Origin of the sequence: Streptomyces sp. NPDC007907 (genome assembly GCF_042959365.1) — a bacterium.
Classification (GTDB): domain Bacteria; phylum Actinomycetota; class Actinomycetes; order Streptomycetales; family Streptomycetaceae; genus Streptomyces; species Streptomyces indiaensis.
Genome location: NZ_JBIBKR010000003.1, coordinates 1 through 226,577, shown reverse-complemented (window position 1 = coordinate 226,577; position 226,577 = coordinate 1). Strand labels below are relative to the sequence as shown.

195 protein-coding genes and 27 pseudogenes (1 of these 222 running past the window's edge) are annotated in these 226,577 nt (G+C 69.3%); 111 read left to right on the top strand and 111 right to left on the bottom strand.

Annotation, left to right across the window (positions count from 1 at the left end):
• Nucleotides 1-1,443: the 3' portion of a rifamycin-inactivating phosphotransferase gene (gene rph, locus ACFZDI_RS12325; protein ID WP_391249895.1), read on the top strand. It extends 1,158 nt beyond the left edge of the window; 1,443 of the gene's 2,601 nt are visible here — the last part of the coding sequence; its start codon lies off the left edge, out of view; its stop codon occupies nt 1,441-1,443.
• Between the two features lie 238 nt (nt 1,444-1,681).
• Here the strand turns inward: rph and ACFZDI_RS12320 are convergent, their stop codons facing one another.
• Nucleotides 1,682-2,047, bottom strand: a complete 366-nt coding sequence (locus ACFZDI_RS12320) for an STAS domain-containing protein (protein ID WP_234849823.1) — start codon at nt 2,045-2,047, stop codon at nt 1,682-1,684.
• Between the two features lie 219 nt (nt 2,048-2,266).
• On the opposite strand from ACFZDI_RS12320, the gene ACFZDI_RS12315 reads away from it, so the two are divergent.
• A complete protein-coding gene (locus ACFZDI_RS12315) occupies nt 2,267-2,683 on the top strand; it encodes an ATP-binding protein (protein ID WP_234849822.1) in 417 nt (138 codons plus the stop codon).
• 66 nt (nt 2,684-2,749) lie between these two features.
• Here ACFZDI_RS12315 and ACFZDI_RS12310 read toward each other — a convergent pair whose 3' ends face one another.
• A complete protein-coding gene (locus ACFZDI_RS12310; RefSeq protein WP_391249892.1) occupies nt 2,750-3,160 on the bottom strand; it encodes a DUF6069 family protein in 411 nt (136 codons plus the stop codon).
• A complete protein-coding gene (locus ACFZDI_RS12305; RefSeq protein WP_234849820.1) occupies nt 3,157-3,768 on the bottom strand; it encodes a TetR/AcrR family transcriptional regulator in 612 nt (203 codons plus the stop codon). Before ACFZDI_RS12305 ends, ACFZDI_RS12310 begins: the two co-directional genes overlap by 4 nt.
• Nucleotides 3,769-4,102: 334 nt before the next feature.
• Here ACFZDI_RS12305 and ACFZDI_RS12300 point away from each other — a divergent pair, with 334 nt between their 5' ends.
• The 3 genes from ACFZDI_RS12300 to tpg (ACFZDI_RS12290) all read left to right on the top strand — a co-directional run bounded on the left by ACFZDI_RS12300 (nt 4,103) and on the right by tpg (ACFZDI_RS12290) (nt 7,615).
• The gene (locus ACFZDI_RS12300; RefSeq protein WP_391249889.1) at nt 4,103-4,723 is read left to right on the top strand and encodes a pyridoxamine 5'-phosphate oxidase family protein; all 621 of its coding nucleotides are present in this window, start codon (nt 4,103-4,105) and stop codon (nt 4,721-4,723) included.
• Between the two features lie 126 nt (nt 4,724-4,849).
• Nucleotides 4,850-7,030: a telomere-associated protein Tap gene (tap, locus tag ACFZDI_RS12295; protein WP_391249887.1), complete on the top strand. Its 2,181-nt coding sequence runs from the start codon at nt 4,850-4,852 to the stop codon at nt 7,028-7,030.
• Between the two features lie 27 nt (nt 7,031-7,057).
• Nucleotides 7,058-7,615: a telomere-protecting terminal protein Tpg gene (gene tpg / locus ACFZDI_RS12290; RefSeq protein WP_391249885.1), complete on the top strand. Its 558-nt coding sequence runs from the start codon at nt 7,058-7,060 to the stop codon at nt 7,613-7,615.
• Nucleotides 7,616-7,679: 64 nt separating this feature from the next.
• Here the strand turns inward: tpg (ACFZDI_RS12290) and ACFZDI_RS12285 are convergent, their stop codons facing one another.
• Nucleotides 7,680-8,273 carry a dihydrofolate reductase family protein gene (locus tag ACFZDI_RS12285; RefSeq protein ID WP_391249883.1) on the bottom strand — a complete coding sequence of 198 codons (594 nt, stop codon included), beginning with the start codon at nt 8,271-8,273 and terminating at the stop codon, nt 7,680-7,682.
• Between the two features lie 82 nt (nt 8,274-8,355).
• On the opposite strand from ACFZDI_RS12285, the gene ACFZDI_RS12280 reads away from it, so the two are divergent.
• On the top strand, nt 8,356-8,934 hold the full coding sequence (locus tag ACFZDI_RS12280; RefSeq protein ID WP_391249881.1) for a TetR family transcriptional regulator: 579 nt from the start codon (nt 8,356-8,358) through the stop codon (nt 8,932-8,934).
• An 87-nt stretch (nt 8,935-9,021) separates the two neighbouring features.
• Here the strand turns inward: ACFZDI_RS12280 and ACFZDI_RS12275 are convergent, their stop codons facing one another.
• From ACFZDI_RS12275 to ACFZDI_RS12265, 3 genes are all read right to left on the bottom strand, one after another.
• Nucleotides 9,022-9,462: an ATP-binding protein gene (locus ACFZDI_RS12275; protein WP_234750242.1), complete on the bottom strand. Its 441-nt coding sequence runs from the start codon at nt 9,460-9,462 to the stop codon at nt 9,022-9,024.
• Nucleotides 9,463-9,633: 171 nt separating this feature from the next.
• Nucleotides 9,634-10,122 (bottom strand): DUF2975 domain-containing protein, encoded by a 489-nt coding sequence (locus ACFZDI_RS12270; protein WP_391249879.1) that lies wholly within the window; start codon nt 10,120-10,122, stop codon nt 9,634-9,636.
• A gap of 84 nt (nt 10,123-10,206) precedes the next feature.
• A complete protein-coding gene (locus ACFZDI_RS12265; protein ID WP_391251084.1) occupies nt 10,207-11,973 on the bottom strand; it encodes a S8 family serine peptidase in 1,767 nt (588 codons plus the stop codon).
• 967 nt (nt 11,974-12,940) lie between these two features.
• Between ACFZDI_RS12265 and ACFZDI_RS12260 the strand changes: the two genes are divergently transcribed.
• Nucleotides 12,941-14,362: a protein kinase gene (locus ACFZDI_RS12260; RefSeq protein WP_391249877.1), complete on the top strand. Its 1,422-nt coding sequence runs from the start codon at nt 12,941-12,943 to the stop codon at nt 14,360-14,362.
• A 29-nt stretch (nt 14,363-14,391) separates the two neighbouring features.
• Here the strand turns inward: ACFZDI_RS12260 and fxsT are convergent, their stop codons facing one another.
• On the bottom strand, nt 14,392-16,854 hold the full coding sequence (gene fxsT / locus ACFZDI_RS12255) for an FxSxx-COOH system tetratricopeptide repeat protein (RefSeq protein ID WP_391251082.1): 2,463 nt from the start codon (nt 16,852-16,854) through the stop codon (nt 14,392-14,394).
• 476 nt (nt 16,855-17,330) lie between these two features.
• Nucleotides 17,331-18,518: an extracellular solute-binding protein gene (locus ACFZDI_RS12250; RefSeq protein ID WP_391249875.1), complete on the bottom strand. Its 1,188-nt coding sequence runs from the start codon at nt 18,516-18,518 to the stop codon at nt 17,331-17,333.
• A gap of 428 nt (nt 18,519-18,946) precedes the next feature.
• On the opposite strand from ACFZDI_RS12250, the gene ACFZDI_RS12245 reads away from it, so the two are divergent.
• Nucleotides 18,947-21,223 carry a catalase gene (locus ACFZDI_RS12245; protein ID WP_391249873.1) on the top strand — a complete coding sequence of 759 codons (2,277 nt, stop codon included), beginning with the start codon at nt 18,947-18,949 and terminating at the stop codon, nt 21,221-21,223.
• 559 nt (nt 21,224-21,782) lie between these two features.
• Here ACFZDI_RS12245 and ACFZDI_RS12240 read toward each other — a convergent pair.
• Nucleotides 21,783-22,352 carry a DUF6328 family protein gene (locus ACFZDI_RS12240; protein WP_391249871.1) on the bottom strand — a complete coding sequence of 190 codons (570 nt, stop codon included), beginning with the start codon at nt 22,350-22,352 and terminating at the stop codon, nt 21,783-21,785.
• A 106-nt stretch (nt 22,353-22,458) separates the two neighbouring features.
• Here ACFZDI_RS12240 and ACFZDI_RS12235 point away from each other — a divergent pair, with 106 nt between their 5' ends.
• The gene (locus ACFZDI_RS12235; RefSeq protein ID WP_391251080.1) at nt 22,459-22,950 is read left to right on the top strand and encodes a DUF6086 family protein; all 492 of its coding nucleotides are present in this window, start codon (nt 22,459-22,461) and stop codon (nt 22,948-22,950) included.
• A 49-nt stretch (nt 22,951-22,999) separates the two neighbouring features.
• Here ACFZDI_RS12235 and ACFZDI_RS12230 read toward each other — a convergent pair whose 3' ends face one another.
• Both ACFZDI_RS12230 and ACFZDI_RS12225 read right to left on the bottom strand, forming a co-directional pair.
• A complete protein-coding gene (locus ACFZDI_RS12230) occupies nt 23,000-23,461 on the bottom strand; it encodes a hypothetical protein (protein ID WP_391249869.1) in 462 nt (153 codons plus the stop codon).
• A 115-nt stretch (nt 23,462-23,576) separates the two neighbouring features.
• Nucleotides 23,577-24,674, bottom strand: a complete 1,098-nt coding sequence (locus ACFZDI_RS12225) for a DUF2332 family protein (RefSeq protein ID WP_391249867.1) — start codon at nt 24,672-24,674, stop codon at nt 23,577-23,579.
• Nucleotides 24,675-24,848: 174 nt separating this feature from the next.
• On the opposite strand from ACFZDI_RS12225, the gene ACFZDI_RS12220 reads away from it, so the two are divergent.
• Complete coding sequence (locus ACFZDI_RS12220; RefSeq protein ID WP_391249865.1) at nt 24,849-25,379, top strand: hypothetical protein; 531 nt, start codon at nt 24,849-24,851, stop codon at nt 25,377-25,379.
• Nucleotides 25,380-25,499: 120 nt separating this feature from the next.
• On the opposite strand, the gene ACFZDI_RS12215 is transcribed toward ACFZDI_RS12220, so the two are convergent.
• Complete coding sequence (locus ACFZDI_RS12215; RefSeq protein ID WP_391249863.1) at nt 25,500-26,075, bottom strand: DUF6336 family protein; 576 nt, start codon at nt 26,073-26,075, stop codon at nt 25,500-25,502.
• Nucleotides 26,076-26,251: 176 nt separating this feature from the next.
• Between ACFZDI_RS12215 and ACFZDI_RS12210 the strand changes: the two genes are divergently transcribed.
• The 4 genes and pseudogenes from ACFZDI_RS12210 to ACFZDI_RS12195 form a co-directional block, all read left to right on the top strand.
• Nucleotides 26,252-26,386: a hypothetical protein gene (locus ACFZDI_RS12210; protein ID WP_391249861.1), complete on the top strand. Its 135-nt coding sequence runs from the start codon at nt 26,252-26,254 to the stop codon at nt 26,384-26,386.
• 525 nt (nt 26,387-26,911) lie between these two features.
• Entirely contained in the window at nt 26,912-28,111 is a 1,200-nt protein-coding gene (locus ACFZDI_RS12205; protein WP_344368872.1) for a S8 family serine peptidase, read from the top strand.
• 566 nt (nt 28,112-28,677) lie between these two features.
• On the top strand, nt 28,678-28,968 hold the full coding sequence (locus ACFZDI_RS12200) for a hypothetical protein (protein ID WP_344368874.1): 291 nt from the start codon (nt 28,678-28,680) through the stop codon (nt 28,966-28,968).
• Nucleotides 28,969-29,155: 187 nt separating this feature from the next.
• Nucleotides 29,156-29,257 (top strand): annotated as a pseudogene (locus tag ACFZDI_RS12195) (IS5/IS1182 family transposase); the annotation flags it as partial.
• Between the two features lie 25 nt (nt 29,258-29,282).
• On the opposite strand, the gene ACFZDI_RS12190 reads toward ACFZDI_RS12195, so the two are convergent.
• Nucleotides 29,283-29,729 (bottom strand): DUF6228 family protein, encoded by a 447-nt coding sequence (locus ACFZDI_RS12190; RefSeq protein ID WP_391249858.1) that lies wholly within the window; start codon nt 29,727-29,729, stop codon nt 29,283-29,285.
• Between the two features lie 101 nt (nt 29,730-29,830).
• Nucleotides 29,831-30,325, bottom strand: a complete 495-nt coding sequence (locus ACFZDI_RS12185) for a hypothetical protein (RefSeq protein ID WP_391249856.1) — start codon at nt 30,323-30,325, stop codon at nt 29,831-29,833.
• A gap of 249 nt (nt 30,326-30,574) precedes the next feature.
• Between ACFZDI_RS12185 and ACFZDI_RS12180 the strand changes: the two genes are divergently transcribed.
• Nucleotides 30,575-31,096: a hypothetical protein gene (locus tag ACFZDI_RS12180; protein WP_391249854.1), complete on the top strand. Its 522-nt coding sequence runs from the start codon at nt 30,575-30,577 to the stop codon at nt 31,094-31,096.
• A 135-nt stretch (nt 31,097-31,231) separates the two neighbouring features.
• On the opposite strand, the gene ACFZDI_RS12175 is transcribed toward ACFZDI_RS12180, so the two are convergent.
• The 3 genes from ACFZDI_RS12175 to ACFZDI_RS12165 all read right to left on the bottom strand — a co-directional run bounded on the left by ACFZDI_RS12175 (nt 31,232) and on the right by ACFZDI_RS12165 (nt 34,914).
• Entirely contained in the window at nt 31,232-32,464 is a 1,233-nt protein-coding gene (locus ACFZDI_RS12175; RefSeq protein ID WP_391249852.1) for an ATP-binding protein, read from the bottom strand.
• A gap of 315 nt (nt 32,465-32,779) precedes the next feature.
• Entirely contained in the window at nt 32,780-33,373 is a 594-nt protein-coding gene (locus tag ACFZDI_RS12170) for a low molecular weight phosphatase family protein (RefSeq protein WP_391249850.1), read from the bottom strand.
• Entirely contained in the window at nt 33,370-34,914 is a 1,545-nt protein-coding gene (locus tag ACFZDI_RS12165; RefSeq protein WP_391251078.1) for a polysaccharide biosynthesis tyrosine autokinase, read from the bottom strand. Before ACFZDI_RS12165 ends, ACFZDI_RS12170 begins: the two co-directional genes overlap by 4 nt.
• Nucleotides 34,915-35,334: 420 nt before the next feature.
• Here ACFZDI_RS12165 and ACFZDI_RS12160 point away from each other — a divergent pair, with 420 nt between their 5' ends.
• A complete protein-coding gene (locus ACFZDI_RS12160; RefSeq protein WP_391249848.1) occupies nt 35,335-35,802 on the top strand; it encodes a hypothetical protein in 468 nt (155 codons plus the stop codon).
• Between the two features lie 568 nt (nt 35,803-36,370).
• Here ACFZDI_RS12160 and ACFZDI_RS12155 read toward each other — a convergent pair.
• Genes ACFZDI_RS12155 through ACFZDI_RS12140 form a run of 4 tightly spaced genes read right to left on the bottom strand, consistent with a single transcriptional unit; the run spans nt 36,371 to nt 42,432 of the window.
• A complete protein-coding gene (locus ACFZDI_RS12155; protein WP_391249846.1) occupies nt 36,371-37,567 on the bottom strand; it encodes a glycosyltransferase in 1,197 nt (398 codons plus the stop codon).
• On the bottom strand, nt 37,554-38,534 hold the full coding sequence (locus tag ACFZDI_RS12150) for a D-glucuronyl C5-epimerase family protein (protein WP_391249844.1): 981 nt from the start codon (nt 38,532-38,534) through the stop codon (nt 37,554-37,556). The genes ACFZDI_RS12155 and ACFZDI_RS12150 overlap by 14 nt, the downstream gene beginning before the upstream one ends.
• On the bottom strand, nt 38,531-39,715 hold the full coding sequence (locus ACFZDI_RS12145) for a glycosyltransferase (protein WP_391249842.1): 1,185 nt from the start codon (nt 39,713-39,715) through the stop codon (nt 38,531-38,533). The genes ACFZDI_RS12150 and ACFZDI_RS12145 overlap by 4 nt, the downstream gene beginning before the upstream one ends.
• 35 nt (nt 39,716-39,750) lie before the next feature.
• Nucleotides 39,751-42,432: an O-antigen ligase family protein gene (locus ACFZDI_RS12140; protein ID WP_391249840.1), complete on the bottom strand. Its 2,682-nt coding sequence runs from the start codon at nt 42,430-42,432 to the stop codon at nt 39,751-39,753.
• A 273-nt stretch (nt 42,433-42,705) separates the two neighbouring features.
• Here ACFZDI_RS12140 and ACFZDI_RS12135 point away from each other — a divergent pair, with 273 nt between their 5' ends.
• The 3 genes from ACFZDI_RS12135 to ACFZDI_RS12125 are packed head-to-tail and all read left to right on the top strand — an operon-like array spanning nt 42,706 to nt 44,956.
• The gene (locus ACFZDI_RS12135; protein WP_391249838.1) at nt 42,706-43,038 is read left to right on the top strand and encodes a hypothetical protein; all 333 of its coding nucleotides are present in this window, start codon (nt 42,706-42,708) and stop codon (nt 43,036-43,038) included.
• Nucleotides 43,035-44,342 carry a glycosyltransferase gene (locus tag ACFZDI_RS12130; RefSeq protein WP_391249836.1) on the top strand — a complete coding sequence of 436 codons (1,308 nt, stop codon included), beginning with the start codon at nt 43,035-43,037 and terminating at the stop codon, nt 44,340-44,342. Before ACFZDI_RS12135 ends, ACFZDI_RS12130 begins: the two co-directional genes overlap by 4 nt.
• Nucleotides 44,339-44,956 (top strand): acetyltransferase, encoded by a 618-nt coding sequence (locus ACFZDI_RS12125; protein WP_234845987.1) that lies wholly within the window; start codon nt 44,339-44,341, stop codon nt 44,954-44,956. The genes ACFZDI_RS12130 and ACFZDI_RS12125 overlap by 4 nt, the downstream gene beginning before the upstream one ends.
• 241 nt (nt 44,957-45,197) lie before the next feature.
• On the opposite strand, the gene ACFZDI_RS12120 is transcribed toward ACFZDI_RS12125, so the two are convergent.
• From ACFZDI_RS12120 to ACFZDI_RS12105, 4 genes are all read right to left on the bottom strand, one after another.
• Nucleotides 45,198-46,361 (bottom strand): DegT/DnrJ/EryC1/StrS family aminotransferase, encoded by a 1,164-nt coding sequence (locus tag ACFZDI_RS12120; protein ID WP_391249834.1) that lies wholly within the window; start codon nt 46,359-46,361, stop codon nt 45,198-45,200.
• A complete protein-coding gene (locus tag ACFZDI_RS12115) occupies nt 46,354-47,082 on the bottom strand; it encodes a sugar transferase (protein WP_234845985.1) in 729 nt (242 codons plus the stop codon). The genes ACFZDI_RS12120 and ACFZDI_RS12115 overlap by 8 nt, the downstream gene beginning before the upstream one ends.
• Nucleotides 47,079-49,037, bottom strand: a complete 1,959-nt coding sequence (locus ACFZDI_RS12110; RefSeq protein ID WP_391249831.1) for an SDR family NAD(P)-dependent oxidoreductase — start codon at nt 49,035-49,037, stop codon at nt 47,079-47,081. Before ACFZDI_RS12110 ends, ACFZDI_RS12115 begins: the two co-directional genes overlap by 4 nt.
• A gap of 207 nt (nt 49,038-49,244) precedes the next feature.
• The gene (locus tag ACFZDI_RS12105) at nt 49,245-50,987 is read right to left on the bottom strand and encodes a DUF4012 domain-containing protein (RefSeq protein ID WP_391249829.1); all 1,743 of its coding nucleotides are present in this window, start codon (nt 50,985-50,987) and stop codon (nt 49,245-49,247) included.
• Nucleotides 50,988-51,265: 278 nt separating this feature from the next.
• Between ACFZDI_RS12105 and ACFZDI_RS12100 the strand changes: the two genes are divergently transcribed.
• Together ACFZDI_RS12100 and wecB are read left to right on the top strand one after the other, a co-directional pair.
• Nucleotides 51,266-51,919: an acyltransferase gene (locus tag ACFZDI_RS12100; RefSeq protein WP_234845979.1), complete on the top strand. Its 654-nt coding sequence runs from the start codon at nt 51,266-51,268 to the stop codon at nt 51,917-51,919.
• Complete coding sequence (wecB, locus tag ACFZDI_RS12095; RefSeq protein ID WP_391249826.1) at nt 51,916-53,019, top strand: non-hydrolyzing UDP-N-acetylglucosamine 2-epimerase; 1,104 nt, start codon at nt 51,916-51,918, stop codon at nt 53,017-53,019. The genes ACFZDI_RS12100 and wecB overlap by 4 nt, the downstream gene beginning before the upstream one ends.
• Here the strand turns inward: wecB and ACFZDI_RS12090 are convergent.
• The 4 genes from ACFZDI_RS12090 to ACFZDI_RS12075 form a co-directional block, all read right to left on the bottom strand.
• Entirely contained in the window at nt 53,007-54,314 is a 1,308-nt protein-coding gene (locus tag ACFZDI_RS12090) for a nucleotide sugar dehydrogenase (RefSeq protein ID WP_391249824.1), read from the bottom strand. The genes wecB and ACFZDI_RS12090 overlap by 13 nt on opposite strands.
• A gap of 127 nt (nt 54,315-54,441) precedes the next feature.
• Nucleotides 54,442-55,434, bottom strand: coding sequence for a Gfo/Idh/MocA family protein (locus ACFZDI_RS12085; RefSeq protein WP_234846039.1), 993 nt, complete (start codon nt 55,432-55,434; stop codon nt 54,442-54,444).
• A 41-nt stretch (nt 55,435-55,475) separates the two neighbouring features.
• Nucleotides 55,476-56,573: an aminotransferase class I/II-fold pyridoxal phosphate-dependent enzyme gene (locus tag ACFZDI_RS12080; RefSeq protein ID WP_391249822.1), complete on the bottom strand. Its 1,098-nt coding sequence runs from the start codon at nt 56,571-56,573 to the stop codon at nt 55,476-55,478.
• Between the two features lie 530 nt (nt 56,574-57,103).
• Entirely contained in the window at nt 57,104-58,039 is a 936-nt protein-coding gene (locus ACFZDI_RS12075) for a family 16 glycosylhydrolase (RefSeq protein ID WP_391249820.1), read from the bottom strand.
• Between the two features lie 664 nt (nt 58,040-58,703).
• Here ACFZDI_RS12075 and ACFZDI_RS12070 point away from each other — a divergent pair.
• Both ACFZDI_RS12070 and ACFZDI_RS12065 read left to right on the top strand, forming a co-directional pair.
• Nucleotides 58,704-59,165 (top strand): ATP-binding protein, encoded by a 462-nt coding sequence (locus tag ACFZDI_RS12070; protein WP_234846037.1) that lies wholly within the window; start codon nt 58,704-58,706, stop codon nt 59,163-59,165.
• Between the two features lie 221 nt (nt 59,166-59,386).
• Nucleotides 59,387-59,690: pseudogene (locus ACFZDI_RS12065) on the top strand (DUF4158 domain-containing protein); the annotation flags it as partial.
• A gap of 605 nt (nt 59,691-60,295) precedes the next feature.
• On the opposite strand, the gene ACFZDI_RS12060 reads toward ACFZDI_RS12065, so the two are convergent.
• A complete protein-coding gene (locus ACFZDI_RS12060) occupies nt 60,296-60,802 on the bottom strand; it encodes a lamin tail domain-containing protein (protein ID WP_234845967.1) in 507 nt (168 codons plus the stop codon).
• A 568-nt stretch (nt 60,803-61,370) separates the two neighbouring features.
• Here ACFZDI_RS12060 and ACFZDI_RS12055 point away from each other — a divergent pair.
• Entirely contained in the window at nt 61,371-61,628 is a 258-nt protein-coding gene (locus ACFZDI_RS12055) for an SUKH-4 family immunity protein (RefSeq protein ID WP_391249817.1), read from the top strand.
• A gap of 491 nt (nt 61,629-62,119) precedes the next feature.
• On the opposite strand, the gene ACFZDI_RS12050 is transcribed toward ACFZDI_RS12055, so the two are convergent.
• From ACFZDI_RS12050 to ACFZDI_RS12025, 6 genes are all read right to left on the bottom strand, one after another.
• Nucleotides 62,120-62,428, bottom strand: coding sequence for a hypothetical protein (locus tag ACFZDI_RS12050; protein ID WP_391249815.1), 309 nt, complete (start codon nt 62,426-62,428; stop codon nt 62,120-62,122).
• 540 nt (nt 62,429-62,968) lie between these two features.
• Entirely contained in the window at nt 62,969-64,363 is a 1,395-nt protein-coding gene (locus tag ACFZDI_RS12045) for an alpha/beta fold hydrolase (protein WP_391249813.1), read from the bottom strand.
• 720 nt (nt 64,364-65,083) lie between these two features.
• Nucleotides 65,084-65,383, bottom strand: coding sequence for a helix-turn-helix transcriptional regulator (locus ACFZDI_RS12040; protein ID WP_234845963.1), 300 nt, complete (start codon nt 65,381-65,383; stop codon nt 65,084-65,086).
• A gap of 256 nt (nt 65,384-65,639) precedes the next feature.
• On the bottom strand, nt 65,640-66,710 hold the full coding sequence (locus ACFZDI_RS12035) for a Dyp-type peroxidase (protein WP_391249810.1): 1,071 nt from the start codon (nt 66,708-66,710) through the stop codon (nt 65,640-65,642).
• 208 nt (nt 66,711-66,918) lie between these two features.
• On the bottom strand, nt 66,919-67,275 hold the full coding sequence (locus ACFZDI_RS12030) for a hypothetical protein (RefSeq protein ID WP_391249808.1): 357 nt from the start codon (nt 67,273-67,275) through the stop codon (nt 66,919-66,921).
• A 65-nt stretch (nt 67,276-67,340) separates the two neighbouring features.
• On the bottom strand, nt 67,341-73,868 hold the full coding sequence (locus tag ACFZDI_RS12025; protein ID WP_391249806.1) for an RHS repeat-associated core domain-containing protein: 6,528 nt from the start codon (nt 73,866-73,868) through the stop codon (nt 67,341-67,343).
• A 501-nt stretch (nt 73,869-74,369) separates the two neighbouring features.
• Between ACFZDI_RS12025 and ACFZDI_RS12020 the strand changes: the two are divergent.
• Nucleotides 74,370-74,579 (top strand): annotated as a pseudogene (locus ACFZDI_RS12020) (hypothetical protein); the annotation flags it as partial.
• A 47-nt stretch (nt 74,580-74,626) separates the two neighbouring features.
• Here the strand turns inward: ACFZDI_RS12020 and ACFZDI_RS12015 are convergent.
• From ACFZDI_RS12015 to ACFZDI_RS11995, 5 genes are all read right to left on the bottom strand, one after another.
• Nucleotides 74,627-76,978 (bottom strand): collagenase, encoded by a 2,352-nt coding sequence (locus ACFZDI_RS12015; RefSeq protein WP_391249804.1) that lies wholly within the window; start codon nt 76,976-76,978, stop codon nt 74,627-74,629.
• 967 nt (nt 76,979-77,945) lie between these two features.
• Complete coding sequence (locus ACFZDI_RS12010) at nt 77,946-78,689, bottom strand: DUF1775 domain-containing protein (RefSeq protein WP_234845959.1); 744 nt, start codon at nt 78,687-78,689, stop codon at nt 77,946-77,948.
• Between the two features lie 141 nt (nt 78,690-78,830).
• Nucleotides 78,831-79,055: a cation transporter gene (locus tag ACFZDI_RS12005; protein ID WP_391249801.1), complete on the bottom strand. Its 225-nt coding sequence runs from the start codon at nt 79,053-79,055 to the stop codon at nt 78,831-78,833.
• Between the two features lie 125 nt (nt 79,056-79,180).
• Nucleotides 79,181-79,804: a sigma-70 family RNA polymerase sigma factor gene (locus ACFZDI_RS12000; RefSeq protein ID WP_234845956.1), complete on the bottom strand. Its 624-nt coding sequence runs from the start codon at nt 79,802-79,804 to the stop codon at nt 79,181-79,183.
• 191 nt (nt 79,805-79,995) lie between these two features.
• Entirely contained in the window at nt 79,996-80,724 is a 729-nt protein-coding gene (locus tag ACFZDI_RS11995; protein WP_234845955.1) for a hypothetical protein, read from the bottom strand.
• 190 nt (nt 80,725-80,914) lie between these two features.
• Here ACFZDI_RS11995 and ACFZDI_RS11990 point away from each other — a divergent pair, with 190 nt between their 5' ends.
• Entirely contained in the window at nt 80,915-82,123 is a 1,209-nt protein-coding gene (locus ACFZDI_RS11990) for an MFS transporter (RefSeq protein WP_391249798.1), read from the top strand.
• On the top strand, nt 82,120-83,157 hold the full coding sequence (locus tag ACFZDI_RS11985) for a sugar ABC transporter permease (RefSeq protein ID WP_391249796.1): 1,038 nt from the start codon (nt 82,120-82,122) through the stop codon (nt 83,155-83,157). The genes ACFZDI_RS11990 and ACFZDI_RS11985 overlap by 4 nt, the downstream gene beginning before the upstream one ends.
• 67 nt (nt 83,158-83,224) lie before the next feature.
• On the opposite strand, the gene ACFZDI_RS11980 is transcribed toward ACFZDI_RS11985, so the two are convergent.
• The gene (locus tag ACFZDI_RS11980; protein WP_391249794.1) at nt 83,225-84,400 is read right to left on the bottom strand and encodes an acyl-CoA dehydrogenase family protein; all 1,176 of its coding nucleotides are present in this window, start codon (nt 84,398-84,400) and stop codon (nt 83,225-83,227) included.
• Nucleotides 84,401-84,526: 126 nt separating this feature from the next.
• Here ACFZDI_RS11980 and ACFZDI_RS11975 point away from each other — a divergent pair, with 126 nt between their 5' ends.
• Together ACFZDI_RS11975 and ACFZDI_RS11970 are read left to right on the top strand one after the other, a co-directional pair.
• Complete coding sequence (locus tag ACFZDI_RS11975) at nt 84,527-86,266, top strand: CoA transferase (protein WP_391249792.1); 1,740 nt, start codon at nt 84,527-84,529, stop codon at nt 86,264-86,266.
• Nucleotides 86,263-87,930, top strand: coding sequence for an AMP-binding protein (locus ACFZDI_RS11970; RefSeq protein WP_391249790.1), 1,668 nt, complete (start codon nt 86,263-86,265; stop codon nt 87,928-87,930). The genes ACFZDI_RS11975 and ACFZDI_RS11970 overlap by 4 nt, the downstream gene beginning before the upstream one ends.
• Before the next feature lie 76 nt (nt 87,931-88,006).
• On the opposite strand, the gene ACFZDI_RS11965 is transcribed toward ACFZDI_RS11970, so the two are convergent.
• The 3 genes from ACFZDI_RS11965 to ACFZDI_RS11955 are packed head-to-tail and all read right to left on the bottom strand — an operon-like array spanning nt 88,007 to nt 90,293.
• Nucleotides 88,007-88,834, bottom strand: a complete 828-nt coding sequence (locus tag ACFZDI_RS11965) for a metal ABC transporter solute-binding protein, Zn/Mn family (RefSeq protein WP_391249788.1) — start codon at nt 88,832-88,834, stop codon at nt 88,007-88,009.
• Nucleotides 88,783-89,661, bottom strand: a complete 879-nt coding sequence (locus ACFZDI_RS11960; RefSeq protein ID WP_391249786.1) for a metal ABC transporter permease — start codon at nt 89,659-89,661, stop codon at nt 88,783-88,785. Before ACFZDI_RS11960 ends, ACFZDI_RS11965 begins: the two co-directional genes overlap by 52 nt.
• On the bottom strand, nt 89,658-90,293 hold the full coding sequence (locus ACFZDI_RS11955) for a metal ABC transporter ATP-binding protein (RefSeq protein WP_234849683.1): 636 nt from the start codon (nt 90,291-90,293) through the stop codon (nt 89,658-89,660). The genes ACFZDI_RS11960 and ACFZDI_RS11955 overlap by 4 nt, the downstream gene beginning before the upstream one ends.
• Nucleotides 90,294-90,647: 354 nt before the next feature.
• Between ACFZDI_RS11955 and ACFZDI_RS11950 the strand changes: the two genes are divergently transcribed.
• On the top strand, nt 90,648-90,866 hold the full coding sequence (locus ACFZDI_RS11950; protein ID WP_391249783.1) for a hypothetical protein: 219 nt from the start codon (nt 90,648-90,650) through the stop codon (nt 90,864-90,866).
• Nucleotides 90,867-90,970: 104 nt separating this feature from the next.
• On the opposite strand, the gene ACFZDI_RS11945 is transcribed toward ACFZDI_RS11950, so the two are convergent.
• From ACFZDI_RS11945 to ACFZDI_RS11935, 3 genes are read right to left on the bottom strand one after another with little or no spacing between them, the layout of a single operon-like run.
• A complete protein-coding gene (locus ACFZDI_RS11945; RefSeq protein WP_391249781.1) occupies nt 90,971-91,492 on the bottom strand; it encodes a copper chaperone PCu(A)C in 522 nt (173 codons plus the stop codon).
• On the bottom strand, nt 91,489-93,759 hold the full coding sequence (locus ACFZDI_RS11940; RefSeq protein WP_391249779.1) for a heavy metal translocating P-type ATPase: 2,271 nt from the start codon (nt 93,757-93,759) through the stop codon (nt 91,489-91,491). Before ACFZDI_RS11940 ends, ACFZDI_RS11945 begins: the two co-directional genes overlap by 4 nt.
• Nucleotides 93,759-93,989 (bottom strand): hypothetical protein, encoded by a 231-nt coding sequence (locus ACFZDI_RS11935; RefSeq protein ID WP_234849687.1) that lies wholly within the window; start codon nt 93,987-93,989, stop codon nt 93,759-93,761. Before ACFZDI_RS11935 ends, ACFZDI_RS11940 begins: the two co-directional genes overlap by 1 nt.
• Nucleotides 93,990-94,540: 551 nt before the next feature.
• Between ACFZDI_RS11935 and ACFZDI_RS11930 the strand changes: the two genes are divergently transcribed.
• The 5 genes from ACFZDI_RS11930 to ACFZDI_RS11910 all read left to right on the top strand — a co-directional run bounded on the left by ACFZDI_RS11930 (nt 94,541) and on the right by ACFZDI_RS11910 (nt 100,707).
• A complete protein-coding gene (locus tag ACFZDI_RS11930; protein WP_391249777.1) occupies nt 94,541-95,398 on the top strand; it encodes a helix-turn-helix domain-containing protein in 858 nt (285 codons plus the stop codon).
• 184 nt (nt 95,399-95,582) lie between these two features.
• Nucleotides 95,583-96,512 carry an NADP-dependent oxidoreductase gene (locus ACFZDI_RS11925; RefSeq protein WP_234849689.1) on the top strand — a complete coding sequence of 310 codons (930 nt, stop codon included), beginning with the start codon at nt 95,583-95,585 and terminating at the stop codon, nt 96,510-96,512.
• A 41-nt stretch (nt 96,513-96,553) separates the two neighbouring features.
• Nucleotides 96,554-97,681: a kelch repeat-containing protein gene (locus ACFZDI_RS11920; protein ID WP_391249774.1), complete on the top strand. Its 1,128-nt coding sequence runs from the start codon at nt 96,554-96,556 to the stop codon at nt 97,679-97,681.
• Between the two features lie 182 nt (nt 97,682-97,863).
• The gene (locus tag ACFZDI_RS11915) at nt 97,864-98,661 is read left to right on the top strand and encodes a hypothetical protein (RefSeq protein ID WP_391249772.1); all 798 of its coding nucleotides are present in this window, start codon (nt 97,864-97,866) and stop codon (nt 98,659-98,661) included.
• A gap of 99 nt (nt 98,662-98,760) precedes the next feature.
• The gene (locus ACFZDI_RS11910; RefSeq protein WP_391249770.1) at nt 98,761-100,707 is read left to right on the top strand and encodes an AMP-binding protein; all 1,947 of its coding nucleotides are present in this window, start codon (nt 98,761-98,763) and stop codon (nt 100,705-100,707) included.
• Here ACFZDI_RS11910 and ACFZDI_RS11905 read toward each other — a convergent pair.
• Nucleotides 100,634-102,430, bottom strand: a complete 1,797-nt coding sequence (locus ACFZDI_RS11905; RefSeq protein ID WP_391249768.1) for a GNAT family N-acetyltransferase — start codon at nt 102,428-102,430, stop codon at nt 100,634-100,636. The two genes, ACFZDI_RS11910 and ACFZDI_RS11905, sit on opposite strands and share 74 nt — an antisense overlap.
• A gap of 110 nt (nt 102,431-102,540) precedes the next feature.
• Here ACFZDI_RS11905 and ACFZDI_RS11900 point away from each other — a divergent pair, with 110 nt between their 5' ends.
• Nucleotides 102,541-102,753: a hypothetical protein gene (locus tag ACFZDI_RS11900; protein ID WP_391251152.1), complete on the top strand. Its 213-nt coding sequence runs from the start codon at nt 102,541-102,543 to the stop codon at nt 102,751-102,753.
• A gap of 302 nt (nt 102,754-103,055) precedes the next feature.
• Nucleotides 103,056-103,943: pseudogene (locus tag ACFZDI_RS11895) on the top strand (neutral zinc metallopeptidase).
• Between the two features lie 522 nt (nt 103,944-104,465).
• Here the strand turns inward: ACFZDI_RS11895 and ACFZDI_RS11890 are convergent.
• Entirely contained in the window at nt 104,466-104,684 is a 219-nt protein-coding gene (locus ACFZDI_RS11890; protein ID WP_391249766.1) for a hypothetical protein, read from the bottom strand.
• A 322-nt stretch (nt 104,685-105,006) separates the two neighbouring features.
• On the opposite strand from ACFZDI_RS11890, the pseudogene ACFZDI_RS11885 reads away from it, so the two are divergent.
• From ACFZDI_RS11885 to ACFZDI_RS11855, 7 genes and pseudogenes are all read left to right on the top strand, one after another.
• A pseudogene (locus ACFZDI_RS11885) lies at nt 105,007-105,171 on the top strand (transposase); the annotation flags it as partial.
• A gap of 125 nt (nt 105,172-105,296) precedes the next feature.
• A complete protein-coding gene (gene mscL / locus ACFZDI_RS11880) occupies nt 105,297-105,740 on the top strand; it encodes a large conductance mechanosensitive channel protein MscL (protein ID WP_391249764.1) in 444 nt (147 codons plus the stop codon).
• 127 nt (nt 105,741-105,867) lie between these two features.
• Nucleotides 105,868-106,038, top strand: a pseudogene (locus ACFZDI_RS11875) (TIGR02391 family protein); the annotation flags it as partial.
• A gap of 82 nt (nt 106,039-106,120) precedes the next feature.
• Nucleotides 106,121-106,375: a hypothetical protein gene (locus ACFZDI_RS11870; protein WP_391249762.1), complete on the top strand. Its 255-nt coding sequence runs from the start codon at nt 106,121-106,123 to the stop codon at nt 106,373-106,375.
• Nucleotides 106,375-106,748: pseudogene (locus ACFZDI_RS11865) on the top strand (hypothetical protein); the annotation flags it as partial. The gene ACFZDI_RS11870 and the pseudogene ACFZDI_RS11865, both read left to right, overlap by 1 nt.
• A gap of 764 nt (nt 106,749-107,512) precedes the next feature.
• A complete protein-coding gene (locus tag ACFZDI_RS11860; RefSeq protein ID WP_391249760.1) occupies nt 107,513-108,004 on the top strand; it encodes a sortase in 492 nt (163 codons plus the stop codon).
• 193 nt (nt 108,005-108,197) lie between these two features.
• Nucleotides 108,198-108,785, top strand: a complete 588-nt coding sequence (locus tag ACFZDI_RS11855) for a class F sortase (protein WP_391251075.1) — start codon at nt 108,198-108,200, stop codon at nt 108,783-108,785.
• A 452-nt stretch (nt 108,786-109,237) separates the two neighbouring features.
• Here ACFZDI_RS11855 and ACFZDI_RS11850 read toward each other — a convergent pair whose 3' ends face one another.
• Nucleotides 109,238-109,651 carry an arsenate reductase ArsC gene (locus ACFZDI_RS11850; protein ID WP_391249757.1) on the bottom strand — a complete coding sequence of 138 codons (414 nt, stop codon included), beginning with the start codon at nt 109,649-109,651 and terminating at the stop codon, nt 109,238-109,240.
• Between the two features lie 104 nt (nt 109,652-109,755).
• On the opposite strand from ACFZDI_RS11850, the gene ACFZDI_RS11845 reads away from it, so the two are divergent.
• Together ACFZDI_RS11845 and ACFZDI_RS11840 are read left to right on the top strand one after the other, a co-directional pair.
• Complete coding sequence (locus tag ACFZDI_RS11845) at nt 109,756-110,064, top strand: helix-turn-helix transcriptional regulator (RefSeq protein WP_234847055.1); 309 nt, start codon at nt 109,756-109,758, stop codon at nt 110,062-110,064.
• A gap of 37 nt (nt 110,065-110,101) precedes the next feature.
• The gene (locus ACFZDI_RS11840) at nt 110,102-110,872 is read left to right on the top strand and encodes an aquaporin (RefSeq protein ID WP_391249755.1); all 771 of its coding nucleotides are present in this window, start codon (nt 110,102-110,104) and stop codon (nt 110,870-110,872) included.
• A 94-nt stretch (nt 110,873-110,966) separates the two neighbouring features.
• Here ACFZDI_RS11840 and ACFZDI_RS11835 read toward each other — a convergent pair whose 3' ends face one another.
• On the bottom strand, nt 110,967-111,341 hold the full coding sequence (locus ACFZDI_RS11835; protein ID WP_234847053.1) for a helix-turn-helix transcriptional regulator: 375 nt from the start codon (nt 111,339-111,341) through the stop codon (nt 110,967-110,969).
• A 1,196-nt stretch (nt 111,342-112,537) separates the two neighbouring features.
• Between ACFZDI_RS11835 and ACFZDI_RS11830 the strand changes: the two genes are divergently transcribed.
• The 4 genes and pseudogenes from ACFZDI_RS11830 to ACFZDI_RS11815 all read left to right on the top strand — a co-directional run bounded on the left by ACFZDI_RS11830 (nt 112,538) and on the right by ACFZDI_RS11815 (nt 115,124).
• Nucleotides 112,538-113,941, top strand: coding sequence for an NAD(P)-binding domain-containing protein (locus ACFZDI_RS11830; RefSeq protein WP_391249752.1), 1,404 nt, complete (start codon nt 112,538-112,540; stop codon nt 113,939-113,941).
• 73 nt (nt 113,942-114,014) lie between these two features.
• Nucleotides 114,015-114,548: a hypothetical protein gene (locus tag ACFZDI_RS11825; protein ID WP_391249750.1), complete on the top strand. Its 534-nt coding sequence runs from the start codon at nt 114,015-114,017 to the stop codon at nt 114,546-114,548.
• Nucleotides 114,449-114,778 (top strand): annotated as a pseudogene (locus ACFZDI_RS11820) (ATP-binding cassette domain-containing protein); the annotation flags it as partial. The gene ACFZDI_RS11825 and the pseudogene ACFZDI_RS11820, both read left to right, overlap by 100 nt.
• Before the next feature lie 31 nt (nt 114,779-114,809).
• Nucleotides 114,810-115,124: an ATP-binding cassette domain-containing protein gene (locus tag ACFZDI_RS11815; protein ID WP_391251073.1), complete on the top strand. Its 315-nt coding sequence runs from the start codon at nt 114,810-114,812 to the stop codon at nt 115,122-115,124.
• Nucleotides 115,125-115,184: 60 nt separating this feature from the next.
• On the opposite strand, the gene ACFZDI_RS11810 is transcribed toward ACFZDI_RS11815, so the two are convergent.
• The 5 genes from ACFZDI_RS11810 to ACFZDI_RS11790 form a co-directional block, all read right to left on the bottom strand.
• A complete protein-coding gene (locus tag ACFZDI_RS11810) occupies nt 115,185-115,403 on the bottom strand; it encodes a hypothetical protein (RefSeq protein ID WP_391249748.1) in 219 nt (72 codons plus the stop codon).
• A gap of 5 nt (nt 115,404-115,408) precedes the next feature.
• Entirely contained in the window at nt 115,409-115,537 is a 129-nt protein-coding gene (locus ACFZDI_RS11805; protein WP_391249746.1) for a hypothetical protein, read from the bottom strand.
• Nucleotides 115,534-116,382 carry an ABC transporter substrate-binding protein gene (locus ACFZDI_RS11800; RefSeq protein WP_391249744.1) on the bottom strand — a complete coding sequence of 283 codons (849 nt, stop codon included), beginning with the start codon at nt 116,380-116,382 and terminating at the stop codon, nt 115,534-115,536. The genes ACFZDI_RS11805 and ACFZDI_RS11800 overlap by 4 nt, the downstream gene beginning before the upstream one ends.
• A 216-nt stretch (nt 116,383-116,598) precedes the next feature.
• Complete coding sequence (locus ACFZDI_RS11795; RefSeq protein WP_391249742.1) at nt 116,599-117,975, bottom strand: pyridoxal-dependent decarboxylase; 1,377 nt, start codon at nt 117,973-117,975, stop codon at nt 116,599-116,601.
• A 376-nt stretch (nt 117,976-118,351) separates the two neighbouring features.
• Nucleotides 118,352-119,098, bottom strand: coding sequence for a TetR family transcriptional regulator (locus tag ACFZDI_RS11790; protein ID WP_391249740.1), 747 nt, complete (start codon nt 119,096-119,098; stop codon nt 118,352-118,354).
• A gap of 94 nt (nt 119,099-119,192) precedes the next feature.
• Here ACFZDI_RS11790 and ACFZDI_RS11785 point away from each other — a divergent pair, with 94 nt between their 5' ends.
• The 4 genes from ACFZDI_RS11785 (at nt 119,193) to ACFZDI_RS11770 (ending at nt 123,232) form a co-directional block, all read left to right on the top strand.
• The gene (locus ACFZDI_RS11785) at nt 119,193-120,278 is read left to right on the top strand and encodes an amidohydrolase family protein (protein WP_391249738.1); all 1,086 of its coding nucleotides are present in this window, start codon (nt 119,193-119,195) and stop codon (nt 120,276-120,278) included.
• Nucleotides 120,279-120,778: 500 nt separating this feature from the next.
• Complete coding sequence (locus ACFZDI_RS11780; protein ID WP_391249736.1) at nt 120,779-121,504, top strand: DUF2071 domain-containing protein; 726 nt, start codon at nt 120,779-120,781, stop codon at nt 121,502-121,504.
• 763 nt (nt 121,505-122,267) lie between these two features.
• Complete coding sequence (locus tag ACFZDI_RS11775; protein WP_268839706.1) at nt 122,268-122,855, top strand: TetR/AcrR family transcriptional regulator; 588 nt, start codon at nt 122,268-122,270, stop codon at nt 122,853-122,855.
• A complete protein-coding gene (locus ACFZDI_RS11770; protein WP_234849754.1) occupies nt 122,852-123,232 on the top strand; it encodes a hypothetical protein in 381 nt (126 codons plus the stop codon). The genes ACFZDI_RS11775 and ACFZDI_RS11770 overlap by 4 nt, the downstream gene beginning before the upstream one ends.
• A gap of 245 nt (nt 123,233-123,477) precedes the next feature.
• On the opposite strand, the gene ACFZDI_RS11765 is transcribed toward ACFZDI_RS11770, so the two are convergent.
• The gene (locus ACFZDI_RS11765; protein WP_391249733.1) at nt 123,478-123,837 is read right to left on the bottom strand and encodes a transposase; all 360 of its coding nucleotides are present in this window, start codon (nt 123,835-123,837) and stop codon (nt 123,478-123,480) included.
• A gap of 10 nt (nt 123,838-123,847) precedes the next feature.
• On the opposite strand from ACFZDI_RS11765, the gene ACFZDI_RS11760 reads away from it, so the two are divergent.
• From ACFZDI_RS11760 to ACFZDI_RS11750, 3 genes and pseudogenes are all read left to right on the top strand, one after another.
• Nucleotides 123,848-124,093, top strand: a complete 246-nt coding sequence (locus ACFZDI_RS11760) for a helix-turn-helix domain-containing protein (protein ID WP_391249731.1) — start codon at nt 123,848-123,850, stop codon at nt 124,091-124,093.
• 58 nt (nt 124,094-124,151) lie between these two features.
• Nucleotides 124,152-124,289 (top strand): annotated as a pseudogene (locus ACFZDI_RS11755) (IS5/IS1182 family transposase); the annotation flags it as partial.
• 96 nt (nt 124,290-124,385) lie between these two features.
• Nucleotides 124,386-124,916 (top strand): DUF6624 domain-containing protein, encoded by a 531-nt coding sequence (locus ACFZDI_RS11750; protein WP_391249729.1) that lies wholly within the window; start codon nt 124,386-124,388, stop codon nt 124,914-124,916.
• 149 nt (nt 124,917-125,065) lie between these two features.
• Here ACFZDI_RS11750 and ACFZDI_RS11745 read toward each other — a convergent pair whose 3' ends face one another.
• The 6 genes and pseudogenes from ACFZDI_RS11745 to ACFZDI_RS11720 all read right to left on the bottom strand — a co-directional run bounded on the left by ACFZDI_RS11745 (nt 125,066) and on the right by ACFZDI_RS11720 (nt 129,917).
• Nucleotides 125,066-125,404 (bottom strand): transposase, encoded by a 339-nt coding sequence (locus ACFZDI_RS11745; RefSeq protein ID WP_391249727.1) that lies wholly within the window; start codon nt 125,402-125,404, stop codon nt 125,066-125,068.
• Nucleotides 125,405-126,522: 1,118 nt separating this feature from the next.
• Nucleotides 126,523-127,050, bottom strand: a complete 528-nt coding sequence (locus tag ACFZDI_RS11740) for an ATP-binding protein (protein WP_391249725.1) — start codon at nt 127,048-127,050, stop codon at nt 126,523-126,525.
• Nucleotides 127,051-127,392: 342 nt separating this feature from the next.
• A pseudogene (locus tag ACFZDI_RS11735) lies at nt 127,393-128,016 on the bottom strand (transposase); the annotation flags it as partial.
• A 134-nt stretch (nt 128,017-128,150) separates the two neighbouring features.
• Nucleotides 128,151-128,816 carry a DUF3618 domain-containing protein gene (locus ACFZDI_RS11730; protein WP_391249723.1) on the bottom strand — a complete coding sequence of 222 codons (666 nt, stop codon included), beginning with the start codon at nt 128,814-128,816 and terminating at the stop codon, nt 128,151-128,153.
• Nucleotides 128,792-129,208, bottom strand: coding sequence for a phage holin family protein (locus ACFZDI_RS11725; protein ID WP_391249721.1), 417 nt, complete (start codon nt 129,206-129,208; stop codon nt 128,792-128,794). The genes ACFZDI_RS11730 and ACFZDI_RS11725 overlap by 25 nt, the downstream gene beginning before the upstream one ends.
• A 1-nt stretch (nt 129,209) precedes the next feature.
• The gene (locus ACFZDI_RS11720) at nt 129,210-129,917 is read right to left on the bottom strand and encodes a hypothetical protein (RefSeq protein WP_391249719.1); all 708 of its coding nucleotides are present in this window, start codon (nt 129,915-129,917) and stop codon (nt 129,210-129,212) included.
• Nucleotides 129,918-130,296: 379 nt separating this feature from the next.
• Here ACFZDI_RS11720 and ACFZDI_RS11715 point away from each other — a divergent pair.
• Nucleotides 130,297-130,404 (top strand): annotated as a pseudogene (locus ACFZDI_RS11715) (DUF6233 domain-containing protein); the annotation flags it as partial.
• A gap of 132 nt (nt 130,405-130,536) precedes the next feature.
• Nucleotides 130,537-130,884 carry an ANTAR domain-containing protein gene (locus tag ACFZDI_RS11710; RefSeq protein ID WP_391249717.1) on the top strand — a complete coding sequence of 116 codons (348 nt, stop codon included), beginning with the start codon at nt 130,537-130,539 and terminating at the stop codon, nt 130,882-130,884.
• A 3-nt stretch (nt 130,885-130,887) separates the two neighbouring features.
• On the opposite strand, the gene ACFZDI_RS11705 is transcribed toward ACFZDI_RS11710, so the two are convergent.
• Both ACFZDI_RS11705 and ACFZDI_RS11700 read right to left on the bottom strand, forming a co-directional pair.
• Nucleotides 130,888-131,253: an anti-sigma factor antagonist gene (locus ACFZDI_RS11705; RefSeq protein ID WP_391249715.1), complete on the bottom strand. Its 366-nt coding sequence runs from the start codon at nt 131,251-131,253 to the stop codon at nt 130,888-130,890.
• A 287-nt stretch (nt 131,254-131,540) separates the two neighbouring features.
• Nucleotides 131,541-132,527, bottom strand: a complete 987-nt coding sequence (locus tag ACFZDI_RS11700; RefSeq protein ID WP_391249713.1) for a helix-turn-helix domain-containing protein — start codon at nt 132,525-132,527, stop codon at nt 131,541-131,543.
• 125 nt (nt 132,528-132,652) lie between these two features.
• Between ACFZDI_RS11700 and ACFZDI_RS11695 the strand changes: the two genes are divergently transcribed.
• On the top strand, nt 132,653-132,976 hold the full coding sequence (locus tag ACFZDI_RS11695) for a putative quinol monooxygenase (RefSeq protein ID WP_391249711.1): 324 nt from the start codon (nt 132,653-132,655) through the stop codon (nt 132,974-132,976).
• Between the two features lie 85 nt (nt 132,977-133,061).
• Nucleotides 133,062-133,196, top strand: a complete 135-nt coding sequence (locus ACFZDI_RS11690; protein WP_391251150.1) for a hypothetical protein — start codon at nt 133,062-133,064, stop codon at nt 133,194-133,196.
• Here the strand turns inward: ACFZDI_RS11690 and ACFZDI_RS11685 are convergent.
• Nucleotides 133,164-133,626: pseudogene (locus ACFZDI_RS11685) on the bottom strand (IS481 family transposase); the annotation flags it as partial. The gene ACFZDI_RS11690 and the pseudogene ACFZDI_RS11685 overlap by 33 nt on opposite strands.
• Between ACFZDI_RS11685 and ACFZDI_RS11680 the strand changes: the two are divergent.
• Together ACFZDI_RS11680 and ACFZDI_RS11675 are read left to right on the top strand one after the other, a co-directional pair.
• Nucleotides 133,608-134,109: pseudogene (locus ACFZDI_RS11680) on the top strand (IS5 family transposase); the annotation flags it as partial. The pseudogenes ACFZDI_RS11685 and ACFZDI_RS11680 overlap by 19 nt on opposite strands.
• A 220-nt stretch (nt 134,110-134,329) precedes the next feature.
• Entirely contained in the window at nt 134,330-134,974 is a 645-nt protein-coding gene (locus tag ACFZDI_RS11675; RefSeq protein ID WP_391249708.1) for a GAP family protein, read from the top strand.
• Nucleotides 134,975-135,452: 478 nt separating this feature from the next.
• On the opposite strand, the gene ACFZDI_RS11670 is transcribed toward ACFZDI_RS11675, so the two are convergent.
• The 3 genes from ACFZDI_RS11670 to ACFZDI_RS11660 all read right to left on the bottom strand — a co-directional run bounded on the left by ACFZDI_RS11670 (nt 135,453) and on the right by ACFZDI_RS11660 (nt 136,091).
• Entirely contained in the window at nt 135,453-135,623 is a 171-nt protein-coding gene (locus ACFZDI_RS11670) for a hypothetical protein (RefSeq protein ID WP_391249706.1), read from the bottom strand.
• A gap of 194 nt (nt 135,624-135,817) precedes the next feature.
• A complete protein-coding gene (locus ACFZDI_RS11665) occupies nt 135,818-136,033 on the bottom strand; it encodes a hypothetical protein (RefSeq protein ID WP_234845229.1) in 216 nt (71 codons plus the stop codon).
• A complete protein-coding gene (locus ACFZDI_RS11660; RefSeq protein WP_391249705.1) occupies nt 135,987-136,091 on the bottom strand; it encodes a DUF6207 family protein in 105 nt (34 codons plus the stop codon). Before ACFZDI_RS11660 ends, ACFZDI_RS11665 begins: the two co-directional genes overlap by 47 nt.
• 355 nt (nt 136,092-136,446) lie before the next feature.
• On the opposite strand from ACFZDI_RS11660, the pseudogene ACFZDI_RS11655 reads away from it, so the two are divergent.
• Nucleotides 136,447-136,794: pseudogene (locus tag ACFZDI_RS11655) on the top strand (restriction endonuclease); the annotation flags it as partial.
• 213 nt (nt 136,795-137,007) lie between these two features.
• Here ACFZDI_RS11655 and ACFZDI_RS11650 read toward each other — a convergent pair.
• The 3 genes from ACFZDI_RS11650 to ACFZDI_RS11640 all read right to left on the bottom strand — a co-directional run bounded on the left by ACFZDI_RS11650 (nt 137,008) and on the right by ACFZDI_RS11640 (nt 139,500).
• Nucleotides 137,008-138,318 (bottom strand): SpoIIE family protein phosphatase, encoded by a 1,311-nt coding sequence (locus ACFZDI_RS11650; RefSeq protein ID WP_391249703.1) that lies wholly within the window; start codon nt 138,316-138,318, stop codon nt 137,008-137,010.
• Between the two features lie 130 nt (nt 138,319-138,448).
• Nucleotides 138,449-138,865 carry a DUF1232 domain-containing protein gene (locus tag ACFZDI_RS11645; protein WP_391249701.1) on the bottom strand — a complete coding sequence of 139 codons (417 nt, stop codon included), beginning with the start codon at nt 138,863-138,865 and terminating at the stop codon, nt 138,449-138,451.
• Nucleotides 138,862-139,500: a Chromate resistance protein ChrB gene (locus ACFZDI_RS11640; RefSeq protein ID WP_391249699.1), complete on the bottom strand. Its 639-nt coding sequence runs from the start codon at nt 139,498-139,500 to the stop codon at nt 138,862-138,864. The genes ACFZDI_RS11645 and ACFZDI_RS11640 overlap by 4 nt, the downstream gene beginning before the upstream one ends.
• A 698-nt stretch (nt 139,501-140,198) precedes the next feature.
• On the opposite strand from ACFZDI_RS11640, the pseudogene ACFZDI_RS11635 reads away from it, so the two are divergent.
• Nucleotides 140,199-140,450: pseudogene (locus ACFZDI_RS11635) on the top strand (metal-sensitive transcriptional regulator); the annotation flags it as partial.
• Between the two features lie 34 nt (nt 140,451-140,484).
• On the opposite strand, the gene ACFZDI_RS11630 reads toward ACFZDI_RS11635, so the two are convergent.
• On the bottom strand, nt 140,485-141,342 hold the full coding sequence (locus ACFZDI_RS11630) for a methyltransferase domain-containing protein (RefSeq protein ID WP_391249697.1): 858 nt from the start codon (nt 141,340-141,342) through the stop codon (nt 140,485-140,487).
• Between the two features lie 116 nt (nt 141,343-141,458).
• On the opposite strand from ACFZDI_RS11630, the gene ACFZDI_RS11625 reads away from it, so the two are divergent.
• From ACFZDI_RS11625 to ACFZDI_RS11615, 3 genes are all read left to right on the top strand, one after another.
• On the top strand, nt 141,459-142,046 hold the full coding sequence (locus ACFZDI_RS11625; RefSeq protein ID WP_391249696.1) for a TetR/AcrR family transcriptional regulator: 588 nt from the start codon (nt 141,459-141,461) through the stop codon (nt 142,044-142,046).
• 138 nt (nt 142,047-142,184) lie between these two features.
• Nucleotides 142,185-142,628, top strand: a complete 444-nt coding sequence (locus tag ACFZDI_RS11620; RefSeq protein ID WP_391249694.1) for a DUF6153 family protein — start codon at nt 142,185-142,187, stop codon at nt 142,626-142,628.
• 117 nt (nt 142,629-142,745) lie between these two features.
• Nucleotides 142,746-143,378: a DUF305 domain-containing protein gene (locus tag ACFZDI_RS11615; RefSeq protein WP_391249692.1), complete on the top strand. Its 633-nt coding sequence runs from the start codon at nt 142,746-142,748 to the stop codon at nt 143,376-143,378.
• Nucleotides 143,379-143,973: 595 nt separating this feature from the next.
• On the opposite strand, the gene ACFZDI_RS11610 is transcribed toward ACFZDI_RS11615, so the two are convergent.
• Nucleotides 143,974-144,767, bottom strand: a protein-coding gene (locus tag ACFZDI_RS11610) for an IS5 family transposase (protein WP_391251071.1) whose coding sequence is annotated in 2 segments (ribosomal slippage) — nt 143,974-144,434 and nt 144,434-144,767 — 795 coding nt in all. Because the reading frame shifts where the segments join, the coding sequence is not laid out codon by codon here.
• 55 nt (nt 144,768-144,822) lie between these two features.
• Here ACFZDI_RS11610 and ACFZDI_RS11605 point away from each other — a divergent pair.
• A complete protein-coding gene (locus tag ACFZDI_RS11605) occupies nt 144,823-144,954 on the top strand; it encodes a hypothetical protein (RefSeq protein ID WP_391249690.1) in 132 nt (43 codons plus the stop codon).
• 440 nt (nt 144,955-145,394) lie between these two features.
• Here ACFZDI_RS11605 and ACFZDI_RS11600 read toward each other — a convergent pair whose 3' ends face one another.
• The 5 genes from ACFZDI_RS11600 to ACFZDI_RS11580 form a co-directional block, all read right to left on the bottom strand.
• Nucleotides 145,395-147,230: a GMC family oxidoreductase N-terminal domain-containing protein gene (locus tag ACFZDI_RS11600; protein WP_391249688.1), complete on the bottom strand. Its 1,836-nt coding sequence runs from the start codon at nt 147,228-147,230 to the stop codon at nt 145,395-145,397.
• On the bottom strand, nt 147,227-148,648 hold the full coding sequence (locus tag ACFZDI_RS11595; protein ID WP_391249687.1) for a hypothetical protein: 1,422 nt from the start codon (nt 148,646-148,648) through the stop codon (nt 147,227-147,229). The genes ACFZDI_RS11600 and ACFZDI_RS11595 overlap by 4 nt, the downstream gene beginning before the upstream one ends.
• The gene (locus tag ACFZDI_RS11590; RefSeq protein ID WP_391249685.1) at nt 148,645-149,331 is read right to left on the bottom strand and encodes an FCD domain-containing protein; all 687 of its coding nucleotides are present in this window, start codon (nt 149,329-149,331) and stop codon (nt 148,645-148,647) included. Before ACFZDI_RS11590 ends, ACFZDI_RS11595 begins: the two co-directional genes overlap by 4 nt.
• Nucleotides 149,332-149,387: 56 nt before the next feature.
• Nucleotides 149,388-149,948, bottom strand: a complete 561-nt coding sequence (locus tag ACFZDI_RS11585; RefSeq protein WP_391249683.1) for a Helicase associated domain protein — start codon at nt 149,946-149,948, stop codon at nt 149,388-149,390.
• A 577-nt stretch (nt 149,949-150,525) separates the two neighbouring features.
• The gene (locus ACFZDI_RS11580; RefSeq protein WP_391249681.1) at nt 150,526-151,230 is read right to left on the bottom strand and encodes a helix-turn-helix domain-containing protein; all 705 of its coding nucleotides are present in this window, start codon (nt 151,228-151,230) and stop codon (nt 150,526-150,528) included.
• An 84-nt stretch (nt 151,231-151,314) separates the two neighbouring features.
• On the opposite strand from ACFZDI_RS11580, the gene ACFZDI_RS11575 reads away from it, so the two are divergent.
• Nucleotides 151,315-151,752 carry a hypothetical protein gene (locus ACFZDI_RS11575; RefSeq protein WP_391249679.1) on the top strand — a complete coding sequence of 146 codons (438 nt, stop codon included), beginning with the start codon at nt 151,315-151,317 and terminating at the stop codon, nt 151,750-151,752.
• 130 nt (nt 151,753-151,882) lie between these two features.
• Here ACFZDI_RS11575 and ACFZDI_RS11570 read toward each other — a convergent pair whose 3' ends face one another.
• Nucleotides 151,883-154,672, bottom strand: coding sequence for a LuxR C-terminal-related transcriptional regulator (locus ACFZDI_RS11570; RefSeq protein WP_391249677.1), 2,790 nt, complete (start codon nt 154,670-154,672; stop codon nt 151,883-151,885).
• A gap of 135 nt (nt 154,673-154,807) precedes the next feature.
• Here ACFZDI_RS11570 and ACFZDI_RS11565 point away from each other — a divergent pair, with 135 nt between their 5' ends.
• From ACFZDI_RS11565 to ACFZDI_RS11555, 3 genes are all read left to right on the top strand, one after another.
• Nucleotides 154,808-155,425 (top strand): TetR family transcriptional regulator, encoded by a 618-nt coding sequence (locus ACFZDI_RS11565; RefSeq protein ID WP_391249675.1) that lies wholly within the window; start codon nt 154,808-154,810, stop codon nt 155,423-155,425.
• Between the two features lie 304 nt (nt 155,426-155,729).
• Nucleotides 155,730-156,683: a hypothetical protein gene (locus tag ACFZDI_RS11560; RefSeq protein ID WP_391249673.1), complete on the top strand. Its 954-nt coding sequence runs from the start codon at nt 155,730-155,732 to the stop codon at nt 156,681-156,683.
• Nucleotides 156,684-156,748: 65 nt separating this feature from the next.
• Nucleotides 156,749-157,285 (top strand): hypothetical protein, encoded by a 537-nt coding sequence (locus tag ACFZDI_RS11555; protein WP_391249671.1) that lies wholly within the window; start codon nt 156,749-156,751, stop codon nt 157,283-157,285.
• A gap of 94 nt (nt 157,286-157,379) precedes the next feature.
• Here the strand turns inward: ACFZDI_RS11555 and ACFZDI_RS11550 are convergent, their stop codons facing one another.
• On the bottom strand, nt 157,380-157,781 hold the full coding sequence (locus tag ACFZDI_RS11550; protein WP_391249669.1) for a hypothetical protein: 402 nt from the start codon (nt 157,779-157,781) through the stop codon (nt 157,380-157,382).
• A gap of 578 nt (nt 157,782-158,359) precedes the next feature.
• On the bottom strand, nt 158,360-158,572 hold the full coding sequence (locus ACFZDI_RS11545; RefSeq protein ID WP_391249667.1) for a hypothetical protein: 213 nt from the start codon (nt 158,570-158,572) through the stop codon (nt 158,360-158,362).
• A gap of 473 nt (nt 158,573-159,045) precedes the next feature.
• Here ACFZDI_RS11545 and ACFZDI_RS11540 point away from each other — a divergent pair, with 473 nt between their 5' ends.
• Nucleotides 159,046-159,999: a cupin domain-containing protein gene (locus ACFZDI_RS11540; RefSeq protein ID WP_391249665.1), complete on the top strand. Its 954-nt coding sequence runs from the start codon at nt 159,046-159,048 to the stop codon at nt 159,997-159,999.
• A 321-nt stretch (nt 160,000-160,320) separates the two neighbouring features.
• Here ACFZDI_RS11540 and ACFZDI_RS11535 read toward each other — a convergent pair whose 3' ends face one another.
• Nucleotides 160,321-162,591, bottom strand: coding sequence for an MMPL family transporter (locus ACFZDI_RS11535; protein WP_391249663.1), 2,271 nt, complete (start codon nt 162,589-162,591; stop codon nt 160,321-160,323).
• Nucleotides 162,592-162,766: 175 nt separating this feature from the next.
• Between ACFZDI_RS11535 and ACFZDI_RS11530 the strand changes: the two genes are divergently transcribed.
• Both ACFZDI_RS11530 and ACFZDI_RS11525 read left to right on the top strand, forming a co-directional pair.
• Nucleotides 162,767-163,939, top strand: coding sequence for a histidine kinase (locus ACFZDI_RS11530; protein WP_391249661.1), 1,173 nt, complete (start codon nt 162,767-162,769; stop codon nt 163,937-163,939).
• Entirely contained in the window at nt 163,914-164,576 is a 663-nt protein-coding gene (locus ACFZDI_RS11525) for a response regulator transcription factor (RefSeq protein WP_234849742.1), read from the top strand. The genes ACFZDI_RS11530 and ACFZDI_RS11525 overlap by 26 nt, the downstream gene beginning before the upstream one ends.
• Nucleotides 164,577-164,617: 41 nt before the next feature.
• On the opposite strand, the pseudogene ACFZDI_RS11520 reads toward ACFZDI_RS11525, so the two are convergent.
• Nucleotides 164,618-164,940: pseudogene (locus tag ACFZDI_RS11520) on the bottom strand (transposase); the annotation flags it as partial.
• Between the two features lie 274 nt (nt 164,941-165,214).
• Between ACFZDI_RS11520 and ACFZDI_RS11515 the strand changes: the two are divergent.
• On the top strand, nt 165,215-165,661 hold the full coding sequence (locus ACFZDI_RS11515; protein WP_391249659.1) for a hypothetical protein: 447 nt from the start codon (nt 165,215-165,217) through the stop codon (nt 165,659-165,661).
• A 706-nt stretch (nt 165,662-166,367) separates the two neighbouring features.
• On the opposite strand, the gene ACFZDI_RS11510 is transcribed toward ACFZDI_RS11515, so the two are convergent.
• Entirely contained in the window at nt 166,368-166,799 is a 432-nt protein-coding gene (locus ACFZDI_RS11510; protein WP_391249657.1) for a hypothetical protein, read from the bottom strand.
• A 370-nt stretch (nt 166,800-167,169) separates the two neighbouring features.
• Here ACFZDI_RS11510 and ACFZDI_RS11505 point away from each other — a divergent pair, with 370 nt between their 5' ends.
• A complete protein-coding gene (locus tag ACFZDI_RS11505) occupies nt 167,170-167,466 on the top strand; it encodes a hypothetical protein (RefSeq protein ID WP_391249655.1) in 297 nt (98 codons plus the stop codon).
• Between the two features lie 270 nt (nt 167,467-167,736).
• Nucleotides 167,737-169,689, top strand: coding sequence for a hypothetical protein (locus ACFZDI_RS11500; protein WP_391249653.1), 1,953 nt, complete (start codon nt 167,737-167,739; stop codon nt 169,687-169,689).
• Between the two features lie 71 nt (nt 169,690-169,760).
• Here ACFZDI_RS11500 and ACFZDI_RS11495 read toward each other — a convergent pair whose 3' ends face one another.
• Nucleotides 169,761-170,420 (bottom strand): hypothetical protein, encoded by a 660-nt coding sequence (locus tag ACFZDI_RS11495; RefSeq protein WP_391249651.1) that lies wholly within the window; start codon nt 170,418-170,420, stop codon nt 169,761-169,763.
• 1,435 nt (nt 170,421-171,855) lie between these two features.
• On the opposite strand from ACFZDI_RS11495, the pseudogene ACFZDI_RS11490 reads away from it, so the two are divergent.
• The 3 pseudogenes from ACFZDI_RS11490 to ACFZDI_RS11480 form a co-directional block, all read left to right on the top strand.
• Nucleotides 171,856-172,256 (top strand): annotated as a pseudogene (locus ACFZDI_RS11490) (DUF6009 family protein).
• Between the two features lie 292 nt (nt 172,257-172,548).
• A pseudogene (locus tag ACFZDI_RS11485) lies at nt 172,549-172,796 on the top strand (hypothetical protein); the annotation flags it as partial.
• Nucleotides 172,762-173,027: pseudogene (locus ACFZDI_RS11480) on the top strand (transposase); the annotation flags it as partial. The pseudogenes ACFZDI_RS11485 and ACFZDI_RS11480, both read left to right, overlap by 35 nt.
• Before the next feature lie 350 nt (nt 173,028-173,377).
• Here ACFZDI_RS11480 and ACFZDI_RS11475 read toward each other — a convergent pair.
• Nucleotides 173,378-174,547 carry a CdaR family transcriptional regulator gene (locus ACFZDI_RS11475; protein ID WP_234845227.1) on the bottom strand — a complete coding sequence of 390 codons (1,170 nt, stop codon included), beginning with the start codon at nt 174,545-174,547 and terminating at the stop codon, nt 173,378-173,380.
• Between the two features lie 164 nt (nt 174,548-174,711).
• Here ACFZDI_RS11475 and ACFZDI_RS11470 point away from each other — a divergent pair, with 164 nt between their 5' ends.
• Together ACFZDI_RS11470 and ACFZDI_RS11465 are read left to right on the top strand one after the other, a co-directional pair.
• A complete protein-coding gene (locus tag ACFZDI_RS11470; protein ID WP_391249649.1) occupies nt 174,712-176,199 on the top strand; it encodes a long-chain-fatty-acid--CoA ligase in 1,488 nt (495 codons plus the stop codon).
• A 194-nt stretch (nt 176,200-176,393) separates the two neighbouring features.
• Nucleotides 176,394-177,194, top strand: a pseudogene (locus ACFZDI_RS11465) (IS5 family transposase).
• Nucleotides 177,195-177,419: 225 nt separating this feature from the next.
• On the opposite strand, the gene ACFZDI_RS11460 reads toward ACFZDI_RS11465, so the two are convergent.
• Nucleotides 177,420-177,557 (bottom strand): hypothetical protein, encoded by a 138-nt coding sequence (locus ACFZDI_RS11460; RefSeq protein WP_391249647.1) that lies wholly within the window; start codon nt 177,555-177,557, stop codon nt 177,420-177,422.
• Between the two features lie 304 nt (nt 177,558-177,861).
• On the opposite strand from ACFZDI_RS11460, the pseudogene ACFZDI_RS11455 reads away from it, so the two are divergent.
• The 5 genes and pseudogenes from ACFZDI_RS11455 to ACFZDI_RS11435 all read left to right on the top strand — a co-directional run bounded on the left by ACFZDI_RS11455 (nt 177,862) and on the right by ACFZDI_RS11435 (nt 184,576).
• Nucleotides 177,862-178,256 (top strand): annotated as a pseudogene (locus ACFZDI_RS11455) (MerR family transcriptional regulator).
• A gap of 105 nt (nt 178,257-178,361) precedes the next feature.
• Nucleotides 178,362-179,285, top strand: a complete 924-nt coding sequence (locus ACFZDI_RS11450) for an alcohol dehydrogenase catalytic domain-containing protein (RefSeq protein WP_391249645.1) — start codon at nt 178,362-178,364, stop codon at nt 179,283-179,285.
• A 623-nt stretch (nt 179,286-179,908) separates the two neighbouring features.
• Nucleotides 179,909-180,238 carry a CU044_2847 family protein gene (locus tag ACFZDI_RS11445; RefSeq protein ID WP_391249643.1) on the top strand — a complete coding sequence of 110 codons (330 nt, stop codon included), beginning with the start codon at nt 179,909-179,911 and terminating at the stop codon, nt 180,236-180,238.
• 6 nt (nt 180,239-180,244) lie between these two features.
• Nucleotides 180,245-184,024 (top strand): trypsin-like peptidase domain-containing protein, encoded by a 3,780-nt coding sequence (locus tag ACFZDI_RS11440; protein ID WP_391249641.1) that lies wholly within the window; start codon nt 180,245-180,247, stop codon nt 184,022-184,024.
• A gap of 21 nt (nt 184,025-184,045) precedes the next feature.
• Nucleotides 184,046-184,576, top strand: coding sequence for a DUF4916 domain-containing protein (locus ACFZDI_RS11435; protein WP_391249639.1), 531 nt, complete (start codon nt 184,046-184,048; stop codon nt 184,574-184,576).
• 431 nt (nt 184,577-185,007) lie between these two features.
• Here ACFZDI_RS11435 and ACFZDI_RS11430 read toward each other — a convergent pair.
• Nucleotides 185,008-185,212, bottom strand: a pseudogene (locus ACFZDI_RS11430) (flavoprotein); the annotation flags it as partial.
• Between the two features lie 97 nt (nt 185,213-185,309).
• Between ACFZDI_RS11430 and ACFZDI_RS11425 the strand changes: the two are divergent.
• Nucleotides 185,310-186,158: pseudogene (locus ACFZDI_RS11425) on the top strand (hypothetical protein); the annotation flags it as partial.
• On the opposite strand, the pseudogene ACFZDI_RS11420 reads toward ACFZDI_RS11425, so the two are convergent.
• Both ACFZDI_RS11420 and ACFZDI_RS11415 read right to left on the bottom strand, forming a co-directional pair.
• Nucleotides 186,155-186,337: pseudogene (locus ACFZDI_RS11420) on the bottom strand (aldo/keto reductase); the annotation flags it as partial. The pseudogenes ACFZDI_RS11425 and ACFZDI_RS11420 sit on opposite strands and share 4 nt — an antisense overlap.
• Nucleotides 186,338-186,978: 641 nt before the next feature.
• Nucleotides 186,979-187,254 (bottom strand): hypothetical protein, encoded by a 276-nt coding sequence (locus ACFZDI_RS11415; RefSeq protein ID WP_391249637.1) that lies wholly within the window; start codon nt 187,252-187,254, stop codon nt 186,979-186,981.
• On the opposite strand from ACFZDI_RS11415, the gene ACFZDI_RS11410 reads away from it, so the two are divergent.
• The 4 genes and pseudogenes from ACFZDI_RS11410 to ACFZDI_RS11395 all read left to right on the top strand — a co-directional run bounded on the left by ACFZDI_RS11410 (nt 187,253) and on the right by ACFZDI_RS11395 (nt 190,562).
• On the top strand, nt 187,253-187,375 hold the full coding sequence (locus ACFZDI_RS11410) for a hypothetical protein (protein ID WP_268838627.1): 123 nt from the start codon (nt 187,253-187,255) through the stop codon (nt 187,373-187,375). The two genes, ACFZDI_RS11415 and ACFZDI_RS11410, sit on opposite strands and share 2 nt — an antisense overlap.
• Nucleotides 187,376-187,509: 134 nt before the next feature.
• Nucleotides 187,510-188,579 (top strand): annotated as a pseudogene (locus tag ACFZDI_RS11405) (transcriptional regulator); the annotation flags it as partial.
• Between the two features lie 350 nt (nt 188,580-188,929).
• Nucleotides 188,930-190,024 carry a NucA/NucB deoxyribonuclease domain-containing protein gene (locus tag ACFZDI_RS11400; protein WP_391249635.1) on the top strand — a complete coding sequence of 365 codons (1,095 nt, stop codon included), beginning with the start codon at nt 188,930-188,932 and terminating at the stop codon, nt 190,022-190,024.
• An 82-nt stretch (nt 190,025-190,106) separates the two neighbouring features.
• A complete protein-coding gene (locus ACFZDI_RS11395; RefSeq protein ID WP_391249633.1) occupies nt 190,107-190,562 on the top strand; it encodes a hypothetical protein in 456 nt (151 codons plus the stop codon).
• Nucleotides 190,563-190,829: 267 nt separating this feature from the next.
• On the opposite strand, the gene ACFZDI_RS11390 is transcribed toward ACFZDI_RS11395, so the two are convergent.
• The 6 genes and pseudogenes from ACFZDI_RS11390 to ACFZDI_RS11365 form a co-directional block, all read right to left on the bottom strand.
• Nucleotides 190,830-191,363 (bottom strand): hypothetical protein, encoded by a 534-nt coding sequence (locus tag ACFZDI_RS11390; RefSeq protein ID WP_234845182.1) that lies wholly within the window; start codon nt 191,361-191,363, stop codon nt 190,830-190,832.
• Nucleotides 191,364-191,530: 167 nt separating this feature from the next.
• Nucleotides 191,531-192,804: pseudogene (locus tag ACFZDI_RS11385) on the bottom strand (IS256 family transposase).
• Entirely contained in the window at nt 192,801-193,109 is a 309-nt protein-coding gene (locus ACFZDI_RS11380) for a hypothetical protein (RefSeq protein WP_372486522.1), read from the bottom strand. Before ACFZDI_RS11380 ends, ACFZDI_RS11385 begins: the two are co-directional and overlap by 4 nt.
• Nucleotides 193,072-193,239, bottom strand: a complete 168-nt coding sequence (locus ACFZDI_RS11375; protein WP_391249630.1) for an STAS domain-containing protein — start codon at nt 193,237-193,239, stop codon at nt 193,072-193,074. The genes ACFZDI_RS11380 and ACFZDI_RS11375 overlap by 38 nt, the downstream gene beginning before the upstream one ends.
• A 97-nt stretch (nt 193,240-193,336) precedes the next feature.
• Complete coding sequence (locus tag ACFZDI_RS11370; protein ID WP_391249628.1) at nt 193,337-193,705, bottom strand: anti-sigma factor antagonist; 369 nt, start codon at nt 193,703-193,705, stop codon at nt 193,337-193,339.
• A gap of 5 nt (nt 193,706-193,710) precedes the next feature.
• A complete protein-coding gene (locus ACFZDI_RS11365; protein WP_391249626.1) occupies nt 193,711-195,171 on the bottom strand; it encodes a SpoIIE family protein phosphatase in 1,461 nt (486 codons plus the stop codon).
• A gap of 228 nt (nt 195,172-195,399) precedes the next feature.
• Between ACFZDI_RS11365 and ACFZDI_RS11360 the strand changes: the two genes are divergently transcribed.
• On the top strand, nt 195,400-195,741 hold the full coding sequence (locus tag ACFZDI_RS11360; protein WP_391249624.1) for an ANTAR domain-containing protein: 342 nt from the start codon (nt 195,400-195,402) through the stop codon (nt 195,739-195,741).
• Nucleotides 195,742-195,743: 2 nt separating this feature from the next.
• On the opposite strand, the gene ACFZDI_RS11355 is transcribed toward ACFZDI_RS11360, so the two are convergent.
• Nucleotides 195,744-196,109 carry an anti-sigma factor antagonist gene (locus ACFZDI_RS11355; protein ID WP_391249622.1) on the bottom strand — a complete coding sequence of 122 codons (366 nt, stop codon included), beginning with the start codon at nt 196,107-196,109 and terminating at the stop codon, nt 195,744-195,746.
• 177 nt (nt 196,110-196,286) lie between these two features.
• On the opposite strand from ACFZDI_RS11355, the gene ACFZDI_RS11350 reads away from it, so the two are divergent.
• The 3 genes and pseudogenes from ACFZDI_RS11350 to ACFZDI_RS11340 all read left to right on the top strand — a co-directional run.
• Nucleotides 196,287-196,745 carry an ATP-binding protein gene (locus ACFZDI_RS11350; RefSeq protein WP_391249620.1) on the top strand — a complete coding sequence of 153 codons (459 nt, stop codon included), beginning with the start codon at nt 196,287-196,289 and terminating at the stop codon, nt 196,743-196,745.
• A gap of 38 nt (nt 196,746-196,783) precedes the next feature.
• Nucleotides 196,784-197,068 (top strand): hypothetical protein, encoded by a 285-nt coding sequence (locus ACFZDI_RS11345; RefSeq protein WP_391249618.1) that lies wholly within the window; start codon nt 196,784-196,786, stop codon nt 197,066-197,068.
• 169 nt (nt 197,069-197,237) lie between these two features.
• Nucleotides 197,238-197,342: pseudogene (locus tag ACFZDI_RS11340) on the top strand (IS5/IS1182 family transposase); the annotation flags it as partial.
• A 136-nt stretch (nt 197,343-197,478) separates the two neighbouring features.
• Here ACFZDI_RS11340 and ACFZDI_RS11335 read toward each other — a convergent pair.
• The gene (locus ACFZDI_RS11335; protein ID WP_391249616.1) at nt 197,479-200,076 is read right to left on the bottom strand and encodes an AMP-binding protein; all 2,598 of its coding nucleotides are present in this window, start codon (nt 200,074-200,076) and stop codon (nt 197,479-197,481) included.
• Nucleotides 200,077-200,342: 266 nt separating this feature from the next.
• Here ACFZDI_RS11335 and ACFZDI_RS11330 point away from each other — a divergent pair, with 266 nt between their 5' ends.
• The 5 genes from ACFZDI_RS11330 (at nt 200,343) to ACFZDI_RS11310 (ending at nt 205,092) form a co-directional block, all read left to right on the top strand.
• The gene (locus tag ACFZDI_RS11330) at nt 200,343-201,389 is read left to right on the top strand and encodes an extracellular solute-binding protein (RefSeq protein ID WP_391249614.1); all 1,047 of its coding nucleotides are present in this window, start codon (nt 200,343-200,345) and stop codon (nt 201,387-201,389) included.
• 6 nt (nt 201,390-201,395) lie between these two features.
• The gene (locus ACFZDI_RS11325) at nt 201,396-203,030 is read left to right on the top strand and encodes an ABC transporter permease subunit (RefSeq protein ID WP_391249612.1); all 1,635 of its coding nucleotides are present in this window, start codon (nt 201,396-201,398) and stop codon (nt 203,028-203,030) included.
• On the top strand, nt 203,027-204,070 hold the full coding sequence (locus ACFZDI_RS11320) for an ATP-binding cassette domain-containing protein (protein ID WP_391249610.1): 1,044 nt from the start codon (nt 203,027-203,029) through the stop codon (nt 204,068-204,070). The genes ACFZDI_RS11325 and ACFZDI_RS11320 overlap by 4 nt, the downstream gene beginning before the upstream one ends.
• Nucleotides 204,071-204,625: 555 nt before the next feature.
• Nucleotides 204,626-204,853: an ANTAR domain-containing protein gene (locus tag ACFZDI_RS11315; RefSeq protein WP_391249608.1), complete on the top strand. Its 228-nt coding sequence runs from the start codon at nt 204,626-204,628 to the stop codon at nt 204,851-204,853.
• A gap of 11 nt (nt 204,854-204,864) precedes the next feature.
• The gene (locus tag ACFZDI_RS11310; protein ID WP_391249606.1) at nt 204,865-205,092 is read left to right on the top strand and encodes a hypothetical protein; all 228 of its coding nucleotides are present in this window, start codon (nt 204,865-204,867) and stop codon (nt 205,090-205,092) included.
• Between the two features lie 223 nt (nt 205,093-205,315).
• On the opposite strand, the gene ACFZDI_RS11305 is transcribed toward ACFZDI_RS11310, so the two are convergent.
• A complete protein-coding gene (locus tag ACFZDI_RS11305) occupies nt 205,316-206,869 on the bottom strand; it encodes an alpha/beta fold hydrolase (RefSeq protein WP_391249604.1) in 1,554 nt (517 codons plus the stop codon).
• Between the two features lie 944 nt (nt 206,870-207,813).
• Between ACFZDI_RS11305 and ACFZDI_RS11300 the strand changes: the two genes are divergently transcribed.
• The 5 genes from ACFZDI_RS11300 (at nt 207,814) to ACFZDI_RS11280 (ending at nt 212,644) form a co-directional block, all read left to right on the top strand.
• Complete coding sequence (locus tag ACFZDI_RS11300; protein ID WP_391251069.1) at nt 207,814-208,602, top strand: tetratricopeptide repeat protein; 789 nt, start codon at nt 207,814-207,816, stop codon at nt 208,600-208,602.
• Between the two features lie 838 nt (nt 208,603-209,440).
• On the top strand, nt 209,441-209,704 hold the full coding sequence (locus ACFZDI_RS11295; RefSeq protein WP_391249602.1) for a transposase family protein: 264 nt from the start codon (nt 209,441-209,443) through the stop codon (nt 209,702-209,704).
• Nucleotides 209,701-210,519 carry a transposase gene (locus ACFZDI_RS11290; protein ID WP_391249600.1) on the top strand — a complete coding sequence of 273 codons (819 nt, stop codon included), beginning with the start codon at nt 209,701-209,703 and terminating at the stop codon, nt 210,517-210,519. The genes ACFZDI_RS11295 and ACFZDI_RS11290 overlap by 4 nt, the downstream gene beginning before the upstream one ends.
• On the top strand, nt 210,464-212,188 hold the full coding sequence (locus ACFZDI_RS11285; protein WP_391249598.1) for a hypothetical protein: 1,725 nt from the start codon (nt 210,464-210,466) through the stop codon (nt 212,186-212,188). Before ACFZDI_RS11290 ends, ACFZDI_RS11285 begins: the two co-directional genes overlap by 56 nt.
• A 111-nt stretch (nt 212,189-212,299) precedes the next feature.
• Complete coding sequence (locus ACFZDI_RS11280; RefSeq protein ID WP_391249596.1) at nt 212,300-212,644, top strand: hypothetical protein; 345 nt, start codon at nt 212,300-212,302, stop codon at nt 212,642-212,644.
• A gap of 888 nt (nt 212,645-213,532) precedes the next feature.
• On the opposite strand, the gene ACFZDI_RS11275 is transcribed toward ACFZDI_RS11280, so the two are convergent.
• The 3 genes from ACFZDI_RS11275 to ACFZDI_RS11265 form a co-directional block, all read right to left on the bottom strand.
• Nucleotides 213,533-213,838: a Helicase associated domain protein gene (locus ACFZDI_RS11275; protein WP_391249594.1), complete on the bottom strand. Its 306-nt coding sequence runs from the start codon at nt 213,836-213,838 to the stop codon at nt 213,533-213,535.
• Nucleotides 213,839-213,960: 122 nt separating this feature from the next.
• A complete protein-coding gene (locus ACFZDI_RS11270) occupies nt 213,961-214,173 on the bottom strand; it encodes a DUF6207 family protein (RefSeq protein ID WP_391249592.1) in 213 nt (70 codons plus the stop codon).
• Entirely contained in the window at nt 214,110-215,480 is a 1,371-nt protein-coding gene (locus tag ACFZDI_RS11265; protein WP_391249591.1) for an AAA family ATPase, read from the bottom strand. The genes ACFZDI_RS11270 and ACFZDI_RS11265 overlap by 64 nt, the downstream gene beginning before the upstream one ends.
• A gap of 194 nt (nt 215,481-215,674) precedes the next feature.
• On the opposite strand from ACFZDI_RS11265, the gene ACFZDI_RS11260 reads away from it, so the two are divergent.
• Together ACFZDI_RS11260 and ACFZDI_RS11255 are read left to right on the top strand one after the other, a co-directional pair.
• Nucleotides 215,675-215,830: a hypothetical protein gene (locus ACFZDI_RS11260; RefSeq protein ID WP_391249590.1), complete on the top strand. Its 156-nt coding sequence runs from the start codon at nt 215,675-215,677 to the stop codon at nt 215,828-215,830.
• Between the two features lie 223 nt (nt 215,831-216,053).
• Entirely contained in the window at nt 216,054-216,533 is a 480-nt protein-coding gene (locus ACFZDI_RS11255; RefSeq protein WP_391249588.1) for a hypothetical protein, read from the top strand.
• A 205-nt stretch (nt 216,534-216,738) separates the two neighbouring features.
• Here the strand turns inward: ACFZDI_RS11255 and ACFZDI_RS11250 are convergent, their stop codons facing one another.
• Nucleotides 216,739-217,761, bottom strand: a complete 1,023-nt coding sequence (locus ACFZDI_RS11250; RefSeq protein ID WP_391249586.1) for a zinc-binding dehydrogenase — start codon at nt 217,759-217,761, stop codon at nt 216,739-216,741.
• 139 nt (nt 217,762-217,900) lie between these two features.
• Between ACFZDI_RS11250 and ACFZDI_RS11245 the strand changes: the two genes are divergently transcribed.
• Nucleotides 217,901-218,566 (top strand): TetR/AcrR family transcriptional regulator C-terminal domain-containing protein, encoded by a 666-nt coding sequence (locus ACFZDI_RS11245; RefSeq protein WP_391249584.1) that lies wholly within the window; start codon nt 217,901-217,903, stop codon nt 218,564-218,566.
• A gap of 837 nt (nt 218,567-219,403) precedes the next feature.
• Here the strand turns inward: ACFZDI_RS11245 and ACFZDI_RS11240 are convergent.
• From ACFZDI_RS11240 to ACFZDI_RS11220, 5 genes are all read right to left on the bottom strand, one after another.
• Nucleotides 219,404-219,673, bottom strand: coding sequence for a hypothetical protein (locus tag ACFZDI_RS11240; RefSeq protein WP_391249582.1), 270 nt, complete (start codon nt 219,671-219,673; stop codon nt 219,404-219,406).
• 265 nt (nt 219,674-219,938) lie between these two features.
• Complete coding sequence (locus tag ACFZDI_RS11235; protein WP_391249580.1) at nt 219,939-220,637, bottom strand: hypothetical protein; 699 nt, start codon at nt 220,635-220,637, stop codon at nt 219,939-219,941.
• A gap of 230 nt (nt 220,638-220,867) precedes the next feature.
• Nucleotides 220,868-221,425 carry a telomere-protecting terminal protein Tpg gene (gene tpg / locus ACFZDI_RS11230; protein ID WP_391249578.1) on the bottom strand — a complete coding sequence of 186 codons (558 nt, stop codon included), beginning with the start codon at nt 221,423-221,425 and terminating at the stop codon, nt 220,868-220,870.
• Between the two features lie 3 nt (nt 221,426-221,428).
• The gene (tap, locus tag ACFZDI_RS11225) at nt 221,429-223,531 is read right to left on the bottom strand and encodes a telomere-associated protein Tap (RefSeq protein ID WP_391249576.1); all 2,103 of its coding nucleotides are present in this window, start codon (nt 223,529-223,531) and stop codon (nt 221,429-221,431) included.
• 12 nt (nt 223,532-223,543) lie between these two features.
• On the bottom strand, nt 223,544-226,048 hold the full coding sequence (locus tag ACFZDI_RS11220) for a Helicase associated domain protein (protein ID WP_391249574.1): 2,505 nt from the start codon (nt 226,046-226,048) through the stop codon (nt 223,544-223,546).
• Nucleotides 226,049-226,577: the final 529 nt, after the last annotated feature.

Genomic DNA, 226,577 nt, shown 5'->3' with positions numbered 1-226,577 from the left:
GTGGGCAGAGGCGATCCCCTGACCCGGGACGCGCTGGAAACCGTCCTCGCGCGCGACGGCTTCGTCCCCTCGCTGCCGGACCCGGCCCCCGGTGGACCGCGGGCCGGTGGCGCGCCCACCGCCATCGAAACCGATCCGGCCATCGTCGCGGGGCTGATCGAGCGCAGCCGGACGTCCCTCGCCGCCCTGCGGCGCGACATCGCGACGAAGACCGGTCCGGACCTGCTCGACTTCCTGCTGGAGGCCTTCGAGGAGCACAAGAAGGTGCTCAGCGATCCACTCAGCATCCAGGCGATCATGGCCGGCATGGAAGCCACCTGGTGGCTCAACGACAAGCTGCAGGAATGGCTGGGGGAGAAGAACGCGGCCGACACCCTCACCCTGTCCGCACCCGACAACGTCACGTCCGCGATGGGACTGGAGCTGCTCGACGTGGCGGACGTGATCCGCCCCCACCCGGAGGTGGTGGCGTTCCTGCAGAGCGCCGCAGCCGACGACGGCTTCCTCGACGAGCTGCCGAAACTGGCGGGCGGTACCGAAGCCCGCGACGCCATCGAGACCTACCTCGACCGCTACGGCATGCGCTGTGCCGGGGAGATCGACATCACGAGGCCGCGGTGGCGCGAACGCCCCGGCACGCTGGTGCCGGCCATCCTGGACAACGTCAGGAACTTCGAACCGGGCGCCGCGGCACGGCGGTTCGAGCAGGGCCGCCAGGAGGCACGGGAGAAGGAACAGGACGTGCTGTCCCGCCTGCGGGCGCTGCCCGACGGGGAGAGCAAGGCCGACGAGACCAAGCGGATGATCGACCGGGTCCGCACCTTCATCGGGTACCGCGAGTACCCCAAGTACGGCATCATCAGCCGCTACTTCGTCTACAAGCAGGCCCTGCTGGAGGAGGCCGGCCGTCTGGCGCGGGCCGGAGTGCTCGCCGAGAAGGAGGACATCTTCTATCTGACGTTCCAGGAACTCCAGGACGTCGTCCGCTCGCACCACGTGGACGACGGGCTCATCCGGCGACGCAGGGAAGCGTTCCGGACGTACCGCGCGCTCACCCCTCCCCGGGTGCTCACCTCGGAAGGCGAAACCGTCAACGGCGCGTACCGGCGTGAAGACGTGCCGAACGGTGCCCTGCTCGGCCTTGCGGTGTCGGGCGGGACGATCGAGGGCCGGGCCCGCGTCATCCTCGACATGGCGCACGCCGACCTCGAGGCGGGCGACATCCTCGTCACCGCCTACACGGACCCGAGTTGGTCACCCTTGTTCGTCGGCATCGCCGGTCTGGTCACGGAGGTGGGCGGCCTGATGACCCATGGTGCGGTGGTCGCGCGCGAGTACGGCCTGCCGGCCGTCGTGGGCGTCGACCGGGCCACCCGCCTCATCCGGGACGGACAGCGCATCCGTGTGCACGGCAGCGACGGGTACGTCGAGATCCTGCCCTGACAGCACCACCGCCCCACGAGAAGGCATCACCGAGGCTGCCGGTCGGCGGCTGCCGGGAGAAGCGGTTCCCTTTCAGGCGTCCGACCGCCCGTCCGCTGCCGACCGCGCGTTCCCGCTGCCCCACCTGCTGTCGCCCTCGTGACGGGGCGGCCACGAGTGAGTCGCAAGCGACGTCTCCCCTACGGAAGACGGGAGACTCAAGCCCGTTCGACGGCCGATCGCCCGGCCCCGGCCCGCATCAGGCGATCAGAGCCTGTTCCGTGGTGGGGTGGCAGGGGATGAGCGTGTCGACGCCGACCAGTTGCAGGACGCGGAGGACCGATTCCTGGGCGCCGGCGATGCGCACCCAGCCGTCCGCGTCGCTCACCTGCTGGTGGGCGGCGACGAAGACGTTGATGCCGCTGGAGTCCATGAAGGTGACACCGCTGAGGTCGGCCACTATCCGCGGTGGGGCCGCCCCCTCCTCGATCCGCAGGGCCTCGCTGAGCACGTCCCGGACGTCATGGTCGATCTCACCCCGCAACGTCACGACACGGATACCTCCGGCGATGCGGTGTTCGGCGTGCAGCCGGCCCGGCCGGTCTGCTTCCTCAAGTGGGGACACCGTCTCCTCAACTGTGCTTAGGCTTACCCGATCACAATGCGCGCGACTGATTCTGCCCCACGGACCCGGCCACATGCACCCGTGTGGATGTGCCGAACAACACCTCTGTGCATGCGCGGCGGCGAAACGGGTACCGGCGCGCGTGAACGGGGAGTGAGGGCGAGGCCAGTGAAATCTGATGCCGACGGCGAGGGCTGTACTACGCCGGACGACCATCTCATGCGTGTCGGGTACGCCTTGGGCGAGGACGCCAGCTGCATCGCGGACGCCCGCCATCACGCCGTCGCCTTCCTCGACCGGGCGAGCGACGAGCAGCACCTTCCCGTGTCCACCCGGGCGAGGGAGCTCACGCAGCTGGTGGTCAGCGAGCTGGTCACCAACACCCGCAAGTACGCCCCCGGGCCCGTCCTGCTGGAACTGCGCGTCACCGCCCGCACCGTGGAGATCTCCGTGTGGGACAGCGACCCCAACGTCCCCGCACCCCGGGACGCAGACCCGAGCAGGATCGGCCAGCACGGCTTGGAGATCGTGCAGGCCGTGGTCGAGGACTTCCTGGTGCAGCGGGAGCCGGTGGGCAAGCGCATCACCGCCCGCATCGCCCTGACCGACGACCCCGGCGCGCCCTTCGGGGCGTGATCCCGGTCCCACGCGACTTCCCACCGGTCCGCGATCCCCGGGCCACCGGCGTACCGGTCCGGCGGGCTACGCCCCGACGGTGACGGCCGCCGCCCCCACGGTCCTGCCGCCGTACCCCGGGATCAGTACCGCAGCCACCGCCAGATGCATCAGGGCGAGGGATGCCCGGGTGCCGCCGTCCATGCCGTCGCCCATGCACGGCAGGAAGGACAAGGCCAGCACGGCACAGGCCACCCCGGTCCAGATGAGGCGTGCGTGCCGCACCCCGAACCGCTCCAGGGCGGCCAGCAGTCCCCAGCCGGAGAGGGACGCGAGCAGTGCGGCCACCGCCACGGGCCCGGCGCCGATGTCGAGCGTCCGCGTACCGTCGGCGATCCGTAACGGGTGCCCCAGCAGCGGGTCCGCGACCAGCCACACCAGGACCGGGGCCAGGACGGCCAGGGCCGCAACCCCGAGACGTCTCTTCCGCGGGCTCACTCCGCACCTCCCGAGAGCGCCCCGTGCAGGAAGACGTCCGCCAGCTCCAGAGGGGTCAGATCGGGTTCGTCGTTGGTACGCGGCTGGGTGAACAGCAGCCCGAAGAACAGGGCCGCGACCTGCTCCGGCGGCCGGCGCAGCGCGGCCTTGTCGGGCTCCAGCAGGTCCACGAGAGCCGCGCGGATACGGGCCGTCGACTCCTCGCGGCCCGCGCCGCGCACCGTGCCGGGGTGCTTGCCTCCGCGATGCCCCAGCGAGCCGAGGATCGCTCCCATCCGGGACATGTGGGCCTGCAGCGCCTCGGCCGCCTCCGCGAGCCGTTCGGGCAGCGGCTGGGACAGGTCGATCGCATCCAGTTCCCGGACCGCGTGGTCGGGGGAGAGTGCCGCGGCCACGCAGGCCTGCAGCAACTCGTCCTTGTCGGCGAAGACCCGGAAGATCGTCCCCTCGCCGATGCCCGCGGCGCGGGCGATCCTCGCGGTCGTCACGGCGGCACCGTACTCGGCGATCAGCGGGATGGCGGTCTGGATGATCATTTCGCGGCGCTGTTCCGGCGACATGCCGGGAGCGCGGCGGCGCGTGGTCTGGTTCTCCTTGGGGGCTGTCATGACTACGAGAGTACGGAGTGAGTCCTCACTCCGTCAATGAGTGAGGACTCACTCCGCTCACTTTCCGTACCCCTGCCACAACGGCGTCCATCCGGAACCGCGATGTCGAACCATCTCGACAACCGCAGGGGCGTGCTGGAACGTTCATGAGCCTGCTCTACCCTCATGTGCGTGGCCGGTCAGCACTGCTCGGCCTCCGCGGGGATCGGCAGAGGCAACTGCGCCGAAGGACCACCGGAGCAGGGCTCGAACACGGGCGTTGACGCGCCTGGCAGGAGGACCGTTGCACCAGGACCAGCGGGCGGACCGGCCCGGAAGCCACGGAGAGCACCAGATGCAGCACGAGTTGGGCACCACCGGCCGCGCTGATCGCTTCTACGACGAGCAGGTACTGGACCGGCTCAACCCCGGCATGAGGGAGTTCGTCGCCCGCCAGGAGATGTTCTTCCTCGCCACGTCGGACGCGCGGGGCCAGTGCGACAGCACGTTCCGGGCCGGTCCGCCCGGCTTTCTCCACGTCCTCGACGACGCGACCCTCGCATATCCGGAGTACCGGGGGAACGGCGTCATGGCCTCCCTCGGCAACATCCGGGAGAACCCGAACGTCGGCCTGCTGATGATCGACTTCGCCGAGGACCGCATCGGCCTGCACGTCAACGGCCGTGCCTACCTGGTCCCCGACGAGGCGATGCGCCGCAGCCGCCCCGGCCTGCCCGTCGATCCGCTGCCCGGGCGCCGCCCGCAGATATGGGTCGAAGTCCAGGTCGAAGAGGCGTACATCCACTGCTCGAAGCACATACCCAGGCTGCTCAAGGCGCCGCTGCGGCCGAACATCGCCGAAGACGGCACCAGTGCCGCAGCCGTGGAGCAGGCCTGGGGGACGGACGACGTCAAGCGCAAAGGCGGCGACTACTTCAAGGCCGCGGAAGCGAAGCGCAACCAGGCACTGCGGTGATCCGCACGCCGACCGGGCGCCGCCGACACCCCGCCGTCCGAGAGGGTTAAAGGAGCGGGATAAATTCTAGGCTAAGGTCCGCAGGGTGGGACCCGGGGACCCGGGGAAGCGCGGAAGGAGAACGACGTGGCCTCCGAGGAAGAGCTGTTCGCGTCCGTGGACGCGCTGCTGGAGGAGGAGCCGCAGCTCCCCCCACCCGCGGAGCGGGCCCGGCTGCGGGAGGCCGCCGGCATCACTCAGGCGCGTCTCGCCCTCGCGCTGAAGACTTCCACGCAGACCGTGAAGAACTACGAGAACGGCCGGTCGGAACCGAAGTCGCCACGCCTGGAGGCTTACCAGCGGCTGCTGAAGGGCTGGGCGGCGAGGTACCCCGCCCACAGCGCACCCGTTCACGGCGCAACTGCCCACGGCGCACCCGTTCACGACGGCCCCGCTCACAGCGCCGCCACCGCCACTCCGTCGCCGCCGGTCCCGTCCCCGACGTCTGCCCCGGTCTCGGCCCCTGCCGAACCCCCCGCCGCCCACCCGGTCTGGACGGCCCCCGCCCCGACACGGACGCCGACCGCATCCGCACGGCCCGCCCGTCACCCCGCGACCTCATCGCGACGGCCCGGCACGAAGCCGACCGCCGCGCCCGCCGCCGACCCGCGTTATCCACACGGACCGCTGGTCGTGCTGGACGGCGACGGCTCGGCGTACGGCGTCGACGGCCTCGTGCTCGACTGCCCCGCCACCTCCGTGCCGCAGCTGGTGGAGTGGACGCTGCGGGAGTCCGGCCTCGGGGCGCCGCGCCTGCACCGCAACGGCAAGGACGCCGACCCGCTGGTGGTGTTGACCCCGGCCGGCGCGGTGCGGTTGGGACTGCCCGAGCGTCTGGAGGGCCACGAACAGCGTCGTTCGTTGCGCCTGCCCGCCGATCACCCGGTCGTCGTGCAGGTGCTGAAGGCGGGTTGGCAGCTGACGCAGCGTGGATTCGGTCCCTGGGCCCGGATCTACCGCAAGGCCCAGGAAGGCCGGCGGCAGTGCGTGCAGTTGGCGGTCCTGTCGTGGGACGCCCTGGACGAGCGGTCGTGGCCGGGTGTGACGCAGATGGAACCCGCCGACATCGCCCGGGTGCTCGGCGTCTACGCCCGGCGCGTCATCACCCCCCGCGGCAGTACCGCCGTGTCGGGCCTGGAGTTGATGACGGCGCTGCGTCCGCCCACCCGCGCGGTCCGGGACGAGGCCACGGGCAACTGGGTGCCGGGCCACAACCCCGGTTCGCTCGGGACGGATCCGGTGGACCCGGCGCCGCCCGAGGCCACCCCGGAGCATCCCGTGGTCGTCGACTCCGGCTGGAGCGGAGGGTTCCTCGACGAGGAGGCCTACCAGTGGGTGCGTGAGGTGGACCTGTTGAGCGACGAGGAGTGCCATCTGCCCTACGCGGTCGGCCTGGACCTCAACACCGCGTTCCTCGCGGCGGCCGCCCGGCTCACGGTCGGGCTGTCGGGCCCGGTCCATTTCGTCGGCCCCCAGTTCAATCCGAAGATCCCCGGCTCCTGGCTCGTCGACCTGAGCCACGTCGAGCTGGACCCGCGCCTGCCCAGCCCCTTCACGCCGACCGGTGTACGGCCGTCCGGTCCCGCCTGGTACCAGACCCACACGGTCGCCTACGCCCAGGAACTGGGCTACAACGTGCGGCCGCTGGAGGCTTACCTGCGCCGCGACACGGGCGCGTACCTGGACCCGTGGCACGACCGGCTGAAGAGCGCCTACCTCGACACCCTCGCCGACCTGGGCGTCACCCGTGACCTGGACGACCGGCAGTTCCTGATGGCGATGGAGCGGTACAAGGACGCCGACCCCGCCCTGGCCGCCGTCCTCGCCGCGATCAAGGCCACGGTCAAGGGCGGTATCGGCAAGCTTCGTGAGCGCCCGCAGGGACGCCACTACAAGCAGGGGGAGCGGTGGCCGGCTCTGGAACGGCCGACCTGGCGCCCGGACATCCGCGCGGCCGTCATCTCCAAGGCGCGGGTCAACATGCACCGCAAGCTGCTGAACATGGCCAAGCTGACGGGCCGGTACCCGCTCGCGGTGCTGTCCGACTGCGTCGTCTACCCGAGCCCCGGCCCCTCGCCGCTGGACTTCCTCCCCTACGCGGCCTCCGGCAAGGCCCAGCCCGGCGGCTTCCGTCTCGGACCCGCCCCGGGCCTGGCGAAGCCCGAAGGCGTCCAGGAGATGCTCTGGGCGGTCGACCTGATGGAGAAGGGCCTGAACCCCGCCCGCCACGTCAAGGGCGGCGACGCCGTCCTGGACGAAGGCGAGTAGCGCCGACCTGCGAGAGGAACGCACGCCGTGGGAGAGATCGACGACGCCATCGAGCGCGCCGACCAGGAGGCCTTCACCCGCACTCCGCCGAAGACCCTCAAGGGCCGCATCAACTTCCTGCTGAGGCAGCTGAAGACGACCCGGGCCGTCGCGGCGGAACTGGGGGTCAGCCAGCGGTCCGTGGAGCGCTACCGCACGGGCGAGCGCAAGCGCCCACCGGAGGACATCCAGCGGCGGATCGATGCCGCCGTCCGGTCCCGGTGGCAGCCCCAGGTCCGCAGACGCCGACGCAAGGAGGCCGCCGCCAGAGGTGGGATCACAGTGGAGACGAGAGCGCGTTTCGGCTACACGGCGCCGATCGGCACCACCGACGACGGCCGCTTCCGCCGCCTCACCGTGCACCTTCCACCGGCGTACGCGCAGCAGTTGTTCGACGCCCGTGAAGCAGGCGCCGACGACCGGCAACTGCGTCAGATCATCGCCGACGGCCTCAAGGAGACCTATTTCCAGGACGGCGGAACCCGCGCCCCCGGCCTCTCGGACGTCGCCATCAACGACATCGACTACATCGACCTCGACTACTGAACCCGGTCGGCCCGGCCGTGGAGGTGACCCTGACGGTTCCCACCCGTCGGTGCAGAAGGCCGCGCTAGCGGCGGGTGAGGCGGGTGAGGGTGACCCCGTTGGGGAACGCGGTGCGCTCGGCGACATCGAAGACGGTGGGGTCGAAATCGCCCTCCACCACCGGGATGCCGCTCCCGGCGACGACCGGATAGGTCTTGATCAGCAGCTCGTCGATCTCGGGCAACAGGCTGCCCGCGAGCCGGCCCCCACCGCACAGCCAGATGTCCTGGCCCGCGCCGCTCTCACCCTTGAGTTCGCGGACGAGACCGAGCGGGTCGCCCGCCACGACGGTGACGGCCGGGTCGGTGTCCGGCTTGAGAGTGCTCGACACGACGTACTGGCGCAGGTGCGTGTAAGGGCTGGTGACGCCGTTGTCGAGGGAGAGGCGGTACGTGCCGAGGCCCATGACGACGGTGTCGAAACGCCGGTTGGGGGCCTTCGCCAAGCCCACGGCCGTGCGGTAGGCGGTCGGGACGGTTTCCGGATACAGGGCGTTCACCCAGGTCGAGTAGGCGGCGGCCTGCTGTTCGTCGCCCTGGGGGAAGAAGCCGAACTCGCCGCCGGGGCCGGCGATACGGCCGTCGAGCGTGACGCCGATGTAATAGACGAGCTTTCGCACAGTGATCCCCCATGTGAAGCGCATGCTTGCAGTACTGTGGGTGCAGTGGTCTGAACGTAGTACTACACATGGAGTGGTGTCAATGGTGAGGCGGAATGACCAGCGGCGCGCGGCTCTGGTCGATGCGGCGATCGAGGTACTGGCTCGAGAAGGGGCGCGCGGCCTGACGTTCCGTGCCGTGGACGCTGAGGCTGCCGTCCCCGTCGGCACGGCATCCAACTACTTCGCCAACCGCGACGACTTGTTCACCCAGGCCGGCGCCCGGGTCTACGAGCGCCTCCAGCCCGACGAGGAGACGATCGCCCGACAGCGGGAGGCCGGCCGCGACCGAGAGACCTACGTCGGACTGATGCGTGAGCTCGTCGGCCGCGTCGCCGCCTTCCGCACCGGTTACCTGGCGCTGCTCGAACTGCGCCTGGAGGCCACTCGCCGCCCCGAACTGCGGAAGGTCCTCACCGAGCGGGTCCGGGCCGACGTCGACGCCAACGTCGCCTATCACGAGGCGTCCGGGCTCCCGGGCGACGCCACGGCCGTCAAACTGCTCATGCTGACGCTGAACTGGCTGATCGTCGAGCAGCTCACCCTGCCGGACGTCTTCTCGGAGGCGGAGCGTGAGGCGCTGGTGACGGCCGCGGTGGAGCGCATCGTGACGGCGGAGTAGGTGCCACGCGTCCGCAGTGCGCGCGGAGGCCGACACCCCGAGGGGCTCGGGCGGCCTCTCGGCCGGCCCGGGTGGTTCGCGGCGGTCCTACAGCATCTGGCGGCCGGCCGCGGATCCGCCGGGGTCGTCGGCGAGCATGACGTCGGCGGTCACGCGCTTTCCGACCGGCTCACGGTGAATCGCGAAGCCGACGCAGACCGCGGCCACGATCTCCAGGCCGTGCTGCCCGATCCGACCGGGGTCGGGAGCGAGGATCGTCGGCAGCTCGGTGCCGCTGTCCCACACGCTGATCCGCACGGCCCCGCCCACCAGGTCCAGGGTCAGCAGGCAGGGGCCGGGAGCGTACTTGCGGGCGTTGGTGACCAGCTCGCTGACGACGAGCTGCACCATGCCCATGGCCCGGCCGGACACCGGCATTCCGTGCTCGGACTGCACCCGGGTCAAGAAGGCGCGGGCCAGGTCCCGGGCCTCGGCGATCCCGGTGTCGTCGTCGAACGCCGCGGAGGCGGGGGCGACGCCGGTGGACACCGGATGGCGGCCGTTGCCTTCCACTTCCTGATCCGTGGAGTCCGCCGGGTTCTTCGAGTATTCGTACGACACGGGACGCGCGTACCCGCGAAGTGTCAGGTCATGCCACTGACCGGCCGACGTCGGGGATCTTCCCCGGGTGGCATCATCCCGATGCCCCTGGTGATCGACTCAGATCACCTCGTTCAGCTCGGCCTGCATCTGCGAGGCCTCGACGTCGCGCGCGACGGCCTGGGCGAGCAGCATCCGCAGGACGAGCACGATGAGCGCGACCCCCAGGATGGCCAGGCCGATCCCGCCCATGATGACGGTGACGCCCGGGTCGGCCCGCTGGCCCGGCGCGTTGAGGATGGTGACCCCGAACCAGACCAGGGCCGCCAGCACGAGCGCGCCGATCACGACGTCCACGTACCGGAAGGCGCGCGAGAACACCGTCCTGCGCCGCACCATCGTCACCAGGCGCCATACGCAGACCAGGGCGGCCTGGGCCGATGCCAGGCCCAGGATCGTGATCACCCGCAGCGGGGTCAGCGGGAGCGACCCGTCCTCCGGATCGCTCCCGCTGACCAGCGCCCCCACCATCGACGCCTGCACGAGCACGGTGCCGACGAGCAGCACCACGAGCACGGCGCGCAGCGCGCACAGCGTCAGCTTCCTCATGATCCATCCCTCAATCGACTTACGATGGGAAGCTATCGAATGTCGATAGGTGACGCAAGGCGTGAGGTGGGGGTACGGCTGTTGCTAGAAGGTGAGGTTCCAGGCGTCGATCCGCCCGGTGTCCTGCGTCGCGATGTCGCGGACGCGGAGCTTCCACGTCCCGGACGCGGTCTCGGACGAGGCGTCGACCGTGTACGTCTTCACCACGTCGTCCGCACTGTCACCGTCGGTGAAGTCCTCCAAGGGGTAGACCGATCCGTCGGGCGCGACGAGCGACAGCACCAGGTCACCGCGGTAGGTGTGCTTGACGTCCACACCGACCTTCAACGCGGCCGGGGCGTTGCCCGCCACGCCGGTCACGGAGATCTGCGACTCCGCCGTGGCGTTGTCGGCGACGGTGACGTCGGTGGTGTTCTCGAAGTATCGCCCGGGCTGCGGCGGGGTGCCGCCGATCGCCTTGAGCGCGTCGACCTGGCCCTCCCCGAAAAAGGCGTTCTTCGCGGTGGTGCCGGTGCAGCGGCTGTCGGACGGGCAGGCGATGTCGGTGGCCTGGGTGCCCAGCCGCGCGCGGAGTTCAGCGGGGGTGGCGGCCGGATCGGCACTCTTCAGCAGCGCGGCGACACCGGCCACATGCGGCGACGCCATCGACGTACCGTTCATGTTCCCGTACTTGCCACCGGGCAGCGTGGAGTAGACGCCGTAGGCTCCGTCGCCGCCCGGGGCCGCCACGTCGATGATGTCCCGGCCGAAGTTGGAGTAGGACGCCTTGATGTTCCCGTTGCCCATCGCGGCAACGGTGACGACGCCCGGCAGCTCGGTCGGGATGTCGACGCAGGCGTTGGTGATCGTGCGGTTGACCGGGGTGGAGTCGTTCGGGCTGGAGTTGTCGGTGCGCTTGTTCGCCAGGTCGTAGTTGGAGTTGCCCGCTGCCGCCACCTGGAGTGAGCCCTTGCCCTCCGCGTACTCCTGCGCCCGGCGCACACCCTCGATGATGGCCGCCTGGTCGGGGTCGTCGGGGCAGTTGAACATCCACGGGTCGGTGTAATAGCTGTTGTTGGTGACGTCGAAGCCGTGGTCACCGGCCCACATGAATCCGCAGACGGTGTTCTCGGCGAAGAACATGCTGGTGCTCGGCTCGGCGATGCGCACGGAGGCGATCTTCACCCCCGGCGCGACACCGATCACTCCCTTGCCGTTCTTCGCGGCGGCGATGGTGCCCGCCACATGTGTGCCGTGGCTGCCGACGTCACGCCAGGCACCGGCCCGCGCGTCGGCCTTGCCGTAGGCGCAGGAGACGGAGTCGGCCGCGTCGAAGTTGGGCGCGATGTCCTGGTGCCGGTCATCGACTCCGGTGTCCAGGACACCCACGGTGACGGATGCCGATCCGGTGCTGACGGCCCAGGCCTTGTCGGCGTTGATCCTGGTCATGTCCCACCGCGCGGTCTCGGTGAGTGTGGTGGTCGACTGCGAAGGAGCGCTCGGCAGGGTGGGGGAGTACGCGTCCGCGGGGACGTCCGAGGTGCGGGTGGCGCCCACCTTCTGCACGCCCGCGACGGAGCGCATCGCGGTGGCGAAGCCGGCCGACGAGGAGTGTGCGACCACCACGCCGATCGCGTCGTAGTGGGCGAACACCGAACCGCCGTTGGACGCCACGGCGTTGCGTACGGCCGTGGTGTCGCCGGGCGCGGTGATGACGAGGTAGGAGCGGGTGCCGGCCGCCCATCCGGCGGCGGTCTGGGCGAGCGGTACGGCGCGGGCCGCGGCCGGTCCCGGCGGAAGGCCGGTGTCCGTATCGGCCGCCCCGGCGGGCGTGGTGAGCGCGAGAGCCGCTCCGGCGGCGGCGAGGGACAGCAGCGACCGTCTGAGACGGTGCCGGGATATGCGGGGGGTTGTCACAGCATCCTCCGAAGGTCCGGGGCAGTGGGTGGCGCCGGCCGGGCCGTGGGCTGAAATGGGTCGACGCAAGATTTCAGATGAGTGCATGACAAGGGAAGGGTTTGTGGCGCACAGATCGTCGACAGCGCACAAGTAGGTGAGCCGGCTCCGGATTCGCCTTCACGGCCGGATGGGTGGGGGAGTGGCGCAGATCACCACGCGCCCGAGCGAGGCGGGGAACAACCCTCACTGGTTGCCCGTTAAACAACACGTGGGTGTGGATGGGACAGTGTCCCCGGGCCTCACCATTCGCCCACAGGGACGATCGTTCGGCTGAAGCCCTGTGGAGCCTTTCGCCGAGAGGCGACCGCCATCCGCACCCACATCAAGACCGCCCCGACCGTGATCCCCCCGTCCGGTCGGGGCTTCCTCGTCCGAGCGAACCTGACCGGTGGTCTCAAAGACCCCGGTGGCCGTACAGCGCAGCGGGCGCACCGGTGGCGTTCATCGATCCCCTGGCGCAAGTAGTGTCGAACATTGACCACATTCCGGGTCACGTGTCGACAAGGCCTCCAGACTCCGACGTGCGCATCCCGCTTCAAGCCCCTTGGGGTATCTCCCACTTGGCGAAGTTCCTGGTTGTCCAAAACGCGACGCGCGGACAGGTACTGCTCGTAGCGCTCAAGGGCGATCCGTGCACGGCGGAAGCGGCCATGACGCGCCTCGCCGAAACCTTGACGGCCATGAGACGGCACCCGGGCCCAAACGTCGGCGAGGTGTAACGAGGCCATGGCGCTGGCCCCGGTGGTGTGCACGCATCGAGGGCCCGATGCAGCAGTTCGTGCCCCTGGCTGTGCAAGCGGCCGCTGGTTGGGTACTTGCGTTCAGCGGCCCGTCGACGACGGGAATCCGAGCGGTGCGAATGTGCGGAGTGGGGAGATCGATGGGATTGCGCGAGGTGCGGGGAATCCGGGCCCTGCGAGGCTGTGCCCGGATTCTGGCGGGCCGCTACCGTCTGGATGCGCTGATCGGTTCCGGTGGTGCGGCTGACGTATACCGCGGGTTCGACCTGCGGCTGCAGCGGCCGGTCGCAGTGAAGCTCTTCCGCCCCGGCACCGGCTTCGACACCGAGGAGGCCTTCCGCAGCGAGGCGGTGATCCTCGCCCGCCTGCAACACCCGGGACTGGTGACCGCCTTCGACGCCGGACGTCACGACGGCGAGGCCTTCCTGGTCATGGAGCTGATCGACGGTCGTACTCTGAAGGCGCGCATCGCGGAGGGCCCCTTGTCGTGGGAGGCTGCCGCCGCACTCGGCGCGGCGTTGGCCGAGGCGCTGGCCCACGCCCACCAGGAGGGGATCGTCCATCGGGACGTCAAACCGTCCAACATCATCCTGGACTCCGCCGACCACCCCCATCTGACGGACTTCGGCATCTCCCGGCTGCTGGACGCGACCACCCACACCTCCACCGACGCCCTGACCGGCACGGCTGCCTATCTGTCCCCGGAACAGGTGCAAGGGAGGCCGGTCGGCACGCCCGCCGACATCTACGCCCTCGGCCTGGTCCTCCTCGAATGCCTCACCGGCCGACTCGAATACGACGGCGGCCCCCTGGAGGCCGCCATAGCGCGCCTGCACCGCCCGCCCACCCTCCCGGACTTCCTGCCCGACGGCTTCGCCACTCTCCTGCGGGACATGACCAGCCTGGAGGAACAGGTCCGCCCCACGGCCTACGCCTGCGCCCAGGCCCTGACGCGTCTGCCCGCAACGAGCGCGGCAAGCTCGGCTGGAGCCGACGTCCGGCCCGCGCTCAGCATCGTTCCTCGCACAGCCGTAACGCCCCGCATCGACCACACGCACCGGGCTGTGCCGACCGCCGCGAAAATGCCCGGAAACCCGAGCGCCACGACGGGACGCCCCGAGGGGATAATGCGATCCGCCTCGCCACGCACCCGCGTCCGAGCGCGCGGAGTAGCGGCTGCACTGGCCGCCCTCCTGGCCTCCGGGCTGGTGGTCACCGACGGCTTCTCACACCGGGACGCGAAAGACGAGGCAGCTCCGTCCGTCCCTGATGCGGCCGTCCCTCCCACGTCTCCGGATCCCGCCGATCACGAGAAGACCACGGCGCCCCGACCTTCGCCCAACCGGTCCGTCTCCGGTGAGCCGCTGAGTGCTTCCGACTCCATCCAGGCGGTTCATACGCCCTCCGACAGCTCGCGGGACGGCAACCACCCGGCTACGGCCGGCCATGCCGAGCGGCCCGCGGCCAAGGCAGCCACGAAGAAGAAGCCCAAGGTCCACAAGCAGCCGCAGGGTCACGCGCGCAAGAAGCAAAAGGGCGGGAATGCGGCACTTCACAAGTGAAGAGCCAGGCTGCTGCCTGATGACATCGCCTAGTGCCGCCTGCGGCCACGCATCCTCGACCACCTACCGTGCCGCATTCGTGCGGCGGCTGCCTCCGCGGCTGCGAGATTGCCGCGGACGGCATCGGTGTTCGGATGGTCGGGGCCGAGGATCCGCTCGAAATCGGCGAGGACTTGGAGGTGCAGGTCGGCGGCTTCCCGATGGCGACCGAGGTGGTGCAGTGCGCTGGCGAAATTGGTCCGGATCGTGAGTGTGTGGGGGTGGTCGGAGCCGAAGACGCGCTGGCAGTCGGTGAGGTTGCGGCGGTGCAGGTCGGCGGCTTCTTGGTGCCGGCCGAGGTGGTCGAGGGCCCGGGCCAGGTTGTTGCGGCTGTTGAGCGTGTCGGGGTGGTCGGGGCCGAGGGTCCGTTCGCGGTCAGTGAGCGTTCGGCGGTGCAGGTCGGCGGCTTCCTGATGGCGACCGAGGTGGCGCAACGCGAGGGCGAGGTTGTTGCGGCTGGCCAGGGTGTCGGGGTGGTCCGGACCAAGAGTTCGTTCGGAGTCGGTGGGAGTTCGGCGAAGGAGGTCGGCGGCCTCTTGGTGCCGGCCGAGGTGGTCCAGGGCGAGGGCCAGGTTGTTGCGGCCCGTAAGGGTGTCGGGGTGGTCGGGGCCGAGGACGTCTTCGTAGTACGTGAGGGTCCGGCGAAGGAGGTCGGCGGCTTCCGGGTACTGGCCGAGGTCGATAAGAGCGAGGGCCAGGTTGTTGCGGCTGTTGAGGGTGTGGGGGTGGTCCGGACCCAGGACGCGCCGGCGGTCGGTGAGAGCTCGGCGGTGCTCGGCGGCGGCTTCCTGATGGCGGCCGAGGCGACGCAGCGTGAGGGCGAGGTTGTTGCGGCTGACGAGAGTGTCGGGGTGTTCCGGACCCAGGTGACGTATCTCCGCGTCCAGGAGCTGCCGACGTATGAGGTGCTCTTCGGAGAATGCGCCGGCTTCACGCAGCGTGTCGGCCAGGGAGTTGAGTGTGGTGCGGGTAGCGGCAAAGGTTTCGTCCGTGCTGTGGTTCAGGAACGGCAGGAGATGGGGGGCGAGAAGGCGCGCGGTGGGCCAGCCGGCACGCCGGGCTCGGACGGCGTCGCCCACCGCCACGGTGAGATGCGTGTGAAGGGCGTTCTGCCACGGGGCGCGTTCGGTCTCCTCGAGGTTGGTGGCCATGACTTCACGAACCAGCGGATGCAGAACCACCTGGCCGACTCCGACATGGGGACCGTCGCCATCCGTCGCGTTCGGCGCGGTGCCGGGGCTTTGCACGAGGCCATACCGGTGCAGCCCGGCCAGAGCGTCATCCAGAGCGGTGATCGTCACGTCCTGACCGGTGGCGTCGGCCAGGAGGGCAGGAGTGACCAGGCAGCGAGGGATGGGGGCCGCTTCCAGCAGCGCCAGCAGATGCAGCAGAGGGCGGGCCAGGGCGTAGCCGTCGGCGTGGAGCTGGTCCAAGGAAAGGTCCCACGTGTGCCGGATGACGGTGCGGGCGATGTGCGGATCGGCAGCGGCCTGAGGGTTCTGAGCTCCCAGAAGATCACCGAACTCCCGGTCCAACGCCTCCCGGTAGGCGGTGAAGTCGCGGTAGCGGCTCGTCGCGGTGGCCAGGTACCGGCCCGCAGCGTCCAGAGCCAGCGGCAGTCCTCCCAACCGCGCCGCAAGCGCCCGCGCCCCTTCCTCGCCGCCCGCTGACGGCGCGGCATCGCACAGGACCGCGGCCGCCGCTGCCTCCTGCAGCGGCTCCATATTCAGCAAGCGTGCCTGCGGTCCCCAGGTACTCGTCGCGGTGTCCCGGCTGGTGACGATCAGCAGCCCGGCGCCGTCAGGGCGCAGCCACCCCCGGTAGGCCGCCACCGCGTCCCTGCCCGGCCCCACCCGCTCGGGGCGGTCGACATTGTCGATGACGACCACCCACCCGGGCACCGCGGCCAAGTGGTCCCACACCACGTCCACCAGCACTGCTCGGCCCCGCCGCGCCGCGTCCAGTCGGCTCTCGGAGAGGTCCAGGGCTTGCCCGACCCGGATCAGGTCTTCGGCCAGGCGATGGGCGTCATCCTGCCATTGGATCCAGAACACCGACGCCCCGGCCTGCTGCGCGCGGCGGGCGGCTTCAGCGGCAAGGGTGGTCTTGCCCAGGCCACCGGCCCCGCCCAGGACGGCCATGCCTCCTCCGGACCGCAGACCTTCCAGGAGGGCGAGTTCATCGTCCCGGCCCCGTACCGGCGCTGTCGGCACCGGCGGCCTCAGAGAGGCATGGACGGTTGCGGCAGGCACCCACTCCCGTGTGGTGGGCGTACCGCTCACCGCCGTGTCGGCTTCCGCACGGCCGGATGCTCGCAGGGCGTACAAGGAAACCGGCAGGCTCAGCACGGCGATGGTGCCGCCGACGACACTCGCCGTCTGGTCTGCCTTCGCAAGCCCATAGCGGACAGTGGCCCACACCACAGCCCCCAGGAAGGCAGCCAGCGACGCCACCAAGAGCCCACGGAGCCACACGCCCGGTCTGCCCAGCCTCGTTGCGGCCAACCCGTCCCCCCGATCGTGGCTATGGGGTAAGGATGCCCCAGACCAGGCGTGGCAGAAGCCCTATCGCCTCAGCTCGTACCTTCGGCGATCCGTGAGACGCCGAGGCGTCAGGGGCTGCGACGCCGACGCGCGTGACGCATGGGAAAGACATGTGCGCCGGTCCCCGATCACCGGCTCGGGCGGGCGCGACAGTTCACGGTCGAGGACGCACTCGACGGCACCGCGGCGGCGATCCCGATCTGCCGACTCGCCGGGCACAGCCTCCGACGTCAGCCGCGTATGGGGCTCTACCTGGATGGGCGCGACTGCCCCAAACCCGTGGTCTGGATGGGCTGCGTGAGCGCACGATCTCCTCACGCTGGATCTGCTGGTTCAGCATCCTGCCCGTGCCGGCGGTCACCCTGCCCCGCTCACCCCCACCGCCCTCACAATCCCGCGATCCGATTCCACCGCCTGCCGAACTCCACGCGCTCCTTCGAGCCGATGTCCCGTGCGATGGCGAGTCGGCTGCGCATCTCCTTGTCGGGGAAGATCAGCGAGTTCTCGGCGAGGGCGGCGCTCTCCTCGTCCTTGGCCGAGGCCAGGACGTCCTGGGCGGCGGGGACCGGGCAGACGTAGTTGACCCAGGCGGCCAGCTCGGCGGCGACCTCGGGATCGTAGTAGTAGTCCACGAGCCGCTCCGCATTCGCCTTGTGGCGGGCGAGGTTGGGAATCATCAGCGACTCCGCCCACAGTTCGCCGCCTTCCTCCGGAACGACGAACTCGATGTCCGGGTCGTCGGCCTGGAGCTGGATCACGTCCCCCGAGTACGCCTGGCAGGCCAGGACGTCACCACTGGACAGATCCTTGATGTAGTCGTTGCCCGTGAAGCGCCGGATCTGTCCCTTCCTCACCTGCTTCTCGACCTGGTCACAGACCGTGTGGAAGTCGTCGGCCGTCCACCGGGTGATGTCGACGCCGTTGCCCTGCATCAGCAGCGCGAACGCCTCGTCCAGTCCGGACAGCAGTGTGACCCGGCCCTTCAGATCGCTCGCCCACAGATCGGACACCTGTCGTATCTCCCGGCCGATCCGGCGCCGGTTGTACGCGATGCCGGTGATGCCGGACTGCCACGGCACCGTGCACGCGCGGCCGGGGTCGAACGCGGGCGACCGCAACTGCGGATCGAGGTAGCGCGTGACGTTCGGCTGCCGGGCCCGGTCCATCTCCTGCACCCAGCCGAGCCGCACGAACCGCGCGCACATCCAGTCACTGATGACGATCAGATCGCGGCCGGTGGACTGATGGTTCATCAGCGCCGGGCTGATCTTGCCGAAGAACTCGTCGTTGTCGTTGATCTCCTCGACGTACTCGACCGAGATCCCCGTGCGCTTCTCGAAGGCGTCCAGGGTGGGCCGTCGCGAAGGGCGCTCGTCATCGGTGTCGATGTACAGCGGCCAGTTCGCCCACCTCAGCCTCCGGTCGGTGGAGGACAGATCGGTGGCGGCGCGGTCGCCCGGCCGTACGTACGCAGCCGGCACACCACACCCGGCGAGTCCGCCGAGCACCGCGCCCGAGCCCAGCGCTCGCAGCAGCGTACGGCGGGAGAGCGGAGGGATCGTCTTCAAGGACATGGAGGCAGCATGCCGAGTCAGGCACAGCTGAACAATTGACACGGCGTCGAGAGGCCGGGCACGGCCACCTGACACCTTGTCGATCACCGGGCTCCCGGGATCCCCTGCGGCGCATGGCTCACCGCACTCCACCGTGCCGGATCGTCCTCGCGGTCCTGCGGTGCACCCTCGGGGTGCTGTGCGCCGCCGGCCTTGGCGGACGGCCGACCCGCCGGGCCCACCCACGACACGGCACCGCCCTCACCCCCCTGACAGCAGCCGGGTGCGCAGGGCTCGGCGCCGTGAGAGCTTGGCATCAGCCGTGCCCGACAGCATGACCAGGGATTCGTCCGGCGCAGCCGGGTACCCGCCGCCGGAACTCGGAACTCGGAACACCGATCTCCGTGGCCGTGCCGGCCATGGCCGGCTGAAGCAGAGGAACGATAGCGATGAGCCAGCCCAATCCCATCAAGCGGGCGGCGGACAAGGTCACCGAAGCCATTCAGGGCGCGGGCGCGGGACCGGATGAGGGGATTCCCGGCAAGCCGGGCCCGGAGTCCCCGAGCGTCACGGAACCGACTGAGCCGCGCGAGCCCCTGCCGCCGAAGCCGGACCAGAGCGGGCCCGACACCATGTCGCCCACCGGGCAGGCCACCGGCGCGGCCCAGGCCCGAGTGGCGCAGTCGGGCGCCTACCTCACGGACGCCCAGGGCACACGGCTGTACGACACCGACCACTCGCTGAAGGCGGGCCCGCGCGGGCCGGTGCTGTTGCAGGACCACCACCTGCGCGAGAAGGTCATGCACTTCGACCACGAGCGCATCCCGGAGCGGGTCGTGCACGCCCGCGGCGCGGCGGCGCACGGCGTCTTCAAGAGCTACGGCACCGCCTCCACCGTGTCGAAGGCGGCGTTCCTGGCAGCGGGCGCGGAGACGCCGGTGTTCGTACGCTTCTCCACGGTGCTGGGATCGCGGGGCTCCGCCGACACGGTGCGGGACACGCGCGGGTTCGCGACCAAGTTCTACACCGAGGAGGGCGTCTTCGACCTCGTCGGCAACAACATCCCGGTCTTCTTCATCCAGGACGCGATCAAGTTCCCGGACGTCATCCACGCCGGCAAGCCGCACCCGGACCGAGAGATCCCGCAGGCCCAGAGCGCGCACGACACCTTCTGGGACTTCGTCACCCTGCACACCGAGGCCACCCACCACACCCTGTGGAACATGTCCGACCGGGGCATCCCGCGCTCGTACCGCATGATGGAGGGCTTCGGCGTCCACACCTTCCGTCTGGTGGCCGCCGACGGAACCACGACGCTGGTGAAGTTCCACTGGAAGCCCAAGCTCGGCGTGCACTCCCTGGTGTGGGAGGAAGCGCAGATCGCAGGCGGTGTCGACCCCGACTTCCACCGCCGCGACCTCGCCGACGCCATCGAGGCGGGCGCGTACCCGGAGTGGGAGCTCGGCATCCAGACCTTCCCCGACACCCCGGACCAGACCTTCGAGGGCATCGACCTGCTCGACGCGACCAATCTCGTTCCCGAGGAACTGGCCCCCGTACAGCCGATCGGGCTGCTGACCCTCAACCGCAACCCGTCGAACTACTTCGCCGAGACGGAGCAGGTCGCCTTCCACGTCGGTCATCTCGTGCCCGGCATCGACATCACCGACGACCCGCTGCTCGCCGGACGGCTGTTCTCCTACCTCGACACCCAGATCACACGCCTGGCCGGTCCGAACTTCGCGCAGATCCCCATCAACCGGCCCCACTCGCCGGTCAACGACATGCTGCGGGACGGCTACCACCAGGACGCCGTGCACCGGGGCGTCGCACCCTACCGGCCCAACTCCCTCGACGGAGGCTGCCCGTTCCTCGCCGGGGCGGACACCGGCGCGTACATCGAGACACCGGTACGGGTACCGGAGGCGACGAAGGTCCGGGAGGCCCCCGAGTCGTTCTCCGACCACTTCAGCCAGCCGCGCCGGTTCTGGCTCAGCATGAGCCCGGTGGAGCGCGAGCACATCATCGGTGCCTACACCTTCGAGCTGGGCAAGTGCTACGAGCAGGCCGTCAAGGAACGCGCGCTGCAGGTGCTGGCCAACATCGACGCCGAGTTGTGCGCCGGTGTGGCCGAGGGCCTCGGCCTGCCCGCGCCCGAGCCGAGCGTGCCGCCGACCGAGGTCGAACCGAGCCCCGCGTTGTCGCAGGTCGGGCAGTCCTGGCCCACCGACGGCCGCCTCATCGGCATCGTCACCGGCCCGGACGGGGACCTGGACGGCGTGCGCGCCGTGCGTGAGGCGGTCCTCGGTGCGGGAATGGTCCCGCTGGTCATCGCGCCCAACGGCGGGAAGCTGGGCACCGGTGACGACGCCATCACCGTCCAGCGGACGTTCGCGACAGCGCGGTCCATCGAGTTCGACGCGCTGCTGCTGGCCGGCACACCCACGGCAGGCGGCGACTCCTACGGTTCCCGCGACGCCAAGGCCCTGCCCACCGGCCCACGGGGGGCCGTCGATCCGCGGGTGAGCCTGCTGCTGTCGGAGGCGTACCGCCACGGCAAGGCGATCGGCGCCTGGGCGGGCGGCGACACGGCACTGGAGGCACTCGGCATCCCGGCGGACACCCCCGGCATCGTGGTCGGCCGGGAGGGCACGCCCGTGCTGGAACAGATGCAGGAGCTGATGGCCGAACACCGCGTATGGGATCGGTTCACGACGATCCGCTGATCGTCCGCCGGTGGGCACCGTCCCGACTCGGCGGCACGATGACATGTCGCGGATGTGCCTCACCTCGGCGACCCCGTTCGACGGCTTGCGGGCCGATCGGGCAGCACCTGCAAGCCGCACCCGTCAACCGGCGACCCCCGTGACATACGGGTCAACCCACTCGGCTCGCCGGTTGACGGGGCTTGAGGCCTCGAGGACGTCCGGTCAGGTGCAGTTGCCGTTGCCCGAGTCGTAGAAGATGACGATCGAACCGCTCCAGGTCATGGACGCCGTGATGTTGGGCGGATCGTCTCCCACAGCCTGACCCGCCACGCCAGTCGGCCATTTTCTCCCGGTGTGAACTCTCCTCCCAGCAGCGCCCGCGAGCTGCCGCAGTGGTGCTGCAATTCCAGGACCCTCCGAGAGCGGATGCCGCAGGAGACCGGCCGTGCGACACCAGGGTTCCTCGGGCTCGTGAGGGCGGATTCAGCGACACAGTGTGCCTTGCGATCGCATGATCCGCTGAACCGGAGCCGGGTCGGTGTTCCGGTGGCAGAGCCCGTCAGGGCGGCCTGCTGCGTCAGGCCTCGCTTGCGCGTGAGCGCCGATCGGCACGGCGTCGAAGGTAGAGCGGCAACGCGTACCAGCACAGGCCGAACCACAGCATGACCCCGGCGACCAGCATTTCGGCGAGCACACCGGGAATGACGAAACGGAGTATGAGCAGGAGCGTGCAGCCGATGGTCAGGGCGAGGAGCACCATGCCGCACATCATCAAGCGGCCGGCGATCTCCACCACGTCGTCCTTCATGCGCTGACCGGACAGGAAGCGGTGGATGGAGACCGGCGCTATGAGCGATCCGGTGGCCGCCGCACCGAGCACGACGGTCGCGACGTAGATACCGCGGTCCAAGGCCTCCAGCTCCCGGAAAAGCGGAGTGAAGGCGACACTGAGCAGAAAGCCGAAGAGAATCTGCACACCGGTCTGGGTGACTCGTGTCTCCTGCAGTATCTCGTTCCAACGTCTGTTGACCCTCTCATGCGGTGTCTCCGGCGCTTCCTGCTCTGGTTCCGCTTGCGGGCTGTCGTGCCGCCGGCAACAGGCGCCGTTCTGGCCTTCGGGCTCGACGGAATGCTCGGTCACGGCCATGTCATCCTCCCCAGTTCAAAGACACCGTTTGCCCCGACTGGGAGGGTTCCATGCGGGAGGACGGAGGAGAGGCGCTCGCCGGCCTCGTACGACACCGACGACGGTGATGATCAGACTGGATACGCTGACCTGCCGTGATCAACTGAAAGGCGTCGCGATGGGCCAGTACTTCCAAATGGGCGACGAGACTCTGTGGAACCCGTCCAATGGAGCCTCCCGGATGTTCCAGCGCCAGGTGGCAGTCTTCGAATCGGAACTGGGGCTTCCCTCAGGTATCGGGCCGATGGAGAACGACGAGTGTGAGATCGATCCGATCACCTTCGCGACCTTCGTCCACGCTCTCCTGGCGCAGCACCGCAGAACGAGTCACGCCGTCGTGCTGGCCCTCTCCGAAGGCTTCACGGCCACGGTGCTGGTCCTCGCAGAACGCGCCGAGATCACGACGGATTGGGCACAGCTCGGCACCACCCCGGAGGGCCCGCGTGAAGACGTGCAGGTCTCGGCCCTCACAGGGATGTCCACCCCGGCGGAGGGCGACGGGTGGGCGACCGGTTTGCGCGCGAAGGCACGGGAGCTGAGCCGCCGCATGCCTCGCTGACCAGAGCCCTCGAGCTGCAGGGACGACGGTACCCGGCGATCACCCCGTTTCACGGCACGAGGAAGTCGACCATCTGGTAGGGAACCAGGAAGAGACCGGCAGCCAAGAACGGCAGACCCAAGACGAGAGGTCCTGATGCCTGCAGGGCGACGTGCCAACCGGGCAGTGCTGGTCTGGCACGGCTCGGGCACTGGGGATCAAAGACGATCTCGATCCGCGAGGGGTCGCCACGGTAGTGCTTGGGGGGACAGGTACGGCTTGATCTCGTGCTCGTGCCCGTCCGTTCGGCGTAGGTGAAGGCCCGCTTGTTCCCGAAGCCGTGCGCGTACGAGGCCATGACGGAGATGCCCCGGCGGTTCAGGACCAGCCAGTCGTACACCCACGTCGCACCCGGCGTGAGGATGAGTGCTCCGAACGCGAGGGGCAGGACCCCGAGGCCCCACAGCATTGCCCTGGCCACATCGCCCGCGACCAGGAACAGGGTCAGGCCACCGAGATGGACGAGGAGCACCGACCCTACGACCAGCAGGGCTCGCCTGCGCCCGGCCGGGGGGCTTCGCCCCGGGAACCAGCACAAGCAGCGAACCGACGTGGGCGAACGGGGTCGCTACTCGGGTTGCACCTGCTCAATCCTCCGCCAGCCAGGACAGCAGACTCCCCCGCGACCAGCAGCGCCCGACGGCGTCGACATGGCGAGCCGACCGGTCGAAAACGGCGACGCCGATGATGCTGTGGCCGGAAGCGCGACGATCGCCAAGTGTCGGGATCGTCGGCGCGACTCCGACTCCCTCCGCTGACACCCACGCCACCGGCCGGTCGGCTGCCGCTGCTACGAGACGCTCCACAAAGCGGCGACGGCTTTCGACAGGGAAGCGGGACAGGGCCCACGTCGTGGTGATGACAGGCAATGCGTCCGCGGGCACACGGGCGACGGCGCCGGGCAGAACCTCGACGGGGACGCCACGCACCAGCAGGGGAGGGGCCGTCGCCGCCCACGCCAACTCCGCGTCGAGTGTCGCGGCACGCTCGTGCTGATCCGGCCACACACAGGCACGCAGCCACCGGCAGTCGGCCGCGTCGGTCACGTCCACCGGGTCGGCGTCGACGCCGACCCGGGCCACGACCTCGGGCATCACGCGCGTAGGGACGGCCCGGTCTCCCACGATCGACGCGGTCGTCTGCACGGGAGAATGGGGATCGCCGATCCTGTGCCCGTCGCTGTACTCGATGCCGACGCGATCGACATGGAGATTGAGCCCGGCAGAGCGGCCGACATCGATCAACCCGACCGCACGCGCCCCCACTCGGCGTGCGGCCTCCGCGATGGCCGGATACAGCACGGCGTAGCGTCCGGTCTCGTCAGGTCGCACCTTGCGCCGTACGACGATGCCCACCACTTCGTCGGTCATGCGCAGCAGCGTGTCGATCGCCGCGTCGGCGGCAGCGTCGCGTTCCGCAGCGGCATAGGCCGCGGCAAGCGCGGGGGCACGTCCGGCCAGAGCGAGGTCGTGCAGCGCGGCGAGAATCATCGTGGGGTGCCGCTTACGCGCCGGCACCGCCTCGATGGCGCGCAGCACCTCATCGGACTCACTCAGAGCGACGGCGACGCGCTCGTACAGAGGCGATGTCCCGGCTGCGTCGACCTGCCCGAAACGCCGATACATCTGAGCAAGCCTGCGGACCCGGTCCACGGGTGCAGCACTTCCGGCAGTCGGCTTCGGCATCCTTACGATCGTACTGAAACTCACCTGCCGTGCTCGCATGATGAAGCCACTGAAGGGAGCGGCCGAGGCTTCGTAGCTGTGGGGTCGTGTCCAGCGGAGGTTCTTCCCTCCGCGATCGCGGTTGACAGTACGACCAGGAGTAGCGGTGATGAGTGTTCAACGACTTCATAGGGGATGTCCGTGGATCTCAGCGCAGTGCTCATCGCTGTGGCAGGTGTAGCCGGAACCCTGGGCGGCTCGCTCCTCACCCAACGAGCGGCCGAGCGGTCGAAACGCAGGGAGCTCGAGCTGGTCCGGGACCAAGAGGACATCCGCGAGTACCTGCTCCTCCGACGGACCTGCTACGCGGAACTCAACCGGGACGCACGTCAATTCACCACGGCGCTCAACCGTCATCTGCATCTCCTCCGGGACGGCGGTGTCGAGGAAGCTGACAAGGATGCCCTCGAGGAAGCGAAGACAGCCCACCGTGACCGTTACTCGGCAGCACAGATGATTGCCCCTGACGATGTGCTCGCCCGAGCGAGCGCGGTCAATCAAGCTCTCAACAAGGTCTACGGTCAGGTGAAACGCCTCGAACGAGGAGAACCCGAGCCGGGGGAGACCCTGACCACCGCGTTCCAAGGCCAAGCTGAAATCTGGGACATGCTGCGCGCCATGAGGGCCCTGATGCGTCGCGACCTGGGCGTGTCAGCGCCGGAGTGACGGCGAGACGCACGCGGAACAGGCAGCGGGCCCGGGACCGGTACACCCCGACGCTGTCCTGCCCGCAGCACTGCCCTCCTTCCCCCCGCGAGGTCATCTACACAAACGGCGCAGAGACGCCTAGCCGTGCAACCAACTGCCGTAGGGCGCAGTGGCGACGAGTTGGTGCAGCCCGAAAGCGACGGCCCCGAAGACAAGCAGAAACAACCCGGAGCGCAGGAACAACGGACCGATGAGGGTGATCGCAGCACCCTGCGTCGTGACAGTGCTCCAGTCCCGCAGGCGTCGGATGTCCCCCGCACTGGCCCACCAGAACCCGGCACCGATCACAAGCAGCATTGCACCGAAGAGGCCGGTCAGACCACTGATGACGGACAGGAACTCTTCGCGGTTGCTGTGCTGAGGGATACTCAAAGCCGCCACTACGAGCGGCATCGCGCCCAGGAGGCCGAGTATCACGCCTCGCCGCGCAACCTCCACCGGCCGCAGCCGGGGCAGCATCACGCCGTCTTGATCCAAAGCCATGCCCAGCACCCTAGCCCGCTCGACCCGAGCAGCCATCCTGCAGCGCAGTCCGGCGATGTCGGCGGTGGTCAGCGGGGCGCCGTCCGGGTCCTCGGCGTGCCCGCAGTAGAGTGCGGCCCCGCCCTGGCTCGGCGGACGCTGCTCGGCGTGACCCGCGAAGTGGAAAACCACGAGCAGCCGGGGAGCTGGGCGAGGATCCCTCGACGGGTGGCCCGCGGGCCGGCGACGGACACCGCTGGAGTCGGGCCGCTTCCTCCTCGGCGTATGGCAACGGCCAGTCCCCGCCCGCGAGATGGACACGGTGGCGAGGAGCAGGGTGGAGCGTAAGGCCGTCGTCCTACCTTGCGGTGGAACTCCTGAAGGAGGGCCGGGGCGTGCTGATGCCACAGCCGATCGACGAACGGGCCACCCACGAGGTCACCGGGATGTCCGCGCTACTGACCGTCGCTTCCCGGGCCCGGTACGTCGAACCCAGTGGGTAGGCCGGCGGTCGTTCCCGCTCTGCACCGGTCAGCCCACGGGCCCGCCCGACCACACAAATGCAACGAGCATGCACGCAGGGCCATTTCACGAGCGAGTTGTTGAGACAGGTAGCAGGTGTCATCGGGCACATCGCGCGGAAGTGTCTGCCCGGACCGGGGTAGCTAATCGGTCTGGTTCATGCCGCCGGGCGAGGTCCACAGCAAATTTCGGATTCTACGAACTGCCGGTCCGAAATCGCTTGCTGTGGAACTGGCCCTGTCTACCCAGATTGTTCGAAGCCACCGCCCCGCCGGGTGCATGGTCACACATCCTCGACACAACGTCCGTATGCGCGGAAGGCATGTGACGAATGAACGCACGGGGGAGGGTGGCCGATTCGTGCGCTGCTGACCTGCTGATACAGCGTGGGTTGGCGTGAAGCTCTTGATCTGCGCACATCAATGAGTCAGGTTCTAGGCGGGCCGAACGCAGTTCCGGTCCGAACCCCCCACACCCCCCACGAAAGTGACGAGGAGAACCCTCAGATGTCAGCTCGCGCATTCACACGCAGAATGCAGGTCCTCACCGCCACGGCTGTCGTCGCCACCCTGACGACGTTCGGGACGGCGCACGCGCAGATCGCTCCCGAACCCGCCCCCGCGGAAGGCACCGTGTACGGACTCGGCGCCAAGGGAGCCGTACCGGGCACCTTCATCGTCACGCTGGACGACAAGGTGAACAAGAGCAAGCTCGCCAAGGAGTACGGCGGCAAGCTCCAGCGCACGTACAGCGCCGCCCTCGACGGCTTCTCGGCCGACGGCCTCTCGTCGGCCGAGGCCAAGCGTCTCGCCGCCGACCCGTCGGTCGCCAAGGTGGTGCAGGTCAAGAAGTTCAGCATCAACGCCACGCAGGACAACCCGCCCTCCTGGGGCCTCGACCGCCTGGACCAGGCCGACACCGCCGGCGACAGCAAGTACACCTACCCGGACGGCGCGGGCGAGGGCGTGACCGCGTACGTCATCGACACCGGCGTGCGGACCTCACACAAGGACTTCGGAGGACGAGCCGCTTCCGGCTTCGACGCCGTGGACAACGACAACGACGCCACGGACGGCAACGGCCACGGCACCCACGTCGCGGGCACCATCGCGGGCACGTCCCACGGTGTCGCCAAGAAGGCGAAGATCGTCGCCGTGCGCGTGCTCGACGACAACGGCTCCGGCACCACCGAGCAGGTCGTCGCCGGCATCGACTGGGTCACCAAGAACCACAAGGGCCCGTCCGTCGCGAACATGAGCCTGGGCGGCGGCGCCGACGAGGCCCTCGACGAAGCAGTGCGCAAGGCCGTCGCGTCCGGCGTCACCTTCGCCGTGGCCGCCGGCAACGAATCCGCGGACGCCGGGCAGGGCTCCCCGGCCCGCGTCAAGGAAGCGATCACCGTCGCCTCCTCGACCAAGGACGACAAGCAGTCGGACTTCTCCAACTTCGGCGCGGTCGTGGACGTGTACGCCCCCGGCTCCGACATCACCTCCGCGTGGAACGACAGCGATGAAGGCACCAAGACCATCTCGGGCACGTCCATGGCCACGCCGCACGTCGTCGGCGCCGCGGCCGTCTACCTGGCGGGCCACAAGGACGCCACGCCGGAACAGGTCGCCAAGGCCCTCACCGACGGCGCCACAGCCGACAAGATCTCCAACCCCGCACAGGGAACCGCGAACAAGCTGCTGAAGATCGTCGAGTAGTCGCCCTCGACCGGTGCCCGCTGTGCTGCCTGACCTGGCACAGCGGGCACCGGCCGTGGTGCACGGCAGGTGTCCACGGGGTGTGAAGTTCCATGATCTGTTCCACCCCCCTCTCGATCATGTGCCACCTTCGGGTCCGCCCTCGACGGGGCCGGCCGCGTGCCAGCCGTCGTCCTCCGAGGACGACGCGTGCGACGGCCACCGGCCACGTCGTCCCGTGGTCGACGTTCCCACCTACGACAGCGTCCGCCGGCTACGGCTCCCTCCAACGCTGCACCGGCCACAGGCAGACCCGCAGCGCTTGGCGCACCGACTCCGGCCCGGGATTGCCATCACGGGCCATGGCCACACCCGAAGCGGCATCGCCACCTGCACCAGGCCGGGAGCGGATCCCGTCCGTCCGGCTCATCCTGCACCGAGAGGGCACGGGCGGGTGGCGGGCACAAGGGTGGCCACCCGACGGCGGTCACCTGTTCGTCTCGCTGGGCGGGCGCTGCCTCAGGACACTGTGCAGGCTCAGAGGTAGCGCCGGCCCACCGCCGTTTCCTGAACGGAAAGGACCCTCCATGGCGGTCCATGACAAAGTACGCACCATTGGTCCCAGCGGTCTGGAAGTGCTTGACATCGCCGTGTCCAGACAGTGCACGGTCGAGATCAAGGAACCCCGCGACGTCCTCGCACTCACTCGGAGGCTGAATGGTGTGAAGCTGGACGTGGTGGGAGACTCCAACTTCGCCGGGCTCAAGTTCGGGCAGACCATTCCCTGGGGAAGCATCCGCGCCTCCGGCCCCGAAGGGGTACGGATCTCCTACCGGGTGCGAACGGGGCGAGATGTGACAGGTAACCCGGAGTTCTGACGCCGCGGACGCCGTGCTCGGTCAGGTCGCACGTGTGTCGGCACCACGGCGGCACGGGGCAGGGCCGAGTGGCATCACTTCTCATCGAGCGTTGATCACGCAAGCGAGCGGCGCATGACTCCCGAGCTCGCGTCGGTAGGCGATGCCCAGGCCGTGGCCCTGAAGGAAGATGAGCCGGGTGAGCAGACGGATCCGCTGGGAACGGCGGGCCGACATCCACGAAGCGTTCCTCAAACTCGCCTGCTGCCTGATCCGGCATCGACAACTTGGCGCCCCATGTCGGCCGTAGGCGACTGACGAGCTGCCTCCGCTCACTACAGCGGGTCCGACTCCAAGAAGGTACGCATCTCGATGGCAAGACTTCGCATGTCTTCCCCAGGAGCATGGATGGTCGTCATCTCGAAACGCCACTCGTCATCGGGGAGACGGTCATGCAGCCCCCACGTCAACCGGACGTGTGATCCTGCGTGCTCGGCAGCCAGCGTCAAGTCACCCTCGAGAGAGCGCCAGGTCCTGGTGCCGTTCCATCCTCGGAACTTCTCTGCCAGTTCGGCAAGGAAGGCGTCGAGGCCGTCTCCGTCCCAGGTTCTCACCATGACCTCGATCCGCGCCGACTCACCTTGAGCTGTGACGACGAAGTCGCGCATCGCGTCATCGTGTTCTGGGAAGGAACGTGTCAGCTGGTGGAAGCGCATGCTGATCGTTCGGTACCGGTCACCTCCGACGCGAACAACCGGATTGAGCTCGTTCTCCTCCCTCACGTGTGCAGGCTATGTGCACGAGACTCCCTGTGACCAGGAGTTTTACCCCTCCTGACCGGCACCGATCTGCGGCGGAAGCCGAGCGCAGCTCCAGCCCGCAGCTATCGGGGCTGGTGACACAGCAAGCAACCTTCCCAGTAGGGGAACCCGCTGAGGACGCGGTGACGCGTGCACGATGCCGTGGCCGCCCCCTCCGGCCCCGGGAAGTGGTGGAAGGGGCCGCTGCCGGCCGGCGGGGTGAAATTCTCTACCATGATTCTGAATTGCTCCAGGTAGTCATGCACGCGAGGCGGGTGGTAGCCCAACTCGCTCCAGCGATGTCCGCTCGCTGCGAGAGCCGTGGCGCGCAGTACGAAGTCCTTGGACTGTGCGCGCTCGGACTCGCTGGCGCCCCAGTCGACCTCCTCGAGGTGGAAGCCGACCGCGCCACGGCCCATCACGTTCTGGTCCTGCAAGATCAGTAGCGCCGCGAAGCGAAGGTCCCACGCCTGGGATGCAAGGTCTGAGACAGCGAGCGTCAGCACTCCAACAAACGCCTCGGTGCCGCCGTTGGACAGATCGAGCTCCCGGCCTCCACCAGAGAAGAGGTTCGCCACCTGATCACCGTACCGTCGGGCTGTGAGCCTTCTTCGGTGCCCGTGAGTAGGTGCACATCGTTCGGGCAGATGCCGGCCCGAGTGCGGTGCGGGCGTGCGGGGTGGCGTCACCGGCCGCCGGCATCGCGGGCGGCGTCGATGCCGACTGTCGGTGATTGCCATGAAGCGGGGGAACCGGCCACCGAGGAGGCCGCACGCGCGAGCAACGGGGCTGGCATGTCGTCGACCGACAGCGGGCATTGCTGAACCATGGATGCGAATCCCGGCGTTGCAGCGGGAGTGCAGGTCTGCTCCCTCAAGGTCGATACGCCTCAGTTGATCTCGCCCGGGACCTCATACAAGATCGTCCGGTTTCCCTTCGGAGCGGCGGAATCGACAGACCGATTCGAGATGCACCAGGCCGTCCAGCCGGACGGCTATGTGGTGAGTGACTGGGCGACAGATGACCGGAGCGGTCTGATCTGGCCGTCCAAAGCCGGCTGGGGTCACCTGCATGCGATGATCCAGTGGGAGTCCGCCAGCGGCAGCGGAGGCTACACCGAACTGCGCGACCAGTACGTCCGTGACCCGCTGGGCCTGACGCCAAATCCCAACGACACGACGGCGACCGAGCACCGCACGCCGACGCCCGGCGGCCAGTACTACGTCAAGAACCATGGTGTCTTCGTTGCCCCGGGCACTCCGGTTGCGCTCCGTGTTACGCACAACGACGCCACCCCGCGTCTGCTGACCCTCGCCGAGTTCAAGCTCGTCATCCACGATGCCGCCTAGAACGGTGGCGTTTGGGCCCGTGAACAGCGGGGCTGCTGTCGCCCCCGTGGCTGGTGTCGAGGATATCGCGGGAGGGATGAGCGGCGCGGCTCGCGGCAGTCGCCTGCTCGGGCGGCAGGTGAGGCCGAGGGGGTGTCAGTTCGTTGCCGAGTCGGTGGGCAGGGTGAGCACGGCGGTGGTGCCGCCGCCGGGTGTCTCTTCGAGGCGGAGAGAGCCGCCGTGTGCGGTGGCGATCCGCTGGCAGGTGGCCAGTCCGATGCCGGAGCCTTCCACGTCCGGGTGCAGACGGGTGAACAGGTCCATCACGCGCTGGCGGTCCTGCGGCGGGATGCCGCGGCCGTTGTCGATGACGGCGATGTCCCATCCGTGCCGATGTGCTGTGGCGGTGATGACGATCCGGCTGGGCCGGTCGGGTTTACGGAATTTCAGGGCGTTGTTGACGAGATTCTGGAGCAGCACACGCAACTGGGTCGGATCTGCGGTCATGACGGGCAGGTCCTCGACGGTGACGCGAGCGCTGCCGGCGGTGATGGGACTGTCGAGGTCCTCGATGACGGCGTGGGCCAGGGTGTTGAGGTCAACGGGTTCGAGGTGGAGTCGGCCACCCGCGCTGGCCAGGGAAAGCACGTCCTCGATCATGGTGCGCATGCGGTGGGCGGAGCTGATGACCCGCTGGGTGCAGAAGGCGGCGTCGGGGTCGTTGCCGATCGCCGCAATATCGATGAGGTTCTCGGCGTGACCGAGGAGACCGGTCAGCGGGTTCCTGAGGTCGTGGCTGACCTGCCCGGCGAACTGCTGCAAGGCGCGGTTGGAGCGTTCGAGTTCGCAGCGTGCCGCATCGGCGGCTTGCAATGCCTGGTGAAGCAGCCTCTGGTGACGGTGCAGGTCGAGGACGTCGACGACCATGCGGGCCAGCTTGTCCAGCGCGCCGCGTTGCGAGGCGGTCAGGTGACGGACTTCGGTGTCGAAGACGCACAGGGTGCCGAGAACGGGTCCTTCGGGGGTGCGTAGTTGGGAGGCGGCGTAGAAGCGAATGTCGCCGGAGACACCACTGACCCACGGGTTGTCCGCGAAGCGGGGATCGAGCCTGGCGTCCGGGACGAACACCGGGGCGGGCTCGACCAAGGTGACCGCGCACATGGAATCGCCGCGGGCACACACCGTCGGCTCGAAACCGACGGCGGCGATCAGGTTGGCGTCCTCGGCGGAGATGATGTTGATCACCGCGTGGGGGACCTGGCAGACATAAGTCGCGAGTTCCACGATCGACGCCAGGTCCGGAGGGACCGGTGCCGCCAGGATGCCGTACCGCTGCAGGACTTGCAGACGCTCGGGCTCGTCGGCGGTGACCGGGAATGCTGTGGCCACAGTGGTCGTCCTTCCCTGCCTGGTGGGGTCGGAAGATCGTTCCCCGTGTGACGTCTGCAGCGACGGTGCCGGCCTTCGGATCACTCGACGGGCCCAGACGTACGGGTGTCGCTGTGCGCCGGACCACTGAGCGAGCCTGCGGAGCCCGTCCGCGGGAGCAGCACTTCCTGCGGTCGGACTCGGCATTTACACGGTCCTACCGAGTACGCACCACTTCTGCCGGACCCTCCGCTATCCGCACGGTGAAGCCGTTGGAGGGCATGACCGAGGCTTCACCCGTCGGCGTCGCTGCAGCCCTCACCAGCTACGGCCGACTCAACAACTGACATCACGTCTGATGACGCGTCCCCACAGTCGGACCAGCCCGCTCAGCGCCCTGTCGATCTCCAGGGCACACGCGTACAGCTCCTCACGGGTCCTGCCCCAGGGGTCCGGGATGTCGTCCTCGGCCGCCAGGACCGGGGCAGCGGCACCGCGGCGGGTGGCCGCCGCCGCCACCAGGGCCTCGAAGCCGCCCCGGCCCTCCGCTCCGTCGAATCCGTCCCCGCCGCCCTCCGCGCCTCCCCCTCCGGCGAGCCGCACGAACTCCTTGAGGGTGAAGCATCGCCGCATCGCCGCCGGCGCGAGACGCACGGCCGCCTCCCGGTGCTCGCGCGCGAGTCCGAGGACCAGCGAAGCGCCCGCCACGAGCTGTGCGGTGAGTGGGCGAGAGCCGAACCCTGAGCCGTCGCCGCCCAGCTCCTCCAGGATCGCCCGGGTGGTGTCCTCCATGGGAGAACGGTGCCACGCCTCCGTGCCGGCGCTCTCCGGCCGCATGGCCGATCCTGGCGGCAGCCTCGCCGCCAGCAGACGCTCGGCGAGCACCGAGCGGTGCACGTTGCCCGTGCAGACGAACAGGATCCGAGTCATTGCCCGTCCATGCCGGGCGTGACCGCTGAGGCGGCCTCCTCCTCCCGCGTGGCCGACACACGCGGAGCGGGCAATTCACCGTACTGCCCGTAGGCGCCGTAGCGGCCATAGCGGCCGCCCTTGGGAACCGGAGCCATGCTGAAGACGGTGCCGAGCACGCGGACGCCCACGCGGTCCAGCGATTCGCTGGCGGTGCGCACCTGATCCCGGTTGGTCTTCGCGGCCCGTACGACGAGCAGCGCACCCTGGCAGAGCGAGGCGAGCCCCATGGTGTCGGCGACCGGCAGCAGCGGTGCGGTGTCGATGATGACGACCTCGTACAGGTCCGCGAGCTGCCGCAGTACCTCTTCCATGCGCGCGGAGGCGAGCAGTTCCGCTGGGTTCGGCGGCACGGCACCACTGGCGAGCACCGAGAGACCGCCGGCGACCTGCTGCATCACTTCCTCGACCCGGGCTTGCCCGATGAGCACCGTGGTCAGGCCCGCATCCTCGACGAGGCCGAAAGCCGGCGCCACACACGGGCGGCGCAGGTCGCCGTCCACGAGGCAGGTGGAAACGCCGGTCTCGGCGAGCGAGAGGGCGAGATTGATCGCGGTGCACGTCTTGCCCTCACCGGGCACGGAGCTCGTCACCGCGATGATGCGCGGCGGATCGTCGACCTGCGAGAACTGCAGGTTGGTACGCAGCTTGCGGAACGCCTCGGCGCGCTTGGAGTACCCGTCGGCATTGACCAGCGGCTGCCTTGGGGCGCTCCTGTCGTAGGGGATGGTCCCGAGGCCGGGCAGGGCGATGAACGCGCCCAGTGCCTCGCTCGTCTTGAACGAGGTGTCGAGCGTCTCGCGCAGGGCGACCAGCCCGGCAGCGAGCAACAGGCCCCCGACCAGGCCCGCGGTCAGGTTCAGCAGAGGTCGGGGTGACGTAGGAGTGCTGGGGGCAACGGCTTCTTGGGTGATGCCCAGGGAGACCGGGGAGACAGGGACGGTCTCCCCGTCCCTGTTGTCGGGCCCTGAAAGCGGGCGGACCGGCCGCTTGGGGGTCTCCAACTGCTCGACGACCCAACTGAACCGTTGTGCCACCGCGTTGGCGGTGCGCGCCGCACGCCGGGGCGAGGTGTCCTGGACGGTGATGTCGATGAGCACGGTCTTCAGCGGAACGACTGCGGTGATCCGGGAAGCCAGTTCCTCCGGGGTGGTGCGCAGCCGCAGATGTTTCACCACGGCGGCGGTCACCTGACGGGTCCTCACGATTTCGGCGTACGACTGCACACGCGCCTGCGAGAACGTCTGCCCCTCGTTCAGATCGATGCTGTTCTCACCGGTGCGGGTGGCGACGAAGAGCTGCGCCTTCGCCTCGTACACGGGGGTGCTCACGCTTGTCACGGCGAGCGCCGCCCCGACCGCGAGAACCAGACAGACCACAACCGTCGGCCAGCGTCTGGCAAGAGCCTTCAGGAATCCCTGGAAATCCAAGCTGCACCCCTCACGGGACTGAGGGAACCACCCGATTTGGGCTTTCTGTTCCCGATCAACGCAGTCGACCATAGGGACTCGGAGTCTTCGAGTGAGGGAGCCACCCCATGTGTCGGCCCTTCGGGCGACCTTCGACGGCGCCGTGTGAGCCGGGACTCCGCCAATCAGGTGACTTCTTCCGCCACTGGCCCAGTAAATGTCGTTACGTTCTAGTTGTTCCATATACCCAGGACTTGGTGTCACGAAAGAAAACCAAGGCCGCCGCACGCCCGGGCCGGAGCAAAGTCGAGGAGATCGAAGACCATGACAGCATTGCGCAGATGGCGGGCCGCTCTGGCATCGGTGGCAACGACCGCCGTTCTCATTGCGGCACCAGTGATCGGGGCGCAGGCCGCCTCGGCGCAGCCGTACCCACCGTCGCCCCCGCCCCTGTCCGTCGATACCACCACGGTGACTGCGGGGGAGGAGCTGGGCTTCAGCACCATCCCCGACGTGTTTGCACCCAGGGCCTTCGTCACGGCACTCCTGGAATCCCGCCCCGTCGTGCTCGGCCACTTCCGTGCCCGGGGTGACGGCTCGGTCGCGGGGACCGTGACCATCCCGGAGAACACCGTGACCGGATGGCACGTATTCCGGCTCACCTCGAAACGTCCCCACGTGAGTGTCGGCGTCAGCATTTACGTGCAGGGGCGGATGAGCCCGACGCCAAGGCCGCCCCACCACCCGGGCAAGCCAGGGCACCACGGTGAGGACGGGCACGGCGGGCACGACGACCGCCACGATTCCCACGGTGGCGCGGCAGCCGTCGAGCCGTCGATGTCCCCGCAGGGGTACCGCAACGAGGAGCGGCTGGCGGAGACGGGCAACGAGAAGGCCCTGGTGATCGGCGGGACCGCGACTGCCCTCCTCATGGCGGGCGGTGGCACGATGCTGGCCGTACGCCGCCGTCGCAGTTCCTGAGAGATCGGGGGGCCGTGCCGCCTCGCGCAGGGGCACGGCCCGCCGTCCGCCACGGCGCTCATGTCACCGGCTCCCTCGGGTTCGAGCCACCCGGCTGTTCACCCGATCGGAGCCATGCGCGGCCCAGCGGGAAGTCGAAGGAGGGCCTGAGATGGTCAGCGGCCCGCTTTAAAGGTCACCGGTCTTCCCGTTCCTCTCTGCGGCAAGGGGATCGCCTCTGCCGAGCAGAACCCTGTGGCGGCTGACCTGACGCGACCGGATCGCCGTCGAGCGGGACCGCACAGGCTTGCGGAGACAGGTGAGGTCAGGTCACCGGACCGAAGACGGCCGCCGGTGACGAGAGCGCATCGTGCACATCGACCCCGTCACCGGCGCGGTGACGGGGTCGTGGCGCTCGCCGTACGCGCCGCACGCGCCGGCCACGTTGAGTAGCGCAGGGAGACCGCGCCCAGGCGTTCCAGCACGGCAACCGAGCCGCACCGTGCGCTGAAAGAACGGCAGTGCGTGGCCTCGCCTGCCGGCACGGCGAACCGCTCTTCGCTGCTCCTTGGCACGCAGGGGGCCCTGATCACACCGCCCTCGGGCGGGCCACATCCCTGTACAGCCGTTCGAGCTCGGCGACCTTTTGGGAGCCGCGCTCGGTCTGTCCGATCAGCTTCCGATTGGACAGGCGATCCTTCGCATCGAGCGGCCCTGCGTGTGAGAGAGCGTCAGCCAAAGAGCTGACGAGCGGATCGTGAAGCAGATCCGCCATCAGCCCTTCCCCCAGCAGTTCTCGGTACGGTGCGATGTCGGTGAGCAGTAGTCGGCACCCCGCAGCCGCGGCTTCGAGAACCGATGAGCTTCGCTGGTCGGCCTGGGGAACCGAGATCGCCACATCGCTTGCGCGCATCAGGTTGAACATGTCGGCCTGGCCGAGTGGCTGATCGATGACGAGGACCCGGCCGGACACATCCTGTGCTCGGGCGCGCAATGCTCCGAGATATTCCTGCTGCGCCCGTCTGGCGGCGGCATGTGCCGGACGGTGCCCCGCCGGCAACACGAGGAACAGGTCGGGCCGGTGCCGTGCGGCACGGGTGAAGGCCGCGAGGATCTCGTGTGTCCGGTAGACCTCCGACGTGCTGCGCACCGACAGCACGACCGTGGCTTCGGCCGGGATACCGTACTTCACACGCGTCGGCCGGGGGTCGGCGTCGTTCCCGGCGTCCAGCAACACGTCGGGTACTCCCCAGGAAAGGACTGTGATCCGGGGGCCGGGGACCCCGTATCGGTTCCTGACCAGCTCAGCCACTTCCCGGGAGGTCGGTACGACGCGCGAGGCCCGCCGCAGCGCCAGCCGAGCGACCAGCGCCCGGCCGGCGTGCCGGTCCGCCGCCCGCAGTTCGGAGCCCCACGGGGTGATCACGAGCGGCACCGCGGGGCGCGCCGGCAGCAGCAGGGAGAGCATGCCGTGCGCGCCGAGCGAGTGGACGTGAATGACATCCGGCTGCGTCCGGCGCACCTCGTGGCGCAGCCAGTGCCCCGCGCGCACCAGCCGCAACGGCAGGCACGCGCCCGTGGAGGCCGACGAGGCATGCCAGCCATCGGGCCCCACCTCCGGCTGATGCCAGCTGCAGACGGTTACCTCATGACCCCGCATGGCCAGATCGCCCGCCCAGCGCCGGGTGTGCGCCGACGTGGCCGACGCGAGCAGGACGACGCGCAGCGGCACGTCCGGCGCGTCACACGTGACCAGCCGTCGCGGGACCTGGTCATGATCGGTCACGGCGCTCCCTGAGGACGAACCGGCCCTTGCCCGCCGCAGCCCGCAGCCGCCTGGCCGGACTGTGGGTGTAGCGGTCCCAGGCGTGAGCCACCGTCAGCCACCGCGGGTCGGCGAGTACGCGTCCGGCCGCGGTCAGCAACGCGACGTGCAGGCAGTGGTACGCGAAACTGGCGGGCGCGGTGTGCCGGAGGTCGTACCTGGTCCAGTACCCCAGGTCGAAGGCGGTCAGCGAGTCGCGGAGCCGGGACGCCACGCGTTCGTGGGCGGTCCCGTTCTGATGCCGACTCAGCTCACAGAGACCGAAGAGGGCGAAAACCGCACCGTTGAGAATGTGACTGACAGGCTCCGACGGGCACTCCTCGGGGAATGGTCGCCCCAGTTGGTCGTAGTGCGAGCAACCGCCTGCCTCCAGCGGCCGCAGCATCAATTCCACCGCGCCCTCGCTCGCATCGAGAAAGGACCGCTCGCCGGTCGTGGCGTATGCACGCAGCATCACGGACACCGCAAGGCCCTGGGCCATGGCCGAGTACCAGCCCGGGCGCACCCCGTACCGGGGGACTGGTACCGGATAGCGCCAGCCGCCGTTGCCGTCCTGGCTGGCGCGCAGCCATCCGGCCTGGCACAGCAAGGCCTGCACGCCCGGCGGCCGTTCGGCCGCAGTGACTCCGCTTGGGCCTGCGGCGATCGCGCCGGTGTGCTGTGCGAGCGCATACAGACTGACCGAGACCGGGTTCCGGTAGGTCTCGCCGGTCGCCGCACGGGTCACCACGACGCGCTCGTGGTCGAGTGTGCTCCCGGCCGTCATCGGCCGCAGATCCAGCGGGTACCTGCCCGGCTGGTCGGTCGTCAGGTTCTCACCCGACGGGGTCGTCACATCGACCGGGAAGCTCGGCCGCCGCAGATCGCGCACCGCTTTCCCCGCCATGGCGACCAGCGCTGTTGCGGCCCGCGTCCTGTCGTCCCTCACGCCGGAGCCTCCCTGCGGAGCAGTCTGCGACGTCCTCGCGAAGCCAGTGCCTGGTGGTACAGCTCGTTCACCTGGCTGACGGTCTCGTCGATGTCGAACCGGCGCAGGGCGAGTTCACGACCCCGGCAGGCCATGCGCAGACGCGCTGCGGGATCGGCGAGCAGCGCATTCACGGCCTGTGCCAGTGCCGGGGGATCGGCAGGCGGGACCAACAGGCCGGTGCGGCCGTGCTGGACGGTGTCCGGCAGGCCACCGACATCGGTCGCCACCACGCCCTTCCGCATGAGCAACGCCTCCACCACCGCGTAGCAGGCGGACTCCTCCATGGACGGGTTCACCAGGACGTCGAGCCCGGCCATGACCGCGCTGATGTCGGACCGGAAGCCGGTGAACCGGATCCGGTCGGCGACGCCGAGCCGGGCGGCACGACGTTCCAGCTCCCGCCGGTACTCCCCGTCACCGACCAACTCGTCACCGATCACGAAGAACCTGGCGCCGGGGTGCTGACGGATAATCAGGGGGACAGCGTCGATGAGGACTTCGTGGCCCTTGACGCCGACCTGGCGGAACTCCCGCAATTTGCTCGGATACATGTAGGCGACCATGCCGACGGCCGGCGTGTCGTCGGTGAGGCCGAATTCGCGGCGGAACGCGTCCGGTGAGGTTGCCGGATCGAACCGGTGGACGTCGCACCCGTAGTAGCTGACCGCGACCGACCGCGCGCCCATGGCCTGGTAGCGGTGCGCGATGGCCCGGCACGATCCGATCACGAGATCGTCCCGGCGCAGCGAAAGCCGTTCCAGGATCCGGAAGGGCGCGATCCGTAGATGCACGAGGCCGGGAACCTGTGACACGACCAGTGCCGGCCGGTAGGCGAACGACACCATGCGGGCCACGAGCTTAGCGATGATCAGATGCGAATGGATGACGTCCGGCTTGTAGTCCCTGACGAACCTCAGCAGCCGCCAATGCCCAGCCGCCAGACCTGGCAACTGTCCCATCCGGTGAGGCACTCCGAACGGAATGATCTCCACCCGGACGCCGGGTACTTCCCGAAGCCGGTCGGCGAGCGGGCCCTCTCTGGGCAGCACCGCGCAGACGTCGTTGCCCAGCTCGGCAAGGCCCCGCACCTGGTCGTGGAACCAGCTTCCGCCGACGGCGACCGAGGTGATCTGCAGCACGCGCAGCGGCCGCGGCTCCCCGATCACGGACGCGCTCATCGTGCCACCGGTACCGGTCGGTCGGCCGGAGCCGGCTTCGTGGCCAGGACGATCAGCATCAGACCGGCCAGCAGGGGTGGGACCAGCAGGACCTCTCCGAACAGTGAGCAGACCCCGGCACCGACCATGGCAAGCAGTGCCGCCTCACCCGCGGGGTCACCGGTTCGAGTCGCGCGCCACGCCCGGCGGAGGCCGAACACGACGAGCGAGCCGATCCCGAGCGCGCCCACCAGGCCGGTCTGCGAGAGGACGGTCAGGTAGGTGTTGTGAGCGAAGTGCAAGAGCGGGAACTGGAGGAGCATGACCTCGTAATCACCTGTGGCTTGGTAGTAGGCGGGCAACTGGTGAGCGAAGTTCAGATATCCGACACCCAGAGCCGGGTGCGCCTCGAACATCCGCAGCGCGCTGCTCCACAGATCGAGCCGAACTGCGGAGTTGACGTCCGGCGCGCCGCCGAGGATCGAGTCGAACCGAGCCGCGATCGCTGCGGGCAGCAGCGGGAGGAGACAGACCGCACCGACGCTCGTGGCGAGGACACCGCGCAGCGATCTCCGGGCGGCGTAGAGCACGATCACCGCGATCCCCGCCAGATAGGCCGCGCGGCTCAGCGAGTACGCAACTCCCAGGGCGAGCACGACGACCCCCGCGCCGGTGGCCAGCCGTAGCAGCCGCCCCCGCACGGTCGGATAGCGCCTGAGCAGAACCGCGGCCGCCATGACGAACAGGGCACCCGCGGCGTTGTGGTTGGCCGCGCCCTCCTGGGTGATGGCCAGTACAGCGGTGTCGGCAGCGGCGAGACTCGACTTCGCCGCGAAGACGGAGCCGATCCGAACGATGTCGACCAGCGCCACGACCACGCTGCCGCCACAGAACACCAGGAGCGCCCGGTCGAGGGCCCGTCCGGGTTCGGCGACCAACGGCAGCAGCATCAGCGGCGCGCACATCAGCAGTAGGTACTGCCATTTGTCCGCAGCCACGGGGTCGGCGTCGCTGATCAGGACGCTGGTGGTCACCATGTAACCGACGGTGCCGACGGTGATCAGGACGCTGAGGGGCTTCGGCCTCGCGATCCCCAGGCCGGCGATGACACGGCCCAGCAGGCAGACGAGCATGAGAGCGACCAGCACGCTCGGAGTGATCAGCCAGTTGCCGAGGTCGGACTGTGAGAGCGGGATGGCCGCCCCGAGGACACACAGACCCACCTCGGGGATCAGGGCCAGCACAACGACCACGAGCATGGCGGCGCCGGCTGCGCCGGCGGCACTGAGGGCAGGGCTGAACACCGTCGCGAGGCAGCCGGCGCCCGTCACGGTCAGGAGTCCCGCCCGGATCATGAGCGCCCTGTCGGCCAGGACGGGCTTCTCCAGCCTTGAGTACGCGGCCCGCCAGCGGTCGCCGACCGCCTTGACGGACAGCCGCCCGGCCGGGAGGCGCGCCGGTGCCTCGTCGTCGGCGTACTCGGCCGGATGACGCCGGCGGGCGCGGACGGCCCGGCGTACTCCAAGGACGAGCAGCACCGCGAAAACCAGGTATCCGGCCGAGTCGGCGGCGCCGGCACCGACGGCGCCATGGTGGGGGGTCAGGGCCAGGAGAAGCGCGATGTTGACCACCGCACCGATCACCGTGCCCGTGATCACCGGCCGGAGCAAGCCGGCGGCCGCCAGGTAGGGCTGGACCGAGCGGGCCGCGCTGAACAGCACCAGGCCGGGGAGCATCGCCCAGATCACGGGCACGGCACCGGAGTACGGCTGCCCGTAGACCGCTGGGATCAGGACGGGCGCAGCAGCCGCCGCCACCACGGCCGTCGTAGCGGCGGCAACGAACACGGTCCTGGCGATTTTGGCAGCTGCCCGCGCATCGACGGCACCCGACGTCACGGCGGGGAACATCACCAGCGCGACCGTCGTCGACAGCAGCAACAGCCCCTCCGCCAGGGGCAGCGCCACCGCGTAGACGGCCACGGCCGTCGCCCCGGCGAGCGTCTGGATCACCGGCACGTCCAGTCGAAGCATCCCGTAGTGGATGAGGTTCGGGAGGTACGACCTGAGGGCGAAGCTGCCGAAGGTACGGGCAGCGACCGGTTCACCGTTGGCGTGGACGCGGGTGGTGGACGCGATCAGCAGCATCGTGGCGCAGACCAGCTGGCCGGCCAGCACCGACAGGAAGCAGCTGGTAGGGGTCAGTGATCCGGCAGCGGACAGGCCGCAGACACCGACGAGGTAACCGGCCGCGGGGACGGTGCTGAGCAGGTTGTACATCGCGACTCTGCCACGCCCGAGCTCCGCCATGCCGAGCAGCGTGGTCAGCAAGCTCACCGGACACATGGCGGCTACGAGCAACGCAAGCCGGTACGGCACGCCGAGCAGCACGGGCGGCCAGAGATGAGCGAGCAGCAGCCACAACCCCGCCAGAGCGGAACCCGAAATCATGGAGAAAACCAGGCTCCACCGCACGATCTGCCGGAATGCGGTGTGCGAAGTCCCTGCGAACCGGGCGTTGGCGTTGTCCACACCCAGGACCGTGACGATGCTCAGCACGGAGGGAACCGAGATCATGACCGCGAACGTGGCCCTGCCCCCCACCCCGAGGGCCCGCGCGGCGATGACGCCCGCCGCGAAGCTCATCCCCGTGGCCAGCAGTCGCGTCGCCAGTGTTCCCCCGATCGCCGCCGGACTCACTCCCGGCAGCCGGACTCGGAGACTTTTCGTGATCGACAGCACCAGGGAACGGCCTCCGGAGTCGCGAATCGGATCGGTGCTGCTGGGAGCAGCGGATGTTCTCGCCGCCTCGGCATGCAGGCACAATGTAGCGGCACGAGTAGCAGAAAGTAGCGACACGAGCACTGCGGGTAGTAGGTTTCTGTTCGCCGGGCCGCCTACCGCCGCCTCGGCCCGACGCCGGAAGCAGGCCAATTCGGGCGCGGACGACCGGTAGGACAGGGGAACACAGCTGTGAAAGTGCTGAGCGTGGTCGGCGCACGTCCGCAGTTCGTCAAGCCGCCGCCGATCGCGTGGCATCTCACACGCCGCGGCGACGCGCACCTGATCGTGCACACCGTTCAGGGCTGGCTACTGACTCACCGCGGCGATTGCCGCCTGCCCATGGCCCGTTCGGCGGGCGGTACTTCCACGGCGTTGCCGTGTGCCCAGCCGCCGACACCCGCCGGTGACCAGGAGGCCACCGTCTGGGTCAGCGGCGTACCGGCGACGCGGGTTCACGAGGCGCCCATTGCGCAGCATGCCGTCGGGTGCGGCAGGACGGCTCCGACGGAGGTGGGGGCGTGAGGATCTGGATCTTCAACCACTACGCGGCGCCACCGGACTGTGCCGCCGGCACCCGGCACTACGAGCTGGGCCGAGTGCTCGCGGCCAAAGGGCACGACGTCACCGTATTCGCCAGCAGCTTCAGCCATTTCAGCAGGCGCGAGGAGCGGCTGGCCCCCGGCGAGAAGGCGGCCACCCGGACGATCGACGGCGTGCGCTTCGTCTGGGTCCGCACGCTGCCCTACACCGGCAACGGATACCGCCGCGTGCTGAACATGGCCACCTATGCCGCCCGGGTGCTCTCGACGCAGCGCGGCCTGGACCGGCCTGACGTGATCGTCGGCTCATCGGTGCACCTGGCCGCGGTGCTCGCCGCCTGGCTGGCGGCCCGGGGCCGCCGCGCACGCTTCGTCATGGAGGTGCGCGACCTGTGGCCGCAGACACTGATCGACATGGGTGCGCTGCGCGCGAAGGGGCTGCCTGCCCGGGTGCTGCGGCTGGTCGAGTCCTTCTGCTGTCGGCGTGCGTCCGCCTTGATCTGCCTGCTGCCCGGTGCCGCCGGTTACCTGGAAGGCCGCGGCGTCCCGGCCAACAAGATCCACTACGTGCCCAACGGGATCGCCGATTTCCCCCGGCCGGTCCAACCGGGGCAGCCGGACGCCCCGGACGTCGCGGACCCCGGGAACCAGGCCGCCGACCTGATCGACCGGATCAGACGCATGCGCAAGGACGGCTGTCTCGTCGCCGGCTACATCGGCTCGCACGGACCGGCCAACGGGGTGGCGACCATTGTCTCGGCTGCGGCGCAGTTGCGAGCCGCCGGTCATGCGCGGGTCGCTGTCGTCATGGTCGGCGACGGCCCGGAGAAGGCCGCGTGCCAGCGGCTCGCTCACCAGCACGGCCTGGACAACGTGCTGTTCTGGCCGCCGGTGCCGAAGCAGGCCGTGCCGGCCGTGCTGGCCGAGCTGGACGTGACGCTGTTCTGCCTGCGCGATGTCGCGGTCTTCAAGTACGGCCTGAGCAGCAACAAGCTCTTCGACTACCTGGCGTCCGGCAAGCCGGTGCTGTTCGCGAGCAACGCACCCGGCGGCCCGGTGCGCGAGTCCGGCGGCGGCGTGTGCGTACCCGCCGAGTCACCGGAGGACATGGCGGGCGCGCTGGCCCGGCTGGCCGTGATGAGCCAGACCGAACGGGAGCGGATGGGCGAGCGCGGCCGCCGCTGGGTCTACCGGCACCACGGCATGACCGCCCTGGCGGGCGCATTCCTCGCGGCGGTCTCGGAGCCGGCGCCGCACAGGGACCCGGTGACGGAGGCGGGGCTGTGACGTTGCACATCGTGGGCGCAGGCGGTTTCGGCAGGGAGACGCTGGACGCGGTGCGGGCGACGGCCGCGGCGCCCGAGGTGGTCTTCGTGGACGAGCACCCGGCAGCCACTACGGTGGACGGCTGTCCGGTGCTGCTGCCCGGGCAGTTGGCCGCCTCCGACGGGCAGCGGAACGAGTTCGTGGTCGCCATCGCCGACGCCGACGCACGCCGCAGGCTTGCCCGGGCGTTCGAGGACCGCGGCCTGCGAGCGGCGACAGTGATCGACCCGCGTGCGGTTGTCTCTCCCGGCGCCAGGATCGGGCCCGGCTGCGTGGTGCTGGGTCAGGCGTTCATCTCCACCGGGGCCGTCACCGGCGCACACGTCCAGGTCAACTACCAGACCAGCATCGGTCATGACACGGTGCTCGAGGATTTTGTGACCATCCTGCCGGGGGCCAACATCGCCGGCAACGTGACCATCGGTGCCGGGTCCACAGTGGGCAGTAACGCGGCCGTGCTGCAGGGCCGACGGATCGGGCCGTCCGTCATGGTCGGCGCCGCTTCTCTGGTGACCCGGGACGTCGCCGCCGGTCAGCTGGTCGTCGGCGTCCCCGCCAGGGCGCGGGAATCCTGACCCCTGGTCTGCTCACGGGATCCCGCGCACCGGACGTCGGCCCAGCTGCCCCGCGGACGTCCGCGGCCGGCGCGCGCTATTGCCTCCGGGTACCAGCACGGGCCGACCGGGGCCGTGGCGCCGCCGGTCGGCTCCGGATCGTGGAGCTTGACGGAAGGTACACCGGGCAGCGCGGCCAGGGCCTGGGCGCGGTTTCCGGCCCATCGCGCCCAGGCCGCGAACGCCCGCATGTGGTCCGTGGTCAGCGGACATCAGCCGACGTCGGCTGATCCGTGGCATTCGGCGACGCGGTTGCCCGGCCGACGGCGAGCGTCACGGCGTCGGCGATCTCGGCCACCTCGGCCTCGGTCAGCCGGTGGTGCACAGGGAGTGAGAGCATCGCCTGGGCGACATCCTCCGTCACCGGCAGTTCCGCGGCGTCCCTCGTGTCGTCGTCCCGCCGCGCGAAGAGTGGCTGGCGGTGCACCGGCGGGAAGTAGATCCGTGCTTCGACGCCCTGGTCCAACAGGTCGGCGAGCACTCGGTCACGGATGCCGGGCAGCAGACAGGTGTACAGCGCCCAGGTGCCCCGGGCGCTCGGTACCTGATGGGGTGTCGTCAGGCCGGGCAGGCCGGCCAGCCGCTGCGTCAGTGCTTCCGCGATCCACTGTTTGCGCCGCAGGATGCCGTCCAGCTTGCCCAGCTGCACCCGGCCGATCGCGGCCTGCATTTCGGTCAACCGCCAGTTGTAGCCCAGGCTTTCATGGTGGTACAGCCCGGTCTGACCGTGGTTGCGGAGCAGCTTCAGCCGCTCTGCGACGTCGGGATCATTGGTCAGGACAACGCCGCCCTCGCCGGTAGTGATGTTCTTGGCAGGGGTGAAACTGAACATGGCGGAGCGGCCGAAGGTGCCGACCGGTCTGCCGCGGTACTCGGCGCCGGCCGCCTGCGCGGCGTCCTCCAGCAACGGCACACCGGCCGCGCCGCACACCCGCGCGAGCCCGTCGAGGTCACCGGGCTGCCCGGCGTAGTGCACGGTCATGACCGCCCGCGTGGCTGGCGTGATCCGGGCCGCGACTGATGCCGGGTCGAGGTTGAACGTCCGGGGGTCGATGTCGGCGAAGACCGGTGTGGCCCCGACGTGGCACACCGATGTCGCGGTGGCGACGAAGGTCACTGACGGGACGATCACCTCGTCGCCGGGGCCGATGCCCTCCGCGAGCAACATGGCGTGCAGCGCGGACGTCCCCGTGCAGAACGTCACACCGAACGCCGCCTGGTGCCGGTCGGCGAACTCCTGTCCGAAGGCTTCGTTCTCGGGGCCGTTGGTGAGAACGCCGCTGCGCAGGACCCTGCCTACCGCCGCCGCCTCCTCCTCACCGAGATGGGGACTGGCAAGCCGGATCCGGGCGTTGCTGTCAGGCATCCGAGAGCATCCTTTCTGAACTGCGGGCGATCGGATCCTGGTCGTGGCTTGCGGTGGCGCCGCCCCCGGACAGGACCGTCCAGACGGTGAGGAACAAGATGGCCAGGTCGAGCTTGAGGCTCTGGCGGAGGACGTAGCGCAGATCCCACTCGATGCGCTCGGGCCAGCTCAGCCGCTGCCGCCCGTGCACCTGCGCCAAGCCGGTCAGGCCGGGGGTGGCCAGCAGCCGAAGCTGCTGACGGTCGGTGTACCGGCGTACCTGGTAGGGCAGTGTCGGCCGAGGCCCGACCAGGCTCATCTGTCCACGCAGCACATTGACCAGCTGGGGTAGCTCGTCAAGTGACGTGCGGCGAAGTACCCGGCCCACCGCGGTTACCCGAGCGGTATCGGCGTCACCCGGTTTCTCCTGGCCGACGGGGTCATTGCGCATCGTGCGCAGTTTCAGCAGGACGAACAGGCGGCCGTCGCGGCCGACCCGCTGCTGCCTGAACAGGACGGGCCTGCCGTGCGCGATCAGGTGGGCCAGCGCGGCGATCGCGCAGAGCAGTGCTGTCGGCACGATGATCAGGCTGACGATGACCAGGTCCAGCAGGCGCTTGCCGCGGTACGACGTGTGCTGAGGCATCTGGTTGTCGAGCGGGGCATCGCCGGGCGTTGCGGTGGGCGCCTCCACGATCACCGCGTCCGCCGGGTTCCCCTCAGGCAGGGGTGGGGCGCTCATGTGCTGGTCTCCGCTTTCTCGGGCTGGCCGGGCAGCACCGACTGGCCGGTCGTCTGCTCGGGGCCGGGCGCGACGGCGAGGCGCGCCAGGACGGCGCGAACCTCATCGGGGTCGGTGAGGTGGCTGATGGCGGTGATCTCAGCGGCGTCCAGAGCGGGCACCGGCACCTGCCTGACCAGCGGATGCCTCGGCCGGTGATCCGGCTCTCCCTTGCCCAGCAGATCCTCGGTCAGTTTTTCGCCGGGCCGCAGCCCGGTGAAGACGATCTCGACGTGCCGCGATGCCGTGTCGGCCATTCGACGGGCGAGGTCGACGATGCGGACCTGGTCTCCCATGTCGAGGACCAGGACCTCACCGCTGTCTCCGACGGCCACGGCCTGCAGCACGAGCTGGACGGCTTCAGTGGCCGTCATGAAGTAGCGAGCGACCTGCGGGTGTGTCACGGTGACGGGGCCGCCGGCAGCGATCTGCGCGGACAGCGAGCCCAGCAGCGAGCCTCGGCTGCCCAGGACATTGCCGAACCTGACGGACACCCAGGTGCCCGGGAATGCGGCGGCCATGTGGGCGGTGAGCCGCTCGGTGATCCGCTTGGAGGTGCCGAGGACGCTCACCGGGTCGGCCGCCTTGTCCGTGGAGACGTTCACGAACGACTGCACGCCACAGTCCGCAGCCGCTTGCAGGACGTTCAGCGTGCCGCTCACGTTCGTCTTCAGCGCCTCGGCCGGATACCGCTCGAGCAGCGGCAAATGCTTCACCGCTGCCGTGTGGAACACGATCTCGGGCCGGGTCTGCGCGAAGACCTCGCGGACGCGGTAGGCATCTGTGATGTCGGCGAGTACGACCTCGTCGGAATCGAGCAGCGCACGGCCGTGCAGCGCGAGCTGGATCGCGTGCAGAGCTGACTCGTCCCGGTCGAGCATGACCAGCGACGCGGGACCCAGCCGGTGCAGCTGGCGGCACAGCTCCGAACCGATGGAGCCGCCTGCACCCGTGACGAGGATGCGACGTCCGGCGAATTGCCCGGCAGCCGCTTCGAGGTCCAGCCGGATCGGAGCACGTCCCAGCAGGTGAGTGATTCGTGGGTCGCGGACGTCGTCAATCCGCAACGGTCCGGCGACCAGTTCCTCAACGCGCGGAATCACCTTGGTGACCAGGCCGATCGACTCGGCCTGTGTGATCAGCTGGCTGATCACTTGGCCGTCCCGGCACCCGCCGGCGATCGCGATCACCATGACTGTCGCCCCGGTCTCCGCGGCGACCTCCGCGAGCCGCTCCCGTCCGCCGCGCACCCGGATGCCGCAGATCCGCAGTCGGCGCTTGCCGGGATCGTCATCCAGCAGGGCAACGGGGCGGTACCGCGCGCCAGGCTGGCCGGCCAGCCGCTGCACCAGTTGCGTTCCGGCGCTGCCCGCACCGAACACGATCACCTTGACGGCGGTAGGCGCGGGCCGTCTGGGTCGGCGCCGGATGGCCGCGACCGCGGCCCTGGCGGTGATCATGGCGAGCACGCCGACCAGGGCGGCGAAGCCGAGCACGGCCGGCCTGCCGCCCACCAGGAGAAGTCCCGCCTGGCAGACGCCCTCCAAGAGGAGTCCCGTCAGCCCGGCGGAGACCAGAACCGCGCTCAGCTCGGCGCCGGTCTGTGCCTGATAACGCCCCGAATAGAGCCCGCATGTGGCCCCGGCCAGCACCGCTGCTGTCCAGGTGACGGCACAGACGATGACCAGGTCGCCGGGTCCGAACAGCAGATCGGCAGCGCTGCTGGTGGCCAGCCCGGCCATCAGCAGGCCGCACGTCCAGGCGACAGCGTCTATGGCGGCTTGCAGCGCCGGCCGGCGAAACCGGGCAGCCATGCCGGGCCAGCCACCCGGCCGGGCACGGATTTCCGGTGCGGTGTGGATGACCGCAGGATGAACCGCTGTCAGCTTGTCGTTGCTCGCGCAATCCCCACGCAAGGTGAACCCCGATCAGCAGGATGTGTGAGTTGCCGAAGATCTATTTCGGCACTTTGCCGACGGCATGTCCACGGACGCCGCGCATCCTTCCGGGTGGTGAGAAGGTTTCTTTTGTCGCGCGCTCTGTGAGTACGATTTCGTGCCCGGCTGGGCGCGCGATAACTTGGGGAGCGGACACCGGCGCCTGTATTCACTCAGACAGTCCGATTAATTCGCGCACGGCTGGATGTGTACTTTGGTGGTCTGCGGCCGGGCCAACGGCTGCACGGGCACCACGGGGGGCCGGTCCGAGACCGGCTCCAGCAGACGAATCACCACTTCTCTCGTCTGACCGGGCAGGAGTTCCACCTGTGCCCCGAGTACCGGGTGACCGCGCTCCTCGGTCGACGACAACAGAAGTCGCCGCCCGTCCAGCGTCCCACCGGTGAACCGCGCACCGGAACTGGCGTACAGCGAAAGCCAGACGCTGGTCGACCCCAGGGGATTGGAGCCGTGGGGATCGTCCGAGCGGAGAGTGACGAGGGCGGGCAGGCCCGCGACGGGGGCGGCATTTTTCAGCCTGATGCGCACTACGCTGGAACGAGTGCCGTCCTGACAAGGACCAAGCTCGTAGGACAGCGACCGCTGCAGATAGTAGTCCATCTTGTTGCCCGCGGAATTGTTGACCACGAGATAGGCGAACGGCCCTCTTCTCTCGGGGATCTCGCCTGCCAGTCCGCTTCGTCTGAGTGCCGACTCGGTTGAGGGGTCCGCGCTCCACACACGAATGCGGCCGTCCTCGACGTTCTGCCGCAGCGCGTGCACAAGGGGCATCGCCTCAGGACGGTGCAGCAAGGCGGCAGCGACTGACTGTGCGACTTGCACCAGGAAACGCTTGCGTTCGCTGTTGCTGTACGAGGCGTAGAGCGTGCTCTCGGTGAACTCTACGGTGTTCTCCGCTGTCAGCTGCTTTCCGTCCGGAAGCCGGACGGGCCCCGTGGCTTTGATGATGCGGGCGAGTCCCGCAGGGTCGGTCGCGATGGCACCGTCGAGACGCTGCCCCGTGTGTCGCTGCCACAGGCCCACCCAGATCTGCGCCGCATAGGGAAAGTGGGCGGACAGGTTGGAATTGGCCAGCCCCTGGGCACTCTCAGCGGCTCCGTACCTGTGGTCGAACGCGGGCCCGAAGTCTGCCACGGGGGTGCTGGTGCGTGGCAGCGTGTCATCCGATGCGAAGCCGTGCAAAGTGATCCGCCCACGGTCGGCGGTCAACATGCCGAAGGTGCCTACGAGCCCACCCGTGCCCCGGGCCTCGGCATTGTTCTGAAACGCCAGAAAGTAGGTGCGTGGCCCCGAGGCCCCCAGTACAGGCCCCAGCAGCCGCGCCGTCGACTCCGCCTCGACGACCGCGTCGGAAAGGCGCGTCACTCGGTCGGACACTCGCTGCCGTGCCACGTCGAGGCGGGTGACCACAGTCGAGCCGGGCAGACCCCGCAAATGGGTCTCGATTCCGGTCAGCTCACGGCGCACGTTTCCCAGCAGGTCGGTGGCATCTGCAAGCTGAGCGAGGTCGACTCGACCGCGGTGCACGAGCCGGCCGGACGCGAGCATCCGATGAAGCCGCACCGCCTCCGGCAGCACCCCGGTGGCCATGTCGTCGGCGGCGACACTCAACCCCCGGGCGGAACGGAGCGGTGGGCCCATCAGCGGGAGGCGCTCGGCGATGCCCCACACCGGTGTGGAAGCCGCGCTGCGGGCGGCCGCTGCGTGTTCCCGGATATGGTCCAGCGCTTCGGCCGAGGGCCGGCGATGACGGTCCATCTCCGTTTGCAGACGGTCAGTCGCCACCTCGGCCGCAGCAAGATTGCTCTGGACCGTGCGAACTTCCCACATCAGGAAACCGGCCGACGCGGCGGACAGCAGACCGACGACTCCGGCAATCCAAAGGAGAACTCGGCGGCGCCGTACCATCCCGGCCGCGTATGCCCACGCACTCTCAACGACGTGCTTCAGACTGCGCGTAGGGTCCTTCCCTGCCTTCATTGCCCGCCCATGAATCGAAGAGTGCACCGGAATCAAGCATCTGGATTAAATCAGCAACGACAGTCACCAAGAAGCGACGCAAACCTCAGGGCGTCAGGTGGCGGGGAACTGGGTCCGAACGGCCTAATACTCCAACCGTGGACCTGATCTCACCGGAGTAGGACCGAAGAACGTACCCGGAGCAGCCCGCGCTCGTTGCTCAGCACATGAACCAAAGCGGGAAAGCGGCGTTTCCGCAGATCCGGATCGCACCCGGTGCGCAGGTCGACGATACGGCCGTGCTGAGCCCCGGTACCACCGTGTGGGAACTCGCCCAGATTCGCGAGGGAGCCGTGCTCGGCTCTGACTGCGTCGTGGGCCGTGGTGTCTACGTGGGCCCCCGGGTGAAGATCGGCCGTCGGGTGAAGCTGCAGAACTATGCACTGGTGTATGAGCCGGCCGAGCTGGCCGACGGCGTTTTCGTCGGGCCTGCGGTCGTCCTCACGAACGACCACCATCCTCGCGCGGTCGACGCGGACGGGCGGCCGAAGCGCGCCGGTGACTGGGACGCGGTCGGCGTCCGGGTCGCCGAGGGAGCGTCACTCGGCGCACGATCAGTGTGCGTGGCTCCGGTCAGCATCGGCCGCTGGGCGATGGTCGCCGCCGGCGCTGTCGTGACCCGGGACGTGCCTGATTTCGCCCTCGTCGCCGGAGTCCCTGCTCGTCGGATCGGATGGGTGGGACAAGCCGGCGAGCGTCTTCGCGCGCTGCCGGACCGGATGGGTGTCTGGGCATGCCCACGGAACGGAGCGCTCTACGCGGAACAGGACGGCATGCTGACCGAGCTTTCAACCCCGTACCGAGAAGAGCCGAACCCATGAAGGTCATGAGTGTCGTCGGGGCGCGCCCCCAATTCGTCAAGCTCGCCGCGGTCGCCGCAGCGTTCGGCGATACGGATTACGACCACGTGATTGTCCACACCGGTCAGCATTACGACGCCGATCTGTCCGACGTCTTCTTCTCCGGTCTGTGCATCCCGGAGCCCGATGTGCACCTGGGTGTGGGCTCCGGAACCCACGGAGTGCAGACCGGCACCATCCTGGCAGCCCTTGATCCCGTCATCGCCGCAGCACGGCCCGACTGGGTGCTGGTCTACGGAGACACCAACTCGACTCTTGCCGGGGCCCTGTCCGCGGCCAAACAGCACACCCCCGTCGCCCACCTGGAAGCGGGGCTGCGCTCCTTCAACCGGCGCATGCCCGAGGAGCACAACCGCGTCCTCACCGACCACGCCGCCGATCTGCTGCTCGCACCCACCGAGGAGTCGGTACGCCACCTGGCGGCCGAGGGTCTGGCCGAACGGGTGGTCCTGACCGGGGATGTCATGGTCGATGTGTGCCTGCGTGTCAGGGACACGGTCCTGAACGGTGAGGCCTGCGCCCCGGCGCTTCCGGTCTCCCTCGACGCCCAGGAGCCCTACCTGTTCGCCACCTTGCACCGGGCCGAGAACACGGACGATCCCGAACGCCTCGCCGCCCTCGTGGACGCCCTGGCCGGTCTGCCGGTGCCGGTCGTCCTGGCCGCCCATCCGCGGCTGCTCGCGCGGACAGAGGACTTCGGCATCAAGCTGATCCACGGCTCCCTCCATGCCAGCCGTCCCTTGCCGTACGCGGAGCTGATCGCCACGATCCTCGGCTCGTGCGGCGTGATCACCGACTCGGGAGGACTCCAGAAGGAGGCGTTCCTGCTGGAGCGTGTCTGCACGACGATCCGCACGGAGACGGAGTGGCCGGAAACGCTCCGGGGCGGCTGGAACACGCTCGTGCCGAACCCGGGTGAACTGAGCCCCCAGGCATGGTCGGACACCGTCCTGCGGCCCGCCTCCCGCGCCTCACGCGACATGCCGTACGGCGACGGCCGAGCGGCAGGCCGCGTGGTGCGGGCGCTGGAGGATCACGCGGGGGGACTTCATGCCCGCTGAGCCGCCGGTGACGTGGCACCGAGCACGATGACCTCGGCCCCGGCCCAACGGTCCCGGTCAAGGATCCGCCGTCCGTCGACCACGACGCGCACCTGAGGGAACTGGTCGGAGCCCATGTCCCGGTACTCGCCGTGATCGGTTTGGACGACTGCGGCCGTGACCGCCTGGCCGGTGTACGGCGGCAGGCCGAGTGCACGCAGCTCGTCGGCCCCGTACAAAGGATCGGACACGTACGGCGAGGCGCCCCGCGTCCGGAGCGCCTCGACGACCGGGAACACCCCGGAGAAGGCCGTCTCCTTGACGCCGCCCCGGTAGGCCGCACCGAGTACGAGCACGCCCGCGCCGGTCAGGTCGCCGTACACCTCCGCAAGCCGGCGGACCGCGTACTCGGGCATCGAGGCATTGGTCGCACGGGCTTCCCGGACAACCGTCGCTTCCGAGTCGTTCCACAGGTACATCTGCGGATAGACGGGAATGCAGTGACCGCCGACGGCGATGCCCGGGCGGTGGATGTGGCTGTACGGCTGCGAGTTGCAGGCGTCGATCACCAGGTCCACGTCGACACCGACGCGGTCCGCGAACCGTGCGAACTGGTTCGCCAGCCCGATGTTCACATCACGGTAGGTGGTCTCGGCCAGCTTCGCGAACTCCGCGGCCTCTGCCGAGCCGAGGTCCCACACCCCGTTGGGGCGGGGCAGCTCGTCGCGCGGGTCGAAGTCGAGGACGGACTCGTAGAACTCGGCACCCTGGCGGGCTGACGCCGTGTCGATGCCGCCGAGGAGCTTGGGGTAGCGGCGCAAGTCGGCGAAAACCCGGCCGGTCAGTACCCGCTCGGGGCTGAACACGAGCGCGAAGTCGCGGCCCGCGGTCAGTCCGCTGCCCTGCTCGAGCATGGGGGCCCAGCGGCCGCGCGTGGTTCCGACGGGCAGTGTCGTCTCGTACGACACGAGTGTGCCGGGCTGCAGCCCGCGCGCCACGGCTTCTGTCGCCGCGTCCATCCAGGCGAAGTCGGGGACGCCCTCGGTGTCGACGTACAGCGGGACGACGAGGATCACCGCCCGGGCATCGGCGACCGCCGACGTGGTGTCGGTGGTGGCCACCAGCCGGCCCTCTGCGACCACGTCCTTCAGCTTCCCGGCGAGGTCGGCCTCGCCGGGAAACGGCTCGACGCCCTCGTTGACCAGCCTGACGACGTTCTTATTCACATCGGCGCCGATGACGTAGTGGCCTTTTGCGGCGAACTGGACGGCGAGCGGCAGGCCGATCTTTCCGAGCGCCACTACACAGATCTGCACGGCTGATTCCTCCTAGGGGTCGGTTTCGATTCAGCGCGGCGACCCGAACGGCCACCCCGTCGTTCGGGAGAAGCTGTTCGCCGGCCCAACGGGACTTCCTTAGTCCGGCGCTCTGCTGGGGTGGCCGTCATGACCGCTGGGTGACCATCGCCAGGGTCTGGGTGCGGGGACTTCGCAGGTCCACGGACACCTTCCTCCGTGCCGAGTCGAGGACCGCCTCCGCCACCTCGACCGTCCGCAGCCCCTGATCGAGAGTGACGATGTCCGTCGCCTTGCCCTCCACGGCATCACGGAACCGCTCGTGCTCGACGAGGAGCGGCTCGCGCTTGGGGATGGCGTAGCGGACCATGTCGCCCTCGGCGACTCCCCGGAAGGCACGTAGCGCCTCCCACTCGGTGGTCATCGCTCCGTTGGCGTGGAAGGTCAGGTCTGCCGTGAGAGTGTCCGCGGCGAGGCAGCCGCGCTCACCGGTCACCGCGGTGAAGCGCTCCTTGTAGGGACTGAGCCAGTTGACGAGGTGGCTGACCATGATGCCGTCGACGAGGTCACCGACCGCGCACACCATGTCCTCGTGAGGGCGGCCGCTCTTGGACACGGTGCGCGCCGAGACCGAGACGTAGTCGTGGCCGGTGACCCAACTGGTGAGGTCGATGTCGTGGGTGGCCAGGTCCTTGACCACCCCGACGTCGGCGATGCGGTGCGGGAACGGCCCCTGGCGGCGCGTGACCACCTGGAACACATCTCCCAGTTCTCCCGACTCGAGGCGGGAACGCAGGCTCTGCAGTGCCGGGTTGAACCGTTCGATGTGTCCGACTCCGGCGACCAGTCCGGCTCGGCTGAAGGCGTCGACCAGTCGTTGTGCCGCGGGCACGGAGTGGGCGAGCGGTTTCTCGATCAGAGCGGGCACGCCGTTCTCGGCCAGGGCCATCCCGATCTCCTCGTGCGCCGCCGTGGGACACGCGACCACCGCGTAGTCGAGTCGCAAGGCCAGCAGTTCCGGCAGGGTGGCGACAACGGGGGCGCTCCGGACGGCACCGGTGGCATCTCCTGCCGGGTCCATGACGCCCACCAGGTCGACACCGTCGAGCGACGACAGCACTCGGGCATGATTGCGCCCCATCGCTCCCAGACCGATGAGCCCGGCCCGCAGGGGAAGCCGGTTCACCGTTCCCCTCCGGCATCGCTCACGGCCCCGGCGATGCGCTCCAGCTCAGCCTGTTCGAGACTCGGGTGAACCGGGAGGGACAGAACCTCGGCAGCCGCCCGATCGGTCTCGGGCAGGACGGGCCCGCCCTGGTCCTGGTAGGGCCTGAGCCGGTGGATCGGGACCGGGTAGTACACCGCGCTGTCGATGCCCTGTCGTGCCAGGTCCCGCTGCACGGCATCCCGGCGACCGCCAGGAATGCGAACCGTGTACTGATGGTAGACGTGCCGTGCGCCGTCCGTCTCGTGAGGAACGGACACCCCCGCGATGCGGGAATCGAGCACCTTGGCGTTGGCCCGTCGCTGCTCCGTCCAGGCCGGCAGTTGCCTCAGCTGCTCACGGCCGACGGCCGCTGCGACGTCGGTCATCCGCATGTTGGCCCCGACGATCTCGTTGGCGTACCTCTGTTCCATGCCCTGGTTCCGCAACAGCCGGAGAGTGCGGGCAAGGCGCGGATCGTCCGTCGTGATCATGCCGCCCTCAAGGGCGTGCATGTTCTTCGTCGGGTAGAAGCTGAAGCACCCCGCCGCACCGAAGCTCCCCACGGGGCGTCCGTGCAGGGTGGCTCCGTGCGCCTGGCAGGCGTCCTCCAGCACGGCGAGTCCATGGCGTGCGGCAAGTTCCATCAGCCCGTCCATGGGCGCGGGATGCCCGTACAGGTGCACCGGCATGAGGGCCGCGGTGCGCGGGCCGATCACCGCTGATGCGGCGAGCGGGTCGAGGCAGTAGGTGTCGGGCGTAATGTCGGCGAACACAGGTTCGGCACCCGCGAGACGTACCGCGTTGGCGGTCGCGGCGAACGAGAACGAGGGCACGACGACCTCGTCCCCTGGTCCGATACCGAGGGCCAGAAGGCTCAGGTGCAGGGCGGAGGTTCCGGAGTTGACCGCCACACAGGAGCGGCCGGCGACCAGTGCGGAGAACTCCTCCTCGAAGGCGGCCACTTCTGGTCCCTGGACGACGCGGCCGCTGCGCAGAACGCGTACGGCCGCCGCGATCTCGGGTTCACCGATCACGGGCCGGGCAGCCGGGATCGGTGGAAAGGAGCGGGTCATTGGACTTCTCCGTTCGGAGGGAGAAAGAGAGTCGACCCACGGACAACTCCTCCTCACCGCACCCGGTTTTTCCTGGCCGTCACATATCCACCCTTATGGCCGATGAAGGCTGGCACTCGTGCCTCGAATCAGGAATCCGTCGACTGCGGGCCGTACAGCCGCCACCCTGCTGAGCGCACATGGCAGCGGCTTGGGCGTCGCGGTGGTGCAGGCGTGCGGATCGCGTTGGGCGTAGCCGGAGAAGCGTCTCCCCGCCGGGTGGTCTGCACCGTGCCCTGCCTCGGAGCGACGGCGGCCGCGTTGCAGGCAATCCAGGCCTGGGCAACTGCGGTGCTCCGCACGCGGCGGGCGTCGACAAGCGTCGCCACTGCGACGGCAGTGGCGACGGGACCGCACCCGACACAGAACATGGCGAGTGCGCTGAGCCTGCTCATAGTTCCTCGACCGCCCGAGCAGCGTCACTTCTCGCTGGCATTGATCATGGAGGTGGCGGCCGGAGTGGGAGCCGGGGTGGCGGTGTCACGGCGCTGTCAGCGCGGTGCGGTGGTGAGGACGGTTACGAAGTCGACGAGCATGGGGCTGCCGGGCCGGGTCCTTGCGGTGGGGGTGTGGTGGCCGGCGAGAGCGTCGGGGAAGCTGCCGCCGATGGCGAGGTTGAGCAGGATGAAGTGGCCGTGGCCGGTGGCGGCCTTCCAGGCGGCCGGGTCCAGCTGGGTTGAGCTGACGGTGTGGAAGAGTCTGCCGTCGACGTACCAGCGCAGGTACTCGGTGGGGCTGCTGCGGTCCCATTCCAGGGTGTAGGTGTGGAAGTTGCCGGTGCACGGTGAGGTGGTGCAGGCGGTGTCGGCGGCCACGCCCGTGTCTTGGTTGCATGGCTTACCGCCTGGTGTGCCGCAGTGCAGGGCGCCCCAGATGCGGTTGAGGCCGTTGGCGTTCTCCATGATGTCGAACTCGCCGGCCTCCGGTACGGGGATGCCCTGGCGGTAGGAGGCCCCCAGTGTCCAGAAGGCGGCCCAGTATCCCTCGGCGGCGGACCCGGTCACGGATGGCAGTTGGATGCGGGCTTCGATGCGCTGTTTGCCGCCGTTCGGTGGCTGGAAGTCGCTGCGGCGGGTCTCGATGCGGCCGGAGGTCCACCGGCCGGCACGGTCGCGCAGTGGTGTGATGCGCAGGCGGCCCTGGCCGTCCAGGCGGAGGTTGGCGGGGTCGTCGGTGTAGGTCTGGACTTCGCCGGTGCCCCAGTGCGGTGGTCCGCCGGGGTACTGGGTGCCTTGGTCGATGATCCACCGGCTGCCGTCGGGAAGGCTGCCGGCGCGGCCGGTGAAGTCGTCGGCCCACACCACGCGCCATCCCTGCGGAGGTGCGGGCAGCGCGCTGGTGGGAGCTGCCCCGCTGCCGAGGGAGAACACGGCCAGCGCGGCCGTGAGGGTCAGACATGCGCGGCGGCCGCGCAACCGGAATCTCATTCAGGGCCCTTCCTTCAACGGCCGGCACACCGGCGTGTGCCGCATTTGCCCATATTTGTGCGTGGATGACTTTAGGGAACGTGGTGCGGAAGTCCGGGGTGTGCCAGGCGTCGGCGCGTCGTTGCGCTGCCGAAGCCGCCTTCGCCCACGTAGACGCCGATTACCCTGACCGGCCCCTTATCCCGCGCAGTCGGCAGCGTCCAACTCGTCAGCGGAATCGGATGCTGAGCAGACCGCTCGGCTTCGGGATGAGAACGAGCAGCTCAAGCAGGCGATGGACAGTCGGCCTGCTGTGGCCGAGCGCATGATGGCGGTCGTGACGGGCAAGGAGCCACGGCCTTCATGGACGTCACCGGCCTCAACGTCTTCTTCGCTTCTGCGCCGCACGACAGCCCCCGGGCCGCGGACGACTGCGAAGGGACTGAGCCGCCAGCCGCTGCCTGCGGGCGAGCCTCGGAGCGGGAGCACCACTCGACGGAGGTCGTGCTCGAAGTGATCCGTCAGTGCGGCGTCTGTCGCTATGCGTACGGAGTTTATGATGCCGCCATGACAGTAGCGGGGATCTGTCGACAGTCCGTGAAGATGGCGTGCGGCTGTGTTTCGTGGGTATCCGTGCGCCGTTGGCCGGGTTGCTCAGGACGAGGGTGACGGTGTGGTGCCGGTGGTGCATGAAAACGAGGACCAGCCGCTGGCGGGCCGTCCGGTGCTGTCCGCTGTCGCTTTCGAGGGCGGGGAGCGGATCGCTGAGGCGCGGCATGTCGCGCGCGGTTTCATGACCGAGGTGCAGGCCGTTCACGGGATCCCGGTGTCGGAGCGGGCCATGGGTCTGGTGGAGCTGGTGGTCAGCGAGCTGGTGACCAACGCCCACAAGTACGCTCCGGGCCCGAGTCTGCTGGACCTGGAGGTCGTTGACGGCGCCGTGGAGATCAGCGTGTGGGACAGTGATCCGGCCTTGCCGGTGCCTCAGGTCGCGGACACGGGCCGGGTGGGCCAGCACGGACTGGAGATCGTGATGGCGGTGTGCCGCAGCTTCGAGATCCGCCGAGAGCCGGTCGGCAAGCGGGTGAAGGCTGCGATCGTGCTGGCCGATGACCCCGGCGGCCACCCGGCAGGCCGCCTGCTGTGAGACGGACAGCGCGGCCCGGTCGGCCGTGATCGGCGTGCCGTTGGGCTGACGGTGTTCACGCGCCGATGCTGCCGGCCGGTGAAGATCACATGTCTTGACGCCGCAGCCGAAGGCAGGCATTGAGGGAGACCCTGTCCCCGACGGAGTTGGTGGTGACGCCCGCCCGCATGTCACGGCCCCCTCCCTCACGAGAGGGGCGATACCTCACTCACTTGGGGCAGGAGAACGCCTGGCTACGCCATGCGGTCACCTCTCACTCGACGGTCGACCAGGCCATCGGGGTCTTCATCGCGGTCCACCGGATTGCGCCGGCGGCGACGCAAACCGAGGGTCCGAAGGCGCTGTTCCACCACGCGGTGGGCTGGCTGCGCCGCAACCGGGTGCTGTTGCCGGGCGTGAGCGTGCTGGCCAGGCAGGTGTCGGAGGTGCGAATGGTCAAGGACGTGCGGCTGCACGCCACCTTCGCGGGCACTGCCCGGGGACTTGGTGGCGACGCTGAAGACGCCGGACGGTTCGCGGTTCTCTGCTGACCGATCCGGAGAACACGATCACGTCGATTACCAAGGTCCTGGGCGTCTCGCGGGCGACGTTCTACAAGTACGTGCCGGAATTGGCGGCAGCCGAGGCTCCCTGGTGAGTCTCCTCCCGGGCGGGACTGCCCGCCCCGCGCTGATCCCGCGGCGGGTCAGGTCGCCGCTGGGCCGGACAGCTCCTCGTCGGCGCGGTCGGTCGTCGACTCCGAGGATCCGTCGCGGTGCGGCGACGTCGCCGCGGCACCTCCGAGCGCACCCGGGGTGCGCAGCTCGGCAACGTCCGGCTGGACCGAGACTTCGTTGCCCGGGAGGTGCGCGGCGGCGCGTGTGGCCGGAGTCCTGCTGGACTGCTTCCGCCTCCCCCTGTCACGTTCGAAGCCGTGGGGAACCGGCTACGGAGGCTCGGCGTGCGGGTGCCTTCATTCGATGACGTGCTCAGAACAGCGTGCACGTGATGCGGCACAGGCTCTCTGCCAGGGCCGGGCCCCGGGGGAAACAGCATCCCCGGGGCCCGGCATATGGAGTTGTGCTGCTCAACGACCGTGCAACTCAGCCGTCACGTGGGGGCCGGTTGCCGGTCACGCACGCAGCAGGTGGTCAGCGGTGGTGGCGACCGCCGTGGTGGTGACCGCCGCCGTGGCGGTGGTGGCCCCAGGACTCGTCGTCAATGAAGCGTCCGCGGTCGTTGCGGAGAGTGGCGGTGTCGGAGCGGTTGTCCCAGACGTAGTGGCGGAGGTCTTGGTAGAGGTCGGTGTCGGTGTCGCGGCCGATGCCGGTGTGGATGCGGACGGTTGCGCGGCCGTCCAAGCGGTAGTGGTCGAAGGTGTAGGTGTGGCCGTCCTCGTTGCGAAGGGTCCAGCCGTCGAGGTTGACCGCGCGGCGGGCGGTGTTGGTGATCTCCACCCATTCGCGGTTCAGGGAGCGGTTGGAGCCGTCTTCGGGGCCGGGGGAGTTGTACTGGACAGCCGAGATCTGTACCTTCGGCCGCTCGTGGCGGGCGTGGTCGGCGGCGGACGCCGGCAGCGTCACCACCGAGACGAGCGTGCCAGCGGTGAGCGCTGCGGCGGCGAGACGGCGCGCGGTGGCAGAAGCGGAAGCGGACATCAGGTCCCCTCACGTGCGGACACCCTCCCCGGCCCAACCACGAGGGGCTGACCGGGGACGTTGGTGCGTGTGCGGTCGCGGCCGGCTGGCCGCACACACACTCTGTCCATGCCGTGGAGAAGTCGAGGGGGAAACATGGCCTCTGTTACCTGTTGTCCAACTTTCTATGACTCTCGGATGTAACATCCACTTATTTTCCCTGGGTGCGAAGTTGACGCGCCCGCGGACCTGCACCCCTTGTGGGCCTTGAGGCGTGGGGTCTGTTCGCCAGGGTGCACCACCCCGCAGCGGCTCGGGTTGTCACCCGAAAGTGAGCAACAGCGAGGCTCAATGCCCCCACGCCCCTACACGTCGGAGATGCGAAAAAGGGCGTTGGGCGTGGCGGTGTGTGATGAGGCAGGCGGTGAGCCGAGGGAGGCCAGGGCAGTTCCCGCGGCTCGCTGAGAGAGTCGACCAGCTGCCGCTTTCGCTGTGACCGTTCAGTCCAAGGAGAGTCCCAGGGTGCCTGCGCTGCCGGGGAGTTCGGAGTTTTGGCTGTGCGTCTCCTTGTCACCCGCGGCGAACCCTCGTGCAGCACGTCGCTCACATCGAGGACTTCGAGGACGCTGCGGAGGGCGCGGACGCCTGGCCCGTTATTGGCTGGCTGCTCAACGCGCACCTCGCCCTCGATCCCGTATCGGACACAGCACACGCCTTCGGCCCCGACGAGGAGACCGTGCAGGAACTCCACACGGACGTCTCGTCACTGATCCAGGTCACCCTCTGGTTCCAGCGCCTGATCGAGGAGTTCACCCTCAACGGCACGAGGAAGCCGTCTGGTCGGTAGGAGCCAACGATCGCCATGGGCCAGCGCTTCAAGTACAGCAGCCGAGAGGCGAACTCCTCCGGCAGGAGGAGCCCTTCGCACGTCGGAAGATGCGCGCCAAAACGGTGCCCTGGCGCGTGCGACACCGCGAATTGTGTCGGTGATCCGAGACAGGGGAGGCGGCCGGCCGTGACCAGGATCGGATCTTGACTCCCGGAGAGTGCCGTGTCCGCAGCGGCGCCGCCCGCGAGGCGGTCTTGCTGCGCAGCCAGGACCGGTGAGAGAACCCGGACTGTCTGCTCACTGTCCTGCCCTGTCGCACTGCAGCCAGGACAACCCCTGCTGGCGTTGTGTCCCAGCTGCCATGCCAACAAGACCCGCGGTGTGGACCGAAGCGCACTGAGGGAGCGCCTGCGGGCGTGGCACTGGCGCTGGACGCTGCCGCTATGCAGCAGGAGCAGGGCGGCCCATCCGCATGAGCTACTGCCCTACTCTCGACGACGTCGGGTCGTTCAGGCGGGTTTCAGGCGGTCGACAACGGAAAGCCATGTCTCACCGTTGACGAGTTGAAGGGCGACTTGGGCCCGGGCCGAGAGGTCGAGTGGGTCGAGGTCTTCGGCATGCGCAGCGTGCGCGATGCGGTCCGAACCCGCGCCGACCAGCGGGGCGGCGGTGCGCAGCGAGGCCTCCAGCGCCACGCCCTGGGTGGCGCCGCGGTGCAGGATGATGCTCCGTGTGCGGTACAGCCGGCGCAGCGCGGTCCGGAAGGCGTCTGCGACGTCGCCCAGCACCGGTCGGGGATCCGTCACCAGGTCGGCCATGCGTTGGGCTGCGGGCCGGTCGCTGTACTTCGTGGGTGCCCCGGTGAAGTCCAGAGCTGAGGCGCAGCCCGTGATCAGCGCCTCAGCGACCGGGCGGGCGCGCTCTTGGGGTGTGGCGCAGGCCGTGATTCCCCGAGCGAGGTCGTCCTTCCTGCTGGGCTTGTGACGGTCGCGAGGGCGGTGAGATCGGCTGGGGGCCACGAACAGGCGATGACGGCCGCCATTCGATCGGCTGACCGCCTTCCCGAACCGCTCGTGCTCCCCCTGGGGTCGTCCGGGGTGAGTCAACAGTGCTTCGACGGCGGCCCAGGCGCTGGCCACGGCCAAGGCTGCCATAGGGCCCGCGGTTGACCGCGGTCGCGAGCTCCAGGGCGTCGTCGATCCGGCCTGGGGTGCCAGGCCCTGCTAGAGGTGCCCCTCAAGCAGGGAAGCGATCTACCGCTCGTCCAGGCTTGTATGGCGACTGGCCGGCGGTCCGTCCTCCCGTCAGCCCCTTCCGCTCCTGGAACGTCACTTTCCAAGGAGCGCACACCCGAGCACTCAGCGCCGGAGCACGTCGGCGAGCCAGTCGAAAACAACGTCGCAGTGCTGCTGAGGGGTCATCGGGGAGCAGTGCAACTGTGCCCCGGTGGCCTTCGTCAGTTTCACGTAGTCCCGCCGCGTGCGCAGCAGGTCGTACATCTCCTGCGGCTGGCCCGGGTAGAACTGCTCGAAGTCGTAGTCCAGCACGAGCGTCGGGGCCTTGATCCTTCCGACGATCCCGGTGATGTCGAGGCCCATGGCCACCTGCGCCGGTGTCCAGAGGTCGGTGAGGACCTTGCCCTGGCGCGCCTGGCGCAGCGCCTGCCGATCGAACACCTCGAAGCGCTTCTTGACGTTGAAGGCCTCCTGCGGGGTCAGCTGCGGGACGACCTCCTCGTTCCAGATCCGGTTGGTCTCCTCCTTGTCGGGTGTGACGATGTCACGCAGTGCCTCGTCGAACCCGAGCCAGGGGCTGAGGCATCCGGGCATCGCCACACAGGCGGCGAGCCGGTGCTCGAAGGCGGCGGCGCGCGGGGCGAGATTGCCGCCCATGCTGAGGCCGGTAAGGGCGATCCGTCGGCCGTCCACGTCCTTGCGCCGCAGCAGCCAGTCGACGATCGGGGCGACCACCGTCTCCCAGCGGGTGGTGAAAGGGATCTCCTCGACGAACAGCAGCTGCCCCTGTCCGGGACCGTCGTAGACGAGGGCGTTCCAGCCGCGGTCGAGGGCTGCGGACACGCCGTAGGTCCACATGTCCACGTTCTGCCCGTCACTGCCATTGGTGAGGATGACGGTGGGGCGCCGCTCGGCGGGGCCGTCCGGGCGGAAGAACCACAGCGGCAGCCGGGTCCGGCGCCACGGGACCCGGGCGGTGATGGCGGCGGGCGTGCAGAGCCGGGCGAAGGTGTCCCAGGCCCTGCGTCCCTCCTCGTAGACCGCCTCCTCGTCACCGGGCTGGTCGGTGCCCAGGACGTAGAACAGCGCCTGGCCGTAGTACTGGGCCGCGCGCAGCGAGCGGAAACGGCGGGTCTGCGACGGCGTCCCGCGGCCGTCCCGGCCCACCGCCGGGGGAGCGGATAGCCGGTCGCCCCAGGACCGGAAGGTGTCGGTGTAGGTCTGCTCGGAGAGCCCCGCCGCGTTGATGGCGTTGACCGCGGTCAGCACCTCGCCGACCTCGGAGGCGCGCATGCCTGCGGCGCCCAACGCGAGCAACCCGGCGAAGTTGAAGCCGGGATCGGCGAAGAGCTGCATCGCTCCCGGCGTCGGATTGGGCGCCGCCGAAGGCGCAGTGGGCGCGGCGGCCGCGGTACGAGCGGTGCTCCCGACGGCGAGCGCGCCCGCCCCCGCGGCGAGCCCGGTCAGGGCCGTGCGGCGGGTGAGGGAGGCAGGCTGGTGAGATGTGCTTGCGGTCATGCGGGGGACGCTACGATGCTCCACCCCGCGCGCAAATATGACGCGCCCTCCCATGCTCCGAACGGGCCCGTGCTCGCACCCGGTCAGTACCGCACAGGGTGCGCAGGACACAGTCACCGCATGTCCAGGCCCAGCGCCCGCTCGACGCCTCGGAAGGGTTGTCTCGCCTCCAGACTGTCGCGTTGACGATGCACATCGACGACCCTCGACCACGCCATTGCGGAGCTCACCGCTACCGGGGCCCCCGACGCATGAATGACCCAGCGGCACTGCGGCTGCGGCACGCCCTGGAACACGCTGGCATTAGCGTGCGACCGGGCACCGACCAGGCTGTTGTGCACGCCTTCCAGCGGAGCGTACCCGGCAGCCCCGAACACCAGCGGCGCTCTGTCTGCCTGCACGCTGTGCACGGAAGCCGGTATCTCGCGCGCCACCTACTACCGCTCACCCCTGGCGAAGATCATCACCGGACTGCTCCGCACACCAGACGCGCCGCGCCCGCAGACGGACACCCTGACAGCGGACATATCCCGCCTCAAAAGGCCGACCAAACGATGCGCTGGCAACACGTAGCCGAGCAACGGGAGACGCGCGCGACCACCGCCGCATACACCAACCACATTAGGCTCTGCGCCTGCGAAACGCCGAACTCGAATAAGAGAATCCCCCCTGCGCGAAGCTCTCCACCACGGCGGCTTCGTGGCCGGAGGGTGCACATGGTCATCCGGTGCTCGGACTCGTTGCGAAGTTGATCGAGTCGTCCTCCCCGCGGAGCCACTTGTTAGGTGACGGCGGCTGAGGGCTTGCGACCGCCGAGGGCGGGGCCGGAACGTCACCGGTCGCGGTCTTGCGGACTCCAGCGTTCTCAGCCGATGTCGCAACCAGGTCAGCCGGGGTGCAGGCGAAGATGTCGCGGAACGCGGCCAGGACTTGGAGGGAAAGCCGTTCCGGGGTGCCCGAGACCAGGCGGTGGATCTGCGAGGCGCAACTCGACGCCTCGATCGCGCAGCATCGGCACAAGTTCGGTCGTGGTGAAGATGTCGTGCGCGGCCATCACCTCACGCAGCTTCCATGTGTAGCCGACCTTGCGTTTCACGACTGCCTCCGATTCTGGCTCTCCAGGGCGGCGGCGGTGCCGTCGAGGTGCCGTCGCAGGGTGCGGGTGCCGGAGTCCGTTTTCTGCCCACACCGCGGGGCCGGGTGAGCCGAACGGCATGCCGGTCCCTGTATCACGCTGAGGTGCTCGATTCAGCGATGGGCCGCAACCACTGGTGTGTCAGTTCGCATCGAGCGCGCTGAGCCAGGCCTTGCCCGGTGGCGGAACGAAAAAGTAGCCGCCTCCCGTGGTGAGGGTGTACCTGGACATGGCCTCCCCTTGGAGCCTGCGCTGTACCGCCTCGAAGCCCTTCTCCAAGTCACTCTGGAAGCAGGAGAAGATCAGCCCTTGATCGTCCGGGGCCCGGTGGTAGTTGTAGCTGCGCCGGACCATCGGGGGAGGGGTACGGGGGTTCGGTGCCGCTCTACGGACATGTGCGTCTAGCGGGGTGATCTTGCCGTGAGGGTCGGTAGCGAAGATGGCTCGTTCGGTGCTGGGTGTGCCGTCCAGCCACCGGCCGTTCCGGCGTCGGCCGATGATGCGTTCCTGCTCCTCCTGGGTGTCCCGGTCCCAGAAGTCGGTGGCGAGCCGGATGATCCGGATTACCTCATAGCTGCCGCCGACGGCCCATGACGGCTCACCCTGACCGGCCCTGATGATCGCACGTTCGGTGATTTCGGACGCAGTGGCGGGGTTTCCATGCCCTTCGGTGAAGTGGAACGGGTTACGGGCCAGGCCCCGGCCGTCCTCGGCGCGGTTCTCGGGACGAGTGCCGTCCGCGCGCCAGCGCACCTGCTGCTGGGGTAACGCACGCAGCATTTGCTCGGCGGCCTGCCGCACAGCGCGGGCGGAGGATCCGGTGATGTGGAGTAAGAGGTCGCCATGTGACTGGACGGGGTCCAGTACGTCACCTGCAAACGAGGGCATCCGTTTGAGGTGCCGCGGTTTGTCGACGTGAGAGGTAAGGGCGCCTTGGCCCAGTGCCAGCCAGGCGGAGACCCTACCGCCATCGATCGCCGTGATGGCTTGATGCGCGGCGCGCAGCGCATCGGCGCGTTCGCTGCCCAAAGTGATGTCGAGCGAGATGAACTGTGCATACGGCAGCGGTGCTGCTCCGCGGAGGTGGGCTGGTTCCTTCTCGTGCCCTTCGGGTGAGCCGTCGGGCAGAGCAATGACGCCGGCGGCAGTAAGGGCGCCTGCTCCAGCCGCCATGGCCGCCGAAGCGGTGAGGAGCCTGCGTCTACTGGTCACGGTTCCGGGGCGCTCTCAGGCGGAGCGCAGGTGCAGAAGCCTCCGCCTCCTGCCATCCATCGATCACTACCGCCCTTATGTAGCTGCAAGGGTCGCTTGTTCATGTTGAGCATGTGTTGGCCATTGCTCCTCCCCGTTGCGGGCGCTGTACGGGTTTGTGTTTGCGCGGCACCCCGGTATTTATCGTCGGGTTGAGAGCTATTCGACGTCAGGTGCCGGTAGAGCCATCTTTTTGGATGGCGGTACTCACTCCGGATTCTGTCAGGAGTTCGGCGATAAGTGTGACTTCCACCAGTGTTCCCTGATAACCCCTGTGGCGCAGCTCTTTTGCGTCTTCTTGAGCCTGTTTGACGCTACTTCCGAATGCGTCTCGGAATGCCTTGAGGATCTTACCGCTCGGCCTTTCCGGGCCTTCGAGAAGGATGCGGTAGGTTCCGTGCTCTGCAAGAAGGGGGGTGCGCACGGCGTCGGGAGCGGGGCCCCATCCCGCGTCATGCCAGTTCCCGCATGTGTCGCAGGCCCACTCAAGTTCCCAGCGCAGTCGTCCCTCTCTGATCAACTGCACGGCCCAGCCTTCACATGGCGCTCGGCAGTTGCTGCACGCTCCGGTGAGTCGCGCTGCCTGTTCTGTCACTTCCACCCTCGCAGTCGCAGGTACCTGTCTACTGTCCCGTAGAACTTATCGGAAAGTCCAGAGCCGTCACGTGGATGATGCGTACCCGCGGGGATGCCACGCTGGAACCAGCGATGGTGAAGTTCTTCGTGTATGAGGGTGTTGCGCAGTTCGTTTCGACTGGCGAAGGGCTTCCAGCCGATTCGTGTACCCGCGTTCGGCTTGGATATCCCGGTGTTCACCCTAGGGCTGTACTGCGGGTAGTGGGTGAACCTGATGTTGGGGAAGTCCTCCCTGATCGTAATGTCAATGGCGCGGTTTCTTGATCTGGCTGTTTTGCCGGTTACATTGCTTAGATCTGCTACCCATTCATTCCCTGCTCCCCTGTGCTCGACGAGCGATCGACCGGCCCCGAGCTTGCTGCCGATGCCAGCGCCGATCATGCCTGCTGCGCATCCCATGGCAGCCGCCCCGCCGACTTGGCCCCAGTTGACTTTGCGGCCGGACAGGCGCTGGGTGAGCCAGTCGAGTCCGCCGTCGACGACGCCGCCGATGATGCAGCCGGCGATGAGGGGGTTGTTGCCGGAGGGGTCGGTGTAGGTGGTGGGGGAGGACAGGGCGTATTGGTAGAGGTTGGTGCCGCCGGCGTGGCCGATGGGGTCTTGGGAGATGAAGCGGCCGGTCTGGGGGTCGTAGTAGCGGTTGCGGTAGTAGAGCAGGCCGGTGCCGTCGTCTTCGCGGCCGGTGAAGGTGTAGGGGTTTGAGGTGGTGCCGGTGGCGGTGGGGGTGCCGTTCGGGTCGTAGGCGTAGGTGGTGGCGATGGTGCCGTCGGTGTTGGCCAGGCCCACGACGGTGCCGAGGGCGTCGGTGAGGTAGGCCTGGGTCTTGCCGCCTTCGGTGCGGGTGAGGAACTCGTCCAGGCCCGAGGTGGCCACGCTGGCTGCTGTTGTCCCGGTGGCGTTCTGTTCGACCAGTGGGTTGGTGCCGTCGGTCAGGTACTTGCTGGTGGCGGTGCCGGTGGTCCTGGAGATGCGGCCGCCGAGCGGGTCGTAGCCGAACGATGAGGTGGTGCCCGCCTTGGCCAGGCCGGTGAGTTGGCCGCGGGCGTTCCAGGTGTAGGTGCGCAGGCCGTCGTTCTGTAGCTGGCCGACGTCGTCGTAGGTGAAGGTGCGGCCGTTGTAGGTGGTGATGCGGTTGTCCTTGCCGAACTGCGTTCCGCTCTCCGCAGCGGGCAGAGCCACCTTCGTCAGCGAGCCGGTCAGACCTGTCTGCAGGCCGCGGACGTCCCTGGCATACGTCAGATCGCCGACGGTCTTGGTGCCTTGGGCGTAGGCGATGGACTTGATGACGCCGGTGGTGTCGTAGCCGGTGGTGCGGGTGATGCCACCGGGCAGGGAGGCGGTTTTCTCCCGGCCCACGGCGTCCAGGCCGAAGGTGACGTCCTGGGTGCCGGTCTTGACCGATGTGAGGATGCTGGACTTGTCGTAGCCGTAGGTGGTGCTGGTTCCGGCTGCGGTCATCAGTTTGCGGCGGTCGGCGTTGTCGTAGTCGTAAGTGACCTTGCCGGTGGGGCCGGTGGTGGTGGCCAGGCGGTCGTGGACGTCGTAGGTGAAGGCCTGGTTGCCGGCTTTGCTGTCGGTGATCTGCTTGAGCAGGTCACGTGTGTCGTAGTCGTAGGTGACGGTGGACTCGGCCTGGCCGGCGGCGTCGACGCCGTACTTGGTGCTCTTGGGCCGGCCGAGCAGGTCGTACTCGGCGACGGCGGTCTTGCCGGACCTGCTGGTGGCCTTCTTCAGGAACCCGGCCGCGTCGTACTCGAACAGTGCCTGCGCGCCGAGCGGGTCGGTCGCCGTTTTGGGGCGGTCGGCCTGGTCGTAGTCCCACTTGGTGGTGTTCAGGCGGGCGTCGGTCAGGGTGGTGAGGTTGCCGTTCTCGTCGTATCCGAGCGAGGTGGTGTGCCCCAGTGGGTCGGTGATTTCCCTGGGCTGGTTGAGCGCGTCGAACAGGACTGTGGTCTGTGAGCCGGCCTCGTCGGTGAGGGCGCTGACGCGGCCGGCGGCGTCGGTGAACTGCCGGGTGATGCGCCCCTCGGCGTCCTTCACCTGGGCCAGGTCGCCGTGCTGGTAGGTGTATTCGCTGGTCGCGTTCGCATTGTCGGTGACCGTCTTGACCTGGCCACTTGCGTTGAACGTGAAGCCTGTCTTGCGGCCTTCGGGGTCGGTGACCGCTTCAAGATCGCCGGTGGCGTTGTAGCCGAAGACGGTGGCGTTGCCCAGCGGGTCGGCGGCCTGGGTCGGCTGGTCGTAGGGGCCGTCGAAGGTCGTCTTGCCCGTGGAGCGGGCATTGGCGGTGCCGGCCAGCTCGAGCGCCGAGGTGATGTGCCCGTTGGCGTCGTAGGACAGTTCGGTGCGACGGCCGAAGGGATCCACGACGGCGGCGATGCGGTGCTTGGTGCCGCGCTCATACACAGTCTTGCGGGCCAGCGTCGTGCCGTACGCCTGGGTCTCGTTGACGGCGAAGCCGCTGTTGTCGAACTCCACTCTGCGTACCGCGCCGCCCGGCTGGGTGACCTCCGTGGCCGTGATCTGGCCGGCCGGGGTCTGCGTGTAGGCGAAGGAGTATTCCTGTCCCTCGGTCAGCGTCTGCTTCTTGACCCGGCCGTCGGCGTAGTAGGTGTTGGTCAAGTAGACGATGCCGCGGGCGTCCTTGGCGGTCGCGATCCGGTTGGTCGCACCGTCGTAGGTGAACGAACTGGCCTTCCCCGCGGGGTCGGTGACCGTCTTGAGCCGGCCGGCCTCGTCGTAGGTGTAGGAGGTGCTGCGGCCGGTGTTGTCCTGCGCCTTCGTGATCCGTTGGGCGCTGTCGTAGCTGAAGGAGATCCAGCGTCCACCGGGGGCGGTGAGGGAGGTGATGTCGCCCTTGGAGCCATTGGAGCGGGTGATGCGCACCGCGTTGCCGCGCCGGTCGCGGATCTCTTTCAGCGGGCCGTACCAGGGGAAGACGTAGTCGGTGCCAGCCCGCAGCCGTAAGTGCCACCCCCCCGACTCCTGCTTGATCTTGGCGCCGTTCAGGGCGGTGGGGGTGCCTTCGGGTTCGAAGACCGCGTCACCGTAGCTGGTTCCCGGTGAGGTGCGGACGAAGTGGACCTTCTTGCCGCCCGGCAGATACAAGTCCACTTCGGTGTAGAGGCGTTTGGAGTGCAGGTACATGTTGTACGACAGGTCGCGGCCGATACCGAAGGCGCGGGGGCGGGTGTCCCCCTGCCAGTAGGTGCGGGTGACCTCCGCTGAGCCCAGCGGGCCGCTTACGCCCAGGTCGGTGCGGGAGTCGGTGAGCAGGCCGGTCTGCAGGTCGACCGGATCCCCGGAGAGCCAGTCGACGATGTCCGAGATGGCGGAGATATCGAAGGGAATGACGTCGGAGACGCTGAGCATGGCCCCGTGGAAGGCCCACACCCGCGTCTTGTCGTCGGGGACGACCTGCTTGCCGTCGCGGGTGACCGTGCCGTGCCCGTAGGTGTGCCAGCCCTTGCGCTCAGGATCGTAGGCGAGGAAGTCGATCCGGGTGCCGGGGGCTTCGTGCGTGTAGTTCGGGTAGACGATCTGCGCGCCCTTGGGGAACAGATAGGTGCCGCCTGGCTGGACGGTGAAGTAGATCGGCACGACGCTGTTCTTCGGCAGCGGGAACGGGGGCCGGTCGACGGGGATCGCGGTGATGCCCAGCTCGGTGACGGCTTTGCCGTGCTCGTCGCGTACCACCGAGCCCTTGGGGATGCGCACCTCAAGCCCGGGGATCTGCGGGGTGGTCAGGGTGACGTCCGACCGGGTCGGGGCGTCGAAGGTGACGGTGTGCTTGGTGTCCAGCGGCGTCATCCAGACGGGGAAGCCCAGATCGGTGCTGCGGCCCGCTACCGGACGGATCCGGATGTCGTAGCGCCCGTAGCTGCGCTTGCTGGTCTTCGCGCTCGCTCCGTCCACGACCAGGGTGGTGGCCTCGGCGCTGATACCGGACAGCAGGAAGCGTCCCCGGCCGTCGGTCTTCGTGCTCTTCGCCCCGACCCGGACGGTGACCTTGGGCAGCGGCTTGCCGTCCAGCTTCAGCACGTGCCCGGTCAACGCGGTGCTGCCGGGCGGTGCGCGCAGCGCGGGCGGGGCCTTCGGCCCGGCACCCCGCCCGGTGAGCCAGTCCCGGCCCTTGAGATTGTGCGCAGCCGGACGCCAGGCATCGCGGCCCTTCGGCACGATGCCGACTGCCTTCTTCGCCTTGGTTTTCGCCTGCTGCTCGAGCTGGTCACACTTGTCCGCGCGCATCCTGAGCCAGTCCGGCAAGGACAAAGAGAATGTGCGGGCGAGGCGCTCGGCGCGGCACGCGCTCTTCACCGACATCCGTGGCACGTTGCTGGTGAACGCATGTGTCTTCGCTGCCGCGGTCGCCGCTTTGAGGCTCAGGTTGATTGAGCCGGTGGCCGCGTTGGTGGGGTTGAGCCGCACCTTGTAGGTGCCGGCTTCGGCGAGGTCGGTCAAGCCGATCGAGCCGGAAGCGCCGGCCGAGATCAGCCGGGAGCTGACCACCGCGGTGCCCGAGGGGGCCAGCACGTCCGCCCAGAGGCTGTTGGTGAAGGTGTTAGCCGCCACCTCCAGCGATAGGTCATCACCCGCCTTGGCGGTGAACGAGGCATGGACGTTCTGCCCGGCCCGAGCCGCCGTTGCCTTCACTGCCGCACCGCCGCGCGCGAGCACGCCGACGTCGGCCGGCTTGGACAGGGTCAGCGTCACCTTGCCTACGTCCACCCTGCGGTCCGCCACCCGCACCGTGTAGGTGCCGGCCGCCAGCGCCCCGCTGTCCCAGGCGTCGTTACGGCCCGGCGCTGCCGTGATGCTGGAGACTTGTTTACCGTCCGGCCCGGTGATCGTGACGGTTGCGTACGACGGCATCGTCGCCCCCGTCGCGGCAAGGCTGACGAAGTCCCCGGCGTGAGCGGTGAAGGTGGCGATTCCGTCCTGGCCGGGACGGGTGATATTCAGGGTTGGCGACGCACCGGTCGCGCTGAGCGTCCCGCCCTGGACGTAGTGGGAGATGGCGACCTTGACCGTCCCGGTACCGCCGCCGTCGGGGTCGCAGCGCAGCGTGTACTGGCCGCTCTGCGGCAGCGAGTCGATGTCCAGGGAGTTGCTGTCCCCGTTGGGAACGGGCAGATACTCACCTTGCGTACCGTCCGGCCGGTAGACGTAGCAGCGCAGATAGCCGCCCATCGCCGTGGCGTCCACGCCGACGCTCAGCGATTCGCCCTTGGCCGCGGTGAAGGTCCAGTTGCCGTCCTGCCCGATCCGGGGCAGAGCCGTGGACACCGTCGGCCCGTCGAAGGCCACGGCCGCGTTGACCGGCTTGGACAGCATCACCGCCACGGAGCCGGTGTCGGTGGAGCGCGGGTCGATGACGAACTGGTAGGTCCCCGACTCCGGCAGGCCGGTGACCTCCCAGTCGGCCGCCGTGCCGCCGAAGCTGTTGGAGGCGACCGTCGTGCCCTGGGGCGAGACGAGACTGATGGAGGTCTGGGAGGTGAACGAGCCTCCCTGCAGCCCGAACCCGACCGCATCGCCCCGCTCGGCGTCGAACAGGATGCGCGCCTTGTGCTCGGCCGTCACCACCGCCACCTGCGAGGGGTCTGCATCGGTGAACGAGGCCCGCATCGTCGTGTCGTACAGGGCGCCCTCGCCGTCGGCGGTGACGGTGAAGTCGCCCGGCGCCGAAGTTATACCAGTGGGGGTATCGACCTCCACCCGCCCGGTACGGGCATGCGGCGGCACCTCTACGGTCAGCGAGGTAGCGGATGCCTTCTTCACCTCGGCGACTAGGCCGTTGAACCGCACCACGTTGTCGGTGACCGCGGAGGTGAACCCGGCGCCGGACAAGGTGACTTCGCTGCCCGGTGCACCGGAGGCCGGCTCGACCTTCGTCACGCTCGGCCCGGACGGCGCCACGATGAACGCCTCCGGTGCGTCGGCGGACGCACCGCCCGCGCTCACGGTGACGCTCCCGTTGACGGCCCCAGAGGGGACGGTGACGACGAGACGGGTGGCGGATGAGGAGGTGACGGCCGCGGCTTTGCCGCCGATCGTCACGGTGTTGCTGGCGGCGGTGGGGGAGAAGCCGGTACCCGACAGCGTGATCTTCGCTCCGGGGGCCGCCCGGACGGGAACCACCGACAGCACCGACAGCGTGCTGGAGGCGTAGCGGTCGATGCCCAGCCGGTTGCCGGCCGCGTCGTAGCGGTAACGCGCCGTCTGACCGCCCGGATCGGTGACACCGGCTAACCGGCCTGCCGCGTCATAGGCGTAAACGGCGTTGTTCGTCGTGGGCTCGGCGGCGGCAGCCCCCTTCGGCTTCGCTGCTGCGGGCCCGGCCAGAGACCGGTCCCGGTCCTGGCCCGGGGAAGACATCCTGCCCGGCGACGGCGTGGTCTTGGCTGGCGGAGGCTCCGGCGGAAGGGCCTCGGCCGACACCGTCCCCGCGGCCAGCGCAAGGACCAGCACACCGACCGTCACCAGCCGATGCCGACCACGTCTGATCACACCTAAGTGCCCAACCCGCGACCGCATGCGCCCTCCCCAAGGCACTGCACAGGACACCCAGGCCCCGTGAACCCCACCTTCATCGCACGAGCCGTCACACCATAACCACACTGCGTCATGTACGTGACAGGAGAGGCTGCATGTGGCCGGGATTGGGCAGTTACACGTGTCGCACGTCCCGGGCGCGCGGCCATAAGCAGCCCGACGTCAGTCGCGGCCAGTCTCGCTGCGAGTCAGACCCATGCGATCTTGAGCATGGGGCGGCCGCCCCGGGGTGGGCGCAATAGCCTCTTGGGCTTCGACACGGCAGGTACGACCGTGTGGCGGCGCCGTGTTGGTGCAGGAGGGCCGCCGATCAGTGGTCGACGCGCATGGGCGGAGGGACTAGCGGCGGACTGCGGCGCGCCGTACGCAGTTGTTTCCTTGGCCGTGGGCTGCGCCAAGGGGCGCTCGTACTGCAACCACCAGCGATGTCTGGTTTCGCGGGAGAGGACACGGTCGCCGCGTGGGGGTGAGCCAAGGCTGCTGTGGGAGATCGCGAAACCCCTGAGGCCGCCCTCGCGGGTGCGGCCTCAGGGCGGCGGAACGCAGGACCCTGATGAGGTGCTGTTCGCGGCCCTCATCTACATCCTGGTCCGCGGTTGCGCCTGGTGGGCTCTGCCGTCCTGCTCCGACATGTCGGAGCAGGACGGCTCATGGCCGGTCCCTGACATACCGCTGACTGGCAATGCTTAGCTTCGCAGTGGCCCTTCACATCGGTAGTCCGAGGTGCCTGCCTTCCGGTCGGACCAGATCTCCACCTCGCCGAACGAGCAGTTCATGTCAGCGAGGTTGGTCGAGGCCGTGGAGGTGCGGTCGAGCAGGAAGTGATCGACCGTCTCGGACATGTCCCGGAAGACCGTATCCGGGCTGTCGGCATCCTGGAGGCGGGCGGTGACCCGGCCGGTGCAGACGAATCGCCGTATGCCCGGGTCTCCGTTGTCGGTGCAGAGCGGCGTCACCCCGGTCGCCGCAGCGAAGGAGGAGCCTACCGCTGCGGCCGTGGCGTCCCTCAGCCGGTCGTTGGGCTGGTACCGGGTGTTCGGCACGAACAGGTCGTCGACCTCGGCGATGCGGGCGTCCAGGAAGGCGTCGTAGCCCCGCTGGACCGCGGTGTCCCGGCCCAGTTTGTCGCGCCAGGCGTCGAAGGCGGTCGGGTCGTCTGCTCTCAAGTGTTGGTACATCTCCCGCAGCCTGGCAGGCCGTTCGCTCCACAAGTAGGTGAAGAACGTGCCCGCGTAAGCGTAGAAGCGGAAGCCGTCGCCCTCGTAGGTGGCGTGCAGCAGCCGGTCGACATTCATCCGCGGGCGGCCGTTCGCGGTGTCGGCGATGATGCTCCTGACCAGTGACCTGCGTGCGGCGACACCGTCGTCGCGAGTGGCCCCGCCGAAGAACTCAGCCGTCCCCTCGTCCATGGCGGTGGTGCGGTCCCGCTCGTACCAGGGGCCCTCGCCGAAGTAACCGGGCACGGCAAATCGGCCGTTGAGATAGTGCACGTACTCGTGCCGGAACAGTTCCTCCAGGGTGAGCGAGGAGTCCTGCGGGACGCGGCGCTGGTACGTGTAGAAGGTGGCGTTGCGCTCGATGTAGATGCCGCCGTTGTCGGTGCCCATGCCGGTCAGCAGCGGATGGTAGTTCTCGTAGTCCGCGCGGGAGGCATACAGGATGATGACGAGGCTGGTGTTGGTGTCGCCGACGAGCGGCTCCTCGGTGCCCAGCACGCGGTGGAACTGCGCCTTGACCTGCTTGCTCGCATAGTAGAGCTGGTCGACGGCGGCGCGGTCGAGGCCGGTGCGCACCTTGATGGCTTCGTTGTCGTAGCGGTATGTCCGGGGGAAGATCTCCCGTTCGATGTCGTCCTTGCAGACGGCGTAGGGCCTGCACGCTCCGTAGAAGTCCAGCCAGGATGCGAGCCGCGCCCAGGGCGCGCTGCCGCGACCGAAGTTACGGACGACCGGGGTGAGGAGCGCACCGAGGTCCGGCACGATCGCGGGTTTCAGGGGTGCGATCTGCCCGAAGCGGCCGTACTCGGCGAGGGCGTCGCGCGCGACCCACTCGTTGGGCGTGCCCTTGAGGTGGGTGTAGGTGGAGAACGCGCGGAAGGCGTCACGGTAGGGGGCGTTGCGTGCGACGAGCGTGTGGAAGGCGGTGTCGTTGTTGCCCGGGTAGACGCCGAGGTAGTTCACGGAGAGCGCGGCGAGGGCCGCTCCTCCCCAGGACGGGTCCTTGTAGGTGGTGGTGTGGTACTGGTTCATGGTGGCCAGCACCTTGCGTATCAGGCCGAGTTGTGAATGGCGCAGTCCGGTGGCGCTGCCCGCGTAGAGCGTCTCGCGCAGCGACTCGGCGTTGGTGCGCGTCACGTCGAAGGACCGGCGGGCGGTGCCGAAGGCATGGAGGGCGCGGCGCATCGCCTCGGTGGTGGGCGGGTCGGTGAGGTCGATTTCACTGCGGGAGAAGTCGTGGTAGGCCACGGCGTGCAGGTAAGTGAGCATCTCCAGCAGATGACTGCCGTTCCTGCCGTCGTGGGCGGCGGCCAGGGCGGAGATGCGGCGGGAGACGGCTTGGACGTGCACATCGGACATGACCGGCGTCAGACGCGCGTCCCAGGTCCAGAGGAGGTCGCGCAGGCAGCCGTCGGCGGTGACGGCCGGGTCGGCGAGGAAGTCGGCGAACTGCTCAGGTCCGAGGCGGCTGACGTCGTCGAGGGTGCACGCGAGGGCCGTGGAGGGCGTAGCCCTCGCGTCCCCGGCCGTCTTGGGGGTGGTCGGCGTCTGCGGGCCGGGAACGCTGATGCCGGCACCCGTGCCGGGTGCGGGGGCGGGCCGCCGCATGGGCCGCGGTGCGGAGGCGAGACGCTCCACCTCGTCGTGTGGGTGGTCGGCGGCAGGGGCAGCCGCGTCGGTGAGGGTGCGGGACTGGGACGGTATGTGCGCCTCAGCGGTGGACGCGTTGCTGAGGACGGCTCCGAGCAGCGTCACCGAGGTGACTGCGGCGAGGAGGGCTCTATGGACGAAATGACGACTGCCGTTGGATCGCTGGGACACCTGCGGCTCCTGGGTCGGAGGTGGGGGATGGGTCCTTGCAGCGGTGCGGACGGCGAGCGGCAGACACTGACGGGTGCATGCCACTACTGTGTGACGTGCAACATAGTAATGTGACATTGCACTGACAATCCCTCAGTCGGCACGGAATCCGGAGGGCTGCATTCCTGGGGGCACCGGAGGACGCCGACAGGCCGCTGTCGGCCTCGCCCTCCGGTAACAGGGAGAACCCCGTGACCGTGCCGCCGGTGGCCAGCAGCGCCGCCGCCACGCCGGCAGCGTTCCGCCCGCCGCACCAGCGGCCCGCCTCACTTCCGTGGACGGCACTTCCGTGGACGTCGCGTCCGGTCCCGCGTACGAAGGCAGCACCGTCGTCTACCCGACGACGCCCCGGGGCGCACAAGGTCCGCTCCCGTGTACCAGTACGTGTCCCCGCACCGCCGTCCGCCACGGACGCTGGTGCCGAGGCCGACCCGCGAGTACGAAGACCACTGGCGACACCGCGTCAGCCACCCATGCGAACGCGGCGGGCGGGCATGCCGTCACCTGCTCCACGCCCAGCCCGAATAACAGGCCCTCGGCCAGCACCCGTCTGCTCAGTCGGCCCACGCAGACCATGCAGGCTCGAACCGTGCCGGGCCATGCGCTTGCGCCACAGCACCGAGAGGACGCCGTCCCGCATGCCGGTCACGTCATCCCGCAGGACGCAGCGCGGCAGCACGGACGGCGCCCGCACCCCGGCCCGGCAGTCCCCAAGAGCCTTCATCCGCCGCGGCTGGCCCTGTTCCGTTGTCGTGGTCCAGCCAAGCAGGTGGCCGCGGCGACCTCGCACCGCTGGCCTTCCAGCCGGAGCCGCACGACGATCAGGCCGACGAAACCGGCGCTTACCCTTGCTTCAAGCGCGCCCACACACACATCACTTCTCTCGTCGAGCTCTTCCGAGGGGGGTGCCTCGACCGGACCGAGGGCCTCAGACAGATCCGCTCCGGCGGTTCCTGAACCACCACGCGCCAGCGACGAGCACGAGGACGACCGCGCCGATGGCCAGCGGTACGGCCATGGGCATGCCGTCGTCGTTCTTCGAGTTGTCCGCTACCGCCTCCGTGGGCGACTTCTCGGCGGCAGGCTCGTTCGAAGCGGTGCCCGGCGTGGGAGCGGAGGTCGTCGGTTCGTCCGGAGGGCTGGCACTCACCAACTCGGCGCCGGGTGCTGCGGCCTTCAGCTCCAGGCGGGGCGCGGGATGGCCGTGCCCGTGCCCGTCCCCCTCGGCCTCCTCCTCCAGCCCGATCCAGCGGTCGACCTTGCCGTCGCTGTAGGTCTGCAGGGTCTTGAACACCAGCTCCTTCGCGTCGGGCAACTGCCGTACCGTCACGGCGTGCTCGGCGTCCTCACCCACGGCGAGCTTCGGTCCCGACACCGTGTAGCCACGGCCGGTAGGGGCGAACTTCCAGCCCTCGGGGCCTTCCTCATAGGTGACGTCCTGCGGGGTGATGCCCTTGGGCAGGATCACCTCCAGCTTGCTGATCCCGGCCGAGGCGGACTCCGACTCGGCGGAGAAGGTCAGCTCGACGTTCTGGTCGAGGGCCCGGGCGCCCTCCGCTTCGACCTCGGCGTGGGCCGCGGCCGGGACCGCGGTGGCGACAGCGACCGCGAACGCGGCTGCCGAGAGGGCGCCGGTGAGGCGCAGGCTGCGTAGCAGGGTCGGGCAGTGCACGGGGAACTCCCTTGTTTCGATGGTGTGGGGGCTGCGTTCAAACGCTGGGCAGGCCCTGTGGCCGGGCCGAGACACTGAACCGGTCCCGGGCCTGCCTGGAGCAGGCCCGGCCCAGGGCTTTTGATCGTCCGGTCGTACGGCTCAGGCCACGGCACGGCGCACGGCGTCCGTCACCTCGTAGCCCGCTTCGACGATCGCGGCCCGTACGGCGGCGTCGTCGAGCGACCCCCCGTGCACGGTCACCAGGCCGGACGGGACGTCGACATCGGCCTTGATCACGCCGTCTGCTTCCACCACCTCTTCGGTGATGCTCGCCGCGCAGTGGCCGCAGCTCATGCCGGACACGGCGTAGGTCTTCTCAGCCATGGGGGGTGCTCCTGTTCTGTGTTCTTCCAGCGGTTGTGGAGGTCTGGTCCGTCCGCAGCGCGGGGGCGAACCGGGTCGCTGCCGCCCGGACCACGAAGGACCGGGCGGCAGTAGCGTGCGGGTGGTCAGGCAGCGGCGGGCACCGGTGCGCAGCGTTCGGCGTCGTCCAGCCACTCGATCAGCGAGGTGCGGGCGCGGGCGACCCGTGAGCGCACCGTGCCCACCGGGCAGTCGCTGACGTCGGCCGCCTCGGCGTAGGGCAGGCCCACCAGCTGGGTGAGGACGAATGCCTCGCGGCGGTCGTCCGGAAGGGTGTCCAGCAGTTCGGCGAGGGCGATGCCGTCGTCGAAGCCGGGCAAATGGCGCGGCTGAGCGCGTTCGGCGGCCGCCTGCCAGTCGTCGGTGTCCGACAGGCGGGGCCGGGAGGAGGTGTAGCGGATGCTGTCGATCACCGCGCGGCGGGCGATGGACAGCAGCCAGGTGCGGGCCGAGGAGCGGCCTTCGAACCGGTGCAGGCTGCCCAGGGCGCGCAGGAACGTGTCCTGGGTCAGGTCCTCGGCGCTCTGGGGGTCGGCTCCGAGGAACGTCACGTAGCGGCGGACGTCTCGGTGCAGGGCTCGGACGAAGAGGTCGACGGCTTCGGGGTCGCCACTGCGGGCGGCCAGTGCCCAGGCGGTGACCGAATCGTCTCTCGACCCTTGTGTCGATTCATCGCGCGGTGCAGACAGGGTCAGGGCAGGAGTGAGCACCTGGTGTCTCTCATTCGGGAATCCAGGCACCGGTGTGGGCCGCCGCGCGCACAGCAGTGCGCGCGGCACGGCGGAACCGGTGAGTGGGTGATGGGGTGTGCGGCCCTGCACGGGTGTGCGCGGCCGATGCCCGAGGCGCGGGAGCCGACGGCTCGTCGGCTCCGTCCACGGCCTCGGAAAGCCGGCTGTCGTCAGGCGACAGCGGTCCCCATGGGTGGACCCCGAGAAGTGATCGCGTAGGTGAGAAGGAAGTGCCGCGGCTTGCGCTCCGAACCGCCTCGGCGGGCGCGGATGTGCGGCCGGTGCGGCGGCACGGGCAGCCGGAGGATCAGGCGCAGCGGAGCGACGAGCCATCCGGCGAGAGCGCGCAGGATGCGGAACGCGGCCCGCTCGCCGTGGGCGAGCCACAGCCCGCACAGCAGCGCGGCCAGCAGGTGGGCTGCGAGCATGCCGGTCGAGGACATGCCACCCATACCGTGGTCCACGGCATGCGCAGCCCCCATGTGGCCCATCGACCCCATGGAGTGCGTGGCCCCCATCCCGTGATCCATGGAGTCCATGGACATCGGCATGGCGCCGTGCTCCGTGCCCGAGGGCGAACCGCACAGCAGATGGCCCAGCCACTGCTGGACCAGCGACCTGCCGCCGGACGGTTTCGGCTGTACGACTGCCTGAGCGAGCGAGAACGACGTGTGAAGCACGGTTTGGGCGGCGACCGCGACGGAGCCGACCGCAACCGGTCCGCGCTCCCGGCCGGCCAGCAGCCAGGCCGTGCCGCCGGTCGCCGCCGCTCCCGCTGCCATGGCCCACCAGGGAACCGCGGTTCCCGACATCATGACGTGCCCCAGGGAAGCGAGCAGCACGCAGACGGCCGCGAACACAGCGGCCCTGAGCGTGCGAGTACACCCCCCAGCGGTCATAGCGCCTCATCCTCGCAGTCCGGGCCTCACGCGTCACGGGAGGGTACGGAACTGGCCCCGGTGTCCGACTCAATCCAGCCGTAGTGATCCACGCCACAGCGACAGGAGGGAACTCGGGGCCCGGTTCCGCCGACTGCTGCCGTGGGCCCGGAAATGTCTCCGGGGTGGAACGGAGTTGAGGAGGGCGCCGGTGGCGGCGGAGCAGAGCGAGATCCGGACTCCGGTCGACAGCGGCCCCGCGCGGGGGACCACAGCGATGACCGCGTTGCTGACGTGCGCCATGGCCTTCTCGATGATGCAGCTGTTCCTGCTCGGCGCCCTCGGCCCGCGGCTCGTGGACGACCTGGACGTGTCGCCGACCTTACTCGGTTTGACCACGACGGTCGGATTCGGCGCCGCCGCCGTCCTCTCGCCGGTCGGCGGGCGCGTGGTGGACCGGGTCGGCCCGCGCCGCTGCCTGGTCGCGCTGCTGCTGGTGTCGGCGGTGGCCCTGGCTCTGATCGGGGCGGCGCCGGGGGCGGGGTTCCTGCTGGCGGCGGTCGCGCTCGGCGGACTGCCCCAGGCGCTGGCCAACCCGGCAACGAACAAGACGATCCTGGCGGCCGTTCCCGCCGAACACCGCGGCTCGGTGACCGGGATGAAGCAGTCGGGCGTGCAGCTGGGCGCGTTCGCCGCCGGGTTGCCGCTGGCCGCGCTGGCCGGGGTCGTCGGCTGGCGGGGCGCGGTGTGGGCGGCCGCCGCGACGGCCGTGGTGGCCGCGCTCTGGGCGGCACGTACGCTGCCCTGCGATCCGCCCCCGAAGTACGCGCCCGCCTCCTGGATCCCGCGAGGCACCATCGCCTGGCTGGCCGGCTTCTCTCTGCTGCTGGGCTGCGGCATCGCCTCCGTGAACACCTACCTCGCCCTGTACGGCGTGCGTCGGCTCGGCCTCGGCCCCACAGCCGCTGCCGCCCTGGTGGCGGTCCTGGGCGTCGCGGGGATCGCCGGGCGGGTGGGCTGGTCCAAGGTGGCCGGGCAGCCTGGGCGTGCGCTGTGGCTGCCAGGTGGACTGGCGGCCGGAGCGGTGGGGGCGGCGCTGCTGCTCGCGGCCTCGGCGTACGCGCCACCGCTGGCCTGGGTCGCGGCGGTGGCCGTGGGCGTCTTCGCCGTGTCCGCGAACGCGGTGTCCATGGTGCTGGTGATGCAGCGCGCGGCGCCGGGCCGGGCCGGGCAGGACTCGGCGCTGGTCTCGGCCGGATTCTTCGCCGGGTTCGCCATCGGTCCGCCGCTGTTCGGTCTGCTGGCCGCCGCCGGTCACTACGGGGCGGGGTGGCTGCTGGTCGCCGGTGAGTTCGTGGGCGCGGGCGCGGTGGCGATGGTCTGGGCCGTGCGGGAGCGGCGATCGGCCATAGGGCGATGAGTACGGCGGGCGCGGCCGAGGGCCCCGTGGGCTCCACGGACACGACTGCCACCGTCCCCGGCTGGGTCGCCCCGGCGCTGGAGAGCGTTCTGCGCCGGGTCGCTGTCACCCGAACGGAAGTCGCAGACCGCTTCCCGCTGTTCGCGGACCCCGGCACCGGCCGGTGGACGACGACCGGCCGGGGCTCGTGGACCGGTGGCTTCTGGGCAGGACTGCTGTGGCTCCGCGCCCGGCACACGGGGAAGCAGACCGACCGGGAGGCCGCCGTACGGTTCACGGGCCGGCTCACTGACTGGGTGGACGCCGACACCGCCACGCGCGGCCTGATCCTCTGGTACGGCACCGCGCTCGCCGACACACCGGAGGCCGCCGCTCTGCGCGCGCGAGCGGCCCACGCCTGCCGGAACGCCTACGACCCCGGACTCGGCCTGGTTCCCTGGGGCTCGGCGTTCGGCGGTCCCCGACTCCTGGCCCGCGTGGACGGCGTGCCCGGCATGGTCCCGCTGCTGGCTTCGGCCGACCCTCAGGCAGCCCGGTCCCATCTGCGCCGTCACCTTGAACTCTGCGCGCGCGAGGGCCGCTTCTGCTGGTCCTGGCGGTACGAGGCGGCTGTCGGCTGGGTCCCTTGCGACGATCCACCGCCCGGCTGGAGCCGCGGTCGCGCCTGGCTGTGGCTGGCCGTCGCCGATGCCGTCCATCGTCTCGGCACCGGCGATCTCGCTGAGGGCATGAGCCACTCGCCCCGGGAGCAGGCCGTGCCGCCGGCCGATGCGGCACACCCCGAAGGCCCTGTCGACACCTCCGCCGCCGCCGTCACCGCTGTGGCCCTGCTCAAGCTCGGCCACCGCGAGCAGGCCCTCGCACTGCTCGACGAACTGGTCGGCTCCCATGTCACGGCGGACGGCCGTCTCCTGAACGGCTGCTACGACCTCGCCTCCGGGACGGCGAGCCAGCACGAGTTGATCTGGGGTGACTTCTTCCTCGCGTACGCGCTAGCCGCACTCACCGGCCTGGTCGGCCCTCACGACGCCTAGCACCGACGCTATTGGCCTGTGCCCGGCGTGCCGTGGTCGACAGGGCGAACGTGCCTGATGAGGCACCCTAGGTCGTACTCAGGATCCGGCGTGCGACTGACGTGATGTGCAGTTCGTCCGGGCCGTCGAGGATTCGGGCCGCTCTGCCGGTGCGGAACAGGGCAGGCAGAGCGGTGTCCGGGCCGAGGCCCGCGGCTCCGTGCACCTGGATCGCCGCGTCGGCCACCTGCTGAAGGGTGCGGGCGGCGGCCACCTTGGCCAGGCCCACCTCGACGTGGGCGTCGAGTCCCGCGTCCAGGCGGGCCACGGCTTCGTACACGAGCGGGCGGGTTGTCCGCAGGGCGAGCAGCGACTCGAAGACGTGGCGCTGCACGAGCTGGAGGCCGCCGAGCGGGCCGCGGGAGCGGGTACGGGTCACCGCGCGCTCGCGCATCAGGTCGAAGGCCCGCGCAGCCTGCCCCAGCCAGCGCAGGCAGCGCAGGGTCCGGCCGAGCTGGAGCCGCTCGCCCGCGACATCGAGAGCCTTGCCACGCTCGCCGATCAGATGGTCGCCGTCGACCACGACCTCGTCCAGGTCGATCTCCCACTGTCCGCTCGCCCCGAACACCGGCAGTTCCCGCACCACACGGAAGCCGCGTGCGTCCGACGGCACCAGAAGCAACGACAGCCCGTCCCGGTCCGCCGGTTCGCCATCTGTGCGGGCGAGCACCGTGACCAGGTCGGCGTCGGCGGCCCCGCTGATGAACCACTTCCGTCCGCTCACCCGCCAGGTTCCGTCGTCCTTCCCCGGCACGGCCCGGGTGGCCGTGAGGAAGGGATCGGTACCCGGGGTGTCCGGCTCGGTCATCGCGTAGCAGGCCCGCATGTCCCCGGCGACCAGGCGCTCGGCGTACTGTTCACGGACGCCGGGGCTGCCCTGGCGCCACAGCATCAGCGCATCGAGGAGAGGCGCCGAGCCGAGCGCGGCCGGCCCGTGGTCGCTGACTCCCTCGGCCTCGGCGACATGGGCGTACGAGCGCAGCGGCAGCCCCCGTCCGCCGAGTTCCGAGGGAAGCGGCAGCGCCCACAGCCCCTCGGTCTTCGCCTCTGCCTGTAGTTGGCGCAGGGTGGCGGCGGCTTCCGGTCCGCCGGCGTCAAGCACTGGCTCGTGGGGCACCACCCGGTCGCGTACGAACGCTGCGACGCGATCTCTCAACTCCGCTGCTTCCGCAGGGCATTGGGGAGCCCCGGCGATGTCCTCCATGCGGATTTTCCTCACTTTCCTCAGAGATCGCGGGAACCCCGGCCGCCGACCGTCCGACTCCCTCTTCCGTGGAACTGGTCGGGGGCGACCGCCCCCGGGTTCCCGCGCGTCAGGAAAAGGAGAGGCATGGCAACTCCCGCCACATCGGCCGTCGCGCGGACGGCCGGACCGCTCGACGGGCTCCGCTTCGAGGGTTCAGGTCCACCGGCCGCGGCGGACGCGCTGGTCGCGGAGCACCTGCGGTTGCTCGGCGCCCGCCCTGACGGCGGTTCGGGAGGACGGTTCACCGTCACCGGGCGCGACGTGGGCGAGGTCAGCGCCCGCACGACCTGGGGGGAGACCGCGACCGACGAAGCCACCGCCCAGGCGGCCACCGGCATCATGGCGGTGCACGGCCGACGCGACGGTGCCCCGCGCGGCCTCGCCGTCGACTACGCCGCCACCGCCGCCGGCGTACTCGCCGTGCAGGGCCTGCTGGCCGGGTTGCTGGCGCAGGTACGCGGAGACGGGTACATCGCGCAGGTCGAGGTGAGCGCCGAGCGGGCCGGTCTGCTCACGGTCTCCCAGTACCTGGCCGCCGCCGGGGCCGAGGAAGGTGAGGCCGCCGAACTCGCTCCGGGCGGACCGCCGTTCAGGTCCGTCGACGGAACGGTCTTCGAGCTGGAGACGCTCGACCCGGGGGTGTGGGCGGCGTTCTGGCGCACCCTCGGCGCTCCCGAGGAGGCGATACGCCGAGGGTGGCGGCCCTTCCAGTTCCGGTACGCCACCGCCTGCGCGCCCTTCCCACAGGTGCTGCACGAGACAGTGCGGGCGAGCACCTGGGAGCAGCTCCGGCACGCCGCCCGATCGTCCGGCGCTGAAGTGTGCCTGTTGGGGTCTCTGGCCCAGAGAGCGGCCGAGTACGACGGTGCGGCGCCCTGGGAGCTGACCCCGCACGACGCCAGGTACGTCCCGCGCCCCGCCGCCGACGGCGGACCGCTGGCCGGATTCACGGTCCTGGAGGCCGGCCGCCGTATCCAGGCTCCGCTCGCCGCCCACGTCCTGGGCCTGCTGGGGGCGGAGGTGATCCGGATCGAGCCGCCGGGCGGCGACCCGCTGCGCGGGATGCCGCCCGCCTGTTCGGGGATCTCGGCGCGGTGGCTGGCGCTGAACCGGGGCAAGAAAGCCGTCGAGGTGGACATCAAGTCCGCCTCCGACCGGGAGCGGTTGCGCGAGATGGCCGCCGGTGCCGATGTGTTCCTGCACAACTGGGCGCCGGGCAAGGCCACCCAGCTCGGCCTCGACCACGAGCACCTGGCCGCGGCCAACCCCGCCCTCGTCTACGCGTACACCAGTGGCTGGGCCGGGCGACTGACCGATGCCCCCATGGGCACCGACTTCATGGTCCAGGCCCGCACCGGAGTGAGTGAGGCCGTACGGCCCGCCGGCGAACCGCCGGCGCCGTCCCTGATGACGCTGCTCGACGTGCTCGGCGGCCTGCTCGGCGCCGAGGCGATGCTGGCGGGGCTGCTGCTGCGCGAGCGCACCGGCCGCGGGGTGCGCGTGGACTCGTCCCTGCTCGGTGCCGCCGACGTGCTCACCGCCCCCGCCCGGGCGCTGGCCGCGCAGGGCCTTGACCCGCGCCGGCCTGCCGGTTTCCGCCGGCCACTGCGCACCACCGATGGCTGGATCGCCCTCGCCGACCACTGCGCGATCCCGTACGACGTCAGCGACCTGCCCACGGACCGGGCGCTGGAGCGGATGCGCGAGCGCGGTCTGCCCGCCGTCCCGGTCGTCACCGACCTCGCCGATCTCCTCTTCTCCGGCTCGATCAGCCGCGACGCCCACGGCGCCCCCGCCGTCCCGACTCCCTGGAGCTTCGCATGACCGTGGATCTGCACGACCTGCTGCCCGCCGAACTGCGCCGCTCCTGGGCGGTCGACGGCACGTGCCCCGATCTCGACCTGTACGGCCTCTTCCGCGCCCGGCAGATCGCCGACCTGCACCGCACCGCCGTCGTCGATGCCAAGGGGAAACTCTGTTACACCGCTCTGGACCGCAAGGTGCGATGTCTGGCCGCCGGGCTGTCCGGCCTCGGCATACGCGCCGGTGACGTGGTGGGCATACAACTGCCCAACGGCCGGGCCGCCGTCATCGCCGATCTCGCCCTGGCCGCGCTGGGCGCCGTCGCGCTGCCCTTCCCGGTCGGCCGCGGCGAGCGCGAGGCGGCCTCGCTGCTGCGCAGAGCGGAGGCGGTCGCCGTCATCGCCGCCACCGAGCACCGCGGCAACCACCACGCCGCCGACCTGCTCACCCTGGTCAGTGAACTGCCCGCCTTGCGCACGGTGATCGCCGCCGGGCCCGGTACGGTCCCCGACGGCACCGTCGCCTTCACAGCGCTGCTGCGCGAGGACCCGAAGTCCTTCACCGCGGCCCGCCCCGACCCCGACTCCGCCGCCCGCATCCTCGTCTCCTCCGGCTCCGAGGCCGAGCCGAAAATGGTGGCGTACTCGCACAATGCCCTGGCCGGCGGCCGCGGCAACTTCCTCGCCTCCCTCATCCCCGACGACCGGCCGCCGCGCTGCCTCTTCCTCGTCCCGCTCGCCACCGCCTTCGGCAGCAACGGCACCGCCGTCACCCTCGCCCGGCACGGCGGCACGCTCGTCCTGCTCGACCACTTCACCCCCGAGGCGGCCCTGGACGCGCTCGCCGAGCACGAGCCCACGCACGTCCTGGGCGTGCCGACCATGATCCGGATGATGCTGGACCGGATCGCCGAGGGACACCACCCCGCCTTCACGCCGCCGACGGCCGTCATCGTCGGCGGCTCCCCGCTGGACGAGGCCACGGCCGAGGAAGCCCGGCGCGTCTTCGGCTGCCCGGTCGTGAACCTCTACGGCTCCGCGGACGGCGTCAACTGCCACACCGGCCTGGGAGACGAGTCCCTGCGCGGGGAAGGGCCGGGCATCCTCGCGGGCCACCCGGACCCCCGCGTCGCCGACATACGCATCGCCGTCCCCGGCACACCCGGACTCCAGGAGGTACCGAAGGGTTCCGTCGGTGAAATCGTCGCCCGCGGCCCCATGACACCCCTGTGCTACGTCGCCGCCCCCGACCTCGACGCCCGCTACCGCACCGCCGACGGCTGGGTCCGCACCGGCGACCTCGGTCTCATCGAGGAGGACGGGAACCTGCGGATCGTCGGCCGCCTCAAGGACGTCGTCATCCGGGGCGGGGCCAACATCAGCCCGGCCGAGGTGGAGATCGAACTCGCCACGCACCCCCTCGTCCGGGACGTGGTGTGCGTCGGCGTGCCGGATCCGCTGATGGGCGAGCGGCTCGCGGCCTGTGTCGTACCGCGGGCCGAAGCACCCACGCTGGAGGACCTGTGCGCACACTTGGACGCACGTGGCCTGGAGCGGCGCAAACACCCCGAACGTTTGCTTGTGGTCATCGAGTTGCCGCTGACCCCGGCGGGCAAGCCGGACCGGGCACTGCTGCGGGAGCGGTGCATCGCGCAGGAGCCGGAATCCCTCGCCCAGGCCGTCTGACCCGTACGCGAGCGGGGCCGCCGGAAGTCTCCCGGCGGCCCCGCACGCGTATCAGGACGAACCTCTCGTCAAGAGGTCAGGAGGCCATCGCCTTGGTGATCGTGTCCGCCGCGTTCTTGTAGACCGCCAGCAGGTCCAGGTCCTTGCCCGGATAGTTGACGATCTCCACCTGCTTCGCCCCCGAGTCGGGCAGCACCTCGCCAGTCGTCATGTGCACGTTGTCGAAGACGTATGCGGGCTTCTTCTTCGCCAGGTCGGACAGCTGCTTGGCGGTCACGGCCTCGGGTCCGTAGGTGCCGGCCACCTGCGCGCCTGTCATCTTCGCCGACCACAGGGAGAAGACCTGCGCGACGACGGCCGGGGCCTTGCCTCCCGGCCACGCGTCCTTCAGCTCCTTCTGCAGCGTGCCGTACTCACTCTTGAAAGAGGTGTCCCACTTCGCGGCGGCATCCTCGGTGCCGAACAGCTTGCCCAGGCGCGTGACCTGGGCGCTCGCCTTGTCGGCGTCGTTGTCGAGGTTGACCTCGACCAGCTTGGCGCTCGACCCGGCGGCCTCCTTGATCTTCGCCGCGTACGGTTCGAAGGGCGCGTAGAGCACGAAGTCGGCGCCCGCAACCGCCGCGAGGTCGGACGGCTTGGGGTCGTAGTCCGGGGCGTGCTGCGCGGACGACGGGACGATGACCTTCACGTCCTTCGCGCCGGCGGCCTTGGCGAAGGCGCCCTCCCAGGTGGTGGTGGCCACGACGACGGGCGCGTCGTCGCTCTTGCTCCCCTTCGTACCGGGGCTGTCGGCGCTGTCGACCTTGTCGGAGCCGCAGGCGGTGGCGGTCAGGACGAGCGCTGTGCTCAGGCTCAGTGCGAGGACGGAAGGGACACGGGCGATGCGGACGCGGATGCGCGCCATGAGCTGATTCTCCGTTCGGGAATGAGATGGACGGCCAGAACCACAACGCCGGCCGTCAGGACGAGCACGGGCCCGGGCGGCCAGTCGAGCTTCAGCGCGACGAGGAACCCGGTGAGGTTCACGACGACGCCGATGCCGACCGCCCAGCCGGTGATGGACTTCAAGGAAGTGCCCAGTCGCCGCGCGGCCAGCGCGGGCAGCAGGGTCAGCGCGTCGACGAGCAGCGCGCCGGTCAGTTTGATGGCCCCGGCCACGGACACCGCGACCAGGACGAGGAGCACGAGGGTGAGCAGGTCGACGCGTACCCCGGCTGAGAGGGCGAGTTCACGGTCGTAGAGCAGGAGGGCGAGTTCGCGGCGGCGCCACCAGAACAGGGCCGGTACGACGACGGCGAGCACGCCCAGCAGCCACAGGTCCGCCGTGCCCACGGACAGGATCGATCCCCACAGCAGTGCGAACGCACCCTGCGCGTTGACTCCGGATACGGCCAGGACCAGCAGCGCGGCGGCGATCGCCAGACTCATCAACAAACCCATCGCACCGGACAGGCCGTCCGGCGTGCGGGCGAGCGGGGCGACCCCGGCCCCGGCGAGGGCGCAGGCGACGAGCGCGCACAGCATGGGATCCAGCCCGGTCAGCAGCCCGACCGCGATGCCCAGCAGGGCGACGTGCATCATCGCGAACCGGACCGGCATGATGTCCAGCCCGACGATCACGACACCGATCACGGGCAGTCCGACAGCCGCCAGCAGCAAAGCACCACCCGCCCGTTGGACGGGTGCGAGCTGGAGAAGCAGCCCCAGGTCGGCGGCGGCGAGGCTGTTCACCGGACCTCCCTCAACCGGCCGGCGGCCATCTCCAGCACCCGGTCGCAGCGCTCGGCCAGCGCCCGGTCGTGCGTGACGACGACGACGGTCACCGGCAGGGACAGCAGGACGTCGGCCGCCTCCTCCTGCCCGGCGAAATCAAGCGCGGCGGTGGGCTCGTCGGCCAGCAGCACCCCCGCTCCGGCGGCCACACAACCCACCGCACGGGCCAGATACATACGCTGCAACTGCCCTCCGGACAGCGTGTGCAGCGGCCGTCCGGTCAACGCCCCGACGCCCAGCTTCTCCGCCGCCTCCACGGCTTGCGCCTGTACTCCGCTGCTGGCCAGTAACTCGTCTGCCAGCAGAGGGAATCGGCCCACCGCGGGCTTCTGCGGAATCCAGGCACACGCCCGGCGCCGCCACGCCCACTCGGCCGCCGACCTCGTGCCCCGGCCCCCGACCAGGACCTGTCCGCCGGCCTGGCGGTGCAGGCCCAGCACCGCACGGATCAGCGTGGTCTTGCCCGACCCGTTCGTACCGGTCAGCGCGACCCGCTCACCCGCCTCGATGTCGAGATCCACACCGCTCACGGCCTCGACGCGGCCGTGCCGGCAGGTGACTTCACGCATCCGCACATCCAGACCGTCCATCCCACCTCCTGCTCGCTCCCCGAAAGGAGTCGGGGGAGGAGGCCCGCGAGTTCCCGGCGAACAGGCGAATTCGCGAAGCCGTGCGGCACGTCTCGCCACCGTGACCCGCACGGCGGTCGACGGCGCACGGCGGCGAGCCCGCGGGCCGTCGAAGTGGACGTCGCAGCCACCGGACTCGGTACCCAACGCCGTGAGCGGGCAGCCCACCCTTCACAGGTCGTTCGGCGATGGCTATCGGTTCCCGCCAACTCGCATGGTTTTCCTCATGCGTTGGTGCGGTTTCGTCTTGGTCGCGCGCCGGGCATCGTTGAAGTGCCGGACCGTCCGGCGCGCGGCAGTGACGAGGTGGCACCCATGGCGGATGCGAATCCGGACCCGATCGCAACCTTCTGCGGGAACTGCAACTGCGGTTGTCCCCAGCTCTTCCTGGACTCGGACGCGTCCGAGGACAAGCGGGTGCGCATCACCGACGACTTCGGGCAGCAGGTGCAGATGAGCGAGGAGCAGTTCGCCGACCTCGTTGCCCAGGCCAAGGCCGGCGCCCTGGACCGGCTGACCGTGGCGTCGGCCTGACGCCGGTCTGTCCGCCGAGGACACTCTGCTGCTCGACTCTTGCTGTCAGTTGAGTGAGGGCGCCCTCCCCGTGGGCGCTCGTCGACAGTGCGTCCCTGGGGTGGCTACGCGCCGTCCTGGCCCGGGCGGACCACCACGGCAAGGTTCTTCACAGCCCCGCTGCGTTCGAAGTGCAGCGTGAACGCGATGAGATCACCTGCCCGCCACTTCCCCTTCACCGGCACGATCACGTCGAGGCCGGACGGGGACATGGCGAGGCTGTCGCCGACCGGGACGGGCACCGACGTCACCGTCTGCCTGGATGCTGTGTTGGCGGTGACCATACGGTGGTGGCTGAGCGTGGTGGCACCGCCGGCTTCGGCGGAGGTCACTTTCAGCAGCCGGTCCTGCGAGCCTCCGCTGTTGGTGATCCGGAAGAATGCCGCTGTCTCCGTGCTGTCGCCCGTGGGCAGGAAGAGCCGTCCCTCAGTGACCGTGATCCGGGCCGGGCTGCCCGCGTTGCCATAGGCGGTCCACACGCTCAAGCCGCCGAGGGCGAGCCCCCAGGCGGCGACGGGCGCGAGCGCGGCGAGCACGGTGTCGGTGAGCCGGTGGCGGGTCGGCCGCCAGAGGTTCCGGTCGGTCATCGGATACGCCTCCGGATCGCGGGCGCGGGCTGCCAGGCGCGCAGCCGCAGGCTGTTGCCGACCACCAGCAGCGAACTGAGCGACATCGCCGCCGCGGCGATCATCGGGCTGAGCAGACCGACCATGGCGAGCGGCACGGTCACCACGTTGTAGCCGAAGGCCCACACCAGGTTGGCGCGGATGGTGCCCAGCGTGCGCCGGGCCAGCCGTACGGCGTCCGCCAGGGCCTCGATGTCGCCGCGCACGAGCGTCACGTCGGCCGCCCCGATGGCGACGTCGGTACCGGTGCCCATGGCGATGCCGAGGTCCGCGCCGGCCAGCGCGGCGGCGTCGTTCACACCGTCGCCGACGACCGCGACCCGGTGCCCCTGCTCCCGCAGGTCCCGCACGAGACCGGCCTTGTCCTCGGGGGCGCAGCGGGCGCGTACTTCGTCGATGCCCAGGGCTTTGCCGACGGCCTGGGCAGGTGCCTCCTGGTCGCCGGTGGCGAGCACGGGCTTCACGCCGAGGCGCCGCAGCCGGTCCACAGCCCGGTAGCTGCCGGGCCGTACGACATCCCCGACCTCGATCAGTGCCTCGTTCACGCCGTCCACGCGGACGAGCACAGGCGTGTGTGCGGCGGCTTCGGCGGCCGCCACCGCCTCCGCCAGAGCGGCGGGCAACTCCTCGTCCGGGGCGAGCACTTCGACCAGCCGTCCCTCGACGCGACCGTGCACTCCCCGCCCCGGCACTGCGGTGAACCCACTCACCTCCGGCAACGGCCGCTCGGGCAGAGCCCGGCGGGCGTACGCGGTGATCGCCCGCCCCAACGGGTGCTCCGAGCCCTGCTCGACCGCCCCCGCCAGCTTGAGCACCGCGTCCCTGCCCACGCCCTCGGGAACGGCCGTGACCCGGGCGACACTCATGTGCCCCGAAGTGAGCGTGCCCGTCTTGTCCAGTACGACTGTGTCCAGGTGCTGAAGCCCCTCCAACGCCTGCGGACCGCTGACCAGGACGCCCAGCTGGGCCCCGCGTCCGGTGGCGGCCATCAGCGCGGTCGGCGTGGCCAGTCCCAGCGCACACGGACAGGCCACGACCAGGACGGCCACGCACGCGGTGACGGCGGCCTGCGGGTCGGCCCCGGCGCCGAGCCAGAACCCGAGCACGGTGGCGGCCAGCGCGAGGACGACCGGAACGAAGACACCGGCGACCGAGTCGGCCAGCCGCTGCGCCCTCGCCTTGCCGGCCTGCGCCTCGGTCACCAGCCGGGTGATCCGGGCAAGCCGCGTGTCCGCCCCGACGGCGCCGGCCCGTACGAGCAGCAGCCCTCCGGCGTTGACGGCGCCCCCGACGACCCCTGAGCCCGGACTGACCTCGACCGGTTCACTCTCCCCCGTGACCAGGGACAGATCCACGGCCGAACTGCCCTCTACCACTTGCCCGTCGGTGGCCACCCGCTCCCCGGGACGTACGACGAAGACCTGCCCGACACCCAACTCCTCAACGGGGAGAAGACGTTCGGAGCCATCACCTTCGCGGACCGACACCTCCTTGGTCGCGAGATCGGCCAGCGACCGCAGTGCCGCCCCGGTCCCGCGCCGGGCCCGTGCCTCCAGGAACCGCCCCGCGAGAACGAACAGCGGCACGGCGACGGCCGCTTCGAGGTAAACGTGCGCGACGCCTTGCGAAGCCGAGGGCACCAGGCTGAACGGCATGCGCATGCCGGGATCACCGGCGCCGCCGAGGAAGAGCGCGTAGGAGGACCAGGCGAAGGAGGCGATCACGCCGAGCGACACCAGGGTGTCCATGGTCGCCGCCGAGTGCCGCAACCCCCGCACCGCCCGCGCGTGGAACGGCCACGCGCCCCACACGGCCACCGGCGCGGCGAGCACGAAGCACAGCCACTGCCAGTTGCGGAACTGCAGCGCGGGCACCATCGACAGGACCAGAACGGGCAGTGCGAGCAGGGCCGTGATCAGCAGACGGTCACGCTCCTGCCGGGCCTCCTCGGAGTCCGGCTCCCCGTTCTCCTCCTCCCGCTGCCGCATCCTCGGCGGTTGGGGCAGAGCGGCCGTGTAGCCGGCCTTCTCGACCGTCGCGACGAGTTCCTCGGGGCTGATCTCCACCGGATGGCTCACCCGGGCCCGCCCGGTCGCCAGATTGACGCTCGCCGTGACCCCGTCCAGTTTGCCGAGCTTCCTCTCGACGCGTGTCACGCAGGCCGCACAGGTCATGCCGCCGACGGTCAGATCGGTCGTCACCAGGGCGACCACCGGTTCCGCACCCATCAGTGGCCTCCCCCGTGCGTGTCCATGTCCCCGCTGCCGCCAGTGCCGCCGGTGTTATTGCCGGACGTGCCGTGCATGCCGGGCGCGACCGGCCCAGCGGCGGACCCCACGGCGTACGACGCCGCGAACACCAGTGCCAGCAGCAGGAGGAAGCCGCAGAGCGCGGGCGGGGGCATGAGCTTGCGCAGCACCACACCCGCGCCGGTGGGAGGTTGCCTGGACTCGTCCATCACCGGGTCTCCAGATCGCGTCGTACGGCGCCCGTCGAGCCGTACCGATGAAGGAGTCGGAACGGGCGAGAACCGAGTTCCGAAGCGGATGTATGTCGTACGCCACACGCAATACGGCCGCGTGCCGGTGGACCGCTGCCCGGCCGGCGGGTCTCCGCCGGCCGGGCAGGCGCACTACTCGCCCCGCGATCCGGCGGACCGGCCGCCTACCGAGGGCCTTGGTAGGGGCCAAGTTGACGGCGCTGGCTGCTGAGCGGGCTACCCGACCGCCAGGCGCCGGGCCTTTCGGGACAGTTACGCATGGAGGTGGCCGAGCGGTTCGCCAGAGGTCACAACGCGGCCGTTGTCGCCCGTGGCCTGCGCGTCACCGTCCGCTCGGTGCAGCGAGGGCGAAAGACGTGGGGTGAGGGAGCCCGCCGACTCTGGCCCCGACGGGCCCTGCCTCGCTGCCCATGAGGCATGCGCATGATCGGGGCGGGTGCTGGCCGCTTTCCGCAGCCAGGGGTTGGCGTCCCCTGGTTGCCTCTGTCGGGGGTCGGGATACTGACCGGGTGAACCTGTCTGAACTCGGAGCCTTCCTGCAATCCCGGCGGGCGAGGATCATCCCCGTGGAGGTCGGACTGCCCGCCGGGCCGCGGCGCCGGGTGCCTGGTCTGCGCCGCGAAGAGGTCGCCCAGCTGGCCGGCGCGTCGGTGGACTACTACATCGAGCTGGAACGCGGTCGCGGCCCGCAGCCGTCGACGCAGATGCTGGCCGCCCTGGCCCGTGCGTTGCGGCTCGGCAGCGACGAGCGGGACCACCTGTTCCGTCTCGCGGACCGTCCCGCACCGACGGCGCACGGCACCGCGGCGCACGTGCCACCGGCCATGCTGGCGCTGCTCGACCGGCTCGACGCCACCCCGGCGCTGATCCTCACCGATCTGCACGAGACCCTGGTGCAGAACCGGCTCGCCGCGGCGCTGCTGGGCCCGCCCGTGCATGCAGAGGGGCATGCGGCGAGCCTGGTGTACCGCTGGTTCACCGACCCCGGCAGCCGGTCGCTCTATCCCGAGGAGGACCACCCGCACCATTCCCGGGTCCTGGTGTCCGATCTGCGGGCCGCCGTGGCACGCCGGGGCCACGACCCGCGGTCCATGGACATGGTCGCCCGACTGCGCCGGGCCAGCGTGGAGTTCGTCGCCCTGTGGGATACCGGAGATGTCGCCGTACGCCGCGGCGAGCGCAAACGCATCCTCCATCGCGAGCTGGGCGTCGTCGACATCAACTGCCAGAACCTGTTCAGTGAGGACGGCCGGCAGCGTCTGCAGTTCTTCACCGCCCCGGCGGGCAGCCCGGCCGTCGAGCAGCTGCGCCTGCTCGCCGCCCTCGGCCCCCGAAAACTCGCCGACGACCAGGCCACCGTGCGGTAAGCAACCCTATCCGTGGCGCGCCACCGCGCCACACCGCCGCTCTCCGGCCGGCCCGTTCACTCCGCGGCCCACCGGCCGCTGCACAACACCTGCAGACCGCCCGAGGTGTCCAGCACGCCACTTGTGGTGACTACCAGTAACTGACATGTGGCGAAACGTAATTACCAATCGTTCGGAGACAATCATGCGTGTCATCACCCAGCGCACCGTCGGCGACCCGACCGTGTTGGAACTCGTCGAGGCCGCCCGCCCGAAACCGGGCCATGGGCAGGTGTTGATCAAGACAGGGGCGATCGGCGTCAATCCGGTTGACGCTCATGTGCGCTCCGGTGCCCTGCCGATGCTCGGCGATGCGCCGTTCACCGTCGGCTGGGACATCGCCGGCACCGTGGAGACCGCCGGGCCCGGCGTGTCCGCCTTCGTTCCCGGTGACGAGGTCCTGGGCATGCTGGCACTTCCGGGAGCGGGCAACACCTATGCCGACTACGTCCTCGCCTCGGTCAACGAGATCGTCCACAAGCCCACCGATCTCACCGTCGAGCAGGCGGCGGGCCTGCCGATGGCCGGGCTGACCGCCTGGCAGAGCCTGGTCGGTCTCGCGCATGTCCAGCCCGGTCAGCGGGTGCTGGTGCACCGCGCCGCCGGCGGGGTCGGCCACCTCGCCGTGCAGATCGCCAAGACCCGCGGCGCCCATGTGATCGCCACAGCGAGCGCGGGCAAGCACGACCTACTGCGCCGCCTGGGGGCGGACGAGCCGGTCGACTACCGTACCCGGGACTTCACCGAGGCCGGTCCGGCCGACGTGGTGTTCGACCTGGTCGGAGGCGAGGACGGCGCACGCTGCGCCCGCATCGTCGCCCCCGGCGGCATGCTGGTCAGCGCCTCTCCCCAGGACACCGGCGTCACCCCGGAACTGATCACCGAACTCGGCATCCGGCACGCGGTCACCTTCGTACATCCGTCCGCACCCGACCTGGCCCGCCTGGCGGCTCTCGTCGCAGCCGGACGGCTCACCGTCCACGTCGACCAGGTGCTGCCGCTGGCCGAGGTGGTCAAGGCACACGAGATCGTCGCTGCGGGCGCAGTCACCGGCAAGATCGTCCTGGTGCCCTGATGACCGCCTCAACCGGCCGTCCGGGTCTGGAAGGAGCCGCCATGAAACGGCGGACCGTGCTCTTCCTGGGTGCCGCCCTGGCGGCGGCCTCGACCGGGCGGGCGCAGGCGCACCCGGGCCACCCGGCGCCGCTCAGCGCAGTGCCGGTGGCGGCCGAGCCGCCCTACGGCACGGGATGGCGGCCGCTGGCCCCGATCGCGGGCGGACCCCGGCAGGAACACGGGGTCGCCGCAGTCGGCGCCAACGTCTACGTCATCGGCGGCATCATCACCGACCCGGCCGGCGATTTCGCCACCACCGGCCGGGTGGAGGTCTACGACGCCCGGCGTGACACCTGGTCGAACGCGGCGCCGCTGCCCGTGGCGATGAACCACCCCAACGTGGCGACTGTCGGCGCCAAGGTCTACGTCCTCGGCGGGCTGTCCGGCGGAGCCTCGTGGCAGGCCCTGCGCGACAGCTTCGTCTACGACCCGCGTGCCGACCGGTGGACACGGCTGCCGTCGATGCCCGCAGGCATCGCGCGGGGCAGCGCCGCGATGGGCGTGCACGGACCGAGGATCTACCTCGCGGGCGGCATGCGCACCTTGGTGCCGAGCCCCGGCGGCCTCCAGGACACCGTGGACACGGTGTCGTCGTACGACGTCGTAACCGGCCGGTGGGAGGCGCTGCCGAGCCTGCCGCAAGCCCGCGACCACGTCGGTGGAGCCGTCGTCGGCACGACGCTCTACGTGCTCGGCGGCCGGGACCGGGGGCAGGTCAACGTGCGGGACACCGTCTACGCCCTCGACCTGCGCTCCCTCCGGTGGTTCGTGCGTGCCTCGATGCCGACCGCCCGCGGTGGCATCGCCACCGCGGCCGTGGGCACGAAGATCTACACGTTCGGCGGCGAGGGAAAACACGACGGCAGCGGCCCGCACGCCGTCTTCGCCGAGACCGAGGTGTACGACACCGTCCACGACCGCTGGCGGCGACTTGCCCCGATGCCGGTGCCCCGCCACGGTACAGCCGCCGTCGCCGTAGGCGGCACGATCCACATCCCCGGCGGCGGCGTCGCGGGCGGTGGCAGCCCGGTGGACGCCAATGACGCCTACCGGCCCGTTCAGCAGGGAACCTGTGGCCCCCCTGCCGGTGATCGGGGAGTCGGTTGTGCTCTACAGCCGACTGTGTGAACAGGCGTTGCAGTGTCCGGAGATGGTGACAGCGCTGTCGCGGGCCGACGATTCTCCTTCCGCCGCCCCGCTCGCCTCCCGCATCGTGGTCACGACAACCGAGCACCACAGGGCACGGGCATCCGCCGCCGGACCCTTTCCATGAACCCTTCCACGACCGCATGAAATGGGGATACGCCACCATGGCTTCCACCCTCCGCACCAGGTCCTTACTCGTCGCCGCCGCGTTCCTCGCCGGCACCGCGCTGCTGACCGCCTGTCAGGACGACGCCACGGGCGCCGACTCGTCGTCGAAGACTGATGCTCCCGCGGCGTCGGCGGAGGCGGCAGCGAAGTCCGGGGCGAAGAAGCCCAAGGGGGTCAGCGGGACCTTCAAGGGCGGCACGGTGGAATACCTCGCCCCCGGCAAACACATCGTCAAGACAGCCGGCAAGGAACAGCAGTTCTTCGTCGCCGAGGACACCAGGATCTACGGCGCTGGCACCATCTGCGGCGAGTACAACCCCGCCGCCGACACGCCCTGCACGGCCGACGACCTGGACAAGGTGCTGAAGAGCGGATCCATCGCCGCGGACGTGGTGATGAAGGACGGCGTCGCCACCACGGTCACCGAGCGCCCGGCACCGGATGAGGGTGGCCCGGCCGAGGACGAGGAAGACAACGGCCGGGACTCGGTCCTCGACGGCATCAACAAGGGCAAGGGCGTTTCCGGCACCTGGTTCGGCACCGTGACCTACCTGGCGCCGGGCAAGTACACGGTGTCGGACCTGAAGGGCACCGAGCAGCAATTCCTCGTCGCCACCGACACCGAGATCTGGGGTTGGGGCGACATCTGCGGCGACGCCCACGGCGGCGAGGGCGGGCAGGGCGGCACCGCGTGCACCGAGGACGAACTGGAGGCGGCCGCCAAGGCAGGCGGTGTGTCCGCGAAGGTCGTCGTGGTCAACGGCATCGCCACCACCATCACGGACGACCACTGACCCGGATTCCACCCCCGGAGGACGCCGCGCTGCCCGCACGCACCAAACGGACGACGCGCGGGCATACTTCTGCCAGCACACGGAGCGACAGGGGGCTTGATGTCGGGGGAACATGTGCCGCTCGGCGGTCAGCGCGTGGACGAGTTGGTGACCAGGTGGGTGAACACGACGCCGTCGGCCGAGGCGATCGTGTGCGGCGTCGAACGGATTACCTACGGGCAACTGGGCCGTCTCGTGGATGCCGAGGCCGACCGCCTGCAATCCGTGGGCCTGGAGGCCGGCGCACTGGCCGCTGTCGTGCTGGACAACCCCGTCGCCGCTCTGGCCGCGATGCTGGGCGTCCTCAGGGCCGGAGGCGCCTACCTGCCGCTCGACCCGGCCCTGCCCAGGGAGGAACTGCACCGCGTCCTGGCGGACGTCGATCCCTACGTCGTGCTCACCCGCGAGCTGTACCGGGTGGCGGTCGGCGACCGGCCGCACCGGCGGGTGGTGTGCGTCGACACCGAAGCGGGGCCGACCGACGAGGGCGGGACACAGCCGCACGCGCACGACGCACAGGACGCGCCACCCGTCCGTGGCGCCACCGCATGTGTGCTGCTCACGGCCGGGACGACGGGGCCGCCCAAACTCGTCCCGGTCAGCCACCACGACCTCGCCATGGCGCGAAGCGCCTGGCAGCAGGTCTTCGGCTTCGACGACCGCGACCGTCACCTGCACACGGCCCCGCCCGAGTCAGCGGAGTTCACGGCGAACTGGGTGCGTGCCCTCGGCTCAGGAGGCACCCTGGTCCTCCCCGACGGCGACGAACCCCATGACCCCGGCGCCCGGGGAGCGGCTCTGCGGCGGCTCATAGCCGACGAGGAGGCGACCGTGCTGGCCTGCGGTGTGCCGACCGTGCGGCTGCTGACAGTCCAGGAGCCGCCCCAAAGGACGCGGCTGCGCCTGGTGACGGTCACGGGCGACGTCTGGTACCTCGACGAACAGCGTGCCCTGAAGAAGGCGCTCGGCGACGACGTGCGTGTGGTCAACGCCTACACCGTTACGGAGGCGTTCGGCTCCGGCACCTACTTCGAGCTGCCGGAGCGACATCTGCCGTCGGAGCACGGGAGCGAACCGGTCTCGCTGATCGGCGTCCCGCTGCCCGACACCTACCTCACCGTCCGCGGGCCCGTTCCCGGCGCGCGGGGCCCCATCGTCCTGAACGGCGTCCACACCGGCGACGACGGACGTGTCCGGGAGGACGGCCTGCTGGAGTTCCTGGGCCGACAGGGCACGTACGCCTCCGCCGAACGCGCGCTGCACGGCCACCCGGACGTACGCGCGGGCCTGGTGGCCGAGGTCGAGACCACGGACCCCCGAGACATCAAGGTCGTGGCCTACGCGGTCTCCGTCGAGGGCCGCCGAGTGGACCCGGTGGACGTCCACCGACACGTGTGCGTCGCCCTGCCCGGTGACGCGCAGCCGCACGCGGTGGTGCCTGTCCCGTCGCTGCCCCGCACCCGGGCCGACAAGGTGGACCGCAAGAACCTCCCCCTGCCGGTCGACGCCGGCACGGCCCTCAGCAGCAAGGGAGGGATCGTGCGCGGCCCTGCGTCGCCGGAGCGGGCGACAGGGTGCATGTCCGTCGGCGTCCTGGTCCTGGCCGCGTTCTTCGCGCTGCTGGCATGGTTGTTCACCGATCTCCTGTGGCCGAACTCGACGGACGTCTCAGCGGTGCCCAGTCCCCACGCGGAGTACTTCCGCGTCCTGTACTTCTGCGAGAACGTCTCTTTCGGCGCGGGCATGGCCTTCCTGCTGGTGGGGCGGCCGGGCATGACACGGGCCGGGCACACGGGCTGGTTCACCACGGTGGCGCACCTGTCCGCGGTCTGGCTCTTGGTGGCGTGGTGGCCGCAGGACAACTTCTACCGGCTCACCGCCAAGACGGACTGGCCGGCACAGGCCGCCCTCGTCTACACGTTCAACGTGTCGCTCATGATCGCCGCAGCCGTGGTCGCCTCGTTCGCCGCCGTGACGCCCAAGTGGCGGCGGCAGCTGGGCCGGTGAACGAGCCGCTCAGCGCGCCGTTACCGAACCGGACCAGCGCCTCGGCCTCGTCGAGCGCCTGGCGCGAACGTGCGGCGAGGGCGACCCCCACGTACGGCACGGGTTCCAGGCTCGCCGTGGGGATGGTGATGAGCAGGACGGCGCCCAGGGCTCTGCACCGGCGGGCCAGGCCGTCGCAGTGCTCGAGCAGGGCGGGAGCGGGCAGCCGCGCGCCCAGGGGCAGGCAGTCCAGGGTGCGCACCAGGTGACGGCCTCCCCGCACGCTGTCCAGGCGGGTCTGGAGCACGAAGGCGACGGCGGGGCCGGTGAGCCGCAGATTGATCTCGGTGGGCGCCGCCCGTCCGGCCGTGTCGGTGACGAAGTCCACGTCGTACCAGCCCTGGTAGCCCTCCGCCGACAGCGCCTGCCCCACGGCAGTACCGAACGCGGTCGCGGTCTCGGTCAGTTCCGCGGGCAGGACCCCCGGGCCGACGGTGACCCCCCGGTAGGCCGTTCCGGTGACCTCCATCAGGCCCGTGCCGACGACGTGGACGGTCCCGTCCTCGGCTATCACCCCGTCGAACGTCGGGTTGCGGTACAGGTCGGCGCCGGGCACGAACTCCTCCACCAGCAGTCCCTCGCCGAAGAGCCGTCGCGTGACAGCCCGCGTGCCGCCACCCGACAGCACGTCCTCGGGAGTGAGGACGAAGGTGGCCGAACCACCGACGCCGTACTCGCCTTTCACCACGCTCGTCATCCCGGCCGACGCCCGTGCTGACAGCGCCCGCGCCAGCTCGCGTCGTGAGCGGACCGGCTCCTGGGCGGGAACACGGATGCCGGGGTGAGCGGCGGCGAGTGTGCAAAAGAGCCGGTGGGAGGCGGCCTTCGACTCGTGGCCGAGCCGGGGAGGCGGCCCCGAGGTGAGCCGTTCGGACGCCTCGGTGCGTCCCCAGGGCAGCACGGGGAGACCGGAGTTCCTGATCCGCCGCGTCAGCGCCGGCTGGCCCAGAAGGGCCTGAGTCAGGGCGCCGCCAGGGGCGTCGACGCAGTGCACCTCCACCTCGTCCCACTCCAGCAGCCGGGCCAGGCCGCGCATCCAGGCCGCTTCGACAGGCAGCGGGAGGACCACCAGGGCGGGATGCGGGCCTGCGAAGGCCGAGAGGCAGGCGTAGTGCGGGGCGCCCTCCGTGGGTGCGACGCCGGGGAACTGTGCGTGGAACTCAGCGACATTGCCGAGGTGGACAGACCGCCGACCACCCGTCCACGCCCGCACCCATGAGGGATCCGCCCCGGACGTCCACGCCTCCATCCTGACCAGTTGTCCGGAGGACGGCGAGGCGCCGGCGCGCCGCGCGCCCATCGCGACGTAGAAGGGAACGGCGTGCGAGTCGGCGGTGATGGTCACCCGGTCGCAGCCGAGCCGCCCGGCCTCCGTGAGCACGTGCCGGTAGAGCAGCCGGCCCACTCCCCGGCCGATCGACATCGGATCGACGAAGAGCATGCCCAGCTCCGCGCGGGGCGGCTCCCCGTCCAACGTGGCCACCCCCAGGATCCGGCCGCCCGCCTCGGCCACCCTCACCCTGCGGTCGGCCATATCTCCCGGCGCCAGCCGGAGATCGTCCGCACAGCCCGCCAGATACGCCTCGTCGTACCCCCAGTGAGCCTTGGAACGCAACGCGAGCGCGCTCAGCGCAGCGGCCTCCTGTGGCAGTCCCGCCCGGATACGAACCCCTTTGGTGGTCATGAGGGGATTGTTCCAGCGTGACGACTACGCGGCGGCCGAAAACCCGCTGATCGCCGCCGACGACATGGCGGCCTACCACCACGGTGGCCTCTACCAGGTGCAACTCGCCCTTGCCCTGGACCCCCTCACGCTGGCCCGCCACTGCCTGGACCTGTTCGAAACCGGCCGGTGGTTCACCCCGCGTCGGCCGCTTCGGCCAGGTCAACGTCCGCGGCAACGCTCTACCGGTGCCGGTGCTGTTCATCGGCCGCCCGCTGAGGATGCTGCTGCACGCCAACAACCTGATCGTCTTCGACGGCCGCACGCACGGTCACGAAGCCTGAACGGCTCTTCGACGAGTACGCGATCGTCCCGACCGACCCTCGGCGGCCGTCCGTCGCCTGAACCTTGCAGGCACATCCCGCACCGGCGCAGGCGGAGCCCCGCCGCGCGGTCCACGACATGGAGCAGCCGTCGCCGCGCACGGCGGACCGCCGTTCACCCGCAGAGCGGCGTCGCGGCGTCGCCCGCCGGCTCCTCCCAGAGACGGAGCAGGAAAAGGACGGGATGGGGATGTCCTCGTACGGGGTAGGCGAGCGGGACGACGCGGGGCGGTCCAGCGCGCTGCTTGAGGGAGGGTCAACGTATGCAATTCGACGACGATGCTGCTCTGGACACGTCCGAGGTCGCGGACGGGCTGGGAGGCGCGCTGGGCGGGATCCCGGGCGGCGGCAAGACCGTCGGCGGGGGGCTGGTCGGGCTCGTGGTGCTGGTCGCGTCCGTGCTCTTGGGTGTCGACCCCGGCATATTCGGCTCGGGCAGCAGCGACACGTCCTCGTCCGGCAAGTCAGCCGCGGATCTCGCGGCGGACTGCCGGACCGGTGCCGACGCCAACCGCAAGGAGGAGTGCCGGATCGTCGCCGTGGTCAACAGCGTGCAGGCATTCTGGAAGCAGACGGAGACAGCCGTCGGCAAGCCGTACCAGCAGGCCCCGACGTTCCTGTTCACCGGCAGCGTGAACACCGGCTGAGGGAACGCGACTTCCGACGTCGGCCCGTTCTACTGCTCAGCCGATGACAAGGTCTATCTCGACCTCGACTTCTTCAACGACCTGAGCAGCAAGTTCGGCGCCAAGGGCGGCCCGTTCGCCGAGGCCTACGTCATCGCGCACGAATACGGCCATCACTTCCAGGACCTCAGCGGAACGATCTCCCGCGGCAGCGGAAAGGGCCAGAACAGCGGCTCGGTGAAACTCGAGTTGCAGGCGGACTGCTACGCCGGAGTGTGGGCCCACCACGCCACCACCACCCCCGACCCCAAGAGCGGTACGCCACTGATCACCGACTTGACGAAGGACGACATCAACCGCGGGCTGGACGCGGCCGCCGCCGTCGGAGACGACCGTATCCAGCAGCGCTACCAGGGCAGGGTCGCACCCGACACCTGGACGCACGGCTCCGCGCGCCAGCGCCAGCAATGGTTCTCCACCGGCTACCGCTCCGGCCGCGTCTCCAGCTGCGACACGTTCAGCTGACCACGCCGGCAACCACGACACGACGCCCGGCTGTGGACCGCCGCTGTTGGGCAGATCGCGCATTGTGCTGTGCCGCGGTCGGTGGTTGACAGCCGACACCAAGTGGGAGTGCTGCCTCGACAGGCTGACTGCTTCCAAGACCGTGCCGACGCCGCGCAGCTAGTGACCTGAGTCAGACATTCTCGCCACATCGGCGGGCATTAGCCGGATGCTGTGCGGCCGCCAGGTCCGGCCCGGCCTGCTGGAGTCCGGCCGGGCCACGCCAGGCAGCTCGCGAGAATTACCCGGCACTCTCCGACTCAGGTCACTACTGTGGTAGTGCTTCGTTAGGTTGCGGGCTGTCTGTGGGTTCTTCGTCGAGTGCTGGGTAGCGGCACCCCTGACTCTGCACGGGTATCCGTCGGATGTTCGGGCACACGAGACGTCATGCACGGACAACATGCGCGTCCCACCAGCAGCACTCTCCTCGGCCAGGCCTCCACAGACGAGACATCGCCGCCCGGTCACAACGGCGCCAAGCACTCACGCCGAGGCCGGCGCACCGGCCGCCTGCGCCGCCGCGTCCTCGCCTACCGGGCTATCGATTTCCTGTCCACGCACATCCCGGATGACCCCGGACCGGGCGACGAATGCCTGCTTCTCGTGCACACCCGCCAGGTCGTCGGCCAGGTCCGTTACCGGATCTGCACTGACTGCGCCCAGGGCGTCATCACCGCCGTCGTCATCGACGAGCGCTTCCACAGCACCGGCCTGGGCACCCGTGCGCTGTCACACCTACGGTCCCGCCATCCGGGACTGACCTGGCACAGCACGCTGCGCAAGCGCACCACCCGTGATCTCCTGCGCCGGATGCGCATTCCCACAACCACTTCTGCCACGCCCTGCCCCCACGTTCACCAGACGCTCTCTGTCCCGGCCGGCCCGATACTCGCCGGCGGCTGACCCCAGCGCTCAGCGGTCACAGCGCACCGGTGGAGAGGGCACCCCCTCATCCCGAGACCGCTTTAGAAGCCCTAACAGAGGCTGTTGCTCATGGGACTGCTGGCTTGTCTGTTCGTTGGTCTTGTCGTGGGGGAGAGGGAGTCGCGGCCGTGGATCGTCTGGGGACGAAGTTTGGTCGCTCGTCGAGCCGTTGTTGCCCAAGCCGGGTCCGAATCTGGTCGAGGGACGACCTGACCGCCAAGCCTTGTGCGGGATCCTGTTCGTCCTGCACACCGGTATCCAGTACATCACTCCGCCGCGCGGCAGAGTTGGCATGGGTGAGCGGTGGCAGGGCATCCGAGGTGAACGGGATGGGCTGACCGCGGTTTCGCTGCCGCCCGTCGACGTCGAGAGCCTCTTAGGGGTGAATAGGTGAAGGGCTTCCGCAGCTTTATATTGCGCGGCAACGTGGTCGACCTGGCCGTCGGCATCGTCATCGGGGCAGCGTTCACCGCCGTGGTGAACGGCTTCGTCAGAGCTTTCCTGACACCACTCGTCGGGCTGGCCACCGGCGCCACCGGCGACATGAGCCGCAAGACCTTCACCCTCGGCGCCACCGATTTCCCCTACGGCGCCTTCGTCAACGCGGCGATCAGCTTCCTCCTCCTCGCCAGCGCCCTGTACTTCCTGGTCGTGCTCCCGATCAACAAGCTCCACGAACGCCTCGCCCCGCACCAAGACGTCCAGGCCCCCAAACGGGACTGCCCGGAATGCCTCAGCCCCGTACCCGCCCAGGCCCGACGCTGCGCCTCCTGCACCGTCTCCCTGCCCGCCGTACCCGCTCAGGCCGGGGAGACAACCCAGCGCGCCGGGTGATCCGACCTCCACTCATTCATCGGCGACACTCGACAGCCTCAGCGCTCAGCGCTCGGCCGGTTGCTCTCGGAAGAACTTCGCCCGGTTCGAGGCCCGCGAACGGCTCTCCGGCCCGCTCCACCCGGACCTGGAACGCACGGTACGCACCAACTTCGACCTCGGGGACTACGAGACGGCGTGCTTCCCCTCGATGAAGGCGGTCGAGGTCGCCGTCCGCGACGCCTCCGGACTCGACAACTCACTGGTCGGAGTGGAGCTGATGCGGGAAGCGTTCCGGCCGCACCGGCCGCACGAGAACGGCAAGACCGGCGGCGCGCTCCCCAACTCGCAAGCCGAGGGCGGGGAACAGGCCGCCACCGTTCACCCTGTTCGCCGGCGCGATGTTCGCCTACAAGAACCCCGCCAGCCACCGCACCGTCGACTCCGACGATCCGATTGCGGAACTCGCGAAGAAGCGCGCCGCCGACCTGGGGGTGAGCATCAGGGACTACCTCGCGCGACTGGTGCAGGACGATGTCAGCGGACCGCGTGCCCGAGCGGTGGGGGCGGCCGCCCGCTTCCTGGTCGACCACCAGGCGGTCTTCGATGAGGCCGAAGAGGCCCAGCAGGCACACCGGCGAGCGCGCGCGGCCTGATGGACCCGCGCATCGACGTTCCGTGGATCCTGCAGGTCACCGAGGCTGCCGGGGCGGACGACCCGGCCCCGAGGACTACGGTGTCCCGGTCTCGGCGGTCGCCCGCCATCGGGCCGAGCTGTTTGAGCACCCCGTCTACGACGGCCCTTATGCCAAGGCCGCCGCCCTGGTGCACACCCTGGGCCGTTGCCGCTGGCTGGAGCGCGCCAACATGGCCGTCGCCGCGGCGTCCGGCGTCATGTACCTCGAAGCAGCCGGGATATCCGTCAAGCCCGTCCTTGAGGACGCCGTCGCCCTCAAGGCCCTGCTCCTCGATCCCGCCTGCACCGCCGGGATGATCGCCGCGCTGCTGCAGACCTGGCCCACTGCCACCCGCGGCCCGCAGGCCCGCCCGGGCCCGGTGCTCAACCGCGCGCAGGCCGGTGAGCCCCGAACTGCTGCGCCCCCCCCAGCGCCCGACCACCTGCAGCCCAGGCTGGCGGGGAGATCAGACCAGCTGGCGCAGCCACCGAAGATCAGGCCGACGGCGCCGGCTCCGCTGCCATAGCGGCGCGTGCAGGGCGCTGGAGATCAGGGCGCTGCGACGGCAGCGGTTCCATGCGCAGATGTGCCCGAGGCGGCCGGGTCCCTGCGCGGCGGAGCGGTTGGTCCCGTTCATGGTGGCGCTTTCTCCTGAATGCTGCATGTGACTCAGGTGGGGCGGGCGAACTGGAACCTTCGTCCCTGCCGGGTTTTTCGTCTGCGCGGGGTCAACACGGGTGTGGTGAGTTGCTGGATGCGGTCGGGCGGACAACGCGGAGGACGCGCTCAGCCTGTGACGCTCCCGATCCGGTCGAGCGGGCCTCACCGCGGGACCCGCTCGGCACGGCCCCGCCGGTCACCGTCCGGCACACGGCCCCGGCCGTCGGTGGGACTTCGTTAGCCTGTTCGCCGACCCTTGACGATCTCTCCGCCGCGGCGGCGGCGACTTCCGCGACCTGCACAAATGATCGCGTACGGGTGATCGGTACCGCTGCCCGGGCGACGCAGATGCCATCCGTCATGTTGCGGAGGTGACGGACCGTCGGTTGCCTCATCAGTGACGTACAACGAGACGCCGTACAGGCCGGCCGGACGCTCTTTCACAGGAGGATTGCTTTGGGCAACACACGTATTGGCATCGGTATCGGCTTGGTGGTCGGTGCCCTGGCCTTGCAGATTCCGGTCGCCGCCGCCGCGGACGGCTCCGGTCTCGACATCAGGTCGTGGGGCGCCTCGCCCGGATCCAAGGTCACGGTCTCCACCGGGGCCTGCGGCGACGGTGTGACCTACGGCAAGGGCGAGTCCGAGGTGGCAGGGAAGTTCCACCTCTTCGAAGGCGAGAGCAAGGGTGTGCTGACCGGCGAGTTCACGTTGCCGGAGGGGACCTTGCCAGACACCGACACCATCACCGTCAAGTGCCCACCGCGCACCAAGATCACGGAGTCGTACGAGCTCGGGAAGCGCCAGCCCGACGGGGCCGTCGAGGCCGGATTCGGAAGCCCCCGGGACTCGGCCCCGCAGCTCGCCCTGGGCGGAGCACTGGTCGCCGCGGCTGCCGCCGGGTGGACGGTGAGGGTGCGTCACCGTTCGAGTGCGAACCGCACCTGACCGCCCTCTCTCCCCGCCTCACGGCCCCCCGAGCGCCCTGCGCCCCGGAGACCGCGAGGCGGGGACACCCACCTCACGGCACGCAAGAGGCACCACCGCGATGACATCCAGGCACGACGACAGCGCTTCCCCGCCCCCGTGCATCCCGTCGGTCAGGCTTCTGATCTGGACCCTGGTGGTGGGTACGGTGCTGATGACCGGCGCGCTGCACGACGGACAGCCGCCGCAGCCCTCGGCGGGCCAGGCCTTCTCCGCCCCTGCGGCCCCGGCGGCCCCGGCGGCCGGCCGCACCGCCGCGGCCGACTCCGCCGTGCAGCCGCTGCGGCCATCCGAACCCCTGCGGATCCGGATTCCCGCCATCGAGGTCGACGCCCCCCTTACGAGGCTGAGCCTGGACCCGGCGGGGGCGCTACGCCCCCCGCCCGCCGACGAGCCCGACCTCGCCGGCTGGTACGGCGGGGGTACGACGCCCGGCTCCGTCGGCACGGCGATCACCGCGGGGCACGTGGACCTGCGGACCGGCAGGCCCGGCGTCTTCTACGGCCTCGGCGCCCTGGCCAAGGGCAACACGATCGAGATCGACCGGGAGGACCGGCGCACGGCCGTCTTCACCGTCGACGCCGTGGAGGTCTACGCCAAGGACAGCTTCCCGAGCGAGAAGGTCTACGGCGACTCCGAGCGGGCCGAGCTGCGGGCGATCACCTGTGGGGGCGGTTACGCCGAGCACACCGGATACCAGGGCAACGTCGTGGTCTACGCGACGCTCACCGCGGTGGAATAACACCCTGAGAGGCCGACGGTGCGATGTGCCGGTTTGGTGACGGTGGGTGGGTGCCAGTGACGGCGCGTCAGAAACAGGTCATGTCCCTCGATCCCGACCAGGGCTCCCGATGCATCTGCGCCGCCGACTGCCGGCCACATTGCCAGTTGATGTTGCTAATGCAGGTCAGCGAATTGTTCGGCATTCTTCAGTCCTGGCCGTGTGGTCACAAGTGGCGGGATACCACCGCCCAGGCCCGCCAGGACTGGGCGGACGGAACGGTCCACTATCAGGTCGAAATCGACCTGCGCGGCGACAATAACGCCTCCACCCGCATGTACCGGTGGCCACAGCCCGGCCTGCGCGCCATGCGCTGGCCTCGATGTGGTCGGCGAGTCCGCGTTCCAGGCCGGCGTTGGGCTTGGCTCCGACGATGGCGCTGCGGATATCCCCGGCCGCGGTGGTCGTTGTGCCTATGCCCGGGGTTCCGGCGCGATCTCCTTGATCAGGCCCTCGACGAGCATCTTGATCTCGTCGCGGATCGGGCGGACGGCCTCGACGCCCTGGCCGGCCGGGTCCTCCAACTTCCAGTCGAGGTACCGCTTGCCGGGGAAGACGGGGCACGTGTCGCCGCAGCCCATGGTGATGCAGACGTCGGACTCCTTGACGGCGTCCACGGTGAGCATCTTGGGGACCTCGGCGGAGATGTCGATGCCGACCTCGGCCATCGCTTCGACGGCGGCCGGGTTGACCTGCTGGCCCGGGTTGGAGCCGGCGGAGCGGACCTCGACACGGTCCCCGGCCAGGTGGGTCAGCCACGCGGCGGCCATCTGGGAACGGCCCGCGTTGTGGACACAGACGAAGAGCACGGAGGGCTTGTCGGACATCGAAGGTCTCTCTTGGTCTCGCGCCTGCACGGCGGCGGAGGGAAAGGCGCCAATGCGTCAGCGCCAGGTGACATCAGTCACCGCTGATGTGACAGTATCAGTGCATGCTGACGTCAGTCGACACTGATCTGATCCGGGTTCTGGCCGACCCACTCAGGCTGCAGATCGTGACCCTCCTCGCCGAAGAGACGCTGTGCACCACCCACCTCGTGGAGGAGACCGGTGCCAGGCAGACCAACCTCTCCAACCATCTGAGAGTGCTGCGCGAAGCCCGGATCGTGGAGACGGAGCCGTGCGGCCGGTTCACCTACTACAAGCTGCGCGCGGACGTCATCGCATCGCTTGCCGGACAGTTCGCCGAGCTGGCCGAGTCGGCCCGCAGCGCCGCCGACAACAAGCGGTCCTGCCCCTGACCTGTCGCCGCCCCGGCGACCGCACCGAGGAGTCCTGTTGACCGTCACGCACGAGTCCGCCGCGGAAGCGGCGATACCCGACGCCGCCCCGCAGCCCGCTCCGGGCGCGACCCCGCCCCGCCGGCCGCTGGCCGCGCGGGCCGCAGCCGAACTCGTCGGCACCGCGGTCCTCGTCGCCGTCGTCGTCGGCTCCGGTATCCAGGCCACCGAGCTGACCAAGGACGTCGGGGTGCAGCTGTTGGCCAACTCCCTGGCCACCGTCTTCGGCCTCGGCGTGCTGATCCTCCTGCTCGGCCCCGTCTCCGGCGCCCACTTCAACCCCGTCGTCACGCTGGCCGAGTGGTGGACGGGCCGACGCGGCGGCGCCGGGGTGACGATCCGCGAGGCGGCCGTCTACATCCCCGCGCAGACTGCGGGTGCGATCGCGGGCGCGATCCTGGCGGACGCGATGTTCGGCATGCCGCTCGTGGAGTGGTCCACCCACGACCGCTCGTCCGGGCACCTGCTGCTCGGTGAGGTCGTCGCCACGGCGGGCCTGGTCCTGCTGATCTTCGGGCTGGCCCGCACCGACCAGCTGCGCTTCGCCCCGGTGGCCGTCGCCTCCTACATCGGCGCCGCCTACTGGTTCACCTCGTCGACGTCCTTCGCGAACCCGGCGGTGACCGTCGGCCGTACCTTCAGCGACACCTTCGCGGGCATCGCCCCCGGGTCTCTGGCGGGCTTCATCGCCATGCAGATGATCGGCGGCGCGGTCGGCCTGGCGCTGGTGGCACTCATCTTCGCGCCCGGTCGGAAAGCGGAGGGCTGACCAGTCTGCAGGGGAGTGCGTCCTCGCAACGACCGCTCGCTCGGCGGAGCCGCCACGCCGGACACGACTGCGCCTCTCCTCGCTTCAGCTGGATTCAGGCCGCGGTCGGCGCCATGGTCAGCAGCTTGCCCATCGCGGCCAGTACGGAGGGCTCGACCCGGTAGTACACCCAGGTGCCGCGCCGCTCGGAGGTGAGCAGCCCGGCTTCCTTGAGCTTCTTCAGGTGGTGGGAGACGGTCGGCTGGGAAACGCCGACGTCGGAGATATCGCACACGCACGCCTCGCCGCCCTCGTGTGAGGCCACCGCGGAGAACAGTCGCAGCCGCACCGGGTCGCCCAGCGCCTTGAACATCCGCGCGGCCGTCTCGGCCTCGTCCGCGGTGAACGGCCGCTCGGTGAGCGGCGGGCAGCACGGCGTGACGCCCTGGCCGTCGGGTTCGAGCAGCGGCAGCACCTTCGCATTCGACATGCGCCTATGTTGACACATGTCGAACCAGGCGGGCGAGGGTCACTGGCTCCGCAGGCGGGCGGCGAGACGGCGGCGGTGCGGTCAGCGTCCCGGCCAATTCCGCGCGGCGAGTTGGAGGACAGGGAGCGCTGCCACTCCACCCCGACGAAGGCCAGGCCCGGCACAGTGGCCGAGGCGCCGCCGCGGTGCACAGGCTGCCCGGCGGCGTCGAGCGCGCCGTCCAGGCCGGCAAGGTATGGCAGGTCGGGCCGGTAGCCGGTGGCGAGCACGATCGCGTCGGCTTCCTCCTTGGTTCCGCCCGTCCAGCAGACCTTCGCGCCATCGATGCCGCTGAAGAGCGGCCGCCGGTCCGGAGCGCCCTGGGCGAGGACGGTGCGGTAGCGGCCGTCGTCGATGACGAGCTGCGTGGGCGGCCGGCGCAGCAGGCCGCCGAGCGGGGTGATGTCCAGGCCGGTGTGCCGCAGCCAGAAGTGCAGGTCGCGCCCGGCGATCTTCTGGCGGGCGAACTTCGCCGGCGCGCGGCTGGCGGCGTGACCCGGGCGGCTGCGGCGAGTTCGGCGGCGATCTGCACCCCGGAGTTCCCCCGCACCCACCACCACGACCCGGTGGCCGGTGAAGGGATCCGGGCGGCGGTAGTCGGCGGCGTGCAGCACCGTGCCGGTGAAGCCGTCCAGACCCGGCAGGCGGGGGCGGTGGGGGTGGCCGAAACGTGCCGGACGCGGCGACCACGGCCCGCGCCGCCAGCGCGCCGCCGTCGGCGAGCTCCACCTCGAAGCCGGCGCCACCGCGCCGTACGCCGGTAACCCGGCAGCGCGTGCGGATGTCCGCGTCCAGGCGGGCGGCGTAGCTGGTGAGGCAGGCGGCGACCTCGTCCCGTTGCGGGTAGCGGTCCGGATTGCCGGGGAACGGCATGCCGGGCAGGGAGCTGTACCGGGCCGGGGAGAACAGGGTGAGGCTTTCGTAGTGCCGCGGCCAGGACCCGGCCGCGGCTCCGGACGCCTCCAGCACCACCCTTGCGCAGCAGGACGTGGGCGGCGGCGAGGCCGGACTGTCCGCCCCCGATCACCGAGACGTCGATGTGCTCCATGAACGAACCCCCTGGGTTCGATGAATGTCTATGTTGACGTCTGTCGATACAGGTGCCATGCTGGGCCGCGCAAGCCATCGACGGACGTCGAAATACGCAAGGAGCCGCCGTGAACGCGCCCGCCACCACCGAGCTGCCTGTCATCGTGATCGGCGCCGGACCCGCCGGTCTGGCCGCTGCCGCCCACCTCCTCGAGCGCGGCATCGAGCCCCTGGTCCTCGAAGCCGGCCCAGCCGCCGGAGCGGCGGTGCGCGAGTGGTCGCACGTGCGGCTGTTCTCCCCCTGGGGCGAGGTCGTCGACCCGGCCGCCGAGAAGCTGCTGGCCCCGACCGGCTGGACGCGGCCCGACCCGGCGACCTACCCCTCCGGCGGCGACTGGGCCGAGCAGTACCTGCAGCCGCTCGCCGACGTCCTCGACGAACGCGTACGCACCGGCGCTCAGGTCACCGGGGTCTCCCGGGCTGGCCGGGACCGGATCGTCGGCGCCGACCGCGACGCCCAGCCCTTCGTCATCCACGTCACCTACGCCGACGGCCGCCAGGAACGGCTGTTGGCCCGCGCGGTCATCGACGCCTCCGGCACCTGGACCACCCCCAGCCCCGCCGGCGCCAGCGGACTCGCCGCACTCGGCGAGCGCGCGGCCGCCGACCGGATCATCTACCGCGTCCCCGACCTGAAGGACCCGGCCGTCCGCGCCCGGTACGCGGGCAAGCGCACCGCCGTCATCGGCTCCGGCGCCTCCGCCTTCACCGCTCTCGCCTACCTCGCCGACCTGGCCAAGGCAGGCGGCGGGACCGGCACGAAGGGCGTGTGGATCCTGCGCCGCGGGATCTCCGGCTCCACCTTCGGCGGCGGAGAAGCCGACCAGCTGCCCGCCCGCGGCGCCCTGGGCCTGGCCGCCAAGGCCGCTGTCGAACAGGGTTACGCCGATGCGATCACGGGCTTCCGCACCGAGGTGATCGAGCGCGACGGCGAGCAGCTCGTGCTCGTGGCCGAGGACGGCCGCCGCCTCGACCCGGTCGACGAGGTGATCGTGCTGACCGGCTTCCGCCCGGACCTTTCCTTCCTGTCCGAGGTCCGCCTCGGTCTCGACGAGCGCCTCCAGGCCCCCGTCGCGCTCGCCCCGCTGATCGACCCCAACCAGCACTCCTGCGGCACCGTCTACCCCCACGGTCACCGGGAGCTCTCCCACCCCGAGCAGGGCATCTATCTGGTCGGCATGAAGTCCTACGGCCGCGCCCCCACCTTCCTCGCCATGACCGGCTACGAGCAGGTCCGCTCCGTCGCCGCCGCCATCGCCGGCGACCTCGACGCGGCCGACCGCGTCGAACTGACCCTGCCCGAGACCGGGGTGTGCGGCGGCGCCGGCCTCTTCGACGCCCCCGAGGCCGACCAGAGCGGCGGCGGCTGCTGCGCCCCGGCGCCCCAGCTAGTTCAGCTCGGCGCCCCCGCCGCGGTGGCCGTAGGCCCCGCTGCCGAGGAGGCTCCGGCGGGCGGCTGCTGCGGTTCGTGACCGACCTCAACACCCCAGCCCGCGGGGCCAGGACCGGATCGGGGGACCGGTCGCGGCCCCGCGCCGCCCTGCCGTGAACCTGCACTTCGGATACACCGGTCTGCTGAACTTCGGCCAGGTCGGATTCATGCTGGTCGGCGGCTACGGCCTCGCCATCACGGTCTCGACGTACGGCGGCCCGATGTGGCTCGGCGTCCTGGGCGGAATCGCCTGCGCGATCGTGCTGGCCCTGCTGCTCGGCCTGCCCACCCTGCGGCTGCGCGCCGACTACCTCGCGATCACCGATCGCGGTGGGGGAGACGCTACGGCTCTTCTACCGGTCCAGCTGGGCCGAGCCGGTCACCGGCGGGGTGTTCGGGCTGCAGCGCTTCGCCAACGACTTCTACGCCCTCAGCCCCATCGAACCCGGCACCTACGGCGTGTGGCTCGTGAGGTTCAGCTCCCGCGACCTCTGGGTGATGATCGTCGGATGGGCGCTGGTGGCCGTGGTCGGAGGCCTCCTCGCCGGTGCTGGCGGCCGACGAGCTCGTCGCCGGCTACGTGCCGGGCGTCGACGTACTGCGCGGATGCAGCGTCGAGGTGCGGCCAGGCGAGGTGGTCGGCGTGATCGGCCCCAACGGCTCGGGCAAGTCGACCCTGGTCAAGGCCGTCTTCGGGCTGCTGCGGGTACGCAGCGGCACCGTGCGGCTGCATGGGCAGGACATGTCCGGACTGCCCGCGCACGAGCTGGTCCGGCGCGGCGTGGGCTACGTACCGCAGCTGCAGAACGTGTTTCCCACGCTGACCGTCGAGGAGAACCTGCGGATGGGCGTGTACCTACGGCCCAAGGAGCACACGCGGCGGGTCGCGGCGGTCGAGGCTCTTCCCCCTGCTGGCCGACCGCCGCAAGCAGAAGGCCGGCGCCATGTCCGGCGGCGAGCGCCAGATGCTCGCGATGGCCCGTGCCCTGATGATGGAGCCACAGCTGCTGCTCGACGAGCCGTCGGCCGGCCTGTCACCACTCCATCAGGACCACGTCTTCGACCGGTGCAGAATGATCAACAGCGCGGGTGTCGCCGTGCTCATGGTCGAGCAGAACGCCCGCAGGTGCCTGCAGGTCTGCGACCGCGGCTATGTCCTCGATCAGGGCCGCAACGCGTACACCGGCACGGGCACACGGCCCTGCTGCACGACGAGAAGGTGATCGAGCTCTACCTCGGCCCACTCGCCCGCGTCCGTTGATCTCCGCTGTCGGTCCTCTCCGTCACTCCTCGGCCCTGCTCGTCTCGGTCCGCAGGGTCTGCAGCTTGCCTTTGTCGTCGTAGCCGTACACCTCGATCGACGCATGGCCGGGTTCGCCCTTGTCGGTGAAGTCGAGCGGGCCGCTCACACCGTCGTAGTCGATGTCCTTGCCGTCGGCGATCAGCTCCTTGCAGGCAGCGAACGAGTTGCACTTGTCGCCGTCCTTGGTGATCCCGTTCATCTCCTTCAGTAGTCGCCCGGATCGTCGGACTCCGCCTTTTCGGCGGCGAGCGCGATCGTCGTCGCGCAGTCGAACACCTGCGGCGCGAACTGCAGCTCCTCCAGATCAGGCGCGAACTCCTGGAGGCCCTTCACGTACTGCTCGTTCGACGCCGAGGCCGGCGCCGTCCCCTTTTCATCCCGGAGAGCCTTTCGGGCTCGCCCGGGGCGACCAGCGAGGGCAGTTCCTCGCTGCGCAGGCCGTCGGCGCCGTAGACGCCGATCTGGGCGGGTCCGAGTCCGGACTCGATCATGCCCTGCAGGATCTGCGTGCCCTCCGCGAAGGCGATCACCACGGCGGCGTCCGGGTTGGAGTTCTCCATCTGCTGGACGACCTGGTCGAAGTTGCTGGCCTTCGGGTCGTAGGTCTCGGCCAGCGTCGCCGTCGCACCGCGCTCCTCCAGCGTCTTGCGGGTGGCCTCCATTAGGCCGCGCCCGTAGTCGTCCGCCCGTGCGACCGGAGCCACCCGGTCGTGACCGTCGTCGCGGACGACATCGGCCAGGATGGGACCCTGCAACGCGTCGCTCGGGACGGTACGGAAGTAGAAGCCGTCGTCCTCGTAGTCGGTGAAGGTCGGCGCGGTGTTCGACCCCGAGCACTGCACGACGCCCGCACCGGTCACCCGGTCGATGAACGCCAGCAACATGCCGCAAGCCGCGGCTCCGACGATCGCGTCCACGCCTGCCGCCAGGACCCGGTCCGCCGACTGGGCCGCAACGGCCTCCTGGCCCGCCTCGTCACTGGAGACCACGGTCGGCACGGACTTGCCCAGAACCCCGCCGGCGTCGTTGATCTTCTCTAGCGCGAACTTGAGAGACTCGATCTGCGGCGGGCCGAGGTAGGCCAGCTGTCCCGTTTCCGGCAGGACGTAGCCGAACTGGAGCTCACCATCGCCCGGATCGGCCTGGGCGGTGCCCGTCGTACCGCAGACGGCTATCACAAGAGCGGCTCGCGAAGATCGCGAACCGCCGTATCGACGCTTTCATCTCCGCCTCCGCTCGTACAGGCGGCGGTGGTCGACTGGCCGGCCATCGCCCGTCATCCGTACATGAGACCAGATCTCACAAGGAGTCCGGAAAAGCACGGAACATACGCCTTTTCGATTGGGTGTGCTCGGCCGGCCTGGCAGTCACGGAGGAGGCGAACGTGGCCAGGGTTACGACGCTCGCGCGAGTCGCACGATCGCCGCGATCGACCGGTCGACGTCGGCCTCGGTCGTGGAGTGACCGGAGACCGAGATGCGCATCAGCCGTCTGCCGCGCCAGGTGGTGGCGCCCATCCAGCAGGTGCCGTCGTCCTGCACGGCCTGCACCACCCGGTCGGTGCGGGAGTCGTCGCCGAAGCCGACGAGGACCTGGTTGAGCGTCACGTCGTTGACCACGTCGAAGCCCGCCGCCGTCAGGCCGTCGGCGAAACGGCGGGCGAGGGAGCAGCAGCGGTCCACGAGGGCGGCGATGCCGTCCCGGCCGAGTTCGCGCAGCGCCGCCCAGGTGGCGAAGCCGCGTGCGTGACGGGAGGACTCGACGGTGTAGTCGGCCCCACCGACCGGAGCGCCGTCGGCGCGGGTGAGGTAGGAGGCGGTGTACGACAGAGCGTCGGCGTGGACGGCGGGGCGGGAGCAGAACGCGTAGCCGCAGTCGTAGGGCACGTTCAGCCACTTGTGGCCGTCGCAGGCCCAGGAGTCGGCCAGCTCGACCCCGTCGACGAGGGTGCGGGTCGCCGGGCTCGCGGCTGCCCACAGGCCGAAGGCGCCGTCGACGTGCACCCAGCCGCCGTGAGCGTGCGTGACATCGCAGGCGGTACGGAGATCATCGCAAGCCCCGGTGTTCACGTTGCCCGCCTGCGTACAGACGATGGCCGGTGTGTCCGGGTCGGTTGCCAGTACGCGGCGGAGCTCCTCGGTGTCCAGGGCGCCGCGTTCGTCCGTGCGGACCGTGTCCACGCAGTCGGTGCCCAGGCCGAGCAGCCGCAGTGAGCGGTCGATGGTGGCGTGACGCTCATCGCCCGCGACCACCCGCAGACGCGGGGCGCCGCCCAGCCCCTGGTGCGCGACGTCCCAGCCGGCCTCGGTGAGCAGGTGCTGCCGGGCGGCCGCGAGTCCCGCGGTGTTGGCCGCCTGCCCGCCGGTGACGAACCCGGTGGACGCCGTGGCGGGGAGCCCGAGCAGGTCCTTCAGCCAGGCGCCTGCCGCCTCCTCCGCAGCAAGGGCGGCGGGTGAGAGCGCGGCGTTGAAGGCGTTCTGATCCCACCCGGCGGCCAGGATCTCCGCAGCGGTGGCCGCGGGCAGCGCCCCGCCGACGACGAAACCGAAGAAGCGCGGCCCCGCAGTGGCGACAAGCCCCGTCTCGGTAGCGGCCACCAGCTCGTCGATCACCGTGAGTGGGTCGGCGGGGGAGTGGTTCAAGGGGCGGGAGAAGGCGGTGCGCAGGGCTGCGTGGTCCACGGGACGGGCCACCGGCCGCCCGGGCAGCGAACGGCGGTAGGCGGCGGCATGCTCGGCGGCGTGACGGATGATCCTGGTCAGCTCGTCCATGCCCGGACCGTAACCGCCCGTCCGAGCGGCCGGGAACGGCCAATGGGGGGAGACTGGCCTGCGCTCCCGTCACCGTCCCGCAGCAGGGCTGTCAGGGTGCCGGCGATGGCGACCACGCCCAGGGCCTGCGGGCCAGCGAGCGGCGCACCAGCTGCAGAACACGGGGAGGCGCCCGGTGCTGCACGAGATTCAAAGGAACCACCGTGGCACTGGCAGCCTCGTGCTGCCCGTTGTTCCGTGTCGGGCACTGCGTCCCGCCGGTTCGACGAACGCACACGCGCGTCGACGTTGTCCGGGCCCTCCTTCGCGACGGACGATGCTACGAACCCACGCCGCCCGTCGCTCTCGCGGTTTGACAGACCCCGTGTGGAATCAGTCAGCCGTCCGTGGCAAGGCGGTCGAGCCATTCGCTGAGGAGGTGTTGTTCCGCGCTGCTGAGCGTTGTCTGGTCCGGCAGGAGGGCCTGCAGGGTTCGGGCGGCGTCGGCGAGGCCCGCGTCCTGCACCACGGGTTGTTCGTGGGTGACGGCGGCGACCATGGATTCGCGCAGAGTGGTGAGCAGGGCCGGGTCGCGTTGGTCCTCGGGCAGCGACAGCCAGGTGAGCACGGCGCCGCGCGCGGTCGCGTGGATGAGAGCGGCCGCGAGCTGCTCGTCGACGCGGAGCCAGCCGCCGGCGGCGAGACGGCGGATGCGCCCCAGCAGGATCTGCATGCCGGCCTGGAAGGCAGCCGATGCCGTGCCGCGTTGGGGGTCGCTGTACATCAGCGCGTACAGCTCGGGGTTGGCGAGCCCGAACTCCACCGCGAGGTCCCAGCCCGCCCGCAGATCTTCCAACGGGTCTTCAGGGCGGGTGTCCCTGTGTTTTGTCGCGAGGAAGGTGGCGTGGCCGTGCTCCAACACTGCCTCGAGGAGCCCGTCCTTGTCGCCGAACAGGCGATAGATCGCAGGGGGCTGTGTCCCGGCGGCCGCCGCGACCGCCCGGGTGGTCACCGCGTCGCGGCCCTCGCGCGCGAGCAGGTCCGCCGCTGCCTCAACCACCCGCTGCCGGGTGACCTCACGGGCGTCGGCTCCAGGCTCCGACGCTGCGACGGGAAAGGCACCGTTCTTCGCTCCCTCAGACATGAATCAATGATAGCGCCCTCTTGCTTCCATTGATGATATCGGTGTTATCGTAACGCTGGTATCACTGGAAGCGGCGAGAGAAGAGGAACGCGCTATGCCTGAGAAGCTGCGCATCGTAGGCCTCGAGGAGCACGTGGCCCTGCCGGTCCTGCTCGATGCCTGGACACGGGCAGGGGTGCCGCAGATCCCCCAACTCGGCTACGGCGACGAGCCGATAGCGCAGCGGCTGCGCGACGTGGGCGACCGCCGCCTGGCCGACATGGACGATCAAGGCGTGGACGTCGCCGTGCTGTCGCTGGCCACACCCGGCGTGCACAATCTGACCGCGGCGGACGCCGTCAGCGTGGCGCGCGAGGCGAACGACGCGCTCGCCGAAGTCGTCGACGCCCACCCCGACCGATTCCAGGCGCTCGCGGCCGTCCCGACGCCGGCACCCGAAGCCGCCGCCGCGGAGTTGGAGCGCGCGGTCACCCGACTCGGCTTCCGCGGCGCGATGCTGTACGGGCGCACCGGTGACAAGCCTGCCGACGCGCCGGAGTTCGACGACCTCTACGCCACCGCCGAACGGCTCCGGGTGCCGCTGCACTTCCACCCCCAGACCCCTGTGAGCGCGGTCCAAGAGGCGTACTACTCGGATCTGCCCAACGGAGTCGGCCGCGCGCTCGCGACCGCCGGCCTGGGCTGGTACTACGACCTGGGCGTGCAGTACCTGAGGATGATCTTCTCCGGCGTGTTCGACCGCCACCCCCAACTGCAGGTGATCGCGGGGCACTGGGGCGAGGTCGTCCTGTTCTACCTCGACCACATCGGTGTCCTGCAGGACATGGCGAAGCTGGAGCGGCCACTGGCCGACTACTTCCGCCAGAACTTCTGGGTGGCGGGCAGCGGAACGGTCAGCGAGCGCTACCTGCGGTGGACAGCTGAGGTCGTCGGAACCGAGCGGATGCTGTACTCCACCGACTACCCCTACACCTTCGGAACGCGGCCCGGCGGCTTCCCCTTCCTCGACACCAGCCGCGGAGTCGCCCGCTCGTTCCTGGAGCAAGCACCGTTCATCGAGGAGGAGAAGGCCGCCATCGGGTCCGGCAACTGGGAGCGGCTGACCGGGCACACCGCCACCACGCAGGGCAGCAGCCGATCCGCAGACGACCACGCCGACAGCACTTCGTGCGATCAGTGATAACACCGGGGTGTCCGGACCGAACGCGGACGCGTTCTGCTGCGGATTCGGGGTCCGTCTCCGGCGGAGGGACGACGCAGACACCGGCTGCGTGACGATTGAGCAGGGCGCGGCGGAGGCTGGCGTAGCGGGCTTCGTACTGCCGCCGCAGTTGGCCGGTCCGCATGGCCGTGGTGAGCCGGGGGGTCGTCCATCTCGGGATACTGCGCGCGCCCCCTCTCTGAACAGGGGCAGATGACCTTCACCGGGTCGCCGTCGTGCGGTACGGCAAACGCTGTAGCAGTGCCACAGGGCGTCCCTGCGAATACCTCTGTGACGCTGGTGGATCTGACGCACGGACTCCTGGCTTCGTGGGGGCAGGGGAGGAATGGTCTCAGGAGTGGACTACCCCACACCGGCAACCGCGCAGGCTCGGTAAGTGGTCGTGTTCGAAGACAGTGGAGGTCCCGCGCCCGTCCGTCGGGCGTTTCCGTGATCTCGCATAGGGGGACTCGCCGTCCGTGGTGGCGTATGGAGCGGAGCAGAGGGTGCGGTTGCCGGCGTTGCGGGCCGGGTGGCTGACGCAGACGTTCGTGCACTGGCCCTACCCGCCCGAGACGGTGCAGGCCCTGTTGCCGGAGGGCCTGGCGGTGGACGTGCGCGAGGGAGCTGCCTGGGTGGGGCTGACGCCCTTCGTCATGGCAGAGGTACGGCCTCCCGGCGTGCCGGCCTGGCTGCCTGGAGTCCCGACCTTCGCGGAGACCAACTTGCGGACCTACGTCCGCCACCGGAACGGGCGCGACGGGCTGTGGTTCCTCTCCCTCGAGGTCGCCTGCCCCCTGATGACGGCGGCTCGTGCCGTCGGCGCGCCGTACAACCCCGGCACCCTCAGCGTCTCCACCGGCGGGGATACCGTCTCCTACGCCGGTTCGAGATGGGGCGGTGGGCCCTCCTATCGCCTGATCGTCCGCCCCGGCGACTCGATCGAGCCGACGGAGCGGGACGTATGGCTGACGTCGCGCTGGCGGGCGTACACACGCCAGCTCGGCATGCTCTGGGAGACGCCCGTGGAGCACGAGCCCTGGCCGCTGGCCGACGCCACCGTCGACGTGCTGGAGGAGACCCTGACCACCGCGGCCTGCCTGCCCGCCCCGCTGACCGAGCCGGTGGTGCACTTCTCGCCAGGCGTCCGGCACGTACGGCTGGGCCCCTCCCTGCCGTCTGCCCCACGACCGCGTCCGGCCTGACGACCGGGCCACGCCCCGCGCGAGCGGCAGCGGGTGGTGGCGAAGGCCGAGCGGCTGCGCTGACCCCTGGGGCCGTCACTCCCCAGCGCGAAACACCATCGTGGTGCAGACCGGCGCCAGGGAACAACGGGACGCTGCTGTCCCAGTGGGCGGAAAACATAACGGGGGAGGGACTTGGCCCGGTCGACGGCTGTCTGCCTGCGACCCACTTGCTACAGCGCACCGTGGGGCTCATATGCCACCCCGGGTATGGCGGCTGGTTCAGCGGGTGCCTGCCCGGCAGCCGGGCCGCCTGGTGCTGCGCGTGCTCGGCAGCGGACTGGGCGTCTGTCACGACGTCTCCTCGCTCAAGCGGCAGGTCCTCGTAGATCGGGGGGTGATGTCCCTCGTTCTGGGCGAGGCACCACAGAAGCAGGCCTCTCCAGTACGGCATCCCCGAGACGGAACCCGGCTTCTGGGACAGGTACTCCCACTGGATGGCCGGTATCCAGCGTGAACAGGGTCCCGCACAAGGCCTGCCGGTCCGGCACCCGAGGCCGGCCCTCCACCAGCTTCGGTGCCGGATCGGGCAGTAACGGCTCGATCAGCGAGCACAGTTCATCCGACAAGATCCACGGCCGCGACTGTCGCTTTCCCACAACCAGACCAACGACCATCCACACCGAAAGTCATACGATCACAACTTCCGCTAGAGCCAGTGATGTCCTCGTGATGCGGACCGCAGGTTGATTACCAAACGGGTCGACCCGTAAGTTAACTGGGTATGAGTTCCTTCCCGCCCTCCAGGGGACGTCCCAGAGACCCCCGCTCGCACGAAGCGATCGTCAGCGCGACCGGAGAGCTGGTGATCGAAGTCGGCTACGCCGCGACATCGATTGGGGCGGTGGCTGCCCGTGCCGGTGTCGGCAAGGACACGGTCTACCGGCGGTGGTCGGGCAAGCCGGAGTTGGTCTTCGAGGCCGTGTTCACGACCACCGACCATGCTCCGCCCCCGGACACAGGAACGCTGGCCGGGGACCTGACCGCGCTGCTACAGAGCCTGGTCGACGAGTTTCACGCACCTGCCGCTGCAGCGGCGCTCCCGGGGCTTCTCGCTGACTTCGCCGCCGATCCAGTCCTGAAGGCGCGCATCCGCAGCGACTTCCTGGCCCCGTCGAAGGAGCGGCTGCTGATTGTCTTTCAGCGCGCCGTGGTGCGCGGCGAGATCGCGGCCGACACGCCCGTGGACCTGGTCCTGGACACTCTGGCAGGAGCCGTGTTCTTCCACGTCGGCCTGGTCGGGGAACACCCCGACCCGCAGCTGGCTGGCCGGCTGGCTGCTGTCATCGCCAAGGGAATCGAGATCCGATGAACGGCTGGCTTCTCGCAGCGGGTATCACGGCGTTCGGTGTGGCCGTCGCGCACATCGTCGGCGGGCACCGGGATGTGGTGCGCCCGCTGCTGTCGTGCGGACTCGCAGACGAACCCAAGCGCGTCCTTCATGCCGTGTGGCACATGGTGAGCGTCGATCTGGTGCTCTCTGCAATCGCTCTGGTCTACCTCTCGCTGACGGACGGTACGTCAGGGACTGGCCTGGTGGCGTGGTTCGTGGCCGCACATTTCATCGCGTACGCAGCCGCTTTCCTGGTTGTCACGCTGTCGGTCGGCTGGCCGAAGCCACTGCTCCGGCTGCCACAGTGGATTCTGCTCCTGCCGGTCGCGCTTCTGACAGTGGCTGGCGCCGCGTAGCGGCACCCACGGAGAGATGCGGCAGCGGCGCAGGTCACCGGGCACCCGCCGCACCGGCCCGATGCCGGAGGTCGCCGCCGCGGTGCCCCGCACCGCCAGCGTTCACGCCGTGCCCCAGCCCGTAGAGGCACCAGGCGTAAACGGAAGCGGCAGCGTGAGTGGCCCCGCACGCGCACCAAGGGACGGTGGTGCACGCCTGCCGGACACAGCGGGGAGGACACTGCCCGGCTAGGGCGCCTGTGATCTCAGTGGTGGGCCGTTGGGCTTCCGCGAGGTTGGGCCCGGCGGAATGCCGCTGGGCGCCCCTCGGGGCGGCGGCGAGCTGGTGGAGGCAGGCGAAGGCTGGCTTGATGCAGGGCTCGGGTGAAGATGCCGTCGAGGGCGTAGCGGACGAAGCGGGTGTAGACCGTCTTCCACGGCCCGTAGCGTTCCGGCAGGTCACGCCAGGAGATCCCGGTCCGGATCTTGTAGACCATGCCGTTGATCACCCGGCGGTCTTCCACCCGCGGACGCCCTGTCGAGACTCTCGGTATGAGCGGAGCGAGTAACTCCCACTCCTGGTCGGTGAGTTCATGACGGTGTACAACCCCACCATGATCCACCATCTAGCGATCTTTGAAGACGGACCCTAGCGAACGCACCCTGCAGTGTGCAGTGGACCGCGTACTGGGTGTCTCCCCGCTCCGCTTCGCGCAGGCCATACGACTCGAGCAAGCCGCCCGCCTGCTGCGCACCACCGACCTTCCGACAGACACGGTCGCCCGCCGGGTCGGATGCGAGAACGCCTCGACACTCACGACGTTGTTGCGTGACAGGCTAGGCGTCACCCCCGGCAGGCTGCGCCGCCCGACAACCCCCTGACCGCCCCTCGCCGCCCTTCCACAACCCGGTCCTGCTCGAACCTGTCAAAACGATCGACAAAGGCAGAAACGAAGTCGAGCGCACGATCAACGCCCTCAAGAACTTCCGGGCCGTGGCGACGAGGTTCGACAAGCGTGTCTATGTCTTCCAGGGCACCGTGACCGTCGCAGCAATCCGGCTCTGGCTTCGGGGGTAGATCCATTATCTCGGTGCGGGGATGTGTCTGTCACCGTTCTCCGGAATGATCTTTACATCCGATTTGCACCTCTAGGCTTGCGGGCGGACGCAACGCATGGATCTGACCTGGGAGTTGAGAGTGGCGCACGATGTTGCCGCGCTGGCGGTGGAACTCACGGATATGGCTGCTGCCGATCACGAATCCGCAGTCCGCGCGAACAGCGATGACCCCACCGAGCAGCTGGCGTGGCGGCGACTGACCGCTCGGCACGGTGACCGGCTCAACGAGATCATGGAGGAGTACGGCTGGCCGACGGCGGAACTGGTCGGCGAGGAGGCCGCACGCGCGGCATGGCTCATCGCTCAGCACGCCGACCGGCAGCTCGACGTTCAGCGTCGCGCCCTCCAGCTGATGCAGCAGGCGGTGTTGGCAGGCTCGGCCAGCCCGCGCGAACTGGCCTTCCTGCGCGACCGCACGCTGGTCAATGAGGGCCGCAAGCAGGTCTACGGAACTCAGATCGCCGGTGTGAAGGACGGGGCCCCGGTTCCTTGGCCCTGTGAAGAGCCCGACCGCAGGGACGAACTCCGTGCGGAGGTCGGCATCGAGCCCTTCGACGAGTACGTCGCCAAGTTCTCCATGGCCTGACGCCCCCTTCCCGCTCGCGTCCAGTGGATCACTGCCCGTGCTCACCTGCCGCGGGCAATGATCCACCGGACAGGTAGTACCTCGTTGGGTTCTGGATCTGCTGGTCGGCAGGGGGCGGCCGCAGGTGGTGCAGGTACCGGTCCAGCACTTCAGCAGGTCCTGAAGGACATCGAGGACCTGGTAGAGGCCCAGGCCGGCATCTCGGCTCTTGGGTCGAGCCGTCGCAGGGTGAGGAAGGCCTGGGCGGCGGTGACGAGCGTGACGTGGTGGTGCCAGCCGCGCCAGGTGCGGCCCTCGAAGTGGTCCAGGCCCAAGCCGTGCTTGAGCTCGCGGTAGTCGTGCTCGACGCGCCAGCGCATCTTCGCCCATCGCACCAGGTCGGCGACCGGTTCATCGTCGTGGCTGGCCTTGAGGTTGTACTCCGTCTTGCCGTCCAGCACTCGCAGCCGGTCCAGCAGGTGGTCCGCATGGGCAGCGCGGGATGGCACAGCCCGTCCCCGCCCGACGGTGGCGACATCGGATGGGCAGTACGTGCCCCTGGAGGTCGTGTCTGCATGGTCCGTGCGGCGCTGCGGGGACCGCGATGGGTGACGGCCGCTGGGGCAAAGAGTTGATCAGGTGGCGAGTGCGGTCATGACCCCATCCCGAGTGACGAGATGTGTTGTGCCGAGGAGCGGGGGCGCAGGGCGTCGACCATCGCCGTGAGGGGGTGCGTGTGGGCGGCGGCCGTCTGCCGGGCGGGGGCTTGTCGTTTGGCGAGTTTGTGCAGCAGACGCGCGCGGCCGTCTTCCTGCATGCTGGCCGCGCTCGGCGCCCTGCCGTAGGCGCTGCGGGGGCCCCGGAACGGCCGCAGCATCGGCTAGAGGCAGGACGACCGCTCCGGGCACTGGACGGCCCCGTCAAACCACGCCCAGCACTTCACCATGCCTCCCGGCCCGTGCCAGCGGCGTACCGCCCTGCATATAGCCAGAAGGCGCACCCCTACGCCGACAAGCCCGAGGCTGGAGATGTTCACCGGGATGCTGAGCGAGGGGCATCTGCGCGCGTTCGACCAGCTTCCGGATCTGTGGCCCGGTGCCGCACCGGCCAGGACGGAGAGTGCGCACGTCTTTCTGACCGATCTGGGCCGGCAAGTCCTGCGGGAGGTCACCGGCCGGGGCGCAGGCGAAGGCGGCGAGGCAATGCCCCATCAAAGGAACGCTGCCCGGCCGTGCCTACGCCACCCCCCCGTGCCCGGAGCAGAGGTGGCACCTGGCCGGCGGTGGGTGCCGATCCTGGACGGGATCGAGCGTCTGGGCGCCTGAGCGTCGACGCGGTCGCGGGCGTCGACGTCGACCAGTGCGAGCGCTGGCCTCCCTGGTGGGACTATGGGGGTCAGCAAACGGCCGCACAGCGACGCACATGCCCGCCTGGCGCGCACCGAGGAGATGAACCTCGCCGCCGACATGTAGTGGCACCTGATGCCACACGCTCGTTCGCCAACGACCATGTGGCGATCGCTGCGGCGATGGAACCGGCCTACGAAGTCGGTGACGCTTTCGACTACGCGGTCGTCGGCGTTCAGGTCCACCTGGCCGTCTTCGACGCCATTTCCCCAGGGGTAAGTTCATGTAATTCCCCACCCTCGTGACTGAAACGGCCGCGCATTTGATTGAGGTCTTGTCAGTGCGGTCCAGTCGCTGGGCGCCCGGTTGCTGGTGATGATCAGGGACCGTCCCTGCCGCTCGCTGACCAGCTCATAAAGGTCGTCCGCCTGGGCCGTGGTCAGCTGGCGCATCGCGAAGTCGTCGAGGATGAGGACGTCGGGTCGGACGAGTTCGCGGATCCGTTTCTCCCAGGTGCGGTCCGCGTGACCGCCGGCGAGGTCGGCGAGGATGCGGCTGGTCTTGGCGAAGCGGACGCGGGCGCCCTGGCGGACGGCGAGGTGGACGAGGGCCTGGGCGATGTGGGTCTTGCCCAATGCCGACCGGGCCGAAGAAGTGTCGGGGGTCGTGACGGTGGCGAAGAGCCGGGACGGGCCGTGGAGGAAGGCGGTGGCTCCGGCGTCTCCGCTGGTCTCGGGCTCGGTCTCGGTGCCGGCGATGAGGATGCCCTTGATGGCGCGGCAGGACGGGTCGCCGACCGCGATGGCCATGGCGCAGGCGGCTTCCAGCCGTGTCTCGCCGTGCTTCTTCCGCAGCCTGAAGAACCCCTGGGCAGCGCGAAGCTGATAGAGACGTTGACTTCCAGCAGCTGGTCGATGACCTCGCGGCAGGCGTCGCCGATTTTGGACGCCATCCGAACCACGGGACGAGGAACATGAGCAGCTCCGCGACGACCAGGTCCCTCGATCCCGACCTCCGCGCTACCCATGGCCAATCAGGAGAGTGCGGCATGGGAAGTTACATGACGCTCAAACCGGCCAAGCTGGGGAAACACTTGATCGTCGACAGGCCCCACATTTCCCGTCCGGACGGCAGCTACGGCTGGTCGGGAAGAGCTGGCGGTCGAGTGCGGCGGCGATGTAGCCCTTGTCGGCCAGGATGAGCAGACCGGGCCGCTCACCGGTCAGGTGCGGTTCGTTGTCGAGCAGTGCGGCCAGGACCTGCCGTTCGTCGATCTTGGGGTCAGCCAGGGCCCAGGTGACCGGCAGGCCGGCCGGAGTGCACACCAGGTGCAGCTTCAGACCCCAGTAGAAGCGTGAATGGGAGCGGCAGTAGCCGTAGCTCGCCCACCCCGCCAGGTCGGAGCGGCGCATGGTCTCACGGGAGCGGGCGCACTCGACGGGCGAGGAGTCCACGATCCACAGCGGGTCCAGCCACAGGTCGGTGTCTGCGCCCAGGGACCGGATGGCCCGTTTGACCAGGCCCAGCGCGGCCCGCAGGCGTTTGTTGTAGGCGGGCCGCTGGGGCAGGTAGGGGAACAGGCCGTGCAGGTGGGCGTGGGCGAATCGCAGCCAGCGGGCCTCGCAGTGGAAGCCCAGCATGGCTTGGGCCACGGCCAGGGTGACCAGTTCAGCGTCGGTCAGCCGGGGCGGTCGGCCCTGTCGGGGCGAGGTCTTCAAGCGGTCGTCTATGTGCACGTACAGTGCGGTCAAGAGGGTGTCTAACTCGGTCGTCACAACCCGATGTTGGACACCCTCCCTGCGTCTGTGAACCCCGCCAACGGAACTACTCGTCTAGTTCAGAGTGCGATCACGATGGACCATACGCTGAAAAGGAGAGCTGTAACCGCCCGGGCCGCTGACATGAGCACCTACTGTTGTGGGCTCTGGTCGGTGATGTGCTGAGCGGAGTCGCGGGCCTGGTCGGCGACGGTGCCGGTCTGATCGCGGGCTTCATCCTGGGTGGCGCGGACGGCCTGGCCAGCGGTGTCCTTCACTTCCTCCGCCGCGCTCTGTGCTGCCTTTTGGGCGCCTTCCTTCAGGTTCTGCGCGGACTCGATTGCGGCCTGCTTCGCCGGTTCGAGGACTTCTTGACCCTGTTCGATCAGGCCGGATGCGGCCTGCTGTTCGCTCTGCGAGGTCGGCAGCAGAGATGAGGCCAGCACCCCGGTGCCGAAGGCGATCAGACCGGCGGCCAGCGGATGCCCTTGCGTCTGTCGCATGGCCTGTTCGGGCGCCTGCCTGACCGCCTCACCGGCCTGCTGGGCCGCGTCACGGGCAGCACCGGTCGCCTCTCCGGCGCCTTCCTGCAGGGAACCGGCTGCCGACTGAGCGTTGCCTGCGACGCTGTGTGCGGTGTCGGAGGCGGAGCCCATGACCCGGTCCCGCAGGCCGGTGACCTTGCCGCGCACTCGGTTGGTGCGGCGGTGGACCATCTGGCGGGGGCTGGCCCGGTCGGCGAGCCGATTGACATTGGTGGACAGGCGGTCGCGAGTGGCGTCGATGTCCGCTCTCATCTGGTCGGGTGACGTGCCCATTGGGCGTTCTCCTTCATCGTTTCGACGGTCTGTTCGGGCGTGGGGGAGACGGTGCGCATCCGGGCGCGGCCCCGCGCATAGAGGACGGCTGCCACCGCGGCCCATACCGCGGTGACGATCAGCGCGGCCCAGCCGCCGTCCATCACGTTGGCCAGGCCCAGGACGGCGGCCAGCGACAGAAACAGCAGGGTCATGTAGCCGGCGAACCCGGCGCCCCCGTACATGCCTGCCGCCTTGCCGGCCTTGGTCGCTTCCTGCCTGACCTCGGTCTTGGCCAGCTCCACCTCCTGACGGAAGAGGGTCTGGGCGTCTGAGGTCACCTGAGACAGCAGCTCACCAACGGAATGGTCCTCACCGTAGGGGCCGCCCTGGTTCGGTTGGATGGAGGGCATCTCACACCCCCGGATGCGGAGGCGCCGACAGGTCACCGGCAGTCGGACTTGTGGGCGGCACGGGCGGCGCTGTGTACGGCGCTGCTGGTGGTGACACCGGCTGCGGTGGGGTCCACTGACCAGCCCCCGGCGGCGGCATCGGCATGTCGGGATCAACCGGATCCTCCGTTCGCACCGCTCCCGTGGACTGCTCCTGCCCGCCGTCGCCGGACTGCGCGGCCTTGCCCGCCACCTTCCCCAGACGCCCCACAGCCAGCCCGGCCAGCAACGCCCCGCCCAGGAACAGCCCGGGACGCCGACGGGCGAAGCTCTGAAGGTCGCCGACGATGCCTTCGACCCCCTGCTTGTCCACATAGTCGGCCGCCCGGTGTCCGCGGTCGGCCACCTGGGTCACGACGCTGCGGGCAGGCGAGTCGCCCGGAGCCTTCTCCGCAAGCTCGGCCAGATCCTGTGCCCACTGCCGCAGCACTCCCGCGGCCCGCTTGGTCTGCCCTTCGGCTTCGTCCACGGCACGGCTGCGCAGATCCTGGACCACGGAGTCAGCCTGTTGCCGCGCCTCTCCCGCGACCTGCTTCGCCTGTTGGACGGCGGTTGATGCCACTTGGCCTGCGGCCTGTCTGGCCTGATCGGCGGTGGCCGACGTCTCGGCCATGGCTGTCTGCCCGGCCTGCTGCAGCTTGCCGCCCCTATCACTCACGGACTCACTCATCAGCACTCTCCTCTAGCCCCATGAACCTCATGCTTCATCCGAGTGGCTGTTTGGAGGGTATTTACACCCATCCGAGAAGAATGCGTGAATGTGTGGGTGGTTGAAGTCCGCGCATACGAGGGTGGTAGGCCGTTCTCCTGCTCGATTCGCCTCGCTCCTGAATTCGCGGGCCACAAGCGATGATCAATGTGGCATTGCGGGCGGGCCGCGGGGACACAGCTGCGACGCGGCCCGGCCACGATGTGCCGGAGACGACGTCGTCATGTCCGTGCTCCGCCTACCTGGAGCGCAGCAGCACCGCCAGCCCGCGTGCATGGCGAGCTGGGCGCGGTAGCCGAGCCCACTTGGGCTCCATTGCCCACCGGGGGGCGACCCGGGTAAGCGGGCGAAGCCCGCGACTCGGGCGCAGGCCATCGAGGCGCTACGCCAGCAGGTACCGGCGCGTACGAAGTGCAGGCCGGACCCGGCGCTCGGCATCGCGGACTAGGTGCTGCACGGCTGGCGTCCCGGCCTTCTTGGCCCCTTGTGTGTGATCGTCGCCTGCCAAACGGATGTCTTGCGCTCCGGGAACGGGCAGGCGTACTGGAAGTAGACCAGACCTCTTGATGGAGAGCCGGTGATGACGACTTCCCGTGCGCAGCGCCCCTTGCCCGTGGACGGTCGTGATGACGTAGTGGGCCGGCTGGAATGGGAGAACGCGCAGCTGCGCCGAGCGGTCGATTCGCATGCGACGGTCGATCAGGCCATCGGCGTGCTCGTCGCGGTGCACCGGCTTGAGCCGGCGGCCGGGTTCGAGGTACTGCGGGAGGTCTCCCAGCAGACCAACACCAGGCTGCACACGGTTGCGGAGATGGTGCTCGGCTGGGCGCTGAGGAAGGATCGTCTGCCACCGCCGGTCGACCAAGAGCTGGAGGCAGCCCTACAGCGCCATCTGGATGCTGGGGACGGCATGGACCAGCCTGGCTAGTGGTCAGGCCGTTAGGGCCTGCTCGGTGGTCGGGCGGCAGGGGATGACGCTGTCGACACCGGTCATCTGCAGCACGCGCAGAACGGATGGCTGGGCTCCGGCGATGCGCACCCACCCGTCTGCGTCCCTCGCCTGCTGAGAGGCGGCGACGAAGACGTTGAGGCCGCTGGAGTCCATGAAGGTCACCCCACTGAGATCAGCGACTATCCGCGTCGGCACCGGCCCCTCCTCACCCAGCAGGGCCTTGCTGAGCTTGTCCTGGACGTCGTGGTCGATCTCGCCCCGCAGGGTCACGACACGGACCCCCTCGACGACGTGGTCTTCGGCGGTGAGACGATCCGGCCGGTCGGCTTGCTCGGTGTGGGGCACGTTCTCCTCGGCTGCGATCTAGGCTTGCCCCCTTCGGGGGCGGGACACGCGGGGGTGATTGTGCCCCACTGATACGGACGGACGCATCTGCATGCGCATTCGTATGCGATCGGTGCGGCATGCATGGGGACGGACAGGCCTTGATGAAAGCGGCCGGTGCCCAATCCGCAATGCGGGTGGCAAGGGCACCGGCCAACCAAAGACCCTCACGAAGAGGAACTCCGCCGCAGCAACCGTTGTCCCGCAGGGGCTCGTGGCGATGACGGGAGCCGGGACCAGCATCACGTTCACGCGCGTTGGGTGCTGGCAGGCGTCGCTCCGCTCCGCAGGCGGCCGGGGGTGGTGTCCAGGCGCTGGCGTAGCAGTGTGGTGAGCGTGGAGGCGTTCTCGTATCCCACGCGGCGGGCGACGGTCTCCGTGGGGAGGTCCGTGGTGCGCAGCAGGTGGGCGGCCTGTTCGAGCCGGATGCTCTGGGCGAATCGCAGGGGGGAGATGCCCAGTACCTTGTCCACGGCGCGCTGGAGGGTCCGTTCGCTTGTCCCGAGTGCCCTGGCCGCTTCGGCCATGCGCAGCGGCTGGTCGATGTGTGCACGCACCCAGCTCTCGAAGGCGCTCACGGTGGGATCGGTGCGGGCGAGGTGGCTGGGGATGGCGTAACCAGACTGGGTGGGGCGGTGGTCGACCACGAGATAGCGGGCCGTGAGGTCCGCGAGGGCTGGGCTGGCCTGACGTACCAGGGCGAGGGCGAGATCGAGGTGGGCCATGGCGGCTCCGGCCGTAGTCACGCCTGGGGCGTGGGCCAGCATGTGGCTCTCGTCCAGGACAACTTGGGGGTATGTCTGCCGGAAAGCCGGCGCCAGCCACCAGCTGGTGGTGGCGGCCAGCCCGTCCAGCACGCCGGCCTCGGCGAGGAGGAACGTGCTGGTGCAGGCCGCGGCCAGGGGGACACCGTCGGCCTTGGCCCCCCGGACCGCTTCACGTTCGGGACCGCGTTCCGGGGCGGCCACCCATTCCAGCAGGGGGGCGGGCTGCTTGGGGCCGGCTCCGGGCACGACGAGGACATCGGGCCGTGGAGCGTCCTCGATGGTTTGAGCCTCGATCACGTGCCCGGAAGCCGTACGAACGGCACCGTGCCCGCTGACGCGGGTCAGCTCCCAGCGTGGTGGGGGGTGGGGCAGTTCCTCTCGCAGCTCGTTGGCCATCTGCAGGACATCGAAGACCGTGGCCAGCCCGGAGTCGAAGAGGCTGTCCATCACCAGCACCGAAATCCTCATGTCGGAAACGGTAAAGCATCCGGCGGATCCGCCACTGACTGCAGTCCACCGGCCCCTCCTACGGTGATCACATCGCGCAACGGCGCAGCATCACATCGCACTCACCACGCACCAAGGAGCACTCCATGACCAACGCCCTTGTCCCCGACACCGCCCGCATCGGACTGCTCGCCCGTATCGAGGCCAAGCCGGAGTACGTCCGCGAGGTCGAGGAACTGCTCACGGGAGCCCTCACCCTGGCCCAGGACGAAGCCGGCACCACCCTCTGGTTCGCGCTGCGCCTAGGCCCCACCACCTTCGGCATCTTCGACGCCTTCGGCACCGAGGAGGACCGCACCGCGCACCTCCAGGGCCACATCGCGGCGGCGCTCATGGACAACGCCCCCAAGCTGCTCGCCGAAGCCCCCGAGATCCTGCCCGTCGAGGTGCTGGCCGCGAAGCTCTCCTAGCCTGCCCGCACACCCGTCAACACCCAAGGCACTACAAGCAGCGATGGCCTCTGGACCGCGGATCAGGTGACGGACCCGAACCCAGGTGGTCCTGGAGCGATTGGACCGGTCGGCCCTCGAACTGGACCGCGCCGACCCCGGTGGCGCCGACCAGCTCAGTACCCGGCTCGAAGCGTCCTGGCAGGCCCGGTGCGAGGACCTGCTGGAGAGTTTGGGGTGACGCCTTGTCGCGCGAACCAAGCGGCAGTGTGAGGTAGGCGCATCCGGCTCCGTTGCGGCGGTCCTTGTTGAGGCTCCCGGCTGCCCGGCCGGCGAAGTTGTCCCCACCGCAGTCCGGGATGCGGCCGAGCTTCTTGACGTCGATATGGAGCAGTTCGCCGGGCCGGGAGCGTTCGTAGCGGCGCACGGGTTCGCCGGTGGCCCGGTCACAGGCTGCCAGGGCGGGCAGGCCGTGACGGCCGCAGGATGCGGTGAGCGGCGGAGGCGGCGATGCCGCATCGGGCGGCCAGCCGCACCCGTCCGATGCGGTGCTCGCCGCGCAGGCGCACGACCTGCTACTCGATGACGGCCGGGGCACGACCAGGCTGGTGGTGCGGGCGGTTAGAGGTATTGATCACGAGGGGCGGCCCGTGAGCCCGCCGATCACGCGCTCGGACGCTCCCGCGGCGGGCTGAGCACCAAGGTCCACCTGGCCGCAGACTGCCGCGCACAACCGCTCGCCTTCACCGTCACCGCAGGCCAAGCAGGTGATGCACCCGCCTTCGAAACCGTGATGTCCCGCATCCGCGTGCCTCGAAGCGGACCGGGCAGGCCACAAACGCGGCCCCTCGCCGTTCTGGCCGACCGCGCGTATTTCTCCCGCGCCATCCGCAACCACCTGCGACGCCGGGGCTTTCGTGCGGTCATCCCGCAGCCCTCCGACCAAGTCGGTCACCGCCTGCGACGAGGCCGACTCGGCGGCCGTCCACCCGCCTTCGACGCGGACGCGTACAAGCAGCGGAACGCCGTCGAGCGGTGCATCCACCGCCTCAAACAATGGCGCGGCCTGGCCACACGAACTGACAAGCTCGCGATCGCCTACCTACCAGGCCGCACTCCACCTCGCGGGCATCCTCATCTGGACCCGGCGCTGACCGAGGAGACAGAACCTAGTTGAAGCCGAGGCAGACGTTAACCGACGAGCCATTGCCCAAACCCGACGGGGCAGGGCTTCATGGGCGTGGCGTGCTTGACCCGCCAGGTCACCACCTGCACAGTCGGGATGCGGCACTGTGACCGCGCTGCCTCCCTCTGCCGGCCGGTCCCTGATCCATGAGTGGCGGACGGCCCTGACACCCAGGAGTGCCTGGTCCGATGGTCCTCGACCTGATGGTGATCGGTACGGCCATCACCCTTGGACCCTTGCACAACAGCGCCTTCATCCTGCTGCTCTCCTCGCGGCGCGGAGTCCGTCAGGGCCTGGTGTTCCTGTTGTCGTGGCTGGCCAACCTGATCGCCGTAATTGCCGTCGTAGTGCTGCTGACCGGCGGGCAGCCCCCGACCCGGCACAGCGCGCCCTCGACGATCGTGATCGCCGCAAAACTCGTCATCGGTCTGGCCCTGGTGCTGTACGGCGCGCACCGGCGGCACCGGCCGCCCCGCCCGCACGGCCCACCGCGCTGGGCCGCCCTGATCGACAACGCCTCTCCGGTCGCGGCCGCCGGTGTGGCCTGGCTGGTGCAGCCCTGGGCGCTGGTCGCCGCCGGTGCTGCGACGGCCCTTGAGGCGAACCTCTCCACCGCCGGCGACTGGCTCGCGCTGACCGGCTACTGCCTGCTGGCCACGCTCAGTCTCATCGTCATGGAGATGTACTCGGTCTGGGCACCGGCGGCCGCGGAAGCCCGGCTCAACGCCCTGCGGAACTGGCTGGACCAGCACCAGGAGCAGTTGATTGTCACGCTCTCCCTCCTTGCTGGCCTGTGGTTGACGGCCGTGAGCATCTATGAGCTGGTCACCTGAGGCAGGAGGCCCCAGCTGCGTTTCGCCACCCTGGTCGGCGGACCCCATAGTGATCGACAAGGAACCCTGCAGGGGAGATACCCGGGGGCCTGCAGGGTTCAGCTGGTACGTTGCAGCGTCGGCGGGGTCCAGTCGCTGGTGAGGGCGGGCTGCTGGGGCCAGTACAGGCCTAGGAAGACGTTGAAGCTGCCTGCGGGTGCTGGGGGCCAAGCGCGCGCGGTCGGGGCCCGGGTTCTCGTGCTGGACGTAGATGTCCAGGGAGTTCCTTGGACCTGGACGGCGTGGACGGCTTCTGTACCCAGTGCGGCGGGTCCGGCCACACCAGGTGCGGCACCACCTACGAACCGAGGTTCACCTGCGAGGAGCTGAGGGCACGAGGACCCGAAGAAGCTCGGGAACTCGTTCACGAACCGGCTGGCCACTGCGAAGCCCACCCCCGGCGAACGCCGCAGGGGTGCGGGCCTTTTACGTTTCGGCCTCAGGCTGGCTGCTGCTCCTGCCGGGTCAGCTTTTGGAACAGCGCGCTGTAGTCTTCGGGATGCTGCTCGCGCAGGACCTTCAGCCACACACGAGCGCCGTTCACGAACACCGCCGGTTCCCTCTTCGCGTGCAGGTGGTTCACCACGAAGAAGGCGTCGTCGTACGGCAATCGAAGGGGCGCTCGCCGCGGTCACGCTCGAACCGCAGCAAGGCCGACCAGGGTCCCGCCCAGTGGCTTCCGCCCACCGCCGATACGCACTGCCGCTACGCCGCAGAGCGGGTGGGCACAAGACTCCGTCGGGATCTGGCCGCCGATGAAGGCGAGCTGGTCGCCCTGCGTCAGCTGGCTGACACCTGCCCGAGTCAGACGGTGGAGTACGAGCGGGCGCCGTAACGGAGGCGCAGGTGCGCGGGCTCCAGCATCTGGTCCGGTCCGGCAGCCGTTTTCGACCTTCGAGGTGGGTAGTCGGCCCGGACCAGGGTGCTGGAACTGAGGGGCTCGCGCACGTCCAGGCAGCGCGTCGTACCGGGCTCACCGAGTTCCCGGGCCATCTGCAGGTGCGGTCGCCCGCCGGCCAACAAGCAGTTCTTGGACCGCAAGTGCGGTCTGGTCGTCTGCGGTGGCGACCTCGACCACGGCCGAGGCCTGGTCGTGCCGCGTGTGCTTCGGTGATCGGCCTCATGTCGGGATTGCGCTCGGCCGCTGGGGTTCTGTTGTCCTGCCGTCTTCAGCCGCTGCGCTGCTCGTCCGCAACGGCAGGGACTGTGTCGCAGGTTTGCGTCCGATTGGGCCTGGCTGGTCCCCTCCGCCGAGATGCCGTTTCGGGCCGTCGAGGCAGTCACAGATGGCCAGTCTCTCGCCCCATGCGGCAGACGAGGGCAAGCTGTGAGCTTGCCGCCAGGTTCAGCTTTGTCAGTGCCGCGTGTGCCGTGCGTCTTGCATGGGCGGCATTCCGCTACCCAACGTGTCCCATTGCCGCCAGAACACGTAGCGCGTCGGCGGTGGCGGCGGCCTCGGCGCGGACGTGAAGGCCACCGACCCGCTCGGGCGACGCTGGGTGATCCGGTGCAAGCACCGCCGCAACGGCGCGCGCGGCTCGGTCATGGGCACACCGGATCCGCAGGTCCTCAACGGCACGGCCCGCCAGGTACACGGCGCGGATGTCGCAGTGATCGTGACCAACGGCCGGGTGACCCGGCCGGCCGTCACCTTCGCCAAGCAGCAGCTGCTGCGCGTCGTGGACCGCCAGACCCTCGCCGTGTGGGCCTCCGGGTCCCGGCCGCTATGGGAGCTGCTGCGAGCTGTTCCACCCCCGCGACGGCTCACCTCTCTGAGCTGACCTGGTGCGAGGAAGGCTGTGGTCCTGCGGGTTCCCCACCTATGCGCCGGACCTGAACCGGCAGAAGGGCATCTGGTCGCTGGTCAGACGGATGCGCGATATGCCTGGATTCACTCCGGTCGGCTCGGCCCACCACCGGACGAGTTCCTCCGGCAATGCCCTGATGACGATCTCAAGATCGTCATCAAGCTTTCGGCACCTGCCTGTCGGGGACTACATAAGGCGCTGTGGCTGGGTAGGGGTTCGTGTGACGAGGAGGGCGATGTCGTCGGCGTGGTCGGTTGCCATGCCGGCGAGGAGTTCGTCGCAGAAGGTGTCGAGGTCTTCGCGGGCGAGGGCGGCGGCGTGTTGTCGTAGGCGGGTCATGCCGTGGGTGAGGTCTTCGCCTCGGCGTTCGATGAGGCCGTCGGTGTACATGAGAAGGGTTGAACGGGCTGGCAGCGTTTCGGTGGCGTGGTGGCGCGGGAGGCTGGGGTCGACCCCGAGCAGAAGGCCGCGGCCGCCTCGGAGGTAGTGGGTGTCGCCTTCGTGGGTGACCAGCAGAGGTGGTGGGTGGCCGGCGCTGGAGTAGGTGATCGTCCAGCCTCCGTCGTCGTCCTGGTCGAGCAGGGCGTACAGGCACGTGGCTGTGGCCTGCGGATAGAGGATGCCGTGTGCGAGGTCGAGGCGGCGCAGGATGTGCCCGGGGGGTTCTTGGCGGTCGCAGCCGATGCCGCGCAGCATGTTGCGCAGCTGGCTCATGGTGATGGCGGCGCGTAGGTCGTGGCCGGTGACGTCGCCCATGATCATGGTGGTGCTTCCGCCTGGCAGGGGGAAGCTGTCGTACCAGTCGCCGCCGACTTCGGCGGTGGCGGCGGCAGGTGCGTAGCGGGCGGCCATTTGCAACGGGCCTGTTTTGGGAAGGGTGGGCAAGAGGGAGCGCTGGAGGCGTTCGGCGATGTGCTGGGTCTCGCGGTGCAGCCGCGCGTTGTCCACGCCCAGAGCGATGCGGTGGGTCAGGTCCTCCACCATGGCGAGGTCGTCGTCTGTGAGAGGGGCTCGGTCTGCGGAGCGGCCGATGGTCAGGGCGCCGAGGACTTGCCGGCGGGCGCGCACGGGGGCGACCACAGCGGTCTGGGTGCCGAGCTGGTCGAACAGCTCAAGCTGGCGGGCGTGCAGCGGGTCGGCGGCCTTGTCGGGGCTGGGGATGTCGCCTGCGGTCAGCAGCAGGGGGCCGGCACCGATGAGCGCGCGTGAGAGCGGCCCGACCGGATCTTCCGGGATGTCGGGCAGTAGCCCGGTCAGTCCGCCGACCGGCAGTATGTCGGGATTGCGGTGCACGACGCTGACCCTGCGGGGGCGTCCGTCGTCGTCGAGCAGGTCGACCGCGCACCAGTCGGCCAGCTGTGGCACCAGGATCCGGCACACCCGCCGCACCGCGGCATACGAATCGAGCGTGCTGGTCATGGCGGTGGTGGTCTCCGCCAACAGGGTCAACCGGTCCAGCGCCCGCTGGACCACCTGGTCCACCTCGAAGTCGTCCATACCCCTCTCCTTCCCGCCAGGCCCACGAAGGAGCACCGGATACGGCACGCCTGCCCCTCAAAGCGCCTGACAGCTCACACGTGGACCCGAGCCCGACTTCGGGGTGAGGAGGTTCTCCAGGCGGTGCTCGTCAGGTTCGGGTGGCGGGCAGGTCGGCGAGGCGGCGTATCGCACTGAGCCCGTCGTCGGTGCCGGGCCAGTGCCGGGCCAGGGCCTCGGGCCCGGCGTGGCGGACGACCGAGCGCAGAACGGCGGCGATCACGATGGCGTCGTCTGCGTAGCCGAGGACGGGAATGAAGTCCGGTACCAGGTCGATCGGCATGGCCAGGTAGCCGAGCAGCAGCCACAGCCGGACGCGCACGCCGCGCGGCAGGGTGTGGTCGCGGGCCAGGCGTGGGATGAGCCTCAGCAGGTCTGGCAGCAGCCGGATCGCCTCGGTCAGCAGGTTCCCGCGCGGGAGGACGAGAGCGAGGGCGGCGAGGGCGAGCAGCCAGAGCAGCATCAGCCCGCCGACCAGGGCAAGGGCTGTGGACCACCAGATGTTCACGGGCGGTGTCCTTCTCCTCCGGCGGCGCGCAGCCGGGCCCGGTCGCGCCCCGTGCGTGTGTCGGGGCTGGTGTCGGCGGCGAGGGCGGCGGCCTCGAACGCCGTCATCGCGGTGCGGGCGCGCTCCAGTTCGGCACGGACCTCGGCACCGATTGGCGCGGCGAAGTAATCACGGACCGCGATCTTGCCGACCCACGTCTCGAATCGGGCCAGATCCGCCTCGGACTCCTCAACCTCGGCGAAGGTGGTGCGGCCCTTGGCCGTCTCGGCTTCGATCTCAGCGAAGAACGCCGGGAGGCGTGCCAGGACCTCGCCGTACTCAGCGGTGACGGAGGCGCGGAACTCGCCGATGACTTCGCCGCGCTCGACCGGGTCGGTCAGGGTCAGGTGCAGCAGGCGGGCCGTGCCGCCCTCGGCGCGGACCTTGTCCACCAGCTTGCGCACGGTGCCCGCGACCGGCGGACGGTCGGGCAACAGGCACACCGACTGTTGCACATACACCGCCCCGAGTCCGCGCAGCTTGCGCCACACATGCACCCGCAGGGAGTCGGCAGCGCCGGCGGTGCTCACCGCCACCATCAGCCAGGCGTCCTCAGCCCTGGCCGGGGCCGACTCGTCCACCTCACCATCACTCACAGGTTGATGATACGCCCGTAACAGAAGGATCGCCGACGTTGGCTCCCTGCTCCTGGCGCCTCTCTCTTGCCTTCGTCAGTTCTGGGAGCACCGGCCGTGGAGCGATGTTACGGCTGTAACAGGCACGGCTTGTCCGGGAACGCAATGACCGGTGCCGGTCCGCTGGCGGGTCGGGGACGACACCCAGCCATGGCGGTGGGTTCGCAGGATCGTGGCCCGTCAGCGGTGTGCGTGTTCCGGGGCGCCGATGGGCTTGAGTGGAGCGGCCGGGAGTTGGCTGCGGTGGGGCTGTGCGGGGCGGTCGCTGGGTGCTTGGGCATGTGGAGCGGTGGGGTGGACCGGGCGCAGCAGGACGGTGGCGTCGAGGCCCCCGTCTGGGGCGGCTTGCCGGGTGATGTGGCCGCCGCCGGAGCGGGTGAGTTGTACGACGATGCGCAGGCCGAGGCCGGTGCCGTCGTGGTGGGTGTCAGAGGCGCGCCAGAACCGGTCGGACGTGGTCGGCCGGGTAGCCGGTGGTCGTGCTGTGGACGTGGTGTTCGGCGGCGAAGGGTACCCAGGTGGCGGCCCCGTCGGTGACCAGGGCGCCGTGCAGACCCTGCGGGAGAGATGGATCCGCTCTGGGACGTGTCCACCGATTTGGAGGCAGATCTGCAGCGGGAGGTGTTCGCCCGCCTGTCTAGACCGCCAACAAGGACGACGTCCTAAGGCGGCTGCGCCGCATCGAGGGCCAGGTGCGGGGCCTGCGGCGCCCGGTCGAGGAGGACACCTACTGCATCGACGTCCTCACCCAGGTCGGTGCCCTCACCAAGGCCCTGCAGTCCTTCGCCCTGACGATGATGGACGACCACCTCCACTCATGCGTGGCCGACGCGATTGCCCAGGGCGGCGACCAGGCCCAGGACAAGATCGCCGAAGCGTCCCAGGCCATCGCTCGCATGGTCCGTGCCTGAACCCGCCCCGGGTCGGGGCGGGGCGCGGCTGCGGTCAGTTGCGTGCCAAGTCGCCGCATTCGGCGGTGACCAGCCAGGAACTGCTGCGCAGCCACACCCCGCCGTCCGCCTCATGGCGCTGAAGGGCGGCCGTCAGCGCCTGACGCGCTGCCTGCTGTGCAGGAGGGGCCACCTCGTCGAGCAGGTGACGCCCGGGGCCCGAGTCCAGCAGGAACGCCGCGGCGTCCGCCGCGTCGGCGCCCCACTTCCCCGCCGCCTCGATGCGCTGCACGTCCACCCCGTCGAACCCGCCTGCGGCGAGCAGGTCGCGGATGTGGCCGGGATCCGTCAGGGAGAACATGCCGGGGCCGCCGGCCTTCCCGAAGTCGCCGAGCGGCAGGATGTCCTTGAGCGAGGCCAGCGCGACGAGCCACTCGTTGGCCTCGGCCACGGCCGCGCAGATGAAGGCCAGCCGGCCGCCGGGGCGCAGCGCGCGGTGGAGGTTGGCGAACGCGGCGACCGGGTCGGTGAAGAAGGTCATGCCGTACCGGCTGATGACCGCATCGAACGCCTCGGCGTCCAGGGGGTGGACCTGGGCGTCGCCCTGCACGAAGGCCACGTTCGCGACCCCCTCACGTACGGCGCTCTCCTGCGCCCTGCCCAGCATCGGCCCCGACAGGTCCAAGCCGAGCGCCCGGCCGCGTGAGGCCCGCCGGGCGGCAAGGCGGGTGGTACGGCCGGCTCCGCAGCCGATGTCCAGGACGGTGTCGGTTTCCGAGATGGCTGCTGCGTCCAGGAGGGGCTGGTTGAAGCCGTCGTTGACGGCGTCCCAGCGCTCCTGGCTGCGGGCCCACTGCGCCCCCTCGTATTCGTTCCACGCCTCGGCCTGCGCGGTGTTGGCGAACTGCCCCATGGGTGAACTCCCTCCCGCCGAGGCGCGGCGGGGCGCCCCGGCCCTAGAATGGGCAAGTGCCCAAACAGTATGGGCGAACGCCCATACCTGCAATCGGCTGAGGGGAAGGGGCTGTTGTGTCACCTCGTGGAGTGGCGATTCCGGACTTGCGCGAGCGGCTGTTCGCAGCCGCGGAACGGGTGGTGGCCCGCGATGGCGCCGTGGCCCTGACCAGCCGCGCGGTCACCGCGGAGGCGGACTGCGCCAAAGGCGTCCTGCACACCCACTTCGCCGGACTGGACGAGTTCGTCGCCGAACTGGTCCTGGACCGCTTCGCGCGCAGCGCCCGTCAGGCCGAGGCCCTGCAAGCCAAAGTTGGACAGGCCACGGTCGCCGAGAACCTCCAAGAGGTCGTCGAAACCCTGCTGGACTCCCTGCCGCCTGCGGTGGTGGGCCTGGCGATGACCCGCCCCGCGGCCGCGGCCCACACCCGCGAGGGCTTCCAGTCCGGCGCGCCCGCGTTTGATGCGATCCAGCACGCCGTCACCGCCTATCTCCAGGCGGAACAGCACGCCGGCCGGATCCCTGCGGGCTGCGATGCCGCAGCCATCGCGCTCGCGCTCGTCGGCACGACCCACCACCTGCTGATGACCCGCACCCCCGGATCGGCCCCGGACACCGCAGTGACCACGCAGCGCCTGCTGGCCGTCCTCCTCGGCAGCTGACCTGCACGCCTGTGCGGCCGAGGCGGTGGCCCGCGGCGGCGAGCGAGGCCCGCCCCGAGGTGGAGGAAGCGGGCGAGGGGGTCGCCCGGATGGTCTGCTCCTCAAACGCGGTGCACCGGCCGCCCCTACGATGAACCTATGATCGCCGCCGTCCAGCGCACGCCGAGCCGCCGCCCTGCCGGGCGCGGCTTCGTGCTGCTGGTGCTGGCGGTACTGGCCGGTGTGCTGGCCATGCACGGCTTCGGCCCGGCGCCCGCATCGACGGCGCAAGGCCACCAGGGTCACGTCCGGCATGCCGTTCCGGCCTCCGCGCCCCACGGAGCCCCCAGCTCCCACACCGCCGTGCACGAGGCCGTGACGGATCGGGCGTGTTCGCACTCGGCCGGCGGCACGGAACACCTCGCCCACGCGGACGGGACGTGCGCCGCCGCGGGTGTCGCCTCCCCGTACGCGCCGCCGCAGCTGGCCGCGGCTCTCGACGCGGTATCGGCGCCCCCGGTGCTGCCGGGCAGCACCGGGGGCGGCGCGTGGAGCGGCCGGGCACCGCCTGATCTGGCTGAGCTGCAGCTCCTGCGGATATAGAGCCGCCCGCACGACCCCGTGCCCTTGCCGGCGGCGGGGTTCGTGCTCCGGGCTCTCATCATCCGTTCCTCGCGTGTGCCCGCTGACCGGGCCGCGCAGTCAAGGAGTAGCACCACCATGATCAGCAAGCGTTCCCTCCTGCGCCGCAGCGCGGCCGCCACCGTCGCCGCGGCGGCCGCACTCGTGCTGGCCGCCTGCGGCAACGACAGCGGTATCGACGGCTCGGCCGGCCACAACGGCCACACCGCCACCTCGCCGCCCGCCTCCGCACCGGCCTCGCAGGGACAGCACAACGCCGCCGACGTGGCGTTCGCGAAGGGCATGATCCCTCATCACCGCCAGGCCATCGAGATGGCCGATCTCGCGCCCTCGCGCGCGCAGTCGGCCGAGGTGAAGAAGCTCGCCAAGGACATCAAGAAGGCCCAGGACCCGGAGATCAAGACCCTGTCGGGCTGGCTGGCCTCCTGGGGTGAGCAGGTGCCCGCCCAGGGCGAGATGGACCACTCAGCCCACGGCATGGCCGGGATGATGAGCCCGCAGGAGATGGAGAAGCTGGAGAACTCCTCAGGCAAAGCGTTCGACACCGCCTTCATGGAGCTGATGATCAATCACCACGAAGGCGCCGTGGAGATGGCCAAGACGCAGAAGGCGCAAGGTGCCTTCCCCGACGCCAAGACCATGGCGGCCGAGATCATCACCTCCCAGTCCGCGGAGATCGAGCAGATGAACAAGCTCCTCGGCAGGAGCTGACCCGGCACACCGGTCGGGCAGGGACGGCACACGCCGCCCCTGCCCAGCCTCCTTGCGCTGCCTAGCGCTCTTCCGCTCCGCTCAACTCCCGCTTGGATCGCCCGAGCCCGGCCTGCTCATCACCCTCGGCACCGACGGCCGCATCCTCACCGGTCGCGACGGCTGCAGATGCGGCAGTGCTCGCGCATGTCCGCGTGGGGGGAGCACTCGTCCACACAGGCCTTACAGGCGGCAACGCAGGCGGTGAGGAATCCTCATCATCTATATCCCCATTGGCATCGCCACCCTCGCCGCCACCGGCCTCCTGCCGGCCGTAGGCCGTCGCCGGGGCGGTCTCGACGTCCTGGGTGGCCGCCCACACCTGCTGCGGCCGACTGTTGTGGGCGGCGAGGTCGAGCAGCGGCAAAGCGAAGCCAGATACCCCCTGGGTGTACCTGAATGGGATCTCGATGAAGGGCAGAGCAGCGGTGACCGCCGACCTGGCCTTCGCGGCCTTCGCCATCGTCAGGGCCCCCGAGACCGGGTGGGGCAGCGCGCAGACTCTCCTGCAGTTGACCGGCGCCGCCGTTCTGCTGGCCATCTTTAACAGGTCATCTCATTTGATGAGTCGGCGGTAGCAGATGAGGGTGCAGGCGATGCTGGTGAAGGCCAGGAAGTGGCTGGCTTTGCGTTCGTAGCGTCGGTGGAGGCGTCGGCATCCGGCGAGCCAGGCCATTGTGCGTTCGATAGTCCAGCGGTGCCGGCCCAGCCGCTGGCTGGAGTCCGTCCCTTTGCGGGCGCTCCGGGGCGTGATGAGGCGGTCACGTAACCATCGCCGCAGGTGGTGGTAGTCATAGCCTTTGTCACCGTGCAGCTTGCCGGGCCTGCGCCACCGTCGACCGCGGCCGGAGCGGATCGGCGATATGCCCTGCACGAGCGGGATCAGGGCCTGACTGTCGTGGACGTTGGCACCGGAGATGCCGACGGACAGGGGCAGACCGGGCCGCTCGGTGATCAAGTGGACCTTCGAGCCGTACTTGCCCCGGCCGACAGGACTCGGGCCTGTCAGTTCCCCCTCAGGGCCCGCATGTTGACCGAGTCGATCGCGCACCGGGACCAGTCCAGCTCGCCGCGGGCACCGAGCTCGTCGAGGACCAGGCGGTGGAGCTTGGCCCACACTCTGGCCTTCGACCAATCTGTGAACCGCCGGTGGGCCGTGGCTCCTGAGGGCCCGAACGAGGCGGACGGCAGCTGCTGCCACGTGCAGCCCGACGTTGCGACGAACACGATCGCGGCCAGCACTTCCCGATCTCCGTGCCGGCGCCGACCACCGCCTTGCGGACGGGTCGGCACCTCCGGCACCACCCGCTGGAACAACTCCCACAACTCATCCGGTCCCCACGGCAACAGGCTGTCGAACACGCCAAATGAGATGACCTGTTAGCTGCGGCTCAGCGTCTCGGCGATGGCCGTGGCGGAGACGCTGGGCGTCTACCAGTACTGCGCGGAGCGATGGGGCGACGGCGTCTGCGGCCTTCAGAAGGGCACCGACGCTGCAGCGGGGGCCCCGGTGGGCGGGCGGCGGGGCCGTCCGTGAGGGCGTCCAGCTCCCGGCCAAGGCCTGTGGGTTGTTTCTTGATCACCAGCGTCCCCCTTCGGTCCTGATGGGTGGTGCGTGTGAGGGGGTGCACCCGTGACCCGGGTGAACCCCCTCACTCCGGCACGGATCAGCCGGCCGGCTGGGTCCAGGTGCCGAGGACGAAGGACCTCGTCCGCGGGACCTCGCCACACGGTGCTGCCGTCGTCCTGCGGCTCCGGGTATGTCGCCAGGCCCGTTATGCGCCAGCGTGAACACCCGCTCCGCCCCCGCACCGGCCCGCACCGCCCCCCGCGCCACCCCGGTTCACCGCCGCTGCGCCGTGGTCACCTCCGGCAGGTGCCGCACGTCCAGATACTCGAGGGGCTGGTCAGCGTCCGCGTCCAGGAGCCACCGCGCGTGCCGGTGGCGACGGTGATGGCTCCGTTCCTCCTGGAGTTTCAGCTGCGAAGGTGCTCTTCCGCGACCGCCAGTGCCGCCGCCATGATGGTCAGCTGCGGGTTTACCTGGGGGCAGCTGGGAAGGACCGAGGCGTCCGAGATCAGCACTCCCCGCACCCCGCGGAGCCGGCCCGCCGGGTCGGCCGGGCACTGCTGCGGGCTCGCCCCCGCGGCGACCGTGCCGGTGGGGTGATAGGCCGAAAGGTGCAGATGCCGGGCGCTCGTACCGGTTAGGACGGCGTCCAGTTCGGCGAGGTCGCGCACGCGAGGGGTGCGGGGGATCCCGGTGAGTACTTCGTCCGCGCCCGCGGCGAACAGCAGCTCGCCCATGGCACGCACGGCCCGCATCAGCCGGCCCGCGTCGCGGCGGTGCAGGTCGTAGCGGAGCAGCATGCGCTCGCGTCCGAGGACACGGCCGGAGGGTCGGTCGGCGATCATGGCGCCGAGCGTGGCGAGCTGGTCGGCGCACTCCAGTTCGCGCCGCAGCTCCCCACCGAGTCCGGGGAGGACGAAGGAACCCATGCCGGGTGGGGTGGCGGTGGCCTCGATGAGGACGCCGTCCCTGTGGTGCTCCTCCACTCCGACGCTCTGCAGCACGCCTTCCCAGGCGGTGACCGGATCCGCGAAGCGGCCCGCGATGCTCGTCGCCGGGTGGACGCTGAGGTTGCGGCCGAGGCGTGGATGGCCACCGAGACCGGAGCGCCGCAGCAGCGGCGGGGACTGCAGCGCGCCCGCCGCTACGACGACCAGAGGGGCGAGGATCTCGAAGCCGCCGTCGGACCGGCGTACGCGCACGCCTGAGGCGCGCGGGCCTCCGGGCCGGTCCGGGTCGACGAGGACGCGTTCCACCCGCGCGCCGGTGACGATGCGGGCTCCCGCCGTGCAGGCGTCGGGCAGCACGGAGAGCTGCACACTCTGCTTGGCGCCGGTGGGACAGCCCACCACGCACTGGCAGGAGCCATGGCAGCCGGGGGCGTTGCGCCGCAAGGGCGCGGCCTGCCATCCGAGTTCACGGGCACCGGCCAGCGCGACCCAACCGTTGCCGCCGAGCACGTCCAAGGGCTGAGTGGCGACGCGCAGGGTGCATTCTACCTCATCCAGATGCCGGTCGAAGCCGTCGGCGAGGGTGAAGCCGAAGTCCTTGCTCCACTGGGACAGGACGTGCTTCGGAGTGCGGTAGGAGGTACCGGAGTTGACGACCGTGGTGCCGCCGACGGCTCGGCCCATCGGCAGCAGCAGGGGCGGTGTGCCCACCGCGACAGTGGCTCCGCCGTCCCGGTAGAGGTCGGTGAACCGCTCCAGGGGCGGTCGCCGGCCGAACGACTCGGTCGAATGGTGCTGGCCCTCTTCCAGGACGACGACGTCCAGCCCGGCCTGTGCCAGGGTTCGCGCGGCCATCGCCCCGCCGGCGCCGGAGCCGATGACCACGGCGTCGGCGGTGGAGCGGGCGGGCCAGGCGTGGGCGGGCGTCAGGTCGAGCGGCGGATCCTTTCGCAGGAGTGTGCGCGGCGCCGAGCCGCCGTCCTGGAGCATCCGCTCCGTCCCGGCCGACAGGAGGACGGGGACTTTGATCAGGTCCAGGAGCGGCAGGAGCGCGGGCCGTGCGGCCAGTTCGCCCAGCACGGACTCGCGTTCGCCCGCTGTGAGCGCTGCCAGGGTGCGTCCGGTGCGTGCCGTGGCGTAGACGTCGATCCCGTGCGCCGCCGCGCGCAGGCCGAAGCGGGCGGCGAGCGGCATCGTGGCGAGGAGCGTGTCCAGTCGGGCGGGAACGCGCCGGGGCCAGTCGGCAGTGTCGTCGTCGGCGAGGAGGGCGGCCACCAGGCCGTCGAGGCTCATCGGGTGCCCACCTCCGCGTGGGCCGTGCCGTCCAGCGTCCAGGCGGCCTCGGTGCGCCAGCCCCCGAACCACCACCGCTCGACAAGGACGTGGGCGTCGGCGCGTTCGCTGTTGCGGCACGTCGCATGCCCGCCGTCGGGGTCGGTGTAGTCCAGTGCGAGGGTGCGGTCCGGAGGCTGGGTGACCTCGACCCGGATCCGGCGCAGACCGCAGCGTCCGGTGACCGTCCATGTGGGCAGAGCGATGTCGGCTCGGAAGCGGCCCGCTCCCGCCCACCCGACGGCCGACCGCTCGGGGCGGCGGGGCCAGGTGCGGCCGTGCCGGCGCAACCGCAGGAAGACCAGGGGCGGAAGCCTGCGCAGCCCCGGGCGCGTGGAGACGGCGGCGACGATCTCCAGGACGTCCCCTCCTCCCAGGTCGGCGTGCAGCCAGGCCCAGCGGCGGGCGTTGCCGTGGCCGTAGATCCGGGCGGACGCGCCGGGCGCGGCGGTGAGCGTGAGCGTGCTGCCGTCATGGGTGACGATGCCGTCGTAGGAGGCCCGCGCGGCGGGGAGCATCTGGGCGGCCGGCAGCAGCGGCCGGCGCCAGGACCAGCGGGGGAAGGTGAACAGGGGTTGGTCCCCGGGACGTTCGGCGAGGTCCCAGCGCAGGGCTCCGTCCTCGGCCGAGCCGGTCAGGCGGCCGGGCCGGATCGCTGCCCCGTCCCCGCTGAAGCCGGACTCGTCGCGAGTCCACGGGGCGGGACCGAAGCGAGCGTGGCGCACGGGTCCGTCCTTGGGGAACACAGCGGCCCAGCCGTGTCCGTAGGGTTCGGATCCGTCGGCGGGGGCGGTCATTTCGTGGTGCAGCCACAGCCCGGTGCCGGTGGCCGGGTCGGTGACGGTGGTGTACCAGACCTCGGTACGGCCCGGCTCGCCGCGCCACCGTGGCGGGAGGTGGGCATCGGGGTCCTCCTGCCGCGGGAAACGGAAACTCGCGAGGAACGGCAGGAGTTGTGCAGAAAGCGAGAACCGCAGGGTGCCAGTGCCGATCCGCGCTCCGTCCTCCCGGAGGGTGTACGGCAGCACGGTCATCGAGGCCACGGGCCTGCGCCAGGTGACGGCCTTCCAGCCGTCGAGAGTCAGGCGGTGGCCGCCGGAGGTGAACGTGATGCGGTAGCGGATACGGCGTCGCGCCCACGGTGATATCTCCAACTCGCCTTCGGCGCAGGGATCGTCGGCCCACCCGGCGATCCGCATCCGGCCGGCGGCACGGGCCTCGGTCGTGCCGGACAGCCGCAGGAGGCGGTCGGCGGTAACCGTCAGATCGAGGCGGACGCGGCGCGTGCGGTCCTCGGTGTCGAGCCGCAGTGTGCCGAGCATCGTCTCGCGGAAGACGGTGCCGCGAGCGGGCGCGGATGGGGCGGTGTCCACGCTCATGCCAGGCTCTCCAGCATGATCCGCTCGGTTGCCGTCAGATACCCCTCGGCGGCCCTTCGGGCGCCCGCCTCGTCACCGTCCACCACCGCGTCGACCACCGGCTCGAGCCGCCCGCGTGCCACCTGGGCATCCGTGAACGGCGCCTTGAGTGCGGCGCGTACCGGCAGGTAGGCGTTGAAGAGGGTATTGGTCAGCAGGACATAGACGCGGTTGCCCGTGGCGTGGGCCAGGGCCCGATGCACCTCAATGTCCGCGAGCTGCACGGCGTCGGCGTCCGGCGCGTCCCCCACGGCCGTCAGCAGCGTGCGCAGCTCGGTTCGTTGCCGGTCGGTCGCCCGGGCCGCGGCACGCTCGGCGATCAGCGCTCCGATACTGCGCCGCACTTCGAAGATCTCCCCGACCCAGTCGGGGCTGTGCCGTACGAGCATCGGCAGCAGGTCGGCTCCGCCCAGCCGGAGGTAGTCGCGCACGCGGGTGCCGACGCCGTGCCGGGTCTCCAGCAGGCCGGCCTGCATGAGCCGTCCGAAGGCGTGCTTGAGGGTGGTGCGGGTGACGCTGTATCCGTCGGCGAGCGTGCGCTCGGGCGGCAGGTATGCGCCGACCGGGTGGCGTCCGCTGAGAATGTCCTCACGCAGCCGGCTCTCCAGAACATCGACGATCGTTTCGCGGGGCAGTGCCTCCACGCCGTCCTCCCAGTGGCTTGGTGGATGAGCCACTCAACCAACAAGCGTTCGCACAGTCAACGGGCCTGGCACGCCCAAGTCCTCTCAAGGTCCGCGATGCCGGTACCACCGGCGTCGGCTGAGGATGCGGACTCTGACCGCTTCCGCACGCGGCTCCAAATGCATTGTCCGTCCAAGGGCCAGGTCGGGTTCCACCAGGGGTCGAGCGCTGCGAGGAGCGTGCTGACCGGCCACGTCCCGCCTGTACTGCGGTGGTGCTCCCGCGCCTGGTGGCGCTGTTCGCTCAGCCACCGCCCCAGCGCAAACCCTTCCGGGCGCGCTGTTTGGGGCGTGGCGAGGTGGCCGTGTGCGGAGGCGTACGCGCGCGCGTGGGCCAGCCCGGGGCCTGCGTCGCAGGCCCAGCCATGCGCGCCGGGTTCGTCCTGGCGGCGGGTGAGGCAACGCTGGGCAGTGAGCCACTTCCCGAGCAAAAACCCCTGGTACGAGATGTTCTTGGTGACCAGGGCCAGGCATCCGTGTTCGGCGACGAAGGCACGCGCGCAGGCAACAGCCGTATCGATGCCCGCTGTCCGGCTCGTTCGGCGCGCGCGTGCGCTACCGGCGAGGCGACGCTGCATCCGTAGCCGTCCCAGCCGCGAGCCCGCAGAGGTGATGAGGCTCGGCCTGGCCGCTGTTCTGCCGCTTGTCCGCCTCGACCAAGACGGAAGATCCCTGTGCTCTCGAAGACGTACGCCATATGTCACGTGCCGCGCCCGAGGGCCTGGTGAGCCCGGACGATCGCGATGACCTCGTCCCACTCGCGGGCGTCGAGTTCTCCCAGGCCGGGCCATCGCACAAACGGGTGTGGTCTGGTCGCCTGCGGCTGCGACCTCGACCAGGGCCGGGCTTGGTTGGGCCTCGTGTGCTTCGGTGATCGGCCTCATACTGGGACTACGTGCAGTGGGCATTTAGGGTTCTGTGCTTCTGGCGCCACCCGACTGAGTGGGGAACTGCCTGTGATGGCCCCTCTGCTCCACGCACGCCGAGGCGCATCGCCTGCCGCACTTCGCTGGTCATGGATGACGTGATGGGCCGGGGCTTCCAGGCTGTCGTCGTGAGCCAGTACTGCTCCGTGCTCCGCACCGTCGCCGATGCGGTGGTGTCCGTGGCGTCCTCCTCGGGGGATGTGGAACGGGGGAGTGGCAGGTGGTGTCCTCAGGATGGGCGCACGCCGGTGGAGGGTGGGGAATCGGGCTCCAGCCGGACGCAGCAGTGACCGGGGCTCGGCGCCAGGCGTGCCTGGAGGCTGCTTTCGGCGAGCCCGTCCAGCAGACCGCGCAGCAGGTGGAGGTTCATGCCGCACACCGTCTGGGTGTGCTCGCGTGCGAGCGCGTGGAAGGGACAGTTGCCCAGGACGATGGCATCACCGTCAGCGCGGGGTTCGAAGCCGTTGTCTTCCAGCAGGGCGAATACATCCGTCTGGCCCGGGCCGGCGAGTTGGGCGCCCAGCCCGTGGGCCTTTCGGTGCAGAACTGAACGAACTGGTTCTCCTGTGGATTCGGATTCCTCCAGCGCTTGGGCAAGGAGCCGTCCGGCCAGTTCGTAATGCCGTTCCGGGAGGCTGACGGTGACCTGTTTGGCGGACCGCTTGTAGAGCTTGGCGGGCCGGCCTGCTCCAGGCCCGGTGCGGCCGCTGCGCCGCTCGTAGACGACGTCGAGCAGCGATTCGTCGGCCAGCCGGTCCAGGTGGAAGGCCGCTGTCTGCCGGGCAAGGCCGAGGGCCTCGGCGGCTTCGTCGCGGCTGACCGGTTCGGGCTGGCGTACGACGTGGTCGTAGAGCCTCCTGCGGGTCGGCTCGTCGAGAGCGGCGACGGCGGAGACGTCGGAGCGGGCTGCTTCTTTCGAGGGGTCCACGAACACCAGTGTAAAACCAACAGCGATTGACTAAAGAAGGCTTCCGCGCTTCTATAGTTAGTGAGAGTTGTCGATAGAAGGGCGGGCGTCATGTCGTCCCCAACCACAACCACCACATCCGTCACCTCCCGGCGGCCTGCGCTCAGCGATCCCGGCTACCAGGCGTTCGTCATCCTGCGCACCGGGTTCACCGCGGCGCCGATCTTGTTCGGGCTGGACAAGTTCGCCAATCTGCTCGTGGACTGGCCTACCTACCTCGCCCCGTGGATCAACGACATCGCACCGGGCAGTGCCCAGGCGGCCATGTACGCAGTCGGCGCGATCGAAATCGTGGCGGGCCTCGTCGTCGCGCTCGCCCCGCGCTTCGGCGGTTGGCTGGTGGCCGGATGGCTCGCCGGGATCATCGTCAACCTGCTGACCATCCCTGGCCACTACGACGTCGCGCTGCGCGACTTCGGCCTGCTGCTCGGCGCGGTGGCCCTCGCCCGGCTCGCCCAGCGCTACAACGGCAAGCGGCAGTCTCACTGACGGCAGGCACCAGCCCTGCGGGGACGAGCGGGTGAGCCCCTCCATCGGCTCACCCGCTGAGTGGGAAGGAGCTCTGTGTCCGCGGACGGTCCAGACGGCAAGCAGAGGGGATCAGCCGGCCAACCGGGGATCATGTGCCGGAACCGGTGCCGGCTGCGAACCAGCGGATCAGGTCGGCACGCGAGGTGATACCCAGGCGCTCGAAGATGCGACGCAGGTGATAGTCGACTGTGCGGGGGCTCAGATACAGCCGGGCTGCCACCTCCTTGTTGGTCGCGCCCTGGGCGACCAGCCGGACGATCTGGTGCTGACGGGAGGTCAGTGTTGCGGACCGGACTTCAAGAGCGGGGGACTCGTTCTCCGCGGGGTCCCAGTCGTCCCCGGTGGCGCGCAGCTCGGCCCGGGTCCGGTCGAGCCACAGCCGCGCTCCGTGCCTGCGGAAGATGTCGGCTGCTTCCCGCAGCTGGGCGCGGGCGTCCGAGCGTCGGCGCTCACGGTTGAGGTACTCGCCGTAGAGCAGGCCTGTGCGGGCCAGTTCCAGTTCACGATCGCCGATCGGGTGCAGACGCAGAGCGCACCGGAAGTGTTCCTCGGTGTCGCCGGTTTCCAGCAGCGCGCGGCACCGGGCCGCCAACGCGGCCGGCCACCCACGGCCGATCGCCTCCGCCCAAGGGGCGAAAGTCGTCGCGGCGCGCTCCGCCCGCGGCCGGTCCCCGGCTCGGACCGCGGCCTCCACGTAACTGGGCACCGCCTCGATCGCGACACCAGGATGTCCGAGCCTCGTCCGGGCGAGTCGGCGCAACTTGGCAGCCGCCTCGGCCCAGTTTCCGCAGGCGAGATCCAGGTGGGCCAGTCCCCACAGGCCGAGGGCGGAAGCGAGGCCCAGGCCGTGCGCCTGCGCTTCGCCGACGACGCGGTCCGCGTACTGCCCGCAGGCCGCCGAGTCTCCGGTGATCCCGGCCGCGAGCATCAGTATCCCCATCAGATTGCGGACACAGTTCAGCTGGCCGCTCTCGCGGGCGAGCCGCAGTGCCTCGGCGGCGGTGAGCGTCGCCGCTTCCGGTCCGCTCAGCCAGCATTCCGGGTACGCGAGGTACTGCATGGCGTGCGCCATCGTGGGTGTGTCACCTGCCGTGCGTGCCAGCGTCACCGCTCGGGTGGCCAGCGCACGCGCGCGGGCATCGTCGGCGATGAACAGCGCACCGTGCGACGCCCAGGCGAGCAGGAGAGGATCGTCGACCTGCGCCGCCGTGTCGAGACGCTCACGTAACCGGGGCACCGCGGCCGAGAGCCGGCCTTGAAGCGCATCGGCGACCGCGAGCAGAACATCGGCGGCCAACCGGCTCGCCGGCTGTTCGTGTCCCATGCTGTTCAGCACCGCCAGCGCACGCCGGCCGGCCTGCACGGGTAAGGCCGCGTTTCCCGCGTACAGGCCCGCCTCCCCCGCTGCCACCAGCGCCTTGACGGCCAGCGACGGGTCCTCACCGGCCAGCAGGTCGGCGGCGGTCAGGAGTCCGTCGTAGGCATCCGGCGCAGCGGCGTGCTGGAGGGCGATCACGCCTTTCAGGTAAGCCATACGCCCCCGTAAGGACAGCTGATCGCTACCCACCAGCGGCTCCGCGCGTTCCAGCAGCCGGGCCGCGCGCCGCGGGCGTCCGGCGCGTCGGCAGCAGTCGGCCGCGGCCACCAAGCGGCTTCCCCGGGGGCCGTCCTCCTGGGTCAGCTGGGCCGAACGTTCCATGAGCTCCACCGCATGCGCCGGGCTGCCTTGCCGACGGGCGGATACGGCCTGGCGTTCCAGCTCGTCGGCCAGTTCGGCGTTGGGCTCCGACAACAGGGCAGCTTCGTGCCGGCAACGACGATCGTCGTGCGTGTCGGCGAACGCTCGAGCCAGCATGCCGTGCGCCCAGTGCCGCTCGGCGAGATCCGCTCCCTGGCAGATGGCCCGGCCGAGATCGTCGTGCCGGAAGGAGATCACGGTGTTCGAGACAGTGATCAGACCCGCGGTCTCGGCCGGTTTCAGGGCCGACGGGTCGATGCTCGCCCGTTGGGCGACACGCAGGAGAGTCTGGGGGGCCAGGCCCGGTTCAGCTGCCAGCAGCAACAGCAACCTCCGGCAGTCGCCGGGAAGTCGGCGGAATTCGGCGAGCCTGCGGCGCGCCAGACGAGGTGCCAGGGGCAGGGGGTCGGGCAGGCGGGAAACCTGGCTCAGCTCCGCGGGTGTGAGTGTCCGCAACAACTCCAGCATGATCAGGGGATTGCCGCCCGCTGCATGGAGGAGCACCTCGCGAACCGGGAGCGCCACCGCAGAGGACCGGATCCGTGCGATGAGCCGCAGGCAGTCCTGGTCGGGCAGGCCCGCCAGACGGAGTACCGGCACCCCCGACACGGCGGCGCACCCGTCGCTCTCCGTCCCGGCCAGGATCAGGACCCGCTCGGTGCTGATCCTGCGGGCTACGAAACCGAGGGTGTCACGGGACTCGGCGTCGACCCAGTGCAGATCGTCCACGCCGACCAGCACCGGACTGCGGCCGCTCGCCCTCCCCAGGAGCGCCAGCACGGCGACGCCGATCAGCGATCGGTCCCCGGGCGACGGGACGTGCCCGAGCAGCAGCCGCTCCAGCACCTCACGGGACCGCGCGGGCAGTTGAGGGAGGTCGGAGGCCAGCGGCCTGACCAGCCGCTGCACCGCTCCGTACACCAGGTCCTGTTCCGCCGGTACCCCGTCGGCCCTGACAGCGCGGAAGCCATGAGCCAGGTGGGACGCGTACCGCAGCAGCGCGGTCTTGCCGATTCCGTGGTCACCGGTGAGGAGCAGGGCACCGCCGCCTGCTCCGCGGCAGGCTTCGACCGCCGCCACCAGCTGCCGGCGCTCGGCCTGTCTGCCGATGATGTGGGGTTGCTCGGTGCCGTACGTCATGACGCACGCCTCCCGGCTCGACGCCTCAGGTCGAGAATAATGACTATTCTCGAGGGTGAGCGCAATACTGGTGCGGCCCGAAGTGCCGTTCTGCCAGGGCCCCTTGGAACCTCGCTGCGCGGTTACGCTTGGGTCGTGGCAGAGCCTGATTCCCTCTCAAGGCAGTGCGGTGCCGACATCCGTGACCGGCTGATCGAGGCAGCCGTTCACGAATTCGGAGAGCAGGGTTACGACCGTGCGCGGGTACAGGACATAGCCCGTCGTGCCGGGCTGTCCACCGGCGCGATCTACGGCAACTTCCGGAACAAGGCCGAACTTCTCGCCGAGGCGGTCGATCGCGGTCTGGCAGCTGCCGCGCGCAGGCTGGTCGAGGCACTCGACCGCGGGGCGGCCCCCACCGACCTGCTCGAGATGATCACCACCGACCTCTCCGACCCCCGCCGACAAACGTGGGCGCCTCTGGTCAGTGAGGCGCTCGCCGCCGCGCGGCGGGACGACGAGGTCGCCCGCAGGGTCCACGCTGCCTTGCGCAGGGCGGAGGCCAAGCTGACGGACCTGGTCGAACTCGCCCAACAGGACGGCTCACTTGCCCCCGAGGTCGACAGCGCGGCCTGCGCCCGCCTGGTGCTGTGTGTATCCCTCGGGGGTGACGTACTCACCGCCTCGGGCCTCGAGGGCCCGGACCGCAAGGCGTGGACCGCATTGGTGCACAGGCTCTTCGCCAGGCTGGCCTCGGCCCGGAGCAGCGGCTGAGTCACCCTGCATCACCGCCGCGAACCGGTGAAGTCACCGGTGTTGCGCCAGCCCTGGGGGCCAGTATCTCGAGTAGACGCTGGTCAGCAACTCAGCGGGAACTTCCCCGTTTTTCACCGCGGCGGGGACCGGTTGACAGTGGAAAGGCCGCCCGTCACTCTACGGTCAGCCAAGCGGGGCAAATACCGGCGAGGGGACCCCTCGATATGCGCTGCCCGCACTTCAGGGCATCTCCTGTCCTCGCGATGTGGTTTCCGTGCGTTCCGGCCGATTCGGAAGAATTTCTTTCCGGCAAGGAGGAAACATGTTTCAGCGAAAATTCGCGTTGACCGCCGTCATCGTCGCCGCGGCACTGGCGGCCGGCGCCGTGCCCGCGGCCGTCTCCGCAGCCGCTGCCGCCCCTGACCCAGGGCGGCAGCACCGGGGCCCGCAGGTCACGACCGTACGGTACGGGCCGTTCACCATCCCGGCCGCGTCGGGGCACGACCACGGGGAGTCGGGAAACCGACTCTCCCTGAACGTCCGGAAGCCGTGCGATGACTGCTTCATCACCGGATTCAAGCCCAAACTCGTCTACGCGGACGGGTCGAACGCCAACGTCAACACCGGGCCAATGTTGCATCACATGGTGATGGGAAATCACTGGAAGAACGACGTTGTGTGCAACGGTCCACAGCGAATATTCGCCTCCGGCAACGAGCGTGTGGAAAGTGTCCTGCCCTCCGGATACGGCATCAAGGTCGGCAGGGGCGAGCGGTGGAACATGCTCTACGACCTGATGAACCACGCCCCCCAGAACAAGACGGTCTACATCTCCGTGACGTACACCCATGAATCCGCCACTGGTTCGCGACTCGAACCGGTGACACCGATCTGGATGGACGCGGGCGGATGCCTGGGCAGCGCGTACGACGCTCCCGAGGGAGTCAGCGAAAAGACCCGGCGGTGGCGATCCACGATCTCCGGGACGCTGGTGCACATGCGCGGCCATCTCCACCACAGCGGTCACTCGGTGCGGACCGAGAACCTCACCACCGGCCGGCTTCTGTGCAACGTCGTGGCGGAGGAAGGCGGCAGCCCCGAGTTCATCGACCTCCACGGACACACCGAGATCTCGGACATGCCGCCCTGCAGCGGTGACTCCCTGGGCGTGATCCACCGAGGGGATGTCCTGCAGATCACCAGCAGGTACGAGATCGACGGGCACTCGCACGACGACGTCATGGGGATTATGGCCGGCTGGGTGGCCCGGAACTGATACGCCTCGAGAAGGCGGTGGGGCGCGTGAATGCCGTCCCACCGCCTCACCACGGAGGTGATCGCATGAATCCCGGACGGCCCCGCAGACCCCCGCACAGCCGTACGCTCATCGTCGCCGACCTGCTCATCTGTCTGGCGTGGGCGGGCAGCGTGGGGGCGGCGTCACAGGTGGAGGCCGGTCCCGCGGTGCGTACCGTCGCGCTGTTCCTGCATCTGGGGGCGCTGGTCCTCGGACTGGGCTCGGTGCTGACCATCGACTACTACGGCATGCTGTGGCTGCTGGGGAGGCGGAGCCTGCGCCAGTCACTGGAGTTCGCCGACCCGCTGCACGTGCCTGTGTGGACGGGGCTGGCCGGCCTGGTGCTGAGCGGAATCGTCCTCGATCCCGACCCACGGGCTCCCCTCACACGGGTGAAGCTGGTGCTGGTTCTCCTGATCGCGCTCAACGGAGTGCACGCGCAAGCTCTGCACCGCACCCTGGGCGGCCATGTGGGCGCGTGGCCGCGGCGGCTGCTGGTGCGTGGAGTGGTCTCGGCCGTTGTCTCCCAACTCGGGTGGTGGGGGGCCGTCACGATCGGTTTTCTCAACAGCCGGTCATGACCGGCGGGGGAGTGCGCCTCGTTGGTGAACAGGTCACACAGGTCTGCCTCCTTTGCCGGGTGGCTCATCCTGCCAGGCCCTGACGACCAGGCCCTCACTGCGGCTGACCTGGGTGCGCCGCCGTGGCGGGTGCCGTCTCCTCACGCGAGGCGCGGCCCCGCGGCAGCAGGAGGGCGACGTCGGTGGCGGCCAGGCCCGGGCAGGCGGGGAAGCAGGTCCGGCTCTGTCCGGCCGGCCACAGGGCGATGGTGAGCAGGAGGGCGCAGGTGGTCGCCGGCGCGGCCGGCGCCAGGGCGCCGACCGGGCCCATGACGAGCACGGCCGAGTCCGCCGCCGGTGGCGTCGCGGCCAGCGTCCGCGCATCGCGGTGGCCGCCGCGCTGGGGCAGGCCGCGGATGTCCGCCGCGAGGTCGTCGTCGATGTCCGGCAGGACGTTGGCGACCAGGCGGCCTTTGCCGCGTTCGTCGTCGGCAACCGTCACACCAGCGACGACCACGGCCGGAACTGGCCCGCCGACGTCCGCCTCCTGTCCAAAGGCGTCGGCCTGCGCATCACAGCCCCCGATGGGTTCACCACCCCACCTCGCGATCGCCTCATCGGGTTTTTCCACGGCCGCGCCGCCCACCGAGCACATCCATCTCGCCGCCACCCATGCGACCTCCCGCCGCGCGCCGGCCGGCAGGAAGGTCGGCGCCCTGGCAGAACTGCACGTCTGGGCCGGCGGCTTCCACATCTCCCCTGGCCCGGCTCCCCTGGCCCGGCTCCCCTGGCCCGGCTCCCCTGGCCCGGCTCCCCTGGCCCGGCTCCCCTGGCCCGGGCTCCCTGGCCCGGCTCCCGGGGCCCGGGTCCCTTGCGGGGTCCGGCCGTCCAGAGGCCGGCCGGCTGGCACGGATCTGGATTATCGGCCACGGGTTCGCCTCACTCGTCGCGACGGCTTGGAAGCCGGACCGGTTCGTCGGCGGCGTCGGCCTGCGCGCGAACGGTGTGACGCGGAGCGTGCGAGGGTGGGCGACTCGTTCGGCTTCTACGGTCGAGGAGAGATCGAGCCCCGGTCCGCCGGCTGAGGCTGCGGGCTCAGCCGCCCGCGCAGAGGCCGCTGCCGTGAAGGGAGGCTCCGGTCTGGCCGCTGTGGTAGGAGTCGAGGCTGCTCCACCCGCACACCTGCACGGCGAAGAGGCTGCCGGAGACCCGGAGGTAGTGCTTGCCGCGCAGGTCTATGCCCTTGCGATCCGCGCCGCCCACGATGTTGACGTCGATCCAGGCCCGGTCACCGGGGCTGTGCACCACTCCCAGACGGAAGGAGCTGTAGGCGCCCTTGTTCCCGCTGCAGTGGGCCCGGCTGTTGCCGCTCGTGTCGGTGAGGAGGCAGTAGTCGGAGACGAACGCCGTCTCCTGTACGTCGATACGGATGTTTGTAGCTGCCGGCCGCCTGGGCGCTCGGTGCCCCTGCGGTGGCGAGTCCCGCGGCTGTTGTCAGTGCTGCCGCCGTCATCGTCAGCTTCTTGCCGAAAGCCTTCATGGTTCGCTCCTGGTTGGTGTGCGGATTGCTTCGTGGTGAGCAGAGCAGTTCGTGCCGGTGCGCCTGCGGGACCGCGGGCCCGGTTCGCCGGTGTGAGCTCGGGATGGCGTTGACTGGGCGGCGGGTGGTCCGCTGGGCCGTGACAACGACCGTACGGAGCGGCGCAGGGGTGCTCCCATGCGTGCGGCACCGCGTTTCTTGCGTGATCGTCCGGCACTTTGGCCGCGGGATACCGTTGGGTATGGACGTGTTAAGTGATGTGATCGCGACGATGAAGGCCGGTCACGCCAAGCTCACCCGTTCCCGCTACAGCGGCCGATGGGGCAGCAGATACGGTCCGTACCCGGGAGCCGGCTTCCACGTGGTGCTGAGCGGGGCGTGCTGGCTGATACCTCCGTCCGGGCGTCCGGCCCGCATGTCCGCCGGGGACGTGGTCTTGCTGGCGCACGGCAGCGTCCACGGCATGAGCGATACGCCGGACCGCCCCTTGGAGGCACTGCCCCCGGCCCCTGTGCAGACGGACACGCTCGTCGGCAGGGTCACCCACCCCACCCTCGCGCACCCGGGCCGGTCCTTCGACGACACGCTCCTGCTGTGTGGCGCCTACCGGCTCGGACGCGGAGCCGTGCACCCCTTTCTGCGTGGCCTTCCCGATGTCGTCCACATCCCGGCAGAGCTGGGTCGGCGGCACGGGGAACTCGGCGCGGTGCTCGGCCTGTTGGGCACCGACACCCTTGAGGACCGTCCCGGGGCGCAGGCCACGTTGCCGGCCCTCCTCGACCTCCTGCTGGTGTACGCACTACGGGTGTGGCTGGAGGCCCAGTGCCCGCAGGAGGCCGGTGGCTGGTGCGCCGCTCTCAAGGACCCGGCCGTAGGTGCCGCGCTGGACCGTCTGCACCGCGATCCGGCCCGTGCCTGGACCGTGCGTGATCTGGCTCAGAGCGTGGGGCTCTCGCGCACCACCTTCGCGGAACGCTTCACGGCCTACGTCGGCCGGTCACCCATCGCCTACCTCACCTGGTGGCGTCTGGCCACGGCCTCCCGTCTGCTGCGTGAGACCGACGCGCCGATCGCCTCGGTCGCCCGGCAGGTCGGCTACGCCTCCGAATATGCCTTCGCCCACGCCTTCAAGCGTGAGCACGGCGTACCGCCGGGCTCCTTCCGCCGCGCAGCCCGCGAAGCCGGTGGTGCCTGATCCCTCGGGCACCGGGCAAGGGGAGCGCGCCGCCGGCTACCGCCAGGACGAAGCCAGAACCCCGTGCCTTGCTCGGCGAAAGACGTAGAGGCACCCCCGGGGAGATCCTGGGCAGCGGACGGAGCGACTTCGGCTGTCCGCTGTGCCGCGTCCGTTCGGAGAGCACGAGCGGGCGAGGTGGGCTTTCGAAGCGTGATCCGCCCCACCACGTAGGACACTGCCTGAGAGGTCACCGAGGAGGCGTTTGCGCGCTTGCCGGGTGGTGCGGTAGAGCCCTGGGTGACGCGCTCAGGTGCCGGACGCCCAGGGCGGGGAGTTGAGTCAACGGTCAACCAGCCGTGGACGCGGGGCCTCACCCGTGGATTCCGCGTCGGTGTCGTCGGTGCCGACCGGGCCGCGGGGAAGCATCCGGTCCAGCCACTTCGGCAGCCACCAGTTGGTCCGGCCGAGGAGTGTCATGGTCGCCGGTACCAGCACCATGCGTACGACCGTGGCGTCGATGAAGATCGCGGTGGCCAGGCCGAGCCCGAACATCTTGGTGGAGGGGTCCTCGGCGAGGGCGAAGGACAGGAAGACCGCCACCATGATGAGGGCGGCCGAGGTGATGATCCGGGCGGTGCGCGAGACGCCCTCGACGATCGCCGTGCCGTTGTCGCCGGTGCGCAGGTACTCCTCGCGTACGCGGGAGAGGAGGAACACCTCGTAGTCCATCGACAGGCCGAACAGGATGGCGAAGAGGAACATCGGGATGAACGACACGATCGGAACCGTCGCTTCCAGCCCGATGAGTGGGCCTCCCCAGCCCCACTGGAAGACCGCGACCATGATCCCGTAGGCCGCGCCGATGCTCAGCAGATTCAGCAGAACAGCCTTGAGCGGTACGAGTATCGAGCGGAAGACCAGCATCAGCAGCAGGAACGACATCGCCAGCACGGCGGCGACGAACACCGGCAGGCGCTGGCTGGTGCGTTGGCCCACATCGGACAGGCTCGCGGCGGCGCCGCCGACGTGGGCCCTGGCCGGGCCGTGCCCGATCGCCGCGGGCAGCACGTCGGTGCGCAGCCGGGCGATGGTGTCGGCCGTGGCCTTGTCCTGAGGGCTGGTGGTCGGGAACACCACGAGGGTCGCGATGCCGGTGGCCCGATCGATGTGCCCCGGCGCGACGGATGCGATGCCCGGATCCGCCGCGACCGCCCCGACGAGCCGGTCCAGCACTCCCGGATCACCGGTGGGCTCCGCGGCGATGACGAGGGGACCGTTGATGCCCGGGCCGAACCCCTCGGCGACGAGATCGTAGGCCCGGCGCTCGGTACGGCTGCGGGGCAGTGAGCCGTCGTCGGGCAGGCCGACGCGCAGGCCGAGCACGGGCAGCGTCGCGGTCAGCAGCAGCCCCGCCGCGCCGGCCGCGTACGGCACCGGGTGCCGGCTGACGTGCCCGATCCAGCGACGCCACCCGGCGGCGTGGGCGGCGCCTGCCGCCGGGTCCCGCCGCAGTGCAAGTCGGCCCGGCTTCCTGATCTGCAGAAACCGGCCGATCCAGCCGGCCCGGCCCAGCCGCGGGCCCGCCGCGCCGAGGAAGGCCGGCAGCAGCGTCACCGACGCGACCACCATGATCAGAACGACGATCGAGACGGCAACCCCGCCCACCGTCATGAACGGCACGTCCGCGACCGCCAGGCCGAGGATCGACACGACGACGGTGCCGCCGGCGAAGACCACCGGCCGGCCCGCCGTTGCCACCGCTCGTCCGGCCGCCGCCTGCGGATCGAGCCCGCACGCGAGGTACTCCCGGTGCCTGGCGAGCACGAACAGCGCGTAGTCGATGCCCACTCCGAGCCCGACCATGCTGCCCAGGACCGGCGCGAAGGTGGGGACCTCTGTCACCCCGGCCAGTACCGTCATCGTGGCGACCCCGACGGTCAGCCCGAAGACCGCCATGCCGATCGGCAGCGCGGCGGCGACCAGCGAACCGAACGCCAGGAACAGGATCGCGGCCGCGGCGAGGAGGCCGATCAGCTCGCTCGCGCCGCCGTCGGGGTCGGAGAAGACGTAGAAGAGGTTCCCGCCCATCTCGATGCGCAGCGGCAGTTCGGCGCGCAGCCGGTCGCCGAGACCGACGAGGGCGTCGAGGTCTTCGGCCGACAGCCGGCTCTGGTCGGGGTACTGCACCCGGACGACCGCGATGCGCCCGTCGGCCGAAACGAGGCCGCCGCGCACGGCGGTGTCCCCGCCCGCCTCGAGCGCCCCCGCCGGGTCGCTCGTGCCGAGCACGTGCGGCAGCCGCTTCACCTCGGCCCGCAGCCGCGTGAGAGCGGTGCGCGCTCCGTCGTCGTCGAAGAACGTCGCACCCTCGTCGAGGGGGGTGAGGACCACTTGGGCGGTCATCCCCTCCTGGCCGGTGCCTGCCCGCTCGATCAGTTCCGCGGCCCGTCGCGAGTCCAGTCCTGCAGCGGTCATCGAGTCCGCGGTCCGCCCGCCGAAGGCGACGGCGGCCAGGACGGCGAGCGTGGCGGCGATCAGCCATGCCGCGATCACCCGCCAGGGATGGCGGGCGGCGCCCCCGCCCAGGCGCAACAGGGCTTTCGAGAGCATCGAATCCTCCAACCACCTCGTCGGCCGTCCTTGTACGGCCGCCGATGCCGAGGCTCGTCGCCACGGCGCTTTGCGGCATCGGCCCGCGGGCCGCGGGTCCGTCGGCCCCGGGGCGGAGTGAGGACCCGTCCTTTCGGCTGATGCGCGCCACGCGCCGGTCCCTAGGCTGAGAACCGTGCTCCGAGACGACCTGCGAACCCTGTGGACCGAACCCCGGCCGCCCGACGCGCCCGCCCGGGTGCGGCGGGACTGGGCGCTGCTCGCCGCGGGCCTTGCCGGTGTGGCGCTGGAGGCCACCCTGCGCGTGAACGTCGTATGGCGGCCGGTGGCGGTGGTGTTCGCCGTATGGCTGTGCCTGCTGCCCCTGTGGCGCCGCACCCGCCCGCTGACGATGGTGACGCTGGCGTTCGGCTCGGTGATCCTGCTTCAGGCGGCCTGGCTCGTCGCCGCACCGCGCGAGCCCGTCGGCCTGTACACCGGCGCGGTCGTGCTCGTGCTGGTGTACGCGCTGCCCCGGTGGGGATCGGGACGCGAGATCGTGCTGGGCGGTGCGGTGATCCTCGCGGCCGGCGCGCTGTGTTCCGTCACGGACGAGACCCCGGTCGTCGAAAATGCCGTGGGCCTCGTCTTCCTGCTGCTGCCCGGCGTGGTCGGGGCTGCCGTGCGGTTCCGGGTGACCGCTCGCGAGCGGCAGTTGGAGCAGGTGCGCTCCCGCGAGCGCGAGCAGCTCGCCCGGGAACTGCACGACACGGTGGCCCACCACGTGTCGGCCATGGTGATCATCGCCCAGGCGGGCCGGGTGCTCGCGGGCACCGACGCATCCGCCGCCGTCGCAGCGCTGGAGGGGGTCGAGGAGGAAGGGGCGCGCACGCTGGAGGAAATGCGCGCCATGGTCGCCGCGCTGCGCGACCGCGGGGTCGGCGCCGAGCTGGCGCCCCCTGCCGGGGTCGCGGATCTGGAGCGCCTGGTGCGCACCCCGGGTGGTCGCCTCAGCGTCGACCTGGGGCTCGACGGCGAACTGGACGCGCTGCCCCCGGCCGTGGACGCGGCCGTCTACCGGATCGTGCAGGAGTCGGTGACCAACGCGCTGCGCCATGCGGTCGACGCGACCGAGCTCGTCGTCCGGGTCGCCGCGGAACGGCACACGGTACGGGTGAGCGTGCACGACAACGGCCGGCGCACCGGCCGGGGCCGCGACGGATACGGACTCACCGGACTGCGCGAGCGCGCGACCCTGCTCGGCGGCACACTACGAGCCGGCCCGGGTACCGACCGGGGCTGGCATGTCGAAGCCGAACTGCCGAGAGCCAGGAGCGAGAGCGGTGTCCATTCGCGTCCTCGTCGCTGACGACCAGACGATCATCCGCACCGGGTTGCGGATCATGCTGAACGCCCAGCCCGGCATCGAGGTGGTCGGCGAGGCCGCCGACGGACACGAAGCGGTACGGCTGGCCCGCGAACTACGCCCCGACGTATGCCTGTTCGACATCCGCATGCCCGTACTCGACGGGCTCGAGGCCACCCGGCTGGTCGCCGGCCCGGGCGTCGCCGACCCGCTGGCCGTGGTCGTCATCACCACGTTCGACCTCGACGAGTACGTCTACGGCTCACTGCGTGCCGGCGCCCGCGGATTCCTCCTCAAGGACACGGGAGCGGACCTTCTGGCGCAGGCCGTACGGTCGGCGTCCGACGGTGAGGCGCTCATCGCGCCCAGCGTCACCGTCCGTCTGCTCCAGGCATTCGCGGACCTGCCCGCCGGCCGGCCCGCGGCACAGCCGGTCTCTCCCGTCACCGCCCGCGAGGAGCAGGTGCTCCTCGCCGTCGCCCGCGGGCTGACCAACACCGAGATCGCCGATGCACTGCACATCAGCCTCAGCACGGTGAAGACGCATCTGGCCAGCCTGATGGCCAAACTCGGCGCCCGCAACCGGGTCGAGATCGCGATGTGGGCCTACGAAACGCGCCGTATCCTCCCCGGAACCTGAGCCGGGTGCCGGGCCATGTCCCATGAGATCCAGTGTTGGACCGCGGTGGGCTGCGCATTGCGACCGTGGGATCGGCGGGTCTTGTCGCGTAATAGGTCGTGCACCTGCTGGGTGGTGCCGCCGGCTTCCCGCTTCGCGTAGTAGTCGTAGACGGTCTTGTGCGGCGGGAAGTCGTGCGGCAGGTACTCCCACGGGATGCCGGTCCGGTTGACAAGAGGATCGCGTTGACGATCTCTCGCAAGTCGTGCACCCGCGCCGCCGTTCCGGGACCGGTCCGTCTCGCTCGCCAGGCGGTGAAGACCGGTTCGATCAAGGCCCAGCGGGCGTCGGACACGTCACTGCGGTACGGACGACGAACACTCACGCCTCATGCAACGACCGTTAACGCCTTCAGTCACAAAAACATCCCAGAACACCAACTACCTAGATCAAATGCTCTCTTAGGACCCGATGGGTGCGCAGAATGCTCTCCAGCACCTTGCTCCTGAGCACGCCGGACAAGGTTCATTCTTCTGAACCTCACGGGACTTGATCTGTTGGAAGTTCCACAGCATCGCTTCGCCCCGTGCCGTGCGGTCGGTTCGGGCGACCCAGGACATCCTCGAAATGCTCACGTGTCACCGATGAGGAGGCGTGGCATGGGCTCGTCGTCATGGGGTGCCGAGCTACTGAGCGGGCTCAAGCCGTTTTCCCGGGTGGTGCTGTTCGTGTGCCTGTGTGCTCTCGCGCTGCCGTTGTGGTTCGCCGCGCAGAACACTTACCGGTTCATCGACGGTCACCACGCGAAAACGGAAGGATATGTCCACTGCGAATGGAGCGGCCCATGTCGCGGCGCGTGGCGTCTGCCTGCAGGGCAGCGTGGGAGGGGTGAGATCCGCGGTCTCTCCTTCGCTGCCGACGAAGAGCTTCTGACGGACATCTCGTTGTACGCGGGCCAGGACTGGGCTGTCGCCGACCGCACTGACCTACTTGTGCGCGCAGCTTGGGAATTGGCCGGCACGGCGATCGGCACGGCACTCGTCTTGTGGATCGCCTGGAACAGGTCCTACAGCAGCGGCTGGCGCGATGAGATGAAACAGTTCTGACCTTCTGCACCGAGTGGTGAGTTGAGCATTCGATCGCGCTTCGCCTGGCCGGCCGGGTACAGTCTCTTACCAGGGCAAATGGGGTGGCGGGGGGATCTGCCTGCCCGCAGCCGTTTCCGCGTCGTCGCCGTCAGAAGTGGGTGTCGAAGGCCCCGGACCTTGATTGGTCCGGGCCTTTCCCTGGTGCCCCCGGCAGGATTCGAACCTGCGACACCCGTCAACGGCTACTGAGGCTGAACTCGTGATGTCGCCGGGTGGCTTAGGTGGGTCTGATTGTCGGGCCGGTCTCGGCGAGGCGGCCGTCTATGACCAGACCGCTGGCTGCCGCTGATTACCTGGCGCGCGCAGTGCGGTCGTCGTACTCTTCGCGGGCGGTGATGACTTCTTCGATGTGCAGCACGGACCACTCCGTGAGCGCCTTCAGCGGTTCCCGTAGCGTCTGGCCGAGCGCGGTCAGCTCAAACGTGGACCTGTGCAACGTTTGACCGAACCGTTCACGTGCCTTACTTGCCTGCACCGTCGATCACGCCTCTGAGCTGCACAGAAGCCCCTCGAACCTTAGATAAGGTCGGGGCCGCCGAGTCAGGTCCGGCGGCCCTCGGTTCTACGGCAGGTCAGGAGGCGGCGTCCCTCGGCGAGTGCGGCCCCGTCGAGACGAGTAGCCACGTCGACCAGCCTGCTGGAGGTCGCCGCGCACTCCTGCGCTTTACCGCAGGGTGTATTCGCACATGTGCTTACCGTCGGCGCCACCCGGATCCTCGGTGACCTTCTTCCCGTCGACGGTGATTGAGCAAGGAGCAGCGCCAGCCTGGCCGTTGGACAGCACTACTGGCCCCGGCACCACGGACACGGTGATTCCGACCTTGCGTTCGGTGCCGTTCAAGGTGAGCTTGTCCGACTTCTTCCACGGAAGTGTGACTTGCTCAAAGTGGTTCGTGTCGAGGTTGTAGTAGACGTGGGACTTGCCCTTGCCGCCGACTTCGAAGGAGACCTGGTACGTCCTGTCCTCGCCTTTAGAGGCTGGCTTCGGCGAAGACGTGGGCGTGCCTTCATCGGCGCGTTCCGTCTTGTCACCGTCGCTGCTGCTCCCGCAAGCGGTCAGTAGCCCGGCTGCCGCTATGAGCGCCGTGATGGTCATTGCCCTGCGCATACGTGTACTCCCCGTCGTACGGATCTGACGTGCTGTTGCATGATCCCACCCTGACGGGGCTTCAGTCGCAGGGTCCCCTGGCCTAAGAGAACGACCAGGGCCCGCACGATCCGGCACGGGTGACGAGCCGCCGGCCCAGGCGGCGCAGGTCTGCCCGCACCGTGGGCGCAGCGGCGCCTTCTCCTTCGGGTCGGGCAGCCACTTCATGACGTCCCTGACGCTGCCGCCCTCCCCAGGAGAACGTGCCCATCTTCCGGGACGCCATCGCCCACATGGCCATCGCCAAGGGAGCCGCCGAGTCCCTCGGACTGTCCCCCGGCGGCGACCCGTCCTCCAGCTCCGACTGAACAGAACTGTCGTGGCCCAAGCAGGTGACCCGCAGCACGAAGGCGCCAGGAGTCCTCGTCACCGGGGCCTCGCCGAGTACACGAACCTGTCCCGCTTCGACTCCTACGGCCACTACGGGGACAACTGGCCGCTGCTGCACGTCACCCAGGCCGGGCGGGACCATCTCGCCGAACACCGCGAGGTGTACGAGCCGGTCTGTTCCTCAAAGTCCAACGCACCCGGCCCTGCGCCATCGTCCGGCGGGCGAGCGCAGAGTTGGCGCAAGCGGCCCGCCTCGAGGAGCGGCGCCTGGCGATGGCAGTGCTAGCGCGGGGAGGCCTTCGCAGATTGTTCACGCTGCCCCGTGCAACCGTGCGCCAGGTCACTTCCGTTAGCTCCGGTTAGTGACGAACCGCCCAGGTTGAGTGCGTTGCCTGATCATGAGCACGCCACATAGGAAAGGGGCGGCACGACACTTACCAGCAACGTCCTGCCCTCGGTTCGTGGGAGGGCAAGACTGAAGGGACATGTCTTGTTCAGAAGGTCCAGAACCAGAAGGAAGCACACTCTCTCGCGGTTAGCCGTCGGCACGGCGGCCATGGTGCTGTTCAGTGCCGGCGGTGCGGCCGGAACAGCCGAGGCGGCTCCGACCGCCCAGCCCGACCCCAACGCCGCTCCCTCAACCCGGCCTGCTGCCGGGCCGGAGAAGGACACGCGGTCGGCTGACGCGGGAGCGCGGCCGGTATCGGGGAAGAGCCCGACGGCTGCGCCTCTTTCGCGGAATGCTGCGCCTGGCGGTTTCCAGCGGGTGACGTCTCAGAAGGTCCAGCTCAAGAACAAGGTGACCGACGCCGACGGGGACAAGTCGACGCTGACGTTCGAGGTGTGGACTGCGGATGCGGCAGGCAAGCCTGTGAAGAAGGTGAGCATCGCCGACAACGAGTGGGGGGTCATCGTCTCGCCCTATGTGGCATCGGGTACGACGGTCACGGTGGATGTGCCGGCGGGCAAACTGGCGCTGAACACGAACTACGTTTTCCACACGTCAGCGTTCGATGGCTCCCTGTACGAAACGGAGTGGTCGCCGTGGGCGAGGTTCCGCCTCGAGTTGCCGGTTGACCTGACGCTGCCGACGCCCAACTACAGTGCGCCCGATCCGACGTCGCTGAACACGCCGCCGAACTACTACCAGACGAAGCCGCTGGTCCCGGCCGGTGCACCGCTTTCCGCGAGTTCGTCGAAGCCGGCGGTGGAGCAGTGCAGCGAGGCGGATGCGGACGGCCGTCAGGTGTGCTTCGGCAAGTCGACGCCGGTGGCCAAGGGCAAAGCGCACAAGAGCGAGGCGAGCACCGCGGGTGCGGCGACGGCCGGGGTGGAATGGTGTAACACCGACTTCGAAAGCATCCTCGCCACCCGGTTCATCGAGTGCGATGTCAGGTCAGTGCCGGTCTACATCCGCATGGACGGTGTCATTCAGGCCACTGCTCGCTTCATGTTTCTGCGGATGCTTCAGCTCGACGGGCAGAACACCTTCACCGAGCACCTGACGATCGAGCCCGCGCAGCAGATTCCTCCCGCGTTCCGCGAGATCAACTTCGTGGGTGTGGAGCACCTGTGCAACGGGTCGTGTACGCCGCATGAACCTGATAGCAGCGCGTGGAAGGGTAAGACGTGGTGGGTTCCTGGCGAGATGCATTCCGCATCGCTGACCACTACGTACACGTGGGACGCCTCGGTTGCCGGGAAGACGTACCTGTACAAGCCCGACGTGAAGATCGACGCGAACATTCTGCCTGCGGACGGGAGGATCCGCCCATTCAAGACCGGCTACCAGTGGTCTTTGGACTACGACGGCGGCACGAAGGATCTTGACCAGATCCGATGCGATACCACCAACGCCGGGCCGGGCACGGGCTGTGTGTTCGTCAACCACGCGCCCACCTACATCTTCAACGCTAAGGCCTATCCGCAGGCCGCGGCGCACGCGTGGCTGATCCAGAAGGCTACGCCCAAGCACCCGGGTTCGATGGCCGATCAAAAGCCCCTGTACTACATGGGTGACAGTGCGCAGAACACCCGTAGCCGTAACCGGATCTGCCCCACCGGGTGGGCCGCGGCGAACGGGGACGCCTCCGCCCTGGTGGACGCGGCCGACGCGCTGAACTGTGACGAGTTCGCGTTCGCCTCCTCCTACAACAGCGGTGGCATGTCGTCCGCTGAAGGCGGCCTGAACCCCGCCCTGCTCCCGGGCGGGACCACGCCGACAGGTGCGGCGTGTATCGGCACCTACGCCATGAAGCACGGCAGCATGGTCCACCTGTTCTCTCTGAACGGTACCGACCCCACGTTCAGCGAGGTGTGCGGCCGGTCGGCCATCTCCGGCATGCACAACCAGGAATCCATGGGCAACCACTTCGCGACGTTCATGCGGGACATGCGGATCATGGACAAGGATGCGTACTGGCTGGACACGCGAATGGATGACGGCGGCACCTGCAAGTACGGCACCGGCGGCGGTCAGCCGGTGATCTGCAAGCTGGCTGCGGAGTAACACCTCCGGCCTCAAAGGCAGCGGCCCCCACCGATCATGGTGGGGGCCGCTCTCATGTGCGCGGCGGACGGTCAAGCCGGAGCGATGAAGACGCCGGGAAGGTCACCGGCCATCACGGCGTCCTGGTCGATGGCAACGCCCGTGTAGGCGCCCACGGCGGTGAACACCCGCTCGGGCAGGCGCTCGCCGTGCTCCTCGAAGTACGCGACGACTTCGGCCTCACTGGACTCCGGCATCGACGGGAACACCGCGCCCGCGGCGGTGAGGGCTGCATCGAGGGCCGAGTTCTGCCCGGTGTCGGTGCCGAAGTCCGCCCGGTAGGCGCAGGCATCGGGGGCATGGATGATCAGCGCCGGTGGGCTGAAACGGTTGGCGGTCAGGCAGAGGATCTCTGCGCCCTCGCAGGGAAGCATCGACTCGACCTTGCCCTGGTAGCCGGTCGCCCAGGTTGCCATGCCCCAGTCCTCCAGCACGTACGTCCACTCACCGCACGTGCCGTACATGGCGCCGTTGAGCTGAGGGGAGCGCTGGCCCGGCTGCCCGGCCGGCGCGCGCAGTTCCCTGCACGGAGTGCGCGCGGCTAACTCGTCGAGGTCGGCGCCCAGGTTGATGAGGAACTCGTCCGTCTCCACGCCTCGGGCCAAGGTCAGCGAGATACCGCCGAGCATTCCTGGCAGGACCGATGAAGGGGTGTGGTGGTGTGCGCCTATCCACGCAATGCCGTCACTCATGGCGTCAGGCTATCGGCCAGTCTTGGCAGCCGTCCCTTCCTCATCCAGCTCGCCGCGATGCACCGCCCGCGCAGCGAGTTCCGTCCTGCGGTCGGCTGGCGCTTCCCAGGCAGAGCATGCGGCCCCGAAGTCGGCCGCGCTGGAGGCCCCACGTGTGCGAGATTTCCGACCGAACGCCAGGTGCCGACCGGCTGCCGTACGTCCTGGAATTGGCCGTTGGTGTCTTCGATGCCCCCTCTCCTCCTACTCGTACGAGCGCCTGACTACCAGGACGCCCAAGGTTCACCTCGGGCGCGGCCGCGCCCAGCAATGCCCCGGATCCGCCGGGGTGGCGGGGCGCCGTTGGGGGGAGTACTTCGCCGCCCAGCCCTCCCGCAGCCCCTGATGCGCCTCCAGGTGTGGCGACTTCGGCTCGCCCCTGCCGGTCTCGTAGTTCTTCACCGTCTACGTCCGAGCCAGCAGGCCCGCCGACCACGCCCGCCGCATAGACCGGCGCCGGGTGTGCGCGTGTCCCCCTCCCGCGCACACCCGGCGCCCTCCACCTCCACCCCGTCACCCCAGAAAGCCATGCCCCCATCACCTTTAAGGGCGTCCCCGTGCCCGACAGCCCCGGGCACGCCCTCGGGCGCGACCCGGCGTGCTGTGGCGGCGGTGGGCACTAGGGCGACGGGAAGCCCCCGTTCTACGTGCCACACGCTCCACGGCAGAAGCGCGCGATGCGGCCAAACGCTGCTGAGGGCCGCCGACATGGCAACTCCCACCACCCACCCGGACGACGCGGCAGAGGCACCCGCCGAGCAAACCCCACCGCCCGTCACCGCCAGGTCACACGCCTACTGCTCGTGGCACCAGGGGTACGCATGGGGCGCCCGCCCGGCGCGTGAGTGGGACGAGGGATCGGGGCCGGCCGCCCGCGGCCTGTTCGCCTGTCCGCCCTGCCGGCACGCCTTGGACCTGGTTTCTCTCGGGGACCAGCCATGAGCCGCATCGACTTGCCGCCCGTCGACCAACTGTCCTATGGCCGGTTTCATGGCCTCAACTGCGTCTGGTGCGCCGTGAGCTCACGACCGGAGCGGTCAGCCCCGGCACAGCCCGCGGCTGCTCCGGCGCTCACATCCTCGACACGGAGGTGTGGGTGTGCCCGAACTGCAAGGGCGTCCCGCTCCTCGATCGTGAGCCAGGGGACCACCAGTGACCGCACGCACCGCCCGACGGTAATCGATCTGCACTCCCTCGGCACCGGGACGTGGAGGCCTGCCGTCGGACGCCTGGGCTGGTGGGAGCCGGTTCAGGCGACTTCAGCAGGTCCAGACGGGCCGACGGGCCACGGGCGGAGCCACTGCTCGTAGTGCGAGCGGATCACCTCGTCGTCCAATCAGCGCAAGCACTACCCGGGCATCGGACTGCTCACCGACGACGAAAGGGACACCAGCCAATGAGTTCCCTGATCAGCGCGGACGAGATCAGCCACGAAACCGAACTCATGTGGCTGGAGGACACCGATCGACTCGACTACGTCCGACAGAGCCTGGACCGGCTCCCCACCCGCAAGGGCAAACCCCCCTACCACCGCGACGGCGCCATGGTCGGATACGCCATCCTCGGCCCCGACGCCAAAGCCTCCCGCGCATCCCGCACTTTCCGCCGCCGTGTCTTCTGGCTCTTGCCCCAAGACCGCGACAGCCAACCCGGCGGCCTCTACGCCAAGAGCGCCCCGGCCGAAGCAGTTGACCCTCGAACCCTCGAACCACGCATCAAGGGCACCAAGACCGAGCGCTCCGAAGGCGGGCCCCCTCCGCGGCCATGCAGCAGCTGGGCATAACGCTGCCGCTGTGATCGGCTGACGGCAGGCGAGCAGGCCCCCGAGCCCTCCACCGGCAAGCATGCGGGGCTGGCGACGGATCTTGAAGGCGCTGCGGACTAGCGGATCAACGGGTCGCGTTCCTGCGGCGCACCTGAGACGCTCCACCCAGAAGAACCGGTTCATCCGAGCGAGATCAGCGGCACCGTGCCCACCTCCGGCCGGCCGCCGCGTAGTCCGGCACGATCGGCATGAGCCGCTGTGGGCCGTCGTTGCGCGGCCAGTTCCGCCTCGGCTGCATGAGGTCCACCCAGAATGATGCGAACACGCATCGGTGTCCGCATCGCCCGCAAAAGGCATCGAGTCCAGCGAACGACTCGACCGCCCGCACATGGGTCATCGAACGCACCAAGTCCTGGCTCATCGGCTACCGCAGACAAGCCCGCAACGAACGTCCCCCCCGCAACTACCTGGCCTTTCTCGGACTCGCTGCAACTCTGTGCTGCTACAAGCGACTCGTCCGCCTCACTGCCGGAGTCGCGGCCGCAGGGCGGCGGCCGCCGCCGACACGGTGACCCGGAGGTTCTGGCCGCGATCGTGTTCGTGGCCGCCTCTGGATGCACGTGGCAGCAGCTGCCCTCCGCGTCGTTCGGCCCATGGGGAGCCACGGCCCACCGGCGCTTCTCCGAGTGGAGAAGGCCAGAGTATGGGCCAGGCTCCACCGCCTGGTCCTCGACGAGTTCGGCTCCCGCGGCGAGCTGGACTGGTCCCGCTGTGCGATCGATTCGGTGAACCGTCTCGCGCTCGCCACCAGTCAACATCACCTCGGCCGCCGAGTCCTCCGCGTGCCACGCGGACAGCCTGAAAAACCGACGAAACGCGTCTCTGTGGGTGACGGAAGTCACCGCACGGACCCGGTTCTCATTTCTTCGATCGTGGTGATCATCGCACAGGCTGAGTAGGCAATATGTCGGCATCCGACGCGTACGGTTCACCAACGATTGAGGACCTTTCCTGGGCAGAATTCGCCGGTGACCCTGACACGCCCATCGCAAGGCTCGAAGAGAAGGAGAAGGTCTACGCAAGGACATTTACAAGGTTCTTAAGGAGCACCCCTTGAGCTGGTCGAGAGGGCCGGTAGAACTACGCAGCCGAATTACTGAATGACGTCACTGGATGACGTGCCTGCCCGGCGGACCGCCAGGAGCGCCGCGCCGATGTCCGCCACCGCTTGCGGATCGGACAGGGAACGACCCGCCAGCTCCTCGACGCGGCGCAGCCGGTAGCGGACGGTGTTGGGGTGGACGAAGAGACTCCGCGCCGCGTCCGTGGCGGAGCCGGCGGCGGCGTACCAGTGTTCCAGGGTCTCCAGGAGACGGGCACGCTCGGCGGCGGGGAGATCGAGCAAGGGCTGGAGGACCACCTCCACCAGGTGGGCCGCCTCCGCCGGGGCTGCGGCGACGACCATGGCCAGCGGGTTGTCGTCGAACCGCGCGATGCCGGGCCCGGTGCCCGGGAGGCTGGCCAGCGCCAGACGGGCGAAGCGCAGAGCCTGAGGGGTGTCCCGCAGCGAGTGGAAGCACGGGCTGACACCCACGCGGGCGCCCGCGCGACGCAGGATGCGCAGGCAGGTGTTCTCCACCGTCGCCGTGGGCAGGGCGGCCAGACCGATCTGCTGGTCGGGCAACAGCCGCCAGGTGAAGTGGATCTGGGCCTGACGCAGCGCCGCCTCTGTCCCCGCCAGCGGCTCCTCGCCGGGCGCGTCGGCCGCCGCAGCGGCGACCACATAGGGCCCGCGGTCGGGCAGCCCCAGCTCGCGGGCGGCCTCCCACAGCGTGCGGTCGGCGATGACGCCGGTGAACAGCGCCTCCACCAGTGCCGAGCGGCGCGCCTGACGCCGCGAGGTCAGTTCGGCGGTGGTCTCCCGGTAGGCCGCCGCCACCGCCTCCGCGTAGCGGCCGAACAGGGCCCAGATCTCCGCCGACTGGGAGACCAACTGGGCGTCGGTGACCTCGGGATGGGTGCGTGCCTCGGCGAGGATGTCCGTCCACAGGAGTTCGAAGCCGATCCGGTACGCGTGCAGGGTATCCGCCAGCGGGACGCCCTGCTCGGCGCGGATCCGGCCGGTGTCCCGGGCCGGGCTCGGGTCCTGTGCGCCCGCGCGGCCGAGCTGGTCCAGGAGCAGGTCCGCGTTGGCGGTGCACGAGCGGCGCAGCGAGTCGAAGGGGATCAGCGTCTCGTCCTTGTAGGCGTCGACGTCCGAGCGGATGCGCTGCGCCATCCGCTCGCCCAGTTCCGGAAGCCTCGCGTGCAGCGCCGAGACCACTCCTGAGAGGTCCATTCCCGCAGCGTAACGCCCCTGTTTTGTTCAGGGGAACAATCCGGGAGGGCAGACGCTGTCATGCCGCACATAGGCCGCCGCCTTCGACGTCTGCACGATGTCGTCAGTGTGAACAGCGGATTTCGACGGCGACTTTCGTGGAGGCGGTCATGGCCAATCTGGCTCAGGTCCTGGTGGAGACGGCACGGCGGCAGCCGGAACGCCCCGCACTGCGGTTGGGGGACCAGGTCACCAGTTACGCGGAGCTCGACGAGCGCAGCGCCCGCGCCGCCGCGCTGCTGCGGGCCGAGGGCGTACGACCGGGAGACCGGGTCGCTCTGATGCTGCCCAACGTTCCCGAGTTCGTCGTCCTGTACTACGGCGTGCTGCGCGCCGGAGCCGTCGTCGTACCGATGAACCCGCTGCTGAAAACCCGGGAGACCGAGTACCACCTGCGCGACTCGGGCGCCGAGATGCTCTTCGAGTGGCATCAGGCGCCGGGCGAGGGCGCGCAGGGCGCGGCCGCCGCCGGAGTGCGGCACGTGGCGGTCGAGCCCGCCGCCTTCGCGGGCCTGCTGGCCGGTCACGAGCCGCTGCCGGAGGTGAGCGAGCCGGACGGCGAGGACGTGGCCGTGCTGCTGTACACCTCCGGCACCACTGGCCGCCCCAAGGGCGCCACGCTCACCCACGCCGGGCTGCGGCACAACACCGAGGTCAACACGGTGCATGTGCAGCGGGTGACGGCGAAGGACGTGGTCGTGGGCTGTCTTCCGCTGTTCCACATCTTCGGCCAGATCTGCACGATGAGCGTGACCGTCCGCGCCGGTGCCTCGCTCACCCTGATCCCCCGCTTCGACCCACAGACGGTGCTGGACGCCATCGCCCGCGACCGGGCCACGATCTTCGAGGGCGTACCGACCATGTACGCGGCGCTGCTCCAGCACCCGTCGGAGGCAGACGTGTCCACGCTGCGGATGTGCGTCTCCGGCGGGGCCTCGCTGCCGGTGGAGATCCTGCGCGGCTTCGAACGTCGCTTCGGCTGCGTGGTACTGGAGGGCTTCGGCATGTCCGAGACCAGCCCGGTGGTCACGTTCAACCACCCCGACCGGCCGCGCAAGGCCGGGTCCATCGGCACCCCGATCATGGATGTGGAGGTGCGACTCCTCGACGACAGGGGCCAGGACGTGGCTCCCGGCGAGATCGGCGAACTGGCCGTGCGCGGGCCGAACGTGATGAAGGGGTACTGGAACCGCCCGGAGGAGACGGCGGCCACCATCCCGGACGGCTGGCTGCGCAGCGGCGATCTCGCGCGGCAGGACGAGGACGGCTACCTGTACATCGTCGACCGCAAGAAGGACATGATCATCCGCGGCGGCTACAACGTCTACCCGCGCGAGATCGAGGAGGTGCTCCACGAGCACCCGGCCGTCGCGCTGGCCGCGGTGGTGGGCGTGGCCGACGCGCATCTGGGCGAGGAGATCGCCGCCGCGGTGGTGCTGCGCTCGACGGCGCAGGCCACGCCCGACGAACTCCGGCAGTTCGTCAAGGAGCGCGTGGCGGCGTACAAGTACCCGCGCGAGGTGTGGCTCGTGGACACCCTGCCGACCGGCCCGAGCGGCAAGATCCTCAAAAGGGAGATCAGCGCGCCATCGGGGTGAGGTCGATATCGTTGCGTCAGTCGGGTGACGGGTAGCAAACGCGTCATGGTGTGGGGGAGCCATCTCAGATGAACGGCCCCAGTACGCCCACCGGCCTCCGCGCCCAAACCCGTGCGACTGCCGCCTTAGACCCCGGCCGCCGTAACTGATCGTTTCAGAATCAAGTTCGTTGTGGGGCTTGGCAGTCGGGTGTCGTGTCGGCAGGATCTGTCGGGTGTCTGGAACGAGTGGCTCCGCTGTTACCTCCTCGTCCGACCAGGCGACATCGGTATCCCGGGCGGTTGCCGGCGGATGACCGGGCTGCGTTGCGGGCATCGTCTACGTTCTGTGCAAGAGCGTGAGCTGGCGGGACCTTCCGGCGGAACAGGTCGAATGCAGCGGGGTGACAGCCTGGCGGCGTCTGCGGGACTGGACCGAAGCCGGCATCTGGCCTCAGCTGCATGAGGTGCTGCTGGCGGAGCTGCGGGCCGCGGGTCTGCTGGACATGGACGACGCCGCGATCGACGGCTCGCACGTCCGAGCGCTCAAAGGGGGGCTCACACCGGACCTTCGCCGGTCGACCGGGCTCGGCCCGGCAGCAAGCACCACTTGATCGTCGACCGGCATGGCACTCCGTTGGTCGTTTCGCTGACCAGCGGAAACCGGCACGATGCCACTCAGCTGATGCCCCTGCTGGACGCGATACCCCGCATTCGGGGCGTTCGCGGCCGGCCACGTCACCGACCAGGCCGGCTGTTCGCCGACCGCGGCTACGACTACGACAACTACCGTCGGCTTCTCCGGCTCGCGGCATCACACCGAAGTTCGCCCGGAAAGGCACCACGCACGGCTCCGGACTGGGAAAGACCCGCTGGGTCGTGGAGCGGACCTTCGCCTGGCTTCACCAGTTCAAGCGACTTGGGATCCGCTACGAGATACGCGCCGACCTCCACCTCGGACTGCTTCAACTCGCCTGCAGCATCATCTCCTTGAGACGACTCGTAACCTCATTCTGAAACGATCAGTTAAGGCCATGCGGAGACCCGGCGGCCCGGGGGGCGGTAGCTGCCCTGGGCCGGGGTCGTCCTACAGGCCAGGAGTCCGGCCTGCATGACGGCTCGTACGTCAGCTCCGGCTGGCGTGGCCAGGTAGAGCACGGCGGAGAAGCGAAGGAGGAGCCGAGGCTGAGGGCATGGGTGCGCGCATGGGTGGTCCGTTAGGAGGTGGCGGTGAGGGGCGGTTCAGGCGAGGGGGAGTTGGGCAGCGGAGTCCGAGATGAGGGCTTCCAGTGCTGCTCGAAGTTCTTGCCCTTGCTTGTCGATCACCCGGGCGGGGACGGGGGCGGGGGCGGGGGCGGTGGCGAAGAGTTCCTCTGCCATCGGCCAGCTCTTGGCGCGGGTCGGACCCAGGCCCGGGCGTGCCCGTACACCGGGTCGTGCTCGGCGTTGACGCCGTGCCGCTCGGAGATGGGGATCAGGTGCGTGGCGAGCTGGTGTGGGCGGCCGAGGTCGACATAGAGGTGGCGCGCCGGATCGGGTGCGGCGTGCTCAGGGGTGTACAGGCGAATGTGCTCAGTCGTGGGACGGGGAGGGCGACCCTGCGGCCGTGGGGGTGGGTGTCCGCGGGCGTCGACGACTCTATGGCGGTCTGAACCCTGGAGCAGGCGGGCGTAGGCTTCTGGGGATGCGGATAGGCGAGTTGTCCAAGCGCACGGGCGTGAGTCCGCGCTCACTGCGGTACTACGAAGAGCAAGGTTTGCTGACCAGCTCACGCTCCGAGGCGGGGCAGCGTCACTATTCCGATGCCGCGGTCCAGCGCGTGTCACTCATCCGGCAGCTGTTCGACGCGGGTATGTCCAGCAGGTGATCGCGACTGTGCTGCCGTGTGTGGATGTCCCGGGTGACCTGGGCGTCGCCGAGGAGACGTTCACGGCGATGATGCGCGAGCGCGACCGGATCGACGCCGACATCGCGCACCTGATCGAGATGCGGGATGCACTCGACGTGCTGATCAGGGCCAACAGTCGGCACCGGGCGGAGCTGTCCACGGCCCAGGAACCGGTGGCGCATTCGGCCTGATGCTGTGATCTGCATCTCAGCCGGTTGCCCCTCACATCGATGTCAGAGGTGAGGATGGTGACAACGCCCGGAACCACCGGGTGGTCACCCGGGAGGCGGCGGAAGATGGGGCAGGCGTGGGGTTTCGGCAGGTATGGCGGGCCCGAGGTGCAGGAGTTCTTCGATCGTCCCGACCCCGTCCCCGGTCGCCGCGAGGTGCTGATCCAGGTCGACGTCGCCGGCGTGAATCCCCTCGACCACATGCTGCGCTCGGGTCTGGTCGACGGGCTCGACGGCGGGCGTCCGTTTCCCCGCGTGCTGGGCATGGAGGCAGCCGGAACCGTCCTCGCCCGGGGCGAGGACGTCAACGGGCTCGAGGTGGGTGACGCGGTCTTCGGCTTCGCACTCACCGGTGGCGGCACCTACGCCGAGACGACGGTGCTGTCCGCGCCGAACACCGCGCGCATCCCGGAGGGTTTGTCCGCGACCGTGGCGGCAACGCTGCCAGTAGCCGGGACGACCGCGGTGGACGTGCTCGACCAGCTCAGCCTCCCGGCCGGTGCCACGGTTCTGGTCAACGGAGTCGGGGGCGGGGTCGGCCTCGCCGTCGCCCGGCTGGCTGTCGGGCGCGAGCTGCGTGTGATCGGCACCGGGAGTACCGCCAAACGCGAGCACGCCGAGGCCCTCGGGGTGCGGTTCATCGACTACACCGCCCAGGACGTCGCCGCCGCGGCACGCGAGCTGGTTCCGGACGGCTTCGACGGGATCGTCGACCTGGCCGGAGGCACCTCGCTGCGGATGGTCGCTCCGCTGGCCCAGGATCCCCGCAACGTCATCGCTGTGGGGGATATGTCCGTGTCCGATCTCGGTGGGCGTTTCGTCGAGCGCCGCGTCGACCGCGAGAACCTGGAGCGCTCGGCCCGGCTGGCCCTCGACGGACTCCTCGCACCCCTCATCACCGCGGTCCATTCGCTCTCCGACGCCCCGGCCGCCCTCACCACCGTCGAGAACGGCCACACCTCGGGCAAGGTCGTCATCAAGGTGGCATGAGAAGTGCCCGGCCGACTGACGCTGTCGACCGTCCATTGCGGACTAACGAGAACCCCTGGTCAGCGCATCATCAACTGAGCACGTTCACCTGTACGCGGTTGAGCACGCTCAGGCGTACGCCGACAGCGATCCACACCTCGAGCTTGTCCTCGGCGGCACCGTCCTCGGTGCTCACGTGCGGATCACCACTGTAGACCTCGTCGCCGGTGACTCACGCAGCCTGGACGCTGGCGTCCAGGGCGTTGGCGATCACCTCGGTAGCCAACGCGTCTGGTCGCGAACCCCACATCCTCGAGGATGCCTGCCGTCCGGCACCGGCCTAGGCCCTGGTCCAGGAGTGCGGAATGTAGAGGCGTCGGTCGAGATTGCGCCACAGCTGGATTCCCTGCCCATCGGTTACGCACGGTCCTCGGCAGCCTTTGATTGAAACCTGCGTGTATCCAATTCCGCGGCTGCCGTTCGATCTTCTGGAGGACCTTGACAGGCAGGTTAGGGAGTAATCAACTGGAGGTAGAGGCATCGTGGTGATGGAGGCCCGTTCCGGGCAGAGCCACGGCGTGGGGACCAGAGCGGCTGTTTTCCCGGAGCCGTGCGGGCGATGCAAAATATGCAGGGAGACTGGTGTGCCGATCCCGCAGGCGCCAACGACCCGGCGCGTTCAACTGGTTAAGTCCGGCGACGCCACATTCTATGTGGAAGTCGTGGAGACCGGAGGGCTCAAAGTTGTCGGCATCGGCAAAGCGATGTCGTTGAAGGGGGTTCGCGATACGGTCGAGGCGGTGGCGCGGGAAATGGCCGATGTCTGGGACAATGTCAAGCCCGACTCGGCGAGTGTGGAGTTTGGGCTTGCGATAACCGCCAAAGGCGGCCTGCTGACCGGACTCATCGTCGATGCGGACGGGTCTGCAAATTTGAAGGTCACCCTCAACTGGAAGAAGGCCGACGCGGCCTGAAATAAGATGCTGAGATCAGTCGATACAGTCGCCCTGCGAAGGTTTGTCGTGCGAATTTGCAGCGTCGATGGGACGGGGACACTCGGCACAGGCTTCTTCGTGGCCCCTGGCTGGGTCATGACTTGCGCTCATGTGGTGAGGGGCGTTCAGGAAATTGCGATCATCCCAAGCCCACCGCTCAACAACACCCCGATGCCGGTGAAGGTCAAGACCTCATGGGGTGGGTCGGTAGACGGCCAGGAGGTGCGTTATCCGGACATCGCGCTGCTGAAGCTCCAGGAGCGGTTCGAGCACCCCTGTGTTGTGTTGGACCGCAAAGGAAGGCCAATGCCGGAGGAGATCTGCCACGGATTCGGCTTCCCGGAGCGCGAGAGCGGTCTAGAACCACCCGGCTCGCCCGCCACTTTCCGGTTCGAGGGAGTGGAAGGCGATGCATTCCTCACCTTCAAGGAAGGAAGCGCAGATCCCGGTCTTTCTGGCGCGCCGTTGGTTTCGCCCGGCCGTGATGCCGTCGTCGGCATGATGGTTGCAACTCGAGGGTCCTCTACAAGCCTTGGCGGCTATGTCACACCAGTTACTTCTCTCCTCAGAGAAAAGAAGCTGGGCAGGAAAGTCCTCAAATGCAATGGCGAGGCGATGAGAGCAAATCCCCATAGTTGGGATGGCGTAGTCTGCGTAGACAAACCTAGTCCTAGCCTCGCGGAATGGGAAGCCGACGCCGAGTCGGCCGGAATTTCCATCTGGACCGATGCAGATGTGGAAATCGGCCGCGCCGCCACGGATGATGTGCAGCCGGTGTACCGTTTCATCGACCGGATGCCCGTCGACGTTTATCTTCTCCGAAAGAATGGACTCCCGAATCTTCAGAAGGATTTCTCGGACCTCGGTATGGTACTGGACCGGTGGCTGGTGGCAGCACCCTGGAACGAGTTCGGCGGCAGCATTCGCGTGCTGTGGATCGTAGGAGAGCAGGATCGGGATCAGAGCAAGGGACTGCTTGCATGTCTCGCCCGAGCTGGATGGCACCGCTACCGGATCTACGACTCCCACCACGATTTGAGTCTGGCCGCCAGGGCGATAACCCGCCCTGATATGCCCCGGTTCCCCATCGGCGTGATCGGTGTGGATCTCAGTGATCAACAGGCCGATGACCATCGGGCCCTGGATACCTGGCGCGACGTGCGGAAAGCTGTGGACATAGTCAGGGGACGGGCGGCCGAGCATGACCGGTTCCCCTTGATGGTGATCGCAGGCACCGAGAAACAGGCGCGGCAGGCGCATGAAGCCCTTAACTGGCTGCTGGAGATCACCCCCGTCGACATCAAGGGGCGCCCCGCCAAACGAGTCCACAGCTACCCAGACATCGACCCGCCTGCCCCGTCCCGCCTCATCGGGAGCTACTACAACCGGGGGCTGCCCATGACCACCCGGAATCTCTTCGGCCGCACCAAGGAGCTAGCCGAACTCAGATCTGCCTGGGATTCGCAGCAGACCCGGATCTTCACCATCGTCGCCTCCGGGGGCACCGGGAAGTCCTCGCTGATCAACACTTGGCTTGGCGAGATGCAGGCAGCTAACTTCCTCGACGCCCAGACAGTGCTGGCGTGGTCCTTCTACAGCCAGGGCACTAGGGACAACCTGGTTTCCGCTGACCCGTTCGTCGACTTCGCGACCGACTGGCTGGGCGGCACTTCGAAGAAGTCCCTGAACCCGTGGCAGAAGGGCCTGGAACTTGCCGCCCTCATTAAGCAGAACGTCTTTCTGCTGATACTGGACGGTCTGGAGCCGTTGCAGTACCCACTCACCGCCCCAGACGTCGGCGGTCAGCTGACGGACGACTCCATCCGCGCCCTGCTCGAAGAACTGGCGAAGCCGGACTGGCAGGGCCTCTGCGTCATCACGACCCGTGTACCCATCGTGGATCTCAGACCGTCCGAGGACCCAGACGCCGGCACTGTCATCGAACGAGAGCTGGAGAACCTGGACGAACATGCCGCCTGTCAGCTCCTTCGATCTCTGATCGGCGGAGATCGGGATTTCAGAGACCTTCAGCCGGTCGTTCGAGACGTCGGCTGCCACGCCCTAGCGGTGACCCTTCTGGGCAACTATCTGCGTGACGTCCATCATGGAGACATCAACGGCCGGGCAGACTTGGCAAAACTGACCGGCGAGGGCAGGGAGGGAGCACACGCCCGTCGAATCATGGCCTCCTATGTCCAATGGCTGCAGCAACACAAGCGGGACACCGAGCTAGCAGTGCTTCGCGTGATCGGTCTCTTCGACCGCCCAGCCTTCCCGGAGGCGATGGGGGCGCTCTTGGCGGAGCCAGCTATCGACGCCGCACTGGCCGGACTCGGCAGCGTGGGGAGCGACGAGTGGAACCGGCGCGTCGGTGCGCTGCGAGGTATGGGTCTGCTGAACCGGGAGATCCCGGACTGGCCGGGTGCCCTCGACGCCCACCCGCTAGTGCGGGAGTACTTTCGCGACCTCCTGCAGCAGGAGCCCGGCACATGGAAGGAGGGCAACCGGAGACTATTCGAGTACTACCGGTCGCGGGCGCCAGGCCTGCCATCCGAATCCCACGGCATGACGCACCTCTACTCCGCGGTCAACCACGGCTGTGCGGCGGGCCTGCATGAAGAGGTATTCGAGCAAGTGCTTCTGAAGCGGGTCTGGCGCGACCGCCGAATGAACTTCTCGACCCGAAGGCTCGGCATGACCGGATCCGACCTGGGCGCCCTGTCCAACTTCTTCAAGCGCCGCTGGACCGAACTCCGAGAACTCCCCCTATCGAACCGCGCACGAGCCCTCGTCATGACAAACGCCGGCGTCCGGTTGCGGCAGCTCGGGCGGCTAAGCGACGCTCGCCAATGCTTCGGATCGGTCGTCCGGGAGATCGGCCCGTCCGCAGCCGAGGAAGAGATGGAGGACGCGTCCTACGCCGCGGCCCAGTACTGTGAGCTTCTCGTGATCGCGGGCAGACTCGCCAACCCCGCAGCTGGTGAGTCGGACTCGGCACTCACCAGCGGCCAATCCGCAGTCGAGTACGCCGACTGCGGGGAAGACCCGTACTTCAGAATGCATGCCCGTTCCTCACTCGCCGAGGTGCACTTCATGCTCGGGCAGAATCCGGAGGCTGAGAGACTCTTTGAGGAGGCCAGAAAGATTGATCGCGAGGATCGGCCGCGTCCGCCGTTCCTGTACTCGCAGAGCCTCTTCCGCTACGGGTACTTCCTGATCGAGACCGGCCACGCAGATCAGGTCCTGGCTCAGGCGGAGCGCGACCAGGAGTGGGGCACCAATGGCCAGGACAGCTCCCTCCTCTCCAAGGCCATCCGATTGCTCGTACTAGGTGCGGCCCGGCTGAGCCTGATGGAGCGAGGAGTCCGGAGCACCGACTTCGTCCACGGGGCACAAGAAATCTTGGACGACGCCGTAGCGATGTTCCGGACCGCAGGCTACGCCGACTACAGCGTGCGCGGTCTCTTGGAACGAGCGCGCTTCCACCGACTCCGCCATCAGATTGAGGACTACGACTACATTCGAGCGCAAGAGGATCTAGACAGGGCGTCTTCGGAAGCGGAACGGGGACAGATGGACCTGCTGCGCGCCGACATCCTGCTCGAGCGGGCCGCCTCCTACCGTGAGTTTATGAGAGTGATGACCGGTCCCGAGCGAGAGGCCTACAAGGACCGACTCTCGGAATTGCTCGGAGAAGTTGGGGAACTGATTCGCACTATGCGGTACGCAAGACGAGATAGGTGGTTGAAGGAACTGGCGGGCTGAAGCCGAAGCCTTGGAGGGATCGTGCAGGAGCACACCAACGCCGGAGACCGTTGGATCCCGGAGGAGGACTACCACTTCATCTGCGCGCGAGTGCCAATTCTGTGCGTCGACCTGCTCCCCGTGATCGCAGGCACACACAGGTTCGGACTCATCAAGCGGAACACGTACAACGGAGGCCGGGGCCTGAACCTCGTTGGTGGCGGGGTGTTGCTCGATGAGTCCCTAGTCGAGGCGGTGGATCGACATGTTAGCGCAACGCTGGGTTCTGCCGTGAGCGTCGACATGGCGAGTCTGGCTTTGGTCGGCGTGTACCAGTACTACCGTCAACCCCGACCAGGTGAACTGCACGATCCACGGAAGAACGCCGTGTCGATCACCTACGCAGGGATCATAAATGGGGAGCCCCGCGCAGCAGGAGAGGCACTCTCGTTCCACACCTTTGAGCTCGGCTCGCCACCGGCGCCCAGTACCTTCGGATTTGGACAAGGCAAGGTGGCCTACGAGGCCCTCACCCACTGGCGGCAACTGCACGGGGGTGTAACTTTCGGTTAGTCGTGGCCGCGCGCCCAGTAGGGCGGCCCGAGAAGGCCGCAAGGCCGCCTCGCCGGGCCCACACCGTGCGAGTCATCCTCCGGGCTCAGGCGTGGGCAGAGACGGCTCGGAGCGCTTCAGACCGGCAAGAAGGCAGGCCAGCATCCCTCTGTGGCCTCGGTCTACCGCGCGCTCGCCGAAGCGGAGGCGCCCCGCGGGCCGCTGTCGGCAGAGATGGACGTCGACGGCGCTCTCGTCTTCGCCTGCCTGCTGGATCTGACCTGGCACAAGGAATCCGCCCACTTCACGACGCCGGGCTTTCGGCGTGGGTGGTCTTCCACACCGCGCGCTGCTGGGTGCACGCCACGCCCGGCTAGGGCGGGTGCTGATGGTGATGCTCGGTCTGGACTCCATCTGCCAAGCCAGCTTCCTCTTCCGAGGGCCGAACCGGCTCACCCCGTAGCCAGCCGCACGGACAATCTGGGCTTGAGCAGTTTCCAGTACCTCTTCCCAACAGGACCGGTCCGCCCCGCCCCCTGCCTTCGGGCAGTGGGGCTCGGGCGCACCGGTCAGGGCGCCCATCTCGCACAGCCGCTCCCAGCTCAGGCCGTACGCGGGATGGGCGGCCTGAGCAGAGTTCAGAAACGGCAGGACGGCGGTGGAGGCCCTAGTCGGGTTTCTGGAGGGCTGGCGGTTACCGCCCGCACCTAGGTAAACGGGCACCTTTCATCGCACCACTGCTACGGTCGCGTCCATGACGCTTTCGGTCTCCACGGGTCAGGCTGTCGACCCACGCGTACAGCCGGTTGACGAGGTTCTTGACCGCGTCCAGCGGTCTCTCCAAGTGGGGCTCCTCCCGGACACGATGGTGCGCAAGCGCCGATCCGTGGGGGCCAGAACAGACCGCGACACCTGGGTACGGATCGAGCGGCGCCTGCTCGACAAGATCTCCGACCAGGGTGGAACGGGACTGAAGGTGCCGCCTGTCTGAAGGGCATTGCCCAGCCCGAATGGCACGGATGTGTCGTCTGGCGGGCCACGGACGGGCGGGTGATGTGGCGGGCCGATGAAACCGAGCTCCTCCCAGGGGCTCCCATCGGAAACGCCATCCTGAGTGAAGCCCCAGAGCTGCCAGATGACAGGTGGGGGACACTGAACGCGTCGTTGGATGCGCTGGCGGCCCAGAGCACGAACCGGGTCGCCACACCGGACACCGACACCATCACCCAGGCCCTTGTCACCGAGTCCATCTGCGGTGTTCTCTCCGGCGATCTCGATACGACCATCGAGCAGTGGGTGCCGGCCCACGCAGACCTCAACTGGGCCAACATGACCGCCCCCGGCGTTCAGTCTCTTCGACTGGGAGGACTGGGGCCATGCGCCGCTGGGGCTGGACTCGGCCTCGCTGTGGGCGAGTTCCTTTGCCGTCCCGGCTCTGGCCGATCGCGTATGGCACGAGCGCCGGTCAGACTTCGAGAGCCGGGACGGCAAGCTGATGACGCTATTCGCCTGCTCGAAGATCCTCGGGCCGTACGCGCACCCGGAAGACCCTCGGTTGGAACCCGCCCGGCGCATGGCCGAAGAGGTCACCAAGGAGCTTCAGACCTGGTCGCGTGACCGGACTCGCAGGAGACTCCGGTACTCCTGGGCCGTTCGTTCGTCGACCTCGCCGACCAGGGCGCCGACGAGTTCGCCCAGATGGGCGGGCTCATCAGTGCCCACAGCCACACTGCCGACCCTCGGCAGGTGATAGGCAGCTATGAACGCCGCCTGCACCCACGAGCGTTGACGGGAGGTCTATGGCCGCCCCACGGCCGTGGGAGACGTGGGTTGCGGTGGGGCGGCAGTCCATTGGCAGCTCGATGAGCGGCAGTCCGACGCCAGGGACGGGGCAGGTCAGCGGTGGTTCTTCAGACCGTCGACGTCGTCGCGCGTATTAGTCTCCAGAACGCGCTGGTCAGGTTCGTACAGACACGCACGATAGGCGTAGAGGGCCGCGTGCATACCGCTCGACCGGACGGGCCTGATCCACATCACCTCGACGTCGTCACGTCCGCACCACAGCCAGCACTCGCCGCGTGCCTGCCATTCGTGGCGATCCCATGGCGCGTAGTCAATGGGCTTCCTGATGACGGGGTCGATGTCTCGGCGGGTGGGCCGGAAGACCACGGCGGGATCAGGAAGCCGGTTCGCTCGTCTCGAGTGTCGTCCCATCACACGACCGCCAAAGTGAGCGACTCAGGCTCGGCGACCACGCCGTGCTTCGGCCGTAGCGCGAAAAGCCTGCGCAGAACGGCTGCTCGGATGGCGGGGGCCGCCTTGTGAAGCCTGATCTCCGCCCATACGCCCTTCCCCTGGCCGACCGGTTCCCAGCCGCACCGCGAAGCGAGAAGCTCGACCAGCGCCAGGTCGCGCCGCCCTCATCACCGACTCGAGCACAACTCCCCTGTAGAAGCACGGGGGTTGGCATCGAGAACGTCGATCACCAGGCGGCCGGGCCGGTGGTACAGCGTGACGGTAACGGGCCCCTCCCCATGGACCACGGCGCTGCTGATGGAGGCCACAAGACGGATCGAGTCAGCCGAGTCGTCGGTCAACGGCGCACCCCACGCACACACCTTCTCGACGACCTTGCGCCGGGCGAAGGAAACTTCCCTTTCCTCATCCGCGAGGACGAACCGATGGGCAAGCGTGGGCATGACGGACGCCTCCGAGGAGTTGGAGAGCGACTCCGTTCCCGACGGGAAAACAGGGGCGGAGCCGCCGATCGGAGAACCGTTCCAGGAGCTGACACCCTGCGCGGGCTCCGTGGACGGCTGATATTCAGTCAACAGCCCCTGTCAGCACGGCGGAGCGTTTCTAGGGGGTTCCTCCTGGGGACGCCCCCCTCCCCGTACGCGGCGACGCGAAGTAGCCTCCCCACTACGCCGTGAGGGGATGACCGGAGTGATGACATGCCTGGTGAGCCGTTGGCGGTCCACCCGCTGAGCCTCCTCCGCCAGACGCGTGGGTGGGGGAAGGCCGAGTTCGCCCCGTCTCATGCAGGCGCACGGGCGGTTACTCGGAATCCCGCTCGCGACCAACCGGACTACGTGTGGAAGTGGGAGCAGGGCCAGGAGCCGGACGCGGACGCCCAGCGCGTCCTCGCCGACCTACTGAGCGTCCCGTACGAGCAGGCGCGGAGGGAAGGTTGGCCCGGTGGCTCACTGCCCCGTGGACTGAGGCCGGTGCCGTTGAGGCGTTGTCCGAACTCGTGGGGAGTGGCCTGACGGGCCTCTTGGCGAGCTGGGTGGACGCACCGTCCGCCTTCGCCTCGGCCCTGGGCGGGGATCAGGTCACGGACACGATGGTCTCGACGATCGAGCAGCGCATCAGCATGCTCCGCACCCTCGACGACCAACTCGGCGGCGCCACGCTCCTGGAGCAGGCGCGCGGCGATCTCGCCCTGAGTACCTGCAGGTACACGGAGAGCATCCGACTCCGCCTCTACGCTCTGGCGGCCCGGGTGTCGCACCTGACCTGCTGGATGGCCTACGACGCTGGGCTGCCGTCCGCCGGCCAGCGCTACTACGTCGGCGCTCTGCGCAGCGCCCGTACCGCTGGCGACGACGCGTTCGGCGCCTTCATCCTCGCGGAGATGGGCGTTCACGTCTCCGAGGCCGGACGGACCACCGAGCGCGTCGAACTCACCTCCACGGCCATCGACAACGTGCCTCGAACGCTTTCGTCGTACTCCCAGTCCTTCCTCTACCTGTACAAGGCCGAGCCGCTGTCCCGCGACGGCGACCACCGCAACGCCGGGACAGCGCTCAACCGTGTCGTGTCGCACTGGGAGCGCCACACGACGGAGGAAAACCCGGACTGGCTCAACTGGTTCGGCGAGGCCCAGCTGAAGTCGACCGAGGGCAAGGTCCTGCTGCGGTCCGGGCAGGTGGAGCGCGCTGCGGGTTCGCTGGAGACCTCGGTGAAGAGCGCGGCTCCTCGGGACAAAGCCGTACGCTCCAGTCGCCTGGCTGAGGCCCGGCGCCGGCTCCATGGGGTCCAGACGGTGAAGACGGAGAACAACGGGCCCCAGTGCATGCCCCGCTGGGGGGCTTCCGCCGGGGCACGGAGGCTGGCCGACGGCAGGGAGGGCTGTTCAGCAGGCGGCGTTGCCTGCCCAGGGGCAGCGTCAGGAGACCGTGCGGGTCGGCATGTCGGACCCTGCCTTACCCATGGCCAAAAATGATCAAATTGCGGTGCTATGTATGCGCTTCCTGTGCTTGCATGACTGCAACGTGGCTGGAAGAGACGTGAGTTGTATGTGTGCCCCCTGCTGCTGACGACCAACTCCGGGGGTACAACTTGACATTGCACAGCAGAAAGCTGACCGCCGTGGCCGCGACTCTGACCATCGCTGCCGCCGGCACGATCGCTGCTTCCGCTCCTTCGAGCGGGGCCAGCGGAAGCAACGAGATCACCGTTACTGCCAGCCGTGTGACGTCTGACTTCAGCGCCAACAACTTCAAGAGCGCGGCGGCAGCGCCGCAGGCGGGCGAGCCTGCCGGGTACTGCAAGCAGCCCAACCCCATGACCACTGCGGTCAACCGCACTATGGACTGCTACAGCGCGCCCTTGCAAGTCGACGTCAAGAAGAACGGCCGGACTGTCGGAACAGCCAAGTTCACTGTGTGGCACGAGATCCACCTGAACCTCAAGAGTGTCAAGTGGTCCGAGAAGATCACTGTCAGCAAGGCGACCATCACCGGCAACGCCAACGGCATCATCACCACCTTTCACCCCTCCTGTGGCTCCGGCTGCCAGGTTCGCGCGGGCGGCAGCCTCGCCTCGCCGTTCACCCTGAACGGCTCCGCCCACACCGGATCGGCCAGCTACACCTTCACCGTCAGCAGGGGCCACCCGCGCTCGAGCCACACCCGCTACGAGTTCGACTTCAAGAAGCCGGGCTACACCAGTGGTGAAGCCGCCTACGTCGGCTCCACCTACCGCTGCGACGACGAGGACCGCCAGTACGGCGCCGGCTGTGTATATCCGACCCGCATCTCCGTCGAGAAGGACTGGACCAAGCTGTCCGACATGGCGAACATGCCCGGGATCGGTGACAACATCCGAAAGGTCCAGCGCGCCGGACTCCACATCGGCCGCCCCGGCTCCACCGTCCCCCTCACCCGGGCCACCAAGGCCAAGGCCGACGAGAACCGCAAGGAAGTCTGCGGCCCCAGCGTCAGGCCCAAGCCGGGCGACATATGGTGGACCGTCGACCCCAACGACGACGGCACCAAGCCCTCCTGCGACGAGTACCCGTTTGCAGAGACCACGCAGGGCGGCAACACTTACAACCCGCCCAACCGATCCATCAAGTGGGTGCCGCTGAAGGAGAATCGTCAGCAGGGCGGCATACTGCGAACCTTCTTCGGCCGTTACCACCTCCTGCCCGGCGACAAGTTCTACGTGCAGGCCGGCCAATAGCACGGCACAACCCGGCACTGGCAGGCCCCTCACGCCCTGCGGCGCAAGGGGCCTGCCCCCATGACAGAGGAAAGCAACGCCCATGGCAGAGACCCGGCCGGTGCACGAATACACCGGGATGGCCACACTGAGCCACGCCTTCTACGTCGTGGACATGGGAGAACCCGAGGGCATCGCACTGCCCTCCATGACTTCCGACATCCGCATCACCGCCACGGAAAGCAACAGCTGCCTCACCATCACCGCCGGATCAAGCGAGTGGGAGCCGGTCAAAATCAGCTTCCTCGTCTACGACCAGGAGCCCGAACCACCGGCCGGCGAGTGGAGGCACACCGAGACCTTCACCTGCACCGCGACCGACACCCGGGCCAGTTTCACAACAGGAACAGACCCAGACGACATGTTCCAGGACCCAGCGCCAGAGGGACTATTCCACAGGCCCGGCATCGAACCGCCCTACCACTGGACGGGACGCCTACTCATCGCAGCGCGCGCGCCAGAGGAGCATGTCCTCCAGTTCTGGCCGAGTAATCTGTAGTGGCTTCGGCGCGCTCCGCCGTGCGCTCGCAGCAGGCCGGACGGCCCCGTGCCGTCCGGCCTATGTAACGATCGGCTCCAAGGAGATGGAAGGACGCCTCGCCCCCGGCCGCGCCGGTACGTTCACCGAGGAGTACTCGATCGCCAAGAGCGACGCTTTCTAAATCGTTTTCAGCATGAGCCGACTGCGCAGTCAAATGACCGCGCGGCTGCCCACGGGAGATTGGCACCGTGTCTGTACGACTGCGAGGCGCCGTAGGACCTCCGCTCAGAGGGGGTCGCGTTCCTGGCTGTCTGGACCACGGCGCATCAGATCCGGGCGGCAGTCAGCAAGGTCGAAGGCCCGGATAAGCCCCTCCACCAAGGCACGATCGATGCGGTAGAGCCGCGCTTGCTCATCCCGCTGCAGCACATGATCCGCGCCGGCCGGGCCAACGCGGCGCTGCACCGCCTTGACGCTCGTAAGGGACCCACCGATCTTGGTCCGTGGTATCGGGTCCGTAGGGTGATTGGCGAAGTACTGCTGGACCTGGCCATACGACGCCGTGCCGCCCATCTCCACGATGTGACGCACCACTGCCCGGGCTCCGGGCATCAGGGACCCGATCAGCTGGAACAGAAGGCGGTCCGTCCAGCCGTCCCCAAGGTCGTCCTCGCCCAGGTCCTCCGGGCCAGGGCGTGGCTCGGTCGCTGGCGCGTCCTTCCAGCAGGCCGGAACGTCGGGACGGAGTCTGTAGGCAGCCTGCACCGCGGCGATCGCCTGCTCATAGCTGTCGGTCTCGGTATCGATGGTCAGCCGCACGCCCCGCCCCTTCGTGATCGCCGTGGTCATCCTGCCCTACAAGTAGCCGCCTCGACGATCGGACCGCATCAGGCCACGTGGTTGCGGGCCGCCCTTTCGCGGTTTCTGCTCTTCCTGCAACACCGGCGTAGGGACTGTCAAACGAGGCGTGTACTGGATAGTTGGGGTTACTGGCGAGCCGCCGACAGGCGGCCGTCGAAGGTGATGTCGTAGGCGTTCAGCGCGGTCTTCCAGCGCATGGTCCAGCGGGCCTGGCCTTTGCCGGTGGGGTCGAGGGACATGATCGCCATATAGACGCGCTTCAACGCGGCTCGCTCGTTGGGGAAGTGCCCGCGGGCTTTCACCGCCCGACGGATCCGCGCGTTCACCGACTCGATCGCATTCGTCGTGCAGACGATGCGGCGGATCTCGGCGTCGAACGGCAGGAACGGAGTGAACTCCTCCCACGTGTTCTCCCAGAGTTTCCATGGCCGGATACTTCCGGCCCCAGGCATCGGCGAACTCGGCGAACCGGTCCAGTGCGGCCTCCTCGGTCGGGGCGGGGTAGACGGGCTTGAGGAGCTTGGCGGTCTTGTCCCGGTCCTGGCGGGCGGCATAGCGGAAGGAGTTCCGCAGCAGATGCACCACGCAGGTCTGCACGATCGTCTTCGGCCAGACGGTCTCCACCGCCTCGGGCAGGCCCTTGAGCCCGTCGCAGACCAGCATGAGCAGGTCGTTCACGCCGCGGTTCTTGATCTCGTGCTTGGCGCACTCGCCGCCGTCGCCGGCCCACAGCCCCAGGATCTCCCGTCGGCTCTCGGTGGTGACGGCCAGAGCCACATAGATGGGTCGATTGGCCACCGCGCCGTCACGGATCTTCACGTGGATGGCGTCGATGAAGACGACCGGATAGACGGCGTCGAGGGGTCGGCTCTGCCATTCGGCCATGCCCTCGAGGACCTTGTCGGTGATGGTGGATATGGTCTGGCGGGAGACGTCGGCGCCGTAGACCTCGGCCAGGTGAGCGTGGACCTCGCCGGTGGTCAGGCCCTTCGCGGCCAGCGAGATGACCATCTCGTCGACGCCGGTGAGGCGCTTCTGCCGCTTCTTGACGATCTTCGGTTTCGAAGGAGCCGTCGCGGTCGCGAGGCACGGTTATCTCCACCGGACCGACGTCGGTCAGGACGGTCTTGGAGCGTTTGCCGTTGCGGGAGTTGCCGCCGTTCTTCCCGGCCGCATCATGCTTGTCATATCCGAGGTGGTCGGTGATCTCGCCTTCCAGGGCGGACTCCAGCAGCCGCTTGGTCAGTTGCTGCAACAGCCCGCCCTCGCCGGTCAGCTGCAGGCCCTCGGCCTGGGCGCGGCCAACCAGCTCGTCGATCAACTGGTCGTCCACGGCCTTCGCCGACGCAGCCTTCGTAGGCTCGACCGTCTCGGACTCGGACACGTTCTCACTGGTCATCGATGCATCTTTACACCGAACGTCTTACAGTCCCAGTGATGAGGACCCCGGGTGAGGTCCACGTTCAGCGAGGGCCGCAACCGCTGGTCGTGTCGGCTCTCAGTGAGCGCGCTGAGCCAGGCCTCGCCCGCTGGCGGGACGAAGAAGTAGCCGCCTCCTGTGGTGAGGGTGTACTTGGCCATGGCCTCGCCCTGGAGCCGGCGCTGTACCGCTTCGAATCCCTTCTCTAAAACGCCTTGAAAACAGGAAAAGATCAGCCCTTGGTCGTCAGGGCCGCGCTCGTAGTTGTAGCTGCGCCGCACCATCGGGGGAGGTGCGCATCACTGATCCGGCGGGGTCGGCCAGGCGGAGCCAGCCGCCCGCCGCGGTGACGGCCTGGTGGACGGCGATGAGGATGTTGATGCCGCTGGAGTCCATGAAGGCGACCTGCCGCATGTCGATCAGGACGTGGGGCCGGTCGGTGTCGGAGACGTCCAGGGCCGCTTACAGGGACTGCATCACGAACGCATCCGGATCCCAAACTGGAAGCTGTTCAGGCGACGTCGGGGGCGCCCTGGTGGGCGCTGAGCGCGTCGGCGGTGCTCGGGTGATGGGGCAGGAGGCTGTCCACTCCGGTGAGGGTGAGCATGCGCATCAGCCGGTCGGGGACGGCGGCCAGGGCCAGGGAGCCGCCCGCTCCCTGGGCGCCGTGCCAGATGCCGATCAGTGCGCTGAGGCCGGCGGAGTCACAGAAGCCCACACCCGACAGGTCCAGGATCAAGTGGTGGTGGCCCTGGTCGATCAGCTCCAGCGCGCGGGTACGCAAGCCGGGCGCGGTATGCAGGTCGATCTCGCCGGTGACGGTGGCGACTGCTGCGGGACCGGGGGTGGCGGTCAGGGTCAGCTCGATGTCGTCGGTCATCGCGGTCAGTGCTCCTCGCCGGCGGGCGCGGCGGTGGTGTGGGCGGTGGATCTGGCCCCCGTCGCGGCGGCGGCCTGGTCGGGAGCGGGAACCGACAGAGCCAGCAGGGCGACGTCGTCACTCGCGCCCTCGGGCAGGGCGTCCAGTAGACCGACGGTGTCCTGGATCAACTGCGCCGCCCCACACGAGGCGGGGCGAGCGGTGAGGAAGGCCGTCAGGCCCTCGTCTCCGAGCATGGCGTCGGTGCTGGTGTGTGCCTCGGTCAGGCCGTCGGTGTACAGGAGCAGGGCCTGACCGGGGGCGAGGTGGAGGGTGGTGGAGGCAAAGCGGGCGTCGGGGAAGGCCCCGATGAGCATGCCGCCCTTGGGGCGGACCGCTTCCGCCCGCGTGTGCGTGGCTGGCCCGGCTGCGGGCGGGGCGGGGCTGAGGTGGTAGGCCGGGGGGTGCCCACCGGTGGCCAGCTCCACGGTGAAGCCCCCGGCCGCATCAGGGGTGAAGGTGGCGAAGAAAGCTGTGCAGAACCGGCTGCCCGCCCACACATCGGCCAGCAAGGCGCTGTTCAGGGCCTCAAGTACCGCGACGGGATCGTCGGTGTGTTGGGCGGAGGCCCGCAGGGTGTAGCGGGCCAGGGAGGTGATAGTGGCCGCCTCGGCGCCCTTGCCGCACACGTCCCCCAGGAACAGTCCCCACTTCCCGGAGGGCAGGGGGAAGACGTCGTAGAAGTCGCCGCCCACATCGTGCACGGACGCGGTGTGGTAATGACAGGCCAGCTCCAGGCCGGGCACCGTCGGCAGCGCCGGCGGCAACAGAGTGCGCTGCAAGGTGGAGGCGAAGGAGGCGATCGCCGCCTTGTCCCTCTCCGCCTGCTCCCGGGCCGCCCGCTCAGCCTCGGCGACCCGCTGCTCCTGGCGCACCGTGCGCAGCGCGGACAGACGCAGCTCCATCTCGTCCATCACGATCGCCGCCAGATCGGTCAGGGTGGCAGTCTGTTCGGAGGTGATGGAGCGGGGCTGGGTGTCCAGGACGTTGACGGTACCCAGCTTGTGCCCGTCCGTCGTGGTGATCGGAGCGGCGGCGTAGAACCGAACCCCCAGCGGACCGGTGACCAGCGGGTTGCCGCAGGCGACGTCGTCGAGCAGGGTGTCGGGAATGACCAGCGCATCGTCGCGCAGGACCGCGGAGCCGCACAGGCCCGGGTTGCGGCCGATCTCGCTGACCCCGTTCAGGCCGTGCGCGGCTTTGAACCAGATCCGGTCCTCGTCCACGATCGTCACTGTCGCCACGGGGACGTCGAACAGGCGGGCTGCCAGCGCAGCCACCCGGTCGAACGCGCCGTCGGGCGGGGTGTCGAGGATGTCGTAGCGGCGCACCGCCTCCATCCGGCCGGCCTCGACGACCTCGTCGGGCACCAGATGCAGGCGCTTGCCAGGAACGCCGTCCTCGGATGCCGAAGCCTGCTCGGGCATCGGCTTTCCACCTTCCCTGACCTCCCGCAGCCACCGGGCGCGACGCGGACCAGCGGAAGCCTAAGTGCAACGAGTGTGCGAAAGCCATCCGGGTGGCACCTCACAGGAACACCACCGATGTCGACGGGCAGTGCTGCCGGAGTTGTCGGCTGGTGAAGATCACATGTCTTGGCGTCACGGGTCGAGGGCAGGCGTCTGGGGAGAACCCTGTCCCCGACGGAGTTGGTGATGACGACCTCCCGCACGCCGCAGCTGCCCGAGAGAAGGGGCGAGGCCTCGCCCACCCAGTTGCAGCAGGAGAACGACCAGCTGCGCCACGCGGTCACCTCTCACGCGACGGTCGACCAGGCCATCGGCGTGCTCATCGCGGTCCACCGGATCGCGCCGGCCGCCGGGTTCGAGGTGCTGCGCGAGGTTTCCCAGCAGACCAACATCAAGCTGCACTCCGTCGCGGAGACGGTGATCGGCTGGGCGTTGGGGGAACCACTGACGGATCCTGTGGGCAGGGAGCTGGATGCGGCCGTGCAGCGGCGTTCGCGCCGAGACCACGACTCGGGCCAGGCCGGATAGGCTCAAGCCGTCAGGGCCTGCTCCGCGCTGGGGTGGCAGGTGATGAGTTCATCGACGCCGGTCATGTGCAGCACGCGCAGGACGGATTCCTGAGCACCGGCGATGCGCACCCACCCGTCTGCGTCCCTCGCCTGCTGGTAAGCGGCGACGAAGACGTTGAGGCCGCTGGAGTCCATGAAGGTCACCCCACTGAGATCAGCGACGATCCGCGCCGGCACCGGCCCCTCCTCACCCAGCAGGGCCTTGCTGAGCTTGTCCTGGACGTCGTGGTCGATCTCGCCCCGCAGGGTCACGACACGGACCCCCTCGACAACGCGGTCTTCGGCGGTGAGACGATCCGGCCGGTCGGCTTGCTCGGTGTGGGGCACGTTCTCCTCGTTTGCGATCTAGTGTTGCCCCCTTCGGGGGCGGGACACGCGGGGGTGATTGTGCCCGACTGACACGGCCGGACGCATCTGCATGCGCATTCGCATGCGATCGGTGCGGCATGCACGGGGACAGCCGGGGTACCGGCAGGTCTAAGAAGTAGGGACGGGGCAGAGCAGATGGGAGTGGATCCCGACGGTGAGGCTGATACGGCGCCGGACAGCTACGTGATGCGGGCCGGCTACGCCCTGGGCGGCGACGACAGGTGCATCGCCGACGCCCGCCACCACGCCATCGCCTTTCTCGGCCAGGCCCACGGCGAGCACCACCTGGTCGTGCCCGACCGTGCCCGAGACCTCACCCAGCTCGTCGTCAGCGAACTGGTCACCAACGCCCGCAAATACGCGCCCGGGCCGGTGCTGATGGAGCTGCGCATCACCCCCAGGATTGTGGAGGTTGTGGTGTGGGACAGCGAGCCCACAGTCCCCGCGGCCCGGCCCGCCGACCCCGGCCGGATCGGCCAGCACGGCCTGGAGATCGTCAAGGCCGCCACCGAGGCGCTGCTCATCGAGCAGGAGCCGGTCGGCAAACGCATCACCGCCCGCATCCCGCTGTCCGACACCACCGCCCGCAGATGAGAGCCGGCAATTCCACCCGGCAGCACTGAGGTACCAGCGTGAAAGTGGCCCCCGTCTTCGAAGACCTCGTGACACTGCAGCGCACGGCTGACGAGGCGCACGGTCGCGTGCAGCAACTCTTCGACGACTACGGCCGAAGCCCCGTAGACGAGTGGGCCGAGAGTCAGCGCACGGCCTGGCACACCGCTTGGAAGGCCTGGGTCGACGATGTCCGCGAAGTCCAAGAGGCGATCAGCGCATACGCCTTTGAGCAGGGCAGAGAGATCCGCCACGTTGATGCGGATGTGAAGAAGGCAGCCCGCCACCCAGAACCCGCCGCCTGACCCCGATCACCGCTGGCGGCTGGCCACAGAAGAACGTAACCGACCATTTGCGCGCAATGGGAGCACCCGGCGCCCAATCGAGCTGCGGGCAGCTGCGCCCGGCTAGCCGCGCCACTGCCGGCCGCCATGGAGCGGGTCCTGGCGTATGAGCAGGCTTTGGCTGCCAGGGCGGCGGCAGGCCAGCCGCGGCCTGGCCACACGAACTGACAAGCTCGCGATCGCCTACCAGGCCGCACTCCACGTCGCGGGCATCCTCATCTGGACCTGGCGCTGACCAAAGAGACAGAACCTTAGAGCTGCCCCTGACCAGCCGCCCAGTCCGGACTGCACAGTGCGGCGCCTGATCGTGCGCAGGATTGCAGGCGGCCTTACTCGCAGGCCGGCGGTCGCACCCGGGCGGCGAACCGTCGTCACAGCCACCGGACGGCTCGCGCAACCCGGGTCACGACCGCCGCGTAGCCGACTCCGAGTGCCAGCGAGGCGAACAGGGCGGTGAGCGGGAAGTCCTCCTGGAGGTGGGGGTAGAGCTGGTAGTGCGTCAGGTAGATGTACAGCGAGCTGCTCGCCAGGACGCCCGCCAGCGCGCTGAGCGGGCCGAGACTGGGCAGGGTCGGCACCCAGATCAGCAGCCCCAGCCCAGCGATGACGAGGGTCGTGCGCAGGGGCTGGTCCTGGAACAGGCCGGGCACCGTGAGCAGCAAGACCGCCGTCAGCAGGGCCCGTTGCCGGACGGTGTCCGCACGTGCGGCCGCCCACCCCAGGGCGAACAGCCAGAAAACAACCGAGGGGCTCAGCTGGGGACGAGCGGACGCCAGGTCGAGCAGGTCGTAGCGGCCGACCAGGCCGATGGCCATGAGCGCCAGGGGCACACCGAACGTGTAGCGCCGCTCCAGCCGGTCCACGAGCGGTACGGCCATGAGAAGGGCCAGGGCGATCAAGAAGTAGACGAGGGCCTCCACGAACCAGTAGGCCCAGTCGAAGCGGTCGTTGCCCTGGTCGAGGAGGGTGTTGAGCAGCAGGGCGTTGGCGGGGTCGTAGAAGTCGGTCAGGAGCACCGCGCCGGTGATCCACGCCATGCTCGGCACGGCGATGCGGGCGATGCTGCGCCACAGGCGTCGTACGCGCTCGCGGTGTGGGGCGTCGGTCAGGAGAAAACGGGCGAAGTTGTAGCCCGCCACGCCGAGGAGGATGTGGGCGAAGCCCTTGATGTCGAAGACTCGGACGTGTGAGCCGACGATGAGGACGATCCCGACGGCGCGCAGGACGACGCCGGTCTCCAGGGTGCGGCGGATCCGCCAGGAGTCGGGGCTGGTCCAGGTGTGCAGCGCCCTGCGGAGCCCGCGACCCGGCCGCGGCACGGATCCGCCTCGCGTGTTTGGCGTCTGCGGCACGGGCGCGGTCAGGGTCCGCAGATCGCGGATGGGTCTCGTGTGCCAGTCGGCGGGCAGCTGGCCCAGCGCCTCTTCCAGGCGCAGGGACATCTCGACGTAGGACAGCGAGTCGCCGCCCAGGCTGACGAAGCTGCTGTCCTCTGTGACGTCGGCGCGGTCGAGGATCTCCGCGTAGAGGCGGACGAGACACTCGGCGGGACCGGGTGCCGGTGCCGTCTCCTCGGCGGGGCGCGCCAGGCGCCGTACGGCTTCGTAGTCGGGCTTGCCCGAGGCCAGGCGGGGCAGTTCGGCCACGGCACGGACCCGTAGGGTGCGGGCCGGCAGCCCGCACTCCTGCGCGATCAACCGCCGGACGCGGGCCTCCCCGCCCGCATCCCCGAGCGCGGCCACGGCCAGCGCCTCCCCGTCCCCCGCGCAGTACGCGGCGACGCCATGTTCCTCCAGCATCGTCTCGACGCGCTGCGGATCGATCCGCAGGCCGAAGATCTTCACGAAGCGGCTGCGGCGGCCCACGATCTCGTACAGCCCGTCGGACACACGCCGTGCGAGGTCCCCGGTGTGCAGGTCCTCGACGGTCCGGCCGAGGGCGAGGTCGGCAGGGCTCTCGGCGTAACCGAGCATCACGTTCGGGCCGGAGTAGACGAGTTCGCCGACGTCCGGACCATGGCCGTCGACCGGCTGCAGCCGGAAGGAGCCACCGGGTATCGGCAGGCCGATGGCCTCGGGGCGCTCGGCGGCGAGGTGCGGCGGGAGATAGGCCATCCGGGCCGTGGCCTCGGTCTGCCCGTACATCACGAACAGCTGCCAGCCGGAGCGGCGACCCGACTCGGCGTACCGGGCGACGCGTTCGGGCGCGAGCCGGCCCCCGGCCTGGGTGACGCGGCGCAGGTGGGGCAGTTCCATCTGCTCGAACCCGACCCGGTCGAGCAGGTCGAAGGTGTACGGCACGCCTGCCAGCGAGGTGCTGCGGCCGGTGCGGAACTCCTCCCAGAAGGCGGCGTCAGACACCGACCGTTCGGTGAGAACGAGTGCGGCGCCGCGCAGCAGGTGGCTGTGGATGACGGACAGGCCGTAGCAGTAGTGCATGGGCAGGGTGGTGGCGGCCCGGTCGGTGTCGTCGATGCCGAGATAGGTGGCTATGGACTCAGCGTTGGCCTGGAGATTGTGGTGGGAGAGCCGTACCAGTTTGGGCGATCCGGTCGAGCCGGAGGTGCTCAGCAGCAGGGCCAGGTCCGGGTGCAGAGTGTGGGCGCTCGTGGGGTGCCGCTCGTCGAGGCTCCAGGTCCCGTCGGCGTGTGGGCGGGCCACGACGTCGGGGGCGTACGCCTCGGTCAGCGAGCGGATCGTGCTCTCGCTGTCGCCTGGGACAAGGAGGACGGGGTGGCCGGCGGACAGGGCGGCCAGGTGCGTGACGAGTGCGTCGGCCCGGTTGGCGCCGGCCAGCAGTACCAGCCGCCGTACAGGCCCCAGGCGCTCGGCGGTGACGGCCACCCGGTCGGCCAGGTCGCGATACGACAGCTGCCCCTGTGTCGTGATGAGAGCGGTGCGGTCACCGTATGCATCGAGTTCGCGGGCGAACGGCACTCCCTTCGGACGGGGGAGCGGTGGGGCGGGCACGGCCGGGTGGACGAAGGCCCCTGAGGCGTCTGTCGGACGGGTGGCAGGAAGCGGAGCGGGGAGGGGCAGAGAGGAGTGGATCACGGGGCGTGCCCTTTCCGCGGCAACGTCCGCTTTAGCAACCCTTGACTATTAGGCAAGGTTTACCTTATTCATAGCATGGTCGTAAACAAGCCACAGCAAGGTCACAGGATCGCTTCGCCCATCGCTCTCCACCGACAGGACCGGCGGCGTGCAGGCGAGCCCCGTAGGAAGGCACACACACCATGCGACGCCCCACGGCTCGTCGGATCACCGCCCTGGTCACAGCCGGTCTTCTACTTTCTGCCCTCGCCGCCTGCGGCTCCGAGGACAAGGACGGCGAGAGCCGCAGCGGCGACTCCTCCCTCGTCATCTACTCCGGCCGCAACGAGAAGCTCGTCAAGCCACTTTTGGACAAGCTGGAGAAGGCGGTCGGCACCAAGGTCGAGGTGCGGTACGGCGACAGCGCGGAACTCGCCGCCCAGATACTGGAAGAGGGCGACCGCACCAAGGCCGGGCTCTTCTTCTCCCAGGACGCCGGCGCCCTGGGTGCCCTGTCCAGGGAAGGCATGCTGCAGAAGCTCCCGCAAGCGACCCTCGACGAGGTCGACGACGCCTACCGCGGCTCCGACGGCGACTGGGTCGGCCTCTCCGGGCGCGTCCGCGTCCTCGCGTACAACCCGGACAAGGCCGCTGAGGGCGAGGTTCCTGACAGTGTCTTCGACGTGGTGAAGCCGGAGTGGAAGGACAAGGTCGGCTTCGCGCCCACCAACGCCTCCTTCCAGGCGTTCGTCACCGGCATGCGGGTCCTGAAGGGCGACGACGTCACGCGCAAGTGGCTCGAGGACCTTAAGGCGAACGGTGCCAAGACCTACGCCCACAACCTCGCCACCCTGGACGCCGTCGAGGCCGGCGAGGTCTCCCTCGGGCTGGTCAACCACTACTACTGGTACGAGCGGGTCGCGGAGAAGGGGGAGAACAAGGTCAACGCCAAGCTCAAGTTCCTGCCCGGCAAGGACCCCGGCGCGCTGATCAATGTCGCCGGCGCCGGCATTCTCAAGGACAGCGGGCAGGGCGCGACAGCGCAGAAGGCGGTGGACTACCTGCTGTCGAAGGAGGGGCAGACGTACTTCGCGGACAAGACGAAGGAGTACCCGCTGGCCGCGGGCGTCACCAGCAAGGTCGAGGGCCTGCCGCCGTTCGAGTCCCTGGAGTCCCCCGACATCGACCTCGGCAAACTGGAATCCCTCCAAGAGACGCTGGCCATGCTCCAGGACGTCGGACTGGTCTAGTCGGCCATGCCCACTTCGCCATCCTCCGCGCTCCCGACCGAAGCCCCCGTCGCTCCGGTCGGGGGTGAGCCGGAAAGCAGGCCGGACAGGGGTCGCAGACGAGCAACTCGCCTGGCGGGGCGACTCGTCATGGCCGGTCGCAGACCGCCCCTGATCCTGGTCGTCCCGGCCTGCGTGGCCGCCCTCTTCGCCTTGCTGCCCCTCGGCTATCTCGCTGTGCGGGCCCTGGAACGCGGCCCTGCCTTCGCCTGGGACGTCGTCGCCGACGAACGCACCCTGGATCTGCTCGGCCGCAGCCTCGGTCTGACCGTCGTGGTCGTGGCGGCCTGCCTGGTGCTGGGTGTCTCGCTGGCCTGGCTCACCGTACGCACCCGACTGCCCGGGGGCCGCGCCTGGTCCGTGCTGGCCACACTGCCGCTGGCCGTGCCGAGCTATGTGGCCGCCTTCGCCTGGCTGTCGGCCGACCCGGACCTCGCCGGTTTCGGCGGCGCCGCGCTCGCGCTCACGCTGGTCAGCTTCCCGTACGTGTATCTGCCGGTCGCCGCCGCGCTGCGGGGCATCGACCCGGCCCAGGAGGAGGCCGCGCGCTCCCTCGGACACGGCCCGCTCGCCACGTTCCTCCGCATCACGCTGCCGCAGCTGCGACCGGCCGCAGCGGGCGGCGCACTCCTCGTCGCGCTGTACGTGCTCTCCGACTTCGGCGCGGTCTCACTGATGCGGTACGACACCTTCACCCGGGCCATCCACACGTCCTACCGAGCCTCCTTCGACCGCACCCCGGCCGCCGCGCTCAGCGTCGTCCTGGTGGTCATGACGGTCGCGCTGGTCGCCGCGGAGGCCCGCACGCGCGGCCGGGCCGGGCACGCCAGGACCGGAACGGGCGCCGCCCGCCCGCTGGTTCCGGTCGCCCTCGGCCGGTGGCAGCCGCTCGCCCTGCTGTGGTGCGGGGCGGTCACAGCCGTCGCCGTCGCCTTCCCGCTGGGCACCCTCGGCTACTGGCTGGCCGTCGGCAGCTCGGCCACCTGGGACCTGGGCGGACTCGCCCAGACGGCGTGGGCCACGTTCGGGGTCGCGGCGGCAGGCGCCGCCCTCACCACACTCCTCGCCCTGCCGGTCGGGGTGATCGCCGCCCGGCACAGGGGCCGCACAGCACGCCTGCTGGAGCAGGCGGCCTACGCGGGACACGCACTGCCCGGCATCACCGTCGCCCTCGCGCTGGTCTTCTTCGCCGTGCGCTACGCCTACCCGCTCTACCAGCAACTCCCGCTGCTGGTCGGTGCCTACGCGGTCCTCTTCCTGCCGGTCGCGGTGGCCGCCACCCGCGCGGCCGTGCTTCAGGCGCCTCCGGTCCTGGAGGACGTGGCACGATCGCTCGGGCGACGGCCGTGGCAGGTGCTGCGCGAGGTCACCGTCCCGCTTGCCGCGCCCGGCGTGGCCGCCGGGGCCGCGCTCACCTTCGTGGTCTGCATGAAGGAGCTCCCCGCGACTCTTCTGCTGCGCCCCACCGGCATGGACACCCTCGCCACCCGGCTGTGGACGGAGACCGGCGCCGGATCGTTCGCGGCTGCCGCCCCCTACGCCGCCACGTTGATCCTGCTGGCCGCCGTCCCCTCATACCTCCTAGGCAGGCACCGGACATGAACGCACTGCACGTCGAAGGACTCACCAAGTCCTACGGAGCCAAAGAGCCGGTCCTGTGCGGCCTCGAACTCACTTTGCCGGAAGGCGCGTTGGCCGCAGTCCTGGGCCCGTCCGGCTGCGGCAAGACGACCCTCCTGCGGATCGTCGCCGGCTTCCTGCACGCCGATGCGGGCACCGTCCGCCTCGGCGACCGCCTTCTCGTGGGCCCCGGTGTCCACCTGCCGCCGGAGCGCCGTCGCATCGGCATCGTGCCCCAGGAGGGCGCCCTCTTCCCGCACCTGAGCGTCGCCCGCAACGTCGCCTTCGGGCTGACCGGCACCGACCGGGCCGAACGACGGCGCCGCACCGACGAAATGCTGGAGCTGGTCGGCCTCGCCGGATACGGCGACCGCATGCCGCACGAGCTGTCCGGCGGCCAGCAACAGCGCATCGCGCTGGCCCGCGCTCTCGCCCCGCGCCCCCAACTCGTGCTCCTGGACGAGCCGTTCAACGCTCTCGACAGCGCGCTGCGCACGGGAGTGCGGGCAGACGTACGGGCCGCGCTACGGGCGACCGGCGCCACGGCGGTCCTCGTCACCCACGACCAGCAGGAGGCCCTGTCCACCGCCGACCTCGTCGCCGTCGTACGGGACGGCCGGGTCGCCCAGTGCGACACCCCGCAGGACCTCTACGGCCGCCCCGCCGACCCCTGGATCGCCGACTTCGTCGGCGACGCCGTCCTGCTTCCCGCCACCGTCGACACCGACGGCACAGCGAGGACCGCCCTGGGCCCCGTACCTCTCGCCGCCCGACCTGCCGGCCTCCGCTCCGGCACCGTCCTGCTCCGCCCGGAGCAACTCCGTCTCACCGACGCGGACTCCGACGGCGCGGTCAGCGGCACGGTGACGGACATCCACTATTACGGCCACGACGCCATGGTCACCGTAGCTGTCGAAAGCCACCCCATCCCTGTCGCCGTCCGGGTCGCGGGACCTCTGCCGGTCGGTCCGGGGGAGGAGACGGGCGTCCGCGTCGTCGGCGAAGCCGATCTCCACGCGTAGTCACGGCTGCCGGTAAGGCTCAAGCGGGGGCGACGCTGCCCTCCGCCCCCGCCGCGACCGGCGGTCTCGACGCCGTGGTCAGCCTGCCCGGCACCGAACAACTCCTGGAGGGCGCCACCACCATGGCGGCAACACAGGGCATCCAGATGGCTGAGCAGGCACTCGCTGCGCTGATGTAGTAGCCGTTCCGCCACCACGGGCCCCGGGGGATCAGCCATGACATCCCCGGGGCCCGGTGTATGGAGTCATGCTGTTCAACGACGGCGCGACGCCGACGGCACGGTGGGTCGGCGTGTTCAGCCCGCCTCGGGCAAGGGTGAGGTGCACGGGCCCGGAGTAGGGCAGATCACCAAGGGCTCTGGGGTTGGTTCTGTGTGCCGGTGGGCGCTGGGGGCAGGCGTCCGGTGTGCCACCTCCCCGGAAATGTAAGATCAGCATGCGGGTGCAGACCCGCCGTCCGCCGATGCTCCGCAGCACGCGGGCGGTGGTTCAGCGGAGCCGGATGCTGAGCAGATCGAGCGGCTTCGGGACGAGAACGAGCAGCTCAAGCAGGCTATGGAGAGTCGGCCCCGGATCGATATGGCCCGCCGGATCCTGATAACTCAGCTCGGCTGCTCGGTCGAGGAGTCGTGGGAGATCTTGGTGGAGGTATCCCAGCGCAGCAACATCCGGTTGCGTGTCGTGGCGGAGCGGATGATGGCGGCCGTGGTGGGCAAGGAGCCTTTTTGCTGCCTGAGTACGTCACCGGGGACGCCGAAAAACACTGGTGTACGAACTGTGTGAACCGGGACCAGGTGGCAAAGCGTACGGTCATCAAGAGCGTCGGCAACGACCCCACAACGGACCGCGTGATCTCCACCTGCTCAGCAGGGTGCCCCGAGACACAGGACAGGCCGGGCACCAACTCCTGGGACACCGCGTGGATCCGCTTCATCGGCACCAGCGGCCCATACTCGATCCACTCGGCCAACATCCTGGACCGGCGCTACAAGGCCACCTGGGCCGTACCGGCCTATCAGTGATCACTGGTCAGCAGTGTTGTGCTCCACCCAGCCGTGCCCCGGGACCCGAGCGATCGGGCACCGGGGCACAGCGGCACAGGTGACCAGCCCGGATTGATCGGACACCTTCGTCGAGATCTCACGGGCAATCAGCTCCCAAAGCCCGTCTCGGACCGGGCGGTGTCGTGGTGCACGCCCAGGGGCCCCTGTCAGCGAACCAGTGCGCTGACGGCCGGTACGGGTCTCAGGACATGCTGCCCCGGCACACCGTCCCCGGGGCCGGGGTGCGGCCCGTGCGGAGGTATTGATCGACCGCCCCCTTGACGCAGCGGTTCTGCGGGTACGTGCCGTGGCCCTCCTCCTCGGCCGTCAGGAGCACGCCGACACCGTCGCCCAGGGCGTGGGCCATGTGGCGGGCGCCGGGATACGGAGTGGTCGGGTCGCCGGTGCCGCCGACCACCAGGATGGGGGCCGCGCCGTCGGCATTCACCTGGGGCGTGACGCGCTCGCCGTCGAACGGCCAGTCGTAACAGAGGTAGACGCCGGTGGACCAGGCCGCGCCGAAGACGGGTGAGGCGGCCTTGACGCGAGCCTCGTCCCTGTCGAGGCGTTCGAAGCCGGGGCGCAGGCTGGAGTCCGCGCAAGTGATCGCGGTCTGGGCGACGCGGCTGCTGTCGGGCGCGGGCGCCGCGCGGTCGGCGGAACCCACGTCTGCCGCGCCCTCGCTCAGCGGACGGCCGTCGTTGTGGTCGATCAGCGCGGTGAGGGCCTTGGCGAGCGGCGACCAGCCGTCTGTGCCGAGGACGAGATGATCGCTGACACGGTGCGCGAGGTCGTCGGCGTCCAGGCTTCTTCCGCCGCCGGCTGGGGCGGGCTTCTTCTCCAGGCGGTCGGCCAGGCGCGCCATGCGTCGCGCGGCCTCCTCGGGCCCGTCCCCGGTCGGGCAGTGGCGGATACGGGCCGCGCAGTGCGCAGCGAACCGGTCGAACGCCGCCTGGACCGCCTTGACCTGCGACACCTGCTCCGCGCTGAGGTCCTCGGTCGGATCGACAGGCGCTTCGAGGACGAGCCGCCCGACGTGCGACGGGTACAGGTGGGCGTAGACCGCGCCGAGCGCCGTTCCGTACGAGACGCCGAAGTAGTGCAACCGCTCGTCGCCGAGGAGGTAGCGCATCAGGTCGAGATCGCGCGCCGTGTGCGAGGTGCCGATGTACGGCAGGAGCGCCCCGGAGTGCTTGGCGCAGGCCTCGGGCCCGGCGTAGCCGGTGCCGGCCGCGGTCTTTCCGCAGCGCACGGGGATGGTTGCGCCGACGCCGCGCGGGTCGAAGGAGACCAGGTCGTAGCGGTCGAGGAGCGGCTTGTACTGGTTGAGGCGTTCGGGTAGTCCGTTCACGCCGGACACGCCTGGGCCGCCGAAGTTGAGGACCAGTGAGCCGATGCGCCGGGTGTTCGGGCCGGTGGCCTTTCGGCGGATCAGGGCGACGTCGATCTTCTTGCCGTCTGGCTTCCGGTAGTCGAGGGGGGTCTTCATGGTGGCGCAGTCGTAGCCCGTGCGCGCGGTGGGCGGCGAGGCGCAGCGGGACCAGCGGAGGTGCTGGCCGGTGGTGAGCGCGGCGGGCAGACCGGCGGGCGGGTTGTTCGCGGTGAACTCCGTACGCGGTTCCGCATTTTGGCCGGGAGCGTCGTGCTTGAGCCAGGCGCCGACGACCCCGATCGCGACGAGGACGACCCCGGCGATGATGAGCGCACCAGCCGAGAGGCCCGGTCTACGGCTTCGTATCGGATGTGCGTCACTCATTGAAATCCCCGCGCTCCCGCCCCTGGACGCCCGCCCCGCACTCGCATGCCCGCGTCGTGATCGTCCGATCGTCGAATGAGTGCAGAGTACAAGCCGTCCACGACAGCAGCTCAGCTCCAGCCTCCCGCCAGGTCTATGACTTCTCGCGCTCGAGATCGACAAGATCAATGCTGCTACACCAGCAGCACATACACCCTCCACAGCCGACTCCTTCAGCTCTGATCAGGAGGCCCTGGCGAGGGCGCTCGTGAGGTGCTGCCGCAACGGCTCGGGTCTCGGGGTGCGTTCCATGGCCGCACGAGAGGCCTCACCCGCACGGGCAGCCGAGCCGGGGCCTCAGGCTCACCTGGACGGCCGATAAGGGGACTGAGAGACCGACCATGTGCGGGTTTCCGGTGCTGGTCAAGGTCGACGGCAAGCCTCGCAGGCCGTGGATCACGTGGTTTATTGACTGCGCCACCACCGCCCTCACCGGCGTCGCAGGCACACCGGTACATCCATCACGGGAGTCGGTGCTGGCCGCGCTGCGCTTCGCGATCCTGCGCGAGGACCCCTACGGCACGTTCGGCGGCCCGCCCGAAAAGGTGCGGGTGGACCAAGGACTTCCGGTCCGGCGGCCCTGCGAGCTGGGTGCCAGCCCGCCCGGGGTGTGCTGCGGCCTTCTTCGGATGGAGCTGCCGGATCCCTGCGGCCGGCCTCCCGACAGCACAGGACCTGGATGAAGACGCTCCGGACAGTCGTCATGACGTCCACGGCGACGGTGTTCGCCTGGAGCACCGTGCTGGTCGTCGGCGAGACAGCCGTGATGGCCGGCCTCGCGTGAACCTCCAGGACGCCAGGGTGCCGACCGTCTCCCTGCACCGCCGCCGCGTAGCCTGCGCAGCATCCGTATGCTCCCGGTCATGAGATTCTTACGGCGGCGTAGCCGCAGCGACGCCCAACAAATGACGGGGACGCCTGTGGCGCAGGCCAAAGCCCTCTACGAAGCCGGGCGTTACGCCGAAGCGGAGGCCGAAGCCCGCGCCGTGGCCCGATCGCGACCTCGCGACGACGAGTACGCAGCTGTGGCGCTGAACATTGCCGCGCTCGCGACGGGCGCCCAAGGCCGCCACGCCGAGGCACTGGCCACCTACGACGAGGCGCTTCCTGCCTTCAGCAGGATATTCGGAGCCGATCACTGGCTGACCCTGAAGCTGCGCTCGGACCGCGCCCAGCAGATGACCTCGCTCGGCCAGTACACCGAGTGCGAGGCAGAATGTGCGGCCGTCGCCGAGGCCGCGGGCCGCGGTACCGGCCCGGAGATGTCATTCCTGGCAGCGGCCGCCCGCAACGGGCTGGTCTTCGCCCTCAATGCGCAGGGGCGCCACCAGGAGGCCGAAGCAGTCGCCCGCGAGGCCCTGGCCGCCCATTGCGAACGTGACCGGGGGTCCGTCGTCCTGCGACTCGGCTTGGCTCGCAGCCTCAACGGCCAAGCCCGCTACGAAGAGGCCCTCACCGAGGTACAGGGCGCCGACAAGCTGTACCGCACTCTGCCCGATGACCAGCGCCACCCTGACACGGGCGCCGTCCAACTGGTCTTCGCTATGGTCTTGTGGGGGTTGGGACGGGCTCCCGATGCCCGTCACCAGGCTGCAGCCGCTCATGATGCGTGCCAGGCTTCCTTCGGTCCGGACCACAGCCGCACCGTCGAAGCCCGAACGCTGCTCGAGCACATTGATGGCACTCGACTGTAAGCGCAGCGGCCCCTGACGCTCGGAGGGGGCTTGCTGGCCTGGCGTGTTGTAGGTTCGTTGAGAGAGGCCGGGTGCACGGTTCCAGTACCGGTGCACGGTGAACGAGCGGCGTCGGTGCCCGGTACCGCCCAGGCACTTCACCTGTATCCGGGCCCGATGGCCAGTCCTGCGGGTTCGAGCTCAGCTCCGTCGGAAGGTGGCGGCACGCCCACGGCCAGCACCGGTGGCGTGGGCAGACTCGCTGGTGCGCTGCCAGATACACCCGGGCTGGTGTAGCGCGACCGGTCCGCGCAGCCACACAGCCCGGGCACGCCGGACCCCCGGGCAGCAACCGTCTCGACGCCGTTGTGGAGCCGCGCCGCCGGCTGCTCCTTCGAGGGGACCAGCGGTTCCTGGCGCGTCGAGGCCGGCAACGCACGGCGTAAGCCCACCTGCGGAACACGGCACAGCGCCGCGACCCGGTCCCGGGCCGTTCAAGAGCACCTCGCTGTCGCCCGTAGAGCCCCGACAACGCCCTGCTGGCCAGCTACTTCGGCAAACCGACGACAGCAGACTCCGCACCGTCCGGCCGTACGTGTCCGCGATCCGCCCCGGAAACGGCAGCGTCATCTCACCCGGCAGGGGAGCCACCCGAAAGGGCACCTGCGGCCAGCAATAGCTCCCCCCGCCCATCCCGTCGCTGGTGACAACTATGTGCTGGCTCTGTCCATGAGAACGGGTTGTGGCTCAGGTTCTGTGACGCGCTCACGCTGAGTGACGGCTGAGCTTCTCCGGGCAGTGCGTGAAGTCGCCCGAAAATAGGCCGTGGTCAAGGCAGCTGGGCTGACAGTTCGGGTCCGTGGAAGAGATCGTGCCCTGGTTGAAGGAGCTGTTGTTCCCGTCGATCGCGGACGTCGCGGTGCTGTCGGTGGACGTGAGCATCGCGATAGTGCGGGTCGACGCGGAATGCCCTGCAAACGGCGCCGCTTGCCCGGCGTGCGAGGTCTGGTCGAACCGGGTCCATGGTTCCTACCTGCGGTTTCCAGCTGATGTGCCCAGCGCCGGACGAAGCGTTGTTCTTCAGCTGAGGGTGCGCCGGATTGCCTGCCGGAACTCGGCATGACCCGCCGGACCTTCGTCGAGCAGATACCCGGCCTGACCCGTCGGCACGGTCAGCGGACCGAGCGGCTGCGCGCGACGCTGGCCGCGGTCGGCCTCGCCCTGGCGGGCCGCGCCGGCGCCCGCCTGAGCTCCGCGCTCGGGGTATGCGTCAGCCGGAGCACCGTCCTGCGCCTGGTCGACGCCCTGCCCGAGCCTGAAGTGCCCGCCCCGCGTGTGGTCGGTGTTGACGAGTACGCCACCCGCAAGGGCCGCCACTACGGCACCGTTCTCGTCGACGTCGAGACCCGCCGCCCTGTCGACCTGCTGCCCGACCGGGAGGCATCGAGCCTGGCGGCCTCGCTCGCCGATCGGCCCGGCGTCGAGGTCGTATGCCGGGACCGGGCGCCGTTCTTCGCCGAGGGCGCCACCGCCGGTGCACCGCAGGCCGTCCAGGTCGCGGACCGGTGGCACCTCTGGCACAACCTCAGCGAGGCCACCGAGCGGAGCGTCGCCCAGCACCGTTGCTGCCTCCGCGCGCTGGTCCCCACGGTTCCCGCACCCGCTCCCCAACCCGAGGCCGTCCCGGCAGCCGACTCGCACAGTTCTCCTTGGCCGCGCGGGCACCGATTCGCCGATCGGACCCGGGATCGGCATGCCGCCGTCCACGCCCTGCTGACAGCGGGACACAGCCGTCGCTCGGTGCAGCGGCAGCTCGGGCGATCACGTGCTCCGTGGCGGTGGGCACAGCCGTCGTTCGCAACGCGGCAGACCAGTCGGTCAGGTGCGCTTCGATGCGGGCCGTGCGGTCACGGCACACGTCGACCGCGCTCTCGATGACCGCCTCGTCCATGCGAGGCAGAGCGGTGGCCAAGTGCTCCAGGACCGGCTGCAGTACCTCGCCGCGGACGATGTCACGGTCCGCGCCGTCCGCGAGGATCACCCAGTAACCCCGCCCGCCGTCCGGGCCGTTGAGCCGTTCGCGCAGGTCGTCGTCGAGTGCCCGGACGTTATCGGGCAGGCACTCTCCCGTGTTCACCAGGATGAGAGTGAAGTCCCGTACGTCGGCGACCCCGCAGACGTTCCCGACGAGTTCCAGAGCATCGGCATCCTCCTTCGCCCACATGGCGTTGGTGTCCGTGGGGCGCTTGACGACGATCACGAAGTCGACGTCGTTGCGCAGACCGGCCACGTGATGTATCTCCGCCGCCGGCACCAGCTCACCGAGACCGGGCATGTCCACGAGCCCCAGAGCGGTCACGTCCTCGATCGGAAAGGCACAGGTGATCGCCGCGTCACGGACCGCGAGGTACGGTCGCTTCACCGGGCCCGGGCCGGTTTCCGGGTAGGCGACCCACTCCCTGATGTCCGACAGGCCCACGCTGCGGAACTCGCCGCGCTGAACCCCTGGCAGACTGGCCTGCCACAGCGCGACATCGTCGCCAACCCCGCACCGCTTTTCCAGCAGCTCCGCCGGGTCCGGTACGACTGGCGCACGGGCTCAGAGGTGACCCTCAAACGCATCGCCACAGAAGCCGCAACGCACGGCCAGGCTCTGATGGTGGTCAACGGAACAAAAGACGCCAGCCACGTGCACAACGTCTGGCTAGGCGCCCGTGATGAGGACCCCGGCACTCTGCACCTGTCGACCCGCATGACCGGCGGCCACCGTAGAGAGATCATCCAAGCGGCAAAACAGCGCCTTGACGCCGGTCTGGACACGCTGCTGGTGTCGACATCGCTGATCGAAGCCGGTGTCGACCTCGACTTCCCGCGCGGATACCGCGCCAGATCGCTGCCGGAGTCCGAACAACAGGCCGCCGGGCGCATCAACCGCGAGGGGCACCGCCCGACCGAGGACAGCATCATGACCGTCTTCGAACCGACGGACGGTCTCCAGCCACAAGTGATTTACAACCGGTGCGGCATCGCCGCAGCATCCCGCCGCTTCGGCAAGGGGCTCGCAGACCCAGACGACCTGGACACACTGCGCTCCTACTACCAGCACCGCTACCGACTCCAGGCCGGACGCTCCTCCACAGACCCCAACGGAGCCACCGGAGAAGCCATCGAAGCGCTGCGAGAAAAGCTGGACTACCCGGAAACCGCCCGCAAAATGCGCGTGATCGACAACGAGCACTCCGTGGCCGTTGTGGCCATCCGCCTCCAGCTTGACCAGCACGACCGGCAGGTCGCACAGGACGCCATCAAACAACTCCGTAGCGGCCTACCGACCCCCGAGACCTACCGCAAACTCCAGGACCACATGGCATCCATCCCACAACGAGAACTAGAGACAGCGATCAACGCTGGACACGCCGTCGAAATCGCTGGTGACCTATGCGAGTGGACAGGCCCTTACCACCCCCAACGAGGAATCGAACCCGCCGTGCAGCGAGACGGGCAGAGGCTGAGGATCCCACCGATCGATACAGTGTTCCGGAACAGTGGCGTCGTGGCGGTCGCCCTCCGAGGGCAGCCGAGGATCACAACACCGTCACGGTGGTGAAGGGTGTCCCAGGCACCCTCTGGCGGTCGCCTTCCTGGGCGGCCGAGGATCGCAACTACGGGTTCGAGTGCGTCAATCTCGGCAACGGCCGTCTGGCGGTCGCCTTCCGGGATGACCGAGGATCACAACTTCACCGGTCTGGCCGTGTTCGGTCGCAAGGGTGCGGCTGGCGGTTGCCCTCTGGGGCGACCGTGTGATCGCAACAGCGAGGCCGTGCAGATCGCCATGGCCGTCAGCGGCATGGCGGTCGCTCTCCGGGTGATCGAGGGTGGCAACAACTCGACCGACGGCGGCCCGCCCCTGAACTGCCGTCTGGTGGTTGCTCTCCGGGTAGTCTCAGGATCGCAACTGCGAGGACGGCCCGGACAGCAACGTCGCCGCCGTGGCTGGAGGTCGTCCTCCTGGATGACCGAGGATCGCAACGCGACGACCGCGCGGCGCCAGCCAAAACCATAGCCACTGGCGGTCGCCCTCCGGGACGACCGAGGATCGCAACAGCAGCGCCGCGTACAGCCGTGGAACGGAGAACAGCTGGCGGTCGCCCTCCGGGGCGACCGAGGATCGCAACGACGCCATCAAAAAAGAACTTCGCGAAGACCTCGCCTGGCGGTGGCCTTTCGGGGCGACCGAGGATCGCAACCAGTTCAACAAGGGCGGCACGGGCGGGCTCGCCGATTGGCGGTCGCCCTCCGGGACGACCGAGGATCGCAACGCCGTCACCTTGCCCGGAAGGGTGCCGAGCAGCTCCCTGGCGGTCGCCCTCCGGGGCGACCGAGGATCGCAACCTGACGAACGGCGACGTCATCGACCTCGCGCACACACTGGCGGTCGCCCTCCAGGACGACCGAGGATCGCAACGCGATGAGCCCGGCCAGGAACGCACCCGACGACATCCTGGCGGTCGCCCTCCGGGGCGACCGAGGATCGCAACCCAAGACGGGGCTGAGGTCGGTTTCCAACCTCAGGCTGGCGGTCGCCCGCCGGGGCGACCGAGGATCGCAACCGCTCCCGCGAGCGCGCCCTGCGCCAGGTCATGCGCTGGCGGTCGCCCTCGGGGACGACCGAGGATCGCAACGACGAGACGAGGCTGGAGGCATACGGCATCAGCCTCTGGCGGTCGCTCTCCGGGGCGACCGAGGATCGCAACCACTGCTCGCCGGCCCGATCGCTCTCGAACGCTGCGACTGGCGGTCGCTCTCCTAGGCGACCGAGGAGGATTGCAACGCCACGGCCGCCCCAACGAGCCCAGGTCGTACACAAGGGGTACGCCCTCCTGTGCGATTGACGCATAGGCGGGCATACTGGCCTGCCGGCGGCGCGATGGCAGAGTCCCGAGCCGAGTGACTATGTCCAGCGCATGCCGATGGTGGAGAGCTGCTCGATGCGTTCTGGGGTGAGTGTGGCGGCGCGTGAGCGTTGATTGCTGATCCAGGCTCCGAGCTTGATCTCTCGCTCCTCCTGGTCCTCACCGATGACGACCCGTTCGATGTGTTTTCTCGGCACGCGCAGGTGCCCCTCGCGCTTGAAGTACTGCTTGGCAGCCTCGTAGTTGAGGGCCCACTTGTCGGCTTGGCTGGTCCGTGGTTTGGGTTTCTCGTCCTCGGTGGCGGGCTGGATGCCGAGGATGTGTTCGCACATCCACTGCTGCACGGCTGTCAGCTTCTCCCAGCCGAACCGGACCCCTCGTACCCCCCCGCCCCCGACCACGCTGCCGCCAACTCCGACCATGACCCCGACCACTGCTGGTCATCGGGGCATTGCCGCCCGCCGTGCTACGAGTTGGGTTCCTGGCGCAGGTCAAGGAAGCAGCGCAGCCGTACCCCGGGCTCGCCGGGCAGACCCACCCAGCAACCGCGCCCCCGGGCACCGGATTCGTGCCGGGTCCGAACGGAATGAGGGGTTCTGCCTTCAGCCTTGCCGCTTATGCAGCACAATCCTGCATATGAGCGAGAATTGGCCACTTTTCGTTGCAGAAGGTCACGCATCCGAGGTGGATGTGCTGCTGATGGAAGACGAGTTGGGGTCCGGTGCCGTCAAGGCAGGGCGGGGAGAGGTAACCCTGCCGTTCCGGGAGCCGAGCTACATATCGATCGGTGAGCCCGTCGTCATCCCGCTGGACCCGCAGGCCGAGGCCACTCCTGAGCTCCGGCGCCAGTTCGGTGCCTTCGATTTCCACCAGGTGCAGTTGACGTGCTCCTTCCAGGCAGGGCCCGGCTCGCGGTTCACCCACGCGGTGCTGGAGGGCGATGCCCGGCGCGTCCGAGAGACCTGCGGCCAGCCGGTGCAGGCGGGAGCGCTCGCCGGGGTCCAGCCCGCGATATACAGCGGCCCGCAGCAGCGGGTGGGGGAACCCGGCCCTGGGCATGGCTCCGGCCGCGCCCTCGATCAGCAGTTCCTGTGTCATGGCTTCCGCCAGCGCCTCCAAGGGGTCTGCGACGGCGGCGAGTTCAGCCGCCACATGCAGGGGAGCCGACATTCCGACGACGCTGACGGCGCCCACGAGCCGTCGCGTGCACGGGGCACAACCATCGAGCCGCTCAGCGATGAGCCGCTCGTACCTGCGCGGTGCGGGCAGGACGGTGTCGCCGGCACTCAGCAACGCGCCGGGATACTGCTGGAGCAACGCCTTGGTGTGTAGGGGGTTCCCGTAGGTGTGGTCCCTCAGCCGAGCGAGGGCCCAGCGAGGCAGCGGTGACAAGCCCAGCGCCTGGTTCAGCTGGGCGAGTTCGGGGACGCCGAGTCCGGCCAGCGTCAGCTTCGCGGTCGTGTCCTCTTCGAGGATGCGGTGCAGTCCGTGCGGCAACCGGGGATCTGCCGCGTCCCGGGTCACGAGCACCGTTAGCACCCGGTCGACGCGCAGTCGCCGCAGTACGAAGGTGATCGCGTGCAGCGAAGGTGTGTCAGCCCACTGAACGTCGTCGATCACCAGAATGACCGGTGCGCGGTCCTGGAACTTGCCGAGAGCGTCGATGAGGGAAGCACCGATGGAGATGGGGTCCGGCTGAGGGGCACCGGCATCCGCGACGCCGTGCACCCGGTGCGGTATCAGCTGCGTGACGATCCCGTACGGCAGTTGCATCTCCAGCTCGTCCCCACTCGCCCGCAGAACGCAGTGATCCGCGGTGAGACCGGCGAGGAAGCAGCGCAAGAGCGATGTCTTCCCGATACCTGCCGGTCCGTCGATGAGGACGGTTTGTGGTTCACCCCCCGCGGCCCGGACCAACCAGGCACCCATCTGTGACAGCTCTTGCGCCCGGCCGAAGAACAACGTTTCAGGAACTTGCCGCGACATGTGGTCCCTTCCCCCCCGGAAGGACTCCCGCCGGATGCACGAGAGACGGTGCAGATGCCGGGAGCCCACTGACCTTCGAGACATATACCCATCACTCGCTGTCAGGGGGATGAACAGCGGTTTCCGTAGCACTTCGTAGGCAAGGCTGATAAGACGTCGTCGTTTGCGCCGGCGTGATCGCTCGTTGAGTCGACATGACCGATCTGGTCGAGGGGTTGGTACCGGATGCTGCGGGGATGCAACTGACCGGACCGCCATGCCACTCCATCTCCGGGGAGCTGCTCGTGACGTCCTGCATGGACGACTCCGCGGATCTGCCCTCGCTGGTCCCGGACGGCCCAGTTGACTGAGTAATCGATGGATCACGGCGGCATGAGAATCAATCCGTAGTTCTCAAAAGGCAGGCCAAGATGCGCCCCAAGGACGGCAAGGTCGACACACGCCTTGCACACCTCCAGACCCTTCGCACCCGCATGCTCGGGGGGCGTCAACCAGGTCATGCACCAGATCTGGGAGCAAGGACCACAGCCCGCCTCCATCCGAGTCCGCCAGGCCTTCTACCGGCTTGACGAGATGAGGATCTTGGAGGACGAGCGGAAGCCGCTCCCGAAGGAGGAGCAGCCGTTCGCGGCCCGCATGGTCACCCCCAAGGGACTCCAGCTCCGGCTCATGCTGACGATGCCGTACGCCGCACAGTGCGCCGTAGGGCCGGGCAAGCAGTGGGACACCCCTTACCCCGTGGAGTCGACGGCGAAGCACCCGGTGTCATGGATGAGCTTGTCGGCCTCCGTCAGCCAATACGCCGGTCCCGGCATCCAGCTGGCGTCCGAGGACGTCAACCGTCGGCGCCAGATCACACAGGCTCTGAAGACACTGGAGTCGATGGCGCTCGTTCGGGCCACACCGGACCTGGCCGCTTCAGCACCGGTTTGCAGATCCTGTGCGAGAACGGGAGTAGCACCGTCAGCTACCGCCCTCCTCGGGCTGCACCTCGTCCCTGCGACGCTGATGATCCCCACCCTGGCGCGGAGCCTGCGCACCCAGACCGATTGACTCTCGAGTCGACGTCAGGCTCAAACCGCGCCAGGACGCGCTCGCAGCCGGGCCCGCACGCCTGCGCCTGCAGGAGGTCGGAAAAGGCTCAGTGGCCGTTTGGGGTCGCCCTGCCGCTGTCGGGTACGTGGGGAAGTCAGCCGCCGGACGTGGCGATGTCAGGAGCTGCCGGTAGAGGGCATGCTGTCGGCGTCGCCTTACGGCGTCATTCGGCAGGCAGGGCGAGCGCCAGCTTGCCCGTGACTCGGCCGTCAAGAAGGTGTCGGATGGCTGCGACGGTCTCGGTGAGCGAGTAGATGCGGTCCACCACAGGGCAGAGTGTGCCCGCGTCGATGAGGGCGGTCAGGTCGCGCAGCCCGTCGGCGTGCTCGGAGGAAATGAAGGTGCCCAGGTGCTGGCCGGTGAACGGTGACAGCATCTGTGCGCGGAGCTGCCGGTCAGTGCCGCCGAGCCAGCGGCCGTTCGTCTCGCCGCCGGTGATGACCAGCCTGCCGCGGGGCGTGAGGGCTCGACGTAGATCCCGCAGACCGCGGTTGCCGGCAATGTCGATGATGACGTCGTAGCGGCGCGGGCCGGCAAGGAAGTCCTCGCGCGTGTAGTCGATCACGTGGTCGGCGCCCAGCGCCCGTACGGCGTCGAGTTTGAGGGTGCTCGCGACGGCAGTGACCCGGGCACCGAAGGTGTGGGCGAGTTGGACGGCGAAGGTGCCCACGCCGCCGGCGGCTCCCGTGATCAGGACCTGCTGGCTCTCCCGGACCTTGCCCTTGTCGCGAACCGCCTGGAGTGCGGTGAGGGCGCTGACGGGTACCGTCGCCGCCTCCTCGAAGGTGAGCCCGGTCGGCTTGGGAGCGATCCTGTCGGGACGGGCGGCGGCATATTCGGCGAATGCGGCGACTGCCGTGCCGTAGACCTCGTCGCCGGTCGCGAACCCGGTCACGTCGGAGCCGACCGCCTCGACGACACCGGCGATGTTGCGGCCGGGATTGGGGAGCTTCGGCCTGCGCAGCCCACTCACGGGCCGGATCGCGTACGGCAGACCGGCCATCAGGTGCCAGGTGCCCCGGTCCAGGCTGGAGGCGCGCACCCGCACCAATACCTCGCCCGGCCCGATGCCGGGCCGGGCGAGCCGCGCCGTGCGCAGCACGGCTTCCGGCTCGGCGCCGTACCGCTCTTGCACGACGGCGGCCATTGTCCTGGCCCCACCGGCCGTTGCGACGGGCTCGTTCATGTTCCGCATCGCCATTGCTCCCGGTTCAGTCTTCACAACGCGCTTTACAGCGTAAGTGCTGTACTTACGCTGTAAGTACAGCACTTACAGCGTAAGCTCGTCAACGCTGGCAGACCACGAGAGGAAGCGACCGTCCACCGTGCCCCGACGTACCGCCCCGCAACAGGCCCGCGAGACGCTCACCCGGCAGCGGATACTGCGCGCCGCCGTCGAACTCGCCGACACCGGCGGACTGGAGACGCTCAGCATGCGCAAGCTCGGCGAGGCCGTCGGAGTCGAGGCAATGTCCCTGTACAACCACGTGGCCAACAAGGACGACCTGCTCGACGGCATGATCGACCTGGTCTTCGCCGAGGTCGAACTGCCCACGCCGGATGACGACTGGCGACAGGCGATGCGGCAGCGGGCACTGTCCATGCGCCACGTGCTGTCCCGTCACCGCTGGGCGATCGGGCTGATGGAGTCACGGTCCACTCCGGGACCGGCCACCCTGCATCACCACGACGCCGTACTCGGCTGCCTGCGTCAGGGCGGGTTCTCCCTCACCCTGACCGCCCACGCCGTCTCGGTCCTCGACAGCTACATCTACGGGTTCGCCCTGCAGGAGAAGACCTTGCCCTTCAACACCCCGGACGAGACCGCCGAACTGGCGGAGTCCATCATGAGCGGTTTCGGCGACGGCGAGTACCCGTACCTGACCGAGATCGCGACGGCTCACGTCATGCGCCCCGGGTACGCCTACGGCGACGAGTTCGAATTCGGTCTTGACCTCATCCTCGACGGCCTCCAGCAAGCGGCGGGCTGACGAGCAGGCGGTGTGCCCGCCGCGAGACCCCGGTGCGCTGTCCCCTCGAGGAGATCGTTCAAGAGCTGGCGAGAAACGGGTTCACCCCCGAGCAGGTAGGTCGGGCGCTGCTTCACCAGATCCGAGGTGGTCGGTACGGCGTCGAGCGGCCGCTGCGTTCGCTGGGCTACTGGCCCGGGCCTATCACAGCGAGCAGGAGCGCCCTCGCTGAAACGAGAGCTGCCTGCCCACACTGTTGCCAGGGCGGGCAGTAGTTCTGCTGGCCAGGTTTCAGAAGCGGCCATGCCTGGCCCTGGGCGGTAATCCATCGTGTGGCCCGTGAGGTATTGGGGTGGCTGCGGGCGTGGTGGTAGGCGTGCTGCCGCCGCATCGGCCAGGGCAGGCGGGTTCCACCACGGGTCCAGGTCGGCCAGGACCCGAGCTTGAGGCGACGTCCGCTCCTTTTGCGGGCGCGCACTCGGGGCCCGCACGGGTCCGACAGGCGCACATGGCCGTGACGACTGGGGCGTCTGCGAGGGCCGTCTCAGGCTTCAGACCGAGTGTCAGGAGGAGGCAAAAGTCCTCCCGCCCCTGCGTCTATGCGGACGCCGGTGACTGGCTGGTACTGCCTGAGCCAGCGGGTGGGGCCCCGGACGGTAGCCCGCCCGGTGGTGGGTCGGGTGGCGGCTGGGGGACGGATGCCGTACCTGTCCGCGATCCGCCCCAGAAACGACAGCGTCATCTCACCCTCTTCGGACGGGAAGAAGAAGGGGAAGGGACTGGCCAGCCCCGGAGGATCCAACCCCGAGCTGAACTCCAGAGAACTGAATCACCACTCGGCCGTTGCGGCCCGATGGTTCACACGGGATGCTCGCCGGACACGACGGCAAGCGTCCAGTTCACGGTGCCGCCGTCTGTCCGTACGGCGAGCTTCTGGGGGACAACGTCCGTATAGATACGCCCGTGAGTAACAGGCCCATTGCAGCCGATCTTGCTGGGGTCATCGTCTGGAGCATTGCGATCGACGAGCGTCATCTTGCCTTTACCGGTGCAAGTGACGTACACGGTATATACGTCTGACTCCGGCTTGAAAACGGGCAGGTCGGTGCTGCCCTCACCCGTGGTCACTGGCACGAGAATCCTCGCCTTGGCAGGCAAGTCGAGTGCCCGTGGCGTGGCAGGCGAGCTAGGGGCAGCGTCGGAACTGCTGCTCGACCCGGTCCCGGAAGGGGTAGCGCTTGACGGGGGTGATGTTCCGTCACCGTCGCTGGTTCCCGAACAGGCTGTGGTCAACAGCAGAATGAGCAGGGCAGGCGCTGTGGCGTAACGGCCCATAGGGCACTCTCCTCGGAGACGCACGCCCCGGCGGAAGCCGGGGCGCGCTGCGAAACGGTTAGTGGATGAGCCAGCCTTCACGGTAAGGCGCCCACGCCGTTGTGTATTCCTTGGAGCCAGTCTTGCAATTGCTGTACCGGTATGCGGTGTAGCCGTACACGTTCTCCTTCATGATCCCGTAGTCGCCGTACACGGTGTCATGAGCCTTGACCTTGCCGGAGGCCTCAACGCCGAGCTCGGAAGTCCACGACTTAGAGGCATTCACGTTGACATCGGCCTTGATCTTGCCGAGCCACAATGCCTTGAACTCGCCGCTGAGTGTCACCGACCCGCCGACAGTCGTGGTTCCCGACTTCTTGGAGGTGAACTTGAAGTCCATGCTGTACGACTTCGTGTTCTTGACGAAAGCCGAGTCCCAGACCCTCATCGTGTTCTTCTTGTTCTTGGTGATGTGGGCGAACCAATGGCCGGGACCGCAGTACTCAGACAGCGGTTCCTTGGGCCCCAGCAGTTCAGGGCCATCGGTCTCCCCCGGGATCGGCAGGTCCTCGTTCAACGGCGCTCCGCTGTCGACCCCCTCTGCCACTTCCGAACCGGCGATCGGGGCGTCCGTTACCGTGCCCGGTACGACCCCGGCCCCCTCCGCAATGAGTACGGGACCGGGCTCTTGAGCCGGCTCGTCGGCAAACGCCGGTACGGAACTACCCATGATCAGCAGGCCAGCGGCGACAACGCCCATGCCAAATCGCTGTGACATGATCCCCCCTTGTATCCGGCCCCTGGTCGGGCCGGTTGGTCAGGTTGATCAGAACATGTCTTGATCACGTGTGGAGTGAACTTGAGCAAGATATGAGGTGTACGCGTCATACCTCAGGTCTCGTGGGGCTTGCAGAACAGAACAGAACAGAACAGAACAGCCGCCCTGGCCGCGGGGCTACTGGCGCAGATCGACAAGCAGGTGCCGGGCCCGGCGAGCGGGTGTCGGGGTTAGTAGTTGAGGTCGAGGTAGTCGATGTCGTTGAGGGTGACGTCGGTGAGTGTCATGGCGCGGTTTCCGTTGTCCTGGAAGTAGACGTCTTTGAAGCCTTCGGCGATGATCTGGCGCATCTGCTGGTCGCCGGCTCCAGCCTGGCGGGCGTCGAAGAGGCGCCTGGCGTAGGTGGGTGGGAGGTGGACGGTGAGGCGTCGGATGCGTCCGTCGTCGGTGGTGCCGACGGGTGCGGTGTAGCCGAAGCGGGCCCGGGTCTCCACCGTGATGCCGCGTGTGGTGGCGGCCTGCTTTTGCCGGCGTGTGCGGACCTGTGGCTGCCAGCGGGCTCGTACGGCGGCGTCGATCCGGTCCGCGATGGGCTTGGGCGGGTGCTTGCGTTCGCCTTTGCGGTAGCGCTCGACCGACCGCTGGCTGACCCCGATCTGCGCCGCGACGGCTTTGGTGGTCTTGAGCTGTTTCATCAGGAAGTTGATGCGGGCCTGGAGTGTTTTGGGCGGCTGGCGGGTGAAGGCTTCCCGGTCGGCGCGTTCGATGGCGTCGTCGATCTCTCCCACGGTCTACTCTCCTTCGTCGAGGACGGCGTCGCCGCCCTTGATGTGCCGGGCGGGGTTGTGGCCCTGTTCCATGAGGTCGACCGCCCACAGCATCGACTGGACGCCTTCGAGCTTGGCCAGGCCCGGAGTGGGTCCGAGGCGGAAGGCGCCGGGCTGGGGCTTGCCGGAGGCGGCGTAGGGCAGGAAGTCCAGCGGCGAGGCGCCGGGGCTGGGGTAGACGACGCAGTCGGAGAGTACGGCGAGCGGATACAGGCCCGTCATCGTGGCCATGTTACGCAGCTTGCGGTGCATGTTGATGCGGGCCTTGGAGATGACGGCGGCGCGGATGTCGGGGCGCCAGGTGGGGCGTTGGAGGGCCGGCCACCGCTCGCCCTCCTTGTACTTCTTGCCTTGGGGGCGTTCGCGGAGCTTGCCGATGCCGCCCTTGACGGTGGCCTTGATGGCAGCCAGGACAGCCGCCATGGCGGGGTCTGTGTCCTTGTGCCGCTCCATCGCCGCGAGGAACTCGGTGTCGGACAGGTCCTTGGTGACGCCGAGGTCGGCGAGGGTGTCGACGTAGGCGTTCTTCAACCGGTCGTGCCACGGATCCAGATAGGCGCCGGTCTCCCGCCGCAGGTACGCCTCCAGCGGAGCGACGTTGTAGCCGAGTTCCTGGGCGTAGGCGACGGTGTGTGTCTGGTACCAGGCCGGACCGGTCGGCCGGGTGCCGTCCGGAGTGAAGGGCGAGGGCAGACGCGGGTCCACCTCGACGTGGGACAGGTCGACCAGCCAGCTCCCGGGGATCTTCGGGTTGAACGTCGGGGCATGGAAGTGGTCGGGGGCGGACAGGCCGACGACCAGGCGGGCCGCGGCGGCGAGGAAGGCGGTGTTGAGGTCCAGGCCGACCGCGTAGGGCAGGGTGCACTCCGCATCGGTGAGCAGGTCCACCGGCCGCACCCACTGGTACGCCTCCTCGTTCAGGAACCCGCCACTCCAGCCGCTGTCGACGACGACGGGGTGCTCGGCGGTGGCCTCCGGCGGCGCCGGGTCCATCGGCTCGGTGCCCAGTGAGCCCGGGTTGTAGGCGGACACCCAGTTCCCGGTCGCTTCGTCGCGCACCGCACGCGTGGGCGGGCGCAGCGCCGTCATCAGATCCAGCCCCGACACGGCCGTCGACCCGCGCGGTGTGATCACCCGCCGGGCGTACATCCCCAGGACGCGGGCGACGTCGGCCGGCTCCATCTCGGCAACGCCGGGCCAGGCCCGCTCATCGAGAGCGTCCCAGGACAGGACCGCCAGCCGCACGCACTGCCGCTCGCGGCCCTGAGCCTTGCGATAGATCCTTGCCCACGGCCCGAACCCGCGCTGTGTGAGCCGCCACTTCGCCTTCACCACCTGCTTAACCACAATATGGTCCTCGGCAAGACGCAGGGACCGGCGCTGCTCGTGGCCCTCCAGGCGCTCCGGCAGCCCGAGCTTCACGGCAGCCGCCGCGGTGAGCACGATCAGCGGATCGCAGTCCTTGCCGTTGCGATGCAGCTTCGACGCGCCCAGGCCGGACTCGCGCAGCGTCCACTCCACCAGCTCCACCACCGTGGTCGCCGGGCAGTCCAGCACGATCCCGTCCACGCCGTACGCGCAGCCCTCACCGTCCAGGACCGCGAGGGGCCCGTGCGGGAAGCGCGGGTCGGCTGCGGGCTGCGCCGCCTTCTTCGTGGCCGGACGCCGCGATGTCGCAGCGGGCCGGGGGCTGGCGGGGCGAGCCGGCGCCGCGGCCGGAACGGAGGGAGCCTGCGGGGCATCTGCCGCTTCCACCCTGGACGCGGCCGGCTTGGTAGACGCCGCTGGCGCCGGAGCGGCTGCCGGGACTGCACCGGAGGCGGGATACTTCGCCGCCCACCCCTTCAGCAGCCGCTGGTAGGCCTCCAGCCGCGGCGACTTCGGCTCGCTGCGGTCGTTCTCCCAGTTCTTCACCGACTGGGTCGTCGTCTTCAACGCGGTGGCGAGGCGGGCCTGCGTGATGCCGGCGGCCTCACGCAGCCGGGCACGCTCCGCCGGAGGCGGCAGGTGCGGCTCCTCGTTCAACAGAGCGTCGACGGACGCGAACAGCTCTTCCTCAGATGCCATGACCCCGCACCCTCACTCCAGACAAGCTTGCTTAACCACAAACTTATCCCATTCCTTAACCTTCCAAGGGCCGTCGTCGTCTCCCCGGTGTCGGAGGCGCCCTTGGCGCTCACCGTCACATTGGAGGAGGTCGCCGCCGGCCCATTCCAGCCCTATCGCCGCCAACGCGGCGAGTTTGTCGGTGGTGAGTTTGGCGCGCCGGCTCTTCTGGTTCATGATCCATACGCCCAGTCGAACTTCTGTGCCGTCCGGCAGCTGCTCGACGTGGGCCCGTGGGACGGTCAGGGAGCCGGTGCGCTCCTTGTATTGCGTGAGGGCGGCTACGCCCCGTTCGAAGGCGCTCAGAGGTGCTGTGGACCGCTTCGCGGGCTCCTCCGGTTCCGGGGCGAGCGGTGTGATGCCGAGTTGCTCGAGGAGCTGGCGTTGTCCGTCGGTCAGGGTCTGCCAGGCCTCGGGCTTGCGTTGTCGGGCGAGCCATCGTCCGATGTCCATGCCGTGGACCGTGACGCCGGGCAGGACGTCGGTTTGGCTCTCTTCGTCGCGGACGAGTTCGCGTAGGGCGGTGTAGTGGCGTTGCCAGTCGGCCGGCCATGCCGGGTTCCAGTACGGGTCTACGGACTCGAGAGCGGCCCTCCATTCGGGGTGTCCGTCCAGTGCGCCGGGGCGGCGGAGGTTGGACAGCCATTGTCCGATGGGCTTGTCGAGCATGGTGGCGGTGCGGGGTGCGCACAGCGTCCAGTGCTCCTCGTAGTAGGCCTTGGCCGCTTCCAGGTTCTCCTGGAACCGCTCATCCGCCATGGACCAGACCATGCCGAGGTTCTCGAGTCGGCGGGCGCGTTGGCCGTTCATTTCCCCGGCCGCGTAGGCCCTTCGCTGTTCCGCGACCCACTGCCCGAGGGGTGTTGCTCCCTCGCGGTGTCCGTAGGGCACGCGGGCGTGGCCGACCCGCTCCACGTATGCCTTGAGCTTTGCCCAGCCGCGGGCCCAGTCCTGGCGTTCGGTGTCGATCACGTTGAAGGACACCCAGTTGGCGACCATCACGGGGTCACGTGGGGCCGCGAAGCGGAGTAGCAGGCGGGATTCTTCCTCGTCTTCCTCGGGTTCCGTTCCGATGTGCACGGATGGCTGCGCGACGTCTTTCTGTGGCTCTTGCGGGATGGCGAGCAGTTCGACGGCCTCTTCATCGTGGGCCCGCAGGCCTTCAAGGACTTTCACCAGGGGCCGGTACGATCCCGAGCCGATCATGTCCTCGGGTGTTTCTCCTGGCTGGAGGAATACCGGCACGATCAAAGAGGCGAGCTTTCCCTGTCCGGGCTTTTGCCGCAGTGCGCGGCCGATGGCTTGGACGATGTCGTGGGGGGCGCCTTTGGGGTCGAGCAGGGCGACGCTGTCCACGGCGCGGATGTCGACGCCCTCGCCGAGGACGCGGCAGTTCGAGAGGACTGCCCGCTGGGCGGTGGAGCCGAACGAGCCCAGCACTTCCCGCCGGTGCTCGGGTGCGTGTTCTCCGCACAGCCACTCCGCCCAGATCCGCTTCGGGTACTTCTCCGGCTCGTTGGCGTGGAGCTTCGCCGCCACGCGCTCCAGGCCCTCGGCGTAGGCCTGTGCCTCGATGGTCCGGTGGTGGAAGGTGATGCACGTGCTGAGCTGGTGCTGCGCCATGGTGTGCAGGAGCGCGGCTTGGAGGGCTCCGAGCCTTTGCCCGCGGACCTCTTCGGTGTACCGGTCTTCGCCGTAGAGCCGATCGAGGGTCAGGACGGGGTCCTGGAGCTCGAGGACGATGATCTGGTACCGCGCCAGCAACCCCCGCGACACGGCAGAGGCGAGCGACAGCTTGTACAGGACAGGCCCAAAGATCTTCTCGTCGTCCATGGAGGCTGCCATCTCCCGCGGCAGCGGATCCCGCACCCCCTCGGCAACCTCCCGGCTAAGACGCTCCTCCCAGATCCGCGGGGTAGCGGTCAGGTACAGCCGACGGTAGGCCGGGATGACGGCCTGGTCGTGGATGTCCGCCCACGCCTTACCCATCGAACCCGAAGTCCGGTGCGCCTCATCAACCACCGCCAGGTCCACCGGCGCCAACTTCTGGCCATAGGCCCCCTCGAAAGCCTCCGCCAGGACACCCAGGCTGGCGTACGTCGCGTAGATGGTCACGGGCCCCTGCCCGTGCCACAGCGCCAGCTGCACCGGGTTCGTGGTGGAGCGCACCTTCAGGTTCCACAGCTCCGGATCGTCCTGGAGCGAGCACACCGCGACCGCCGGCCCCCGATGCCCCACCTCGTGCCACGCCTTCACCGTCTGCGCCAGCAGATCCAGAGTCGGCACCAGCACCAGCACCCGCCCGCGAGGCACAATCCGCTTCGCCGACGCCGCAGCAATAATCGTCTTCCCTGTGCCGCACGCGGCGTGCACCTGCCCGCGCAGACCATTGAAGGGAATACCGCCCGGCGGGATATCGAGACCACGCACAATGGCGGCAACGGCCTCGATCTGGTGATCACGCAGTTTCACGGCCATGCCCCGTGTTCTCCTTGTCGCGGGATGTCGCACGCAATCAAAATGCGGATTCCGACTACGGCGGATGCGGCTCGGGGGAGTAGTGTCTCATCCCAGATACTACACAGCGCATCACCGTGATGCAGCACCATGGCCGACTTCTGCCTCCAGGATGATGACCGGTTGAATCCCCTCTGGCAGCTGCCGATTGTCCTGTACGCTGATTATCCCTGGATCTTGGCCACGACGGTCTTGGGAAGTTGAGGAAGCATCAGGGCGGAGCGAAGCGGAGCCCGTACCAGGCGGCGGAGGCCGCCGCCCGATCCAGCCCCGACGGCCCGTCACTTCTCTTGTGGGGGTGGTGGGCTGGCTTCCCAGTGGCTACACAGGACCCGCGCGTGATGCACCCGCCCCTCGTAGCCAGCCCCAGGAATCCCGCTTGCGGGATTCCTCCAATTCGCGCTTGCGCGAATTGGAACGCTTTCAGAATTCCGCTTGCGGAATTCAATTCCCGCGCTTGAGCTTTAATCTGGCGGAGCGTAAGCGGAGG

Excerpts from the sequence above, each read along its gene's own strand:
- ACFZDI_RS11795 (WP_391249742.1), bottom strand. The coding sequence starts at position 117,975 with ATGGACGAGCTGACCAGGATCATCCGTCACGCCGCCGAGCATGCCGCC.
- ACFZDI_RS11730 (WP_391249723.1), bottom strand. The coding sequence starts at position 128,816 with ATGGGCACGTCACCCGACCAGATGAGAGCGGACATCGACGCCACTCGC.
- ACFZDI_RS11235 (WP_391249580.1), bottom strand. The coding sequence starts at position 220,637 with ATGTCACAGCGATTTGGCATGGGCGTTGTCGCCGCTGGCCTGCTGATC.
- ACFZDI_RS12120 (WP_391249834.1), bottom strand. The coding sequence starts at position 46,361 with ATGCCTGACAGCAACGCCCGGATCCGGCTTGCCAGTCCCCATCTCGGT.
- ACFZDI_RS11540 (WP_391249665.1), top strand. The coding sequence starts at position 159,046 with ATGGACGTGTTAAGTGATGTGATCGCGACGATGAAGGCCGGTCACGCC.
- ACFZDI_RS12225 (WP_391249867.1), bottom strand. The coding sequence starts at position 24,674 with ATGCCGAAGCCGACTGCCGGAAGTGCTGCACCCGTGGACCGGGTCCGC.
- ACFZDI_RS11615 (WP_391249692.1), top strand. The coding sequence starts at position 142,746 with ATGATCAGCAAGCGTTCCCTCCTGCGCCGCAGCGCGGCCGCCACCGTC.
- ACFZDI_RS11555 (WP_391249671.1), top strand. The coding sequence starts at position 156,749 with ATGAATCCCGGACGGCCCCGCAGACCCCCGCACAGCCGTACGCTCATC.
- ACFZDI_RS11315 (WP_391249608.1), top strand. The coding sequence starts at position 204,626 with ATGGAGAGTCGGCCCCGGATCGATATGGCCCGCCGGATCCTGATAACT.
- ACFZDI_RS12280 (WP_391249881.1), top strand. The coding sequence starts at position 8,356 with ATGGTGAGGCGGAATGACCAGCGGCGCGCGGCTCTGGTCGATGCGGCG.
- ACFZDI_RS11750 (WP_391249729.1), top strand. The coding sequence starts at position 124,386 with ATGGATCTGACCTGGGAGTTGAGAGTGGCGCACGATGTTGCCGCGCTG.
- ACFZDI_RS12260 (WP_391249877.1), top strand. The coding sequence starts at position 12,941 with ATGGGATTGCGCGAGGTGCGGGGAATCCGGGCCCTGCGAGGCTGTGCC.
- ACFZDI_RS11410 (WP_268838627.1), top strand. The coding sequence starts at position 187,253 with ATGACGGACGCCTCCGAGGAGTTGGAGAGCGACTCCGTTCCCGACGGG.
- ACFZDI_RS11585 (WP_391249683.1), bottom strand. The coding sequence starts at position 149,948 with ATGCAGCGTCGCCTCGCCGGTAGCGCACGCGCGCGCCGAACGAGCCGG.
- ACFZDI_RS11350 (WP_391249620.1), top strand. The coding sequence starts at position 196,287 with ATGGGAGTGGATCCCGACGGTGAGGCTGATACGGCGCCGGACAGCTAC.
- ACFZDI_RS11305 (WP_391249604.1), bottom strand. The coding sequence starts at position 206,869 with ATGAGTGACGCACATCCGATACGAAGCCGTAGACCGGGCCTCTCGGCT.
- ACFZDI_RS11460 (WP_391249647.1), bottom strand. The coding sequence starts at position 177,557 with ATGGCAGAGGAACTCTTCGCCACCGCCCCCGCCCCCGCCCCCGTCCCC.
- tap (WP_391249576.1), bottom strand. The coding sequence starts at position 223,531 with ATGGCATCTGAGGAAGAGCTGTTCGCGTCCGTCGACGCTCTGTTGAAC.
- ACFZDI_RS11975 (WP_391249792.1), top strand. The coding sequence starts at position 84,527 with ATGGCAACTCCCGCCACATCGGCCGTCGCGCGGACGGCCGGACCGCTC.
- ACFZDI_RS11905 (WP_391249768.1), bottom strand. The coding sequence starts at position 102,430 with ATGACCACCAAAGGGGTTCGTATCCGGGCGGGACTGCCACAGGAGGCC.
- ACFZDI_RS11790 (WP_391249740.1), bottom strand. The coding sequence starts at position 119,098 with ATGTCTGAGGGAGCGAAGAACGGTGCCTTTCCCGTCGCAGCGTCGGAG.
- ACFZDI_RS11710 (WP_391249717.1), top strand. The coding sequence starts at position 130,537 with ATGACGACTTCCCGTGCGCAGCGCCCCTTGCCCGTGGACGGTCGTGAT.
- ACFZDI_RS11740 (WP_391249725.1), bottom strand. The coding sequence starts at position 127,050 with ATGGCCATCGCGGTCGGCGACCCGTCCTGCCGCGCCATCAAGGGCATC.
- ACFZDI_RS12200 (WP_344368874.1), top strand. The coding sequence starts at position 28,678 with ATGGCGGTCCATGACAAAGTACGCACCATTGGTCCCAGCGGTCTGGAA.
- ACFZDI_RS11595 (WP_391249687.1), bottom strand. The coding sequence starts at position 148,648 with ATGAGCGTGGACACCGCCCCATCCGCGCCCGCTCGCGGCACCGTCTTC.
- ACFZDI_RS11630 (WP_391249697.1), bottom strand. The coding sequence starts at position 141,342 with ATGGGGCAGTTCGCCAACACCGCGCAGGCCGAGGCGTGGAACGAATAC.
- ACFZDI_RS11980 (WP_391249794.1), bottom strand. The coding sequence starts at position 84,400 with ATGGAGGACATCGCCGGGGCTCCCCAATGCCCTGCGGAAGCAGCGGAG.
- ACFZDI_RS11510 (WP_391249657.1), bottom strand. The coding sequence starts at position 166,799 with ATGACCATCACGGCGCTCATAGCGGCAGCCGGGCTACTGACCGCTTGC.
- ACFZDI_RS11620 (WP_391249694.1), top strand. The coding sequence starts at position 142,185 with ATGATCGCCGCCGTCCAGCGCACGCCGAGCCGCCGCCCTGCCGGGCGC.
- ACFZDI_RS11560 (WP_391249673.1), top strand. The coding sequence starts at position 155,730 with ATGTTTCAGCGAAAATTCGCGTTGACCGCCGTCATCGTCGCCGCGGCA.
- ACFZDI_RS11360 (WP_391249624.1), top strand. The coding sequence starts at position 195,400 with ATGACGACCTCCCGCACGCCGCAGCTGCCCGAGAGAAGGGGCGAGGCC.
- ACFZDI_RS12220 (WP_391249865.1), top strand. The coding sequence starts at position 24,849 with ATGTCCGTGGATCTCAGCGCAGTGCTCATCGCTGTGGCAGGTGTAGCC.
- ACFZDI_RS11535 (WP_391249663.1), bottom strand. The coding sequence starts at position 162,591 with ATGCTCTCGAAAGCCCTGTTGCGCCTGGGCGGGGGCGCCGCCCGCCAT.
- ACFZDI_RS11920 (WP_391249774.1), top strand. The coding sequence starts at position 96,554 with ATGAAACGGCGGACCGTGCTCTTCCTGGGTGCCGCCCTGGCGGCGGCC.
- ACFZDI_RS11260 (WP_391249590.1), top strand. The coding sequence starts at position 215,675 with ATGACCGATCTGGTCGAGGGGTTGGTACCGGATGCTGCGGGGATGCAA.
- ACFZDI_RS12245 (WP_391249873.1), top strand. The coding sequence starts at position 18,947 with ATGAGCCAGCCCAATCCCATCAAGCGGGCGGCGGACAAGGTCACCGAA.
- ACFZDI_RS11970 (WP_391249790.1), top strand. The coding sequence starts at position 86,263 with ATGACCGTGGATCTGCACGACCTGCTGCCCGCCGAACTGCGCCGCTCC.
- ACFZDI_RS11695 (WP_391249711.1), top strand. The coding sequence starts at position 132,653 with ATGACCAACGCCCTTGTCCCCGACACCGCCCGCATCGGACTGCTCGCC.
- ACFZDI_RS12045 (WP_391249813.1), bottom strand. The coding sequence starts at position 64,363 with ATGACCGCAAGCACATCTCACCAGCCTGCCTCCCTCACCCGCCGCACG.
- ACFZDI_RS12240 (WP_391249871.1), bottom strand. The coding sequence starts at position 22,352 with ATGGCCGTGACCGAGCATTCCGTCGAGCCCGAAGGCCAGAACGGCGCC.
- ACFZDI_RS11785 (WP_391249738.1), top strand. The coding sequence starts at position 119,193 with ATGCCTGAGAAGCTGCGCATCGTAGGCCTCGAGGAGCACGTGGCCCTG.
- ACFZDI_RS12250 (WP_391249875.1), bottom strand. The coding sequence starts at position 18,518 with ATGTCCTTGAAGACGATCCCTCCGCTCTCCCGCCGTACGCTGCTGCGA.
- ACFZDI_RS12060 (WP_234845967.1), bottom strand. The coding sequence starts at position 60,802 with ATGTCCGCTTCCGCTTCTGCCACCGCGCGCCGTCTCGCCGCCGCAGCG.
- ACFZDI_RS11850 (WP_391249757.1), bottom strand. The coding sequence starts at position 109,651 with ATGTCCGACAAGCCCTCCGTGCTCTTCGTCTGTGTCCACAACGCGGGC.
- ACFZDI_RS12180 (WP_391249854.1), top strand. The coding sequence starts at position 30,575 with ATGGATGCGAATCCCGGCGTTGCAGCGGGAGTGCAGGTCTGCTCCCTC.
- ACFZDI_RS11770 (WP_234849754.1), top strand. The coding sequence starts at position 122,852 with ATGAACGGCTGGCTTCTCGCAGCGGGTATCACGGCGTTCGGTGTGGCC.
- ACFZDI_RS11950 (WP_391249783.1), top strand. The coding sequence starts at position 90,648 with ATGGCGGATGCGAATCCGGACCCGATCGCAACCTTCTGCGGGAACTGC.
- ACFZDI_RS11250 (WP_391249586.1), bottom strand. The coding sequence starts at position 217,761 with ATGAACGAGCCCGTCGCAACGGCCGGTGGGGCCAGGACAATGGCCGCC.
- ACFZDI_RS12085 (WP_234846039.1), bottom strand. The coding sequence starts at position 55,434 with ATGGGGCGCAATCATGCCCGAGTGCTGTCGTCGCTCGACGGTGTCGAC.
- ACFZDI_RS11810 (WP_391249748.1), bottom strand. The coding sequence starts at position 115,403 with ATGAACGGGATCACCAAGGACGGCGACAAGTGCAACTCGTTCGCTGCC.
- ACFZDI_RS11700 (WP_391249713.1), bottom strand. The coding sequence starts at position 132,527 with ATGAGGATTTCGGTGCTGGTGATGGACAGCCTCTTCGACTCCGGGCTG.
- ACFZDI_RS12005 (WP_391249801.1), bottom strand. The coding sequence starts at position 79,055 with ATGGCTGAGAAGACCTACGCCGTGTCCGGCATGAGCTGCGGCCACTGC.
- ACFZDI_RS12170 (WP_391249850.1), bottom strand. The coding sequence starts at position 33,373 with ATGACTCGGATCCTGTTCGTCTGCACGGGCAACGTGCACCGCTCGGTG.
- ACFZDI_RS11725 (WP_391249721.1), bottom strand. The coding sequence starts at position 129,208 with ATGCCCTCCATCCAACCGAACCAGGGCGGCCCCTACGGTGAGGACCAT.
- ACFZDI_RS12050 (WP_391249815.1), bottom strand. The coding sequence starts at position 62,428 with ATGGCCGACCTGGTGACGGATCCCCGACCGGTGCTGGGCGACGTCGCA.
- ACFZDI_RS11955 (WP_234849683.1), bottom strand. The coding sequence starts at position 90,293 with ATGGACGGTCTGGATGTGCGGATGCGTGAAGTCACCTGCCGGCACGGC.
- ACFZDI_RS11450 (WP_391249645.1), top strand. The coding sequence starts at position 178,362 with ATGGGGCAGGCGTGGGGTTTCGGCAGGTATGGCGGGCCCGAGGTGCAG.
- ACFZDI_RS11365 (WP_391249626.1), bottom strand. The coding sequence starts at position 195,171 with ATGCCCGAGCAGGCTTCGGCATCCGAGGACGGCGTTCCTGGCAAGCGC.
- ACFZDI_RS11320 (WP_391249610.1), top strand. The coding sequence starts at position 203,027 with ATGAACGCACTGCACGTCGAAGGACTCACCAAGTCCTACGGAGCCAAA.
- ACFZDI_RS11775 (WP_268839706.1), top strand. The coding sequence starts at position 122,268 with ATGAGTTCCTTCCCGCCCTCCAGGGGACGTCCCAGAGACCCCCGCTCG.
- ACFZDI_RS11575 (WP_391249679.1), top strand. The coding sequence starts at position 151,315 with ATGTCGTCCCCAACCACAACCACCACATCCGTCACCTCCCGGCGGCCT.
- ACFZDI_RS11600 (WP_391249688.1), bottom strand. The coding sequence starts at position 147,230 with ATGAGCCTCGACGGCCTGGTGGCCGCCCTCCTCGCCGACGACGACACT.
- ACFZDI_RS11870 (WP_391249762.1), top strand. The coding sequence starts at position 106,121 with ATGTTCGCCTACAAGAACCCCGCCAGCCACCGCACCGTCGACTCCGAC.
- ACFZDI_RS12305 (WP_234849820.1), bottom strand. The coding sequence starts at position 3,768 with ATGACAGCCCCCAAGGAGAACCAGACCACGCGCCGCCGCGCTCCCGGC.
- ACFZDI_RS11835 (WP_234847053.1), bottom strand. The coding sequence starts at position 111,341 with ATGTCGAATGCGAAGGTGCTGCCGCTGCTCGAACCCGACGGCCAGGGC.
- ACFZDI_RS12270 (WP_391249879.1), bottom strand. The coding sequence starts at position 10,122 with ATGAGGAAGCTGACGCTGTGCGCGCTGCGCGCCGTGCTCGTGGTGCTG.
- ACFZDI_RS12300 (WP_391249889.1), top strand. The coding sequence starts at position 4,103 with ATGCAGCACGAGTTGGGCACCACCGGCCGCGCTGATCGCTTCTACGAC.
- ACFZDI_RS11570 (WP_391249677.1), bottom strand. The coding sequence starts at position 154,672 with ATGACGTACGGCACCGAGCAACCCCACATCATCGGCAGACAGGCCGAG.
- ACFZDI_RS11985 (WP_391249796.1), top strand. The coding sequence starts at position 82,120 with ATGAGTACGGCGGGCGCGGCCGAGGGCCCCGTGGGCTCCACGGACACG.
- ACFZDI_RS11255 (WP_391249588.1), top strand. The coding sequence starts at position 216,054 with ATGAGGATCTTGGAGGACGAGCGGAAGCCGCTCCCGAAGGAGGAGCAG.
- wecB (WP_391249826.1), top strand. The coding sequence starts at position 51,916 with ATGAAGGTCATGAGTGTCGTCGGGGCGCGCCCCCAATTCGTCAAGCTC.
- ACFZDI_RS12115 (WP_234845985.1), bottom strand. The coding sequence starts at position 47,082 with ATGAGCGCCCCACCCCTGCCTGAGGGGAACCCGGCGGACGCGGTGATC.
- ACFZDI_RS11500 (WP_391249653.1), top strand. The coding sequence starts at position 167,737 with ATGGTGCTGTTCAGTGCCGGCGGTGCGGCCGGAACAGCCGAGGCGGCT.
- ACFZDI_RS11765 (WP_391249733.1), bottom strand. The coding sequence starts at position 123,837 with ATGGTGGATCATGGTGGGGTTGTACACCGTCATGAACTCACCGACCAG.
- ACFZDI_RS11265 (WP_391249591.1), bottom strand. The coding sequence starts at position 215,480 with ATGTCGCGGCAAGTTCCTGAAACGTTGTTCTTCGGCCGGGCGCAAGAG.
- ACFZDI_RS11290 (WP_391249600.1), top strand. The coding sequence starts at position 209,701 with ATGACCCGCCGGACCTTCGTCGAGCAGATACCCGGCCTGACCCGTCGG.
- ACFZDI_RS12235 (WP_391251080.1), top strand. The coding sequence starts at position 22,459 with ATGATCAGACTGGATACGCTGACCTGCCGTGATCAACTGAAAGGCGTC.
- ACFZDI_RS12100 (WP_234845979.1), top strand. The coding sequence starts at position 51,266 with ATGAACCAAAGCGGGAAAGCGGCGTTTCCGCAGATCCGGATCGCACCC.
- ACFZDI_RS11470 (WP_391249649.1), top strand. The coding sequence starts at position 174,712 with ATGGCCAATCTGGCTCAGGTCCTGGTGGAGACGGCACGGCGGCAGCCG.
- ACFZDI_RS11650 (WP_391249703.1), bottom strand. The coding sequence starts at position 138,318 with ATGGACGACTTCGAGGTGGACCAGGTGGTCCAGCGGGCGCTGGACCGG.
- ACFZDI_RS11325 (WP_391249612.1), top strand. The coding sequence starts at position 201,396 with ATGCCCACTTCGCCATCCTCCGCGCTCCCGACCGAAGCCCCCGTCGCT.
- ACFZDI_RS12315 (WP_234849822.1), top strand. The coding sequence starts at position 2,267 with ATGCGTGTCGGGTACGCCTTGGGCGAGGACGCCAGCTGCATCGCGGAC.
- ACFZDI_RS11720 (WP_391249719.1), bottom strand. The coding sequence starts at position 129,917 with ATGAGTGAGTCCGTGAGTGATAGGGGCGGCAAGCTGCAGCAGGCCGGG.
- ACFZDI_RS11855 (WP_391251075.1), top strand. The coding sequence starts at position 108,198 with ATGACCGGCGCGCTGCACGACGGACAGCCGCCGCAGCCCTCGGCGGGC.
- ACFZDI_RS11220 (WP_391249574.1), bottom strand. The coding sequence starts at position 226,048 with ATGGCCGTGAAACTGCGTGATCACCAGATCGAGGCCGTTGCCGCCATT.
- ACFZDI_RS12105 (WP_391249829.1), bottom strand. The coding sequence starts at position 50,987 with ATGGTACGGCGCCGCCGAGTTCTCCTTTGGATTGCCGGAGTCGTCGGT.
- ACFZDI_RS11925 (WP_234849689.1), top strand. The coding sequence starts at position 95,583 with ATGCGTGTCATCACCCAGCGCACCGTCGGCGACCCGACCGTGTTGGAA.
- ACFZDI_RS11940 (WP_391249779.1), bottom strand. The coding sequence starts at position 93,759 with ATGGGTGCGGAACCGGTGGTCGCCCTGGTGACGACCGATCTGACCGTC.
- ACFZDI_RS11945 (WP_391249781.1), bottom strand. The coding sequence starts at position 91,492 with ATGACCGACCGGAACCTCTGGCGGCCGACCCGCCACCGGCTCACCGAC.
- ACFZDI_RS11380 (WP_372486522.1), bottom strand. The coding sequence starts at position 193,109 with ATGGTGCGGCGCAGCTACAACTACGAGCGCGGCCCTGACGACCAAGGG.
- ACFZDI_RS11965 (WP_391249788.1), bottom strand. The coding sequence starts at position 88,834 with ATGGCGCGCATCCGCGTCCGCATCGCCCGTGTCCCTTCCGTCCTCGCA.
- ACFZDI_RS11300 (WP_391251069.1), top strand. The coding sequence starts at position 207,814 with ATGACGGGGACGCCTGTGGCGCAGGCCAAAGCCCTCTACGAAGCCGGG.
- ACFZDI_RS11495 (WP_391249651.1), bottom strand. The coding sequence starts at position 170,420 with ATGAGTGACGGCATTGCGTGGATAGGCGCACACCACCACACCCCTTCA.
- ACFZDI_RS11375 (WP_391249630.1), bottom strand. The coding sequence starts at position 193,239 with ATGCGGCAGGTCGCCTTCATGGACTCCAGCGGCATCAACATCCTCATC.
- ACFZDI_RS11270 (WP_391249592.1), bottom strand. The coding sequence starts at position 214,173 with ATGCGTGACCTTCTGCAACGAAAAGTGGCCAATTCTCGCTCATATGCA.
- ACFZDI_RS11330 (WP_391249614.1), top strand. The coding sequence starts at position 200,343 with ATGCGACGCCCCACGGCTCGTCGGATCACCGCCCTGGTCACAGCCGGT.
- ACFZDI_RS11910 (WP_391249770.1), top strand. The coding sequence starts at position 98,761 with ATGTCGGGGGAACATGTGCCGCTCGGCGGTCAGCGCGTGGACGAGTTG.
- ACFZDI_RS11605 (WP_391249690.1), top strand. The coding sequence starts at position 144,823 with ATGGCCGTGGCGGAGACGCTGGGCGTCTACCAGTACTGCGCGGAGCGA.
- ACFZDI_RS12080 (WP_391249822.1), bottom strand. The coding sequence starts at position 56,573 with ATGACCCGCTCCTTTCCACCGATCCCGGCTGCCCGGCCCGTGATCGGT.
- ACFZDI_RS11415 (WP_391249637.1), bottom strand. The coding sequence starts at position 187,254 with ATGCCCACGCTTGCCCATCGGTTCGTCCTCGCGGATGAGGAAAGGGAA.
- ACFZDI_RS11395 (WP_391249633.1), top strand. The coding sequence starts at position 190,107 with ATGGCAGAGACCCGGCCGGTGCACGAATACACCGGGATGGCCACACTG.
- ACFZDI_RS12205 (WP_344368872.1), top strand. The coding sequence starts at position 26,912 with ATGTCAGCTCGCGCATTCACACGCAGAATGCAGGTCCTCACCGCCACG.
- ACFZDI_RS12165 (WP_391251078.1), bottom strand. The coding sequence starts at position 34,914 with ATGGTCGACTGCGTTGATCGGGAACAGAAAGCCCAAATCGGGTGGTTC.
- ACFZDI_RS11280 (WP_391249596.1), top strand. The coding sequence starts at position 212,300 with ATGACCGAGGATCACAACTTCACCGGTCTGGCCGTGTTCGGTCGCAAG.
- ACFZDI_RS11915 (WP_391249772.1), top strand. The coding sequence starts at position 97,864 with ATGGCTTCCACCCTCCGCACCAGGTCCTTACTCGTCGCCGCCGCGTTC.
- ACFZDI_RS11935 (WP_234849687.1), bottom strand. The coding sequence starts at position 93,989 with ATGGACGAGTCCAGGCAACCTCCCACCGGCGCGGGTGTGGTGCTGCGC.
- ACFZDI_RS11515 (WP_391249659.1), top strand. The coding sequence starts at position 165,215 with ATGGGCTCGTCGTCATGGGGTGCCGAGCTACTGAGCGGGCTCAAGCCG.
- ACFZDI_RS11845 (WP_234847055.1), top strand. The coding sequence starts at position 109,756 with ATGCTGACGTCAGTCGACACTGATCTGATCCGGGTTCTGGCCGACCCA.
- ACFZDI_RS11440 (WP_391249641.1), top strand. The coding sequence starts at position 180,245 with ATGCTGAGATCAGTCGATACAGTCGCCCTGCGAAGGTTTGTCGTGCGA.
- ACFZDI_RS11675 (WP_391249708.1), top strand. The coding sequence starts at position 134,330 with ATGGTCCTCGACCTGATGGTGATCGGTACGGCCATCACCCTTGGACCC.
- ACFZDI_RS12075 (WP_391249820.1), bottom strand. The coding sequence starts at position 58,039 with ATGAGATTCCGGTTGCGCGGCCGCCGCGCATGTCTGACCCTCACGGCC.
- ACFZDI_RS11370 (WP_391249628.1), bottom strand. The coding sequence starts at position 193,705 with ATGACCGACGACATCGAGCTGACCCTGACCGCCACCCCCGGTCCCGCA.
- ACFZDI_RS11995 (WP_234845955.1), bottom strand. The coding sequence starts at position 80,724 with ATGACCGCTGGGGGGTGTACTCGCACGCTCAGGGCCGCTGTGTTCGCG.